General features: G+C 65.7%; 202 protein-coding genes and 2 riboswitches (2 of these 204 only partly in view). Of the genes, 98 read left to right on the top strand and 104 right to left on the bottom strand.

The window, feature by feature from the left end; genetic code table 11:
- Both C8J39_RS13805 and C8J39_RS13810 read right to left on the bottom strand, forming a co-directional pair.
- Positions 1-1,833 carry the 5' portion of a cbb3-type cytochrome c oxidase subunit I gene (locus tag C8J39_RS13805; RefSeq protein ID WP_120301005.1) on the bottom strand. Its footprint begins 267 nt before the window's first position, so only the first 1,833 of its 2,100 coding nucleotides appear in the window; its start codon is at positions 1,831-1,833; its stop codon lies beyond the left edge, outside the window.
- A complete protein-coding gene (locus tag C8J39_RS13810) occupies positions 1,830-2,708 on the bottom strand; it encodes a ubiquinol oxidase subunit II (protein ID WP_120301006.1) in 879 nt (292 codons plus the stop codon). Before C8J39_RS13810 ends, C8J39_RS13805 begins: the two co-directional genes overlap by 4 nt.
- Before the next feature lie 264 nt (positions 2,709-2,972).
- Here C8J39_RS13810 and C8J39_RS13815 point away from each other — a divergent pair, with 264 nt between their 5' ends.
- Positions 2,973-4,730, top strand: a complete 1,758-nt coding sequence (locus C8J39_RS13815; protein WP_120301007.1) for an aspartyl protease family protein — start codon at positions 2,973-2,975, stop codon at positions 4,728-4,730.
- A gap of 42 nt (positions 4,731-4,772) precedes the next feature.
- Here the strand turns inward: C8J39_RS13815 and C8J39_RS13820 are convergent, their stop codons facing one another.
- The 6 genes from C8J39_RS13820 to C8J39_RS13845 form a co-directional block, all read right to left on the bottom strand.
- Complete coding sequence (locus C8J39_RS13820; RefSeq protein ID WP_120301008.1) at positions 4,773-7,100, bottom strand: GH92 family glycosyl hydrolase; 2,328 nt, start codon at positions 7,098-7,100, stop codon at positions 4,773-4,775.
- A gap of 21 nt (positions 7,101-7,121) precedes the next feature.
- Positions 7,122-8,555 (bottom strand): glycoside hydrolase family 125 protein, encoded by a 1,434-nt coding sequence (locus tag C8J39_RS13825; protein WP_120301213.1) that lies wholly within the window; start codon positions 8,553-8,555, stop codon positions 7,122-7,124.
- Positions 8,556-8,569: 14 nt separating this feature from the next.
- A complete protein-coding gene (locus C8J39_RS13830) occupies positions 8,570-10,831 on the bottom strand; it encodes a GH92 family glycosyl hydrolase (RefSeq protein WP_183038014.1) in 2,262 nt (753 codons plus the stop codon).
- A gap of 104 nt (positions 10,832-10,935) precedes the next feature.
- Positions 10,936-12,114 carry a glycoside hydrolase family 43 protein gene (locus C8J39_RS13835; protein WP_243650107.1) on the bottom strand — a complete coding sequence of 393 codons (1,179 nt, stop codon included), beginning with the start codon at positions 12,112-12,114 and terminating at the stop codon, positions 10,936-10,938.
- Positions 12,114-15,185 carry a TonB-dependent receptor gene (locus tag C8J39_RS13840; RefSeq protein ID WP_120301010.1) on the bottom strand — a complete coding sequence of 1,024 codons (3,072 nt, stop codon included), beginning with the start codon at positions 15,183-15,185 and terminating at the stop codon, positions 12,114-12,116. The genes C8J39_RS13835 and C8J39_RS13840 overlap by 1 nt, the downstream gene beginning before the upstream one ends.
- Positions 15,186-15,555: 370 nt before the next feature.
- Positions 15,556-16,755, bottom strand: a complete 1,200-nt coding sequence (locus tag C8J39_RS13845) for an ROK family transcriptional regulator (RefSeq protein WP_120301011.1) — start codon at positions 16,753-16,755, stop codon at positions 15,556-15,558.
- Between the two features lie 361 nt (positions 16,756-17,116).
- Here C8J39_RS13845 and C8J39_RS13850 point away from each other — a divergent pair, with 361 nt between their 5' ends.
- From C8J39_RS13850 to C8J39_RS13885, 10 genes are all read left to right on the top strand, one after another.
- Entirely contained in the window at positions 17,117-19,462 is a 2,346-nt protein-coding gene (locus C8J39_RS13850) for a GH92 family glycosyl hydrolase (RefSeq protein ID WP_120301215.1), read from the top strand.
- A 74-nt stretch (positions 19,463-19,536) separates the two neighbouring features.
- Positions 19,537-21,462: a CocE/NonD family hydrolase gene (locus tag C8J39_RS13855; protein WP_120301012.1), complete on the top strand. Its 1,926-nt coding sequence runs from the start codon at positions 19,537-19,539 to the stop codon at positions 21,460-21,462.
- A gap of 186 nt (positions 21,463-21,648) precedes the next feature.
- A complete protein-coding gene (locus C8J39_RS18825) occupies positions 21,649-21,822 on the top strand; it encodes a hypothetical protein (RefSeq protein WP_165895244.1) in 174 nt (57 codons plus the stop codon).
- Positions 21,823-21,944: 122 nt separating this feature from the next.
- On the top strand, positions 21,945-22,274 hold the full coding sequence (locus C8J39_RS13860) for a hypothetical protein (protein ID WP_120301013.1): 330 nt from the start codon (positions 21,945-21,947) through the stop codon (positions 22,272-22,274).
- A 42-nt stretch (positions 22,275-22,316) separates the two neighbouring features.
- The gene (locus C8J39_RS13865; protein WP_120301014.1) at positions 22,317-22,682 is read left to right on the top strand and encodes a CsbD family protein; all 366 of its coding nucleotides are present in this window, start codon (positions 22,317-22,319) and stop codon (positions 22,680-22,682) included.
- A gap of 4 nt (positions 22,683-22,686) precedes the next feature.
- Positions 22,687-24,219, top strand: coding sequence for a PAS domain S-box protein (locus tag C8J39_RS13870; RefSeq protein ID WP_120301015.1), 1,533 nt, complete (start codon positions 22,687-22,689; stop codon positions 24,217-24,219).
- Entirely contained in the window at positions 24,216-24,467 is a 252-nt protein-coding gene (locus tag C8J39_RS13875; RefSeq protein ID WP_120301016.1) for a hypothetical protein, read from the top strand. The genes C8J39_RS13870 and C8J39_RS13875 overlap by 4 nt, the downstream gene beginning before the upstream one ends.
- Before the next feature lie 38 nt (positions 24,468-24,505).
- On the top strand, positions 24,506-25,399 hold the full coding sequence (locus C8J39_RS13880) for a hypothetical protein (protein WP_120301017.1): 894 nt from the start codon (positions 24,506-24,508) through the stop codon (positions 25,397-25,399).
- Positions 25,400-25,570: 171 nt separating this feature from the next.
- On the top strand, positions 25,571-25,714 hold the full coding sequence (locus tag C8J39_RS18830) for a hypothetical protein (protein WP_156348916.1): 144 nt from the start codon (positions 25,571-25,573) through the stop codon (positions 25,712-25,714).
- Positions 25,715-25,838: 124 nt separating this feature from the next.
- Positions 25,839-27,410 carry a phospholipase D-like domain-containing protein gene (locus C8J39_RS13885; RefSeq protein ID WP_120301018.1) on the top strand — a complete coding sequence of 524 codons (1,572 nt, stop codon included), beginning with the start codon at positions 25,839-25,841 and terminating at the stop codon, positions 27,408-27,410.
- A gap of 33 nt (positions 27,411-27,443) precedes the next feature.
- On the opposite strand, the gene C8J39_RS13890 is transcribed toward C8J39_RS13885, so the two are convergent.
- Positions 27,444-28,046 carry a TMEM175 family protein gene (locus C8J39_RS13890; RefSeq protein WP_243650109.1) on the bottom strand — a complete coding sequence of 201 codons (603 nt, stop codon included), beginning with the start codon at positions 28,044-28,046 and terminating at the stop codon, positions 27,444-27,446.
- 308 nt (positions 28,047-28,354) lie between these two features.
- Between C8J39_RS13890 and C8J39_RS13895 the strand changes: the two genes are divergently transcribed.
- A complete protein-coding gene (locus tag C8J39_RS13895) occupies positions 28,355-29,197 on the top strand; it encodes an alpha/beta fold hydrolase (RefSeq protein ID WP_120301019.1) in 843 nt (280 codons plus the stop codon).
- Positions 29,198-29,267: 70 nt separating this feature from the next.
- On the opposite strand, the gene C8J39_RS13900 is transcribed toward C8J39_RS13895, so the two are convergent.
- Together C8J39_RS13900 and C8J39_RS13905 are read right to left on the bottom strand one after the other, a co-directional pair.
- Positions 29,268-30,617: a DUF3999 family protein gene (locus tag C8J39_RS13900; RefSeq protein ID WP_120301020.1), complete on the bottom strand. Its 1,350-nt coding sequence runs from the start codon at positions 30,615-30,617 to the stop codon at positions 29,268-29,270.
- Positions 30,614-33,505 (bottom strand): DUF2339 domain-containing protein, encoded by a 2,892-nt coding sequence (locus tag C8J39_RS13905; RefSeq protein WP_243650111.1) that lies wholly within the window; start codon positions 33,503-33,505, stop codon positions 30,614-30,616. The genes C8J39_RS13900 and C8J39_RS13905 overlap by 4 nt, the downstream gene beginning before the upstream one ends.
- 230 nt (positions 33,506-33,735) lie before the next feature.
- On the opposite strand from C8J39_RS13905, the gene C8J39_RS13910 reads away from it, so the two are divergent.
- The 6 genes from C8J39_RS13910 to C8J39_RS13930 all read left to right on the top strand — a co-directional run bounded on the left by C8J39_RS13910 (position 33,736) and on the right by C8J39_RS13930 (position 43,206).
- The gene (locus tag C8J39_RS13910; RefSeq protein WP_120301022.1) at positions 33,736-34,926 is read left to right on the top strand and encodes a glycosyltransferase family 4 protein; all 1,191 of its coding nucleotides are present in this window, start codon (positions 33,736-33,738) and stop codon (positions 34,924-34,926) included.
- A 180-nt stretch (positions 34,927-35,106) separates the two neighbouring features.
- Positions 35,107-37,308: a UDP-galactopyranose mutase gene (gene glf, locus C8J39_RS13915; protein WP_120301217.1), complete on the top strand. Its 2,202-nt coding sequence runs from the start codon at positions 35,107-35,109 to the stop codon at positions 37,306-37,308.
- Positions 37,305-39,377: a glycosyltransferase gene (locus C8J39_RS18955; protein ID WP_207896976.1), complete on the top strand. Its 2,073-nt coding sequence runs from the start codon at positions 37,305-37,307 to the stop codon at positions 39,375-39,377. The genes glf and C8J39_RS18955 overlap by 4 nt, the downstream gene beginning before the upstream one ends.
- On the top strand, positions 39,370-40,470 hold the full coding sequence (locus C8J39_RS18960; protein WP_207896977.1) for a zinc-binding alcohol dehydrogenase: 1,101 nt from the start codon (positions 39,370-39,372) through the stop codon (positions 40,468-40,470). Before C8J39_RS18955 ends, C8J39_RS18960 begins: the two co-directional genes overlap by 8 nt.
- Positions 40,467-42,725: a glycosyltransferase family 4 protein gene (locus C8J39_RS13925; RefSeq protein ID WP_120301023.1), complete on the top strand. Its 2,259-nt coding sequence runs from the start codon at positions 40,467-40,469 to the stop codon at positions 42,723-42,725. Before C8J39_RS18960 ends, C8J39_RS13925 begins: the two co-directional genes overlap by 4 nt.
- Before the next feature lie 124 nt (positions 42,726-42,849).
- Positions 42,850-43,206 (top strand): hypothetical protein, encoded by a 357-nt coding sequence (locus C8J39_RS13930; RefSeq protein WP_120301024.1) that lies wholly within the window; start codon positions 42,850-42,852, stop codon positions 43,204-43,206.
- A 53-nt stretch (positions 43,207-43,259) separates the two neighbouring features.
- Here the strand turns inward: C8J39_RS13930 and C8J39_RS13935 are convergent, their stop codons facing one another.
- The 3 genes from C8J39_RS13935 to C8J39_RS13945 all read right to left on the bottom strand — a co-directional run bounded on the left by C8J39_RS13935 (position 43,260) and on the right by C8J39_RS13945 (position 45,324).
- Complete coding sequence (locus C8J39_RS13935; protein ID WP_120301218.1) at positions 43,260-43,775, bottom strand: ferritin-like domain-containing protein; 516 nt, start codon at positions 43,773-43,775, stop codon at positions 43,260-43,262.
- A 109-nt stretch (positions 43,776-43,884) separates the two neighbouring features.
- Positions 43,885-44,487, bottom strand: coding sequence for an NAD(P)H:quinone oxidoreductase (gene wrbA, locus C8J39_RS13940; protein ID WP_120301025.1), 603 nt, complete (start codon positions 44,485-44,487; stop codon positions 43,885-43,887).
- Positions 44,488-44,604: 117 nt separating this feature from the next.
- On the bottom strand, positions 44,605-45,324 hold the full coding sequence (locus C8J39_RS13945; RefSeq protein ID WP_056064958.1) for a pirin family protein: 720 nt from the start codon (positions 45,322-45,324) through the stop codon (positions 44,605-44,607).
- A gap of 252 nt (positions 45,325-45,576) precedes the next feature.
- Here C8J39_RS13945 and C8J39_RS13950 point away from each other — a divergent pair, with 252 nt between their 5' ends.
- From C8J39_RS13950 to ctrA, 4 genes are all read left to right on the top strand, one after another.
- Positions 45,577-46,482: a LysR family transcriptional regulator gene (locus C8J39_RS13950; protein WP_120301026.1), complete on the top strand. Its 906-nt coding sequence runs from the start codon at positions 45,577-45,579 to the stop codon at positions 46,480-46,482.
- A gap of 248 nt (positions 46,483-46,730) precedes the next feature.
- Positions 46,731-48,449 (top strand): malate dehydrogenase (quinone), encoded by a 1,719-nt coding sequence (gene mqo, locus C8J39_RS13955; protein ID WP_120301219.1) that lies wholly within the window; start codon positions 46,731-46,733, stop codon positions 48,447-48,449.
- Between the two features lie 365 nt (positions 48,450-48,814).
- The gene (locus C8J39_RS13960) at positions 48,815-49,906 is read left to right on the top strand and encodes an AI-2E family transporter (RefSeq protein WP_120301027.1); all 1,092 of its coding nucleotides are present in this window, start codon (positions 48,815-48,817) and stop codon (positions 49,904-49,906) included.
- A gap of 152 nt (positions 49,907-50,058) precedes the next feature.
- Positions 50,059-50,760: a response regulator transcription factor CtrA gene (gene ctrA / locus C8J39_RS13965; protein ID WP_056064964.1), complete on the top strand. Its 702-nt coding sequence runs from the start codon at positions 50,059-50,061 to the stop codon at positions 50,758-50,760.
- Positions 50,761-50,972: 212 nt separating this feature from the next.
- On the opposite strand, the gene C8J39_RS13970 is transcribed toward ctrA, so the two are convergent.
- Complete coding sequence (locus tag C8J39_RS13970) at positions 50,973-52,412, bottom strand: phospholipase D-like domain-containing protein (RefSeq protein ID WP_120301028.1); 1,440 nt, start codon at positions 52,410-52,412, stop codon at positions 50,973-50,975.
- Between the two features lie 100 nt (positions 52,413-52,512).
- On the opposite strand from C8J39_RS13970, the gene dinB reads away from it, so the two are divergent.
- Positions 52,513-53,598, top strand: coding sequence for a DNA polymerase IV (dinB, locus tag C8J39_RS13975; RefSeq protein WP_120301220.1), 1,086 nt, complete (start codon positions 52,513-52,515; stop codon positions 53,596-53,598).
- Positions 53,599-53,600: 2 nt separating this feature from the next.
- Here the strand turns inward: dinB and C8J39_RS13980 are convergent, their stop codons facing one another.
- The 3 genes from C8J39_RS13980 to C8J39_RS13990 all read right to left on the bottom strand — a co-directional run bounded on the left by C8J39_RS13980 (position 53,601) and on the right by C8J39_RS13990 (position 58,363).
- A complete protein-coding gene (locus C8J39_RS13980) occupies positions 53,601-55,451 on the bottom strand; it encodes a sensor histidine kinase (protein ID WP_243650116.1) in 1,851 nt (616 codons plus the stop codon).
- The gene (locus tag C8J39_RS13985; RefSeq protein WP_120301029.1) at positions 55,451-57,361 is read right to left on the bottom strand and encodes a bifunctional diguanylate cyclase/phosphodiesterase; all 1,911 of its coding nucleotides are present in this window, start codon (positions 57,359-57,361) and stop codon (positions 55,451-55,453) included. The genes C8J39_RS13980 and C8J39_RS13985 overlap by 1 nt, the downstream gene beginning before the upstream one ends.
- 87 nt (positions 57,362-57,448) lie before the next feature.
- Positions 57,449-58,363: an ROK family protein gene (locus C8J39_RS13990; RefSeq protein ID WP_056488750.1), complete on the bottom strand. Its 915-nt coding sequence runs from the start codon at positions 58,361-58,363 to the stop codon at positions 57,449-57,451.
- Between the two features lie 165 nt (positions 58,364-58,528).
- Here C8J39_RS13990 and C8J39_RS13995 point away from each other — a divergent pair, with 165 nt between their 5' ends.
- Positions 58,529-59,137 carry a Dps family protein gene (locus C8J39_RS13995; RefSeq protein ID WP_120301030.1) on the top strand — a complete coding sequence of 203 codons (609 nt, stop codon included), beginning with the start codon at positions 58,529-58,531 and terminating at the stop codon, positions 59,135-59,137.
- Positions 59,138-59,218: 81 nt separating this feature from the next.
- Here C8J39_RS13995 and C8J39_RS14000 read toward each other — a convergent pair whose 3' ends face one another.
- Positions 59,219-59,821, bottom strand: a complete 603-nt coding sequence (locus C8J39_RS14000) for a hypothetical protein (RefSeq protein ID WP_056065434.1) — start codon at positions 59,819-59,821, stop codon at positions 59,219-59,221.
- A gap of 157 nt (positions 59,822-59,978) precedes the next feature.
- On the opposite strand from C8J39_RS14000, the gene ispH reads away from it, so the two are divergent.
- Genes ispH through rnhA form a run of 3 tightly spaced genes read left to right on the top strand, consistent with a single transcriptional unit; the run spans position 59,979 to position 62,348 of the window.
- Complete coding sequence (ispH, locus tag C8J39_RS14005) at positions 59,979-60,935, top strand: 4-hydroxy-3-methylbut-2-enyl diphosphate reductase (RefSeq protein WP_120301031.1); 957 nt, start codon at positions 59,979-59,981, stop codon at positions 60,933-60,935.
- Position 60,936: 1 nt separating this feature from the next.
- Positions 60,937-61,887, top strand: a complete 951-nt coding sequence (gene thrB, locus C8J39_RS14010; protein WP_120301032.1) for a homoserine kinase — start codon at positions 60,937-60,939, stop codon at positions 61,885-61,887.
- Positions 61,884-62,348, top strand: a complete 465-nt coding sequence (gene rnhA / locus C8J39_RS14015; protein ID WP_056064977.1) for a ribonuclease HI — start codon at positions 61,884-61,886, stop codon at positions 62,346-62,348. The genes thrB and rnhA overlap by 4 nt, the downstream gene beginning before the upstream one ends.
- Positions 62,349-62,351: 3 nt before the next feature.
- Here the strand turns inward: rnhA and C8J39_RS14020 are convergent, their stop codons facing one another.
- Both C8J39_RS14020 and C8J39_RS14025 read right to left on the bottom strand, forming a co-directional pair.
- Positions 62,352-63,452, bottom strand: coding sequence for an FAD-binding oxidoreductase (locus tag C8J39_RS14020; RefSeq protein WP_259457559.1), 1,101 nt, complete (start codon positions 63,450-63,452; stop codon positions 62,352-62,354).
- Positions 63,440-64,387, bottom strand: coding sequence for an alpha/beta fold hydrolase (locus C8J39_RS14025; protein WP_120301033.1), 948 nt, complete (start codon positions 64,385-64,387; stop codon positions 63,440-63,442). Before C8J39_RS14025 ends, C8J39_RS14020 begins: the two co-directional genes overlap by 13 nt.
- A 78-nt stretch (positions 64,388-64,465) precedes the next feature.
- On the opposite strand from C8J39_RS14025, the gene C8J39_RS14030 reads away from it, so the two are divergent.
- The 8 genes from C8J39_RS14030 to C8J39_RS14065 are packed head-to-tail and all read left to right on the top strand — an operon-like array spanning position 64,466 to position 72,087.
- Positions 64,466-64,939 (top strand): prepilin peptidase, encoded by a 474-nt coding sequence (locus C8J39_RS14030; protein ID WP_120301034.1) that lies wholly within the window; start codon positions 64,466-64,468, stop codon positions 64,937-64,939.
- A 49-nt stretch (positions 64,940-64,988) separates the two neighbouring features.
- Positions 64,989-66,032, top strand: coding sequence for a Flp pilus assembly protein CpaB (gene cpaB / locus C8J39_RS14035; protein ID WP_120301035.1), 1,044 nt, complete (start codon positions 64,989-64,991; stop codon positions 66,030-66,032).
- 1 nt (position 66,033) lies between these two features.
- On the top strand, positions 66,034-67,656 hold the full coding sequence (locus tag C8J39_RS14040; RefSeq protein ID WP_243650117.1) for a type II and III secretion system protein family protein: 1,623 nt from the start codon (positions 66,034-66,036) through the stop codon (positions 67,654-67,656).
- Between the two features lie 47 nt (positions 67,657-67,703).
- The gene (locus tag C8J39_RS14045; RefSeq protein WP_120301036.1) at positions 67,704-68,336 is read left to right on the top strand and encodes a CpaD family pilus assembly protein; all 633 of its coding nucleotides are present in this window, start codon (positions 67,704-67,706) and stop codon (positions 68,334-68,336) included.
- Complete coding sequence (locus C8J39_RS14050) at positions 68,336-69,625, top strand: pilus assembly protein CpaE (protein WP_120301037.1); 1,290 nt, start codon at positions 68,336-68,338, stop codon at positions 69,623-69,625. Before C8J39_RS14045 ends, C8J39_RS14050 begins: the two co-directional genes overlap by 1 nt.
- A 46-nt stretch (positions 69,626-69,671) precedes the next feature.
- Positions 69,672-70,637, top strand: a complete 966-nt coding sequence (locus tag C8J39_RS14055) for a type II secretion system F family protein (RefSeq protein ID WP_120301224.1) — start codon at positions 69,672-69,674, stop codon at positions 70,635-70,637.
- 10 nt (positions 70,638-70,647) lie between these two features.
- Entirely contained in the window at positions 70,648-71,640 is a 993-nt protein-coding gene (locus C8J39_RS14060; RefSeq protein WP_056488706.1) for a type II secretion system F family protein, read from the top strand.
- A 54-nt stretch (positions 71,641-71,694) separates the two neighbouring features.
- Positions 71,695-72,087 carry a hypothetical protein gene (locus C8J39_RS14065; RefSeq protein WP_107954487.1) on the top strand — a complete coding sequence of 131 codons (393 nt, stop codon included), beginning with the start codon at positions 71,695-71,697 and terminating at the stop codon, positions 72,085-72,087.
- 48 nt (positions 72,088-72,135) lie between these two features.
- Here C8J39_RS14065 and C8J39_RS14070 read toward each other — a convergent pair whose 3' ends face one another.
- From C8J39_RS14070 to C8J39_RS14090, 5 genes are all read right to left on the bottom strand, one after another.
- Positions 72,136-72,489 (bottom strand): hypothetical protein, encoded by a 354-nt coding sequence (locus tag C8J39_RS14070; protein ID WP_243650156.1) that lies wholly within the window; start codon positions 72,487-72,489, stop codon positions 72,136-72,138.
- A gap of 27 nt (positions 72,490-72,516) precedes the next feature.
- Positions 72,517-73,074 (bottom strand): nicotinamide riboside transporter PnuC, encoded by a 558-nt coding sequence (gene pnuC / locus C8J39_RS14075; protein ID WP_120301039.1) that lies wholly within the window; start codon positions 73,072-73,074, stop codon positions 72,517-72,519.
- Positions 73,071-74,204, bottom strand: a complete 1,134-nt coding sequence (locus tag C8J39_RS14080; protein ID WP_120301040.1) for a phosphotransferase enzyme family protein — start codon at positions 74,202-74,204, stop codon at positions 73,071-73,073. Before C8J39_RS14080 ends, pnuC begins: the two co-directional genes overlap by 4 nt.
- Position 74,205: 1 nt before the next feature.
- Positions 74,206-76,503, bottom strand: a complete 2,298-nt coding sequence (locus C8J39_RS14085) for a TonB-dependent receptor (protein ID WP_404969342.1) — start codon at positions 76,501-76,503, stop codon at positions 74,206-74,208.
- A gap of 45 nt (positions 76,504-76,548) precedes the next feature.
- Positions 76,549-76,658, bottom strand: a riboswitch (TPP riboswitch).
- Between the two features lie 299 nt (positions 76,659-76,957).
- Positions 76,958-77,293 carry a hypothetical protein gene (locus C8J39_RS14090; protein ID WP_120301041.1) on the bottom strand — a complete coding sequence of 112 codons (336 nt, stop codon included), beginning with the start codon at positions 77,291-77,293 and terminating at the stop codon, positions 76,958-76,960.
- A gap of 185 nt (positions 77,294-77,478) precedes the next feature.
- Between C8J39_RS14090 and C8J39_RS14095 the strand changes: the two genes are divergently transcribed.
- The 4 genes from C8J39_RS14095 to C8J39_RS14105 all read left to right on the top strand — a co-directional run bounded on the left by C8J39_RS14095 (position 77,479) and on the right by C8J39_RS14105 (position 80,992).
- Complete coding sequence (locus C8J39_RS14095) at positions 77,479-77,880, top strand: GNAT family N-acetyltransferase (protein WP_056065005.1); 402 nt, start codon at positions 77,479-77,481, stop codon at positions 77,878-77,880.
- 141 nt (positions 77,881-78,021) lie between these two features.
- On the top strand, positions 78,022-78,162 hold the full coding sequence (locus C8J39_RS18835) for a hypothetical protein (protein WP_156348917.1): 141 nt from the start codon (positions 78,022-78,024) through the stop codon (positions 78,160-78,162).
- A 100-nt stretch (positions 78,163-78,262) separates the two neighbouring features.
- Positions 78,263-79,690 carry a deoxyribodipyrimidine photo-lyase gene (locus tag C8J39_RS14100; protein WP_243650119.1) on the top strand — a complete coding sequence of 476 codons (1,428 nt, stop codon included), beginning with the start codon at positions 78,263-78,265 and terminating at the stop codon, positions 79,688-79,690.
- Between the two features lie 96 nt (positions 79,691-79,786).
- Entirely contained in the window at positions 79,787-80,992 is a 1,206-nt protein-coding gene (locus tag C8J39_RS14105) for an MFS transporter (protein ID WP_120301043.1), read from the top strand.
- A gap of 17 nt (positions 80,993-81,009) precedes the next feature.
- Here C8J39_RS14105 and C8J39_RS14110 read toward each other — a convergent pair whose 3' ends face one another.
- Together C8J39_RS14110 and C8J39_RS14115 are read right to left on the bottom strand one after the other, a co-directional pair.
- Positions 81,010-84,039: a glycosyl hydrolase family 28-related protein gene (locus C8J39_RS14110; protein WP_120301044.1), complete on the bottom strand. Its 3,030-nt coding sequence runs from the start codon at positions 84,037-84,039 to the stop codon at positions 81,010-81,012.
- Positions 84,040-84,259: 220 nt separating this feature from the next.
- Positions 84,260-84,517: a helix-turn-helix transcriptional regulator gene (locus C8J39_RS14115; protein WP_243650120.1), complete on the bottom strand. Its 258-nt coding sequence runs from the start codon at positions 84,515-84,517 to the stop codon at positions 84,260-84,262.
- A gap of 285 nt (positions 84,518-84,802) precedes the next feature.
- Here C8J39_RS14115 and C8J39_RS14120 point away from each other — a divergent pair, with 285 nt between their 5' ends.
- From C8J39_RS14120 to C8J39_RS14130, 3 genes are all read left to right on the top strand, one after another.
- A complete protein-coding gene (locus tag C8J39_RS14120; RefSeq protein WP_120301045.1) occupies positions 84,803-86,149 on the top strand; it encodes a GntP family permease in 1,347 nt (448 codons plus the stop codon).
- Positions 86,139-86,870 carry a FadR/GntR family transcriptional regulator gene (locus tag C8J39_RS14125; protein ID WP_120301046.1) on the top strand — a complete coding sequence of 244 codons (732 nt, stop codon included), beginning with the start codon at positions 86,139-86,141 and terminating at the stop codon, positions 86,868-86,870. The genes C8J39_RS14120 and C8J39_RS14125 overlap by 11 nt, the downstream gene beginning before the upstream one ends.
- 203 nt (positions 86,871-87,073) lie before the next feature.
- The gene (locus tag C8J39_RS14130; RefSeq protein ID WP_120301047.1) at positions 87,074-90,067 is read left to right on the top strand and encodes a TonB-dependent siderophore receptor; all 2,994 of its coding nucleotides are present in this window, start codon (positions 87,074-87,076) and stop codon (positions 90,065-90,067) included.
- Positions 90,068-90,162: 95 nt separating this feature from the next.
- Here C8J39_RS14130 and C8J39_RS14135 read toward each other — a convergent pair whose 3' ends face one another.
- Genes C8J39_RS14135 through C8J39_RS14155 form a run of 5 tightly spaced genes read right to left on the bottom strand, consistent with a single transcriptional unit; the run spans position 90,163 to position 97,492 of the window.
- Positions 90,163-91,218 carry an SMP-30/gluconolactonase/LRE family protein gene (locus tag C8J39_RS14135; RefSeq protein WP_120301048.1) on the bottom strand — a complete coding sequence of 352 codons (1,056 nt, stop codon included), beginning with the start codon at positions 91,216-91,218 and terminating at the stop codon, positions 90,163-90,165.
- Positions 91,215-92,627, bottom strand: coding sequence for a glucuronate isomerase (uxaC, locus tag C8J39_RS14140; RefSeq protein ID WP_120301049.1), 1,413 nt, complete (start codon positions 92,625-92,627; stop codon positions 91,215-91,217). The genes C8J39_RS14135 and uxaC overlap by 4 nt, the downstream gene beginning before the upstream one ends.
- Positions 92,624-93,913, bottom strand: a complete 1,290-nt coding sequence (locus C8J39_RS14145; protein WP_404969343.1) for an MFS transporter — start codon at positions 93,911-93,913, stop codon at positions 92,624-92,626. The genes uxaC and C8J39_RS14145 overlap by 4 nt, the downstream gene beginning before the upstream one ends.
- A complete protein-coding gene (manD, locus tag C8J39_RS14150) occupies positions 93,901-95,112 on the bottom strand; it encodes a D-mannonate dehydratase ManD (protein ID WP_120301050.1) in 1,212 nt (403 codons plus the stop codon). Before manD ends, C8J39_RS14145 begins: the two co-directional genes overlap by 13 nt.
- Before the next feature lie 10 nt (positions 95,113-95,122).
- Positions 95,123-97,492 carry a glycoside hydrolase family 3 N-terminal domain-containing protein gene (locus C8J39_RS14155; RefSeq protein WP_120301227.1) on the bottom strand — a complete coding sequence of 790 codons (2,370 nt, stop codon included), beginning with the start codon at positions 97,490-97,492 and terminating at the stop codon, positions 95,123-95,125.
- Between the two features lie 154 nt (positions 97,493-97,646).
- On the opposite strand from C8J39_RS14155, the gene C8J39_RS14160 reads away from it, so the two are divergent.
- Both C8J39_RS14160 and C8J39_RS19115 read left to right on the top strand, forming a co-directional pair.
- A complete protein-coding gene (locus tag C8J39_RS14160; protein ID WP_120301051.1) occupies positions 97,647-99,770 on the top strand; it encodes an alpha-glucuronidase family glycosyl hydrolase in 2,124 nt (707 codons plus the stop codon).
- A gap of 36 nt (positions 99,771-99,806) precedes the next feature.
- Positions 99,807-101,951 carry a GDSL-type esterase/lipase family protein gene (locus C8J39_RS19115; protein WP_183038002.1) on the top strand — a complete coding sequence of 715 codons (2,145 nt, stop codon included), beginning with the start codon at positions 99,807-99,809 and terminating at the stop codon, positions 101,949-101,951.
- 44 nt (positions 101,952-101,995) lie between these two features.
- On the opposite strand, the gene ppdK is transcribed toward C8J39_RS19115, so the two are convergent.
- From ppdK to C8J39_RS14180, 3 genes are all read right to left on the bottom strand, one after another.
- Positions 101,996-104,659, bottom strand: a complete 2,664-nt coding sequence (gene ppdK, locus C8J39_RS14170; protein ID WP_120301052.1) for a pyruvate, phosphate dikinase — start codon at positions 104,657-104,659, stop codon at positions 101,996-101,998.
- A gap of 91 nt (positions 104,660-104,750) precedes the next feature.
- Positions 104,751-107,228, bottom strand: coding sequence for a glycine--tRNA ligase subunit beta (gene glyS / locus C8J39_RS14175; protein WP_120301053.1), 2,478 nt, complete (start codon positions 107,226-107,228; stop codon positions 104,751-104,753).
- 226 nt (positions 107,229-107,454) lie between these two features.
- Positions 107,455-108,294 (bottom strand): glycine--tRNA ligase subunit alpha, encoded by an 840-nt coding sequence (locus C8J39_RS14180; RefSeq protein WP_120301054.1) that lies wholly within the window; start codon positions 108,292-108,294, stop codon positions 107,455-107,457.
- A gap of 188 nt (positions 108,295-108,482) precedes the next feature.
- Here C8J39_RS14180 and C8J39_RS14185 point away from each other — a divergent pair, with 188 nt between their 5' ends.
- The 4 genes from C8J39_RS14185 (at position 108,483) to C8J39_RS14200 (ending at position 111,701) form a co-directional block, all read left to right on the top strand.
- A complete protein-coding gene (locus tag C8J39_RS14185; protein WP_120301228.1) occupies positions 108,483-109,349 on the top strand; it encodes a TraB/GumN family protein in 867 nt (288 codons plus the stop codon).
- 264 nt (positions 109,350-109,613) lie between these two features.
- Positions 109,614-110,312, top strand: a complete 699-nt coding sequence (locus tag C8J39_RS14190) for a 50S ribosomal protein L25/general stress protein Ctc (RefSeq protein WP_120301055.1) — start codon at positions 109,614-109,616, stop codon at positions 110,310-110,312.
- Positions 110,313-110,517: 205 nt separating this feature from the next.
- Entirely contained in the window at positions 110,518-111,087 is a 570-nt protein-coding gene (pth, locus tag C8J39_RS14195) for an aminoacyl-tRNA hydrolase (protein ID WP_120301056.1), read from the top strand.
- The gene (locus C8J39_RS14200; protein ID WP_120301057.1) at positions 111,084-111,701 is read left to right on the top strand and encodes a TIGR02466 family protein; all 618 of its coding nucleotides are present in this window, start codon (positions 111,084-111,086) and stop codon (positions 111,699-111,701) included. The genes pth and C8J39_RS14200 overlap by 4 nt, the downstream gene beginning before the upstream one ends.
- A gap of 302 nt (positions 111,702-112,003) precedes the next feature.
- Here the strand turns inward: C8J39_RS14200 and C8J39_RS14205 are convergent, their stop codons facing one another.
- A complete protein-coding gene (locus C8J39_RS14205) occupies positions 112,004-113,068 on the bottom strand; it encodes an NAD(P)-dependent alcohol dehydrogenase (RefSeq protein ID WP_120301058.1) in 1,065 nt (354 codons plus the stop codon).
- 349 nt (positions 113,069-113,417) lie between these two features.
- On the opposite strand from C8J39_RS14205, the gene ychF reads away from it, so the two are divergent.
- A complete protein-coding gene (ychF, locus tag C8J39_RS14215; protein ID WP_120301060.1) occupies positions 113,418-114,515 on the top strand; it encodes a redox-regulated ATPase YchF in 1,098 nt (365 codons plus the stop codon).
- Between the two features lie 21 nt (positions 114,516-114,536).
- On the opposite strand, the gene C8J39_RS14220 is transcribed toward ychF, so the two are convergent.
- Positions 114,537-114,938 carry an excalibur calcium-binding domain-containing protein gene (locus C8J39_RS14220; RefSeq protein WP_243644447.1) on the bottom strand — a complete coding sequence of 134 codons (402 nt, stop codon included), beginning with the start codon at positions 114,936-114,938 and terminating at the stop codon, positions 114,537-114,539.
- A 541-nt stretch (positions 114,939-115,479) separates the two neighbouring features.
- The gene (locus C8J39_RS18540; protein ID WP_132833614.1) at positions 115,480-115,719 is read right to left on the bottom strand and encodes a hypothetical protein; all 240 of its coding nucleotides are present in this window, start codon (positions 115,717-115,719) and stop codon (positions 115,480-115,482) included.
- 124 nt (positions 115,720-115,843) lie between these two features.
- Here C8J39_RS18540 and C8J39_RS14230 point away from each other — a divergent pair, with 124 nt between their 5' ends.
- The 4 genes from C8J39_RS14230 (at position 115,844) to C8J39_RS14245 (ending at position 119,827) form a co-directional block, all read left to right on the top strand.
- A complete protein-coding gene (locus C8J39_RS14230; protein WP_120301062.1) occupies positions 115,844-116,197 on the top strand; it encodes a hypothetical protein in 354 nt (117 codons plus the stop codon).
- Positions 116,198-116,248: 51 nt separating this feature from the next.
- Positions 116,249-117,898, top strand: a complete 1,650-nt coding sequence (locus tag C8J39_RS14235) for a hypothetical protein (RefSeq protein ID WP_243650122.1) — start codon at positions 116,249-116,251, stop codon at positions 117,896-117,898.
- A 151-nt stretch (positions 117,899-118,049) separates the two neighbouring features.
- Positions 118,050-119,354, top strand: a complete 1,305-nt coding sequence (locus C8J39_RS14240; protein ID WP_243650124.1) for an ectonucleotide pyrophosphatase/phosphodiesterase — start codon at positions 118,050-118,052, stop codon at positions 119,352-119,354.
- Positions 119,355-119,365: 11 nt separating this feature from the next.
- Positions 119,366-119,827, top strand: coding sequence for a MaoC family dehydratase (locus C8J39_RS14245; RefSeq protein WP_120301063.1), 462 nt, complete (start codon positions 119,366-119,368; stop codon positions 119,825-119,827).
- 265 nt (positions 119,828-120,092) lie between these two features.
- Here C8J39_RS14245 and C8J39_RS14250 read toward each other — a convergent pair whose 3' ends face one another.
- From C8J39_RS14250 to petA, 5 genes are all read right to left on the bottom strand, one after another.
- Positions 120,093-120,836 carry a hypothetical protein gene (locus tag C8J39_RS14250; RefSeq protein ID WP_183038003.1) on the bottom strand — a complete coding sequence of 248 codons (744 nt, stop codon included), beginning with the start codon at positions 120,834-120,836 and terminating at the stop codon, positions 120,093-120,095.
- A gap of 257 nt (positions 120,837-121,093) precedes the next feature.
- Positions 121,094-121,642 (bottom strand): adenine phosphoribosyltransferase, encoded by a 549-nt coding sequence (locus tag C8J39_RS14255; protein WP_120301064.1) that lies wholly within the window; start codon positions 121,640-121,642, stop codon positions 121,094-121,096.
- Positions 121,643-121,781: 139 nt separating this feature from the next.
- On the bottom strand, positions 121,782-122,624 hold the full coding sequence (locus C8J39_RS14260; RefSeq protein ID WP_120301065.1) for a cytochrome c1: 843 nt from the start codon (positions 122,622-122,624) through the stop codon (positions 121,782-121,784).
- Between the two features lie 21 nt (positions 122,625-122,645).
- Positions 122,646-123,956 (bottom strand): cytochrome b/b6, encoded by a 1,311-nt coding sequence (locus C8J39_RS14265; RefSeq protein ID WP_120301066.1) that lies wholly within the window; start codon positions 123,954-123,956, stop codon positions 122,646-122,648.
- Positions 123,957-123,966: 10 nt separating this feature from the next.
- Positions 123,967-124,533: a ubiquinol-cytochrome c reductase iron-sulfur subunit gene (gene petA / locus C8J39_RS14270; RefSeq protein ID WP_120301232.1), complete on the bottom strand. Its 567-nt coding sequence runs from the start codon at positions 124,531-124,533 to the stop codon at positions 123,967-123,969.
- Positions 124,534-124,736: 203 nt separating this feature from the next.
- Between petA and C8J39_RS14275 the strand changes: the two genes are divergently transcribed.
- The 3 genes from C8J39_RS14275 to C8J39_RS14285 all read left to right on the top strand — a co-directional run bounded on the left by C8J39_RS14275 (position 124,737) and on the right by C8J39_RS14285 (position 126,820).
- Positions 124,737-125,186, top strand: coding sequence for a tRNA (cytidine(34)-2'-O)-methyltransferase (locus C8J39_RS14275; RefSeq protein ID WP_120301067.1), 450 nt, complete (start codon positions 124,737-124,739; stop codon positions 125,184-125,186).
- A gap of 193 nt (positions 125,187-125,379) precedes the next feature.
- Positions 125,380-126,222, top strand: coding sequence for an oxygen-dependent coproporphyrinogen oxidase (gene hemF, locus C8J39_RS14280; RefSeq protein ID WP_120301068.1), 843 nt, complete (start codon positions 125,380-125,382; stop codon positions 126,220-126,222).
- Positions 126,223-126,226: 4 nt separating this feature from the next.
- Positions 126,227-126,820: an N-acetyltransferase gene (locus C8J39_RS14285; RefSeq protein ID WP_120301069.1), complete on the top strand. Its 594-nt coding sequence runs from the start codon at positions 126,227-126,229 to the stop codon at positions 126,818-126,820.
- A gap of 126 nt (positions 126,821-126,946) precedes the next feature.
- On the opposite strand, the gene C8J39_RS14290 is transcribed toward C8J39_RS14285, so the two are convergent.
- Entirely contained in the window at positions 126,947-127,687 is a 741-nt protein-coding gene (locus tag C8J39_RS14290) for a hypothetical protein (RefSeq protein WP_120301070.1), read from the bottom strand.
- An 8-nt stretch (positions 127,688-127,695) separates the two neighbouring features.
- Positions 127,696-128,556: a glycerophosphoryl diester phosphodiesterase membrane domain-containing protein gene (locus C8J39_RS14295; protein WP_165895245.1), complete on the bottom strand. Its 861-nt coding sequence runs from the start codon at positions 128,554-128,556 to the stop codon at positions 127,696-127,698.
- 4 nt (positions 128,557-128,560) lie between these two features.
- Between C8J39_RS14295 and lipB the strand changes: the two genes are divergently transcribed.
- From lipB to C8J39_RS14310, 3 genes are all read left to right on the top strand, one after another.
- Positions 128,561-129,340 (top strand): lipoyl(octanoyl) transferase LipB, encoded by a 780-nt coding sequence (lipB, locus tag C8J39_RS14300; protein WP_310793837.1) that lies wholly within the window; start codon positions 128,561-128,563, stop codon positions 129,338-129,340.
- Between the two features lie 103 nt (positions 129,341-129,443).
- Complete coding sequence (locus C8J39_RS14305; RefSeq protein WP_056065069.1) at positions 129,444-129,725, top strand: hypothetical protein; 282 nt, start codon at positions 129,444-129,446, stop codon at positions 129,723-129,725.
- A gap of 297 nt (positions 129,726-130,022) precedes the next feature.
- Positions 130,023-130,733 (top strand): hypothetical protein, encoded by a 711-nt coding sequence (locus C8J39_RS14310; RefSeq protein WP_120301073.1) that lies wholly within the window; start codon positions 130,023-130,025, stop codon positions 130,731-130,733.
- Between the two features lie 152 nt (positions 130,734-130,885).
- Here the strand turns inward: C8J39_RS14310 and queE are convergent, their stop codons facing one another.
- The 5 genes from queE to C8J39_RS14335 form a co-directional block, all read right to left on the bottom strand.
- Positions 130,886-131,518: a 7-carboxy-7-deazaguanine synthase gene (gene queE, locus C8J39_RS14315; protein WP_120301074.1), complete on the bottom strand. Its 633-nt coding sequence runs from the start codon at positions 131,516-131,518 to the stop codon at positions 130,886-130,888.
- A gap of 1 nt (position 131,519) precedes the next feature.
- The gene (queC, locus tag C8J39_RS14320) at positions 131,520-132,224 is read right to left on the bottom strand and encodes a 7-cyano-7-deazaguanine synthase QueC (protein ID WP_120301075.1); all 705 of its coding nucleotides are present in this window, start codon (positions 132,222-132,224) and stop codon (positions 131,520-131,522) included.
- Between the two features lie 307 nt (positions 132,225-132,531).
- On the bottom strand, positions 132,532-133,449 hold the full coding sequence (locus C8J39_RS14325) for an Hsp33 family molecular chaperone HslO (RefSeq protein ID WP_120301076.1): 918 nt from the start codon (positions 133,447-133,449) through the stop codon (positions 132,532-132,534).
- A gap of 32 nt (positions 133,450-133,481) precedes the next feature.
- Positions 133,482-134,423, bottom strand: coding sequence for an ornithine carbamoyltransferase (gene argF / locus C8J39_RS14330; RefSeq protein WP_183038005.1), 942 nt, complete (start codon positions 134,421-134,423; stop codon positions 133,482-133,484).
- Positions 134,424-134,586: 163 nt separating this feature from the next.
- Positions 134,587-135,777: an aspartate aminotransferase family protein gene (locus C8J39_RS14335; RefSeq protein WP_107954563.1), complete on the bottom strand. Its 1,191-nt coding sequence runs from the start codon at positions 135,775-135,777 to the stop codon at positions 134,587-134,589.
- Positions 135,778-136,042: 265 nt separating this feature from the next.
- Here C8J39_RS14335 and C8J39_RS14340 point away from each other — a divergent pair, with 265 nt between their 5' ends.
- Entirely contained in the window at positions 136,043-136,831 is a 789-nt protein-coding gene (locus tag C8J39_RS14340; protein ID WP_120301077.1) for a hypothetical protein, read from the top strand.
- A gap of 190 nt (positions 136,832-137,021) precedes the next feature.
- Here the strand turns inward: C8J39_RS14340 and parE are convergent, their stop codons facing one another.
- The gene (gene parE / locus C8J39_RS14345) at positions 137,022-139,031 is read right to left on the bottom strand and encodes a DNA topoisomerase IV subunit B (protein ID WP_120301078.1); all 2,010 of its coding nucleotides are present in this window, start codon (positions 139,029-139,031) and stop codon (positions 137,022-137,024) included.
- Between the two features lie 159 nt (positions 139,032-139,190).
- On the opposite strand from parE, the gene C8J39_RS14350 reads away from it, so the two are divergent.
- Positions 139,191-140,048, top strand: coding sequence for an outer membrane protein (locus C8J39_RS14350; RefSeq protein WP_120301234.1), 858 nt, complete (start codon positions 139,191-139,193; stop codon positions 140,046-140,048).
- Positions 140,049-140,552: 504 nt separating this feature from the next.
- Here the strand turns inward: C8J39_RS14350 and C8J39_RS14355 are convergent.
- Complete coding sequence (locus C8J39_RS14355; protein ID WP_120301079.1) at positions 140,553-141,311, bottom strand: GcrA family cell cycle regulator; 759 nt, start codon at positions 141,309-141,311, stop codon at positions 140,553-140,555.
- A 65-nt stretch (positions 141,312-141,376) separates the two neighbouring features.
- Here C8J39_RS14355 and C8J39_RS14360 point away from each other — a divergent pair, with 65 nt between their 5' ends.
- Together C8J39_RS14360 and C8J39_RS14365 are read left to right on the top strand one after the other, a co-directional pair.
- Positions 141,377-142,231, top strand: coding sequence for an ABC transporter permease (locus tag C8J39_RS14360; RefSeq protein ID WP_120301080.1), 855 nt, complete (start codon positions 141,377-141,379; stop codon positions 142,229-142,231).
- Positions 142,231-143,502 carry a serine hydrolase gene (locus tag C8J39_RS14365; protein ID WP_120301081.1) on the top strand — a complete coding sequence of 424 codons (1,272 nt, stop codon included), beginning with the start codon at positions 142,231-142,233 and terminating at the stop codon, positions 143,500-143,502. Before C8J39_RS14360 ends, C8J39_RS14365 begins: the two co-directional genes overlap by 1 nt.
- A gap of 167 nt (positions 143,503-143,669) precedes the next feature.
- Here the strand turns inward: C8J39_RS14365 and C8J39_RS14370 are convergent, their stop codons facing one another.
- The 18 genes from C8J39_RS14370 to C8J39_RS14455 form a co-directional block, all read right to left on the bottom strand.
- The gene (locus C8J39_RS14370) at positions 143,670-144,197 is read right to left on the bottom strand and encodes a GNAT family N-acetyltransferase (protein WP_243650126.1); all 528 of its coding nucleotides are present in this window, start codon (positions 144,195-144,197) and stop codon (positions 143,670-143,672) included.
- A 41-nt stretch (positions 144,198-144,238) separates the two neighbouring features.
- Positions 144,239-145,021, bottom strand: coding sequence for a LysR family transcriptional regulator (locus C8J39_RS14375; protein ID WP_120301083.1), 783 nt, complete (start codon positions 145,019-145,021; stop codon positions 144,239-144,241).
- Entirely contained in the window at positions 145,018-145,416 is a 399-nt protein-coding gene (gene apaG, locus C8J39_RS14380; RefSeq protein ID WP_120301084.1) for a Co2+/Mg2+ efflux protein ApaG, read from the bottom strand. Before apaG ends, C8J39_RS14375 begins: the two co-directional genes overlap by 4 nt.
- The gene (locus C8J39_RS14385) at positions 145,413-146,618 is read right to left on the bottom strand and encodes a PLP-dependent aspartate aminotransferase family protein (protein ID WP_120301085.1); all 1,206 of its coding nucleotides are present in this window, start codon (positions 146,616-146,618) and stop codon (positions 145,413-145,415) included. Before C8J39_RS14385 ends, apaG begins: the two co-directional genes overlap by 4 nt.
- Before the next feature lie 196 nt (positions 146,619-146,814).
- On the bottom strand, positions 146,815-147,912 hold the full coding sequence (locus tag C8J39_RS14390) for a glycosyltransferase family 2 protein (RefSeq protein WP_120301235.1): 1,098 nt from the start codon (positions 147,910-147,912) through the stop codon (positions 146,815-146,817).
- A gap of 10 nt (positions 147,913-147,922) precedes the next feature.
- Positions 147,923-148,969, bottom strand: a complete 1,047-nt coding sequence (gene leuB / locus C8J39_RS14395; RefSeq protein WP_120301086.1) for a 3-isopropylmalate dehydrogenase — start codon at positions 148,967-148,969, stop codon at positions 147,923-147,925.
- A 41-nt stretch (positions 148,970-149,010) separates the two neighbouring features.
- Positions 149,011-149,742, bottom strand: coding sequence for a DNA repair protein RecO (gene recO / locus C8J39_RS14400; RefSeq protein WP_120301087.1), 732 nt, complete (start codon positions 149,740-149,742; stop codon positions 149,011-149,013).
- A 119-nt stretch (positions 149,743-149,861) separates the two neighbouring features.
- On the bottom strand, positions 149,862-150,839 hold the full coding sequence (locus tag C8J39_RS14405; RefSeq protein WP_120301088.1) for a polysaccharide deacetylase family protein: 978 nt from the start codon (positions 150,837-150,839) through the stop codon (positions 149,862-149,864).
- A gap of 155 nt (positions 150,840-150,994) precedes the next feature.
- Entirely contained in the window at positions 150,995-152,920 is a 1,926-nt protein-coding gene (gene uvrC / locus C8J39_RS14410; RefSeq protein ID WP_120301089.1) for an excinuclease ABC subunit UvrC, read from the bottom strand.
- A gap of 312 nt (positions 152,921-153,232) precedes the next feature.
- Positions 153,233-153,553, bottom strand: coding sequence for a multidrug efflux SMR transporter (locus C8J39_RS14415; RefSeq protein ID WP_120301090.1), 321 nt, complete (start codon positions 153,551-153,553; stop codon positions 153,233-153,235).
- Positions 153,554-153,708: 155 nt separating this feature from the next.
- The gene (locus C8J39_RS14420; protein WP_235518928.1) at positions 153,709-154,281 is read right to left on the bottom strand and encodes a hypothetical protein; all 573 of its coding nucleotides are present in this window, start codon (positions 154,279-154,281) and stop codon (positions 153,709-153,711) included.
- 37 nt (positions 154,282-154,318) lie between these two features.
- Entirely contained in the window at positions 154,319-154,813 is a 495-nt protein-coding gene (locus tag C8J39_RS14425) for an ATPase (protein WP_056065115.1), read from the bottom strand.
- A 54-nt stretch (positions 154,814-154,867) separates the two neighbouring features.
- Entirely contained in the window at positions 154,868-155,095 is a 228-nt protein-coding gene (locus tag C8J39_RS14430; protein WP_055873230.1) for a F0F1 ATP synthase subunit C, read from the bottom strand.
- 56 nt (positions 155,096-155,151) lie between these two features.
- Positions 155,152-155,910, bottom strand: coding sequence for a F0F1 ATP synthase subunit A (locus C8J39_RS14435; RefSeq protein ID WP_056056028.1), 759 nt, complete (start codon positions 155,908-155,910; stop codon positions 155,152-155,154).
- A 70-nt stretch (positions 155,911-155,980) separates the two neighbouring features.
- Positions 155,981-156,301, bottom strand: coding sequence for an AtpZ/AtpI family protein (locus tag C8J39_RS14440; RefSeq protein WP_056488546.1), 321 nt, complete (start codon positions 156,299-156,301; stop codon positions 155,981-155,983).
- 278 nt (positions 156,302-156,579) lie between these two features.
- Positions 156,580-156,960, bottom strand: a complete 381-nt coding sequence (locus C8J39_RS14445; protein WP_107954431.1) for a YdbL family protein — start codon at positions 156,958-156,960, stop codon at positions 156,580-156,582.
- A gap of 1 nt (position 156,961) precedes the next feature.
- Positions 156,962-157,189, bottom strand: coding sequence for a YnbE family lipoprotein (locus tag C8J39_RS14450; RefSeq protein WP_404969346.1), 228 nt, complete (start codon positions 157,187-157,189; stop codon positions 156,962-156,964).
- The gene (locus C8J39_RS14455) at positions 157,186-160,353 is read right to left on the bottom strand and encodes a YdbH domain-containing protein (protein ID WP_243650129.1); all 3,168 of its coding nucleotides are present in this window, start codon (positions 160,351-160,353) and stop codon (positions 157,186-157,188) included. Before C8J39_RS14455 ends, C8J39_RS14450 begins: the two co-directional genes overlap by 4 nt.
- A gap of 86 nt (positions 160,354-160,439) precedes the next feature.
- On the opposite strand from C8J39_RS14455, the gene radC reads away from it, so the two are divergent.
- From radC to C8J39_RS14470, 3 genes are all read left to right on the top strand, one after another.
- The gene (gene radC / locus C8J39_RS14460; RefSeq protein WP_056065124.1) at positions 160,440-161,144 is read left to right on the top strand and encodes a DNA repair protein RadC; all 705 of its coding nucleotides are present in this window, start codon (positions 160,440-160,442) and stop codon (positions 161,142-161,144) included.
- Between the two features lie 82 nt (positions 161,145-161,226).
- Positions 161,227-161,436, top strand: coding sequence for a hypothetical protein (locus tag C8J39_RS14465; protein ID WP_235524740.1), 210 nt, complete (start codon positions 161,227-161,229; stop codon positions 161,434-161,436).
- Positions 161,437-161,501: 65 nt separating this feature from the next.
- Positions 161,502-161,903 carry a BLUF domain-containing protein gene (locus C8J39_RS14470; RefSeq protein ID WP_082453165.1) on the top strand — a complete coding sequence of 134 codons (402 nt, stop codon included), beginning with the start codon at positions 161,502-161,504 and terminating at the stop codon, positions 161,901-161,903.
- A 75-nt stretch (positions 161,904-161,978) separates the two neighbouring features.
- On the opposite strand, the gene C8J39_RS14475 is transcribed toward C8J39_RS14470, so the two are convergent.
- Positions 161,979-162,407, bottom strand: coding sequence for an EF-hand domain-containing protein (locus C8J39_RS14475; protein WP_120301091.1), 429 nt, complete (start codon positions 162,405-162,407; stop codon positions 161,979-161,981).
- A gap of 231 nt (positions 162,408-162,638) precedes the next feature.
- Between C8J39_RS14475 and purB the strand changes: the two genes are divergently transcribed.
- Positions 162,639-163,937 (top strand): adenylosuccinate lyase, encoded by a 1,299-nt coding sequence (gene purB / locus C8J39_RS14480; RefSeq protein ID WP_107954426.1) that lies wholly within the window; start codon positions 162,639-162,641, stop codon positions 163,935-163,937.
- A gap of 430 nt (positions 163,938-164,367) precedes the next feature.
- Here purB and C8J39_RS14485 read toward each other — a convergent pair whose 3' ends face one another.
- The 4 genes from C8J39_RS14485 to dnaK form a co-directional block, all read right to left on the bottom strand.
- Positions 164,368-164,820 carry a TM2 domain-containing protein gene (locus C8J39_RS14485; RefSeq protein WP_120301092.1) on the bottom strand — a complete coding sequence of 151 codons (453 nt, stop codon included), beginning with the start codon at positions 164,818-164,820 and terminating at the stop codon, positions 164,368-164,370.
- Positions 164,821-164,892: 72 nt separating this feature from the next.
- Complete coding sequence (locus C8J39_RS14490) at positions 164,893-165,321, bottom strand: hypothetical protein (protein ID WP_120301093.1); 429 nt, start codon at positions 165,319-165,321, stop codon at positions 164,893-164,895.
- Between the two features lie 76 nt (positions 165,322-165,397).
- Entirely contained in the window at positions 165,398-166,531 is a 1,134-nt protein-coding gene (dnaJ, locus tag C8J39_RS14495) for a molecular chaperone DnaJ (protein ID WP_120301094.1), read from the bottom strand.
- Positions 166,532-166,652: 121 nt separating this feature from the next.
- Positions 166,653-168,560, bottom strand: a complete 1,908-nt coding sequence (gene dnaK, locus C8J39_RS14500) for a molecular chaperone DnaK (RefSeq protein WP_120301095.1) — start codon at positions 168,558-168,560, stop codon at positions 166,653-166,655.
- Positions 168,561-168,728: 168 nt separating this feature from the next.
- Between dnaK and C8J39_RS14505 the strand changes: the two genes are divergently transcribed.
- A complete protein-coding gene (locus C8J39_RS14505; protein ID WP_183038006.1) occupies positions 168,729-169,166 on the top strand; it encodes a copper chaperone PCu(A)C in 438 nt (145 codons plus the stop codon).
- Positions 169,163-169,681, top strand: a complete 519-nt coding sequence (locus C8J39_RS14510; protein ID WP_120301096.1) for a vgr related protein — start codon at positions 169,163-169,165, stop codon at positions 169,679-169,681. Before C8J39_RS14505 ends, C8J39_RS14510 begins: the two co-directional genes overlap by 4 nt.
- A 73-nt stretch (positions 169,682-169,754) precedes the next feature.
- Here C8J39_RS14510 and C8J39_RS14515 read toward each other — a convergent pair whose 3' ends face one another.
- From C8J39_RS14515 to hrcA, 4 genes are all read right to left on the bottom strand, one after another.
- Entirely contained in the window at positions 169,755-169,994 is a 240-nt protein-coding gene (locus C8J39_RS14515; protein WP_056065145.1) for a hypothetical protein, read from the bottom strand.
- A 107-nt stretch (positions 169,995-170,101) separates the two neighbouring features.
- On the bottom strand, positions 170,102-171,325 hold the full coding sequence (locus tag C8J39_RS14520) for a threonine synthase (RefSeq protein ID WP_120301097.1): 1,224 nt from the start codon (positions 171,323-171,325) through the stop codon (positions 170,102-170,104).
- 178 nt (positions 171,326-171,503) lie between these two features.
- Positions 171,504-172,043, bottom strand: coding sequence for a nucleotide exchange factor GrpE (grpE, locus tag C8J39_RS14525; RefSeq protein ID WP_120301098.1), 540 nt, complete (start codon positions 172,041-172,043; stop codon positions 171,504-171,506).
- 25 nt (positions 172,044-172,068) lie between these two features.
- The gene (hrcA, locus tag C8J39_RS14530; RefSeq protein WP_056055363.1) at positions 172,069-173,112 is read right to left on the bottom strand and encodes a heat-inducible transcriptional repressor HrcA; all 1,044 of its coding nucleotides are present in this window, start codon (positions 173,110-173,112) and stop codon (positions 172,069-172,071) included.
- Between the two features lie 203 nt (positions 173,113-173,315).
- Between hrcA and rph the strand changes: the two genes are divergently transcribed.
- The gene (gene rph, locus C8J39_RS14535) at positions 173,316-174,032 is read left to right on the top strand and encodes a ribonuclease PH (protein WP_056055360.1); all 717 of its coding nucleotides are present in this window, start codon (positions 173,316-173,318) and stop codon (positions 174,030-174,032) included.
- Complete coding sequence (rdgB, locus tag C8J39_RS14540) at positions 174,029-174,664, top strand: RdgB/HAM1 family non-canonical purine NTP pyrophosphatase (protein ID WP_120301099.1); 636 nt, start codon at positions 174,029-174,031, stop codon at positions 174,662-174,664. Before rph ends, rdgB begins: the two co-directional genes overlap by 4 nt.
- A gap of 110 nt (positions 174,665-174,774) precedes the next feature.
- Here the strand turns inward: rdgB and C8J39_RS14545 are convergent, their stop codons facing one another.
- Positions 174,775-175,485, bottom strand: coding sequence for an EAL domain-containing protein (locus tag C8J39_RS14545; protein WP_120301100.1), 711 nt, complete (start codon positions 175,483-175,485; stop codon positions 174,775-174,777).
- A 154-nt stretch (positions 175,486-175,639) separates the two neighbouring features.
- Positions 175,640-176,197: a CAP domain-containing protein gene (locus tag C8J39_RS14550; protein ID WP_120301101.1), complete on the bottom strand. Its 558-nt coding sequence runs from the start codon at positions 176,195-176,197 to the stop codon at positions 175,640-175,642.
- Between the two features lie 43 nt (positions 176,198-176,240).
- On the opposite strand from C8J39_RS14550, the gene hemW reads away from it, so the two are divergent.
- A complete protein-coding gene (gene hemW, locus C8J39_RS14555; protein WP_120301239.1) occupies positions 176,241-177,413 on the top strand; it encodes a radical SAM family heme chaperone HemW in 1,173 nt (390 codons plus the stop codon).
- A 60-nt stretch (positions 177,414-177,473) separates the two neighbouring features.
- Here hemW and C8J39_RS14560 read toward each other — a convergent pair whose 3' ends face one another.
- Positions 177,474-178,673: a penicillin-binding protein activator gene (locus tag C8J39_RS14560; protein ID WP_120301102.1), complete on the bottom strand. Its 1,200-nt coding sequence runs from the start codon at positions 178,671-178,673 to the stop codon at positions 177,474-177,476.
- Positions 178,674-178,683: 10 nt separating this feature from the next.
- Between C8J39_RS14560 and rsmI the strand changes: the two genes are divergently transcribed.
- The 4 genes from rsmI to C8J39_RS14580 all read left to right on the top strand — a co-directional run bounded on the left by rsmI (position 178,684) and on the right by C8J39_RS14580 (position 181,794).
- Positions 178,684-179,529: a 16S rRNA (cytidine(1402)-2'-O)-methyltransferase gene (gene rsmI, locus C8J39_RS14565; protein WP_120301240.1), complete on the top strand. Its 846-nt coding sequence runs from the start codon at positions 178,684-178,686 to the stop codon at positions 179,527-179,529.
- 42 nt (positions 179,530-179,571) lie between these two features.
- A complete protein-coding gene (locus tag C8J39_RS14570) occupies positions 179,572-179,979 on the top strand; it encodes a YraN family protein (RefSeq protein ID WP_120301103.1) in 408 nt (135 codons plus the stop codon).
- Positions 179,980-180,043: 64 nt separating this feature from the next.
- Positions 180,044-180,997, top strand: a complete 954-nt coding sequence (gene gshB, locus C8J39_RS14575) for a glutathione synthase (RefSeq protein WP_120301104.1) — start codon at positions 180,044-180,046, stop codon at positions 180,995-180,997.
- Positions 180,998-181,194: 197 nt separating this feature from the next.
- Positions 181,195-181,794: a DedA family protein gene (locus C8J39_RS14580; protein WP_120301105.1), complete on the top strand. Its 600-nt coding sequence runs from the start codon at positions 181,195-181,197 to the stop codon at positions 181,792-181,794.
- On the opposite strand, the gene C8J39_RS14585 is transcribed toward C8J39_RS14580, so the two are convergent.
- Positions 181,791-182,678, bottom strand: coding sequence for a tyrosine recombinase XerC (locus tag C8J39_RS14585; protein ID WP_165895247.1), 888 nt, complete (start codon positions 182,676-182,678; stop codon positions 181,791-181,793). The genes C8J39_RS14580 and C8J39_RS14585 overlap by 4 nt on opposite strands.
- 79 nt (positions 182,679-182,757) lie before the next feature.
- On the opposite strand from C8J39_RS14585, the gene C8J39_RS14590 reads away from it, so the two are divergent.
- Genes C8J39_RS14590 through C8J39_RS14600 form a run of 3 tightly spaced genes read left to right on the top strand, consistent with a single transcriptional unit; the run spans position 182,758 to position 187,556 of the window.
- The gene (locus tag C8J39_RS14590) at positions 182,758-184,218 is read left to right on the top strand and encodes a diguanylate cyclase domain-containing protein (protein ID WP_120301107.1); all 1,461 of its coding nucleotides are present in this window, start codon (positions 182,758-182,760) and stop codon (positions 184,216-184,218) included.
- Between the two features lie 42 nt (positions 184,219-184,260).
- Positions 184,261-186,432 (top strand): primosomal protein N', encoded by a 2,172-nt coding sequence (locus tag C8J39_RS14595; RefSeq protein ID WP_120301108.1) that lies wholly within the window; start codon positions 184,261-184,263, stop codon positions 186,430-186,432.
- Positions 186,433-186,479: 47 nt separating this feature from the next.
- Complete coding sequence (locus C8J39_RS14600) at positions 186,480-187,556, top strand: acyltransferase (RefSeq protein ID WP_120301109.1); 1,077 nt, start codon at positions 186,480-186,482, stop codon at positions 187,554-187,556.
- A gap of 6 nt (positions 187,557-187,562) precedes the next feature.
- On the opposite strand, the gene C8J39_RS14605 is transcribed toward C8J39_RS14600, so the two are convergent.
- From C8J39_RS14605 to C8J39_RS14625, 5 genes are all read right to left on the bottom strand, one after another.
- Positions 187,563-187,817, bottom strand: coding sequence for an ATP synthase F1 subunit epsilon (locus tag C8J39_RS14605; RefSeq protein WP_056488477.1), 255 nt, complete (start codon positions 187,815-187,817; stop codon positions 187,563-187,565).
- A gap of 126 nt (positions 187,818-187,943) precedes the next feature.
- Entirely contained in the window at positions 187,944-189,425 is a 1,482-nt protein-coding gene (atpD, locus tag C8J39_RS14610; protein WP_120301110.1) for a F0F1 ATP synthase subunit beta, read from the bottom strand.
- 17 nt (positions 189,426-189,442) lie between these two features.
- Complete coding sequence (locus C8J39_RS14615; protein ID WP_056065178.1) at positions 189,443-190,336, bottom strand: F0F1 ATP synthase subunit gamma; 894 nt, start codon at positions 190,334-190,336, stop codon at positions 189,443-189,445.
- A gap of 124 nt (positions 190,337-190,460) precedes the next feature.
- A complete protein-coding gene (gene atpA / locus C8J39_RS14620; protein WP_120301111.1) occupies positions 190,461-191,990 on the bottom strand; it encodes a F0F1 ATP synthase subunit alpha in 1,530 nt (509 codons plus the stop codon).
- 4 nt (positions 191,991-191,994) lie between these two features.
- Entirely contained in the window at positions 191,995-192,564 is a 570-nt protein-coding gene (locus C8J39_RS14625; RefSeq protein ID WP_380781916.1) for a F0F1 ATP synthase subunit delta, read from the bottom strand.
- Between the two features lie 289 nt (positions 192,565-192,853).
- On the opposite strand from C8J39_RS14625, the gene C8J39_RS14630 reads away from it, so the two are divergent.
- Positions 192,854-193,531, top strand: a complete 678-nt coding sequence (locus tag C8J39_RS14630) for a dienelactone hydrolase family protein (protein ID WP_120301113.1) — start codon at positions 192,854-192,856, stop codon at positions 193,529-193,531.
- A gap of 269 nt (positions 193,532-193,800) precedes the next feature.
- On the opposite strand, the gene C8J39_RS14635 is transcribed toward C8J39_RS14630, so the two are convergent.
- Positions 193,801-194,646 carry an oxidoreductase gene (locus tag C8J39_RS14635; RefSeq protein WP_120301114.1) on the bottom strand — a complete coding sequence of 282 codons (846 nt, stop codon included), beginning with the start codon at positions 194,644-194,646 and terminating at the stop codon, positions 193,801-193,803.
- A gap of 115 nt (positions 194,647-194,761) precedes the next feature.
- Between C8J39_RS14635 and C8J39_RS14640 the strand changes: the two genes are divergently transcribed.
- On the top strand, positions 194,762-195,808 hold the full coding sequence (locus C8J39_RS14640; RefSeq protein WP_120301115.1) for a bifunctional transcriptional activator/DNA repair enzyme AdaA: 1,047 nt from the start codon (positions 194,762-194,764) through the stop codon (positions 195,806-195,808).
- Here C8J39_RS14640 and C8J39_RS14645 read toward each other — a convergent pair.
- The gene (locus C8J39_RS14645) at positions 195,784-197,286 is read right to left on the bottom strand and encodes a S1C family serine protease (RefSeq protein WP_120301241.1); all 1,503 of its coding nucleotides are present in this window, start codon (positions 197,284-197,286) and stop codon (positions 195,784-195,786) included. The two genes, C8J39_RS14640 and C8J39_RS14645, sit on opposite strands and share 25 nt — an antisense overlap.
- A 144-nt stretch (positions 197,287-197,430) precedes the next feature.
- Here C8J39_RS14645 and C8J39_RS14650 point away from each other — a divergent pair, with 144 nt between their 5' ends.
- The 3 genes from C8J39_RS14650 (at position 197,431) to C8J39_RS14660 (ending at position 202,162) form a co-directional block, all read left to right on the top strand.
- Positions 197,431-198,981 (top strand): CpaF family protein, encoded by a 1,551-nt coding sequence (locus C8J39_RS14650; protein WP_120301116.1) that lies wholly within the window; start codon positions 197,431-197,433, stop codon positions 198,979-198,981.
- 500 nt (positions 198,982-199,481) lie between these two features.
- Positions 199,482-200,705, top strand: a complete 1,224-nt coding sequence (locus C8J39_RS14655) for a PDZ domain-containing protein (RefSeq protein WP_183038007.1) — start codon at positions 199,482-199,484, stop codon at positions 200,703-200,705.
- Between the two features lie 8 nt (positions 200,706-200,713).
- On the top strand, positions 200,714-202,162 hold the full coding sequence (locus C8J39_RS14660; RefSeq protein ID WP_120301117.1) for a hypothetical protein: 1,449 nt from the start codon (positions 200,714-200,716) through the stop codon (positions 202,160-202,162).
- Here C8J39_RS14660 and C8J39_RS14665 read toward each other — a convergent pair.
- Together C8J39_RS14665 and phaR are read right to left on the bottom strand one after the other, a co-directional pair.
- Positions 202,152-202,352 (bottom strand): hypothetical protein, encoded by a 201-nt coding sequence (locus tag C8J39_RS14665; RefSeq protein ID WP_243650130.1) that lies wholly within the window; start codon positions 202,350-202,352, stop codon positions 202,152-202,154. The two genes, C8J39_RS14660 and C8J39_RS14665, sit on opposite strands and share 11 nt — an antisense overlap.
- Positions 202,353-202,895, bottom strand: a complete 543-nt coding sequence (phaR, locus tag C8J39_RS14670; protein ID WP_056065197.1) for a polyhydroxyalkanoate synthesis repressor PhaR — start codon at positions 202,893-202,895, stop codon at positions 202,353-202,355.
- Between the two features lie 125 nt (positions 202,896-203,020).
- On the opposite strand from phaR, the gene C8J39_RS14675 reads away from it, so the two are divergent.
- The 4 genes from C8J39_RS14675 (at position 203,021) to C8J39_RS14690 (ending at position 209,781) form a co-directional block, all read left to right on the top strand.
- Positions 203,021-203,968, top strand: coding sequence for an alpha/beta fold hydrolase (locus tag C8J39_RS14675; RefSeq protein WP_243650132.1), 948 nt, complete (start codon positions 203,021-203,023; stop codon positions 203,966-203,968).
- Between the two features lie 33 nt (positions 203,969-204,001).
- Complete coding sequence (locus tag C8J39_RS14680; protein ID WP_120301119.1) at positions 204,002-205,189, top strand: acetyl-CoA C-acetyltransferase; 1,188 nt, start codon at positions 204,002-204,004, stop codon at positions 205,187-205,189.
- A gap of 294 nt (positions 205,190-205,483) precedes the next feature.
- Positions 205,484-208,717: a TonB-dependent receptor domain-containing protein gene (locus C8J39_RS14685; RefSeq protein WP_404969350.1), complete on the top strand. Its 3,234-nt coding sequence runs from the start codon at positions 205,484-205,486 to the stop codon at positions 208,715-208,717.
- Between the two features lie 80 nt (positions 208,718-208,797).
- Positions 208,798-209,781 (top strand): 2OG-Fe(II) oxygenase, encoded by a 984-nt coding sequence (locus C8J39_RS14690; protein ID WP_120301121.1) that lies wholly within the window; start codon positions 208,798-208,800, stop codon positions 209,779-209,781.
- Between the two features lie 4 nt (positions 209,782-209,785).
- Here C8J39_RS14690 and C8J39_RS14695 read toward each other — a convergent pair whose 3' ends face one another.
- From C8J39_RS14695 to C8J39_RS14725, 7 genes are all read right to left on the bottom strand, one after another.
- On the bottom strand, positions 209,786-210,811 hold the full coding sequence (locus tag C8J39_RS14695) for an alanine racemase (RefSeq protein ID WP_243650164.1): 1,026 nt from the start codon (positions 210,809-210,811) through the stop codon (positions 209,786-209,788).
- Between the two features lie 49 nt (positions 210,812-210,860).
- Positions 210,861-211,640 (bottom strand): ABC transporter ATP-binding protein, encoded by a 780-nt coding sequence (locus C8J39_RS14700; protein ID WP_056065208.1) that lies wholly within the window; start codon positions 211,638-211,640, stop codon positions 210,861-210,863.
- Positions 211,631-212,599 (bottom strand): iron ABC transporter permease, encoded by a 969-nt coding sequence (locus C8J39_RS14705; protein WP_120301242.1) that lies wholly within the window; start codon positions 212,597-212,599, stop codon positions 211,631-211,633. The genes C8J39_RS14700 and C8J39_RS14705 overlap by 10 nt, the downstream gene beginning before the upstream one ends.
- A gap of 157 nt (positions 212,600-212,756) precedes the next feature.
- The gene (locus C8J39_RS14710; protein WP_243650135.1) at positions 212,757-213,470 is read right to left on the bottom strand and encodes an ABC transporter substrate-binding protein; all 714 of its coding nucleotides are present in this window, start codon (positions 213,468-213,470) and stop codon (positions 212,757-212,759) included.
- A 101-nt stretch (positions 213,471-213,571) separates the two neighbouring features.
- Positions 213,572-215,470 (bottom strand): TonB-dependent siderophore receptor, encoded by a 1,899-nt coding sequence (locus C8J39_RS14715; protein WP_120301124.1) that lies wholly within the window; start codon positions 215,468-215,470, stop codon positions 213,572-213,574.
- 115 nt (positions 215,471-215,585) lie between these two features.
- Positions 215,586-215,803: riboswitch (cobalamin riboswitch) on the bottom strand.
- A gap of 322 nt (positions 215,804-216,125) precedes the next feature.
- Positions 216,126-218,189, bottom strand: coding sequence for a TonB-dependent receptor (locus tag C8J39_RS14720; protein WP_120301125.1), 2,064 nt, complete (start codon positions 218,187-218,189; stop codon positions 216,126-216,128).
- A 48-nt stretch (positions 218,190-218,237) separates the two neighbouring features.
- Entirely contained in the window at positions 218,238-218,702 is a 465-nt protein-coding gene (locus C8J39_RS14725) for a DUF4126 family protein (protein WP_120301243.1), read from the bottom strand.
- 159 nt (positions 218,703-218,861) lie between these two features.
- On the opposite strand from C8J39_RS14725, the gene C8J39_RS14730 reads away from it, so the two are divergent.
- Positions 218,862-219,623, top strand: a complete 762-nt coding sequence (locus C8J39_RS14730) for an SDR family NAD(P)-dependent oxidoreductase (protein WP_120301126.1) — start codon at positions 218,862-218,864, stop codon at positions 219,621-219,623.
- 16 nt (positions 219,624-219,639) lie between these two features.
- The gene (gene msrB, locus C8J39_RS14735) at positions 219,640-220,089 is read left to right on the top strand and encodes a peptide-methionine (R)-S-oxide reductase MsrB (protein WP_120301127.1); all 450 of its coding nucleotides are present in this window, start codon (positions 219,640-219,642) and stop codon (positions 220,087-220,089) included.
- A gap of 59 nt (positions 220,090-220,148) precedes the next feature.
- Here msrB and C8J39_RS14740 read toward each other — a convergent pair whose 3' ends face one another.
- Positions 220,149-220,610, bottom strand: coding sequence for a hypothetical protein (locus C8J39_RS14740; protein ID WP_132833618.1), 462 nt, complete (start codon positions 220,608-220,610; stop codon positions 220,149-220,151).
- Between the two features lie 197 nt (positions 220,611-220,807).
- On the opposite strand from C8J39_RS14740, the gene C8J39_RS14745 reads away from it, so the two are divergent.
- From C8J39_RS14745 to C8J39_RS14775, 7 genes are all read left to right on the top strand, one after another.
- Entirely contained in the window at positions 220,808-222,847 is a 2,040-nt protein-coding gene (locus tag C8J39_RS14745; protein ID WP_120301129.1) for an L-dopachrome tautomerase-related protein, read from the top strand.
- An 8-nt stretch (positions 222,848-222,855) separates the two neighbouring features.
- Positions 222,856-223,938, top strand: coding sequence for a catalase family protein (locus tag C8J39_RS14750; RefSeq protein WP_120301130.1), 1,083 nt, complete (start codon positions 222,856-222,858; stop codon positions 223,936-223,938).
- Positions 223,939-224,385: 447 nt separating this feature from the next.
- Positions 224,386-224,988, top strand: a complete 603-nt coding sequence (locus C8J39_RS14755; protein ID WP_120301131.1) for a hypothetical protein — start codon at positions 224,386-224,388, stop codon at positions 224,986-224,988.
- A gap of 103 nt (positions 224,989-225,091) precedes the next feature.
- Positions 225,092-225,418: a helix-turn-helix transcriptional regulator gene (locus C8J39_RS14760; protein ID WP_120301132.1), complete on the top strand. Its 327-nt coding sequence runs from the start codon at positions 225,092-225,094 to the stop codon at positions 225,416-225,418.
- A complete protein-coding gene (locus tag C8J39_RS14765; RefSeq protein WP_120301133.1) occupies positions 225,415-226,635 on the top strand; it encodes a type II toxin-antitoxin system HipA family toxin in 1,221 nt (406 codons plus the stop codon). The genes C8J39_RS14760 and C8J39_RS14765 overlap by 4 nt, the downstream gene beginning before the upstream one ends.
- A 530-nt stretch (positions 226,636-227,165) precedes the next feature.
- The gene (locus tag C8J39_RS14770) at positions 227,166-227,735 is read left to right on the top strand and encodes a hypothetical protein (protein ID WP_120301134.1); all 570 of its coding nucleotides are present in this window, start codon (positions 227,166-227,168) and stop codon (positions 227,733-227,735) included.
- A 239-nt stretch (positions 227,736-227,974) separates the two neighbouring features.
- On the top strand, positions 227,975-228,196 hold the full coding sequence (locus C8J39_RS14775) for a hypothetical protein (protein WP_183038009.1): 222 nt from the start codon (positions 227,975-227,977) through the stop codon (positions 228,194-228,196).
- Positions 228,197-228,410: 214 nt separating this feature from the next.
- On the opposite strand, the gene C8J39_RS14785 is transcribed toward C8J39_RS14775, so the two are convergent.
- From C8J39_RS14785 to C8J39_RS14795, 3 genes are read right to left on the bottom strand one after another with little or no spacing between them, the layout of a single operon-like run.
- Complete coding sequence (locus tag C8J39_RS14785) at positions 228,411-228,908, bottom strand: hypothetical protein (protein ID WP_120301137.1); 498 nt, start codon at positions 228,906-228,908, stop codon at positions 228,411-228,413.
- Positions 228,909-228,917: 9 nt separating this feature from the next.
- A complete protein-coding gene (locus C8J39_RS14790) occupies positions 228,918-230,051 on the bottom strand; it encodes a HigA family addiction module antitoxin (RefSeq protein ID WP_120301138.1) in 1,134 nt (377 codons plus the stop codon).
- The gene (locus C8J39_RS14795) at positions 230,051-230,347 is read right to left on the bottom strand and encodes a type II toxin-antitoxin system RelE/ParE family toxin (protein ID WP_120301139.1); all 297 of its coding nucleotides are present in this window, start codon (positions 230,345-230,347) and stop codon (positions 230,051-230,053) included. The genes C8J39_RS14790 and C8J39_RS14795 overlap by 1 nt, the downstream gene beginning before the upstream one ends.
- A gap of 109 nt (positions 230,348-230,456) precedes the next feature.
- Here C8J39_RS14795 and C8J39_RS14800 point away from each other — a divergent pair, with 109 nt between their 5' ends.
- Positions 230,457-230,686: the start of an IS1 family transposase gene (locus C8J39_RS14800; RefSeq protein ID WP_243650166.1), read on the top strand. Its footprint extends 643 nt past the window's final position; only the first 230 of its 873 coding nucleotides appear in the window; its start codon is at positions 230,457-230,459; its stop codon lies beyond the right edge, outside the window.

Raw genomic sequence — 230,686 nt, forward strand, 5'->3', positions numbered from 1 at the left:
TGCGCTACCCCGCGGCACGACGATGTCCTCGTAAGCCCCTGGTGAGGCGTAAGGGTCTGGCTGGCCCTCGTCATGCTTGTGATCGTAGAACGGGTTGCGCCCGTCGATCAGCGGCAGGACCGCAAAGTTGTATTCGGGCGGCGGGGCGCTGACCGACCATTCGAGCCCACGGCCATCCCACGGGTCGCCCGCTTCCACGCATGTATTGGCACGGTCGCGGATGCTCACCCACAACTGGATGCCGAGCGACGTCAGTGCCGCCAACAGGACGAACGCGCCGACGCCGGCGACGTACAGCCAGGGCCGGAACGACGGTTCGAAGATCGCCTGCGTCCGCCGCGCCATCCCGCTCGCGCCGAGGACGTACAGCGGGAAGAAGGCGAGGTAGAAGCCGACCACCCAGCAAGTGAACGCGATCCGCCCCCAGCGCTCGTCGAGGCGGAAACCGAACGCCTTCGGGAACCAGTAATGATAGCCCGCCAGCATCCCGTACAGCAGCCCCGGGATCAGCATGTTGTGGAAATGCGCGACCAGGAACAGCGTGTTGTGGACGAGGTAATCGAGCGGCGGCATTGCCAGGATGATGCCGGTGAAGCCGCCCAGCACGAACGTCATCATGAACGCGAGCGCGTAGAGCATCGGCACGGTAAAGCGCACCTCGCCGCGAAACATCGTCCAGATCCAGTCGTAGATCTTCACGCCGGTCGGCACGCCGATCGTCATCGTCGCGATCCCGAACGCCGCGTTGACGTTGGCCGACTGCCCCATCGTGAAGAAATGATGGACCCACACGGTGAAGCTCAGCACCGCGATCGCCATCGTCGCGATCACCAGCGAGGTGTAGCCGTACAGATCCTTGGTCGAGAAGGTCGACACGACCTCCGAATACACGCCGAACGCGGGCAGGATAAGGATGTAGACCTCGGGATGACCGAACAGCCAGAACATGTTGGCGTAGTTCATCATGTTGCCACCAAGGTCGTTGGTGAAGAAATGGAACCCCAGATAGCGGTCGAGCGCGAGCAACAGCGTGGCGACGGTCAGCGGCGGCATCGCGAAGATCATCAGGATCGACGTGCACAGGCTGGTCCATGCGAACATCTGCATCCGCATGAACCGCATGCCCGGCGCGCGCAGCTTGTAGACGGTGCAGGCGATGTTGATCCCCGCCATCGTCGAGCCGATCGACCCCAATGTCACCGCCCAAATCCAGTAGTCGACCCCGACGCCGGGGCTGAACGCGCGCTCGGTATAGGGCGGGTAGCCGCTCCATCCGCCGGTCGAGAACTCGCCGACGACGAGGCTCGCCATCATGAGGCCGGCAGCGCCGATGGTGAGCCACAGCGCGATCGAATTGGCCCAGGGAAACGCCATGTCGCGCGCGCCGATCTGGAGCGGCAGGACATAGTTGATCATCCCCGTCAGGAACGGCATCGCCATGAAGAAGATCATGATCGAGCCGTGCGTCGAGAACAGCTGGCCGAAATGATCGGGCGAGAGGAAACCGGGGTTCTCGATCGCGACCGCCTGCTGCATCCGCATCAGCACCGCCTCGACCAGCGCGCGCGACAGCATCACGAACGCGACGACGATATACATGATGCCGATCTTCTTGTGATCGAGGCTGGTGAGCCAGTCGGTCCACAGATACCGCCACTTGCCATAACGCGTCAGCAGCGCCGCGACGACGACCGCGCCGACCACCACCAGCGCGCCCGCGAACGCGCCGATGATCTCGCTGATCGTCGGGTTCTCCCACGCGCGCACGAACGGCAAATCCTGCCAGCCGAACCGGCCGAGCACGGCGGGCCAGAGGGGAACGGAAACGGTCATCGAACGGCTTTCGGAGAAGAATGGGTCATGCCACCGGTCGCGGCGACAACGTGGTCGAAAAGGTGTGGCGTGACATGCGCGAACTCGACGGGATGCGTGATGATCGACCGCGCGGACAGCCGCCGCCACGTCTGCGCATCGAGCGTGCGCTTGCCGCCACGTGCAGCCGCCGCCCAGCGATCGTATTCCGCCGGCGACACCGCAACGACGTCGAACTTCTGCTGCTGGAAGCCGGCACCGTTATACTGCGTGTTCTCGCCGCGGAACCGTCCCGGCCGGTGCGCCTGGATATTCAATTCGGTCGTCATACCGCCCATCGCATAGATCTGCCCGGCGAGTTGCGGGATCAGCATCGACTGCATCACAGTGCCGCTGGTCAACTTGATATGCACCGGGCGCCCAGCGGGAATGGTCAGCCGATCGACCGACGCGACGCCGAGGTCGGGATAGACGAACACCCATTTCCAATCGAGCGCGATCGCCTGCACCTCGACCGGCGCCGCGCCCGGCAATCGCCGATACGGATCGTCGATCTGCGTCCAGTGCCACAGCAGCACGGCCAGCCCGATGACGATCCCGGCGGGCGGGATCCAGATCAGCCCTTCCACCCACCAGTTGAAATTCCATTTGGGCCGGTACGCGTCGCCGCGGTTGGACAGCCTGTAATGCCACGCGAACAGCGGCGTCAGCAGCAGCACCGGCCCGGCGACGAACATCAGCACGATCGATACGGTGACGAACAGGTCGCGCTCGTGCCCTGCCACCGGCCCCTGCGGGTTGAAGAACCCGTGCGACAGCGCCGTGCAACCCCCTAGACCCATCAGGATCGAGAGCGGCGCCAACCGCGATAGTCTCCACTTCAATCTAACGAACACCTGGCCCCCTTGTCGCACCACCCGCGCCCAGGAACGGTTTCGCGCCGGCTCCGTAAAGAAGCCGTCCCACAGCGTGATGCTCCAGGGTCCCCTTTGCCGCAACGCACGACTACCAGTACGGCTGCTCCTTAACAAAAACTTCATGCCGAAATCCGGTTTCCGCTCGATCATCAAATGCTCCGCGTGACACCGTCGTCACTTGCCCGCAGCAGTCGCTCCGATAGTCTTTGGCCTGGGATCGAGAGTCGGGATCGGGAGACGGGCATGCGCGGACGGGTTCGGTTGAGTGTGCTCGCGCTGTTGAGCCTGACGGCGGCTGGCCCGGCGGTGGCTGCGTGCAAGGTCAGCAAGATCGCCGAACTGCCCGTGACCCTCACCGGTCGCCGCGCGATGGTCGATGCGAAATTCGGCACGCGCGACACGCGGTTCATCGTCGATAGCGGCGCGTTCTACAGTACGGTGTCGCGCGCGTCGGCCGCGGAGTTCGGGCTGTCGAGCGAACCGGCTCCCCCCTGGTTCCGGCTGCGCGGCGTCAACGGCGACACCTCCGCAGCAGTCGCCAGCGCAAAGGATTTCTCGCTCGCCGGCCTGCCGATCCCGCGAGTGAGCTTCATCGTCGGCGGCAGCGATACGGGGACGGCCGGTCTGCTCGGCCAGAACATCCTCGGTCTCGCCGATGTCGAATATGACCTGCCGCATAGCACAGTGCGGCTGATGCGGGTCGATGGCTGCGGCAATGTCGGGCTCGCTTATTGGGCCGCGGGAAAACCTTTTTCGACGATCTCGCTCGAACGCGGCGGCACCGGACCGTTCAAGCCGCACACGATCGGCACCGTCCTGGTCAACGGCGTCAAGATGCGCGCGGTGTTCGATTCAGGCGCGCAGACCACCGTCATGACGCTTGCCGCGGCCAAGCGCGCAGGCATCACCCCGACCAGTCCGGGCGTGACCGCGGTCGGATTGAACTCGGGCATCGGCTCGAAGCAGCTCGCGACCTGGCGCGCTGCGTTCGATACGATCGACCTCGGCGGCGAGACCGTGCCGCACCCGAAATTCCAGATCGCCGACATCCGGATCGACGGCGACATGCTGATCGGGTTCGATTTCTTCCTGACGCACCGCATCTTCGTGTCGAACGCGAACCACCTGCTCTACATGACCTATGAAGGCGGCCCGGTCTTCGGGCTGACGCCAAGCGGCGCGCGTACCACCGCGGGCGAGAAGCTCGACCTGACCGACACCGCCGCCGTGCCGACCGATGCCGAGGGGTTCAGCCGACGCGCCGCGGTGTTCGTGTCGAAGCGCCGGATCGAGGAGGGGCTCGCCGATCTCGACAAGGCGGTGGCGATGGCGCCGACCGAAGGCCGCTACGTGTATCAGCGCGCGCAGGCCCGGCTCGCGCACGGCCAACTCCTGCTCGCTGCGGCCGACCTCGACAAGGCCGTGACGCTTATGCCCGACAACACCGACGTCCGCTTGCTGCGCGCACGCCTCCGCTTGATGAGCCGTGATCCGGATGGCGCGGGCGAAGATGCCAAGGTCGCCGATCGCGCGCTGCCGGCCGGGTCGGATCGCCGGCTCCAGCTTGCCGGCCTGTACGAAAATCTCGACCAGCCCGAGCTCGCAATCGTCAATTACGATGCCTGGTTGAAGATGCATCCCGAGGACGCCGCCCGCTCCACCGCGTTTAACGGCCGATGCTGGGCGCGCGCACTGCTGAACCGCGAGCTCGATCGTGCGATGTCCGACTGCAACACCGCCGTGAAGCTCCGCCCCGGCTATGCCGCCTACCTGGACAGCCGCGCGCTGGTGAACCTGCGCCTGGGCAAGCTCGACGCCGCGCTCGTCGACTATGACGCCGCGATCAAAGCCAACCCGCGCAACGCCTGGTCGCTCTACACCCGCGCGATCGCCGAACGACGCGCGGGCAAGACCGAAGCGGCGGACGCAGACCGCAAGGCCGCACTCGCGATCAACCCGAACGTCGCCAAACGCGCGGCGCGGTACGGGCTCGACGGCTGACCGGACGCCGACGTCTCCCTGCCTGCGCCCGGCGCGGCACATCTATCGCGGCTGGGATCCGAACGACGGCGGACGGTCCGCCTTGGCAGTGCCGAACGACGACGGCTTCGGTCCCATCGTGAACTCGAGTTCGCCGCCCTGCCCGATGTCGGCGTGCGTGATCCAGTTCCGTGTCCAGGGCTTGCCGTTCCAGCGGACCGACTGGACATAGGGGCTGGCCGGCGCATTGCCCTTCGCGACGACGCGCAACGTGCGGCCCTGGCCGAGATCGACCTGCGCCGCGTCGAACAGCGGCGAGCCGAAGACATAGACTCCGCTGACCGGATCGACAGGGTAGAAGCCGAGCGCCGACAGGATGAACCACGCGCTCATCTGGCCGCAATCGTCGTTGCCGATGACGCCGTCGGGCTCGGCCTTGTACATCTCGGTCAGCAGGCGACGGACCATCGCCTGCGTCTTCCACGGCGCGCCCGCATAGGCGTAGAGATAGGCGGCGTGCTGGTCCGGCTCGTTGCCGTGCGCATATTGCCCGACCAGCCCGGTGATGTCGGGCGGCGCGTTCTTGGGCAGCGTCGACGGCGCGGTGAACAGCGCGTCGAGCTTCGTCACGAACCCCGCATCGCCACCGAACAAACCGATCAGGCCGTAGACGTCGTGCTGGTTGAGGAACGTCGCCTGCCACCCGTTCGCCTCGGTATAGTCGCGCTGTTTCTCGGGCTTGTGGCCAAGCTGGATCGGATCGTAGTCGGCCCACCAGCTGCCATCGGCAAAGCGTGGCCGAGCGAAACCGATCTTGGGATCGATGACGTTGCGGTAGTTGAGGCTGCGCTTGCGCAGCGCGGCGGCGTCGGCCTTGGCGCCGGCCGCGTCGGCGAGCACCGCCATCGCCCAGTCGTCATAGGCATATTCCTGCGTGCGGCTGACCGACTCCCAGGTCTTGTCCGCGGGCACGAAACCGAGGTCGTAATAGAAGCCGCGGCCGAGCGTGCTGTCGATGTCGGGGAAATTGCGATCGAACGCACGGCTGCGGATCTGCGGCCACGCCGCGGCGTAATCCGCCTTGATCCCCTTGGCGCAGGCTTCGGCCAGCACCGACACCGAATGCCAGCCGATCATGCACGCGGTCTCGACGCCCTGGAGCGGCCAGACCGGCGATCCGGTCGGGCTCTGCACGGTCTGGCGGACGAGATCGCGGGTGAACTGCGCCGCCTTGTCGGGCTGGACGAGGGTGAGCAGCGGATGCAGCGCGCGGTAGGTGTCCCACATCGAATAGGTGCTGAACGCGGGTTCGGCGGCGGTCGTCTGGTGCACCTTGCGGTCGAGCCCGACATAGCGGCCGTCGCGGTCGGTGAAGAGCGTCGGCGACAGGAACGCGTGATACAGCGCGCTAGCCATGATCGTACGCTGTTCGGGCGTGCCGCCATCGACGCGGACGCGGTCGAGTTCGGTCTGCCACGTGCGCGCCGCCGAGCGCCGCACCGCATCGAACTGCCAGCCTGCCGCCTCGCCCTGAAGCGCGGCCTTGGCACCGGCGACGTCGACGGCGGATATGCCGGTCTTGATCAGGATCGGCGCGCCGCCCGCCTGGTCGAAGAACAACGCGACCTTCAGGCGGTTGCCGGTGACGCCCTTCGCACCCGCCGGTGCAGGCGCGTCGTCGTCGCCGAAGAACTGGACGCGGTCGGGTTTGCGCGAGAGCTGCATCGCGAAATGGATGCGCCGGCCCTTCGCCCAGCGGTGGACGCGGCGGCTGCCCGTCAGCATCCCGTCAGCGGACAGCGCCAGCGAGGCCTCGTCGATCAACGTACCCTTGTCCCAGACGTCGAGGATCATGTGCGCGAAGTCGACCAGGATGTGGCCGGGCCCCTGCGGGAAGGTGTAGCGGTGGTGGCCGGTCCGCTCGGTCACGGTGAGTTCCGCGAACACGCCCGATTCGAGCTTCACACGGTAATAGCCGGGCTCGGCGAGTTCGTCGGTGAAACGCTGGCGATACCCCTGTTCGGGTTTGCCGAGTGCACCGGGCTTCAGCTGCAACGCCCCGCGCGTCGGCACGACCAGCACGTCGAGCATGTCGCCGATCCCGGTGCCCGACAGATGCGTGTGACTGAAGCCCATGATCGAGCCATCGTCCTGGTGATAACCCGAGCACGCATCCCAGCGGCTGTTGTCGGTATCGGGGCCAAGCTGGACCATCCCGAACGGCAGCGATGGGCCGGGATAGGTATGGCCGTGCCCGCCGGTGCCGACGAACAGATCGGGCTTGCCCGCGACCGGCGCCTGCGCCGCCGCGGCGTTGGTGACGGGCAACGCGGCGGCGAGGCCCGCGAGCCCGGTGCCGGCGAGCACCTGGCGGCGGTTGGCGGTGGTCATGTGTATCTCCCGGAATTCATATCAGTAGCGGGCGGCCAGCAAGGCAGGCTTGCGGCGCTCGAGGTCGAGGATCAGCTCGCCGAACAATCCATTGGCCCAGGCGAACCAGCTGCGCGTGAACTTAGCCGGATCGTCCTTGTTGAAGGATTCGTGCATGAACCCGGTGCCGCCATGCGTCGTCTTCAGCCAAGCAAGACACTGGCGGATCACGGCGTCGTCATCGCTGTTCATCGCATGCGTGATGATCGACATCGGCCAGATCATGTCGAGCCCGATATGCGGCCCGCCGATCCCGCGCGCGGCGGTACCGGTGAAGAAATACGGGTTCCGATCGCTCCACGCGAGCGCGGCGGTGCGGCGGAACAGCGGGTCGCTGCGATCCGCCGCGCCGAGCAGCGGCAGGCCCGACAGGCTCGGCACGTTGGCGTCGTCCATGAAGATCGCGTTGCCGAAGCCGTCGACCTCGTACGCCCAGACCTCGCCGCCCTGCCCGTCCGGCATCCTGCCATGCGCGCGGAGTGCCGCCTCGACTTCGGTCGCCAGCGCCTCGCTGTCGGTCGCGCCCGCCATATCGCCGCGGGCCTCGCGCTGGACCGTCGCCAGCATGCGCAGCGCCGACACCGCGAACAGGTTCGACGAGATCAGGAACGGATAGAGGCACGCATCGTCTGACGGGCGGAACATCGAATGGATCAGGCCGACCTTCCGCGTCGGCGCGCCGTAACCCTCGAACATCAGCGTCTCGGTCGGCGAGACGTTCAAGCGCTGGAAATGATACGGGCCCTTGCCGTCCTTGCGCTGCTGTTCGCGGAAGGTCGCGACCGCGCGGCGCATCGCCTTTGCCCAGAGATCGTCGAACGGCGCCTTGTCGCGCGTCGCGGTCCAATAGCCGTGCGCGAGCCGCATCGGATAGCAGAGCGAGTCGATCTCCCACTTCCGCTCGGCGACGCCCGGTTTCATGTCGGTCTGGTCGGTCCGCGCGCCGAGGTTCGACTTGGCGGTCGGATCCTCCATGAACGCGTTGGCATAAGGGTCGATCAGGATGCAGCGCGCCTGCCGCGCGATCAGCCCGGTGAAGACGCGGCGCAGGCCGGCATCCTTCGGCGCGAGGTGCACATAGGTCTGCATCTGCGCCGAACTGTCGCGCAGCCACAGCGCCTCGATATCGCCGGTGATGACGAACGCGTCGGGCTTGCCGTCGACCGTGCCGATCTTGACCGTGGTGTCGAGCGTGTTCGGATAGCAATTCTCGAACAGCCAGGCGAGTTCGGGGTCGGCGATCTTGGCCTTCACGCGCGCGATCTCGGCCTCGACCGCGGGGCTGACGAAGCGGCGCTGGCCGCGTGGCGGTCGCTTGCTCACGAGTGACGCCGCGGCGGAGGCAGCGCGCGGCACGCTCGCGGTGACGGCCAGCGCGGCGGCGCCCGTCATCACGTCGCGTCGACGAAGGCGCATTCCGGTCTCCATGGTCATCGTCCCGCCACCGGTGCGCTCATCGAGAACGGCGCATCGGCCTTTGCCGCACCCCAGGCGGTGTTCGGCGTCGGCCCCATCACGAACCGCAGCGTGCCGCCCTGCTGCAACGCCGCGCGCGTCAGCCAGGGCTTGTCGTGCGGGGTGCCATTGAAGCTCGCCGACTGGATGTAGACATTGCCGGGGCCGTTGTTCGCCGCCTCGATCGTCAACGTCTTGCCGCTCGGCATCGTCAGCTTCACGGTCTGGAACAGCGGGCTGCCGATCGCATATTGCCCGACCGCAGGCGTGACCGGGTAGAAGCCGAGCGCGGAAAACACGTACCATGCCGAGGTCTGGCCGTTGTCCTCGTCGCCTGGATAGCCGTCCGGCGCGGGCGAGTAGAGCTTCTTCATCACGTCTCGGACGTGATATTGCGTCTTCCACGGTGCCCCGGCCCAGTCGTAGAGATAGGTCATGTGCTGGATCGGCTGGTTGCCGTGCGCATATTGCCCCATGTCGACGATCTGCATCTCGCGGATCTCGTGAATGGTCTGCCCGTAATAGCTGTCGTCGAAGATCGGCGGCGTGGTGAAGATCGAATCGAGCCGCTTCACGAACGCCTCGCGCCCACCCATCAGGTCGGCGAGCCCCTGCACGTCCTGCATCACCGACCAGCTATAGTGCAGCGCATTCCCCTCGGTGAAAGCGTCGCCCCATTTGTACGGGCTGAACGGCGTCGACCAGCTGCCATTCTTGTTACGACCGCGCATCCAGCCGCTCTGCGTGTCGTAGAGCCTGCGGTAATTCTGCGCACGCGTGGCGTAGAGCTTGGCTTCCTCGGTCTTGCCCAGTGCCGTCGCGAGTCGCGAGATCGAGAAGTCCGCGGTGGCGTATTCGAGCGTGCGCGCGGCATTCTCGTTGATGCCGACGTCATACGGCACATAACCGAGCCGGTTATAATATTCGACGCCCTCGCGCCCGACCGCGCCGACGACCTTGCCCTTCTTGTCGACCGGGCGGCCCTGCGACGTCGTCGCGTTCTTGACCATCGCCTCATAGAGCGTCTCGACGTCGAACCCGCGCACGCCGTTCAGATACGCGTCGGCGATCAGGTTCGCCGAGTTCGATCCGATCATCACGTCGCGGTGGCCGGGACTGGCCCATTCGGGCAGCCAGCCGGACTCCTTGTAGGTGTTGACCAGCCCCTGCATGATCTCGCTGTCGCGCTCGGGATACATCAGCGCGAAGAACGGGAAGACCGCGCGCCACGTGTCCCAGAAACCGTTGTCGGTGTAGAGGAAGCCCGGGTGCACCTTGCCGTCATACGGGCTGTAGTGGACGGTCTGGCCCTTGGCATCGACCTCGTGGAACATCCGCGGGAACTGCAGCATGCGGTACAGCGCCGAGTAGAAGATCCGGCGGTTGTCGAGATTGGGATCGGTGACCTGGACGCGGTCGAACTCGCGCTGCCAGATCGCCTTCGCCTTGGTCTTGGTCTGATCGAACCCGTCGCCGCCGATCTCGCCGCGCAGGTTTCGCTCGGCCTGTTCCAGGCTGATGAACGACGAGGCGACCTTGACGCCGACCTGCTCGCCCTTGCGCGTCTTGAAGCTGACGACCGCGCCGACATGATCGCCCTCGCGCGTCGGCGTCGCGCTGACCTGGCCCTTGCCGTCCCAGGTCTGGCTGACGGTGAAGTCGTGGTCGAATTCGGCGACGAAGTAATTGTGGAAATTGTCGGGCACGCCGCCGTGGTTGTTGCGGACATAGCCGGTGATGCGGCGCTTGGCCTTATCGATCGAGACCATCGAGCCGCCGGCATAGCCGTCGAGGATGATGTGCGCGTCGTTGCTCTGCGGGAAGGTGAAGCGGAACTGTGCGGCGCGGTTGGTCGGCGCGACCTCCGCGGTCACGTCGTAATCGGCGAGATAGACCTTGTAGCTGTACGGCCGGCTATCCTCCGCCTTGTGGCTGTACCAGGACGCGCGCTCGTCCTCCTTCACCTTCAGCGCACCGGTCGTCGCCATCAGCGAGAACGCAGCGTAGTCGTTCATCCAGGGACTGGGCTGGTGCGTCTGCTTGATGCCGTTGATCTTGTTCGCGTCGTAGGTGTAGCCCCAGCCGCTGGTCGTCTTGCCGGTGACCGGCGTCCAGAAGTTCATTCCCCACGGCACCGCCACCGCGGGATAGGTATTGCCGTAGGACAAAGTGTAGTCGGAATCGGTCCCCATCAGCGGGTTGACCAGATCGACCGAAGGCTGATCCTGCGGCTGCATCGCGCCGTTGGAAGTAGCTTGAGCCAGAATCGGCGCGGGCGCGACGAGCGCAAGCGACGCGACCGCCGCTACCGTGCCGCGCAAATTGGCGATCGCCCTGTTTCTCACATCGCTCTCCCTGTATTTCGTGTCGGCTTCTGCACGCCAATCGGTCGCGGCTTCACGCCCGCATCGGTCATCACCACCGGCTCGATCCGACCATCGGCGGCAAAGACCATCCTGTCGATCGCGATCTGCCGGTGTTCGCCGCGATCGGTGTCGAGCGGACGGCGGTGATACGCGATGTACCAGTCGTCGGTGCCGGGGGCGTTGACCACCGAATGATGCCCCGCCCCGCGCGCGATGCGCAGGTCCTGCGACAGGATCTTGCCGCGCGGCGTGAACGGCCCGGTCGGTCCCGGCCCGGTCGCATAGGCGACGCTATAGTCCGGCCCCGTCCAGCCGCCCTCCGACCACATCAGGTAATAGACGCCCCTGCGCTCGATCATGAACGAGCCCTCGACATAGCCGGGCGGTGTCACTTCCTTGTAGGTCGAGCCATCGGCGAACGGCAGGATGCGCTTGAGGTCGGGGCTGAGCCGGACGACGTTGCAATGCTTCCAGCCGCCGTAGAACAAAAAGACCTGGCCATCGTGATCGCGAAACGCGAACGGGTCGATCGGTTGCGCACCGTTGTGGAACGCGCCGACTAGCGGCTTGCCGATCGCGTCCTTGAACGGACCACCGGGCTGGTCGCTGACCGCGAGGCCGATCCCGCCAAGCTCCGCATCGCTCTGGATGTCGTTCGCGCTGAAGAACATGAAATAGCGATCGTTCGCCTGGATCACCGATGGCGCCCAGATCGCATAGGCCGCCCACGCTGCGTTCCGCACGTCGAACACGTGGTCGTGCTTGGTCCAGTGCACCAGGTCGGATGACGAGAACGCGTTGAAGAAGGTCTGCATCCCGTAGGACGGACGGACCGTCTTGCGTTGCCGCGCTAATTTCTGCGCGGCCGAGAAGCGGCTGGTGACGTCGGGCTTGCCGTAGTGATCCGAATAGGTCGGATAGATCCAGTAGCGGCCGGCGAACACGCGGATCTCGGGGTCGGCGTACCAGCCGGGCACGATCGGGTTCGACGCACTCGCGAGCCCGCACATCATCAGCGCGGACGCGGTCAGCGCGATCCGAACCCCGCGCCGACCGCGCGTTTCGCCCACATGCGGTGACGCGACGCCGCGAGAAAAGGGAGGGTAGCGCCGCGAAGGCGCCACCCGACAGACAAGCCGATCAAACCAGGTCATCAGAAGTTGAACGACACGCCCACATAGGCCCGCCGCCCGAAGTAATTCCGGTAGGTGAAGCGATCCTTCGTATCATTGCCGAGATGGCGGCTTTCCTCGGCCTTGGTGAGGTTGATCACCGAGGCGGTGAGGTTCAGCCGGTCGGTCAGCGCGTATGCCGCGTTGAGATCGACCTGTGCATACGGATCGGTGTATTCGTTCAGGCCCGACTGCAACCCGCCGACGACTTCGCCCCGCCGGTTGTACGAGGCACGCATCAGCACCTTGCCGTGTTCGTAGAAGACCGAGGCGTTGACCTGCGTCTTGGCGCTGCCGACCAAGGCGGACGAACCGACTTTCTGCCCGTCGAGCGTCACGTCCGCCACCGAGGTGTCGTTGTAGGTGAAGTTGACCTGCGCGCCGAGACCGAAGGGCAGCGTGTGCTGCGCATACAGCTCGACACCCTGCGAGCGTGCGTTCGACCCGTTCGCGACGGTCGAGTACGGCTGGATCAGCTGCTGCGTTCCGTTGACGTCGCGCGTGACGTTGAGGACCAGCGGGACGACGAAATCGGAGACGTCCTTGCGGAAGAAGGTCGCGCCGAGCACCGAACCGCGGTGGAAATACCATTCGATGCCAAGGTCGTATTGCCATGCCGAGAACGGGTTCAGGTCCGAATTGCCGCCGCTGCCCGACCAGCCGGCAAACTCGCCGAACTGGCCGCGATCGAACGCATAGGCATCCGAGCGGAAGGTGAGCGACCGCTGCGACCCCAGGTTCTCGAACGATGGCCGCGCGATCACCTTCGCGACCGCGCCGCGAACGAGCAGATTGGGCGTGACGTCGTACGACACGTTGAAGCTTGGCAGCCAGTCCGTGTACGTCTTCGACTGGTCGGCACGCGTGTTGACGATCGTCTCGCGCACGCTGAGCGGCAGCACCTGGCAGTTGCCATCGGGGCCGAGCGGACGGTTGGGATCGGCCGCCCCGCCGGGGCCGTTGACGCAATAGTCGTTGAGATATTGCAGTCGGTCGGAGGTATTGCCCGACTGTTTCGTGTTCGCCATGCGGAGGCCGACGTTACCGCGAAGACCACCGGTCCCGAAGTTTACCTGCGCATAGCCGGCGAAGACCCGCTCCCCCAGCGCATAGACGAAGTCGGGTTCGTACACCCGCACCGCCTGGCCGTAGGTCGAATTCAGATACTTTAGATATTCGTCGAAATTGATGCCCGGCACGACGTTGGCGTTGAAGCCGCCGTTGATGTTGCCGATCTGGTTCGCGTAGAAGAATTCGGGCCGCGCGACGGCGCCAGCGGCGGTATCCTGATAGCGGAGCAACGTCGCCGGATCGGCATACCAGTCATTGCGGCCGGTCTCGCGGCCGATCTTCAGGTCGCGCCACTTGCCGCCGATCTGCACCGACTTCAGGAAGCCGTCGAACCGTCGCGTCAGGTCGAGCTGCGCATAACGCTGGCCGAGATCGCTGTTGACGAAGCTCGAGTTGGTCGAGCCCACGTCGATCTGCGCGATCCCGTTGCGGATGTTGTTCTGCAGCTCGGGCGAGAACTCGAAGTTGGCGATGCCGTCAGAGATGTTCCAGTTGCTGACCAGATTGCCGTTCTGCTCCCGGCCGGGCGTCGTCAGGCGCGGCTTGGCGGCAACGCTGAAGCGCACCGACGGGCCACCACTCGACTTGGTCTTGCCCAGTTTCAGGACGGCGTCGAAGCGGTCCTGGCTATATTTGACCTCGGTCTCGAAGGTGTTCGAAACCTGCTTCTCGCGGCTGTACGTGCCGGCGATCTGCGGCGTCTCCATCGTGCACGGGGTCGGGCGCGCGAGACAGCCCGTCCCCGCCGCCGGCACCGCAAAGTTCGCCGACTGGAAGATCGTGCCGCTCTTGTCGAACGTCGCGCCGGTGAAGAAGTCGTTATAGCCCCATTCCGGGATCTTCAGCACGTTCGAGGTAAAGTTGCTGCTATAGCCGAACCGGAAATAGTTCGCGGTGACCGTGACCGACTCGAACGGCTTGAACTGTGCGGTCGCCTGGATCCCGTACCGCTCGCGCTCCTGGTCGAAGACTTCGGCGTTGACCGACTGCGGCGCCCAATAGCCCGAATAATGCGTGCCATCGCGCGCGGTCGTACCCTGGCCCGGCCAGTAGGAAATCGCGTCGTTGTTCTCGAACGCCTTGCCGTTGACGTCGGTCGCGGGCTTGAGGACGTTGCCCTGCGCGTCGCGGTCGCTCCACCACAGCCAGCTCTCGGACGAACTGCGCAGTTCGCGGTTGGTGCGCTTCTGCCAGACGCCGCCGACCAGCAGGCCGAACGTCTCCTCCTTGTTCTTCCACGAGACCTGCCCGCCAAGCTGCGGTTCGTATTTCTCGGTGGTGTCCGAATACGTCCCTTCGGCGGAGACGAAGCCCGACCACGCCGGCACGTCGAACGGCCGCCGCGTGTTGAGGATGATGGTGCCGCCGACGCCGCCTTCCTCAAGCCGCGCTTCGGGCGACTTATAGACCTCGGTGCTGGCGATGAAGGTCGACGGCAGCAGGACGTAGTTGAACGACCGCTGCGGCTCGCCGCTGTCGGCGCCGGCGAGGAAATTGCCGTTGAGCAAGGTGAGCGTCAGGCCAGACTGAAGGCCGCGGATGCTGACCCGGCTGCCCTCGCCGCCGTCGCGGGTGATGACCACGCCCGGCACGCGCTGCAACGCATCGGCGACGTTCTTGTCGGGGAACTTGCCGACGTCCTCGGCGGTGATCACGTCGACGAACGCGTTCGCCTCGCGCTTCTGGGTGAGGCTCTTCTCGATCGAACGCCGATACCCGGTAACGACGATGTCGCCGGTGTCCTGCGCCGACCCATCCGGCTGTGTCGTGCCGGCGGCTTGCCCGGACTCCGCCGTAGCGGTCGAGGCGGGCTGCGCCTGGTCGGACGGCGTCGCGCTCTGAGGAGGCGCAGGGGAAGGCGCGGCCTGTTGAGCCTGCGCCGCACCGGCCAACGCAGCAGTAAGACTGACCGTGGCCAACAGGAACGACAACGGACGATGGCGACGCGCCACGATCGAGCATGATTCTATGCTTGCGGTCATCAGACTTTCCTCTTCCTCGTGAGGATGCCTGCGCCCCCTCACTTACCCCTGCGAATAGCGCGCCTGCCCACCGTTTTCGGTTGGGCTGTCCGATTGAATCGGATCCTGTCGGCGTGCAGTCTCGACCCGTCTATTTGCCAATTGTAAAAGCAAATTGTCAAATAGATTGTTGCGCTAGTTTCGGGCCGTTGTGGACGTAACTCGCCGAATACTCTTTGACGGGACGATAGTCTGAGCGAAGACGCCGCAACGATTCACGTCGGCCTTCGCGTAGTCGCACACGAACGACGACAGCAGCCCGCGCTCCGCAACGCCAAGCGCACGGAGTCCCTTCATGCCAGGATAGCGGTACCGAAACCGATTACCGGCGTCAGTCGGCTGCCGCGCCGGAATCCTTCCAGAGCGCAGCGGCCTTGGGCAGCAGGAAATGACTGAACGGCAGGATCGCCGCGCCGACCGCCGGCGCATCCTCCGACAGCGCGGCACGGCGGACCGGCGCGATCGCGGGCGCATCGGTCGCGTCCCGGATCAACGCGTTGACCCGCTCCGCCACCCGTTCCACCAATCGGCTCGGCAGGCGCCCGCCGATCAGGATCACCGCCGGATCGATCAGGCAGTTGATCGCGTCGAGGGGCGTGCAGAGCGTGTGCGCCGCCCTCTCCACCCATTCCTCCAGGCAGCGCTCGATGTCTGGCGCCCAGTCGGCCTGATGCAGCACCTGCCCGATCTCAAATCCCGAATTCTCCAGATGCTCGGCAAGTCCGGATAGCGATACCAGTTTCTGCACGGTCTCGCGTCCCCGCTTGCCGCCGCCGGCCGCCATGAAACCCAGTTCGCCGCTACGCCCGTGCGTGCCGCGAACATACGCGCCATCCGCAACGAAGCCGCCGCCCAGCCCCGACGACACGAGGATGTAGAAGAAACTGCTGTAATTCTGTCCGAAGCCGAGCTGCATCTCGCCCATCGCGGCGGCGGCAGCATCGTTCTCGACGAACACCGGCAGCGACAGCGGCTTGTCGAACAGCGTCGCCATGTCGATTCCGTCCCACGCCGCATAGGCCGCCGGACGGCCCGGCATCGCAACCAGCGCGAGGTCGTCGGGACGCGCGACGCCGATGCCGACCAGCTTGGTGGGATCGATCTTCGCGCTTTTCAGCATCGCGCGGACCGAGCGCCGAAATAGATCGCGGACGTCGTCGGGCAGCGCAAAGCTGATCTCGATCGACTTGCGCGCGAGGATCTGCGCGAGGAAATCGACCAGCACGATCGTGATATGGTCGCGGTCGATATTGACGCCGATCGAATAGCACGCATCGGCCCGGACGACGAGTTTGGTCGGCGGCTGACCACGTCCACCGCGACGCTGCCCCGCCTCCTCGATCATGCCTTCCTGCAACAGCCGCCGCGTGATGTTCGCGATCGCCGGCCCGGTCAGCCCGGTGATCCGCGCAAGGTCGATCCGCGTCAGCGATCCGCCGAGGCGAATCGCATGCAGCGTCACGCGCTGGTTGTGGTCGGCGGCGCGCTCGAGGTTGGTCCCCGACAGACGCGGCGGCGTTTGAAGAGTCATGCGGACCGATAATCCAGGTTCGAGAACAGAAGACGAAGCCGCACTGCGCTGCAACATAGCGACTTCAGCGTCGGTGACGAAGTGATCCCGCGATTGCGAAGGCTTGGCAAGCGCACACTATTGGCGTTCAGTGAACGCGCGGCATATCGGCCCGGTCTGAAGACCATCTTCTGCATCCCCCCGTTTCCAAACTGTTCGTTTGAATTATCCAATTTGATGTTCTAATCCACTTCTGCGGTTGCGCAAGAGCTGGCGATGAAGCCAGTCTGGCGACCGAACGAATAGAGGGGATGTGCGCGACATGGTTCACCTGGCACCCGGCAAGCTCCCCCGCCTATTTCCCTCCGAACGGGTGACCTCGATGTCCATCTTCACGCGATCGTGCCTCGTGGGCACGCTGTTCACCACGATCCTCGCCGGCCCCGCCTTCGCGCAGGATGCCGCCAAACCGAGCGATGCGGTCGATCCGTTCATCGGCACCGGCGGCGAGGGCCACACCTTCCCAGGCGCAGTCGCTCCGTTCGGCATGGTGCAGTTGTCGCCGGATACCGATACCTCCTGCGTGATCCGTACCTGCTACGGCCATGCTGCCGGCTATCGCTACGACGATCCGACGATCGAGGGGTTCAGCCACACGCATTTCTCGGGCGCGGGACATTCCGATCTCGGCGACATCCTCGTCATGCCGGTATCGGGCGACGCCGTGTCGATGGACCCCGGCACGCCCGCCGCACCCGGCTATCGCTCGCGCTTTTCCCACGCCAGCGAAGTCGCCAAGCCTGGCTATTATGCCGTTACGCTCGACGGGCCCGGCGTACGCGCGGAAATGACCGCCGGCACCCGGATCGGCGTGCATCGCTACAGCTTTCCCAAGGGCAAGGCCGCGCACCTCGTCGTCGATCTTCGGTCGTCGCTGTATAATTATCCCGGCAAGATCCTGTGGTCGGGACTGCATTTGCGGGACGACGGCGTGCTCACCGGTTTCCGCGAGACGCGCGGCTGGGCGCCCGGGCGCAAGCTCTACTTCGCGATGCGGTTCTCGGCGCCGCTGGTCGGCCACGCGCTGGTCAACCGCGAGAAGGATATCCCCTACAAGGGGTTCCAGGGCCCAGGCCGCGGCAGCGATGCGCTGGCGGAGAAGCTCGGTCAGGCACTGGAAGCGCGGCTCGATTTCGGTCCGCTCGACGCACCACTGGAGGTGAAGGTCGGGATCTCCGGCGTCGACGAAGCCGGCGCGCTCGCCAATCTCGACAGCGAGCCCGGCGGCTTCGACGCCGTCCGCGCCAAGACTGGAGGCGATTGGGATACCGCACTCGGCGCGGTCAAGTTCGAGGCGCCCGCACCGATGCGCCGCATCTTCGCGACCGCGCTTTACCACAGCTTGCTCGCCCCGAGCGTGTGGAGCGACAGCGACGGGCGCTACCGCGGCCCCGACGATCAGGTGCACCTGGCCACCGGCTTCACCGTCCGCTCGACCTTTTCCCTCTGGGACACGTTCCGCGCCGAACACCCGCTGCTGACGCTGATCCAGCCGGAAAAGACCAATTCCGACATCGTCCGCTCGCTGATCGCCAGCCAGCAGCACAGCCCCGACGGCATCCTCCCGGTCTGGCAGTTCGCCGGGCGCGAGACGTGGACGATGATTGGTTATCACGCGGTCCCCGTTATCGCCGACGCGTATCTTAAAGGCATCGGCGGCTTCGATGCGGACGCCGCATTGCAGGCGATGGTCGCGAGCGCCGACCACGCGTCCTACGGCGGGCTCGGCGAGTATATCCAGCGCGGCTACGTCCCGATCGACAAGGAGCCGGAGGCCGCATCGAAGACCGTCGAATACGCCTATGATGACTGGACGATTGCGCGAATGGCGCGGCGGATGGGCAAGACCGCCATCGCCGAGCGGTTCGAGAAGCGCGCGGGCAATTGGCGCAACAGCTTCGACGCGAAGTCCGGCTGGCTGCGCGCAAGGCTCGCGAACGGAACGTTCCGCACCCCCTTCGATCCGACCGCGATCAACTACGGCTCCGATTATACCGAGGGCAATGCGTGGCAATATAGCTGGTTCGTCCCGCAGGATCAGGCGGGGCTGTTCCGGCTACTCGGCGGCGACGCGAAGACCGTCAAGAAGCTCGACGCGATGTTCGACTTCGACAATTCGAAGGTCGATTACAGCCACGCGGAGGATATCGCCGGGCTGATCGGCCAGTACATTCACGGTAACGAACCGAGCCACCACGTCGCCTATCTCTATAATTACGCCGGTGCACCGTGGCGGACGCAGGAGCGGCTCGGCCAGATCGTGCGGAGCCAGTATGGCGCCAAGCCGGAGGGGCTGAGCGGCAACGACGATCTCGGCCAGATGTCCGCATGGCTCGTCTTCACCGCGCTCGGTTTCTACCCGGTCGCGCCGGGATCGAACGAATATGTCATCGGCCGCCCGTTCCTCTCGCAGGCGACGCTCGCGCTGCCCGGCGGCAAGCAGTTCGCGATCCGGACGGACAATCTGTCGGACGCCAACCCCTATATCCGCTCCGTCACGCTCAACGGCACGCCCCTCACTCGCAGCTATCTGCGCGACGACGAGATCCGCCAGGGTGGCGAACTCCGCTTCGTGATGGCCGCAAAACCGAACAAGCTCTGGGGCAAGGGCGCGAAGGCCCGCCCGTTCTCGTCCTCGACCGCGCCACCGACCATGCCGCGCCACTAAAGACTGTCAGACCGATTGCCCCCGCGCCCCGGTTGCGCCTAGCTTCGCCCCAACGCTTCCGGAGTCCGTCGCAAATGACCGCAAAGTTCGTCCTGCTCGCCTCGATCGCCCTCGCCACCACCGCAATCGCGCAGGACAAGACCGCGCCGGTCGGCGGCGACATCCCCGCCAAGTTCGTGCCGCCGACCGCCGCGCAGGATTACGTGAAGCGCGAGGTGATGATCCCGATGCGCGACGGGACCAAGCTGTACACCGTCATCGTCTATCCCAAGGGCGTCGCGAACGCGCCGATCGTCCTGACCCGCACGCCGTACAACGCCAAAGGGCGGGCGAACCGTTCCGATAGCGCGAGCATCCTCGCCACGCTGCCGCTCGCCGACGAGATGTTCGTCAAGGCGGGCTATATCCGCGTCTATCAGGACATTCGTGGTAAGTACGGCTCGGAGGGCGAGTATGTCGTCACCCGTCCGGTGATCGGTCCGCTCAACCCGACCAACGTCGATCACGTCACCGACGCGTACGACACGATCGACTGGCTGGTGAACAAGGCGAACCTGCCGGAATCGAACGGCCGCGTCGGCATGATCGGCTCGTCCTACGAGGGCTTCACGGTCGCGATGGCGCTGCTCGCTCCACACCCCGCGCTGAAGGTCGCCGCGCCCGAGAGCCCGATGATCGACGGCTGGATGGGCGACGACTGGTTCCACTATGGCGCCTTCCGCCTCGCCAACATCGCATGGCTCGGCAGCCAGACCGGCTACAAGGGCGCGGGCAAGGCACCGCCGACCGGCGGCTATGACGATTACGACAATTTCCGCGAGGTCGGCTCGGCCGGCGACTGGGCGAAGAAGTCCGGCTACGATCAATTGCCCTATTGGCAGCGGATGGTGTCGCACCCCGCCTATGACGGCTTCTGGCAAGGCCAGGCGCTCGACAAGCTGCTCGCCGCCAACCCGTCGAACGTGCCGACGATCTGGGAACAGGGGCTGTGGGACCAGGAGGACATGTACGGCGCGATCACCGCTTGGGAGGCGTTGAAGGCCAAGGGCAAGCTCGGCAACAACCACCTCGTGATGGGTCCGTGGCGGCACAGCCAGATCAACCGCGAGGGCCGCAGCCTCGGGCCGTTCCAGTGGAATGGCGACACCGCGCAGCAATTCCGCGAGGATATGCTGCTCCCCTATTTCAATCAGTATCTGAAGGACGGCCCACCCACCGCGCTGCCCGCCGCGGCGATCTACAACACCGGCGAGAATCACTGGGACAAGTTCGCGACGTGGCCGCTCGCGTGCGAGACCGGATGCACCTCGCCGCTCAAGCCGATTTACCTGCAGGAGGGCGGCGCGCTCGGCTTCAGCAAGGCGACGACCGGCGGTGACAGCTATGTCTCCGATCCGTCGAAGCCCGTCCCGCACCTACCCCGCCCGGTGAACTTCGGCGACGGCCGCTGGGGCGACTGGCTGGTCAGCGATCAGCGCGGCGTCGACGGCCGGCCCGACGTGATGACCTACACCACTGAGGCGCTGACCACGCCGGTGCGCGTGTCTGGCGCGCCGATCGCCGACATCTTTGCGAAGACGACCGGCACCGACGGCGATTTCGTCGTCAAGGTGATCGACGTCTACCCGGCCGAGAACGCGACCGATCCCAAGATGGGCGGCTACGAACTGCCGATCAGCCTCGACATCTTCCGCGGCCGCTATCGCCAGAGCTTCGCCAAGCCGACCGCGATTCCCGCGGGCAAGGTGCAGGAATACAAGTTCCGCCTGCCGACCGTGAACCACGTGTTCCAGCCGGGCCACAAGATCATGATCCAGGTCCAGTCGAGCCTGTTCCCGCTCTACGATCGCAACCCGCAGACGTTCGTCCCCAACATCTTCCTCGCAAAGAAAGCGGACTATAAGCCGGCAACGGTGACGATCGTCCGCGGCGGCGCATCGGCGAGCGCGGTCTGGTTGCCGGTCGTCCCGCTCGATCAGTCCGCGGCAATGGCCAAGTAATCGATCGAACCAAGCCGACATAAAGACGACGTCGTCGCCCGGCCAACTCGGCCGCGGCGGCGTCCCCGCAGCGTCATTACCCCCTGACGCCAGACTGATCATACTACCGCATCGCCTAGTCGTTTCCGATCACGCGCGGCCGCCTGCAATTTCGTACTGAAGGCGCAGGTTACCAAGGGCAATGCGATGACGAAGGTTCAAGACGACAGCCACTTTCCCGCCGTCGACGACGACGATTCGACCTATTTTCAGCGTCGAGCCGAGTGGCATGAAGGCCGCGCCGAGGTCGCCGAGGATTCGAGCACGCGGTCGCTGCACCTGCGGTTCGCTCGGCTCTATGCGGCGCGCGTGACGTCCTGATATGGTACATTACAGCTAGTATTCTTACACAAAACTACCAGGAACCAAGAGGTTACCGGTAGGTTTATGCGTCCAGTCCCGTCGCGATACCCCGCGTGCGGCAAGATACTGGAGCTGCTCACATGAAGCGCATGACGTCCGCCACCGGGGCCCTGGCCCTGATGGCGTCCATTGCCGGTTGCGCCGCGCCCGCGACGCGCATCTCGACCGGGCTCCAGCGCTACGGGCTCGATCAATCGCGCTCCGATTGCGTCGGCGGTCGGCTTCAGGCGAACCTCTCGCTCGGCCAGTTGCAGCGTCTGGGCAAGGCCGCCGCGGCGTACCGCCAGGGCGACACCACGCCCGGCGTGCTCACCCCGTCCGATCTCATCCGCGTCGCCTCCGAGCTCCGCGATCCGAAGATCGCGCTCGAAGTTGGCAAGGCCGCCGCGGGCTGCGGCGTGCTGCCGTAACGCGGCCCCTCTCCACCCAATTCCAAAACGTAAGGATCTGATATGAACAAGGACGAATTCCAGGGCGGCGCCCGCTATGTCGGCGGCAAGGTCGAGAAGGCTGTTGGCGACACCGTAAACAGCCGCGACTGGCAGGTCGACGGCGTCGTCGACCAGGTCGCCGGCGGCGCACAGAACCTCTACGGCCGCGCCAAGTCGGCGATCGAGGACGCCGTCGACGGTGCCCCCGAACTCGCCGACAAGATCGGCAGCGAAGCGCGCGAAGCCGGCGATCGTGCCGCCGACGCCGCTCGTCGCGCCGCCTCGACCGCACAGGCATCGGCCAAGGATGCCCCCGTCCTTTGGGCACTCGGCGCCGCTGCGGTCGGCTACGGCCTTGCCTGGCTCGTCCACGGCAATCGCGACTGATCGCATGACCGTGGCGCCGCCTCTCAAGTCGCTTCGTGACTCCCCCGATCTGCGCCACCTGCGCCAGATCATCGCGGGGCTGGACGAAGGCGTCATCCTCGTCGATCCCGATCAGGACATCCTGTGGGCCAATACGGCCGCACTCGGGATGCACGGGGTCGACTCGGTCGAGGATCTCGGCACCACGGTCGACGATTACCGCCAGCGTTTCCAGCTGCGCTACCGCAACAACCACAAGCTCAACGACGCCGATTACCCGATCGAACGCGTCGTCTCGGGCGAGGCGTTCTCGGAAGTGGTGGTCGAGGTCGCGGTCGCTGGCGAGGACGAACCCCGCTGGGTGCATCAGGTGCGCAGCCTCGTCCTAACCAACGACGACGACGAACCCGAATGCCTCGTCATGATCATCCAGGACGTCTCTGCACAGTTCGAGGCCGAGGATCGCTTCGAACAGTCGTTCAACGCGAACCCGGCGCCTGCGGTCATCTGTCGCCTGTGCGATCTTCGCTTCGTGAAGGTCAACCAGGGTTTCATCGACATGACCGGCCACGACCGCGAGGCCGTCCTGTCGCGCACGGTCTACGATATCGACGTCCTCGAACGCGGCGAAAAGCGTGATCTCGGCAAGGAACGCCTCGCAAAGGGCCGCACCATCCCGCAGATGGAGGCGGAGCTCAGCCTTCCCGACGGCTCGACCAAGCTCGTGATCGTCGCCGGCCAGCCGATCGACATGGGCGATCAGCCCTGCATGCTGTTCACCTTCGCAGACCTCGAACCGCGCCGGAAAGCCGAGACGCAGCTGCGCCATAGCGAAGAGCGCTTCATGCGGACCTTCTCGCTCGCCCCCGTCGCGCTCGCGATCGGCGCGCGCGACGGTCACCGGCTGTGCGACGTCAACGAGGCCTTCACCAGCCTCACCGGTTATTCCTCGGCGGAGATCATCGGTCGCCCGCTCGGCGACGTCGACCTGTGGGAAACGCCCGCGCTGCGCCATGCGATCGAGGCCGATATCGACGCCGGCCTCCCGATCCGCGACCGCGAAGTCCGCATCCGCGGCAAGGACGGCGACATCATCGACTGCATCGTCTCGACCGAGCCGATCCAGCTCGACGACGAAGCCTGCGTGTTGTGGGCAATGCGCGACATCAGCACGCGCAAAGCGTCCGAGCGCGAACTGGTCAACGCGATCGAGGCGGTGATGAAGGACACGAGCTGGCTCAGCCGGTCGATCATGGAAAAGCTTGCGCGGATCCGCACGCCGAACGCCGAGCCGGTCGGCGTCGGGCTCGACGAACTGACGCAGCGCGAGCGCGAGGTGTTGGCGCTGATCTGTCGCGGGCTCGACGACAAGTCGATCGCGCGCACGCTCGACGTTTCCAGCAACACCGTGCGCAACCATGTCGCGCGGATCTATTCGAAGATCGGCGTCAACCGTCGCAACGCCGCCGCCGCCTGGGCGCGCGCGCGTGGCTTTGACGGCGATTCCATCCCGCACGCGCTCCACCTCAAGGCGCCCTCGAAGGAGATCGCCGCATGACGCGCGACAAGGACAAGCCGGACCAGGACGACGCCCGCACCCGCCAGGCGAAGGGCTCTATCCAGGAGGCGATCGGCAAGATCATCGGCAATGCCGCGATCGAGCAGCGCGGCTCGCAGGAAAGCGAAGCCGGCGCACGCCAAGCCAAGGCCGACGAAGCCTCGAAGGCTGGCAAAGGCTCGAAAGCCAGAACCGCGAAGGCTGACAAACAGATCGACACACCCATCGATAGGCACGGCAAAGACTGACGCCGTTCCTCGAATATCGTGAATAACAGGAGTGAATTATGGCTAACCATGTGAACCCCGGCGTCCTGCCGGCGGATGATTATCGTCGCGTGAAGACCCCGACCCGCATCTCGTGGGGCGCAATCTTCGCCGGCGTCGTCATCGCGATCGCGATCCAGCTGGTGCTCGGCATCCTCGGCACCGGCATCGGCCTCAGCCTGGTCGATCCGGTCGAGGGCACGACTCCCGGCGCGACCGGCTTCGGCATCGGCGCAGGGATCTACTGGATCATCACGACGGTCATCGCGCTGGGCGCAGGCGGTTACGCCGCAGCACGCAGCGCTGGCGTACATGACCGCTTCGACGGCCTGATCCACGGCCTGGTCGTCTGGGGCGTCACCCTGATCCTCACCATGTACCTGCTCACCTCGGCCGTCGGCGGCATCATCGGCGGCGCATTCCGCACCGTCGGTTCGGTCGCATCGGCAGCCGGCACCGGCATCGGCGCAGCAGCCCCGAAGGTTGCCGACGTCGCCAATGTCGACGTCACCGACGTTCGCGCCGAAGCTGCTCAGTATCTGTCGGACGCACCGTCGGATCCCGCGCAGATGACGCCGGAGCAGGCGCAGAAGGAAATCGCCAAGGAGCTGCCGGCACTCGCAAAGGGTGGCCAGGACGGCGCGCAGGCTGAAAGCCGCATCGTCGACATCGTCGCTGCCCAGCGCAAGATCAGCCGTCCGGAGGCTCAGGCCCAGGTGACGCGCGCCAAGGCACAGTTCGTCCAGACCAAGAACAAGACCGTAGAGACCGCCAAGTCGGCCACCGACACCGCCGCCGGTGCAGCCGCAGGCACGTCGTTCATGATCGTGATCGCGCTGCTCATCGGCGCCGCCGCAGCAGGCTTCGGTGCGACCACCGCCGCCCGCCGCCGCGTCTACACCGACGCCGTCTGATACGGCCGATCGGTTCGTGTAACGGGCGCCGTCCGCGTAACTGGACGGCATCCCATTCGGCGAACGGCCGCGCAACCGCGCGGCCGTTCGTTCGTCAAACAGGTTACATCGTCGCTGCCGACCGGGTAAGGAGCCGCGGCGAGGACCTGATAGAAATCCAAGGGTACCGAGATGACCACGTCGCAACAGGATCGCCGTTCGCTTCGCATTGCCATCGTCCGCGCGTTGCAACTTGCTGACGCCCAGGACGACCATCTCGTGGCGGCCTTGCTGGCGCAGGCGCTCGACGCAGCTGAGAACGAGCTGTCCGAATAAAGTACCGATGGTACGTGCGCGCCACGAACATTTTATAATGAATGCTGCCGTCCGTCGGTCCACCGAAGACCAAAACTCGCCTCTGTGGGTTGGCTGATCGCGCCAAGCCTGCGATGGCAGCACCATGAATTCTCACGGAACACTGCTAGAGCCCGGTCGCAACTGCTGGCGGATCGAACCTGCCAAGCAGGCCACCGTCATCGTCGACGCCGACGATTATTTCAAAGCCGCCCGCGCGGTGATGATGAAGGCCAGGAAGCAGATCCTGCTCGTCGGCTGGGATTTCGACGCGCGCATCCGCTTCGGTAGTGGTGACGACGATGATGGCGGCCCCGAGCGCGTCGGCGAGTTCGTCACCTGGCTCGCGCGCCGCACGCCGGGGCTCAACATCCATATCCTCCGCTGGGATACCGGCGCGATCAAGACGCTGTTCCACGGCCAGACGCTGTTGCGGATCGCCAAGTGGATACGGGACCCGCAGGTCCATCTGCGGCTCGACGGCCATCATCCCCCCGCCGGTTCGCATCACCAGAAAGTGGTCGTGATCGACGACGACGTCGCGTTCTGCGGTGGGATCGACATGACCGTCGATCGCTGGGACACGCGCGCGCACGCCGACGACGAACCGCGCCGGATCGAGCCCGACGGCTCGCCCTACGGTCCGTGGCACGACGCGACCACGATCCTGCAAGGCCCCGTCGCGCGCGCACTCGGCGACATGTGCCGTGGCCGCTGGGAAGTGTCCGGCGGCGGCGCGCTGGAACCGGTGACTGGCGGCGCCGACTGCTGGCCCGATCATGTGAAGGCCGACTTTACCGACGTCGAAGTCGGCATCGCGCTCACGATCCCAGAAATGGCCGAACAGGAGCCCCGCCACGACATCGAGGCGCTGTACGTCGATCTGATCGCGCGGACGAAACGCTTCTTCTACGCCGAGAGCCAGTATTTTGCCTCCCGCAAAGTGGCCGAGGCGATCGGCAAGCGGCTGCGTGAACCCGACGGTCCCGAATTCGTCATCGTCCACCCGACCACCGCGGAGGGCTGGCTCGAACCGATCGCGATGGACTCCGCGCGCGCCCGGCTGGTCGAGGCCTTGCACGAACAGGACCCGCACAAGCGCCTACGCCTCTACCACCCCTTCACCGCGGGTGGGCAGCCGATCTACGTCCACGCCAAGGTGACGGTGGTCGACGACGAGGTGCTCCGCGTCGGCTCGTCCAACTTCAACAACCGCTCGTTGCGGCTCGACAGCGAATGCGACGTCGTCATCGACGCCGCGCGCGATCGCAACGCCGGTGAGCGCGACACGATCGCCAGCATCCGCAACGGCCTGCTCGCCGAGCATCTCGACACCGACGTCGCTACGATTGAGACATCGATCGCGGAAACGGGCTCGCTGATCGAGACGATCGAACGGTTGCGCGGCGACGGCCGCTCGCTCCGCCCGTACGAGGTCCCCGAACTCGACTCCGTCCGCGAGTGGCTGGCCGACAACAAGATCCTCGATCCCGAGGGTCCGGGCGAGATGTTCGAGGGACTGTCGGGCCGCAAGCCGCTGCTCAAGAACCTGCGCCCGCACCTCCACCGCGCCGACGGCAGCATCTCGCCGGTCATGGCCGCGGTCGCAGTGGGCGGCACCGCGGCCGGCATTGCGCTGGTCGGCACGATGCTGTGGGGACTCCGCACCAAGAAATGACGCGCAAATCCTCCCTCCGCTTGGGGGGAAGGATCAACCTCGAAGCTCATCCTCGAACGCGCGCACGATCCGCCGGTCGGGGATGAGCCACAGCGCTACCACCGCCACGTACAGCGCGATCGCGAACCAGCGGCTGACGAACGCGAGCGGCACGCCGGTGAAATACAGCGCGATGCTGCCCCACCCCTTCCAGTCGGAACCGATCGCGCGCGCGACCGCAGACTCCTTGCCGTTGCAGGCGATGATCGCGCGTTCGGTCAGCGAATAGCCGATCGCCGCGAGCCCCAGGACGATGCCGTAAGCTGCCGTCGCCCCCGCCGCGAACGCGCTCTCGTCGAGCCAGCGGATCACGAACGGTACCAGGCTCAGCCAGAACAGCAGGAACAGGTTCGCCCACATCACACGCCCGTCGACGCGCTCGACCGCGGAAAACATGTGGTGGTGATTGTTCCAGAACAGCCCGACGTTCACGAAGCTCAACACATACGCCAGCAGCACCGGCGCGCTGCCGATCAACGCGTGCAGGTCGCCCGTTTCCGGCACCTTCAGTTCCAGCACCATGATCGTGATGATGATCGCGACCACGCCGTCGGTGAAGGCCTCGACTCTCCCCGGCCCCAGTCGTTGTCCGCTCATGGTCGCCCCCGCCAGCTCTCACCGTGAGCTTGGCCAAAATAAGAAATATGAACTCAGTATCTTGCAATAAACCGGCTCGGTCTCGGCCGTTGCGATACTATGACCTATATACGATCGACCGATCTATCCCAGTCCAATCCGGGCTTTTACATCGCGTCGCGGCGTGTCATTCATCCGGCGACGCAGTTTCTGTTTGCCATTTGTAGACGTGATAAACGCCCGGCAGATCAGGAAAACCTGTGTTCGGAGAGGCTTGACCCTGAATCGCACGCTTCCTTGCACTTCCATGACAAGACGGAGTTACCGAAATGAGCAGCGGCTTCATCAAGACCGAAGACGGCGTCGACATCTTCTACAAGGATTGGGGACCCAAGGACGCGCAGCCAATCGTGTTCCACCACGGCTGGCCCTTGTCGTCGGACGACTGGGACACGCAGATGCTGTTCTTCCTCGCCGAGGGCTACCGCGTCGTCGCGCATGATCGCCGCGGGCATGGCCGCTCGTCACAGGCCGAAACCGGCAACGACATGGATCATTATGCCGCCGACGCTTCCGCCGTGGCCGAGCATCTCGACCTGACCAACGCAGTGCATATCGGCCACTCGACCGGCGGCGGCGAAGTCGCGCGCTATGTCGCGCAGTTCGGCCAGCCCCAGGGGCGCGTCGCCAAGGCCGTCCTCGTCAGCGCGGTCCCGCCGCTGATGCTCAAGACCGACGCCAATCCCGGCGGCACGCCGATCGCGGTGTTCGACGGGTTCCGCAAGGCGCTCGCCGAAAACCGCGCGCAGTTCTTCCTCGATGTCGCATCGGGGCCGTTCTACGGCTTCAACCGTCCGAACGCCGTCGTCTCGGACGGCGTCGTCCGGAATTGGTGGCGCCAGGGCATGATGGGCAGCGCGCTCGCACATTACGACGGCATCAAGGCGTTTTCGGAGACCGACCAGACCGCGGATCTGGAGGCGATCACCGTGCCGATGCTGGTGCTGCAAGGCGATGACGACCAGATCGTCCCCTATGAAGACGCCTCGCTCGTACAGGCGAAACTGCTCAAGAACGCCACGCTGAAGATCTACAAGGGCTTTCCGCACGGCATGCTGACGACGCACGCCGAGGTCCTCAACCCCGATCTGCTGGCGTTCGTGAAAAGCTGAACACCCGCCACGACCGGCCCGCCGCGTGCTCTGCGATTTCGCGGCGGGCCGATACCTTAGAAGCTGACCGTCAGCTGGGATCGCGCGGCGCTTGCGTCGCCTGTTGCCGCCACAGCATCCACGCCACCCCGGCCAGCACTGCCGTCGCCGCAAGCAGCACCGCCCACAGCACGATATTCCGCGTCGGCGCCCCCGCATCGCCGAGCGCCGACAGCGTCACCGTCGCGGCCGGCACCGACACCAGCCGCGCTTCGCCCGGCCTGCCCTGCCCATCGGCAAGATCGGCGGGTGACAGGAACACGTCCTTCGCCACAACGCGCCCGGCCGCCAGCGTGAACGGCGCAGTGCCGCTGGCGAGGAAGATCACGCCGCGGTCCGCAAAGCCGATCCGCAAGCGCGGCGCGACGGTGAACCCCGCGCTGCGAGCATCGGCCTCGATCCGGATCGCACGCGGCGTGTCGCCGGACAGCGTGATGTCGCGCCCGCCATCGCTGCGCGCGACGCCTTGCCCCAGCAAGGTCCAGGGCTGCTCGCGGTCGTCCCGCCCCAATATCCGAACCGGAACGACGCCATCGCCCTCGACCGGTATCACCCGCAAGCTCGCCATCGGTGTCGCGAACGGCACCGCGAAATCGACGGCGCGCGCATTTCCGGACGTCAACGCGGGCGCCTGAGCCTCGACCGTTTCCGACGTCGCCGCACCGTCGGGCCGCACGTCGAGCACGGCGCCACGGATCGCAACCGGCGCCAGCAACCGAGACCCCGCGCTCCACGTGATCCGCAGATACTCCCGCGCCACGGCAGCACCGTCCAACGCGACGATCGACGACCGCACCGTCTCGCCCCCGCGCCGATAGACCGTCGCCTCGCCCAACCGCCGCCACTCGCGCAGGTCCGCACTGGCCTCGACCGTCAAGTTCACCGGCTGGCCCACCGGCAAGTCCGCGGCAACGGCAACCCGCTCGACCGCGCCCGACACACGCCGCGCATCGAGCAGCACGCCGAGCAGCACGGGCGCGCCGCCAGCCGCGACCGGCTCGCCGCGCACTTCGGCAACCTGTGCCGCACCGCGCCCATCGAGCCTCAACGACACGCCCGACACCTTCAGCGCATCGGGCGCCCCCAGGATCGGCATCGGATCGAGCGACACATGGCCGACCACCGCGGACGCGCCTGCACGGGCGATCGGCATCGCCCGCCCCTTCGCATCGAACACGCGCAAATCATGCCCGTCGCGAGTCTGCAATCCTGCCAGTACCGCGGCCGGCAACGCCAGTCGCTGGACTTTCGCACCCGCCTCCACCGACAGCGGCAAGCGAAGCGCATAGCCGTCCGGCTCGCCATCCGATCCCGCCGGCGCCGCAGCGGACAACAGCGCGGCACCAACCAGCGCACCCAACCGCCACCGAACCCCGCTCATGCCACCGCCCCGCGTTTCGTATCGTCCGACGCTACCTTAGGGGGCAGCGGCGCCAGATACCCAACCAGCAGCATCAGCATCCCGACCGCAATGAAGGCGATGATCCGCGCACCGCCGCCGGTCGCGTACAGATCGACCACCAACAGCTTGACGACGGTCGCCCCCAACAGGCTTGCCCCCGCCAGCCACAGGCTGCGCGTCGCACGCCGATGCGCGGCGACCATCAGCGTCAGCGCGATCACCGTCCACAGGATCGCGATCCCGGTCTCCACCAGCGCATTGCCGAGCAGCGTATCCGCCTCCCATGCGACGCCCGCGAGATGGTGCGCCGTCCGCAACCACGCGCCGTTCGCCGCGACGAAACCAAGCGCGGCGATCGGCAGCCAGATGCGCTTGCTCGCCAACAGCGCCGCGCCCGCCGGCACCGCATCCGCGGCCAGCACCGCCCGCCGCCACAGCAACAGCACGCCCGCCGCCAGCGCGACCATCACGTCGACCGGATTGAGCACCGGCACGAACGGCAACGGCGCGGTATCGCCCGACGAAAACAGCGCGATCGCGACTGCGCCACCGAAGATGCCCAGCGCGATCGGCACCGCCGCCGTCCACGCATAGTCCAGCGCATGGCGATCGAGCGGCCACCGCCGCCCTGCCCGCTCGCCGCGCAAAGCCGGTCCCGCCCACAGCATAAGGCCTGCAAGCACCGCCACCGCGCCGGCCAGGAACGTCACCTCGTTCCACGCCGTCGACCACAGTGCCGCGCGATCGATCCCGAACCACAGCATGTCGGCGAGCAGGACCACCGCCAGCCAGACGCCGGCGACATGGCTAGCCGACGCCACCGCCCGCGTGCCGGGTGCCTCGACGTCGTCACGGTCGCTGCGGAACAGCATCCACCCATGCACCGCGAGTGCGACGATCCACAGGAAACAGCCCGGCGACGACAGCACGGTGCCGCCCCGATCGGCCTGCCCCACGAAGCCGATCCACAACGCGCCCACGCTCACGCGCGCCGGCCACGCCGCGACCGGCCAGTCGCGACGTCGCGCGATCGTCTGGAACGCCGCTGCGCTGACCAGATACGCCAGCATCGCCAACAAGATCTGCACGTTCGTCGAGAACACCGGCACCGGCGACAGCGATCGCTCGACCGCCGGATAAAGCCGCGTCGCCTCCATCAGCCAGCCGATCCACCACGCCGCAAACCCGGTGAGGAACGCCGGCGTCGCGATCACCGCCTCGCCCCGCGCATAGGCCTTCGCAAGCCGCGTCTCGCCGGGCGCGATCGTCTCCCGTGCGAACCACGCCGTCGCGAACCACCCGAGCGCCATCAGGATCGCACCGACGAACGCCGGATTGGCGAACGGCAGCGCCGCGATGTTGTCGTCGAGCGTGCCGAGATACAGCAAGGTCGCGACGACCTGCAGCGCCAGCCCGAACAGCCGCGGCATCCAGCGCGCCTGCCGCATCCCGACCCAGAACGCGCCCGCGCCTTCCAGCGCCCACGCCGCCGAGGTCCAGCGCGCGCCCAGCGCAAGCGGGATCGCCATCGTGACGAAGCCGATGCCGATCGCCAGCATCGCCTCATTCATCACGCGCAGCCCCTCTTGCTGGCGGCGCCGTGCCACCAGCGAGACACCCAGATACAGCGCCGCAAAGCCCAATGCCGCAAACGCGCTGCCGAACGGCCGATCGCCGATCAACGCGACCTCGAGCCCGAACCCGGCCAGCGCCGGCCCGAACAACAACGTCGTATCGACCGCGTTGCCGAACTTGCCCGGCGTCGCCCGCGTATAAAGGACGGCCGTCACGACATAGATCAGCACCGAGACGATCAGGAATATCTGCGCGACCAGGAAATGCTCGGGCCGATACGCGGTCGCGCCCCACAGGCTCGCAATCCCGAAGGTCGCGAAGAACCCAACCAGGTTCAGCACGCGCCAGGTCCGTGCCCGTGCGATGAACAGGATCGCGAGGTTCAGGATCGTGCCGTACCCGAACAGGCCGAGCGCATTGCCGCCCTCCCCGCCCAGCAGCAACGGCACCGCGAACCCGCCCGCGAACGCCGTCACCGCCAGGGCCTGCGAACGCTGCAACAGCGCCAGTGCACAGCCGAGCGCGCAGACCGCGATCATCAGCACGAACGCCGCGGACAGCGGTACGAGATCGTAGAAGCGCGCCGCCCCGAACAGCGTCAGATAGATGATCGCGACGCCACCGCCCTGCAACGCCAGCGCGAAATCCGGTCGCTTGGTCCGCGTCCGAAAGCCGATGCCGAGCAGCGCGATGCCGAACAGGCCGACCACCGCGAGACGGAACTCAATCGGGAACAGCCCCGCCGCCGCGGCATAGCTGGCGAGGAACGACAGTCCGACGAACAGGATCACGAGCCCGAGCCGGACGATCGTGTTGCCGCCGAACAGCCAGCCGCGCGCAGCCGCAACGCCGCTCGCCAACCAGCCCGGCTCGCTTGGTTCGGCGGGCGCAGGTACAGACGCAGCGCGGTCGCCCGAAGGCGGCGAACCCCAGCGGCTTCCCGCCGCGGTATCGAAATCGGTCAGTGCTTCACGTTGCGATACGACCTCCGGCGCGACCGTCGCGGTCGGCGGCTCGGCGACCAACGGCTCGATCGATCGCGGCGTGGTGCGGACCTCGGGCGCATCGGCGACACCGTCCGTGCGATAACGCGGCGCGTCCATCAGTTCGTTGACGTGGGCCCGCAACAAGGCGACCTCGGCGCTCAGTACCGCCGTCTCGCGCACGATCTCGGTCCGCATCGCCCGCCGCAACGCCCAGCCGATGCACAAGCCAACCGCCCCGCCCAAGAATAAAGCGGTTTCTGAAAAGCTTCCGAGCACCCAGCCGAGCAAAGCGCCGACTATCGCCATCCAGATTAGCATCGTCCGCGCTGCCCTCGCCTAGTCATCGTCCCACCTACTCATGGACGTCTTTGCACTAACATGGCGCAAGCCCCGCCGCCGGTCGAGCGTGATTGCGAATACGCGCGCCGACTAAATTTAAGCTGCATGATCCCGTTTCTCGATTTCGCCCGTTAAGTGCCTGCCCTGCAACGAAAGGGTGCAAGACCAGGGGAGATACCGATGCAGGGGATGCGTGCATGGTGGCGTTGAGCGAACGGCGATCGGTCGTCGTCATCAGCGACTGGGTCGACGGCTGGCCTCCCGCGGATTCCTCCACCGCATCGGCCCCTCGCGACGGATCGGCATGGCGCGCGCTCGATCCCGCTAGCCGACCCTGGACGGGTGCCGCCGATCACCGCGAACCCGTCACGGGCGGATATCTGGAACGCCTGCCGCTTGCGCTCGTCGCGGCCGGAATCGTCGAGCAGGCCGAGATCTGGCATCACTGGCGCGGCGAAGGCGACCCGCCATTCCACCGCGACAGCCCGGTGCTCGCCCGCCGCGCCTTCCGCCTCGACCACGACCACGCACCGTTCGCCTCCACCGAGATGATCGATTTCGTGCGGACCTTCGGCGCACCGCACATCCTCGTCGTGCTCGGGCTAGGCGTCGCGCCCGAGATCCTCGCGCTCTGCGCGAACAGCATCATCCTCTACAATTCGATCGACGCGCCCTCGTTGCGCGTGCCACCTGAAGTCAGCGAACATTTCGATCTCGTCATCACCGGCGCGCAGTGGCAGTCGGACGAAGTCGAGGCGCGCCACCCCGGCATGCACACCGCGATCCTGCCGGTCGGTCCCGAATTCGCCGCGATCGACCAGTTCCGCCCGCTCGGCACGCCCAAGGATGTCGACCTGATCTACGTCGCCGCCGCGCAACCGTATAAGCGCCACGACATATTGTTCGAAGCACTCGCGCAACTCCCGCGCGACGTCCGCACGCTCTGCGTGTTCGGATACGGCGAGGACGCCGACGCGCTCCGCCAACGCGCACGCGACCAGAACCTCTCGATCGAGTTCGTCGGACCACCGGGCGTGCCTGTCGACGAGGTCAACCGCCTGATGAACCGCGCCAGGTTCGGTGTCGTCTGCGGCATCGAGGACGGCGCGCCGGCAATCCTCACCGAATACATGCTCGCCGGCCTGCCCGTACTCGCCAACGCAGAATTACGCTGCGGATTGCAGTTTATTCTGCCTGAGACCGGCATGACCGCTTCGACGACCGGGTTTGCCGATGCGATCCTTACAATGCGTGAAACCTACGCCGAATTCCGGCCCCGCGACGCCGTATTGGAGCGTTGGACTTGGCAGCATAGCGTTGTGCGTTTGGGTGCGATTATCCAGCAAATACATGATGCAAAGCAATTACATTTGCATAGTCAGGTCTGAGGCGTGGGCTTAGGTTCGATCAACAACGCGGATGACCGCGGATTCGCGGATTGGAAGAGCGTGCACGGTATCGGACCTACTCCCACCCTTGCCACGACCGACGATACGAGCCCGCCGCCGCCGCTGATCTGCTTCTCGCATCTCCGCTGGGATTTCGTCACGCAGCGCCCGCAGCATCTGATGAAGCGGTTCGCGCAATCCCAGAGCGTGTTCGTCTGGGAAGAACACATCCCCTGCGACCATCCGCTGCCATTCCTCGAACACCACCCGTTTCCCGCGGATAACGTGATCGCGCTACGGCCACGCCTGCCGCACTGGTGGAACGCCGAGCAGGTCGAGGCAGGGTTGCGGCAACTCCTCGACATGCTGGTCGCGACGAGCATCCGGACCAAGCCCGTCCTCTGGTTCTACACCCCAATGATGCTCCCGTTCGCCGAGCATCTGGATGCCGCTGCGATCGTCTACGACTGCATGGACGAACTGTCCGCGTTCCGCTTCGCCGACCCCGCCCTGCTCGACCGCGAAGCGCGACTGCTCGAACGCGCCGACCTCGTCTTCACCGGTGGCTACAGCCTGTACGAAGCCAAGCGCGGCCGCCACCGCGACGTTCACGCCTTCCCCTCCGCCGTCGACGTTGCGCACTTCGCACAAGCGCGGACCGGCAACATCGAACCCGAGGACCAGCGCCACATCCCCGGTCCTAAACTCGGTTTCTTCGGCGTCATCGACGAACGCATCGACTTAGCGTTGCTTGACGCAGTCGCTGCTCGGCGACCGGACTGGTCGTTCGTAATGATCGGCCCGGTCGTGAAGATCGACCCCGCGCACCTGCCACGCCGCGCCAACATCCACTGGCTCGGCGGCCGCGGTTACAACGAACTCCCTGCCTACCTCTCGGGCTGGGACGTCGCGCTGATGCCGTTCGCGATCAACGCTGCGACGCGCTTCATCAGCCCGACCAAGACCCCCGAATATCTCGCCGGCGGCCTGCCCGTCGTCTCGACCCCGATCGTCGACGTGATCCGCCACTACGGCGACGCGGCGGCCGTGACAATCGCCGCCGATGCGACCGCGTTCGTCACCGCCTGCGAAGCCGCGCTTGCCCTCCCCCGCGAAGGCGCGTGGCGCGACGAAGCCGACCGCCTGCTCGCCACGCAATCCTGGGACCGCACGCAAACCGCCATGGCCACCGAGATCGACCGCATCCTCCAGGCGAAACGAACCTTCCGCCCCGCCCCGAAGCGCGAACGCTACGACACGCTGATCGTCGGCGCAGGGTTCGCCGGCGCGGTCCTCGCCGAACGCCTGGCCAACGACAGCGGCCAGCGCGTCCTCGTCGTCGACCGCCGCCCGCACATCGGCGGAAACGCGTATGACGAGCATGATGCGGCGGGTGTGCTGATCCACCGCTACGGCCCGCACATCTTCCACACCAATTCCAAGGACGTGTTCGACTATCTCTCGCGCTTCACCGACTGGCGACCGTACGAACATCGCGTCCTCGCCAGCGTCGACGACAAGCTCGTGCCGATGCCGATCAACCGCACCACGCTCAACGAACTATACGGCCTGTCGCTCAAGAACGACGCGGAAGCCGCCGCCTTCCTCGCCAGCCGCGCGGAATCGGTCGAGGACATCCGTACCTCCGAAGACGTCGTCGTCGCCGCAGTCGGTCGCGATCTCTACGAGACGTTCTTCCGCGGCTACACGCGGAAACAATGGGGCCTCGACCCGTCCGAGCTCGACCGCGCCGTCACCGCGCGCGTGCCGACGCGCACCTCGACCGACGACCGCTATTTCACCGACAAGTTCCAGGCGATGCCCGCCAACGGCTACACCCGGATGTTCGAGGCGATGCTCGATCACCCCGGCATCACGCTCGATCTCGGCGTCGAATATCGCGACGTGATCGACCGCATCGACGTCGACCACATCGTCTTCACCGGCCCGATCGACGAGTATTTCGACTTCCGCTTCGGCAAGCTGCCCTATCGCAGCCTCCAATTCCGCCACGAGACGCACGACGTCGCACAGTTCCAGCCGGTCGCAGTCGTCAACTATCCCGACGAAACCGTGCCGCAGACCCGCATCACCGAATACAAGCACCTGACCGGCCAGCTCCACGCGAAGACCAGCATCAGCTACGAATTCCCAAGCGCGGAAGGTGATCCTTACTACCCTATCCCGCGTCCAGAAAACCAAGCCCTGTTCAAACGCTACGAGGCACTTGCCGATGCGGAGGACGGCGTTACCTTCGTCGGCCGGCTCGCGACGTATCGCTACTACAATATGGACCAAGTCGTGGGCCAGGCACTCGTCACCTATCGCCGCATGGTCGCGAAGTCCGCCGTCCTCGAAACTCCCGTGATGGCCGCCGAATGACCCGCATCTGCCTGTTGACCGACAGCCTCGCCCCGTCCGGCGTCGGCGCGCACATGATGACGCTCGCCGAAGGATTGGGCGGAGACGAGGTCATCGTCGCCGCGCGGCCCGGAACCGGCCTGCTCGAACACGCCGCCGCCAAGGGCTATGCGGTGAAAGCGCTCGACGACGATGCGGGCCTTGCACGCTGGCTCGACCGCGCAGCGCCCGACATCGTCCACGTCCACGCCGGTATCGGCTGGGAAGGCCACGCCGCCGTCCGCGCCGCGCACGCGGCGGGCGTGCCGGTGATCCGCACCGAACACCTCCCCTACCTCCTGACCGACCCTGCGCAGCGCGACGAGCACCGCGACACCTCGGCCGCACTCGCGCGCCTGATCTGCGTCTCGGACGCAGTCGGCGATAGTCACCGCGCGGCAGGCGTCGATCCGGCCCTCGTCGCGACGATCCACAACGGCGTCGGCGCGCACAAACCCTCACGCTGGCGTGAAGCCCTGCGCCGCGAATGGGGCGTCGGCAATGCCCCCGTCCTGCTAATGGTCGCGCGCTTTGCCGAGCAAAAGGGCCACGCGCTCCTGCTCGACGCGTTGCCCGCAATCCGCGCCGCGCACCCCGACGTGATCGTGCTGCTCGCCGGCGAAGGCCCCCTCCTCACCCAGACCGCGCGCGCGATTGCAGCAAAGGATCTGGCCGGCACCGTCCGCATGCTCGGCACGCGCAACGACGTCGCCGACCTGATGACGATCGCCGACCTGCTCGTCCTCCCCTCGGCATTCGAAGGCCTGCCGCTGGTCGCGCTCGAGGCAATGGCAGCGGGCCTCCCCGTCGTCGCTACCGTTGCACCGGGCAATGCCGAAGCGATCGAGGACGGCGTCACCGGTCGCCTCACCGCCGCAGACCCGGCCAGTTTCGCCGATGCGATCGTCACGCTGCTAGCCGACCGCGACAGCCTGAAAACAATGGCCAGCGCCGCGATCGAGCGCCAGCAGGACCTATTCTCGGCCGATCGCATGATCGCCGACACGCGCGCGATCTACGCCGCCGTGCACGACCAGACAGACACCAAACATAAGGGAGACGGCGTGGAGCGGACACGGATCGGGTTCATCGGCGCAGGCGGCATCGCCAATCGCCATTTCGGCGTGCTGGAGCAGTTCGACGACGTCGCGATCGTCGCGGTCGCCGACGTCGACATGGCCCGCGCGACCGAGGCCGCCGCCCGCTTCGGCGCGCGCGCGTTCGACGATGCCGCGGCGATGCTGGCCGCGGTCGAGCTCGACGCGCTCTACATTTGCGTGCCGCCGTTCGCGCACGGCGAGCCCGAACGCCTCGCGATCGAGCACAAGCTCCCGTTCTTCGTCGAGAAGCCCGTCGCGCTCGATCTCGGCACCGCAGAGGACGTCGCAGCGGCAGTCGACCGGCTCGGTCTCGTCACCGCAGTCGGCTATCACTGGCGCTATCTAGACACCGTGGACGAGGTGAAGGCGCTGCTCTCGGCGACCCCCGCCCGCCTCCTCTCCGGCTATTGGCTCGACTCCACCCCGCCGCCGCGCTGGTGGTGGAAGAAGGACGCATCGGGCGGCCAGATGCTCGAACAGACGACGCACCTGGTCGATCTCGCGCGCTACCTCGTCGGCGACGTCGTCCGCGTCTACGGCCAGTCAGGCCACATCGACCGCGCCGCCTTCCCCGGCCTCGACGTAGCGACGACCAGCACCGCGATGCTCACCTTCGCCAGCGGCGCGATCGCCAACTTCGCGTCCACCTGCCTGCTCAACTGGAACCACCGCGTCGGCCTCCATTTGTTCGGCGAAGGCCTCGCGATCGAACTGACCGACCGCGACGTGATGATCGACATCGGCCGCGGCCGCCCGGTGCGCGGCACCGGCAGTGATCCGGTCGTACTGGAGGATCGCGACTTCATCGACGCAGTCCGCGGGGCTGAGAACCGCATCCGCTGCCCCTACCCCGCCGCGCTCGAAACACTCCGCCTCGCGCTGGCGATCGAACGCTCCGCCGTCGAAGGCCGCGCGATCGACGTCCGCGAGCGGGAGGTGATCCATGTCTGAGTGGCGCCACGTCCGCTCGCTCGGCGTCGAACGTCCCGGCCAGGCCTATTTCTTCGGCTATGACGAGGCACCTCCGGGCGACGGTCAGGTCCGCCTCGACCTGCTCTACACCGGGTTCTCCGCCGGCACCGAACTCACCTTCGTCAAGAACAGCAACCCGTATCTCCACTCGCGCTGGGATGCAGGTCGCGGCGTGTTCGTCCCCGGCGAACCGAGCGCGCACTATCCGGTGCCGTTCCTCGGCTACATGGAATGCGCACGCGTCAGCGACAGCCGGGTCGACGATTTCGCAAACGGCGACGTCGTCGGCACGGTGTTCGGCCACAAGACCGGCCACACCGCGGATCCGTTCAACGACCTGCTGACCAAGCTCCCGCCCGAGCTCGATCCGATCCTCGGCATCTATATCGGCCAGATGGGCCCGATCGCTGCCAACGGCATTCTTCACGCGGACGTCGAACTGCTCGGGCCCAATGTCGTCAACCTAGGCGACGGCATCCGCGGCCGCCCCGCCTTGGTGATCGGCGCCGGCATCGTCGGCATGCTGACGGCCCTGTTCGCCCAGGCCGCCGGCGCCAGCGAAGTCGTGATCGCCGACCCGTCCTCCTTCCGCCGCCTGCGCGCCGAATGCCTCGGCATCACCGCGATGACCGAGGACCAGGCCTGGGCGTATGCCAAGGCACGCTGGCTGCACGGTGGCGACGATCGCGGCGCGGACGTCGTGTTCCAGACCCGCGCCGACGCCGCCAGCCTCCACGCCGCGATGCGCGCGCTGAGGCCGCAGGGCACGGTGATCGACCTCGCTTTCTACCAGGGCGCCGCCGACCGGCTCCGGCTCGGCGAGGAGTTCCACCACAACGGCCTCAACCTCCGCTGCGCCCAGATCAACCGCGTCCCGCGCGGCCTTGGCTTCCAATGGGACCGCCGCCGCCTCGCCAACGAGACGGTGAAGCTGCTCCTCGCGCGTGGCCCCGAGATCCGCGCGCAGCTCATCACGCACGTCGTCCCCTATGACGACGCCCCCAAGTTCATCGCAAAGCTGGTCGGCGAACGGCCCGAGTTCCTCCAGATCGTGTTCAAGGTCGGCGATTGAATACCGCACTCACTGCCGACGCCCGCCCGATCCGCATCCTGTTCGTCTTCGCCTGGCTCGTCGTCGGCGGCGAGGAGACGGAAGTGCGCCTGCTCGCCCAGGCGCTTGATCCAACCCGCTACCGGATCGAGGTCGTCGCCTGCTTCCGAAAAGACGGCATGCCCGAACAGACGCACGCGCAACTCGAAGCGATCGGCGTCCCCGTAGACCGCACGCCCTACGCGCTCGGCTTCGACGAGACCGTCGCCTACCTCGCGAGCAAGCTGCCCGCGTACGACGTGGTCATCTCGTGCCAGAACGTCGCGGACATCTATCCCGCGCTGGAACGCATGCACCTCCACCCGCCGTTGATCGAACATGGCGGCCTCGTCTCCGAGGCGCTCGCCGGCCCCAAGCATTTCACCGCACGCTATGTCGGCGTATGCGCCTCGATCCGTGACGCCGCCGCTGGCCGCATGCCTGATCGCCCGCAGCATGCGATCGAGATTCCCTCGATGGTCGATACCGGCGCGTTCGATCCTGCCCGACGCGCGCCCATGCGGGCCGCACTCGGTATCGCCGACGACGTCCCGCTGATCGGCTGGCTGGGCCGCCTCGACCCGAAGAAGCGCGTCGAGGATTTCATCGAAGCCGCTGCAGTGGTCCACGCCCGCCACCCCCGTGCGCGCTTCGTGGTAATCGGCGGACCGGACGCCTTCATCCCCGAATACGCCGTCGCCCTCCGCAACCGAGCGCACGCACTCGGCCTCGACACCGCCTTGACCTTCCTCGGCGACCGCGACGACGTCCCCGACCTGCTCGCCGCACTCGACATCTTCGTCTGGCTCTCCGGCGGTGAAGGCATGCCGCACGTCATCGCCGAAGCCGGCGCCGCACGCCTCCCCGTCATAGCGACCCGAGACAACGGCTCCGAGCAACAGATCGTCGACGGGGTCAGCGGCCTGTTCGTGCCCCATGAAGACCCGCCCGCGGTGGCTACTGCGATCACGAAACTCATCGAAGACCCGGCACTGCGGACCCGCCTCGGCACTGCCCTCCGTGCCAAGGTCGACAGCGAGTATGCCGTCGCCGCCGTCGTCCCCCGCTGGGAAGCGCTGTTTGCCGAAGTCCTGTCCGACCGGCCGCCCGTGCCCCGCCCGACCGGCCTGTTCCGGAGCTTCCTGCAAGGCGGCTTCGAATCCTCCACGCACCGCCGCGCGCACGACCGCAAGCGCGTCGACGTCATCGCCGCCAGCCACCACGACATCCTCGCCGCGCATGATTACAGTGAACTCACCAAGCTCGGCATCCTGACCGTCCGCGACGGCCTGCGCTGGCATCTGATCGAACGCGAACCCGGCCGCTACGACTGGTCCAGCCTCGACCGCCAGCTGGAAGCCGCCAAGGCGATCGGCACCGAAGTCATCTGGGACCTGCTGCATTACGGCTGGCCCGACGACATCGACATCTGGACGCCCGCCTTCGTCACGCGCTTCGCCGCCTTGGCCGCCGCCGCCGCGCGTCATATCGGGCCAGCCGGACCCGGCGAGACCCGCTTCTACGCCCCGGTCAACGAGATCTCGTTCTTCGCCTGGGGCGGCGGCGACGCAGCCTATCTCAACCCGTTCGCCCAAGGCCGCGGCTACGAACTCAAGGTCCAACTCGCCCGCGCATCGATCGCCGCGATGGAAGCGATCCTCGCGATCGACCCCGCCGCGCGGTTCGTCCACGCCGACCCGGTCATCAACGTCATCACCGACCCCGCCCGCCCGAACGACGCCCCCGCCGCTGAAGGCCACCGCCTCGCGCAATACCAGGCCTGGGACATGATCGCGGGGAAAGCATGGCCCCAGATCGGCGGCCGCGCGCCATTGCTGGATATCGTCGGCGTCAATTTCTATCACAACAACCAGTGGATCCACGGCGGACCCCCGCTAGCGTACGACCACCCCCTCAGCCGCCCGCTCCACGCGATCCTCGCCGACGCCTACGCGCGCTATGGCCGCCCGATCTTCATCGCCGAAACCGGCATCGAAGGCAGCGCCCGTCCCGCCTGGCTCCGCATGATCCTGCGCGAGGTGACAATCGCCCAATCGCTCGGCGTGCCCGTCGAGGGTGTGTGCCTCTACCCCATCCTCGACCACCCCGGCTGGGACGACGACCGCTACTGCCCCAACGGCCTGCTCGCCTGCTCGCCGGTCCTCGCCGACCGCGTGCCGAACGCTGCGCTCGCCGACGTCATCCGGCAGGCGCAGGGGCCCGATATCCTGCGTTAACTTGGTCCCCGATACTGATCGAAGTCGATACGATCGAGGGGACATTTCCGCCGCCACGTCGCGTTGACGGTTGCCACCAAGGCATGCGGAGAGAGATCACATGGCCATTAAATTTGCAGGAACGATGAACGCGATAAATCGCGGGCTCGACGCGACCAAGCCCACCAAGGGTGCCGACATGGTCGAGGATTGGGAGGCTGCGCTGGCCGAGATCGATACCCCTGGCGCCAAGGGAATCCTTCGCGATCTCGGTTCGCTGCGCAAGCAGCTCGAACGCGACGAGCCCGATGCCGACCGCGTCCACGCGCTGCTCCACCGCCTCGGCACCGCGACCACCAAGATCGCCGACAAGGCCGACAAGTCGCAGGACAAGCTGAAGGCCCTCGGCGAAGCGCTGACCGAAGCCGGTGAAGACGCACCGGACGAGGAAGAGGACGTCGCCGCCGCCGCCGCTCCCAAGCGCGCGCGCAAGAAGGCCTGAACGAAAAAGGGCCGGCGATCGCAGGATCGCCGGCCCTTTTCCTTACTTACGTCTCAGGCAGTAACCGCCTCGGCCTTCGGGTTGACCTTCGACGTCGCCATCGCGGTCAGCTTGTCGTCGGTCGCATATTCCTCGTCGAGCGTGTCCTTCAGGATCGCCGCGATCTCGCTGCGGCCAAGCTGGTTCGCCCACGCGATCAGCGTGCCATAGCGCGTGATCTCGTAATGCTCGACCGCCTGCGCCGATGCGATCAGCGCCGCATCGAGGACCGCCTTGTCGGCGATCTCGCCTGCGACTTCGTTCGCTTCCTTGATGATCCCGTCGATCGCCGGGCAGGTCACGGCCTTTGCCTTCTCGCCGAGCAACTCGAAGATCCGCTCGAGCCGAACGATCTGTCCCTCGGTCTCGCGCAGATGCGTCTCGAACCCAGCCTTCAGACCCGGTGCCGTCGCCTTCTCAGTCATCTTCGGCAGCGCCTTGGTGATCTGGTTCTCAGCATAATACACGTCCTGCAACTGGTGCAGGAACAGGTCTTCGAACGTCGCGATGTCCTTGGAAAACAGGCCCATGATCATATCCTCGCATAGCTGGTCCACGCGAAGCGAAATGCTCCGGTGGTGGGGAAACGCCCTTACCGCGGGGTAAGTTTCGTCTCCCGACCACCGGAGCGTCGGGGGATCAGCCCTTCAGCTTGGCCGCCGTCTCGGCGATCCGCTTGCCCTGATAGCGCGCGCCATCGAGCTCTTCCTTGCTCGGCATCCGGCTGCCGTCGCCATCCGAGATCGTCGTCGCGCCGTAGGGTGAGCCGCCCTTGACCGTGTCGACGCCCATCTGCGCCTGGAAGCCATAGTCGAGCCCGACGATCGTCATGCCGTGATGGATCAGGTTGGTGATGATCGAGAACAACGTCGTTTCCTGGCCGCCATGCTGGCTCGCGGTCGAGGTAAACGCACCGCCGACCTTGCCGATCAGCGCGCCCGAGAACCACTGGCCGCCGGTCGTATCCCAGAACTGCGCCATCTGCGCGGGCATCCGGCCGAAGCGGGTCGGCGCACCGACGATGATCGCGTCATACTGCTCGAGCGCGGCGGGACCTTCGATCTCGGCATGCGCGGTATCGGTCTTGAAGTGCGCCGCCTCGATCACTGCCTGCGGTGCGGTTTCGGCGACGCGGCGGATGTCGACCTCGGCCCCACCGGCACGGGCGCCCTCGGCGACGGCATCCGCCATCTGCTCGATATGGCCGTAGGACGAGTAATAGAGCACGAGAACCTTGGTCATGGGCATTTCCTTCGAGTTCCCCTCCCGCTTGCGGGAGGGGTTAGGGGAGGGCAGTTCCGGGCGGGATCGCGGGAGGAAGCCCCTCCCCCGACCCCTCCCGCAAGCGGGAGGGAAGTATTACTCCGAGTCTACCAGAACGATCTCGGCGTCCTCTTGAGCCGTGATCGTCACCGTCTGGCCGCCCAACAGCGCCGCTCCGTCGCGCGCACCAAAAGCGTCGTCGCCGATCGTGATCGCACCGGTCGCCGGCACCAGATACACATGGCGTCCTTCGCCGACCGCATAGTCGACGCTGTCGCCAGCCTTCAACGTCGCCGCCAGCACCCGCGCATTCGCCCGGATCGGCAACGCATCGCCGTCACCTTCGAACCCGCTGGCCAGCGTCACGAACTGCCCCGAGCGCTCGCCCTTCGGGAACGGCTTGGCACCCCAGCTCGGCGCGCCACCTTTGCGCGACGGCTCGATCCAGATCTGGAAGATCGTCGTCGTCTCCGGCTCAAGGTTATACTCGGCATGCCGCACCCCGGTCCCCGCGCTCATCACCTGCACGTCGCCGGCCTCGGTGCGGCCCTTGTTGCCGAGCGAGTCCTGATGCGTGATCGCGCCCGAGCGGACATAGGTGATGATCTCCATGTCCTGATGCGGATGCGGCGGAAAGCCCGAGTTCGCGGCGATCTGGTCGTCGTTCCACACGCGGATCGCGCCCCAGCCCATCCGGGCCGGATCGTAATAGCTCGCGAACGAGAAATGATGCCGCGCATTCAGCCAGCCATGATCGGCATGGCCAAGGCTGTCGAAGGGGCGGCGTTCAACTTTGGAAAGGGTCGTGGTCGTCATGATAGGTCTCCACTGGTTGACCCCAAGATAGGCGCTGCGATTACGCCGTAAATAGAAACGCTGGAAACCGATCGTTTCGGTGAGTAATGCGTGTTCGAAGTAGAGCACCCGAATAGGCCACCACCCCGGCGGAGGCCGGGGCCCAGTTGGGCAACGTCGATAACGAAGCGCAGTCCTTCGTTACGACAACCTTTCCAACTGGGCCCCGGCCTCCGCCGGGGTGGTAATCCCGGCACAATCGCGGAGACCCCCATGCGCCTGCCCGATCTCGAAGCCTGGGCGATCTTCGCCAGCGTCGTAGAGCACCGCTCGTTCAGCGCCGCCGCCGACGCGGTCGGGCTCAGCAAGGCGACCGTGTCGAAGGCGATCACCCGGCTCGAAGCGCATCTCGGCCAGTCGCTCTTCCACCGCACCTCGCGCCGCCTCGCGCTCACCGAAGCCGGCAAGCCGCTCGCCGAGCACGCCGCACGCATCCTCGCCGAAGCCCGCGCCGCGGAAGAGTCCGCACACGACGCCGCCAGCGCGCATACCGGCCGCGTCCGCCTCGCCGCCCCAATGAGCTTCGGCGTCACCAACGTCGCGCCGATCCTCGCCGAGTTCCTCGTCGCGCACCCCGGCATCGAGGTCGACTTCCACCTCTCCGATGCGCGCGTCGACATCGTCGCCGAAGGCTTCGACGTCGCGCTGCGGATCGCGGAGCTCCCCGACAGCTCGCTCCGCGCCCGCCGCCTGTGTAGCATCCAGGCGCACACCGTCGCCGCACCCAGCTATCTCGCGAAGCACGGCACACCGACGCACCCGGCACAGCTCGGCGAGCATCAATTGGTCGGCTATTCGAACGTCGTCGGCCCGTGGCGCTTCCATGGCCCCGGCGGCGCCGACGTCTCGGTGCGGCTACAGGGCCAGCTCACCGCCAACAGCGGCGAAGCGATCGTCCCCGCGCTGATCGCCGGTCTTGGCATCGCGCGCCTGCCCGACTTCATCGTCGACCGGCATATCGCGTCCGGCGCGCTCGTCATCATCCTGCAAGACTGGGCGCCCGCAAAGATCGGGTTGCATCTCCTCACCCCGCCAAGCCCCCTCCGTCCGGCGCGCGTCGAGGCCCTGATAGACTTCCTCGCGGCACGCCTTCGCGACCCCAATGCAGGGCAAGCGTAAAGCGGCGACCTTGCGCAAAACCGGGCCGGATGCCATGTAAGAGGCTGGATAGACGCTCGAGTTTGCACCCCAGCGCGATCCCAACGACACCCGATACCGGGATGAGGACTTTGAGCAGCGGCCGCGCTCAGTCGGTAGTTCATGTATCGATTCCGTGATTTCCGCGTGGCTGACCCGATAATCCGGTCATGGATTCTCGTCGTCTTCGGCCTGTGTCGGGACAGCGGACCATGCCGAAACGAAAAGGCATGACCATGCGGCCAGACGCTAACGACACGATCTCCCCAGAAACCAAGACCGGCGTGACCCGCCGCAACCTGCTCGGCTCGGCGATCGTCGCCGGCGGCGCAGCGGCGTTGCCGATCGCGCACGCCGACGCCGCGACCACCGAGCGCACCGTCGACGTCCTGCTGATCGGCGGCGGCATCATGAGCGCGACGCTCGCCGTCCTGCTTCGCGAGCTCGAGCCGACCTGGACGATCGAGATGGTCGAACGCCTCGACAAGGTCGCCGACGAAAGCTCGAACGGCTGGAACAACGCCGGTACCGGCCACTCCGCGCTGTGCGAACTCAACTACACGCCGGTCAACAAGGCTGACGGCAAGGTCGAGATCGCCAAGGCGGTCGAGATCAACGAGCAGTTCCAGGTCACGCGCCAGTTCCTCAGCCACCAGGTCGATACCGGCATCCTCGCCAACCCGCGCTCGTTCATCAATTCCACACCGCACATGAACCTGGTGTGGGGCGATGCCAACGTCGCCTTCCTGCAAAAGCGCCACGCCGCGCTCCAGGCGAGCCCGCTCTTCTCCGGCATGGAATTCACCACCGACCCGAAGCAGATTGCGCAGTGGGTGCCGGTGATGATGGAGGGCCGCGCGCCCGGCACGAAGCTCGCCGCAACGCGCTCGCCGCTCGGCACCGATTGCGACTGGGGCGAAGTCACGCGCCAGTATATCGCCTCGCTCGCCAAGCAGGACAATTTCACGCTGACCACGGGCCACGAGGTCCGCTCGCTCGAACGCGAGACGATCGGCGGTAAGAAGGCGCGCTGGCGCGTCACCGCGCGCGACATGAAGACCGACGAGAAGCAGGTCATCAAGGCACGCTTCGTGTTCGCGGGCGCAGGCGGCGGCGCGCTGCCGATCCTCCAGAAGTCCGGCATCCCCGAGGCCGACGATTATGCCGGCTTCCCGGTCGGCGGCTCGTTCCTGGTCGCGGACAAGCCCGAAATCACGCACCGCCATCTCGCCAAGGTCTACGGCAAGGCAGCGGTCGGCTCGCCGCCGATGTCCGTGCCGCATCTCGACACGCGCTTCCTCGACGGCAAGCAGGCGCTGTTGTTCGGCCCGTTCGCGACCTTCTCGACCAAGTTCCTCAAGGAAGGCTCGTATTTCGATCTTCCGGCGTCGGTCACGCTCGACAATTTCCGGCCGATGCTCGCGGTCGGCTGGGACGATTTCGACCTCGTCGAATATCTCGCGGGCCAGCTCATCATGTCGGACAGCGACCGGATGGATGCCCTGCGCGAGTATTTCCCGGGCGCGAAGGACGCCGACTGGCGCCTGTGGCAGGCAGGCCAGCGCGTCCAGATCATCAAGCGCGATCCGGAGAAGGGCGGCGTGCTGCGGCTCGGTACCGAGATCGTCGCGTCGAAGGACGGCTCGATCGCCGCGCTGCTCGGCGCCTCGCCGGGCGCCTCGACCGCGCCATCGATCATGCTCAACCTGCTGAAGAAGGTGTTCCCGAACCACCTCGCCACCGCCGGCTGGCAGGCTAAAATCCGCGAGATCGTCCCAACCTACGGCGTGATGCTCAACGAGACGCCGGACGTCCTCGCCGAGCATTGGGCCTCGACCGCCGACACGCTGCAACTCGCCATCCCCTCGCCCACGGTCGGCGTCGCAGCCGGCCCACGCCCCGCGGCCATGCGCGTAAAGCCAGACCGCAGCCCCGACCTCGCGCTGTAAGTTAAACCGACGTCCATTCTACAATCCTCCCCCGCCAGGGGGAGGTGGCTGGCACTTGCCAGACGAAGGGGGAGGAAGGCGATGACTGCCGTTGCGTGTCCTCCCCCTCCGTCACCTTCGGCGACACCTCCCCTTGGCGGGGGAGGATCAGCGAGTGTCGTTTCAGGAACGTACCTTAAGTCCTTGGAACGGCTGTCCTACGCTGCGACGATCTGCCACGGTCGCAAGATGATCGCCCCGCCACCCTCGCAAAACCACCCCCGATCCGGCCAAGGATCGGCTCCAAAAGCCGGAAGTGCACACTCCGCACAAACCGCGCCAGCGTGTGCACTTTGTGAACTTCCAGCTTTTCGGCGGGCCGCAGCATGAACCGCCTGGCCCCCGATGCAGACGATTCGCGCTTCATCCGCCGCGTCATCCTGACCATCGTGATCGTCGCGGTCGTCGCGGCGCTCTACAAGGCCGGCGACCTGCTCATCCTCGCCTTCGGGTCGATGCTCGGCGCGATCGTCATCCACGCGATCGCCGATCTCTACCGCGACCATCTCCGCGTTCCGCGAAAGCCCGCGCTCGGCCTCGGCATCGCCACCGTGCTCGGCGTCATCGCGTTCCTGGTCTGGTTGTTCGGCGTGCAGTTCCGCAGCCAGGTCAACGTCCTGATCGCCCAGACGCCGGCGCTGCTCGACCAACTCGCCGCGTATCTCTCGCAAAGTGCGGTCGGCGCGAAGCTCGTCGATGCCGTGCAACAGGCCTATGCCGGGTCGAAGGTCGCGCAGGACGTCGGCGGACTCGTGACCGGCGCGGGCGAACTCGTGCTCAACTGCCTGTTGCTGCTGGTCGGCGCGCTGTTCTTCGCCGCCGATCCCAAAGTGTACGAACGCGGCTTCCTGCTGCTGATCCCACGCTCGAAGCGGGCCGCAGTCGAGGATGCGCTGTTCGACGTGGGCTCGACGCTGCGGCTGTGGCTCGGCTCGTCGCTGATCCTGATGACGACGATGGGGATCCTGGTCGGCATCGGGCTCTGGTTGTCGGACGTCCCCAGCGCCGCCGCGCTCGGCCTGCTCGCCGGATTGTCCGAATTCATTCCGTATATCGGCCCCACCGCGGCGATGATCCCGGCGCTCGGCCTCGCCGCGACGCAGGGCACCTCGTCGATCGTCGGCACGCTCGTCACCTATGCCGTCGTGCGGCTCGTGCAGACCAATTTCATCACGCCGTACGTACAGAACCGCGTGATCTCGATCCCGCCTGCGATCACGGTGTTCGCGATCATCGGCATCGGCACGATCTTCGGCCTGTTCGGCTTGTTCTTCTCGGCCGCATTGCTGGTGGTGATCTTCACGCTCGTCCGCAGCCTGTATCTGCGCGAGGTTCTCGGCGAGGATATCCCGAAGACGGTCCACCGGACGTTGCTCGGCCCCGACCTGACGCCGAGCCCCCCGGCCGAAGATTTGTAAAGAATACAACTGCTCGGCGGCGATCCGACCAATTCGTCGCGTCAACCTTAGTCCGAAATTAACCTTTTGCCTTCAGATGTTGTGTGGTTAATGAATGGAAGTCGAGCTGCTGACATGGGGTGTCGGGCGGTCTCGCGAACAGGGGACGACGCATGCGAGTGCTGCTGATCGAGGACGAGCCGACGACGGCCAAGGCTATCGAGCTGATGCTGACGACCGAAGGGTTCAACGTCTACATCACCGATCTCGGGGAAGAAGGCCTCGATCTGGGCAAGCTGTATGATTACGACATCATTCTGCTCGACCTGAACCTGCCCGACATGCACGGTTACGACGTGCTCAAGCGCCTGCGCGTCGCCCGCGTCGCGACGCCGGTGCTGATCCTGTCGGGCGTCAACGAGATGGACTCTAAGGTCCGGAGCTTCGGCTTCGGCGCCGACGACTATGTCACCAAGCCGTTCCACCGCGAGGAACTGATCGCGCGCATCCACGCCGTCGTCCGTCGCTCGAAGGGTCACAGCCAGTCGGTCATCCGCACCGGCAAGCTGGCGGTCAACCTCGATGCGAAGACGGTCGAGGTCAATGGCAGCCGCGTTCACCTGACCGGCAAGGAATATGCGATGCTGGAGCTGCTCTCGCTCCGCAAGGGCACGACCTTAACCAAGGAAATGTTCCTCAACCACCTTTACGGCGGGATGGACGAGCCCGAGTTGAAGATCATCGACGTCTTCATCTGCAAGCTGCGGAAAAAGCTCAGCCTCGCGTGCGACGGCGAGAATTACATCGAGACCGTCTGGGGTCGCGGCTACGTGCTGCGCGAGCCCGACGAAGTGCTCGAATCCCAGGTCGCGTAAATCCCCAGTTTTCGGGAGCACGAAGGCCGCGGCATCGGGGGGTGCCGCGGCCTTTTCTATTTCTCGGGGTTCCAAATCCTCCCCCGCCAGGGGGAGGTGGCTGGCCCTTGCCAGACGGAGGGGGGGGAAAGCGAAACGTCGGTTGCGCATCCTCCCCCTCCGTCGCCTACGGCGCCACCTCCCCCTTGCGGGGGAGGATACTGAAATCCACCCTAAGTTTTCCGCCGCCACCGTCGGAACAGCCCCCGCTTGCTGAGCGACTCGAACATCTCCTGAGGGCCTTCCGGATCGAGCACCTCGTTATCCGCCAACCAAGCCTCGACCGCAGTCAGATCGGGCACCTCGTAACACCGCAGCGTCTTGCTCACGCCGCCCCGGTCCTGACGCAACCGCTCGATCGTCTCGATCAACGAGCCCGTCTCGGCGATCATCGCACTGACCACATCCACCGCGACACCGAGATGCTCCGCCATCAACCCGTCCCGGATCGCCGCAACAGCCTTCGAGGTCGCAGCGTCGACAGCCCGGATCGCGAGGTCACACTCCGTATCGAGCCGCAGCGAACGATTGTTGACGTTCGAAGACCCCAACCGGAACACGTCGTCGTCCGCGATCAGGATCTTGGCGTGGCAATAGATCGGTGCGCCGTCCTTGGTGTACGGATGATACATCCGCAGCCGCCGGTGCGCGTCGCGTCGGTGCAGCGCCTCCATCAACCGCGCCCGCGCGGTGTCCATCGCCAACGGCTCCAGCCAGCCCTGCGCCACGGTCGGGTTGATGATGACGATCTCTGGCCCATCCGCCTCGTCGAGCCGCCGCGCCACCGCCTCCGCCACCTTACGCGACGCGAAATACTGGCTCTCGATATACAGATGCTTCTTCGCGCGGGCGATCTGCCCCAGGAACAGCGCCTCGCTCTCGTACACCGGCGCCTGGTCCGACATTTCCGGCTCGGTCCGCGCTATGCCTACGTCGACGTCACGGAAATCCACCGCCAGCCCCTCGGGCCAGAACGTCCCGCCCGGCACGCCTGCCGCCATCGGCTTGCCCCCCGCCAGCCGCCAGCGCCGGCGGAACAGTTCGCCCAGCGCATGTGCGACGGGGCCCTGCACCGCGCTGATTGCGTCGTGCCACGGCTTGTACGGCTTGCCCGATGGCTGGACGCGGTGCAGATCGCCGTCGCGGTGCTCGCGCGTGTCCCAGCGGTCCCCGGTCATGTCGATCCCCCCGCAGAAGGCCAGCGCATCGTCGATGATGACGATCTTCTGGTGATGCGACGCCGCGGTCGGATGATGCCCGTCGAGCTTGGTATGAATCCGCTTGTGCCGCATCCACTTGAGCATCGTAAACAGCGTCGACCCGCGGAACAGCGACTTGATCGCCCCGGTGTCCCAGCGCAGCACGAAAATCTCGAGTTCGGGTTCGCGCTCGACCAGCCAGTGCATGAACGCGCCCAGCGTCCTGGGTTCGCCCGGCCGATCGACGCCCGGCTCGAGCGAAATACGCGCATCGAAGTCCCAGCCGATCAGCAGGATGCGGCGCTTCGCTCCCAGCATCGCGACGCGCGCCGTCCGGAAATAGTCCGCCGCATCGACGATCACCGCCATCCGCTCGGCGCGTTCGATCCGCCAGCACTCCGTCCCAACCTGCATCGGTGTCCCTTCGTCCGTTGCCGACTGATATGCGTGGCGCGCGGTTTGGTTGCGTGAATGCCCTGTATCGTCGCGCCCTGCCGCCCTATCTGGGATGACGATGACCGCTCCTCCTACCCAGCCGCCGGCGCAGCGCAAGGTGATCCATGTCGACATGGACGCCTTCTACGCGTCGGTCGAACAGCGCGACGATCCCTCGCTGAAGGGCCGCCCAGTGGCGGTCGGCGGATCGCGCGCGCGGGGCGTAGTGGCGGCGGCAAGCTACGAGGCGCGCGCGTTCGGCGTTCGCAGCGCGATGCCGTCGGTCACCGCGATCCGAAAATGTCCCGACCTCGTGTTCGTGCCCCCTCGGTTCGACGTGTACCGCGAAGTCTCGGACCGGATTCGCGCGATCTTCGCCGACTATACCGACCTGATCGAGCCGCTGTCGCTCGACGAGGCGTATCTCGACGTCACCGAAGATATCCGCGGGCTCGGCACGGCCGCCGCGATCGCGGAGGAAATCCGCGCGCGGATCAAGGCGGATACCGGCCTCACCGCGTCCGCCGGGGTGAGCTACAACAAGTTCATCGCCAAGCTCGCCTCGGACCAGAACAAGCCCGACGGCATCTGCATCATCACGCCGAAGCGCGGCGCGGCGTTCGTCCAGTCGCTGCCGGTCAAGCGCTTCCACGGCGTCGGGCCGGTGACCGCGCAGAAGATGGAACGGCTCGGCATCCTCACCGGCGCGCACCTCTACGGCATGACGCTCGCGTTCCTCCAGGCGCATTTCGGCAGCTATGCGGACTATCTCTACGGTGCGGCGCGCGGCATCGATCACCGGCCCGTGCGCGTCAACCGGGCTGCGAAGTCGGTCGGCGCGGAACGGACGTTCGAGACGAACCTGACGACCGCGGAGGATTTGCGGGCGGCGCTGCACCGAGTGGCGGATGCGGCTTGGGTGCGGATCGAACGGCACGGCACCCGCGGTCGCACGGTCACGCTCAAGCTGCGCCACGCGGACTTCCGCACGATCACGCGTGCACGATCGTCGCAGGCGCCGGTCACGGACAAGGCTGCATTCCTGGCGGCGGGCCTCGACCTGCTGATGGCGCAACTGCCCGTGCCGGACGGCGTGCGCCTGCTAGGGCTCACGTTGTCGGGCATCATGGGCGAAGACGACGAAATACAGCCTAGCCTGTTGTAGGTTCAACTGGCGTCGGCGCCCCCTGCATCGGGCGCCAGCAGCGTCAGGATCGCAACCGCGCCTTGTCCCGGCCCTTCGCTTTCCAAACGCAGCGAACCCTGCATCGCGTTCACCGAATTGGCGCACCAGTGCAGTCCCAGCCCGCCCGACTTGTGCGCGCGCGTCGAGAAGCCCCGGTGAAACAGCGTCGCCGCGACCTCAGGCGTGATCCCCTCGCCATCGTCGCGAATCTCGATCGTCACACGGCCGTCGCCCTGCTCGATGGCGGTAACGATCGATCCGCTGCCGGTTCCCCGCGCGACGATCGATTCGGCCGCATTGGCGAATAGGTTGCCGATCACCTGGCTCAGGATCAGCCGGTTCGCCATGACCAGATTGGGTCCCGCGGGAAACCCGAACGCGATCGAAGCGCCGTCTAGATAGCGGACGATCGTCGAATTGCGCGCGATGATCGCGGTGACGTCGCATATCTCCAGCGCCGGACGTTCGTGCGCGCCCTGCTGCTGCTGCCCGATGATCTCGAGCACATGACCCATCGCCTCGCGGCCGATGCTGAGTTCGTGACGGGTGGATTCGCGATTGGCGGCTTCCGCGTCGATCGCCGCGGTGACGAACGCGGCCAGCTTCTCGCGGCGTTCGTCGGAAACATCGCCTCGCGCCAGTTCGTCGATTGCCCGATCGAGCGTAGCGCGGTCGATCGGCGGTACCTGCGCGATCTCGCGGCTGAGGATCGTGCTGATCGGGTTCAGCGCGTTGCGGACGTTGTGCATCACCGCCACAGCACTCTCGCTCCGCCCGAGATCGAACGACTGCACGCCGATCTGTTCGCGTAGATCCTTCAACTGCTGCAACATCGCGTTGAAGTTGCGCCCGAGCGAGCCGATCTCGTCGCGCCGCTCGTCCTCTTCGAGCAGCGTAAGCGATCCCGACGCGCGAACCCGCCGCATATGATTTTCGATGCGCAGCAATGGACGCAGGACGAGTTGCGCAATGAGACGACGCAGCACGATGAGCACGAACAGCAGAAGCACGGTGGATCCTGCGATCGCAAACACCAGCACGCGCCTGCCGAGCCGCGTTGCATTACTTGGCACGGCAAACCGGGTTGTTGCCACGGCGCGCCCATCGGCGCCGATCAGTGGCACGGCAATTGCCGCTCTCGACCCTCGATAGGTCGCCACCTCCGAACTGCTGGAACCGACGTCTAACGTCGCGTCGACACCCAAAGCCTCCGAAATCTGCTTGGCGGTTATCACGCGCGCGACAACGACATAGTCTAGTTCGGTATCGGCGATGCTCGAACCGTCCATGCGCGCGACGCCGACCGCTGCGACGCTCTTCCCCAACCGCGCATAGAACCGAGCCGAGCGCCGACCGCCAAGCACGCGTGCGAAGTCGGTACGATCGAGCACCGATACCCACGGCCCCCGCAGATTCGAACCCGACGATCCACTCCATCCAGCGAGGGCGATACGGCCGTCCACGGCAATCTCGGCGAAACCATCGGCGGGGAGTAGTCGCGTGACCGGCGCAGCGCGACTATTGGGCGCAAGCTGAGCCCCGGACAGCTTCGCTGCATCGCGGCGATCTCGTGCCTCCGCCTGGACCTCGGCAGCGTATCTGGTCAGCACCGCACGTGTCCGTTCGACTTGCCCCGCAATCGCCGCGTCTTCCAGCTTGGTAAAGCTCGGCGTGATGATCGACGCCAGCAACACCGTGATCGCGACTGTCCCGCACAGCGCGACGCCCGTCATGATCAGCACGAGTTTCGCACCGAGCGACGCAGGCCGCCGCATCTCGCCGAATTGCCGGCCGAGCGTGGCCGGAACGCGACCCATCCCGACCGTCGGCATCAGTTCAACATTCCGTTGCCCAATTGCCGCGGTGCCGTCGGTCCGTCGCCAGCAATATCGTCTTCGCCGCCGAGATAGCGCGCGTTTGCCATCTCGAGCGCAACATCCGCGGCAACCGGGCGCGAGTAGAAATAGCCCTGGAAGTGGCTCGCTCCAGCCAGCTTGAGCGCCTGGACCTGCGCGTCGGTCTCGACGCCTTCCGCAATCACGCCCAGCCCCAGCGCGCGGCCAAGATGGATGATCGAATGCACGATCGCCGCGCTTTCGCGCTCCCGACCCATCCCATCGATGAACGAGCGGTCGATCTTCAGGCAATCGAGCGCGAACTTGCGGATGTTGTACAGGCTCGAATACCCCGTCCCGAAATCGTCGAGCGCGATCCGAAACCCCATCTGGCGCAGCTTGTAGAGCGTTTCCGCAGCGCGTTCGGCATCGTCGAAGATCGCGGTCTCGGTGATCTCGATCTGCAATCGTGCAGGCTCGATCCCGGCGCGCTCGACGCTCTCCATCATGTGCCCGACGAAATTATGACGGCGAAACTGGCGCGGCGAGAAATTGACCGAGACATACTGACCGGGCCATTGCTTCAGGACGTCGAGCGCTTCGCCCAGCACCCAGTCGCCCAGCTCGTGGATCAGGTTCGATTCCTCGGCGATCGGAATGAACGTGCTCGGACTCATCGCGCCATATTCGTCGGTGTTCCAGCGGATGAGCGCCTCGAAACCGATCACCTCGACCGCGTCGCGCGACACGATCGGTTGATAGACCAAACTCAGTTCGCCCTTCGCGATCGCCTGGCTCAGCCCACCCTCGACCCGCCGGCGAAAGCGGATGCCTTCGTCCATGCTTTCGTCGAACAGGCGGACGATCCCTCGCCCACCACGCTTGGCGTCGTTGAGGGCGAGATCGGACCGTCGCATGACATCCACCGGATCGCGGCCCTGCCCACCCTCGCTGACAACCACGCCCGCCGACGCCCCGCCCTGCACCGAATTGCCGAACACCTGCAGGCTGACCGAGCACGCCGCGACGACACGCTCGCATGCCATGACGCCCGCCGCCTCGCCGGACGTCTCGAACAGGATGCCGAACTCATCCCCGCCGAGCCGGGCCACCAATGCTCCCTCCGGCGCCGATCGTTGCAGAATCGTGCAGATCTCACGGATCAGCGCGTCGCCTGCCAGATGGCCAAGCGTATCGTTGACCAGCTTGAAGCGATCCAGATCGACCATGACCGTCGCGAACAGTCCCGCCGCACGCGTCCGCTCGGCAAGCGCGCGCAGGAACGCGAGCCGGTTCGGCGCGTCGGTCAGCGAATCGTGCGTCGCCATATGCACCGCGCGACTCTCGTTCGCCGCAAGCTCGGCGCTCTGCTCTTCGAGTTGAACAACCTGCGCGGCCAACGTGACGCGGGCCGCCTTCAACTCGCGATCGATTTCCCACCGTTTCGCAAGCGCCGTCGCGGTCTGCGTGACCTCGGCGACCTCGAACGGCTTGGCGATGTAGAAGATCTTGTCGGCGGGTCCTGCGACCTTGCTGATCTCGATCGGCGAGAAATCGGAAAAGCCGGTAACGATGACGAGGTTGATCTCCGGGTCGAGCGCCCGGATGCGCTGCGCCGTCTCGCGCCCGTCGATACCGGGTGGCATGCGGATATCGATGAACGCGACGGCGAAAGGTTCGCCGTCCGCCAACGCCCGCGCGACGTCCGCGTCCGCGTCCAGTCCTTGGTGCGCATGCGTCAGCACGAAGCCCGCGATGTCCCCGCGGCGCAGATCGCCGGCGTTCCCTCCAAACAGGTCCGCCGCCATCGCGCCGAGCGCCTCGCCGCTCTCCGATCGCTGACCGGCGAAGCTGCGCCGGTAGCTGTCATGCATCGCTGGCTCGTCGTCCACGATCAGAATGCGCATCGATACAGTTCCTCACTGGCCACCGCATCCGTGGCTTGCGGTACGCCAAGTGCCTTCATCGTTACGAAGGATAGCAACCTAAAGCAGTTAAGACGCTGTGAACGATGTTTGTAACTTATGTCCAAGTGCTTGAGCACCCAGCACGATTGCGCCAAGCGGCCCGGCGTTGTTGCCTAACGCGGGCGGCACGATGAACGTGTCGACCAGCGCGACCTCGGGCAGCGTGATGTACCCGCCGAGGCTGCGCGTCATTGCTGCACGAACACGCGGGAACAGGTGCGATGCCCCCATCACGCCACCGCCCATGACGATGCGGCGCGGGATGCCGGTGAGCACAAGCGTATGGCAGAGCTGCCCGAGCGCATCGGCGACGTTATCCCAAACCGGATGCTCCGCAGGCGCTTCGTCGGCGGGAAATCCGATCCGTGCCGCAATGGCCGGTCCCGCGACCAGTCCCTCGATGCACGCGCCGTGGAATGGGCAATTGCCGATCCAGTCGTCACCCTGGAACCGAGCGGGGCGGATATGCCCGAGTTCGGAATGCGTCAGGCCATCGACCGGCCGGTTGCCTGCGATCATGCCGGCGCCGACTCCGGTGCCGACCGTGACATAGGCGATGTCCGGCAAACCCTTCGCCGCTCCCCAGAACGCCTCGGCTAGCGCCGCGCCGACGACGTCGCTGTGAAAGCCGGTCGGCACGCCGTAGCGCCGGCTCAGCCGTCCCGCGATGTCGGTTCCCGCCCAGCCCGGCTTGGGCGTCGAAGTGATATGGCCGTAATCGCCCGAATGGCGATCGATCGAAACCGGCCCGAAGCTCGCGATACCGATCGCCACGAAGCCACTCCACCGGTCGAGCACCGCCTCGATCGCGGCCAGCGTCTCTTCGGGGCGCGTAGTCGGTATCCGCACGGTTTCCTCGATCTGGTCGGGTCCGCGCGCAAGAATGCAGATGCATTTGGTGCCGCCAAGTTCGATACCTGCGACCAGCGGTGCTTCCGTCATCCTCAACTCCCAACACGTTTACCGCGCCCGCTTCCTTCGCCGACGCCGTCCAGTCAAGAGCAGGTCGGTTCTGACGATCACGGTGAACGAGGATTTGATCTGCTGTCGATCCGTCCGTTCGTGCGTTATGCCGGTCGAGTTCACCCGAACAGACAGGAATTCCGAATGGCGAAGAAACCCGCGAAGCTGATCAAGGCGGACACCGATGTTTCGGTCGAGGCACAGCCCCAGTACAAGGTCGAGTATCGCGAGATCCAACCCTTTGGCACGCTGAAGAGCCTGCCGATCGCACTTGAGGACAATGCCCGTGCCCAGAGCGTCGCGACGCTGAACCAGGTGCTCGCGGACACGATGACGATCCGCGATATGTACAAGAAGCATCACTGGCAGATGTCGGGCGCAACATTTTACCAACTGCATCTGCTGCTCGACAAGCATTACGAAGAGCAGGCAGCACTCGTCGATCTGATCGCCGAACGCATCATGGCGCTTGGCGGTATCTCGATCGCGATGTCGCACGATGTTGCGGAGATGACGACGATCCCCCGCCCGCCCAAGGGTCGCGAAGACGTCCCGACGCAGCTTGCGCGCCTGCTCGAAGCGCATGAGATCATCCTGCGTCAGGCCCATGAAGGCGCCGAAGCTGCCGACGAATCAGGTGACGACGGCACCAACGATCTGCTGGTGAGCAACATCATCCGCACGCACGAACCGCAGGTGTGGTTCCTGGCAGAGCACCTCGCCGCGACCGAACTGGTCCGCAGCGACAAGTAAGATTACGGCCACCTCTTCATGCGAAGAGGGGGCCGTACTTTCGTTCCGGCAATGCCGTGGGCGATAGCTCGCCCGACGTGCTCAGCGCGTGGCGTTATACTTCAACTGATCGTCGGTGAGCTGGAACCCGACCAGCGCCTCGAAGCTCGCACGCAGCACGGCCTGGCGAACTTCCGGCGTGCTCAGCGGATCGACCGCAGCGTCCTGATCGCCTGCCTTGCGCTTGCGGGTCAGCTTTTCCCGAACGTCTTCCGGCAAGGTGGCCGCAGCCCGCGATACCGTTGCCGTCGTCGTGGCCGACGCCGATGCCAGCGCTTGTCCGGCGGCAAAGTGCAACGCCACCCGGCCGATGCGCTTGGCGACAACCGCGCTGCCGCCGCGCACGACGGTGATGAAATACGGCAACGTCACGTCGCGCGCCGCCTCGGTCCGCGTCCGACGAGCGCGGATGTCGAACGTCACGTTGGTCACGACCTGGTCGGTCGCATCCGCGCAGGTCGATCGGACGTTGGTCATGAAGCCGGCGACGTCGATCGCCGCCTGGTCGCGGCTGGTGACCGGATCGAACAGCGTGATGTCGCCGGTCGCTGCCGGGATCGCCACGGGCGGGCAGACCGAGCGGACTGCGGAAATGCCGCCGGTCGCATCGACTTCGCCCTTGCCGGCGCACCCGCTCAACAAGATCGCACACGCAGAAACGGCTAGGATAGGGGCTTTCACGGCGACGCTTACCTTCTCGAACGAGCGAAAGGGCCACCGCATGTCGCAAGCGGCCCCTGTCGCGGCGCACCATAGGAACCGGCTATCGTCCAGGCAAGCAATCGCGTAGAGGCGTGGCATCATGAGCCCAATCGACAAGCCGCCGCTCGAACTGTTGATCGCAGCACCCCGAGGCTTTTGCGCAGGCGTCGACCGCGCAATCCGGATCGTCGAACTGGCGATCGAGAAACACGGGGCGCCGGTCTATGTCCGCCACGAGATCGTCCACAACAAGTTCGTCGTCGACACGCTGAAGGCGCAGGGCGCGATCTTCGTCGAGGAACTGAACGAGGTACCCGATGGCGCGCCGGTCGTGTTCTCGGCGCACGGCGTACCTAAGTCGGTGCCGCTCGATGCACAGAATCGCGGGCTCGAATATCTCGATGCGACCTGCCCTTTGGTGTCGAAGGTCCACCGCCAGGCCGAGCGACTGGTCGCGCAGGGGCGTCATATCGTCTTCATCGGCCATGCCGGGCATCCCGAGGTGATCGGCACGTTCGGACAGGTTCCGGCGGGCGCGATGTCGCTGATCGAGACGGTCGAGGACGCCGAAGTGTTCATGCCGATTGATCACACCAACCTCGCCTTCCTGACGCAGACGACTCTGTCGGTCGACGATACCGCTGCCGTCGTGGCGACGTTGCAGCGCCGCTTCCCGCAAATGTTGCCGCCGCGGGGCGAGGACATTTGCTACGCGACGTCGAACCGCCAGACCGCGGTGAAGGCGATCGCGCACAGCGTCGATGCGGTGCTGGTGATCGGCGCGCCGAACTCGTCCAACTCGGTGCGGCTGGTCGAGGTCGCCGAGCGCGAGGGTACGCCGGCGATGCTGATCCAGCGCGCAAGCGAGCTCGACTGGGATTTTCTGGCGGGCGTCGGCACGCTGGGCATCACGGCCGGCGCTTCGGCGCCTGAATTGCTGGTCCGCGAACTGGTCGATCGGCTGTCGGAGCGCTTCACGGTGAGCGAGCGCGAAGTCGAGACGAACCGCGAGACGATCGCGTTCAAGCTGCCACGCGGACTGGAGGCGGCCGCCTAGCATGGCGGTCTACACGCAGGTATCGGCGGAGGCGCTGGGCGCGTTCCTCGCGCGCTACGATCGGGGCGAACTCCTGTCCGCCAAGGGCATTGCGGAGGGCGTGCAGAACAGCAACTACCTCGTCGAGACGACCGCCGACCGCTTCATCTTGACGCTGTACGAGGAACGGACGTCGACCGACGACCTGCCGTTCTTCCTCGACATGCTCGATCATCTCGCGGCCGACGACAATCCAGTACCGCGGGCGTTGCCCGACCGCGATGGCGTGGCGATCCAGCAGCTCGCCGGACGATCGGCATGCCTGATCGAGTTCCTGACCGGGGTTTCGGTATCGCATCCGACCGCAGCGCAGGCGTTTGCGGCGGGTGCGGCGATGGGGCAGATGCACGCGAGCCTCGCCAGGTTCGACCAGGTCCGCCCCAACCCGCTCGGCGCGGATACGTGGCGACCGTTCCTGGAGCGCTGCGGCCGCGACATCGACACGATCGAACCGGGGCTGTTCGACCGAACCGAGGCGGCATTGACGGCGGTCCTGGCGGAATGGCCGCGCGACCTGCCGATGGCGGCGATCCATTCGGACCTGTTTCCCGACAACGTGCTGATGCTCGGCGACCGCGTGACCGGGGTGATCGACTTCTATTTCGCCTGCACCGACATCCGCGCCTATGATCTGGCGGTCATGCACACGTCGTGGGCGTTCGACGGCAATGGCGAGAATTACGACCCGGCGATCGGCAAGGCGCTGATCGACGGCTATGCCAGCCGCTTCCCGCTGTCCGATGCGGAACGCGCCGCGCTGCCGATCCTGGCGCGGGGCGCCTGCCTGCGGTTCCTGCTGACGCGGGCGTGGGACTGGCTCAACACGCCTGCCGATGCGCTGGTGACGCGCAAGGATCCGCTCGCCTATTGGCGGCGGCTCGAGACGTATCTCAAGGACGACCTGTTTGCATGACTGACGAAGCTCCCGTTTCCATCACCAAGGTCGAGATCTTCACCGACGGCGCATGCAAGGGCAATCCGGGCCCCGGCGGCTGGGGCGCGGTGATCCGCATGGGCGCGCATGAGAAGGAATTGTCGGGCGGCGAGACGCCGACGACCAACAACCGGATGGAGATGACCGCGGCGATCGAGGCGCTCAACGCGCTGACCCGGCCGTGCGCGGTGACGCTGTATACCGACAGCAAATACGTAATGGACGGACTCACCAAGTGGGTGAAGGGATGGCAGCGCAATGGCTGGAAGACCGCCGACAAGAAGCCGGTGAAGAACGCCGAGCTGTGGCACGCACTGCTCGCGGCGGTGGCGCGGCACAAGATCGAGTGGCAGTGGGTCAAGGGTCACGCCGGCCACCCGGAAAACGAACGCGCCGACAAGCTGGCGAGCGATGCCGCGGTCGCTGCCGGGCGTAAGTAGAAGCTAGAACCGCCCGGGCGAATAGCGGGCGGGATCGATCGCCGCGACCGCGGGGTCGGGACTGACGCCGAGCAGCAGGCTGGCGGCGAGCAACGCAGCCGCGGGGGCGGTCTGGATACCGAAGCCCCCCTGCCCCGCGCACCAGAAGAAGCCGGGCACGTCGCAGTCGAAACCATAGATCGGCAGGCGATCGGGCGCGAACGTCCGCAGGCCCGCCCAGCGTCGCTCGACCGCCGCGACTCGCCAGTCGACGACCTGCTCGAACCGATCGATCGCGATCGCGACGTCGATCTCCTCAGGGGCGGCGTCGCACGGGTCCGTCGGCGTCTCGTCGTGCGGGCTGAGCCACAACCGACCGCCGGGCTCGGGCTTGAAATAGAAGTGCCCGCCGAGGTCGGCGACGTGCGGCATCCCGTCAGGCGCGCCGGGATCGGTGCGCATTTGCACCATCGTCCGACGATACGCCTGCAGACCTAGCGGGCGCACGCCGGCCCGCGCTGCGACCGTATCCGCCCAGGCCCCGGCAGCGTTGACGATCGTCCTTGCCTGGAACGCACCTGCCTTTGTCTCGATCGTCCATATCCCGGCGGCACGAGCCGCCCCCGCAAACGCCGCATCGGTTACGAAGACCGCGCCGGAACGGCGCGCGGTGGCGATGCTTTCGGCGTGGAGCGCGGCGACGTTGATATAGGCACAGGTCGCCTCCTGCACCCCGAGCGTCCATTCCGGGCGAAGGCCGGGCACGAAGGCGGCGGGATCGACCCGGTCCAGGCGCACGTCGCTATCCGCGAACTCGGCAAGAAACCCGTCCATCGCCGATTCGTCTTCGGCGCGGCCGATGTGGAGCGAGCCCAACGGAGCCAGATGGCCGCCTGCATGCAACAATGGCCCGGACGCGGTGGTCAGCGGCTGGATATCCGGCCCGCCGTAAGTTTCCGACCAAAAGGCCGCCGAGCGACCCGTCGCGTGATAGCCCGGCGCGTCCTCCGCCTCCAGGACGAGCACGCGCGCCTGCGACCCGATCGCCGCGGCTAGGCTCGCCCCCGCCATGCCCGCGCCGACGATCGCGATGTTGTACACGCCCGTCACCGTCAGGCCACGCACGCAGCCAGGAACGAATCGATCGCCGACAGCGCCCGATCTCGCACGCCATCAGCCTCACGGAGGATCTCATGCGCGGATTCCGATCCGAACCGAACGACCTGCGCATTGCGCAACCGCGCCGCAAGCCGGAGCGCGGCACGCGGATCGACCAGCTTGTCGGCCTCCGCGATCAGCATCAGCACGGGTGTATCGATCGACTCGACCCGCGGATCGGTCGCAAGCGCTGCAGCGCCCGCGAACCCCTGTGCGAGCCACGCCCAGCTCGGCGGACCCAACACGAGTTCGGGATGCGCGGCCTGCCACCAGCCTTCGTCGCTGTAGCGATTGGCGTCGTGCGTCAGCAGCGATTGGCGGGAGGCGACCGATCCCGGCCGCTCGTTGCTGCGCCACGCCGCACGCGCCGGGTCACCGCGACCGGCAATCCACCGCGCAATCGTTGCGCTGAACGCCGCCCCGAACGGTGCCTTCAACCCGATCATCGGCGCGACCAGGATCGCCGCATCGGGCGCGATCGTGCGATCGGCGAGCGCACGCATCACCATCATCCCGCCCATCGAATGGCCGAGTATCACGCATGGCAGGTCGCTGCCCGTCGCTTCCGCGGTCCAATCCGACCAGAACGCCGCGAGGTCGGCATCGAACACGCCATAGTCGCTCGCATGGCCGACATGCGCGTCCCTCGACAAACGCCCGGACCCGCCCTGCCCGCGCCAGTCGAACGCCGTCACCGACCAACCCGATGCATGCAGGTACGCGAACGTCTCGAGATATTTCTCGAAGATATCGCCACGCCCCGTCTGGAACAGAATCCGCCCTCGTGGCGCCTGCGCAGGCCAGTCGAATCGGCGCAACTTCCAGCCGTCTGGCGCGGTCCAATAGCCGATGCGCGCTTCGTCGGGAATCGTCCGACGCACCGCCAGCGGATCGATCGTCATGCGCAAACCCGTGCCACCATTCGAAATTCTCCAGGGACGGTTACTTTTTCGAAAGCCATGTCCGTTAGGGACTAGCCGATGGGATGGAACATTGCTCTTCCAATTTTGATTCTGGTGCTCGGTGGCCTGCTGGTCTCGGCGGGTATCCAGGATGCGCGAACGCGGGAAATCGCGAACTGGAAGACCGCGGCGGTCGCTCTGCTGGCGCCGCTGTGGTGGTATGCGAACGGACTCGATCCGTGGCCCGACATGGCGTTGCAGATCGGCGTCGCGCTCATCGTCTTCGCTCTGTTCCTGCTCGCCTTCCACTTCGGCATGATGGGCGGCGGCGACGTGAAGCTGATCGTCGCGCTCTCGCTGTGGCTGCCGTTCCCGGCGTTCCTGTCGATGCTGATGGTGATGTCGATCGTCGGCGGCCTCGTCACGCTCGTGATGATGATCGAGCATCGTGCCAAGAAGAACGCCGGTCAGATCGAGGTCCCCTACGGCGTCGCAATAGCAATCGCCGGCCTTCTCGCGCTGCGCGAACCACTCCTTAACCAGTTTCAGTGATGATTAACGTCGAAATACATTCGCGGCGCCTGAAAGGCACGATCTAGTCATGGATACACGCAAGATCATTTTGCTGGTCGGCGCGCTTATAGTCGCAGCCGTCACGGCCTTCTTCGCCCGAACGCTGATCGCCGGCAGTTCGGCGCCGCAAGCTGGCGCCACCGCGATCGCCGCGCCGATCATCGACGGCCCCGAAGTCCTGGTCGCAACCCGCTCGCTCCCGGTCGGCACGATCCTCGACGCCACCGCGCTAAAGTTCCAGCCCTGGCCGAAGGAGCTGGTAGACAACGCCTATTACCTCCGCGACAAGACCGACCTGAAATCGCTGCAGGGCACGGTGGTGCGCAGCATCATCACCGCCGGGCAGCCGGTGACGCAGGGTGCCCTCGTGAAGCCCGGCGATCGAGGGTTCCTCGCCGCGGCACTCGGACCCGGCATGCGCGCGGTCACCGTCCCCGTGTCGGCACAAGCCGCCGTCGCCGGGTTCGTGTTTCCAGGCGATCGGATCGACCTGGTCCTCACGCAGGAGGTCAAGGGCGGCGGCGACGGCGAACCTCTCAAGGTGTCGGAGACGATCATGCGCAACATCCGCGTGCTCGCGACCGATCAGCGGACCGACAATCTGGTGGGATCCGACGGCAAGACCGAGGTCAAGACCTTCTCCAACGTGACGATCGAGGCGACGCCGAAGATCGCGGAGCAGGTTGCGCTCGCACAGACGCTCGGCTCGCTTTCATTGTCGCTACGGTCGATCGCCGACAATTCCGCCGAGTTGGAAGAAGCGATCGCGTCGGGCGCCGTTAGCGTGCCCAACGGCACCGACCCGAAAGCCGAGAAGGCGATGTTGGTGCGGGTCGCCAGCCAGCCCATCTCCGGCGCATCCAGCTATCAGACCGGCGCCGACGTCTCGCGCTATCGGCGTAGCACGGTGCCCGGCCGGCCACCAGAAGGCGGCGGACCAAATGGTGGACCGATGCAGGTCATGAACAGTCCACAGCCGAGCGGCGGCGGCACCGTCGTGACGCAAGGTCCGGCAGTACGGGTCGCCCGCGGCAACGCAGTGACCTTCGTTCCGGTCGGGGGGAAGAATTAAGATGCGTATCTCCATGACGCGCCGCCTGCCCCATATCGGCTGGCCGCTTGCAATCGCGCTGGTGGCTGCCACCGCAGCTCCTTCCGCCCCCGCACTTGCCCAGCGGGGACAAGCCCGCCCCCAGGCCGCGCCCTCAGGCCTGCCCGTCGTCCAGGTCAACACCGGTCGCGGACGACTCGTCACGCTGGCGCGGCCGATGAGCGACTTGTTCGTCGCCGACGACACCATCGCCGACGTTCAGGTCCGCTCGCCGACTCAGCTTTACGTGTTCGGCAAGAAGACTGGCGAGACGACGATCTCGGCAACCGCAAAGGGCGGCGGCGTCGTCTACGCCTCGACCATCCGCGTCGGCAACAACCTCGATTCGGTGCAGCAGATGCTCGGACTCGCGATGCCCGAAGCCCAGGTCGTCGCGACGCCGATGAACGGGTTGATCCTGCTCACGGGTACGGTCGCCGCACCCGAGGATGCCGCCGAAGCCGAGCGGCTGGTACAGGCGTTCGTTGGTGATTCGACCAAGGTCGTGTCGCGACTGAAGACCGCAACGCCTCTGCAGGTGAATCTCCAGGTGCGCGTCGCCGAAGTCACGCGGAACTTCGTCAAGAACATCGGCGTGAACCTGACGAGCCGGGGTTCGGGTAACTTCCTCTTCAACATCGCGCAGGGTCGGCAAGGCACCATTACGACTGCCCCCGGCGTCGTTGGCCTTCCCAATGCGCCTGTCGACGCCAACGGCGCACGGCCAGGCAACACGCTCTACGGCTTTCCCGCCAAGGCAGCGATCGGCTCGACCATCGGCTTGGCGGGGCGCCTGCTCGGCATGGACCTGCTCGGCGCGATCGATCTCGGTGAAACGCTCGGTCAGGTGACGATGCTCGCCAACCCGAACCTGACCGCGCTGTCGGGCGAGACGGGCACGTTCCTGGCAGGCGGCGAAATCCCGATCCCACTGGCGCAGGCGCTCGGCACGATCTCGGTCGAGTACAAGCAATACGGCATCAGCCTCGCCTACACGCCCACGGTCTTGTCGGATGGTCGGATCTCGCTTCGGGTACGCCCCGAAGTGTCGCAGCTCGATTACGCCAACGCGATCACGCTCAGCGGCACGCGCGTGCCCGGCCTCACGACTCGTCGTACCGAGACGACGGTCGAACTCGGTTCGGGCCAGAGCATGATGATCAGCGGCCTGCTGTCGAACAACAACAACAACAGCTACGACAAGACGCCGGGGCTGGCGAACCTGCCGATCATCGGCGCGCTGTTCCGCTCCAACGCGTTCCAGCGCAACGAGACCGAACTCGTGATCGTCATCACGCCGTATCTGGTGAAGCCGGTCAACAACGCCAGCGACATCGCGCTGCCGACCGATGGCGCGCGCGCACCGACCGATATCGACCGCGTGCTGCTGGGAACGCTCAGCGCCACCGGTGGCGGCAAGCGGCCGGTGCCGACGATCGCGCGACCGTCCTATGTTCCCCCGGCGATCGGCGCCGCCGCCCCGGTCATGCCGATGCCGCGTAGCGACGTCCGCCGCAGCGAGGACGATATCGCCGCGCGCCCTGCCAACGGGAATGGCGCCAAGACCAAGAAGGGCGCCGTGCCCGCGCCAGGTTTCTCGAATTGAGCCGGCCCGTGCCCCGCTGCTTGCGAACACCGCATCAAGGATTTCCGATGATCACCAAGTCGATCCTGTTAGCGTCCCTCGCCCCCGCGCTGTTGCTCGGCGGGTGCATGGGTACCGAGAATCGCGGTCTTGAATCGGTCCATCAACCGGTCGTCAGTCGCTCCGACTATGCGCTCGATCTCGGCGTGTCGGGCGGTGCACTGGCGCCGGGCGAACAGCAACGGCTTGCCGGCTGGATGAACGCGATGCGGCTTGGCTATGGCGACCGCGTAGCCATCGACGATCCCGCGGGCGAAGGCCCTGCCGCGCACGGCGACGTCGCCGCCGTGGTCGCGAGCTATGGCCTGTTGCTGAGCGACGACGCGCCGGTCACCCCGGCCTCGGTCACGCCGGGATCGATCCGGGTGGTTGTCAGCCGGATGCGCGCGCAGGTGCCGCACTGCCCGGACTGGTCGCGCAACGCGACCAACGAGTTCGAATCCAACACGTCGTCCAACTTCGGCTGCGCGATCAACAGCAACCTCGCGGCGATGATCGCCAACCCGGCCGACCTGGTGCGCGGCAAGGAAGGGGCGGAGACCACCGATACCGCCGCCTCGTACAAGGCAATCGACACGTACCGCAAGAAAGCGCCGACCGGTGCCGGTTCGCTCGCCGCAGCTACGCCGGGAGGCAAGTGATGAACGCTCCATGGAAGCCCGCTGGCGCCGCCAGTCGCGATCCCTTCACCGCCTATGTCTGCGACGAGACGACCGCGGCGGCATTGCGCCCGATCGCGACCGAACTTGGCTGGTCGGTCGACAAGATCTACAAGGGCGGACTGCGCAACGCGATCCAGTCGCTGTCGGTTGCCGCATCCCCGCAAATCCTGTTCGTCGATCTCGCCGAGTCGGGCGATCCGCTGAACGACATCCACGCGCTCGCCGAAGTCTGCGAGCCCGGCACGGTGGTGATCGCCGCTGGCCAGGTGAACGACGTTCGCCTGTACCGTGACCTCGTCGCGAGCGGTATCCAGGATTACCTCCTGAAGCCGCTCCATCCCGACATGCTGCGCGAGGCGTTCGTTCATGCGCAGATGATGCTCAATGCACCGAAGCCCGTCGACCTGTCGCCGGAGCGTCCGCATTGCTCGGTCGGCGTGATCGGCACGCGCGGCGGCGTCGGCGCATCGACGATCGCGACCTCGATCGCGTGGCTGCTCGCCGACAAGGAGAAGCGCTCGACCGCGCTGCTCGATCTCGACGTGCATTTCGGCACGGGCGCGCTCAGCCTCGATCTCGAGCCCGGCCGCGGCCTGACCGACGCGATCGAGAATCCGAGCCGCATCGACGGATTGTTCATCGAACGCGCGATGGTCAAGGCGACGGAAAACCTTTCGGTGCTCAGCGCGGAAGCCCCGATCAGCTCGCCGGTGGTCACCGACGGCTCCGCCTTCTACCAGTTGCAGGAGGAGATGCGCGCGGCGTTCGAATGCACCGTCGTCGATCTGCCGCGGGCGATGATGATTCAGCACCCGCACCTGATCAGCGACGTGAAGCTCGCGGTGATCGTCACCGACCTGACGCTGGCGGCCGCGCGCGATACGATCCGTATCCTGTCGTGGCTGAAGACGAATGCGCCTCAGATCGAGCTGTTCGTGGTCGCCAACCGTGTGCACACCGGCGGTCAGCTCGAGATCAGCCGCAAGGATTTCGAGGGCTCGATCGAGCGCAAGATCGATTACCTCGTGTCGTTCGACCAGAAGCTTGCGGCGCAGTCGGCCAAGCTCGGCAAGCCGATCGTCGAGGTCGGCAAGACCAGCAAGACGATCGCGCCGATCGTCGCGCTCGCCAGCGCGCTCGCCGCAGCAGTCGCGGACTGCGGCATCGACGGTGCGAAGGCGTCCAGGGGCCGGTCGCTGATGGGCAAGTTCGGCGAGCTCCGCGGGCTGATGACGAAGCGCACGCTGAAGCCGGCAAAAGCGAAATGACCGTGCATGGTCACGCCCACCTGACGAGCGTCGCGCGATGACCGGCATGGCGCCGCTCCTGCTCGTGATGGTCGGCGCGAGCATCGTGCTGGGCATGATCGTGTTCGCGTTCGCCGGGCCCTCGCCGGGCCGCGCGAAATCGCGCCGGCTCGTGGCGTTGCGCGAACGGCACGGCGACGAGATCACCGTGGCGGACGCACACATGCGGCGCATTTCGCATGCCCGCGATACCAAGATGGATCTGGCGTTCGGCCGTATCCTCCCTAATCCGGTCCAGCTCGCAAAGCGGCTCGCCATGACGGGCAAGGACTGGACGGTCGGCCAATACGGCATGGCGACGGCCGGGATAGCATTGGTCGTCGCCGCACTTATGCTGTTCAAGGGCATGCCGATCCTGCTCGCCTTGCTGTTCGGCCTGTTCGTCGGCATCGGCCTGCCACATCTGGTCGTCGGCAAGACGATCAAGCGACGCGTCACCAAGTTTACCGCGAAGTTTCCCGACGCGATCGAACTGCTCGTCCGCGGGCTGCGCTCCGGCTTGCCGATCAGCGAGACGATCGGCGTCGTCGGCCACGAACTCGACGGCCCGGTCGGCGAGGAATTCCGCTCGGTCAGCGACAAGATGAAGATCGGCCGGACGATGGACGCCGCGCTCCAGGAGACCGCGGACCGGCTCGGAACGCCGGAATTCCAGTTCTTCGTCATCACCATCGCGATCCAGCGCGAGACCGGCGGCAACCTTGCCGAGACGCTCGCCAACCTCGCAAACGTGCTGCGCATGCGCGGCCAGATGAAGCTCAAGATCAAGGCGATGTCGTCGGAATCGAAGGCGTCTGCCTACATCATCGGCGCGCTGCCGTTCATCGTGTTCGGGCTGATCTGGTTCATCAACGGCACCTATATGCAGCGGTTCTTCGTCGACGAGCGGCTGATAATGATCGGCATGGGTGGCATGACGTGGATGGCGATCGGCGCCTTCATCATGGCCAAGATGATCAACTTCGAGATCTGAGGGACTGACGATGGGCGAGACCGCCGGACCTACCCTGCTCGGGGTCGACGTACTCTGGGTCGCGACGATCCTGTCGGGCGTCGCCGCGTTCGCCGTGATGATCGCGATCTATGCGGTGACGACGGTTCACGATCCAATGGCGAAACGCGTCAAGGCACTAAACGACCGGCGCGAACAGTTGAAGGCCGGTATCACCGCCTCGACCAAGCGCCGCGCCAAACTGGTCACGCGCAACGACACCGCGGACCGGATGCGCGGCATTCTGTCGTCGATGAAAGTGCTGCAGGACAGCCAGGTCAAGGCGGTCCAGGTCAAGCTGATGCAGGCCGGCATCCGTTCGAAGGAATGGGCGCCGGCGGTGATCTTCGGACGGCTGGTGCTGCCGATCGTAATCGGCGGGGCGATGCTCTACTGGGTCTATGGCACCGACGGTTTCGCGACCTGGGGTCCGCTTAAGAAATACGGGCTCGTCGCGATGAGCTTCATCCTGAGCTACAAGGCGCCGGACCTGTATCTCGACAACAAGATCAAGAAGCGCTCGGATGCGATCCGCAAGGGCCTTCCTGATGCGCTCGACCTGCTCGTGATCTGCGCCGAGGCTGGCCTGACCGTCGATGCCGCGTTCCACCGCGTCGCGCGCGAACTCGGCCGTGCCTATCCCGAACTGGGCGAGGAATTCACGCTCACCGCGATCGAGCTGGGCTTTCTGACCGACCGCCGCAGCGCGTTCGAGAACTTCGCGTTGCGCGTGAAGCTGGACGCGGTGAAGGGCGTCGTGACGACCATGATCCAGACCGAGAAATACGGCACGCCGCTCGCCTCCGCGCTGCGCGTATTGTCGGGCGAATTCCGCAACGAACGCATGATGCGCGCCGAGGAAAAAGCGGCACGTCTGCCCGCGATCATGACCGTGCCGCTGATCCTGTTCATCCTGCCGGTGCTGTTCGTGGTCATCCTCGGGCCAGCCGCCTGCTCGATCTCCGACGCGCTGCTCAAGGGCTAAGGCAACCGCAACGCGGGCGGATCGTTGAGCCCCCGTAACAGGAGGGTTTTCCAGATGCCGTTGTTTTCCACGCCCACGCAATTCGCCGCGCTCGCACTGATCTTCGTCGCCGGCTGGCTGTTCGGATTGGCGAGCCATCCCGGTGGCAAGAAGTGGAAGGCGCGCTATCACGCCGAACGGGATGCCCACGCGGTCGCCAAGAAGGACGCCGACATCCGCGCCGCCGCAGCCGAAAAGCGCGCGGTCGAAGCCGAACACGAGAATGCGCGCCTCGTAAAGGCCACGCCGGTAGCGCCAGTCGCCCCCGTGACGACGACGCGTGCGCCGGTCGAGGATCGCTCGATCTTCGTGTCGCCTGACACGCGTCCCGTAGCCGCGTCGTCGGCGCGCCCGGCCTACAATAATGATGGCACCAAGCGCGGCTGGTTCGACTTCGACCGTCGCTAATATCTTAAGGCGGCCCACTCACCACCGAGCAGGCCGCCTTATCGAAGCCTATTGGTAATGTGCGACGTTCTCGAACCCGGTGTTCGTCTTCGCCATTTTAACTAGCTTTCTAGCGTAGGACCGCACGTGCCGGTCGAAGCGCGTATCGTTGTAGACGCCGCGCCAGATATACTCGTCGCGTTCGAGTAATGCGGCAAGCGCTGCGCCGAAAGCGGCCCGGCTATCCGCCACGCCCTTCCGGCTCATCAGCGCACAGACCATCTCCTCGGCCGATGCCTTGTCGCAGTCATCCTGCAATTCACGGCCGCCACGCTCGGCCACAACCTGCTCGGATCGCGCAGCAATACCCCGTGCGTCCAGCCATTTGCGGACCGCGTCGCCGTCCCAGTCCTTTTTGTCCACCAACGCCCAATCTCCGTTTCGCGCGCGCTAGCCGGTGGAGCGCGCCTGCCAGCGCCGATATCCGATCACAGCCAGCACGACCATCGCCGCGTACAGGCCGGCAGTGAGCATGAGACCCTTGTAGGCGAACATCCCGATATACAGGACGTCCACCGCGATCCACAGCAGCCAGTTCGCCGCATGACGTCGCGCGACCCAATATTGCGCGACCAGACTGAAGCTGCTGAGCGTCGCGTCGGCCCATGGCAATGCCGCGTCGGTGTAACGGCTCATGAACCAGCCGATCACGAACGCCCCGACCGCACCCGCGCCGAGACCGGCGAGCGCGCGCGATGGCCGCAACGGCTCGACGACGACGTCGCCGCTATCGTCCTTGCCGCGCGCCCAAGCCTGCCAGCCATAGACGATGGCGATCGCGAACAGCGCCTGGAGCACCATGTCCGCATAGAGCCGTACGTCGAGGAACAGCTTGAAGTAGAGCGCACAGGCGATGAAATTGACCGGCCAGCACAACATGCGGCGCTTCGCGGTCAGCCATATCCCAGCAAAACTGACGGCGACCGCGATGATCTCGAGCGGCGTCATGACTGAGCGATCCGGCGCAGAAAGTCCTGGCCCGGACGCGAGAAGAACCACGCCGCATGGTCGATCAGATAATCATCCCAAGCCATGGCGGCGGACGCGGTGTCCGCCACGACGGCAGTGAAGTAATCGGCCTCCGACAGCGCGAATTCGACATGGACCAGCGGCAACAGCGACACGACCGCGGCGATCTCCTCATGGCTCAGCGGCAGGACTTCGGCATAGCCCGCCATAAGCGCCAGCGCCGTCTCGGGATCGGCGATCGCATCGTCCGCCCCCTGCCCCAGATCCAGCCACCGCACCGCCGTTCGCTCGATCGCCGTCGCGATGTCGTGAACGGCGTTGGTGCGATCCGCTAACCCGAAGTCGAACACGGTCCGCACCGCGCCCTCTCGCGTCCAGAGAAGATTAGAGGGATGCCAGTCGTTGTGCGTCCACAACGGCGTCTGTTTCGCGAGAAGCGACGACAGGTCGCTATCGGCCTGCTCGAACAATCGCGCGAGTTGCGCCTGCCACGGGCGTTCCGCGAGGAACGCGGTCAGCGCCGGGCGGGCGGCAACATATGCGCTCGCCGCAGCCAGCGGATCGGCGGCAGGAAGTATGGTGAAACTCGAAACCAGGGGTTGTCGGCATCGCGCTGGCGCATCGAACCCGCGCGCCGCGACGTGCAGTTCCGCCAGCGCCACGCCGGCGGCATGGGCATGGTCGAGCGACAGGAACGGCGTCCACGACAGCCGATCGCGATACAAATCCTCCCCCGGCGCTTGACGGTGCAGTTCGTACGACCACGGACCGATCGCGACGGCGCTCGCCCCTTGTGCGGTCGCCATCACTTCGGGCACCGACACGCCCGCACCCGCGAGATGCCCGATGAATGCGTGTTCCTCGGCCAGCCCTTCGACCGTGCGGACTCGGTGATGGTGGCGCTTCAACAGGAACGCGCCGTTGGTCGTGTGCACCAGCGTCGCGGCGGAGAAGGGGCGCGGGGAATGCCAGTACAGCCCGGTCATCCGCCCCGCCGCCGGAAAATGCACCAGCACCGCCTCGGCCTCGTCCGCAGCGATGGCGGGCCAAGTCGGCGCCTCTAGCGTCGTACCCATGCCGTGGACCAGATGCTTCAGCTGCGACGCCACCTCAGAACGCCCGCGAGATCGTCGCCATGACCGCCGCGCCGCTGCCGATATAATAAGCGGGCGGCGAGGCGGCGATGACCGTGTCGCCTCGGCCGATCGTGTCCTGCGCGTTGGTGCTGACCGACTGCACGCCGGCAAGGACGTGCGGATCGGTGACGTTGATCGCGTTGACGCGCAGGTCGGTGCGCTTGCCGTCGAGCCAGTCAGCAAGGTGCATGCCGACCGACAGGTCGAGCGTCGCATAGCCCTTGATGCGCTCATCGTTCATGAAGCTCGCATATTGCCGGCCGATATATTTCGACGCGACGCTGCCGAAGAACCGCCCGTCGTCATAGATCCCGCCTGCGCCGAACTGCACGGTCGGGCTGGACACCGCGTGCTTGCCCCTGGTCGGCAGGAAGTCCGCGCCGACCGGCAGGTCGTCGTCGATCCGCGCGCGCAGATATTCGCCGGAGAGGTACAGGCTGACGCCTGCGACCGGCCGGTAATCGATCTCCGCATCGACGCCGTACGAGGTCTGGCCACCGGCGTTGAGCGTGGCATTTACCTGCGCACCGCCCTGGTCGAGCACGGTCGCGAGCTGGCGGTTGCGGAACTTGTAGTGGAAGCCGGACACCGAGGCGGAGAGCTGTTCGCCGATGAACCGATAGCCGATCTCCTGCGACACCGAATATTCGTTCTTGAGCGCGTTCGTCCCCTGCACGACCACTTCGCCACCATAATAGCTGTTGTAGAGCGTGAACTCGTTGGGCGTGCGGAAGTTGGTGGTGATGTTGGCGAACAGTTGCTGGCGATCGTCGATCCGGTAGTGGATCGCGGCACGCGGCAATGCGGCGAAGCTGTCGTTGCGCACCTTGTCCTGCGGCCCGGGCAGGTAATTGCGGCCGTTGCGCAGGACGTTCACGCCCTTGAACCCGGCATCGATCGTCAGCCGCGGCGTCAGCGCGATGCTGTCGGCGAAGAAGAAGCCCTTCGTTACCGTCACGGTGCGCTGATTCTCATAGGCGAGCAGGCGGCCGTCGGCGGTGCGGATCGCTTTGGCGCGGTAGCCCCAGCGGTCGGTCGGCCGGCCATCGGCGTCGACCGACGTGTAGGATTGGGTGACGCGGTCGGTGCCGTAGTCGAACCAGAGCCCGGCGGTGAGCGTGTGCGCGCCGGTCTTGAAGGTGAGCTTGCTGACGTTGCCGGTCCGCATCTGGTCGCCGGTATAATTGCCGAGCACGGTTGCCACGCCATCGACTGCGCCGGGCAATGCGATCGGCTGCGCCAGCTCCTCGGTGCCAAGGAAATTGCCTTCGGTGGTCAGCTGCGTGCCGTAGGGCGAGTTGCCGTAGCCGAACTGGAGATAGGTGGTGCTGTCGAGCGCCAGCCGATCGGTCAGCATCAAGTGCACCGGCGCGGAGGCGTAGAGGTTGCGGAACGGCGCGCGGTACAGCCGCCAGTAATTCGTATTCCCCTCCGTATAGCGCTTGTCGTAGTTGAAGCCGCGACCTTGCGCGTTCCACTCGGCAAGCGTCGGGCTCGGATAGCTCGACGAGTTCGCGTCGTTATACGACAGTGCGAGGCTGGCGCGGTTGCCGGCGCCCCATTCCCCCAGGATCTTCGCGTCGATATGCTGGCGCGTGTCGAAACCGGCACCCCGCCAGTTGTCCGCGCGCGTGTTCGAATAGGACAGGAACGCCTTCAGCCCGGTGTTACCGATCGTCCCGCTATCGACCCGGAAAAATCCCCGCCGCGCTGCGTAGCTGCCGAGCGACAGGTCGACGAGTGCGCTAGGACGCGCCTTCGGATCGTCCAGCGTCAGCGACAACAGACCGCCTGCGCCGCCGAGCGTGGGTGAATCAATATCAACCGACCCTTGCGCGAGTGAGATGCGCTTCAGGTTCTCGGGATCGGCGAACTGCGACGGATAGGCGTAATAATAGCCGATGTCGTTCTGCGGCGCGCCCTCCATCAGCACGCCGATCTCGTCCTGGCCAAGCCCCCGCAACGTCAGGCTCGAACTCGTCGACAGGCCGTACGGATCGCTCGACGCGACGTTCGCGCCGGGCAGCAGCGTGACGAGCTGGAACGCGTTGAGCGTCGGCGCCTGCTTGACGATGAAGTCGGCGGAAATCGCACTCTGCGCGCGCGGCACCTTCTGGTCGGGGAGCAAACCCGCCGGGTCCTGCTTGCCGACCACACGGATTTCGGCAGGTTCGACCGGGTCGGCCACCTGCGCGCCTGCCGACGATGCGGCGAGGGTCGCTGCGACCAGGCCTAAAAGCCTGCGCTCGCGCGCCGCGGAAATTACACTCAAACCAGCAGTTAAAAACGTCACGTCCACTCCAATCGGAGGGACGACGGGCCAGCCGCAGACCCTCCCTACGCCGGTATAAGCCGGATCAGGTTCAGCGGGTCATGGGCTGTTGCCCACCTCTCAGCCGCACATCAGCGGCCCCCCGGGGATGCGTGCCGCTTAGGCGGTTGGGCGGGTAGTGGAAAGGGCTATCGTGTTGATCTGGCTGGAGTGCCTCACGTCATGCAGTGGCAAACCTCAAGACCATTCCGAAGAACGGCGCGCAGCGGCCGGCCTACCCAGAAAACATGCTGTGAAAACAAGGTAGGCCGACCGCCTCGGCAGCTCGATCAACGAGCACCGTCCGGGTCGGCAAGGGAGCGCCAACGCCGCGACGGTATGACAAATACGTTGCAGCGCGGCATTTAGACTCATCGTGCCGTGAAATGTCTCGGCTAACGGCGGCGTCGGACGGTTAGGCGCGACCCTCGCGACGCTTGATCTCGCCCAACAGCGCCTCGGCCACCGGGTTGCCGACCTCGCCACCCGACTGTTCGTACGCACCCGCGAGCTCCGCGTCCGTCGCGCCCTGCAAGAGCGCGTTCACTTCGGCGTTGAAGTCGTCGACCTCGCCTGCGGCGGCATCGGCGGCGTCCTCGCTCGTCACCGCAGGCTCTGCTCCAGCGGTGGGAGCGTGCGCCATCACGGCATCCTGCTTGAAGATGTCGAAGGCTTCGGCAGCTTCGTTACGTTCCTCAATGGCGATTTCGAGACGGGTGAACAGGTCGAGTTGGGGTGCGGTGTTTTCCATGGCGGCAGCTTATCCGCGCGAACGTGGTCCAGGCAACTCGTTCGCGCACGGCCGTCGGACGGAGGAGGAACGTACCAGGAATCTCTATGATGCAGAGCAACTCGTGAGACTTCCGGCCGGAACGTCCGTTCTGCCCTTCAAGCCACCGACCTGGACCCAGCGATCGGTTGCAGCAGGGAGAGAGCATGACCGCGATCCGAGCCGCCGAACCCTATGACCTGTCCCGGTTGATGGCGTTCGATTCCTTTCCCGGAGACCGGATCGCGGAGATCGTCGAGCGCCGCATGCTGGTCGCCGAAGTGGACGGCGTCATCGCAGGCTATATCGCGTGGCAGACCGGCGGATGCATCGGCATGGACTATGTGAATAAACTGGTCGTCGATCCCGACTATCGTCGCCACGGGATCGCCCAATCGTTGATAGCCGAACTGAATTCGATCCTGAACGGGCGGGTTTTCATCTCGACCGGTGCCGACAACAGCGCAGCAATCGGACTTTTGAGGCTTACCAACTGGCAACCGGCAGGGCAGATCGTCGGCTTACGTCCGGCAGACGAACCAGAAATCTTTTACTACCGCGATTTATGATTCGAAAATCCGGCCGCTGCGCAAGGTAGCGATATCTTTTTTGGAATTAGTGGGCCGAAGTGGTATTTTTGCGGGACTAGTCGAAGTGACGACTTCTGTAGTCAGACGTTGCGGTCGGTATATTCGGATATGCCACAACGGATGCTAAATCCCGATCAACGGCTTCGCGAGCATCTTGAGGATGCCTTGGTGGAGGCGGATGCGCTTGGCCAGACCGTCGTCGCCGCGCTGATCTCCGAGGCGCTCGATGCAATGCATACTCACGACCTTAAGGGATCGTAGAACGAAGCCTGTGTGTTGGGCGACAATGATACCGCAATTCCCGCAAGCTTCGAACGTCCCGCCGCTACAATCCTGGTCGGAGGCGCCTCGCGTTCGTCGGATGAACGCAGCCGACATCCGATCAAGCGGGCGTTACGTTCTCTGCTGGCTGCAACAGGCGTTGCGTGCCCGCGACAATCCGGTAATCGACGCGGCGATCCGTCTCGGCAACGATCTCGGCCTGCCGGTCCTCGTCTACCACGGACTGCGAGACGATTACCCCTACGCGTCCGATCGCCTTCACCGCTTCATTCTGGGTGCGAGCCGCGATCTGGCGCGAGACTGCCGGCAGCGCGGCCTTGCCTGCGTCCAGCATGTCGACCGCGCCGACGCACGCGAGAAGGGTCTGGTCTATCGTCTGGCCGCCGACAGCGCCGCGGTGTTCGTCGAGGACCAGCCGACCTTCGTCGCGCGCTGGCAGTCGGACCGTGTCGCCGCCCGCACCGAAGTCGCGATGTTCGCGGTCAATGCCGCATGTCTGGTACCCCCCGCGCTGCTCGGCGACGGCATCGGCTCGACCACCGCGTTTCGACGCCGGCACGAAGCGGTGAGAGCGGATTGGGTGGCGATCGCCGATCTTCAAGCGGGCATTGCGGCGTATGATGGCCCCCTGCCCTTCACATCGGATCGACTTGAGTCATGCAGCGACGCCGACCTGGACCGGCTGGTCGAGAATGCGGCGATCGATCATTCGCTTGCGCTCAGTCCGGACTTCCCGGCCGGCCGCGACGGCGCCTTGACGAAGCTCGAACGGCTGATGGACACGGTGCTGCCGACCTATGCGACGACCCGCAACGATGCGACCAAGCCGGTCGGTGCGAGCATGCTCTCGCCCTATCTGCATTTCGGCGTGATCGGCCCGCGCGAGGTCATGGCCACCGTCGAAGCCGCCGATGCGCCTGTCGCCGCCAAGAGCAAGTTCGCCGACGAACTGCTGACATGGCGCGAGTGGTTCCACTACCAGGCTCGCGCGCTTCCCTCGCCCGAACGCTACGACCGCGTCTCGGAATGGGCCCGCGAAACGCTGGCCGCTCACGCTTCTGACCCGCGTCCGGAAGTGGAAACGCTCGCCGACCTGCTCAACGGAACCACCCGCGACGAGACCTGGAACGCCTGCCAGCGCCAGTTCCTGGTCGATGGCTGGATGCACAATAATCTGCGCATGTACTGGGCCAAGCGGATCATCGCCCTGACGCCCGATCCCGAGACCGCGTGGGCGACCGCCTGTTACCTGAACGACCGGCTCAGTCTCGACGGGCGCGATCCGTCGACCTACGGCAATATCGCGGCGTCGTTCGGCGCAGGGTCGCCTGGCCGCGACGGGCCGCCGATCTACGGCAAGGTGCCGGCGCGGTCGGATGGCTCGACCCGGCACCGCGACGGTGGCCCGGAGTGGCTTCGCGCCGCCGCAACGCGTACCGCGCCCGAACCTACGCTGCCGTCGGGCCTGCCGTCCGCACTTTACCTTACGGGCGAACTGCCCATCTAACCCGAGCGCGCGTCGTCGCCCGCTAACGACGCTCGACCCATTCACCTGCAAGCATGGCGCGCCCGTCAGGCGCAGCGCCGTACACCGGAATTGACCATGACATCGACTGCGCAAGACCGCCCGGAATCTCGTACGACGGGCTATGTCCTGACCAGCAGCGTGACGTTCGCGATGGCCGCCGCTGCCGGCGTCGCGGTCGCCAACATCTATTACAACCAGCCGATGCTGGGCGTGATCGAGAAGGACCTGCCGGGCAAGCTGTCCACGCTGATCCCCACCGCCACACAGCTCGGCTATGCCGCAGGCCTGTTCTTCCTCGTGCCGCTCGGCGACCTGATCGAGCGCAAGCGCCTGATCGTGATCCAGTTCGCCGTCCTGGCTGCCGCGCTGGTCGCCGCCGCGATCGCGCCCACCGCGGGGCTCGTCGTGGCCGCGTCGCTGCTGGTCGGCATCGCCTCCACGGTCGCACAGCAGATCGTCCCGCTGGCCGCCAACCTCGCCGCGCCGGACCGACGGGGGGCGACCGTCGGCACGGTCATGTCAGGCCTCTTGTGCGGCATATTGCTCAGCCGGACACTTGCCGGCTTCGTCGCCACGCATGCCGGCTGGCGCGAGATGTTCTGGCTGGGCGTGCCGATGGCGCTCGCCGTCGGCCTCTGGATGGCGATCAAGCTACCCCGCAGCCAGCCAGCCGCCACACTGTCCTATGGCGGTCTTCTCCGCTCGCTCGTCGGGCTATGGCGCGAGTTCGACGCATTGCGGCTGGCGACCGTCACCCAGTCGCTGATCTTCGCCGCGTTCACCGCGTTCTGGACGATCCTCGCGCTCAGGCTTCAGGAGCCGCGCTATGCGATGGGCGCCGATGTCGCGGGGCTGTTCGGTATCGTCGGCGCAGTCGGCATCTTCGCCGCGCCGATCGCCGGACGGTACGCGGATCGAAAGGGCCCGCACATGGTGATCGCGCTTGGTGCCGCGCTCACGCTGGTATCGTGGATCCTGTTCGGCGTGTGGACGTCGATCGCGGGCATGGTCGTCGGTGTCATCGTGCTCGATTTCGCCGTCCAGAGCGCGCTCGTCTCCAACCAGCACATCGTCTACGCGCTGCGCCCCGAAGCGCGGGCGCGGCTCAACACGATCTTCATGGGCGGGATGTTCCTGGGCGGCGCGGTCGGGTCCGCCGCCGCGACGCAGGCCTGGGCCGCGGCGGGCTGGTTCGGCGTGGCTATGCTCGGCATCGTGCTGACCGCGCTGGCGACGCTGATCCAGACGGTCAGCCTGGTTCGGCGCAAGCGGGCGATCTGACCGACCGCCCGACCCGCTTACAGTCCGATAGAGTAGAGTGCGTGGTGCGCCAGGATGAACAGCGTACGACGATCGGCGCCACCGATGACGAGTTGCAGCGGACGTTCCGGGACGTCGATACGACGTAACAGCGAGCCGTCCGGCCGATAGACGAACACCTGTCCATTGGCGACGTACAGGTTGCCGGCCGCGTCGCGCGTTGCGCTCTCGCCGCCGCGCGGTGCGACGACCTTTAGGTCCGTCACCCGGCCATTGTCGCCGACCAGACCGCTATACGTGCGGTTCTCCGATCCGTTGGTCAGCACTACCCGCTCGCCGGGGGGCGCCGTGACGAACCCGTAAGAGTCGAGCGTATCGGACCAGCGCCAACCCTGATGATCGTCCGGCCCCTGATTCCACACGCGGAACGCCGGCAGCACCAGCGAACCGTCGGGCGAGACATATTCCTGCGCCTTCGCCTCGCCCATCTTGCCGGTGAAGAAATCGGCGAGCGGTGGATATTGGTACGTCGTAGGATCGATCCGGTCGGCGAACTCGCCGTTCGCCCAGACGTTGACGGGCAACACCGTCGCCGCACCGCGTCTCGCCTTGGCCGGGGTCGGTGCGATGACTCGAACGTCAGCCGGCTTGGTCGGATCGATGCTGTAGACGGTCCCGTCTCGCCCGGCCGACGACAGCACCAGCAGATCGCCGGACTTGGCGACCGCGAGGTTCACCGCGTCGAGCGGCGCTTCCGCGACGATCGACAGGCCTTCGGTCTTCGACCAGCCATGGATCCGCTGGAAGCGGCGATCGATGAAGTACAGCTTGCCCTGCGCATCGACCGCGCCACCGGCGATCGAATAGAAACCGTCGGCCAGCTTCTCGACGCCGGGCGTTGCCGGTATCGGGGTTTGGACCGCCGTTGCAGGTGCGGCCGGCACGTCGAGCTTGGCGAATTCGAGTTCGCGCACTTCCTGCCCGCGTGTCATGTCCTTGATCGTGTTCTCGAACGGGAACTTGCTTGCGCGCAGATATGTGCCGCAGCCCTTCGCATCGCAGCTCGCAAACCCGCTTTCGGCGTTCACATGGACATTGCGGAAACGGATGTCGCCGGAGTTGTAGAGCTTTACCGCCGCGTCCATCGGCTTGATCGACCGTGTGACGCGGTAGCTGTGGTAATTGGCGAACAAGATGTTGCGCGAATTGCGGATCTCGGTGGAAATCGCATCGACGCCGTCGCGCACCTCTTGCTCGGTCTGTGGCGCGAGGAATTCCCAGTTCTCGACGTTGTCGAGGACGATCTCGGCGCGATAATGGTGCTCGGCCGACAGTTCGTAGACGTGACCGGGGGTCTTGGTGTTCGAGACGTGGAAGCCCGCCGATGCCAGCGTGTTCGGCGACCAGATCGCCGCAAACGTACCGCCGCCGCCGTCGGTCACCCAGATGCTCGGATGCTGACCATCGAAGCGCGCGCGCGGATCGCCGAATCCGATCGGGCTGCCCTTGGTCAGCACGGTGCCGCCCCCGCCCTGGATCTTGACGTCATTGATCATAGACGCCTCGCCCGCCTTCCACAGAAGCGCGGTCGCGCGCGGGTTCACGCCCCCGGTCCACAGCCCCAAGCCGGAGACGATCGCGTTGCCGCCCTTCGCACTCTCCAGCAGCGCCTTCGGACCGCCGACACCCATGTACGCGGGCGTCTCGTCGGGGAGATAGAGATGCGTGAGGCTCGGATGCAGCGAGATCAGCACGCTGTCGGGCCGTAGCTTCAGCGTGTCGGTGACGCGGTAGCGACCGACCGGGAGATACAGCACGCGGTGAGTGTCGATTGCGCGCTGCAGGGCTGCGGTATCGTCGGTGGTATCGTCACCTTTGACGCCCAAATCACGCACGTTCGCCCATTCGCGCACGGCCGGCATGGCCCGGATCGCAGGCGCGCGTCGAGCGGGCAGTCGAGACAGCGGCGCGATCGACACGTCGGTCGCATATTCGCCGATCGTACCGAGGCCCGCCAGCTTCAGACCGTAAGAAAAGTCGGCGACCCGGTAGGTCGGCCCCGCCGCCGCGACGGTCTTTCCGCTGTCACGGAAACGCGCAAAGGTCGGCGTGTTGCTCGCGACCGCATTGTCGAATCCGATCTGCGTGAAGACGCTGTTCTCCGCCGAAACGACGATACCTGCCTGCGACACGTTCTCGAACCGGACGTCCTTGCCCCAGAACGAATCCGAATAGCCGCGGTCGATCTCGATCCCGATCGGCGTATCGCGGATCGCGACGTTGACCAGAGTCAGGTCGACCTCATGCTCGCGGATCGCCGCGTCGCGCTGCCCCTGGAACTCCGAGTCGAGCAGCGTGAACTGCCACGCGGGCGAGGTCTTCTCCGACATGATGCCGTAGCGGCCGCCGAAGAAGCGCAGATTCTCGAACTCGTTGCCCGCCTGATAGACGCCGGCGAGACCCGAGCCGATGTGGAAGTCGATGTGCCGCAGATAGCCGTGCTGCGCGACGCGGAAGCGCACCGCGACCGCACCGGCATTGCCATCGCCGATCCGGAAATCGACATTGGACAGCGTGGAATAGAAAGTGCTCGAGGTCGCGTCGAAGATCGCCGGATCGAACGGCACGCTAGTGCGCGGCGGGACGGGTGCCTTGCCGACGCGGTACTGGTCCTCGCCGGTGAAGCTGACCATCGCCGCCACGCCGGACCCGAAGCCCGCGCTGTTGTCGGCAAGGACGATCTCGGGGCGGGTCGCGCCGACGCCGAAGACACGGACGGCGGAGCGGATGAAGATCGTGCGCGTGATCCGGTAGCGTCCCGACGGCAGGAACACGACGCCGCCATGACCGCCAGCCGCCGCCGCGTCGATCGCCTGCTGGATTGCCGCGCTGTCGTCCACGCGGCCGTCGCCGACGCCCTTGACGGTGATCGCGCGCGGATCATCGGGCTGGCTGAGATAGACCGAGACCGACTTGGTTGGCGCCGCCGTCTTTGCAGCCACGGTCTTTGCAACGGACGGGCTGGCGACAAGAAGCGCCGTTCCGCAGAGCAGCCATTTCGCAACCATCGTCCGTCTCCCGTTATCAGGACAGCAGTCCTACCGTTCGTGGAGGCCCGCTTCATCTGCGACGAAGGTCGTATTCGGAGCCCCTAATCCTCCCCCGTAAGGGGGAGGTGGCTGGCACTTGCCAGACGGAGGGGGAGGTAAGGGTAACCTCTGTTCCGCGTCCGCCCCCTCCGTCGCCTATGGCGCCACCTCCCCCTGGCGGGGGAGGATAAAGCGGATGTCAGATCGCCAGCGTCTGCGCGACGATCGCAGCCTGCGTCCGGTTGCGGACGTTCAGCTTGCGCATCAGGGCGGTCATGTGGACCTTCACGGTAGCCTCGGCGATGCCGAGATCGAACGCGATCTGCTTGTTGAGCAAACCCGAATGCACGCCGCGAAGGACCCTGATCTGCGTCGGCGTCAGGCGCGGCGACGCGGCGCACGTCGCGGCAGTGGTCGCGGCCGAAGGTTGGTGCGTATCGTATCCAGGCCGTTCCATGGTCATCCCTCCCTGTGCGCCGGCCGAAGTCGTAGCGGCCGATGGGTGGCCGAGACGCGGTGGCTGTCGCTGTTGATCCAGTGATCCGTTACGCGGATTCGGTTGGACAGGTTTTGACTATGGGCCGTGCGATCGGACGCAATCAAGCCTTTTTTGTTGTCAGATCGCAAAGACCTGTCGTACAGATATGCCATCATATCGGCAGGCGAAGGCGCCGTCGATCAACGGGAGGGGCGTGATGTCACGAGCACTGGACGATCGCGCGCGACTGCGATCTGTACGCCGATGATCAGCCCCGACATGCGACTCGTGATCGCTGCACTCACGGGTATATTGCTTGCCGTCCTGATGATCGTTCGCGGTCGACTCCACCCCTTTATCGGCCTGTTGTGCGGCGCGTTCACCGTCGGCCTGCTCGCCGGCCTTCCCCTCCCCGACGTCGCCAAGGCGGTGCAGAAGGGGGTAGGCGACATCATCGGCGGCACGGGGCTGGTCGTCGCACTCGGCCTGTCGCTCGGCGCGATGCTGCATCTGTCGGGCGCGGCGGCGTCGCTTGCAAAGGGCGCGTTGCAGCTGACCGGCAAGCAAGCGGCACCATGGGCGACGCTGGGCATCGCGATCATCGTCGGGCTTCCGCTGTTCTTCGAGACCGGCCTCGTCCTGTTGCTGCCGATCGTCGTCGCAGCCGCCGAGGAGATGACCGGCAAGGACGGTGCGGAACGCGATGCAGCTAAGTTGAGGCTGATCATGCCGGCGCTGGCAGGGCTCGGCGTGGTCCATGCACTCGTCCCGCCTCACCCCGGCCCCCTGCTCGCGGTCGAGGCATTGGGCGCCAACCTTGGCAAGACGATGCTGTACGGCATCGCGATCGCCATTCCGACGGCGATCATCTCCGGGCCGCTGCTCGCGAAGTTCACCACGCGCGGCGTGCGGCTGGAAGCGCCGGTATTGCACGATCCGGGGCTCGGCATCGCCCCGCCGCCGCGGCTGTGGTCGCTGTTGATCGTGCTCCTGCCGGTGCTGATGATCGCGACCGGCGAGCTGGGCCAAATGATCCCGGGTATGAAAGGAACCGCATGGCTCGTCGCCGCGAGCAACCCTGTCGTCGCGTTGCTGCTGACAAACCTCATCGCGCTCCCGCTGCTGTTCGGCCGGCGGCTTCGTGAGGCTGCGATCCAGAATGCGGTGTGGCACGAGACGATGGGCGCGGCGGGCGCGATCCTGCTGGCGATCGGCGCGGGCGGCGCATTGAAGCAGGTGCTGGTGACCGCAGGCCTGTCCGACCTGCTCGCGCGCACCGTACTGATGTATTCGATCTCGCCGCTGTTGCTCGGCTGGCTGGTCGCGGTCGGCATCCGCCTCGCGGCTGGCTCCGCGACGGTCGCGACGATCACTGCGGTCGGCATTATGCCAGGCGTCGTCGCAAGCTCGGGCGTGTCCCCCGAACTCGTCGTGCTCGCGATCGGCGCGGGCTCGGTGTTCTTCAGTCACGTCAACGATCCCGGCTTCTGGCTCGTCAAGAGCTATGTCGGCACCAGCACCGCGGACACGTTCCGCACCTGGTCGATGCTGGAGACGTCGATCTCGGTAGTCGGCCTCGCGTTCGTCCTGGCGCTCAGCCATGTCGTCTGAGACTCCGAGCGACCCGCCGCCGATCGTTCCGGACAAGCCCGCCGCAAGCGGCTTAAGGCTGGCGGATCGCGCCTATACCGCGATCGTCCAGATCATCCTCGACGAGCATCTCGCGGTCGGCGACCGGCTTCCGGCCGAGGACAAGCTGGCGACGATGTTCGGCATGTCCCGCACGATCGTCCGCGAGGCGCTGGCGAGGCTCGCGTCCGACGGCATCACACAGGCGCGGCGCGGTGCGGGATCCTACGTCAAGCGGCGCCCGTCGGAGCGGCTCGGGTCGCACATGCCGATGGCCGACATCGCGGCGACGCTCGGCACCTACGAAGTGCGCTTCGTACTGGAAGCGGAGGCGGCGCGGCTCGCGGCACAACGCCGGTCGCACCACCAGATGGACGCGATCGAACACGCGTTGGAGGCATTGCGCACCGCGTTGCTGTCGAACGCGCCGGCGCATGACGAGGACTGGGTGCTGCACCGCGCGATCGCCGAGGCGACCGCCAACGCCGCGTTCCTGCCGGTCTTCGATCACCTCCAGGATGCGGTGATGCGGATCCTCCGCGCCGGGGTCGACATCTCGCGGTCGCGTGCGCCGGAAGTGATCAAGGCGATGATGGACGAGCACGACGCGATCGTCGAAGCCATCCGCGCGCAGGATGCGGACGGCGCGGCGCTGGCGATGCGCTGGCATCTCTCGCAAGGCCGCAAGCGCCTGATGCCCTGACGCATCAGGCTTCGGCTCACGCGCCGCGCCTGCGACCATGGTCGTAGATGATACCGCGCTCAGTATATCGTAGAGAACGACAAGAATGACACGTGGCCAAGCCGGACCACGGCACGCGCTACGTGCGACAAGGGGATGGACGGATGAACAAGGTTACGCGCAGTCGACGGTCAGTCGGATCTTTCAATGTTAACGCAACCAGCATGATCGTGCTGGCCACCGCGTTGCTCTGCGCCCCTGCCGCAGCCCAGACAATTGCCCCGCCGTCCGACCTGCCCGCTTCGACTCAATCGGCCGATCCGGCAGCGCCGCCTCAGACGCTGACCCCGCAGACCGCTGCAGAAGAGCAGGCCGCGCCGGACAAGGACATCGTCGTCACAGGGTCGCGCATCGTCTCGAGCGGCTACAACGCACCGACGCCGACAACCGTGATCGGCGAGGACCAGATCCTCAAGAACGCACAGCCCAATATCTTCAACGCGGTCGCGCAGCTGCCGTCGCTGCAGGGTTCGACCGGCGCCTCCACCGGCACGTTCAGCACGTCCAGCGGTACGCAAGGACTGAGCTCCTTCTCACTCCGCGGCCTCGGCCCGATCCGTACGCTGACCCTTCTCGACGGCCAGCGCGTCGTCGGCGCCAACGTCTCCGGCGTACCCGACATCAGCATGTTCCCGCAGTTGCTGGTCAAGCGCGTCGACGTCGTCACCGGCGGCGCATCCGCCTCCTACGGCTCGGACGCGGTGGGCGGCGTGGTCAACTTCATCACCGACACGCGCTTCAAGGGCTTCAAGGCGAACGTCCAGGGCGGCATCACCAATTACGGCGACGACAAGCAAGGCCTGGTCCAGGCCGCGTTCGGCACCGCGCTGTTCGGCGACAAGCTGCACCTGATCGTCAGCGGCGAATATGACGACGAGGACGGCGTCGGCCCGGGCGATTTCGGCACCGACCTCGCCAAGGGTCGCGACTGGTACCGAGCCACTACGCTCGTCAACACCGGACAAACGAACAACGGCCTGCCGCAGTTCAACTACCGCGACTATGCCCAGCCTTATCAATATGCGCGCTTCGGCCTGATCAACAACGGCCCGTTACAGGGCATCGCGTTCGACCAGAACGGCGCGCCGTATAATTTCAACTATGGCTCGAACGGTCGTCCGACCGGCACCGGCGGCGTCACAAACTGCTTCCCCGCCAACAGCTTCTGCGTCGGCGGCGACCTGTCGGGCGCGCCGGGCTCGGGCGCATCGCTCAAATCCTCGCTTGAACGGCTCAACGGCTTCGGGCGGATCGGCTTCGACTTTGCCGAGAACAACGAGGCCTATGTCACCGTCAACGTCGCGCAGGTGAAGACCAGCAACCAGCCGAGCCCGGGGTACAACCGCCCTAACCTGACCGTGCAGTGCGCCAACCCCTTCCTGCCGCAGCTGGTGCGGGATCGTTGTGCGACGGCGATAAATCCCGCTACCGGGACTCCAGGGATCACGCAGTTCAACTTCGGTACCAGCAACGGCAACTTCCCCGATCCGCTGGTCCAGACGGACCGGCGCCAATACCGTTTCGTCGGCGGTCTCAAGGGCAAATTCGAGATCGGCAGCACGCCCTGGACCTACGATGCGTATTACGAGCACGGCATCACAAAGGCGGCGATCGACGTCGACAATACCGTGTTGCAGCCCCGCTATGTCGCGGCGACCAACGCGATCACGCTGAACGGCGCGATTGTCTGCGCCGATCCTGCCGCACGCGCCGCCGGGTGCCAGCCTATCAACATCTTCGGCGGTGCGGTGCCGTCGGCATCGGCGCTTGCCTACGTCACGCCTGCCAATGGGCCGCTCCAGCGCACCAAGCTGACGCAGGACGTCGCCAGCCTCAACTTCTCCGGCGAGCCGCTCAACCTGTGGGCCGGGCCGTTGGCGGTTGCCTTCGGTGGCGAGTATCGTCGCGAATTCTACCGCGTCCACGGCGATCCCTATGGTGCGGGCGTAACCGCACTCAGCCCCAACAGCACCGCCTATCCCGCCGATCCGCTGTTGAATTCCGCGCTGGGCAGTAACTGGGCAGCCGGCAACTACAAGAACGGCCGCGGCAAGTACGAGGTGTATGAGGGGTTCCTCGAACTCAACTTGCCCTTGTTCAACAGCGAAGCCATCGGTCGTGCCAACCTGAACGGCGCCGGTCGCGTGACGCACTACTCAACGTCGGGCACGGTCTGGGCGTGGAAGGCCGGCGGCACTTGGGATACGCCGTTGGACGGTATCCGGTTGCGCGCCGTCACGTCGCGCGACGTCCGCGCGCCGAACCTGTCCGAACTGTTTGCCGCACCGACCGTCACTACGCTGCCGAACTTTACCAATCCCTTTTCCGGTAGCGGCGTGCAGGCGTTCCAGAACACCGTCGGCAACCCTGCTCTGAAGCCGGAAATCGCGCGCAATACCGAGGTCGGTATCGTCCTGTCGAACCCGTCATGGGCACCGGGTCTCGGTCTGTCGTTCGACTATTACAAGATCAAGCTAGACGGCGTCGTCTCGACACTGTCGCCAGACCAGATCGTCCGCTTCTGCTTCGAGGGCAATCAGGCGTTCTGCGGCGGCTTCGTGCTGAACAGCCCGACCCAGGGCGGCAATTTCATCAACGTCCAGCCGTTCAATCTGGCATCGTGGAAGACCAGCGGGTTCGACATCGAGGCGAGCTATCAGTGGAAGAAGCCACTCGGCATTCCTGGCAACTTCACGCTCCGCGTGCTGGGTACGCATGTGAAGGAGTTCCTCGTCGACGCCGGGATCGCCGGCGTTGACGTCGTCGACCAGGCCGGAGCCAACAACGGCGCGACGCCGGACTGGAAGTGGCTGGCGACGCAGAGCTACGACAACGACGTCTTCAGCCTCAACCTGCAGGAGCGCTGGTTCTCGGACGGCGTGTTCGGCAATCAATATGTCGTCTGCACCACCGCTTGCCCGGTCTCGACCGCCAACCACCCGACCATCGACTATAACAAGATGAAGGGTGCCTTCTACATTGACCTCGGCGGTTCGGTGAACCTGACCAAGCAGGTCAGTATGTTCTTCAAGGTCGACAATCTGTTCGATCACGACCCAGAGCCCGCGCCGCAGACCAACACCGGCCTCGACGTGAACCCGGCACTGTACGACACGCTTGGCCGCTTCTACCGCCTGGGCGTCCGCGCCCGGTTCTGATCGACCTGTCCCCGGTAGCGGTTGCTATCGGGGAGCGTCCCAAGACCGTGCCAACGTGACCGATGGGCAAACGACCCGTGTCGAACGAAGACGGATCAGCCCTCGCTTTGCCAACCCGCACGGAGCGGCAGGCGCAGGACGCGGTCGTTCGCGGTCATGAACAACGCCCGCCCCCGTTCCCCGAACGCGCAGTTGGCGATCGGCGCGCCGGTCGTCACCAGCGCGAGCGGCTCCGCATCGGGCGTCATGAACATCATCCCGCCGGGCAGCGAACACACCAGCGTTCCGTCCCGCGCGACCTTCATGCCGTCGGGCAACCCCGCCCCGCCCCGCGCCTTCATCGCCGTGGCATCAAGCAGCACCCGGGCATTGCGCACGCCCTTCGTATCGAGGTCGTAGACCATGATCCGTGGCGCGGTTTCGTCCGACACCGAAACGTAGAGCCGCGTTTCGTCCGGGGACAGCGCGATGCCGTTCGGTCGCGTCAGGCCTCCCTCCAGCAGTTCGATCACGCCACCGGGGCGTAGCCGATAGACGCCGTTCACCGACATTTCCTTCAGCGGCGACGTATCGCCTTCGGTCATGCCGTAGGGCGGATCGGTGAAGTAGATCGTTCCATCGCGCGCGACATGCATGTCGTTCGGGCTGTTGAACCGCTTTCCCTGATACCGGTCGACCACCACCTCGCGCCGTCGCGTGACCAAATCCACGCGATCGATCGAGCGCCCACCACTGTTCGCGATCAACAACCGGCCCGTACGGTCGAGCGCAAGTCCGTTCGCGCCCGGTTCGCGGATGAGCTTCGGATCGGTGCCTCCTGCCCCCGACGGAGCGAGGAACGGCACGGCCGGTCCACCCTTGCGCCAGCGACGGACGATATTGGCAGGAGGATCGGAGAACAGCAGATACTGCCCAGCCTCCACCCATACTGGCCCTTCCGCCCAGCGAATGCCGGTCGCGATCGTCTCGACTTGCGTGCCGGGCGCGACCATCCGGTCGAACGCGGGCGACAGACGCTGGATACGGGGCTCGGCGACGTGGCCAGCACCAAAAGCAGGCGCGGCGACCATCGCCACCGCCCCGCAAAGAATGTCGCGACGTCCCGGCTGGAACGCTTCCTTCGCGGAACGCTCAAGGCCGAGCTGCTTCATAGTCGATAGGCTTGTTTGACGAGGTCGTAGGCAAGCGCACGGGCGACCTCGTGCGCTTCATCCTCTTCGAGCCGGTGTTCGGCGACGAGTTTCGCCAGGAACGCGCAGTCCATCCGGCGCGCGACGTCGTGGCGCGCGGGGATCGACAGGAAGGCGCGCGTGTCGTCGTTGAAGCCGACCGTGTTGTAGAAGCCGGCGGTCTCGGTCGCGCGTTCGCGGAACCGGCGCATGCCTTCTGGACTATCGTGGAACCACCAGGGCGGGCCGAGCCGCAGCGACGGGTAATGGCCGGCGAGCGGGGCGAGTTCGCGCGAATAGGTGTCCTCGTCGAGCGTGAAGAGGATCAGCGTCAGCGCCGGGTTGTTGCCGAACCGGTCGAGCAGGGGTTTCAGCGCGCGGACGAACTCGCCGGGCAGCGGAATATCGCCACCCTTGTCGCGGCCGAAGCGTGCCAGCACCGAGGCGTTGTGGCTGCGCGAGACGGCGGGATGGAGTTGCATCACCATGCCGTCCTCGACTGACATCGCCGCCATCTCGGTCAGCATCTGCGCGCGGAAGAGTTCAGCGTCGGCGGCGGTCGGTTGGGCCATGATCCGGGCGTAAAGCGCTTCCGCTTCGGCGGGTGTCAGGTCTGCGGTCGCGGCAGAGGGATGGCCGTGATCGGTCGAGGTGGCGCCGGCATCGCGGAAGCGGGCGCGATGGAAGCGGTGTGCCGCAAGATAGCCCGCATAGCTGCCGACGTCTTCGTTCGCGGTCTCGCCGAAGCGGCGGACGTTGGCGGCGAAGCCCGGCGTCTCGGGATCGACGACGGGGTCGGGGCGATAGGCGGTCACTACGCGGCCGTTCCAGTCGCTCGCGCGGATCGCGGCGTGGTGGTCGAGCGGGTCAAGCGGGCTTTCGGTGGTCGCGATCAGTTCGATGCCGAACCGGTCGAACAGCGCGCGGGGGCGGAATTCGGGCGTCTTCAGCGCGGCGCCGATCGTGTCGTAATACAGGTCGGCGGTCGCGGGTTCGAGGCGGACGTCGATCCCGAAAGCCTCGGCGAACACCCAGTCGAGCCACATCCGCGAGGGGGTGCCGCGGAACAGGTGGTAGTTCTCCGCGAAGATGCGCCAGATCTTTCGCGGATCGCTCTCGGTCGGGCTGCCATCGACGGTCGGCACGCCGAGCGCGGCGAGCGACACGCCCTGGCTGTAGAGCATCCGGAACACATAATGATCGGGGACGATCAGCAGCGAGGCAGGATCGCTGAACGCCTCGTTCCGCGCGAACCATGCGGGATCGGTATGGCCGTGCGGGCTGACGATCGGCAGGTCCTTGACCCCCGCGTGCAGCGCGCGGGCGATGTCGCGGGTGCGGCCTTCGCTGGGAAACAGGCGGTCGGGGTGGAGACGTAGCGGATGGGTCATGCGAGGCGTTCCGGATCGACGGGGGTATAATGCGGGACGAGCAGGTGGATAACCAGCAACGCGACGAGATAGGCGCAGCCGGCGACGGCGAAGATCGGACCATAGCTGCCGACGCCGGCAAGGATAGTGCCGGCGAACTTGGCCATCAGCATGCCGCCGCACGCCCCCGCCAGCCCGCCGAGACCGATCACCGATCCGCCCATGCCGCGCGGGAACAGGTCGCCGGGGATCGCGTACACGTTGGCGGAGAAGCCCTGGTGACACGCGCAGGCCAAGCCGATCGCCGCGACCGCCCACCATAGCCCCGGCGCCTGCGCGGCGAAGATGATCGGCAGCGCGAACAGTGCGCAGGCGAACAACGCCGTCTTTCGCGCACGGTTGGGGGTCGCCCCTTTCGCCAGCAACCGCGACGAGAACCAGCCGCCCGCGACCGATCCGACATCGGCCAGCACGTAGACGGCGACCAGCGGCGGGCCGAAATCGAGCATCTTCACGCCGTATTGCCGGTTGAAGAAGTCGGGTAGCCAGAACAGGAAGGTCCACCACACCGGATCGATCAGGAACCGACCGAGCATATACGCCCAGGTCTGCCGCAAACGGAGCAGCGTGCGCCAGCGGACCGGCTTGGCAGCGGGTACGGGATCGGCCTCGATCCACGCCAGTTCCTCGGGCGTGACGCGCGGATGCTTGCGCGGCGATCGGTAGAAGGCGAGCCAGGCGACCAGCCAGATCACGGTCAGCGCGCCGGTCGCGACGAACGCCATCCGCCAGCCGAACGTCACCGCGATCACCGGCACGATCAACGGCGTGAGGATCGCCCCGACGTTCGAGCCCGCGTTGAAGATACCGATCGCCAGCGCCCGCTCGCGTTGCGGAAACCATTCGTTCGCCGCGGCGAGTGCCGCGGGGAACGCCCCGGCCTCGCCGATCGCGAGCGGGATGCGCGCGAAGATCATCATGCCCGCGCTGGTGAACAGTGCGTGCGCCACGTGACCGATCGTCCACAGCGTCACCGCAACCGCATAGCCGATCTTCGCGCCGACCCGGTCGACGAACCGCCCGAACAGCACATAGGCGATGCCGTACGCAGCCTGGAATGCGATCGCGAGATCGGCATAGCCCTGCTCGGTCCAGTTGTAGCGCGCCTGGAGTTCGGGTTTCAGCACCGGCAGCACGAGCCGGTCGATGTAGCTGAGCGCGACCGCGGCAAAGAGCAGCGCACAGACGATCCACCGCACTTTGCCGCGCGGTTTCTCGATCGTGGCGGCGGCGGTCACCAGTTGCACAGCGTGCCATCCTCAAGACGCGCGACCGGGAGATAAGCGCGCTTATACTCGTAGGTCGCCGCGAGATCCTCGTCGATGTCGACGCCGAGGCCCGGCGCATCACCTGGATGCATCATGCCGTCGTCGACGCTGTACGCGTGCGGGAAGACCGCATCGGTCTCGTCGGTGTGCGGCATATGCTCCTGCACGCCGAAATTGGGCACCGACAGCCCAAAATGCAGCGCCGCCGCCATCGCCACCGGCGACAGGTCGGTCGCGCCATGGCAGCCGGTCCGCACCTGATACAGATCGGCGAGCGACGCGATCCGGCGCAGATGCGTGATGCCGCCGGCATGGACGACGGTCGCGCGGATATAATCGATCAGCTGGTTCTGGATCAGGTCCTTCGCGTCCCAGATCGAATTGAACACCTCGCCCACCGCGATCGGCGTCGTCGTGTGGTGGCGGATCAGCTTGAACGCCTCCTGGTTCTCGGCGGGCGTCGGATCCTCGATCCAGAAGAGGTTATACGGCTCGAGCGCCTTGCCGAGCCGCCCCGCCTCGATCGGCGTCAGCCTGTGGTGGATGTCATGGAGCAGGTGCACATCCCAGCCCATCGCCTCGCGCGCCGCCTTGAACAGTTCGGGGACGACGCGGAGGTATTTCTCGGTGGACCACACGCTCTCGCTCGGCAGGTCGGCATCGGCGGGTTCGTAGCGCGCGCCGTGCTTGGCGACGCCGTAGGTCGAGGCGAGCCCCGGTACGCCGCATTGCAGCCGGATCGCCTTGTAGCCCTTCGCCTGCTCCGCCTTCGCGACCGCGATCGTGTCCTCGATCGTGGTGCCGTTGGCGTGCGCATAGACCATGCACGCATCGCGCGCCGCGCCGCCGAGCAACTGGTACACGGGCATGCCCGCAAGCTTGCCCTTGATGTCCCACAATGCCGTATCGACCGCGGCGATCGCCGCCATCGTCACCGGGCCGCGGCGCCAGTAGGCGCCCTTGTAGAGATACTGCCAGATGTCCTCGATCCGGTGCGCGTCGCGGCCGATCAGGCACGGTACGACGTGATCGGTCAGGTAGCTTGCGACGCTCAACTCGCGACCGTTGAGCGTGGCGTCACCGAGTCCGGCGGTACCGTCGTCGCACTCGATCTTCAGCGTGACGAAGTTGCGGCCTGGACAGGTGACGATGACGCGGGCGGAAACGATCTTGGGCATCGCGGGTCCTTCAGGCGATTTCGAGGATGGCGGATTTGAGCTGTGCCGAACTCGGCCCGGCCATGATCGTGAACAGCCCGGGCTCGACGACCTCGCGCATGTCGACGTCCCACAGCGCGAACGCGTCGGGGCCGAGCGTGAAGCGCAACGTCCGTCGCTCGCCGGGCGCGAGCGTCACGCGTTCGAAGCCCTTCAGCTCCATCACCGGTCGGGCGACCGACGACACTTGGTCGCGGACATATAGCTGCACGACCTCGTCGCCGGCGCGTTGGCCGATATTGGCGACGTCGACCTCGACACCGACGCTGCCGGCGATGCCGATCTTCGCTGCCGACAGCCGCGGTGCGCTGACCTCGAAGCGGGTGTAGCTGAGGCCGTGCCCGAACGGGAACAACGGCGCCGTCTCCGCGAACAAATAGCCACGCTGGGTCGAGGGCTTGCGGTTGTAATAGAACGGCACCTGGCCGACTTCGCGCACCACGGTCACGGGCAGCTTTGCGCCCGGATTGATCCGCCCGAACAGCGCCTCGGCCATCGCGGTGCCGCCCTCCTGCCCCGGATACCAGCATTCCAGCACCGCGTTCGCCTTCGCGATCACGCCCGGCCAGCTCGGTGGACGCCCGTTGATCGCGGCGATCACGATCGGCTTGCCGAGCGCGTGCAGCGCGTCGAACAGCGCATTCTGCTCGCCGATCAGGTCGAGGGTGGTGCGGTCGCCGAGGTGGTTCGCCGAGAACCCTTCGCGGCTGGTCTGTTCGGTATCGCCGATCGCGAGGATGATCGTGCCGGCACCGCGCGCCACCTCGACCGCTTCGGCGATCAGCGCGCGGTTCTTGGCGGGATCGGCGAGCAGCACTGCGTCCTGCGACCGGTCCTCGCTCTGCGTGATGAACACACCCTGCGCATGGACGATCGTCGCCGCGCCGCCGACCAGTGCACGCACGCCGTCGAGCAGCGACACCGCCTGCCGCGGCGGCGCGGAATAGCCGCCGAGCCGCGCGATTGCCGCATTCGGCCCGATCACCGCGATCTTGCCCTTCGGCGCGAGCGGCAGAGTGCCGTCGTTGGTCAGCAGGCACATCGATTTGCGGGCAGCTTCCAGCGCGACGCCGCGCGCTTCCGCGTTACCGGTCAGACGAGCGGCGGCGCGGGGATCGACCGACGACTCCTCGAACAAGCCGGCGTGGAACTTCAATGCCAGCATGCGCGCGCAGGCGGCGTCGACCTGCGCGATCGGCACCGTCCCCGCGCGTACCTGCGCGGGAAGCGTGCGGTAGGCCAGACCGTCCGGGAGCGCGCTGTCGACGCCGGCCGCCAGCGCGAGTTTCGCCGCCCCGTTCAGGTCCCGCGCGACGTCGTGGATCGTGTCGAGCTCCTCGATCGCGCCGTAATCGCTCACGATCGCACCCGAAAACCCCCATTCGCCGCGCAGCACCTTGCCGAGCAGCCAGTGGTTCGCATGGCTCGGCACACCGTCGATCTCGTTGTACGACGGCATCACCGCGCCGATCCCGGTGCGCGTCACGACGCTACGGAACGGCGGGAAAAAGCTCTCGCGCAGTTCGCGCTCGCCGATCGGTGCCGGGCCGATATTGTTGCCCGCCTGGGGCTGGCCGTGCCCGGTCATGTGCTTCAGCGTCGCGAAGACCTTGCCCGGCGCCAGCGTCGTGCTGTCGCCCTGCAGGCCCTCGACCGCGGCGACGCCCATCTCGCCGCACAGATACGGATCCTCGCCGAACGTCTCCTCGATCCGGCCCCAGCGCGGGTCGCGCGCTATGTCGACGACCGGCGACAGCGAGAGGTGGCTGCCGTGTGCGCGCACTTCGCGGCCGATGATCGCCTGTCCACGGCGCATCAGGTCACGGTCGAAGCTGCCTGCCATGCCGATCGCCTGCGGGAACATCGTCGCGTCGGGCGCCATGTAGCCGTGCAGCGATTCCTCGTGGAAGATCACCGGGATGCCAAGCCGCGTGCCCCGCGCCCAGCGCTGGACCGCGTTGACGAACGCAATCGTCGAGGCTGTCCCGCGCCACGCAGCGCCGGTGCCGCCCGCCGTCACCGCGACCGACGGCCCGCCACGCTTGTCGGACGGCCGCGTGACCTGCCCGAACCCCGCCGGATACGCGGCGGTCGCGCGCGCCGGATCGAAATCGAGCCCACCCGGCATCATCACGTCAGCCTTGGTCGCCCACAAGGAAATGGTCTGGCCAACTTTCTCCTCCAGCGTCATCCGCGCCATCAGGTCGCGGACCCGAAGATCGACCGGCGCGCGGGGATCGCGGTAGGTGGGTGACGCGGTAGCGGCGTACGCAACGCCGGGAATGAGCCCTGTAATGGAGACCGACCCGAGCAGGCCGAAAAGGTCACGCCGGGTCGGCATCAAGGTCGGGGCACTCCCTGCTGTGTTCGTACCGGCCAAGATTATCTCCTAATGTGAAACGCGGCATTGCTGTCGAAGCCGTCGTCGTGATAGCGATAACATGGCTGATCATCCGCGATCCTGTCAATGTGGTGCGGAACGGCGGGAGAGGATTATGACGATATTCGGCCGATGGATCGGTAAGTTCGTGCTTCTGTTCGGAGCGGTAATTGGTTTGACCGGACCGGCGCAAGCTGAGGACGGCTATGATCTCTGGCTGCGATATCCGGCTTCAGCGACGGCAAATCCGCGCAGCCTACCGACGATCGAGGCGCGCGGTGATACGCCTACGCTCAAGGCGGCAGCAGCAGAACTGCGTCGCGGCGTGAGTCTGTTCGGCACGAGCACGCCCACAATCCTGCTGACCACCACCAAAGATCGCGATGTCGCCGCACTTCGCCTGCCGTTGGCGGCGCTCGGCGACGAGGGATACCGCGTCGGATACGTCACGCTCGGCTCCCGCCACGTGCTGCTCGTCACCGCCAACACAGATCGCGGTGTACTCTATGGCAGCTTCGCGTTGCTGCGACATCTCCAGACCGGCGGCAGCGTCGACCGAATCGACCTGACCTCGACCCCGCGCGTGAAGCTGCGCGTGCTCAATCACTGGGACAATCTGGATGGCGTGGTCGAGCGTGGCTATGCCGGCGCGTCGCTGTGGGACTGGTGGACGCTCCCCGATTTCCGCGACCCGCGCTACACCGACTACGCGCGCGCCAACGCGTCGATCGGGATCAACGGCACCGTCCTGAACAACGTCAACGCGAAGACGGAAAGCCTGACCGCGCCGTATATTGCCAAGGCTGCTGCGTTGGCGGACGTGTTCCGGCCGTACGGGATCAAGGTCTATTTGTCGGCACGGTTCTCGGCGCCGATCGAACTCGGCGGTTTGAAGACCGCCGATCCGCTCGATCCGCAGGTCGCTGCGTGGTGGAAGGCGAAGACCGACGAGATCTATCGCAGCATTCCCGATTTCGGCGGCTTCCTGGTCAAGGCGAACAGCGAGGGTCAGCCGGGCCCGCGTGATTACCACCGCAGCCACGCGGACGGCGCCAACATGCTCGCCGCCGCGGTCGCACCGCATGGCGGAATCGTGATGTGGCGCGCGTTCGTCTATGCCGAGACCGACCCCGACGACCGAGCGAAGCAGGCGTATACCGAATTCAAGCCGCTCGACGGCAAGTTCGCGCCGAACGTCATCGTCCAGGTCAAGAACGGCGCGATCGATTTCCAGCCGCGCGAACCGTTCCACCCGTTGTTCGGGGCGATGCCCAAGACCCCGCTGATGATCGAGTTCCAGATCACCAAGGAGTATCTCGGCTTCGCGACGCACCTCGCCTATCTCGGGCCGCTGTTCGCCGAAACGCTCGGCAGTCAGACTATGCGGACGCCCGGTGAAACCGTGGCGAAGGTCGTCGACGGTTCGGTGGAAGGTCATAGACTTACCGGCATGGCGGGCGTGGCGAATATCGGCCGCGACCGCGACTGGGCGGGCTCCACCTTCAACCAGGCGAACTGGTACGCGTTCGGCCGGATGGCGTGGGATCCCACACTCGGCGCCGCCCCGGTCGCGCGCGAATGGGCGGCGATGACGTTCGCGCCCTCCCCGAAAATCGTCGACCCGGTGGTCGCGATGATGATGGGATCGCGTGAGGCGGTAGTCGACTATATGACACCCCTCGGCCTCGCGCACGTCATGGCGACGGGGCATCACTACGGCCCCGGCCCGTGGGTGGCCGACCTCAAGCGCCCCGAATGGAACCCGGTCTATTACCACCGCGCCGATAAGGGCGGGATCGGCTTCGATCGGACCAAGACGGGAAGCAACGCGGTTGCGCAATACGCGCCCGAGCTTTCCCGCAAGCTGGCCGCCCCTGCAACGACGCCGGAGCGCGACCTGCTGTGGTTCCACCATGTGCCTTGGGCGTACCGGACGAACTCAGGGCGATCGGTGTGGGCGGAAATGGTCCATGATTACGATGCGGGCGTGAGCTACGTGGCCGGCATGCGTCGGCAGTGGGAGGGCGTGAAGACAGAGGTCGACGCCGAGCGCTGGGTGAAGACCGCGACGTATCTAGCGGTCCAGGAGCGCGAGGCGCGCTGGTGGCGCGATGCGAGCCTTGCCTATTGGATGTCGGTCAACGGCCTGCCGCTACCGGCGGGCGCCGCGGCACCCGCACATGACTTGGCATGGTACAAGGCACAGCGCTTTCCGTACGCGCCCGGCAACCCGCAATAGCTGCGCGCTGACACAAGATAAGAGGACGAGGACGCGATGATGAGACGGTGGCCGGTAGCGCTGGTGTTGGGCGCGCTGATCGTGACGGGCGCGGGCGCGCGGGACGCTGGGCCCGCACGAGACGCGCATTGGATCGCTACCTGGGGATCGTCGCAGATGATCGCCGAGGGCGACAATGCGCTCCCAGCCGATCGGGCCGGTGCGATCACGTTGCGCCAGGTGGTGCGGGTCTCCGCCGGCGGCGAACGCGTACGCATCCGGCTCTCCAACGCGTTCGGCACGCGCCCACTGCCGATCGGCGGCGCGCACGTCGCCCGATCGGTCGCCCCCGGTACGCCGCGGATCGAAGGCGGTGCGCGGCTGACCTTCTCCGGCCGTAGCGACGCGGTCATCCCGCCCGGCGCGGAAATGTACAGCGACCCTGTCGCGTTCCCGGTCACAGCCGGTGCAGATCTAGCGATCAGCCTATATCTCCCGGAAGCCGCAAGCCCGCAGACCGGCCACCCCGGCTCGCGCGCGACGAGTTTCACGCTGGCCGGCAACGCGGTGGCGGATGCGACGCTGGCGGGCGCGACGCCGACGACGCATTGGTATGCACTCGCGGACGTCGAGGTCGCCGCGGCACCGACGGCGGGTACGATCGTCGCGATCGGCGACTCGATCACCGACGGTTACGGCGTGAAGCCCGAACGCAACACTCGCTGGACCGACGTGCTCGCGCAGAGGCTTCGCGGAACTACGGCAAAACGCGCGATCGGCGTCGTCAATGCGGGGATCGGCGGCAATCGCGTTCTGCTCGACGGACTTGGCCCAAATCTCCTCGCGCGTTTCGATCGCGACGTTATCGCACGCAGCGGCGTGCGCTGGGCGATCGTGCTGGAGGGCGTGAACGACCTCGGCGTGCTGACCCGCGACGCACCCGCCACGCCTGCACAACACGCCGCGATCGTCGCGCAGATCACAGCCGGCTTCGCGCAGGTCGTCGCGCGGGCGCATGCTCACGGGATCAAGGTGATCGGGGGAACGGTGATGCCGTTCGGCGGCAACACCTATTATCATCCCGCCGCGGAGAACGAGGCGGATCGGCAGGCCGTCAACACGTTCATTCGCACGTCCGGGGTATTCGACGCCGTCATCGATTTCGACCGGTTGATGCGCGACCCGGCGCATCCCGATCGGCTATCTCCTGCGTATGACTCGGGTGACCACCTGCACCCGTCCGAAGTTGGCTATAAAACGATGGGTGAAGCCGTACCGCTGAGTCTGTTTGGCGGCGCACGCGCGTCGATCCGGTCGAGATCGGTGATTGGCGCTGCGGCCCTTGTGCCGGTCGGTCCTTCCGAGCGCGGCGTGGCCAAGGGGCCTGCCATCGCGATCACCTTCGACGATATTCCTGCCCATGGTCCGCTTGTGCCGGGGCAGACTCGGGTGGATGTGATCCGGACGATTACCGGGGCGCTGGCCGCGGCGAAGGCGCCTGCGTTTGGGTTTTTGAACGCGGGTTTCGGGCTGGATGCGCCGGACGATGCTGCTGGGGCGATCGCGGCTTGGCGTGCTGCCGGACTGCCACTTGGCAACCACACTTATTCGCATGCCGATCTCGACAAAGTCGGTGCGGCTGCGTTTTCCGCCGATGTGGTGCGGAACGAAGCGCCGCTTGCTGCTGCCGCCAAGGGAACCGATTGGCACTGGTTTCGATATCCGTTCCTGTCGGAGGGTAGCACGCCCAGTGTTCGCGACGCGGCTCGTGCCGACCTCGGGGCTCGGGGGTATCGGGTTGCGGCGGTGACGATGAGTTTCAACGATTTTAGCTGGAACCCGGTCTATGCCGCTTGCTCAGTCAAGCGGGATGCGGGGGCGATCGCCAAGCTGGAGGCGAGCTTTCTTCGCGATGCGCGGGCTGCGGCCTTGGCGGCACGGGCGCGGGCCAAGGCTCAGGTGGGACGGGATATTCCCTATGTCCTGCTGATGCATGTTGGCGCGTTCGATGCGCGGATGTTACCGAAACTGCTCGCGCTGTACCGCGAGATGGGGTTTCGTTTCGTGACGCTGCCCGAGGCGGAAGCCGATCCCTATTATGCGCGGGCGGTCGATCTTTCGCTGCCGGGGCCGACGCCGTCGCTCGCCGGCCCGCCTGCCCTGCCTGCACTTGTCGGTCCGCCGGCGGGGCTTTGTAGCTGATTACCGCCCCTCTCTCCCGCGGATCGGGAGAGAGGGGTTTCACGTCACTTCTTGTTGAGCGCGGCCTGTGCTGCTGCAAGGCGGGCGATCGGGACGCGGTACGGGCTAGCCGAGACATAATCGAGGCCGACCTTTTCGCAGAACGCGATGCTGGCCGGGTCGCCGCCGTGTTCGCCGCAGATGCCGAGCTTGATGCCGGCGCGCGTCTTGCGGCCGCGTTCCGCTGCGATCTCGATCAGTTCGCCGACGCCTTCGACGTCGATGCTGACGAACGGGTCCTTCGCGTAGATGCCCTGCTCGACATACGCGCCGAGGAAGCGCGAGGCGTCGTCTCGGCTGACACCCAAGGTGGTCTGCGTCAGGTCGTTGGTGCCGAACGAGAAGAACTCGCCGACTTCCGCGATTTCGCCCGCACGGAGTGCTGCGCGGGGGAGTTCGATCATCGTGCCGACGAGATACTCGATCGTCCGGCCCTTTTCGGCGAACACGGCCTGGGCGGCCTTGTCGACGACGGCCTTCATCAGTTCCAGCTCGCGGCGGGTGGCGACGAGCGGGATCATGACCTCGGGGATCGGGGCCGCGCCGGACTTCTCCGCGACGTCGACCGCCGCCTCGAAGATCGCGCGGGCCTGCATCTCGTAGATCTCGGGATAGGTCACGCCGAGACGGCAACCGCGATGGCCGAGCATCGGGTTGAACTCGTGCAACTCCGCCGCGCGGCGCTTGAGCGTGTCGACGTCGACGCCCGCCGCGGTCGCGACTTCGGCGAACTCCGATTCCTCGTGGGGCAGGAATTCGTGGAGCGGCGGATCGAGCAGGCGGATCGTCACCGGCAGGCCGGCCATCACCTCGAGAATCTCGGTGAAGTCCTTGCGCTGTTCGGGGAGCAGCTTCTCCAAAGCGACGCGGCGGCCCTTCTCGTCGCTCGCCAGGATCATCTGGCGGACGTTGGTGATGCGGCTGCTCTCGAAGAACATGTGCTCGGTGCGGCAGAGACCGACACCCTCGGCGCCGAACTCGCGCGCGACGCGGCAATCCTCGGGGGTCTCGGCGTTGGCGCGGACCTTGAGGCGGCGGACCTCGTCGGCCCAGACCATCAGCGTCGCGAAATCGCCCGACAGCTCGGGCTGCACCGTCGCGACCGCGCCGATCATCACTTCGCCGGTGGTGCCGTCGATGGTGAGCAGGTCGCCCTCTTTCACCTCGCGGCCGCCGCAGCGCATGATCTTCGCCTTGGCGTCGATGGAGAGCGTGCCGGCGCCGGAAACGCAGGGGCGTCCCATGCCGCGCGCCACCACGGCCGCGTGGCTCGTCATCCCGCCGCGCGCGGTCAGGATGCCCTTCGCCGCGTGCATGCCGTGGATGTCGTCGGGCGAGGTCTCGGTGCGGACGAGGATCACGGCGACGCCATCGGCGGCCTTCTTCTCGGCGGCATCGGCGTCGAACACGACCGCACCCGAGGCGGCGCCCGGCGATGCGGGGAGGCCCTTGGTCAGTACGTCGCGGTGCGCCTTGGGATCGAGCGTCGGATGGAGCAGCTGGTCGAGCGCCATCGGCTCGATGCGCAGGATCGCTTCCTCGCGGGTGATCAGACCCTCATTGGCCATGTCGACCGCGATCTTGAGCGCGGCCTTGGCGGTGCGCTTGCCGGCGCGCGTCTGGAGCATCCAGAGCTTGGTCTTCTCGACCGTGAACTCGATGTCCTGCATGTCGCGATAGTGGTTTTCGAGCGTGTCGAACACGTCCGCGAGCTGGTGATAGACCTCGGGCATCGCCTCTTCCATCGAGGCGGGCTTGGCGCCGGCGTCTTCGCGCGCGGTCTTGGTCAGATATTGCGGCGTGCGGATGCCGGCGACGACGTCCTCGCCCTGCGCATTGATCAGGAACTCGCCGTAATAGGCGCGGTCGCCCTTGGACGGGTCGCGCGTGAACGCGACGCCGGTGGCCGACGTGTCGCCCATGTTGCCGAACACCATCGCCTGGATGTTGACCGCGGTACCCCAGCCGCCGGGGATGTCGTTGAGGCGGCGATAGACCTTCGCACGCTCGGACTGCCACGAGCCGAAGACCGCGCCGACCGCGCCCCAGAGCTGGTCGTGAACATCCTGCGGGAAGGGCTTGCCCCAGAGCTTCTCGACGAGGCCCTTATATTCGGCGACGAGCTTGCGCAGATCGTCGGCCGAGAGTTCGGTGTCGAGCGTGAAGCCCTGATCTTCCTTGGCGATCTCCAGCGCTTCCTCGAACGCGCCGTGATCGAGTTCGAGGACGACGTCGGCGTACATCTGGATGAAGCGGCGATAGCTGTCCCAGGCGAACCGTGCGTCCTCGGACTTGGCGGCGAGGCCTTCGACGGTCTCGTCGTTGAGGCCGAGATTGAGGACGGTGTCCATCATCCCCGGCATCGAGGCGCGGGCGCCCGAACGGACCGAGACGAGCAGCGGGTCGGCGGGATCGCCGAACGTCTTGCCGGTGACGCCCTCGATGTGCGCGAGGCCGGTGGCGACCTCGTCGCGCAGGCTTTGCGGGAACTGGCCGCCCTCGTCGTAATAGACCGCGCAGAAATCGGTCGAGATCGTGAAGCCCGGCGGGACCGGCAGGCCGATCGACGCCATCTCGGCGAGGTTCGCGCCCTTGCCGCCGAGCAGGTTCTTGTCGCCCTTGCCGCCATCCGAAACACCGCCGCCGAAGCGATACACATATTGGGTCATGGTCGGTCCTCTAAGTGTTTGTTTTTACCCGCAAGACGGCGCGGAAGTGCACAAAGTGCAGACGCTGGGAGCATCTGCACTTCGCCTCAAATCACCCCTCGATCTTCGAGAAATCCGCGACGTTGTGCACTGCGGCGCGGACTCGCTCAAGTAGCGCGAGACGAGCGGATCGCTTGGCGGGATCGGAATCATTGACGATAACGCTATCAAAGAACGCGTCGATCGGTGCGCGCAGAGACGCGAGTGCGGCCATGGCGGCGGCGAAATCCTCGCGTTCGATCGCGGCGGTGGCGCGGGGTTCGGCGGAGTCGAGCGCGGTCATCAGCGCGGTCTCTGCGGGTTCGGGGGTGTAGGACAGCGCTTCTTCTTCGCCCCTCCCTGGAAGGGAGGGGTTGGGGGTGGGTCGGTCCGAGGCGGGCTCGGCGTTCCCACGAGGGCTACCCACCCCTGGCCCCTCCTTTTCAGGGATGGGAGCAGAAGAGGCTGCGCTCTCCTTCGGCGCTTCCTTCTTCAGGATATTGGCGGCGCGCTTGTAGCCGGCGAGCAGGTTCGCCCCGTCCTCGGTGGTCACGAATGCCTGAAGCGCGTGGACGCGCGCGAGCAGGCGGACGAGATCGTCCTCGCCCCCGAGCGCGAACACCGCGTCGATCAGGTCGTGCCGGACGCCGGCTTCGCGTTGCTGGACTTTGAGGCGGTCGGCGAAGAAGTCGAGAAACTGACCGACATATGCCTCATACTCATTCTTTCGCTCAGTATATTGCAGATCTGCTCCAGCGATTAGCAATCCCTCATCGTCAGTAGCGTTCGATGCCAACCGAATTGCGGCCCGACGGAGATTTCGGAAAAATTCGTGGGGGGCGCCCAAATATTCTGCGCGTAGAGCATCGCGAGCATGGGGTTGCTCAAAATTGTCCAAGCGGGAGTGAAGACGAGCCGCGAGCCACGTAGCAGAATAAGGCTGAGTAAGCGGCAAACGTAGGCCATTCACTACGATCAGTTGAGCGCCCCCCAGAACAGCGCGTCTCAGCGCATACGGATCTTTGGATCCTGTCGGTCTTTCGTCGATCGCAAAAAAGCTAGCAATCGTATCCAGCTTGTCCGCCAAGCTTACGGCCACCGTTACCGGGTCGGTGGGGACGTCGTCGCCTTGGCCGACCGGTTTGTAGTGGTCGCGGATAGCGGTGGCGACGGACGGGTGCTCGCCCTGCGCGGCGGCGTAGTAGCCGCCCATCAGGCCTTGCAGCTCGGGGAACTCGCCGACCATGCCGGTTACGAGGTCTGCCTTTGCGAGGCGGGCTGCGCGGTCTGCGTGGGTGGCCAATTCCTCCCCTGCAAGGGGAGGGGGACCGTCAGCCGCAGGCTGAGGGTGGAGGGGGTTCTCCGCGGACGCTGCGCTTCGTGGCGCGCCCCCTCCACCAGCTTCGCTGGTCCCCCTCCCCGTTCCGGGGAGGATTATGCCCTCTTCTACCAGCCAGCGGGCGAGTTGCGCGACGCGGTCGACCTTGTCGGCTACGGTGCCGAGCTTTTCGTGGAAGACGATCTTCGACAGCTTCTCCGCCTGCTCTTCGAGCGGGACCTTCAAGTCGGTGTCGTAGAAGAACTTCGCATCCGACAGGCGCGCGGCGAGCACCTTGCGGTTGCCCTCGACGATCTTCGCGCCGCCGTCGTGCGCGGCGATGTTAGCGGTACAGACGAACGCGTTCGCCAGTTTTCCATCCGTCCCGCGGCAGACGAAATATTTCTGATTCACGCGCGCCGTGAGCTGGATCACCTCCGGCGGGACGTCGAGAAACGCGGGGTCGAACTGGCCGAGCAGGGGGATCGGCCATTCCGTCAGGCCGGCATTCTCGGCAACGAGTCCCTCGTCCTCGATGAGTTCGAGACCGGCCTGCGCGGCGGCTTCGCGGGCGTGGTCGCGGATCAGCGTGGCGCGTTCGTCGTGGTCGACGATGACGTGGCAGGCGCGCAGTTTCTCGACATAATCGTGCGCGCCGCCGATGGTGATCTGGTACGGGTGGTGGAAGCGATGGCCGAGCGTGGCGGCGCCGCTGGCGATGCCGGCGATCTCGAACGGCACGATCTCTTCGCCGAGCAGCGCGACGATGCCCTGCAGCGGGCGGACCCAGCGGAGCGATTCGGTGCTGGCGGAGGCGTCGCCCCAGCGCATCGACTTCGGCCACGGGAACGCGCGGACGATGGCGGGGATCGCCTCGGCGAGCACGGCGGCGGTGGCGCGGCCGGGCTTTTCGGTGACTGCGAAGAGCGTGCCGCCTCGGTCTACGAGTTGCTCGCGCGTGAGGCCGGTTTTGCGGAGGAACCCTTCGAGCGCTTGCGGTGGCGCGGAGGTCTTGGGACCCTTGGTTTCCTCGGAGACGGCGGCGGTCTCGAGCGGCAGGTCGCGCGCGATCAGCGTCAGGCGGCGCGGGGTCGCGTAGGTGACGATGGCGCTGGCGGCGATGCCGGCCTTGGCGAGCTCGGCGGTGAACAGCTTCGCGAGGTCTTCACGCGCCTTGGACTGCATCCGGGCGGGAATTTCTTCGGAGCGGAGTTCGAGGAGGAAGTCGGTCATTTGGGTTCGCACGCGAAGAAGAAGGAGTTGGGTTCACGCGGAGACGCGGAGACGCGGAGTAGAAGGGGAGAAGAAAGGTTTGGGGCGCTGCGCGCTGCTGTTCGACGCCGCAGGCGTCTCGCATCATGCTGAAGCGCGGGCGAAAGAATGCGAAAGCGAGACACCCCTTCTCCCTTCTGCTCCGCGTCTCCGCGTCTCCGCGTGAACACATCTTCTACCGAGCACATCATGCCGCCCATCCGTGCTTGTCCATCCAGGCGGCGCAGGCGCCCTTCGCAAGGTCTCGGACGCGGCCCATATAGGCTTGGCGTTCGGCTACGGAGATTACGCCTCGTGCCTGCAACAGGTTGAAGATGTGGCTGGCTTTGATCGCTTGCTCGTAGGCTGGGATCGGGAGCTTGGCCGCCAGTGAGTTCTCGCATTCCGCTACGTGCTTGCGGAACTGGTCGAAGAGCGAGTCCGTGTCGGCGATCTCGAAGTTCCACTTCGACATCTCCTGCTCGTTCTCCAGGAACACGTCGCCGTAGGTCACGCCGGCGTCGTTGAACGCCAGATCGTAGACCGAGTCCTTGTCCTGGATGTACATCGCGAGGCGCTCCAACCCGTAGGTGAGTTCGCCGGCGACGGGCTTCATGTCGAAGCCGCCCATCTGCTGGAAATAGGTGAACTGCGTCACCTCCATGCCGTCGCACCAGACCTCCCAGCCGAGACCCCAGGCGCCGAGCGTCGGGCTTTCCCAATCGTCCTCGACGAAGCGGATGTCGTGCTTCAGCATGTCGACGCCGATCGCGGCCAGGCTGCCGAGGTAGAGTTCCTGGAGGTTGGCGGGGCTCGGTTTCAGGATCACCTGGTACTGGTAATAATGCTGGAGCCGGTTGGGGTTCTCGCCGTAGCGGCCGTCGGTCGGGCGGCGGCAGGGCTGGACGAACGCAGCGTTCCACGGTTTCGGCCCGAGCGCGCGGAGCGTCGTGGCGGTGTGGAAAGTGCCCGCACCCATTTCCATGTCGTAGGGCTGCAGGATCAGGCATCCGTGTTCGCTCCAGTAATCGTGGAGCGTGAGGATCATGCGCTGGAAGCTAAGAGGCTTTATCACGGGCTGGGTCACGCGCGGGCTTTGGCGGATGGGGGTGCGGGAGGCAAGTGGTGCGTTAAGGTGCGGCGTCCTACATGGGCTCCACCAACGATAAGGATGCCGTCACCTTGAAGCTGTTTTCGAAGATCGTTTCGTTCCGATCCGCGCTCTCTGCCATCGCCATGGCGTTCGCCCTGCCCGCCTGTGCGCAGGTCGCGCCGAAGCCTGTGCAAGCCGCGAACGATGCCGATCCGGCCTTGTGGGTGGTGAAGGACAAGGACACGACGATCTACCTGTTCGGGACGATCCATGTGTTGAAGCCCGGCATGACGTGGTTCGACGAGGCGGTGAAGACCGCGTTCGATCGCTCGAACCAGGTGGTGCTGGAGCTGGTGATGCCCGATCCGGCCAAGATGCAGTCGCTGGTGATGGCGACGGGGGTGTCGAAGGACGGACCGACGCTGACCGAGCAGCTGCCCGCGGACAAGCGCGCGGCGTATGCAAAGGCGGTGACCGATCTGGGACTGCCGGCGAATGCGTTCGATCGGTTCAAGCCTTGGCTGGCGGCGACCAACCTGTCGATCGCGCCGCTGTCGAAGCTTGGCTATGATGCGGCGAACGGGCCCGAGCAGGTGATCACGGCGGCGGCGAAGGCTGCGGGGAAGCCGGTGATCGGGCTCGAGACGGCGGAGCAGCAGCTCGGGTATTTCGGCGGGTTGTCGCAGACGGCGCAGATCCAGTTCCTGGGGAGCACGATCGACGAGTTACCGAAGTTGGAGACGACGATGGCGACGATGGTCGACGAGTGGGCGAAGGGGGATCCCGAAGCCCTCGCCAAGGAGATGAACGATAGTCTCAAGGACTCGCCCGAGGTTGCGAAGGTGCTGCTGGTGGACCGCAATGCGCGTTGGGCTGAGTGGGTCGCGAACCGGATGAAGTCGCCGGGGACGGTGTTTATCGCGGTCGGTGCGGGGCATCTGGCAGGTAAGGATAGCGTGCAGGCACAGTTGGCCAAGCTTGGAGTGAAGGCCGAACGGGTTAAGTACTGAGCTGCCCGGGTCCCTCTCCCCTCGGGGAGAGGGAGGGAGGAGCCCTTGCGACGGAAGGGTGAGGGGGAGTTGGCGCGAACGTCCCGAGCCTCACTCCCCTCACCCTCCCACACGCAAGCGCGTGCGGGCCCCTCCCTCTCCCCAGAGGGGCGAGGGTTCAGTTGATTAAATCCCCCACTTCCGCTATGCGCCCGCGCTTCCGGTCCATGGTCATCCCTGGAGGCGTGGGCGGGAAGGACAACAAACGAGTTTCGGAGAATATTGATGAGCGACCAGTTGACGCTCGCAGCCGAGACGCGTGACCGGGTTGGCAAGGGAGCCTCCCGGGCGCTGCGTCGTGATGGCCGCGTGCCTGCCGTGATCTACGGCCTGAATCAGGAACCCACCTCGGTTCACCTCGAGGAAAAGGCGCTGATGAAGGCGCTGATGACCGGCCACTTCATGAATTCCGTCGTGATGGTCAACGGCGTGCGCACGCTGCCGAAGGACGTGTCGTTCCACCCGGTTTCGGATCGCCCGATCCATGTCGACTTCCTGCGCATCGGCGAGCATTCGACCGTCACCGTCGCGGTGCCGATCGCGTTCACCGACGAGGACGACGCACCGGGCATCAAGAAGGGCAAGGGCGTCCTCAACATCACGCGTCACGAGATCGAGCTGGTCGTCGACGCTTCGGACATCCCGAGCGAGATCACGATTTCGCTCGCCGGTCTGGAGATCGGTGATTCGATCCACATCAGCGACGTGAAGCTGCCCAAGGGCGCGACGCCCGCGATCGACGACCGCGACTTCGCGATCGCCACGATCGTGCCGCCGACCGTGCCGACCGTCGAGGACGAAGAGCTCGAGGCTGAAGTCGCCGAAGCACAGGCTGCCGAGGCTGCTTCGGACGAAGAGCCGGTCGTCGAGCCGAACGACGATAACAACGACGACGACAAGATCACGCCGCAGAAGAAGGACTGAGGGTTCAGCCCTTCGTCCTAGGATGAACTGGCGGGCGGGAAAGCTAGGGCTTTCCCGCCCGTTTCGTTTTATGGGGCTGCCCTTACTGTTCCCTCGCGAACGCGGGGGTCCAGGATCAAGCAGCGCCGCCGCCCGTTACCTTGGGCTCCTGCGTTCGCAGGAGAACACGGTTACGTGGCCGACGCGTTCTTTTGGAGAATCACACGTGCAGATCTGGGCGGGACTCGGCAATCCGGGGGCGCAATATGCGATGCACCGGCACAATGTCGGGTTCATGGTCGCCGACGCGATCGCCGAGGTGCACGGCTTCGGCGCGGTCAAGAAGCAGTTCCAGGGCTGGACGCAGGAGGGGCGGATCGGCTCGACCAGGATCCTGCTGCTGAAGCCGGCGACCTTCATGAACGAGAGCGGCCGCGCGATCGGCGAGGCGTTGCGCTTCTACAAGCTCGGCGTCGAGGCGCTGACGGTGTTCCACGACGAACTCGACATCGCGCCGTTCCGCGTGAAGGTGAAGACCGGCGGCGGGACCGCGGGGCATAACGGGCTGCGCTCGACCGACCAGCATCTGGGGCCGGAGTTTCGCCGCGTACGGCTGGGGATCGGGCATCCCGGGCACAAGGATCGCGTGACCGGGTATGTGCTCGGGAATTATGCGAAGGCCGAGATCGAGCCGCTGTCCGACATGCTCGGCGCGGTCGCGGCGGAGGCCAAGTGGCTGGCGGAAGGCGACGACGTCCGCTTCATGAACGATGTCGCGTTGAGGATGCAGCCATGACCACCCGCTCTTTGTTTGCCACGCGGTTCTACGAGGCCGATCTCGGTGACGACGATCTGGTCGAGGAACTGGAGGACGCGGCGCTCGAACTGGCGAAGGCGGATCGCGCCGGAGTCGCGTGGTCGAAGGCGCATGGGTATCGCGGGTACACGTCGTATGCGTCGCTGAACGACCTGCCGCTGCGCGATCCGCGGTTCGGCGATCTGGTTCGGCTGCTGAACAAGCATGTCGCGCAGTTCGCGAAGGACTGTGCGTTCGATCTTGGTGGGCGGAAGTTGAAGCTCGACAGCTTTTGGGTGAACGTCCTGAAGCCCGGTGGCGCGCATTCGGGGCATATCCATCCGCATAGCGTCGTTTCCGGGACGATGTACGTGGCGATTCCCGAGGGGGCTGGGGCGTTGAAGCTGGAGGATCCTCGGTTGCCGATGATGATGGCGGCGCCGACGCGGCTGGAGGATGCGGCGGAGGATCTGCGGACGTTCGTTTATGCGGAGCCCAAGCCGGGGAGTGTTTTTCTCTGGGAGAGCTGGTTGCGGCACGAGGTCGTGCCGAATGCTGGCCCCAAGAAGATGGACGGCGAGCGGATCAGTATCAGTTTCAATTATCGGTGGTGAGCGGGGCGGCAGCCTGGTGTTTTAGATCGCACCACCCCGGCGAAGGCCGGGGCCCAATTGGGAAACATCGCTAACGAAGGACTGCCCTTCATCAGCTTGGCTTTCCCAATTGGGCCCCGGCCTTCGCCGGGGTGGTAGTGTTCGGGGGAAGCGTTATTCTCATTCTTCCCCCTCCCCTTCAGGGGAGGGTTGGGGTGGGGCTTGGCCGCATACGCCATCATTCGTGGCACTGCCCCACCCCGACCCTCCCCTGAAGGGGACGGAGTAGCGGGGGCGGCACTCAGCTCGCGCCCCCTGCCCGATCAGGCCGTCTTCATCGAGGCCATGTCGATGACGAAGCGGTACTTCACGTCGCTCTTCACCATGCGCTGATACGAGGGTTCGATCTCTTCCATGCGGATCATCTCGATGTCCGACACCAAGCCGTGCTCATTGCAGAAATCGAGCATCTCCTGCGTCTCGGCGATGCCGCCGATCAGCGAGCCGGCGATTGCGCGGCGCTTGAAGATCAGGTTGCCGACCGAAGGGGACGGATGTGCGTGCTCGGGGACGCCGACCAGCGTCATCGTACCGTCGCGCTTGAGCAATGCCGTGAACGTGTCGAGGTTGTGGCTCGCCGCGACGGTGTTCAGGATGAAGTCGAAGCTGTTGGCGTGTTCGGCCATCGCGGCTTCGTCCTTCGACACGATCAGGTCCTTCGCGCCGAGACGCTTGGCATCGTCGCGCTTGTTGGGCGAGGTCGAGAAGACATAGACCTCGGCACCCATCGCATTGGCGATCTTGACGCCCATGTGGCCGAGACCGCCGAGACCGACGATGCCGACCTTCTGGCCGGGGCCGACCTTCCAGTGCTTGAGCGGCGAGTACGTCGTGATGCCGGCGCAGAGCAACGGCGCGACCGCAGCGAGGTCAGCCTCGGGATGCGAGACCTTCAGCACGAAGCCTTCATCGACGACGATCTTGTCCGAATAGCCGCCGAAGGTGTGGCCGCCGAGCACGGGATCGGGGCCGTTATAGGTGCCGACGAAGCCGGTCGTCTCGCAATATTGCTCCTCGCCGTCCTTGCACGACGGGCATTCGCCGCAGCTGTCGACCATGCAGCCGACACCTACGACGTCGCCGACCTTGAACTTGGTGACGTCGCTGCCGACGGCGGTGACGTGGCCGACGATCTCGTGGCCGGGGACGCAGGGGTAAAGCGTGCCTTCCCACTCGCCCTTGGCGGTGTGGAGGTCGGAATGACAGACGCCGCAGAACGCGATGTCGATCGCGACGTCGGTCTTGCCGGGCTCGCGGCGCTCGAAGCTGAAGGGCGCGAGCGGCGTTGCGGGAGATTGCGCGGCGTAGCCGTGGGCGGTCGTGGTCATGGAATTCCTGATCTATCTCAAGCTGGGATCGGGATATAAGCGTCGACCATATGATAACTACCGACCGGTATGATTATTTTGCTGCACTGCGGCAATCGAGTGGGTCGATCACGAGGTGCTGGACCTGGCGCGCGGCGCGGAGCTTCTCCCCTCCCTGGAAGGGAGGGGTTGGGGGTGGGTCGGTGTCCAGATCGTGGAACGGTTGCGGCCAAAGCTGGCCTACCCACCCCCAGCCCCTCCCTTCCAGGGAGGGGAGCAGGACGAACTCTTACCGCGCGCGCGGCCTTCACTGGCCTTCCTTGCCGCCCTGCCCTAAAGCGCCCGCACATTCTTATACCAAGGGCATATCATGGGTTTTCGCTGCGGCATCGTGGGGCTGCCGAACGTCGGCAAGTCCACTCTCTTCAACGCGCTGACCGAGACGGCCGCGGCGCAGGCGGCGAACTATCCGTTCTGCACGATTGAGCCGAACGTCGGTAACGTCGGCGTGCCCGACAAGCGGCTCGATGCGCTCGCCAAGATCGCCGGATCGCAGAAGATCATCGAGACTCAGTTGGGCTTCGTCGACATTGCCGGGCTGGTGCGCGGCGCGTCGAAGGGCGAAGGGCTCGGCAACCAGTTCCTCGGCAACATCCGCGAGGTCGACGCGATCGTCCATGTGCTACGCTGCTTCGAGGACGGCGACGTGACGCATGTCGACAACAAGGTCGACCCGATCGCCGACGCCGAGACGGTCGACACCGAGTTGATGCTGAGCGATCTCGATAGCCTCGAAAAGCGCGTCCCGAACCTCGCCAAGAAGGGCATGCAGGGCGACAAGGAAGCCAAGATCGGTGCCGCCGTGCTCGGCCAGGCGCTCGAACTGCTGCGCGAAGGCAAGCCCGCCCGGCTGACCGTGCCGAAGGACGAGGACGAGGCGCGCGTGTTCGCACAGGCGCAGTTGCTGACCGCCAAGCCGGTGCTGTACGTGTGCAACGTCGACGAGGGCGATGCGGCGAACGGCAATGCGCTGTCGGCGCGGGTGTTCGAGAAGGCGAAGGCCGAGGGCGCCGAGGCGGTCGTGGTGTCGGCGGCGATCGAGGCGGAAATCGCGACGATGCCCGCCGAGGACCGCGGCGAGTTTCTCGGCGAACTTGGGCTGGAGGAGACCGGTCTCGCCCGCGTCATCACCGCCGGGTACAAGCTGCTCCACCTGCTGACGTTCTTCACGGTCGGCCCGAAGGAAGCGCGTGCCTGGACCGTCCACGAGGGCGCGACCGCACCGCAGGCCGCGGGCGAGATCCACGGCGATTTCGAAAAGGGTTTCATCCGCGCCGAGACGATCGCGTTCGACGACTTCATCGCGCTGGGTGGGGAATCGAAGGCACGCGAGGCCGGCAAGCTGCGCGCGGAAGGCAAGGCGTACGTCGTCCACGACGGCGACGTGATGCACTTCCTGCATAGCTGAGGGTTCGGCGGCGGCGGTGGGTCAGCGATAGTTTTCGCAGGCTACCCCGTCGCCGTCACCGTCCATGCCGGCACGATAACCCGGCTGACCGCGGTGAAGCGGCGCGGCCCCCGCCGCCCGCACTTCGCGGCATCCGCTGTAGAATACCGAGCTTTCCGACTGGGAGCTGGTCGAACGGCGGGCCGGTGGCGATGATCCAAATGCTGGGCGAACGACGTTGTAGGGCTCGGCGTCTGCTACGCGCCGTGCAGGCGCGACGGCGTGTCGCCGCACCACCGGCGGCGCGGCGATCGCCATATCGGGGACCGCCTTGGTATCGACGATAGCAGGGGCAGGAATGGGCTGCGGCTCAGTGGCTTTCCAGACACCGGCAAACATCAATGTCGAGGCGATTGCCGTGACTGTGATAAAGGAACGCTCCATGACGCCACCATACGGGCGTAGTGGTTTACGAATGTTTGTTGGGTTGCTGTTTTAGGGCAAGGCAAAGATGGTGAAAGACTTGATGTCGGTGTTAATAAGATTGCAGCCGTAGCTATCAGTCCTCGCACACCTCGCCTGCTGCTGTGATTTTACCACCTTCGATCGTCGCGAAACATCCGGGATTGTATCGTTCAGCTTGGCATAGCCCCTCTGCTGCTTCGCCAGCCGGTGGAATAGGTGTCTGCCCCGGTCCATCGACGCTTCTGAGACACCGACCTTGGCAATCCGCCTTGTCGGCACACATCTTTCCGCCATCGGCGTAGCGGGATTGACAGATTGGGAAGCCGAAAGCGCTGCGGCTCTCATATCCTCCTTGGCCTAGGCAGGTGCGGCTTTCGGACACATTCAGGCGCTTGGGCAAGCTGCTGCAACTTCCAGCAATTACGGTAACAAGTAGGGCCGCCATGGTTCGAGCGTAACGAAGTGAGCATATCGGCATGACCGAATGTTTCCCTACTGTGTCTATGCCCGCAATTGAGCCCTAGCCGTTGGCCTTGGTATGATCAGGCAATGCCAGTGGTCGTCTTGCGGACTTGCGGCCTGCCGCGGCGACTATGACTGCGCTGGACAGGAGGATGCTGGATACGAGCGCGCCGACCGACAGCAGGCCCGCGCTGGTGACCGATGCGTCGAAAGTCGTGCGTTTGCCGATCCTGATCGAGACTTTGGCGGCGGGGGCGTTGGTGGTTTTGGTTCGTTCGGAGTGCGTTGGGGTCTTCATGCGCTGAGGCTGAACCTTTCGCGGGTTTCGGGCAAGGCTGCGCTTTAGCGCCACGAGCGGTTTGGCGGGTTCGGAGAGAGACTGCGCGGTTGTCGCGGGTCGTGCGGGGGGGTAGACCGGCGGCATGCTCGCGCGCCTGATCCTGGCTTTGCTCCTTGCTGCGTTTGCGTTTCCTGCGGTGGCGCCGGCGGCGTGTCATGATGCGTCTGCTTCGCGGGGGAGTGCCATCGTCATGGACATGGCGGCGATGGGCGGGACGCACGCGGCAATATCGGGCCATCGGCCGGATCACGAGGCGCCCGACCGGAAGGCTACGCCGCTGCATGGGTGCATCGGGTGCGTGCCGCCTTCGAACTGGAATGGCGCCCGGGTGCTCGGCGTGGCGTTGCGGGAGCCGGGGATGGTGACCGAGCGGGCGGCGGTGCTGGATCTTGGGGCGGGCGTCGCGCCGGCTTTGCGGCCTCCGCGGAAGGCTTGATCGTCGGGTGCTGAGGCGCCCAGATTTTCAGGCTTTTCCGAGGATATACTAATGACTCGATCGAGGTTTCTCGCGGCTGGGGCCGTGAGGGCGATGCTGCTTGCCGGCGGTGTCGTGGCGGCGGTGCTGCCCATTGGCGCGGTGGCGCAACATGCCATGTCCATGCCGGGCATGACGATGCAGGATGCGGCTCCCAGGAAGACGGTGAAGAAGGCCAAGCCGCGGCCGGGGGTTAAGCGTTCGGGTGTGCGTTCGGCTGCTCCGTCGGCTCACACGTTGCAGTCGGGGAGTCCTGTCGATCATTCGACGATGGACCATTCGGCGATGGGGCACCCTGCTCCGGTCGCTCCTCCGACTTCGGCCACACCGTCTGCGATGCCCGAGGCTATGCCCGGCATGGATCATGCGCAGATGGATCACTCGGCGATGCCCGGGATGGCGATGGATCATGGCGCGATGGGCCATGCAATGATCGCCGACCCCGCCTATCGCGCGGCATCCGATGCGGCGCTGGAGAAAATGCCGGCGGGCTCGGCGATGGCGGGAATGGCGATGGGGACGTCGGCCGGGTTCTACAGCCAGGGGAGCGGGACGTCGCGACTGCCGGCGGCTGAGGGGCCGATGCGCGGGTATATGGCGCAGGTCGGCGAATGGATGCTGATGGCGCATGGCTATGCGTGGGGCGTCGCGACCGACCAGGGGGGACCGCGCGGGAAAAGCGAGGCGTTCGTGCAGTCGATGGCGATGCTGATGGCGGATCGCGACCTTGGCGACCGGTTTCACATCCAGCTGCGGACTATGAACAGCCTCGAGCCGTTGATGGGCGCGCGGGGCTACACCAATTTGTTTGCAACCGGCGAACTGGCGAACGATCGACCGCTGGTCGATCGGCAGCATCCGCACGACCTGTTCATGGAGCTTGCCGCGAAGGTCGATTATCGGCTGGGGAACGGCAACACCGTCTTCCTGTATGGCGGGCCGGTCGGCGAGCCGGCGCTGGGGCCGAGCGCATTCATGCACCGCGGGTCGGCGCGGTATCAGCCGATGTCGCCGATCACGCATCACTGGTTCGATTCGACGCACATCACCTACGGCGTGGTGACGGCGGGGTATGCGACGCCGGCGTTCCAGCTGGAGGCGTCGGCGTTCAAGGGGCGCGAGCCGGACGAGCATCGCTGGAATATCGAGACGCCGCGGCTCGATTCGTGGAGCGTGCGGGGAACGTGGACGCCGTCGCCGTTCTGGGCGGTGCAGGTGAGCCATGGCCATCTGAAGGAGCCCGAGGCACAGCATCCAGGGGAGGACGAGAACCGCTCGACCGCCAGCGTGCAATATGCGCGGGGCGGGCTGGCGACGACGTTTGCGTATAGTCTCAAGGACCGGGTGCCGGGGGAGAAGCTGAGCGCGTTCCTGGCGGAGGCGACGTATGAGCTTTCGGCGCGGCATGCCGTGTTCGGCAGGGTCGAAAACGTGGCGAACGACGAGCTTTTTCCCGATCACGACGATCCGCTGCATGATCGGAAGTTCCGCGTGACGAAGGCGGAGGTCGGGTATGCGTACCGGCTGCCGATCGTGGGTCCGCTCGGGTTGGCGCTCGGCGGGACCGTCGCGGCGTATGCGAAGCCGGCGGCGCTTGAGGCGGCGTATGGGAAGACGCCAGTGAGCTGGACGTTGTTCAGCAAGTTGGCGGTGGGGTTGTAGGGGAACTTGTTTCCCCGCGAAGGCGGGGATCCAGACTGGGCTCCCGCCTTCGCGGGAGAACAAGAAAGCGGGAGAGGAGCCCTGGACGGGTTTCGCTCGACGTTGGTGCCGAGTAAGGCGCGAAGTCGCCATCTGCTCGGGACGAACGGTTATGATGAAGACGGCTGTGCTCGCATTTCTAGGGCTGACGCTCGCCGGGTGTGCATATCCGTATACGCCCCCTGCCCTTGCACCGATTACCACGCCTGCTCCGACCACGATGGCGGCGGCCGCGATACCGGGCGAGACTCGGGCGCCGGTTACCATCCTCGTGTCGATCGATGGCTTCCGGCCGGATTATCTCGACCGTGGCGTGACGCCCAACCTCAACCGGTTGCGCGCTGGCGGCGTGTTCGCGAGCATGCGGCCGTCGTTTCCGAGCATCACCTTTCCCAATCACTGGACGCTGGTGACCGGTCTGCGGCCCGATCGCAGCGGAATCGTCGGCAACAAGATGGAGGATCCGGCGCGGCCGGGCGAGACGTTCACGATGGCGACGGACGATCCGTTCTGGTGGAGCGAGAGCTCGCCGATCTGGGTCGATGCGGAGAAGGCCGGGATCAGGACGGCGACGATGTTCTGGCCGGGCGCGAACGTCGCGGTCGGCGGCAAGGTGAAGCCCGACAGCCACGGCGCGATCGAGGGCGGGACGCGGCCGGAGGACTGGCAGCAGTTCAACCAGCAGGTTTCGGGGACGCAGCGGGTCAATGCAGTGCTCGACTGGATGCGGCGGCCGGCCGCGATCCGCCCCAAGCTGGTGACGCTGTATTTCGATACGGTCGACAGCGCGGGTCATGCGGGTGGGCCGGACAGCGCGGGCGTGGCTCAGGCGGTGGCGGATGTCGATGCGAGCATCGGCGCGCTGGTCGATGGGCTGGCCGCGCTGGGGCAGCGGGCGAACCTGGTGATCGTCGCGGATCACGGCATGGCGGCGACTAGCAGCACGCGGGTGGTGGCGCTCGATACGATCGCGGACAAGGCGGATTATCGCACGGTCGAGACGGGGCCGTACGCGACCCTGTTCGCGGTGCCGGGGCATGAGTCGGCGTTGGAGGCGCGGTTGCTGACCCGCCACGATCATCTGCAATGCTGGCGCAAGGGGGAGATTCCGGCGCGGTTCCATTATGGGCGCAACCCGCGCGTGCCGAGCTATTTGTGCCTTGCCGATGTCGGCTGGCGGGTCGATCCGAGCGCGCCGACCAAGGCTTCGGTCGGTGGGATGCACGGCTATGACAACATGGCGCCGGAGATGCGCGCGCTGTTCATCGCCAACGGACCGGCGTTTGCGCGCGGCAAGACGATTGCGAGCTTCGACAACGTCGCGATCGAGCCCTTGTTACGCGACCTGATCGGGTTGCCGGCCGAAGCGGGGCTGGACGGCACCGACGCCCCCTTCCAGAAGGTGCTGCAACGATAAGAGGAGAGGTTGTGCAGTATTTCGAGGATATCGAGGTCGGTCGGACTGCGTCGTTCGGTTCTTATGCCGTCACGCGCGAGGAGGTGATGGACTTCGCGGCGAAATACGATCCGCAGCCGTTTCACCTGTCCGACGAGGCGGCCGCGCAGACGCATTTCGGGCGGTTGTCGGCGAGCGGCTGGCATACGTGCGCGATGGTGATGTCGATGGTGGTCGCAAACCTGAAGGATAATCAGCAGGCCGGGCTCGGGTCGCCGGGGATCGACGAACTGAAGTGGGTGAAGCCGGTGTATCCGGGGGACACTCTGCGCTGCGAGACCGAGATCCTGGAGAAACGCGTGTCGGCAAGCCGGCCGGAGATGGGAATCTTCAAGAGCCGGATGCGGGTGTTCAACCAGGACGACGTTATGGTGATGACGTTCGTGTCGAACGGGCTGGTCGCGACGCGCCCCACGGATGCGAACGCCAGTTGATTGCCGAGCCGTTGCCCTGATGGATGGCTGACGGCCTTCCCGATGCAGCAATAATTCACGCGAAGGCGCGAAGGCGCGAAGAGAAGGTTTGTTCACGCGGAGACGCGGAGACGCGGAGAGTTTTTGAATGGCAGAGCTTTGGGTGGGGTTCGCTACCGCCACCCGGGCTAGGCGCTCTCACCCCGAGTTACCCCCTGCGTCTCCGCGTCTCCGCGTGAAATCGAAGTTTTCTCTTCGTGCCTTCGCGTGAACCAACCTGCTCTAGTTACTGCGCTGGACGGCCGCCGCCGCGGTTGCCACCGCCCTGACGTCCGCCACCGAAGCGCTGTCCGCCGCCGAAACGCTGGCCGCCGCCGCCGTGATTGCCTCGGAACGCGCCGTCGCCGCGATTGCCGCGGAAGCCACCTTGCGCCTGGGGCTGCTGCGGGTTGGTGACCTGGCCGGGCTGGGCAGGCTGCCTGGGTTGACCGAACTGGCCGCGATCGGGGCCACGGCCGCGATCCCAGCCTTGGCCGGGACCTCGCCCGGGACGGCCGTTGCCGAACTGGCCTTGACCGGGCGTGCCGGGATTATTCTGATAGCCCGGACGGTTGCCACGCCAGCCGCCGTCCCGGCCGCCATTGCCTCGGTTGCCAAAGCCGCCCCAGTTGCCGCGGCCACCGTCGTTGCGGTTGCCGCGATATTGCTGGCGGCCCTGCCAGTAGCGCTGCTGGTTGCCGTTCCAGCGGTGCGGGCGGCGGTAGCGGTCGTAGACGTACACGCCTGAGCCGGGATAGTAATAATCCCCGCTCCAGCCGTAGTAGGAGTTCAGGCCGCCATAGCCTGCAAAGCCGTCATAGCCGCCGCCGTAACTTGCACCGTGATAGCCGTCGCCGTAGCCACCGCCGTAATAAGGGTCACTGGCATAGCCGACGCCCGCGCCGCCATAGCCGTAACCATCAGTGCAGCCTGCGACGCCTAGTCCGAGACCCAAGGCTAGGCCGATAATGCCGAAGCGCTTCATAAACATGGAGGTTCTCCCGTACGTGGAGAGCGGACACTACGCGCCGCCATTCATCGTATAACGGAGTCGGTATGTCGCAAGTTCCATGAATGGGGTCTGACGGGTTTGGGGCTGGCGCGAGCGCCTGTGCGGATGAGGCGCCCTCCCTCTACTGTTCCCTCGCGCACGCGGGGGTCGAGGGTAGCGGTGCGCTACGGTATTTAGCTGGGCCCCCGCGGCCGCGGGGGAACAAAGGCCGGGGGGCTTCCGCGGCAAGCGCGTGGTCAGTGGCCGGGGAAGTGGATCAGGGCGGTTGCTTCGATGCCGTCGGTGCGCAGTGCGTCCGCACCGCCTAGGTCCGGCAGGTCGACCAGGAACTGGGCTTGCGTGACGACCGCACCAGCCTTGTGGAGGAGGCGGACGGCGGCGCGGGCGGTGCCGCCGGTGGCGATCAGGTCGTCGACCAGCAGGACGCGGGCGCCGGGGGCGAAGGCGTCGGCGTGGATCGCGATGCGGTCGGTGCCGTATTCGAGCGCGTAGTCCTCTGCGATGGTGGCGCCGGGGAGCTTGCCGTCCTTGCGGATCAGCAGGACGCCGGCCTTCAGCGGTGCGGCGAGCGCGGCGGCGAACAGGAAGCCGCGGGCTTCGATGCCGGCGACCAGATCGACGGGGCCGGAGACCGCCGCGACCATCCGCTCGATCGCGGTCGCCCAGCCGTGTGGGTCGAGCAGCAAGGTGGTGATGTCGCGGAACTGGATGCCGGGCTTGGGGAAGTCCGGAATGGTACGGATCAGCGCCTTCAGGTCGGCGTTGCGCTCGTTGGTCTCGGACATGGACGTTCCCTTCTTCGCGCGAAGCGGCGGCCGTATCGCGGTGCTGCGCGACGGCCAAAACGAAAGCGGCGGATCAGGCTGTTCGCCCGTCCGCCGCTCCCTCTATCCTTGCGCCCTTACCGCGGGAGCCCGGCCGTCATCAATGCTTAACGTCGCGCCAGACGTTCTGGTACGCGCCCCAGGCGAGGCCGCAGAAGATCAGGATGAAGATGATCGACGCGAACCCGGCGGCATGGCGCGCCTCGAGGTTAGGCTCGGCGGTCCAGGTCAGGAACGCCGCGACGTCCGTCGACATCTGCTCCTTGGTCGCCTTCGTCCCGTCCGCATAGCCGACCTGACCATCGGACGTCAGCGGTGGCGGCATCGCGATGTTGAGGTTCGCGAAATACGGGTTGTAGTGCAGACCCTCAGGCGTCTTGATGTCCGGGAATTCCTTCAGCATCTTCGCCGACTGCGGCTGGTAGCCGGTCAGCAGCGAGTGGATGTACGCACCACCATCATGGCGTGCCTTGGTCATCAGCGATAGGTCGGGCGGCAGCGCGTTGTTGTTGGCGGCGCGGGCGGCGACGTCGTTGGCGAACGGCAGCGGGAAGTGATCCGACGGGATGTTCTTCCGCGTGGCCGCCTCGCCCGTCTCCGGGTTGATCGACGGCTGCTCGATCACCCACTGGTTGGCGATCGCCTTAACCTCGGGCTCCGAATAGCCGATCTTCTGCAAGTCGCGGAACGCCACCAGGCGCAGCGAGTGGCAGGCCGCGCAAACTTCCTTGTAGACCTGGAAACCGCGCTGGAGCTGGCGACGGTCGAACTTGCCGAACACGCCGTTCGAGGCGAGGTCCAGCTCCTTCGGGTGGAGATGATACTCGCTCTCGGCGGTGGCCGCGACGGGGTCGGTGATGGCCCCGTAGACGCTGCCGAACAGCGCGATGCCGAGCACCAGCACGAAGGCCGCGCCGACCAGGGATGCGATGAGACGAACCATGTGTGTGTCCTCTAGTTCGTATCAGTGCGCGGTGTGCGGCGCAGAAGCCGTCGACAGCGCGGTCTGGGCCGGGCTCGTACCACCGTGATTGGCCAGGACGGCCTCGGTGATCGAGTTAGGCAACGGCCGCGGACGCTCGGCGCGCGAGATCAGCGGCAGGATGATCAGGAAATGCGCGAAGTAATAGGCCGCGCAGATCTGGCTCAGGATCACGTAGGTCGCCGTCGCCGGTGCACCGCCGCAATAGCCGAGGATCAGGATGTCGGCGACCAGCACCCAGAACGCGATCCGCGCCTTCGGACGATAGTTCATCGACCGCACCGGCGAACTGTCCAGCCAGGGCAGAAAGAACAGCAGCAGGATCGAGCCGAACATCGCCAGCACGCCCCAGAGTTTGGCCGGCAGGATGAAGTCCGCGGTGAAGGCGCGCAGGATCGCGTAGAACGGCCAGAAATACCATTCGGGGACGATGTGCGCGGGCGTCGAGAGCGGGTTCGCCGGAATGTAATTGTCCGGGTGGCCGAGATAATTCGGGAAGAAGAACAGCAGGCCGGCGAAGATCAGCATGAAGATGCCGAGCCCGAAGCCGTCCTTGGCGGTGTAGTATGGGTGGAACGGGACGGTGTCCTGCTCGCCCTTCACGTCGACGCCGGTCGGGTTGTTCGAACCCGGAATGTGCAGCGCCCAGATGTGCAGGATAATGACGCCCGCGATCACGAACGGCAGCAGGTAATGCAGCGAGAAGAAGCGGTTGAGCGCGGCATTGTCCGGTGCGAATCCGCCCAGCAGCCAGATGCGGATGGTGTCGCCGACCAGCGGGATCGCCGAGAAGAACCCGGTGATGACCTGCGCGCCCCAGAAGCTCATCTGGCCCCACGGAAGCACGTAGCCCATGAACGCGGTCGCCATCATCAGCAGGAAGATCACCACGCCGAGCAGCCACACCATCTCGCGCGGTGCCTTGTACGAGCCGTAATAGAGCCCGCGGAAGATGTGCGTGTAGACGACGATGAAGAACATCGAGGCGCCGTTCGCGTGGGCGTAGCGCAGGAACCAGCCGGCGTTGACGTCGCGCATGATGCTCTCGACCGAGTCGAATGCGACCGCGCCGTTGGCGGCATAGTGCATCGCCAGCACGATGCCGGTGACGATCTGGATCGCCAGCGCGGCGCCGGCGAGGACGCCGAAGTTCCAGAAGTAATTGAGGTTGCGCGGGACGGGATAGCCGCCGCCGAGTGAATTGTAGACGAGCCGGGGAACGGGAAGCCGCTCGTCCAGCCACCGCGTCAGCGGCAGCTTCGGTTCGTATTGCTTGGCCCAGGGAAAGCTCATGGTGTTTTCCTCAGCCTATCGTGACGACGGTGTCGGAGTTGAAGGCGTAGTCCGGAACGTGGAGGTTCGACGGAGCGGGGCCTTTGCGGATGCGTGCGGCGGTGTCGTAGGCCGAGCCGTGGCACGGGCAGAAATAGCCGCCGAACGGCCCTTTGTTCTCGCCCTCGCCCGCGCCGAGCGGAACGCAGCCGAGATGCGTGCAGACGCCCAGCGTGATCAGCCAGTTCTTCTTGCCTGCCTTGGTGCGCTGCTCCAGCGTCTGCGGATCGCGCAGCGTTGAGATGTCGACGGCGTCGGCTTCCGAAATTTCCTTCGGCGTCAGGTTGCGGACGAAGAGAGGCTGCTTGCGGAAGCTGGTCTTGATCGCCTGGCCGGGAAGGATCTTCGACAGGTCGATCTCGGTGGTCGACTGCGCGAGCACGTCTGCGCTCGGGTTCATCTGGTTGATCAGCGGCAGGACGATCGCGACCGCGCCTACCCCTGCGAAGGATACCGCGGCGATGTTGATGAAATCACGGCGGCGAGGATCATGGGCCTCTTCGTGAAACGGCTCTGGCGATTCGCCGGGAGGAACCATGTCGTCGACTGTCGCCATTCATCTCGCCCTTGCACGTTATTTTTTTCGTGGCCTGGCGGGGTTTCCGGTTTCGACGAACCGTTGCCCACCCTGCCCGACCGTCCCCACGGAGGCTGGCCTTTGATAGACGGCGGGGTGCGGGTTTGCCAACTGCATTTTGCTTTGGGTTACCGTCCGGCCCTCTTCGCGCTAAGGGATCGGGCATGAGAATTGCCCTCTATCAGCCCGATATCGCCGGAAATGTCGGCGCGATCCTGCGGACCGCAGCGTGCATGGGGATCGGCGTCGACCTGATCGAACCGATGGGATTCACCTGGAGTGAGAAGGCGGTCGCGCGCTCGGGGATGGATTATGTGGGGGCGGTCGACGTGGTGCGGCATGTCGATTGGGACACTTTCCTGGCGCAGGTACAGGGGCGGATCGCGTTGCTGACGACGAAGGGCGCGGTGCGACTGGATGTCGCCGAGTTTCGCGAGGACGACGTGTTGTTGATGGGGAGCGAGGGGACTGGGGTGCCTGAGGAGGTGCATGCGCGCGCCGATGTGCGGGTGCTGATCCCGATGCGGCCTGGGTTGCGGTCGATGAACATTTCCGTGGCGACCGGGATCGTCGCGGCGGAGGCCTTGCGGCAAACCGGCGGCTGGCCGGCATGACTCTTCTGCTCCCCTCCCTGGAAGGGAGGGGTCGGGGGTGGGTCGGCCGGCTTTAGCCACCAGCGGTCGGATGCGCGGACGCCGACCCACCCCCAGCCCCTCCCTTCCAGGGAGGGGAGCAGAAGAGGCAGCCCTCATCGCCGGTACGCCCGTTACCCTTTCAAGCGTGGCTCGCCGCCGGTAAGACGCCCGCATGATCGACCTCGACCCCCAGCAAGCCGCCGCCCGAACCTGGTTCGAATCCCTGCGCGATCGCATCTGCGCGGAGTTCGAGGCGATCGAGCGGGAGGCGGGCTCCGACGCGTCGTTCGAGTACATGCCGTGGGACCGGATCGATCCGTCGGGTGAACCCGGCGGCGGCGGCGTGCGCGGCGTCATGAAGGGCAAGGTCTTCGAGAAGGTCGGCGTCAACGTCTCGACCGTCGGTGGGACGTTCGAAGGCGATTTCGCCAAGTCGATCCACGGGGCCGGCGAAGACCCCCGCTTCTTCGCGACCGGGATCAGCCTGGTCGCGCACATGACCAACCCGCACGTGCCCGCGGTTCACATGAACTGTCGCTTCCTCAACACGACCAAGCGCTGGTTCGGCGGCGGCGGCGATCTCAACCCGCCCTTGCCGATCGAGGAGGATACGGTCGACTTTCACGCAACGATGAAGGCGGCGTGCGACGCGCACGATCCGGCGCACTATCCCCGGTTCAAGGAATGGGCGGAGACGTATTTCTACATCCCGCACCGGAAAGTGAGCCGCGGTGCGGGCGGCATCTTCTTCGACCATCTCGACGGTGATTTCGACGCGAACTTCGCGTTCACTCGCGATGTCGGCGAGGCGTTTCTAGATGCCTATCCGCGGATCGTGCGGCGGCGGATGGATACGCCGTTCGATGCGGCCGACGAGGCGCAGATGCTCGAATGGCGCGGGCGGTATGCCGAGTTCAATCTCGTCTATGATCGCGGCACGCTGTTCGGGCTGAAGACCGGTGGCAACATCGACGCGATCCTGATGAGCCTGCCGCCGCGCGCGACGTGGTCGTGATCCAGTGGCGCTAATCCCGGTTGCCGACGATGTCCTCGCGACGATCGTCACGACGCTGGAAATGCGAACGCGGCCACCGCTGCGGCCGAGCCCGGGATCGCGGTTGCGGCTTGTGAAGTGGGAGCGGCCCGCGCTGGAGAAGTATCGCGCGCTGTTCCGGCGGGTGGGGAGCCCGTGGCTGTGGTTCTCGCGGCTGGTGATGGCGGACGATGCGCTGTCGGCGATCGTGCATGATCCGGGAATCGCAGTGTATGCGGTGCTCGATCCGGCGGGGATCGAGGTCGGGATGCTCGAACTCGATTTCCGCGTGGCGGGGGCGTGCGAGATCTCGTATTTCGGGCTGATCCCGGAGCTGGCGGGACAGGGGCACGGCCGGTGGTTGATGGCCGAGGCTTGCGCACGCGCCTGGGCGAAGGGGGTTGAGCGGGTCTGGCTACACACCTGCACGCTCGATCATCCTAGCGCGCTGGGGTTTTATTGGGCGCAGGGGTTCGTGGCGGTGAAGCGGACGATCGAGACGTTTCCCGATCCGCGGGCTTCCGGCTTGTTGCCGCCGGAGACGGCGCCGCAGATCCCGTATTTGGGTAAGCGGGGCTAGGTAGAAAAACATGTTTCCCCGCGAAGGCGGGGATCCAGACTGGGCTCCCGCCTTCGCGGGAGAACAAGGAGGCGGTAGGAGCATGTGTGATGCTTCTGGCCTCGGACTAGCTTTGAGGCTCGCCCCCTACCGCGCCAGCCGCCGATAAGCAGAGATCGCTATCAGGGCCATCGCGATACCCGCCGCCATCGCCGCCACCGCGGCGCCGGCGTCGACGATCGCCAGCGCAACCGGGTTGGCCGGCCCGCCGTCGCGCAACGCCTTGTCGGCCATCATGAACGGCGCGCCGACGAGCCAGCCGCTGATATAGCTGAACGCGGCCAGACCCATCAGCGGGAGCCCCGAGCCTCGGCTGAGCGTGAAGCTGCGTCGGATCGCAGCCAGCGCACCAAGCGGGGCTTCGGCGAACATTGCCGGGCCGGTCAGCATCGTCCGGCCGAGTATGTAGAGGCCGGGGATCGCGTACAGCAGCAGCCCTGCGCCGGCCGGTAGCGACACGATCACCATCGCCAGCAGGAAGCGCGGGAAGATCCGCAGGCACCGCTTCAATGCCTGCCGCAGGTCGAGATGCTCGCGGTCGAGATACAGCGCGTAGAACAGCGACGTGCCGAAGAAGCTCATCACATAGGCCAGCAGATACCAGCCGCCATGCGCCGCAGCCCAGGTCTGCACCGCATCGGCCCAGACCATCGCCTGCGCTTCGTTATTGCCCGCCGCGGCATCGGGCATCGGCGGATCGGGAACGACCAGCGCGAGCGCAAAGGCAGGCAGGAACAGGAACGGTGCGGCGATCCGCAGCAACAGGTCGCGGTCGCGCTTGAACAGCGTCCAGGCGTCGGTGAGGACGGTCGCGAAATCGAGCTTCATCGGGGATTTCATTCCTGGGGAAGTTTCTCTCTGACCGCGACGTAGAGCTGCGCGGTGAAGACCGCGGCGAGCGCGGTGAAGACGGTGGTGACGATCGTCGCGACCACGCCCGACAGGAAGGTCGCGGTGGCGCTTCCGTCGGCGCCGAGCGCGAGGCGGAATATGATCCCGGTCACCGACTGCGCGGCCCAGGTGGACACGAGCATGACGATCGCGAACAGGATCAACACGCCGATGATCCGCCACGTCAGCCCCTTGGTGAGTTGGACCGAACGGCGGATCGCACCGATCCCGCGACGCTCGTTGAGGATGACCGGGTTGAGCAACACCAGTCGAGCGCCGATCCAGATCGCCACCAGCAGAAAGGCAAGCCCGTACAGCGCCACGAATGCCGCCGCATTCGCGCTGGGCGGAGTGATCTGGACGCTCGATCCGCTGGCCGCAGCCGCGAAATCGAACCCCGAATTGAGCAGTACGATCACCGGCGGCACCACGAACAGCGCTGCCACGAACGTCAGCAACATCGTGATGCCGAGCGCCGGGAGCACGCGCTTGCCCGCCACGCGACGCGCTTCGGCGGCGTTGGTGGCGGGATCCGTCGCGATCGCGACGATCGCCAACTGTGCCCAGATCACCGCGACCAGTGCGGCGATCGCCAGCGTGGCGCCGACCAGCGCGAACGTCAGCGTACCAGGCGTCGAGAAGGCGGCGAAGCCATCGCGGAGCACGCTGGGCAGCGCTATACCGAGCAGCGCGATCGGTGCGATCATGCCGGTGCGCCCGTTCAGCACCTCGATCGTGCGATCCCAGACCGTTCCCATCTTCACGCGTGCGTTGACTATGCCCGTCGTTGCGCCCGTCGTTGCCATGCCCGTGCTCCCGCCATTCCCGTTCCTGCGCGAGGTAGCCCAAGCCCTCGCGCTTGACCACATGGTTGAAGGGCTCGTCGCGGTTGCAACTTGCGGCACGGGTGCGCAATTGGGATCGGTGATCACCCCTCCCCTCTCCGATATCGAATGGCGGACCAGCGCCGGCCTTACCCCCTATGCGGATGCGCTGGCCGAAATGGAGGCGCGCGCGGTTGCCGTCGGCACCGGTGAGGCGCGCGAACTGCTGTGGATGCTCGAACATCCGCCGGTCTACACCGCGGGCACCAGCGCCGAGCCGGGCGACCTGATCGACGCGCGCTTTCCGGTGATTCCGACCGGGCGCGGCGGGAAATACACCTATCATGGGCCGGGGCAGCGGATCGGCTATGTCGTGCTCGACCTCACCAAGCGCGGACGCGACGTGCGCTGTTACGTCCACGCGCTCGAATCCTGGGTGATCGCAGCGCTGGGCGAGCTCGGCGTCGAGGCGTTCGCGGTCGATGGCCGGGTCGGCATCTGGACGCTCGATCCCAATGCTCCGGGGGGTCGCGAGGCCAAGATCGGGGCGATCGGGGTGCGGGTCAAACGCTGGGTGACGCTCCATGGCTTCTCGGTCAACGTCGACCCGGACCTGTCGCACTTCGGTGGTATCGTGCCCTGCGGCCTGCCGGAATACGGCGTTACCAGCCTGCAATCGCTCGGCATTCCGGCCGACCTTGCAACTTTCGACGCAGCCCTGGCGTTGACGGCCGATGCTTTCCTTGAAACAGTTTCTTGTCCTTGAGAAAACGAGGCTTGAGGGCAAAGCGTTATCGGATTAATGTCCACTACGATTTGGGTATTAAGGGCGAGCAGCCAGCCAAATCCTCTATCTAGGGAGCTTCCACATGCGTGCACTCATTTCCAAGGTTCTGACCGGTTCGCTGATCGCCAGCGCAGCACTCGCTGTTTCGGCTTGCGGTCCCAAGACCGAGACCACGACCGACAACACGATGGTCACCGACATGAACGCCACTGAGGGCATGGACACGATGTCCGACAACATGACCGCAGTCGACGGCGCGTCGAACGGTGGCATGATGGCCAACGACACCATGATGGCGAACGACACGATGATGTCGAACGACACCATGATGACGAACAACGCGATGACCACCAACGCAATGTAATTTCCGCAAGGGAACTACGACGTTGTGGAGGGCCGCCCGGGCAACCGGGCGGCCCTTTTCGTTATTGGCGGCGCGCGATGGTTTCGGCGATCGCAACGCGTGCGGCCGCACCCTCTATTGGGCACTCTACGGCACCCCCACGGCATCGTCGTCGAGCGATCGTTTCGGCGCCGACGAATTTTTGACGTTCCCACCCGGCAACGGCGTCGGACGACGGGTTGAAAAGGTTAAAATCGCTTGGGAGTTTCACGGAAACGCTTTAGATTCGATCACTTGGAATGCCCTGGGGAGGTTGGAATGAAGGTGTTGCGTACCGCGCTCGCGCTTTGCGTGGCGTCGAGCGGGCTCGCTGTGGCGCAGTCGGCGTCGGCGCAGTTCTTTTTACAGTCGCGCGATTTCTCGGGCGCAGCCGTCACCGGTGAAGAATCCGACCTTGGCCAGGCCCTGCCCGGCGCGACGTCGGCGGAAATGCGCGCGGCGTTGGTATGGCACATGCGCGCGGCGCTCAACGTCGCGGCGTTGCAGTGCCAGTTCGAACCGACCTTGCTGACGGTGCCGAACTATAATTCGATCCTGGCCGATCACGGCGAGGAGCTGAAGGGGGCGTTCGACACGCTCACCAAATACTTCCTGCGCGTGAACAAGGCGGCGGGGCCCAGGGCGGGTCAGGGCGCGCTCGACCAGTTCGGGACGCGGACCTATTCGAGCTTTGCCACCGTGGCCGCGCAATACGGCTTTTGCCAGACCGCAGGGTCGATCGGGCGCGATGCGGTGTTCGCACCGCGCGGGCATTTCTTCGAGGTCGCACTCGCCCGCTCGCGCGAGTTGCGCAACAGCCTGATCCCGTGGGGCGAGCAGCGCTTTCCCCGGTACATCGGTCGCGAACGGGGAGCACCGATGATGATCCGCCTCGATCCGATCTGCTGGAACAAGAAGGGCGAATGGGTCGTGAAGAAATGCGGCGCGCAGAACTGGCCACCGGCCGGTATGGGTATGGCGACTCGCTGAGTCAGCTGGCCGAGGGTTGAGTGATCTGGGGTACGCCCGCGCTCACCCTTCGCACCCGGCAAGTGGCCGCTAGGCCTTCAATGTTCAACATCTTGACCGCCTGGCCTCATGCAATACCCCCGCGAAAGCTGGCGTAGCGCGTGAGGCTAGGGTTAGCGCAGGCCGAGCAGCTTGTGCGTCTGGAGCGACAGTCGCCATTGCGGGCGTTCCATCACCAAATCCACGCAGGCCTCGCGGTTCGCATCCGCCCGGGGATCATCGAGCGGCTGAAGCAGGAAGTTCTCGAAATTCCAGGTCTCGACTTCCTCGATGTCGCTACCCGGTTGCGGCCAGACCAGCTTCAGTTCGTGCCCGACACGCTGGACGACGATGCTGCCCGCCTTGGGGCTGATGCAGATCCAGTCGATACCGGGATGCGCCGGAATCGTACCGTTGCTCTCCATCGCGATGCGGAAGCCGTACGCATGCAGCGCATCGACGATAGCGTCGTCGATCTGGAGCATCGGCTCGCCACCGGTCAGGACGACGAAGCGATCGTGCATCCCTTCTCCCCAGAAGCCCGCTACTGCTGACGCCAAGGCTTGCGCATCGGCGAACTTGCCGCCGCCCAGCCCGTCGGTGCCGACGAACTCGGTGTCGCAGAACTTGCAGACCGCGGTCGCGCGATCCTGTTCGCGGCCCGACCACAGGTTGCAGCCGGCGAACCGGACGAACACCGCGCGGCGACCGGCGTTGACGCCCTCACCTTGCAACGTGAGGAACATTTCCTTGACGGCGTAGCTCATGTCAGGCCGGCTTGACGGCGTAGCGCGTCGGATCGGCGATCCCCGCCTCGTCGAAGCCACGCGAACGCAGGCGGCAGCTGTCGCACTCGCCGCAATGCTCACCGGCGGATGTCGGATCGTAGCATGACCAGCTCAGGCCCAGATCGAGCCCGAGGCGCGTGCCTTCGCGGACGATATCCGCCTTGGTCATCATCTGGAGCGGCGCCTGGATGCGGAACGGTTCGCCTTCGACACCGGCCTTGGTGGCGAGTTCGGCGAGGCCTTCGAAGGCGGCGATGAACTCGGGGCGGCAATCGGGATAGCCGGAGTAATCGAGCGCGTTGACGCCGATATAGATGTCGCGCGCGCCGGCCGCCTCGGCCCAGCCGAGCGCGAGGCTGAGGAAGATCGTGTTGCGTGCAGGGACGTAGGTGACGGGAATGCCACCGCCGTCTTCGGTACCAGCGCCGTCCTTCGGCACGTCGATGTCGGCGGTCAGCGCGGATCCGCCGAACGCGGAGAGGTCCATCGGCAGGACGATGTGGCGCTCGGCACCGAGCGCGCTGGCGACGCGGCGCGCGGCGTCGAGCTCGATCCGGTGACGCTGGTTATAATCGAACGACAGTGCGAGCACGCGCTGGCCGGCTTCGCGCGCGAGGGCGGCGGATACCATCGAGTCGAGCCCGCCCGAGACGAGGGCGACCGCAAAGGGAGCAGGGGATGTCATGATGCATGTTCGCTAGGCCAGCGAGCGCAAAAAAGAAAGGGGCCGCCCGGCGGAGCGGCCCCGAGTTTGGCGCGGACGCGCGCCACAAGGGAGAAAACGTGCTGAATAAGAGCACGTGACCGGAGATAGGGGCGAGGCGTAAAATTGCGGTTAATGCCACTTTGCCCTCTCCCCTCCGGGGAGAGGGAAGGAGGAGCCGTAGGCGACGGAAGGGCGAGGGGTGTTGGGACTGGTGTCCTGAGCCTCACGCCCCTCACCCTCCCACGCTTCGCGCGGCCCCCTCCCTCTGCCCTGCAGGGAGAGGGCTTTATCCCTCCACCGGCACCGGGAATTTCTTCGCGCAGAACGCACAGTCGACGATGATGAAGCCGGTCTCGTCCGCCATCGACTGGCGCTCCTCCAGGGGAAATTTCGATATTACGCCCTTGATGTAATCCGGATCGCAGCGGCACCCGCGCATGATCGGGATATCCGCGAGGATGCGGACGTCCTCCTCCTCATTGAACAGGCGCCACACCAGCGTTTCCAGTGGCAACGTCGCATCGGTCAGTTCGTCGACGCCCATTGTGCTGCCGAGCGTGGCGACATGCTCCCATTCCGGATGATCGAGCTTGGTGTGCAACCGCTCACGACCGTCCTCGCCTTCGGGGAGATGCTGGAGGAACAGCCCGCCGGAGATGCAGCGACCGTCGGGACCCTTCGCCATGCCGGTGCGGATCATCGTCGGGATCTGCTCAGACTGCGTGAAATAGCTCTGGGCGGCCTGCGACAGCGTATCGCCGTCGAGCGGCACGATGCCCTGATAGCGCTCGTTGCTAGTCGCCATGTCGAACGTGATCGCGAGATAGCCGGCACCGAACAGCGCGAACAGCGATGGCTCGGCAGGCGCTTCGGCGAGCTTGTCCGCGTCGTACTCGATATAGCCGCGCACTTCGCCGCCACGATAGTCGCAGACGAGCAGCTGGACGACGCCGTTGTCGGTGCGCGTTTGCATGGTGAGCTGACCGCTCGAATCCTTGAGCGTAGAACCGATCAGCGCCGCGAGCGTGAGCGCCTCGGCGAGCAATTTCTCGATCGCGGGCGGATAGGCATGCGCGGCAAGCACTTCGTCGAGCGCGGTGCCGAGCCGCACGATCCGGCCGCGTGCACTGCGCGCGGGGATCGCGAAGGCCAGCGCACGGTCGAGATCGGTCACGTTGGGATCGAATTTTGGCGTATCGTTCATCGTCCGCCAGATGGTGACCCTGCCCGTTCAGGTCAACCGATCTGCCCGAAGCACCAGCGCAGCACCGACTTCTGCGCGTGGAGCCGGTTCTCTGCTTCCTGCCAGATCAACGACTGCGGGCCGTCGATCACGTCGGGCGTGACTTCCTCGCCGCGGTGCGCGGGGAGGCAGTGGAGGAACTTCGCGTCGGGCTTGGCGAGTACCATCAACGCGGCGTCGACCTGGTACGGGGTGAGCGCCTTCAGCTTGGCCTCGGCATGCGCCTGCCCCATCGAGATCCAGGTGTCGGTGACGACGATGTCCGCGCCCTCGACCGCCTCGCGCGGATCGGCCACGACGCGGGCGCGCCCTGACGCGCGGACGATCGCCTCTTCCTCCGGCTGGAATCCCTGCGGGCACGCAGCCACGACGTCGAACTGCATCAGCCCGGCCGCCTCGACGATCGAGGCGAGCACGTTGTTGCCGTCACCAAGCCACGCGACCTTGAGGCCGGGCAGCGTCTTGCCGCTCTCGATGATCGTCAGCAGGTCGGCCATGATCTGGCACGGATGCGACGCGTCGGTCAGGCCGTTGATGACCGGGACCGAGGCATAATGCGCCATCTCCTCGATCTTGGCATGATCGTCGGTGCGGATCATGATCGCGTCGACATAGCCCGACAGGATGCGCGCGGTGTCGGCGATCGACTCGCCGCGGCCGAGCTGCATCGAGCCGCCGTCGGACACGATCGAGGTGCCGCCGAGCTGGCGGATCGCCATGTCGAACGAGAAGCGCGTACGGGTGGAGCTCTTCTCGAACACCATCGCGAGCGTGTGGCCGGCGAGCGGTGCATCGGTGTCGACGCGGCCCTTGGGGAAGCCGGCGCGCGCCGCCTTGCGGTCGAGTGCGTCGGTCAGCATAGCGGCGATGCCGTCGGCTCCGGCGTCGGTGAGATTCAGGAAATGGCGGATGGTCAAAGCATCGGCTCCAGTCATGCAGGCCGTTATTCGGTAAAACCGTTCGTCCTGAGTAGGGGCTGAGCGAAGCCGAAGACCCGTATCGAAGGGCCTGGTATCGAAGGTCGCGCCCGGTATCGGCGGGCCCTTCGATACGCCATTTCGGCTTCGCTCAATGGCTACTCAGGATGAGCGGAAAATTTCAATCGTCGGCAGCGGGTACGTAGACGCGCGCGGCGGTCGACAGCTTGTCGATGCACTCGGCGATGTGGCTCTCGTCGATCACCAATGGCGGCAGGATGCGGACGACGTTCTCGCCCGCCGATACCAGCAGCAGATTGTGGTTGTCGCGCGCGAACGCGACGAACGCGCGACTGTCGCTCTTGAGCTTCAGCCCGAGCATCAGCCCGGTACCGCGGACGCTGTCGAACAAATGATCGTGGTTGGGGATCATCTGCTCGAGCCCCTGCCGCAACCGGTCGCCCATCGCGGTGACGTTGTCGAGGAACCCGTCCTCGAGCATCACGTCGAGGATCGCCTCGCCCGCCGCCATCGCCAGCGGGTTGCCGCCATAGGTGGATCCATGCGTGCCGGCGACCATGCCCTTGGCCGCTTCCTCGGTCGCGAGGCAGGCGCCGAGCGGGAAGCCGCCGCCGATACCCTTGGCGACCGCCATGATGTCCGGCGTGATGCCGTACAACTCATGCGCGAAGAACTTGCCGGTACGCCCATAGCCACACTGGACCTCGTCGAGCACCAGCAGCAGGCCGTGCTCGTCGCACGCCTTGCGCAGGCCGGTGAGGAACTCGTGGCTCGCCTGGCGGATACCGCCCTCGCCCTGGATCGGCTCGACCAGGAAGCCCGCGGTGTTGTCGTCGATCAGCGCGAGCGCGCCTTCGAGATCGTTGAACTTCGCATAGGCGAACCCCGGCAGCAACGGCTCGAACCCGTCGCGCATCTTCGCCTGATTGGTCGCCGAGATCGCACCGAGCGTGCGCCCATGGAACGCGGTATCGAACGTGATCAGCGTGTGACGCTGCGGATTGCCGTTGGCGAAGTGATAGCGCCGCGCGGTCTTGATCGCGCACTCGACCGCTTCCGCACCCGAATTGGTGAAGAACACGGTGTCGGCGAAACTGTTATCGACGAGGCGCTGCGCAAGGTGCTCGCCCTGCGGCGACCCGTACAGGTTCGACACGTGCATCAGCGTCGCGGCCTGCTCGGCGATCGCCTTGGTCAGATGCGGGTGGCCGTGGCCAAGCGCGTTGACCGCGATGCCGCTGGCGAAATCGAGATACTGCTGGCCGTCCTCGCCGAAGAGGTACGCGCCCTCGCCTCGGACCGGACGCACGCCACACCGCGGGTAGACGGGCATGAGCGGGGTGATGGTCACGACGGCAAGCTCCTTCAAACAGCGAGGGCGACCCTTATCGGCCGCCCGAACCGCGTGATACGAGCGCGCGGCGTTGGGGGCAACAACCGCGTGGCATCTCGAGGCAAACGGCGCGGCGAACGGCGCCCCCCCTGCTGCGTATGATTTCACCATAGCTCTTGCCGCACTTGGCAGAAGAGGCGCATGATCATCAGGACGTGGTGCCAGGATCCTGTGCGCTTTGATTCGATTCGAATCACCCCGCCGCACTATAGGGGAGATCACCATGTCTAGAACATTACAGTGTATCGCACTTCTGCTCGCCACGACGTCGGCCGCCTACGCCAAAGACGCCTTCACCGGAACTTGGAAGGGCGACATCAAGGAAAGCGCGCTCTCGACCAAACCTTCGGCTGCACTGATCGACCAGGGGGTCTATACCTGCTCGAGTTGCATCCCCGTGGTCAAGATCGCCGCCGACGGTGCGCTGCATCCGATCGCCGGCCACGCCTATTACGACGCGATGTCGGTGACGATCGTCGATCCGGCCACCGTCAAATATGCGACGAGCAAGGGCGGCAAGTCGATGAGCGACGCCACCGCGACGCTGTCCGCCGACAATAGTTCGATGACCACCGTGTTCAACGATACCAGCGCCGCCAACGGTATTGCCGTCACGGGCACGACGGTCAGCGAGCGTGTCACGGCAGGCCCGGTGGGATCGCATGCGGCGTCAGGATCGTGGCGCCAGACGAACCAGACCCAGGTCTCCGACAGCGGCCTCGTGTTCACCTTCGCCAAGGCCGGCAAGGTCGTGACGTATTCGACGCCGACCGGCACATCATACGTCGCGACGACGGGTGGCCCAACGGTCGCCGTCGCCGGAGATCCCGGCTGGACGACGGTGTCGCTCAGTCAGCCAAACCTCAATACGTTGCACGAAACTGATTATCTCGACGGCAAGGTGATCGGCAAATACGTCATGACGGTCTCCCCCGATGGGAAGAAGATGACGATGGACGTCAACGACATCAAATACGGCCGGACGTCGACGTTGGTGGCGTACAGGCAGTAGGCGATCGTCTGAAAGCGACGTCGGTGCCCAGCTAGATTTCACTCTCGCGAACGCGGGAGCCAAGGCTGGGCACCCGCCTTCGCGGGTGAACACAGTGGAGGTGGCGAGCTTGGCGAACTCAGGCCGCCTCCGTGTCGTTTTCGGACGGGCGCGACATCGCCACCCGTTCCCTACACGCTCTACCGTTACGTCACGCGTCGATCGCTTCCTCGTCCATCCGACCCGCGTTCTCCTGGATGAACGCGAACCTGTGCGCGGGGTTGTTGCCCATCAGGCGGTCGACCAAGTCCTTCACCTGCGCGCGCTCCTCATATTCCTGCGGGAGCGTGATGCGGAGCATGCCGCGCGTCGCCGGGTCCATCGTGGTTTCGCGGAGCTGGCTCGGGTTCATCTCGCCGAGGCCCTTGAAGCGGCCGACGTCGACCTTCTTGCCCTTGAAGACGGTGCGTTCGAGTTCGGCGCGATGCGCGTCGTCCCTCGCATAGATGCTCTTGGTGCCGACGGTGAGGCGATAGAGCGGCGGTTGGGCAAGGTAGAGATGCCCACGCCGGACGAGTTCGGGCATCTCCTGGAAGAAGAACGTCATCAGCAGCGTGGCGATGTGCGCGCCATCGACGTCGGCGTCGGTCATGATGACGATGCGTTCGTAGCGGAGCGTATCCGGCGTGCAGTCCTTCCGCGTGCCGCAGCCCAGCGCGAGCGTCAGGTCGGCGATTTCCTGGTTGGCGAAGATCTTGGCGCTGGTCGCCGACGCTACGTTGAGGATCTTGCCGCGGATCGGGAGGATCGCCTGCGTCTTTCGATCACGCGCCTGCTTGGCCGATCCGCCTGCCGAATCGCCCTCGACGATGAACAGCTCGGTGCCTTCAGGCGAGTTCGCCGAGCAGTCGGTGAGCTTGCCGGGCAGGCGGAGTTTCCGCGCGGACGTCGCGGTCTTGCGCTTGACGTCGCGTTCCTGCTTGCGGCGCAGGCGTTCGTCCATCCGCTCCAGCACATAGTTCAGCAGCGCCTTGCCGCGCTCCATGTTGTGGCTGAGGAAATGGTCGAAATGATCGCGCACCGCCTTCTCGACGAGGCCGGCGGCTTCGGGGCTGGTGAGGCGATCCTTGGTCTGGCTCTGGAATTGCGGCTCGCGGATGAAGACCGACAGCATCAACTCGCTGCCGACCATGACGTCGTCCGCGCTGATATCCTTGGTCTTCTTGTTGCCGACGAGATCGCCGAACGCGCGCAGGCCGCGGACCAGTGCCTGGCGCAGGCCTTGCTCATGCGTGCCGCCGTCGGGGGTCGGGATGGTGTTGCAATACCAGCTATACGAGCCGTCGCTCCACAGCGGCCATGCGACCGCCCATTCGACGCGGCCCTGGGTTTCGCCGTTCGCGCTCGGGAAGTCCTGCGAGCCGGAGAAGAAGTCGGAGGTCGCGCACTCGCGGCCGGCGATCTGGTCGCGGAGGTGGTCGGCCAGGCCGCCGGGGAACTGGAACACGGCCTGTGCGGGGGTGTCGTCACCGATCAGGTCGGGGGCGCAGTGCCAGCGGATCTCGACGCCCGCGAACAGATACGCCTTGGAGCGGACGAGCTTGTAGAGGCGCTGCGGCTTGAAGTTCAGTTCGGTGCCGAAGATTTCGGTATCGGGTGTGAAGGCGACGCTGGTGCCGCGACGGTTGGGCGTGGGGCCGAGATGCTCGATCGGACCGAGCGTCAGGCCCTTGGCGAAGCGCTGGCGGTACAGTTGGCGGTCGCGCGCGACTTCGACGACGGTGTCGGACGAGAGCGCATTGACGACGCTGATGCCCACCCCGTGCAGGCCGCCCGATGTCGCATAGGCCTTGCCGGCGAACTTGCCGCCCGAGTGGAGCGTCGAGAGGATCACCTCCAGCGCGGACTTGTCAGGGAACTTCGGGTGCGGATCGACGGGGATGCCGCGGCCATTGTCGACGATCGTGAGGCGGTTGTTCGCCTCCAGCGTGACTTCGATGCGCGTCGCGTGGCCGGCGACCGCCTCGTCCATCGCGTTGTCGAGTACTTCGGCGGCGAGATGATGCAGCGCGCGCTCGTCGGTGCCGCCGACATACATGCCGGGACGGCGGCGTACGGGTTCGAGGCCTTCGAGCACCTCGATCGACGACGCGTCATAGGTGTTGGCGGCGGTTTTGCCGGCGCCGGGCGTCGAGGGGGACGCGAACAGATCTTCAGCCATGGAGGGAACGTAGCCGCAGGCGTCGGACAAAGCCACAGGCTCCGTTTGTTCTCCCTGTGATGCAAAAGTCACATTGATATAGATTGTTGCTTTGGGGGGATAACTTTCGCGGAACCGGCCGTTTATGAAAAACCTGTCATGAAGTTTCCGGGAGTGAATATGAATAAGACGATGATGGTGGCGCTCGCTGGCGCCGCTACGCTGGGTTTTGCCGCAATGCCTGTCGCGGCACAGGAGATCACCGAAGACGCACCGTTCAGCGGCATCTATTTCGGTGCGGCCGGTGGCTATGACGTGCAGCCGAACGACGAAGGTTCGTCGATCCTGTTTGATCGCAACCTCGATGGCCGCTTCGGCGATGCCGTCACCACGGCTGCTGGCGCAAACGCGTTCTCGCCAGGCTTCTGCAACGGCGCCGCACGAAGCAGCACGGCTCCTGCCGTCGGTGGCCGTGGCTGCCGCAACGACAAGGACAACACCGCCTATTACGCGCGCGTCGGCATCGACCAGCAGCGTGGCAACATCGTCGTCGGCGTCGTCGGCGAGTTCGGCAAGTCGAACATCCGCGACAGCGTCACCGCCTTCTCGACCACGCCCGCCTTCTACACGATGACGCGCGACCTCGACTGGGAGGCCTCGATCCGCGGCCGTGTGGGCTATGCGGTCAACACGACGCTGTTCTATGGCACTTTCGGCCCGGGCTACGCGCGCATCAATCGCGATTTCTATTCGAGCAACACCGCCAACGCCTATGCGCAGAGCGGCAAGAAGAACCAGTTCGGCATCACCGGCGGCGGTGGCATCGAGCAGAAGCTCGGCAAGAACATCTCGGTCGGCATGGAATACATGTTCCACCAGTATCAGGACGACGACGCCCGCGTTCTCGTCACGCGCGGCACGCAGCCGGCGAACAACCCGTTCGTGCTCGCGCCGAACACGGCAGGTACCGCGTTCAAGCGCTCGGATGACAACTTTCGTTGGCACAGCCTGCGCGGCACGGTTGCGTTTAGGTTTTAAGGCGAAGGGCGGCCTGCACCAAACTGGTGCAGGACTCGCCCAAGCCCGGCCGGCGCGGCTAGCCGCGGCCGACGACATGGGCTTTGCCCATGGCTAGCTGATTGAGAAAGGGCCGCTTCCACGCATGGGGAAGCGGCCCTTTTTGACTCCATGCAAAGTTTGTTTCCCCGCGAAGGCGGGGACCCAGTCTGGGCTCCCGCCTTCGCGGGAGAACAAGGTGAGGATGCTTGCCCTCAACCGCGTCCACCACCCCGGCGAAGGCCGGGGCCCAATTGGTAGACGCCGCTAATATAGCGAAGCACGCAGTTACTATAACCTTCCCAATTGGGCCCCGGCCTTCGCCGGGGTGGAGCCCGTTTGGAAAAAGCCGCTTCCTCGCCCGAGGAAACGGCCTTTTCTATGTCACGCTAGCCATGGGCAAAGCCCATGTCGTCGGTCGCGGCTAGCCGCGCCGGCCGGGCTTGGGCGTGTCCTGCGCCAGGTTGGCGCAGGCCGCCCGGCGCCTCACCTAGGCCGCGGACCGCCGAACGGCAGCGGCGGAGTCGGACGACGATCGCGACGCGGGAGCTGCGCCTGATACGCGTGGCCGCAATGGTCGACGCAATACGGGAAGCCGGGGTTCACCGCCTTGCCGCAAAAGTGGAAGTCGGGCTCGCCGGGATGGCCGAGCGGCCATTTGCAGATGCGGTCGTTCAGTTCGAGCAGGCTCGTCTTGTTGGCCATCTCGGCCGACGGCTTGGCGGGCACGAGGCGACGCGGCGGGGCCGGCGTGCTCGGTGGCTGCTGCTCGCCGGGTGCCTGGCGGAGGAAGCCGCCGGGACCGACCGAGCGCAGGATCGGCTGCGGCGCACGGACAGGTGCGACGACCGCCGGAGCAGCCTCGTCCTCATCCTCGTCTTCATCGTCCTCAGGCTCTTCGGCGACCGGCTCTGGCTCGACCGGTGCCGCGGGCTTGGCCGCTGCCACGACGGGCGCTGCGACCGGGGCAGGCTTCGGGGCCTCGACCTCAACCGGCTCCGGTGCCGCGACCGGCTCAGGGGCTGCCGCAGCAGCCGACGCCGTTGCCTCGGCCGCAGCCGCCGCCTTAGCCTCGGGATCGTTCGGCTTCACCGGCGACGGGCGCGCCTGTAGCTCGAGGCGATGCGCCTTGCCGATGACGGCGTTGCGGCTGACGCCACCCAGTGCTTCGGCGATCTGGCTGGCGGTCTGGCCGGCCTCCCACATCGTCTTGAGCGTCGCGATGCGCTCGTCGGTCCAGGACATGTTCGTTCCTTAGTCTTGCTCAGCCGGGTTGCGGGCGGCAGCGGCAGCGATTACCCGCAACGCCTATGAGCAGCCAGCCCCCAATCGGTGAAATCCATTCGGCGGTGCATTCCGCCCCCGGCGTTCCCGTCATAAAGAGCGTGAACTGGGAGGGATTGCGAACCCTCTATATCAAGGAGGTGCGCCGGTTCTTCAAGGTGCAGCTTCAGACGGTGTGGGCGCCGGCGATCACGACGCTGCTGTTTCTGATCGTGTTCACCATCGCAACCGGCGCAAAGAGCCCGGTTCCGGTCGACGGCCAGATCGTCGCGTTCGCCGATTTCATCGCGCCGGGGCTGATCATCGCGCAGGGCATGATGGGCCCGGCGTTCGCCAATGCGAGCTTCTCGCTGCTGGTCGGCAAGATGCAGGGCACGATCGTCGATTATCTCCAGCCGCCTTTGTCGACGGGTGAATTGCTCGGCGCGCTGGTCGGTGGCGCCGTCACCCGCGCGGTCATCGTCGGGATCGTCGTTTGGGCGGCGATGGCGCTGTACCCGGGTGTGCACGTGACCCCCCATGCGCCGCTCGCGATCATCTGGTTCGGGTTGCTGGGCGCGACGTTCCTCGCGCTGCTCGGCGTGCTGACGTCGATTTGGGCGGACAAGTTCGATCATGCCGCGGCGGTCACCAACTTCGTGATCGCACCGTTGTCGCTGCTGTCGGGGACGTTCTACTCGGTCGACAAGCTCGCGCCGGCGTTCCGCGCGTTCAGCCATGCGAACCCGTTCTTCTATATCATCTCGGGCTTTCGCTACGGGTTTCTGGGTATCGCCGACTCGCCGGTGATGATCGGCGGAATCGTGATACTCGTGATCGACTTGGTGCTGGCGACGCTCTGCTACCGGTTGCTGAAGAGCGGTTGGAAGCTGAAGAACTGATGCACAGGCTCGCGCTCTGGTTGGTGGCGTTGGCGGTAGCCTTGCTGCCGGTCGGGGCGGTGGCGCAGGGCGCGGTGGCGGACCCGGCGTTGCGGGCGAAGGCCGATGCGCTGGTCGCGATCCTGGACGGGCGCGGCGCATATGACGCGTATTTTGCGGGGAACTTCCGCGAGAAGGTGCCGAAGGCGCAGTTCTTGGCGATTGTCGAGCAACTGAAGGCGACGTTGGGCGTGCCGCAGAAGATCGAGTCGTTGACGGCGACGTCGGCATGGTCCGCGGATCTGGTTGTTGGCTATGCGCGGGGTACGGCGAGCGTTCGGCTGGTGATCGACCCCGCGGCGCCGCATGCCGCGACCGGGTTGCTGATCACCGGCACGGGCGCGCGCGACGATAGCCTCGCCAAGGTCGAGGCGGAGTTTCGTGCGCTGCCGGGGGCTAGCGGGTTCGGGCTGTATGCACTTGGCGAGGGCAAGCCTGCGCCGATTCTCGAATACCGTGCCGATGTCGCGGCACCGCTCGGGTCGGCGTTCAAGCTGTGGGTGCTGGCAGAACTGGCGCGTCAGGTTGCGGCGGGCGAACGGCATTGGGATGACGTCGTGAAGGTCGGGGCGCCGTCCTTGCCGTCTGGGGTGTTGCAGACCTGGCCTGCTGGGTCGCCGGTGACGGTGCAGACGCTGGCGACGATGATGATCTCGATCAGCGATAATACCGCGACGGATACGCTGCTGACGACGCTCGGACGCGCGAAGGTCGATGCGATGGCGGAGGCGGCGGGTGGCAGCGTGCCGGTGATGACGACGCGAGAGATGTTCGTGTTGAAGGGGGATCCCGCGCTGACCAAGGCTTGGGCAGCGGGGTCGGTGGACGAGCGGCGGGCGCTGCTGGTGGACAATGCGGTGAAGATCGCGACGGCCAAGCTCGATCCTACCGTGTTCGCCGGGAAGCCGGTGGCGATCGACAGCGTCGAGTGGTTTGCGAGTCCTTCGGCGATGGCGGGGCTGCTGGATCGGTTGCGCGGGGCGGATGCTACGACTCGGGCGGTGCTGGCGGTGAATGCGGGGGTCGATCCGGCGATCGCGAAGCGGTTTGGGTATGTCGGGTTCAAGGGTGGTGGCGAGCCGGGGGTGCTGACGTTGAACTATCTGGTGCAGGCGAAGGATGGGCGCTGGTATGCGGCGACCGGGAACTGGCACCGGGCTGATGATGGCGTGAACGAGGTTCGGTTTGCGGGGCTAATGGGGCGAGCGCTGGCGTTGTTGGCAGCGCGGTAGGCTAGCTTATCTAAAGAGCCACTAATCCGTGCCACCACCCCGGCGGAGGCCGGGGCCCAGTTGGGGAACGTAGCCAACTTAGGACAGGGCGCTGTTACGACCTCCTTTCCACCTGGGCCCCGGCCTTCGCCGGGGTGGTGTTATCAGTGGGAAAAAGCGGCGGTAGCTCAGGCTCGTCCGGCCGCCTGCCAGCTATCTGCGCAGAGCCCGTAGATCAGGCTGTCTCGCAACCCCAGATGCGTTTCCCATTCATCCCGCAGCAAGCGCTCGCGGCGGAAACCAAGGCGCTCCAGCAACAGAATCGATGCGGTATTCTCCGTATCCGCATCCGCGAAAACCCGGCTCCGGCCTTCCGCAAACAACCGATCAATCACTGCCGACACAGCCTCACGCGCGATCCCTCGCCCCCACGCCTCGCGCGCGAGGATGAAACCGATCTCCGTCACCCCTGCCCCATCGGCCTCGCTGCCCGAGACCCAGCCAATCGCGCGGTCGTCGCCGGTGCGGGTGATCGCCCAGGTACGCTGGTTGCCCGGCGCGGCTTCCTCGGCGAGGTAGGTGCGGACGTCGTCCACGCTACCGAGCGGACCGTCCGCGGAATAGGCCATCAGCTCCGCGTCGGCGAGCATCGGGTGCAATGCAGGCGCATCGCCCTCGACGAGCGGCCGCAACCGCAGCCGACGCGTCTTCAGCACCGGCGATACGCCGGCGCGCCGTGGTCTGCGTCCGGGTTGCCTCACGCGGTCAAGGCATCCACGAGCGCGCGGACTTTCTTCTGGCGCCACTGCGGGAGCGGGGCGACGAGCCAATACCCCCCCTTCGAGGGCTGCGACTCGCCGATCAGCCGGACGCGGGCCTGCGCAAGGTCGCGGCGGGCGAGCAGTTCGGGAACGGTCGCGCGGCCGAGCCCCGCCGCTGCTGCGTCGATCGCGAGCCCGGCGTCGGTGACGCGGACCAGCGCGACGCCGTCCTCACCGGACCATGCGATGGCGGCTTCGCTATCGGTGCCGGGCTTGGCGATCGTCACCATACCCTCGGATTCGAGGGCCTCGCCCTCATGCTCGCCCGGGCCATCGCCCCAGCGGATCGCAAGGTCGAGATTGGCTTCGGTGAAATCGACATTCTCGTCTGCGGTAATTAGCACGAACCGCAGCTCCGAGTCCGCCTCGGCGATCTGGGCAAGCCGCGGCATCAACCACTTCTCAGTCAGGTCGCGCGGCGCGGCGATCGTCAGCGATTTCGACGACTGCCCGGCCTGCATCGCCCGCACGGCTTCCTCGAACTGGAGAAAACCGCCGCGCAGCGCGCCGAGGCCAGCTTCCGCTTCAGGAGTCAGTTCGAGCCCGCGCGTGGTACGGCGGAACAGCACGACGCCGAGCGTATCCTCCAACGCGCGGATCTGCTGGCCGACCGCCGCCGGCGTCACCGCCAACTCGTCCGCAGCACGCGTAAACGACAGATGCCGCGCCGCCGCATCGAGCACGCGCAGGCCGTTGAGCGGGAGGTGCGTGCGCTTCAATTCAGCACCGCGGGGGCGAAGAGCGAGAAGCGGGGGATTTCAACCGCGAACACGGCGCCGTCTTCGCGGACCATCTGGTAGCTCCCCTGCATTCCACCCGACGGGGTCGCGAGCGGGCAGCCCGAGACGTAGTCGAAGCTCGCGCCCGGTTCGATCACCGGCTGTTCGCCGACTACGCCTTCGCCCTCGACCGAATGGCGCGCGCCGCGGCCGTCGGTGATCACCCAGTGGCGGGTGAGCAGTTGGACGGTCTCGGTGCCCTCGTTTTCGAGGCGGATATGATACGCCCAGAACCAGCGGCCGCGCTCGGGCTCGGACTGTTCGGGCAAATAGCTGACCGACACGCGCACCGTCACCCCATCGGTCGTCGCCGCGTTGGGGAACAGCGCTTTCATAGTCCAGCCTTGCGCAAAGCCTGATCAAGGTCGTCGATCACGTCCTGCGCATCTTCAAGCCCGACGTTGATCCGGAGAAGACCCTCGGTCACGCCCATCTCGATCTGCTTGTCGGGCGAGACGCTCGCGTGTGTGGTCGAGGCGGGATGCGTCATCAGCGAGCGCGAGTCGCCGATGTTGTTCGAGATGTCGACGAGTTCCAGCGCGTCGAGCAATGCATGTGCCTGTTCGCGACCCTCGACCTCGAACGCGAAGATCGGGCCGCACGCGTCCATCTGCCGCTTGGCCAGTTCGTGCTGCGGATGGCTCGGCAGGAAGGGGTGCAGCACGCGGAGCACGCGACCTTCCAGAAACGCGCCGACCTTCATCGCGTTCTCGGACTGACGGTGAATGCGCAGGTCGAGCGTCTCGAGGCCCTTGAGGACCACCCACGCGTTGAACGGCGACAGCGTCGGCCCGGTGTTGCGCGTAAACGGCAACAGCGTGTTGGTGATGAAATCCTCGGTGCCACAAACGGCGCCGGCGAGCACGCGGCCCTGCCCGTCCATCATCTTGGTCGCGCTGTAGGCGGTCACGTCCGCACCGAACTCCATCGGCCGCTGCAAGGCCGGCGTCGCGAACGCGTTGTCGACCACCGTCGTGATGCCACGCTCGCGCGCGATGTCGCAGATCGCCTTGAGGTCGGCGATGTCCATCGTCGGGTTGGCGGGCGTCTCGAAGAAGAACACCTTCGTTTCGGGGCGGACCGCGTCGAGGAACGCCTGCGGATCGCGCGCATCGACGATCGTGGTGGCGATCCCGAACTTCGGCAGCAGCGTGTCGGTGAGCCAGCGGCACGAGCCGAACGCCGCGCGGCCGCCGACGAGGTGATCACCGGTCTGGAGCTGGCACAGGAGGGACGCGGTCATCGCCGCCATCCCGGTCGCCATCGTCCGGCACGCCTCGGCGCCTTCCAGCAGCGCGATCCGCTCCTCCAGCATCTGCACGGTCGGGTTCTGGAGGCGGGAATAGGTCATTCCCTCCTGTTCGCCAGCAAAGCGCGCCGCGGCGTCGCCCGCCTTGTCGTAGCAATAGCCCGAGGTGAGGAACAACGCCTCCGACGTCTCGCCATATTCGCTGCGGGCGGTGCCGCCGCGGATGGCGCGCGTCGCGGGACGCCAATTCTGAGTGATCGAACGATCCTGGCCGGTCTTGCGCTTCATGCGCGCCGCTTTGCCGGGGGGGAGCCGTGATGACAAGCCTTGCGGGTGTATGCCCCTGTTCCCGAAGCCGTCATTCTCCCCTCCCTGGAAGGGAGGGGTTGGGGGTGGGTCGGGTTCCGGATCATGGAACGGTCGCGACACAAGCTGGCCTACCCACCCCCAGCCCCTCCCTTTCAGGGAGGGGAGCAGGTTCCGCCTAGTACCGCCCCCAGGTGAATTTCGACGACAGCGCGTAGTTCCAGACCGCGCCGACCAGCACGCCGATCAGCGCGGAGGCCGCCCAGGCCCCGTCGCGCATCTCGTACAGGAATGCGGCGATGCCGACGTTGGCAACCGCGCCGACCGAGCAGATCACCGCGAACGACACCCAGCCGTCGGCCAATTGCCGCCACCCCTTCAACCGCCGATCACGATACGTCAGCGCGTTGTTGAGGAAGAAGTTGAAGGTTAGCGCGGCCAGCGTCGCGACGATCTCGCCGACCAGGAAGTGCGTGCCGAACCCGACGAACAACGCGGTCAGCACTGCCATGTGGATGCCGACGCCGAACACGCCGATCGCCGAGAACATCGCGAACCGCACCGGCACGACCCGCCCGAACATCCGGTCGTAGATCGCGATCAGATATTCCATCGCGACGACGTGATCGAGCTTGCTCTCGCCCTCGGTCCGGCAGCGGAACGTGTACGGCACCTCGACGAAGCGCAGCGGCGTCGGCGAGGCGGTGAGCAGGTCGAGCAGGATCTTGAAGCCGATCGCCGACAGCGACGGCGAGAGGTGGCGGACGATGTCGGTGCGGATCATGAAGAAACCGCTCATCGGATCGTTGAGATCGCATTTCAGCACGCGGCGCGACAGCTTGGTCGCAAGCGCCGACTTGGCGACGCGGTCGCTGTCCCACTCGCCGGTGCCGCCGCCGCTGACGAAACGCGAACCGATCACGACGTCGGTATCGCCGTCCTTCAATAGATCGAGCATCGCCGGCAGCAATGTCTCGTCATGCTGGAGATCGCCGTCGATCACCGCGACGACCGGCGCGGCGGTGGCGCACATCCCCTCGATGCACGCCGACGACAGCCCCCGCCGACCGATCCGCTGGATCACGCGGACGCGCTTGTCGAGCCGGGCAATCTCGCGCGCGGCATCCGCCGTACCGTCGGGACTGTCGTCGTCGACGAAGATCGCTTCCCAGTTCAGCCCGACCAGTGCCTGGTCGAGCTTGGCTATCAACGTCGCGACATTGGACTTCTCGTTGAACGTCGGGATGACGACCGCGAGTTGCAGCAGGTCACCGATCACTGGGCGGTCAAACGAGGTTAGCCAACACTGCATCGCCCATGTCGCGGGTCGACAGCGTGCCGCCGAGATCGGGCGTGCGCGCACCACCGAGGATTGCGGTAGCGACGGCCGCTTCGATCCGATCGGCCGCTTCTGGCAGGTCGAGCGAGTGGCGCAGCATCATCGCGGCGGACAGGATTGCGGCACAGGGGTTGGCCTTGCCCTGCCCTGCGATGTCGGGCGCGCTGCCGTGGATCGGCTCGTACATACCCTTGTTCGATCCGTTGAGCGCAGCGGACGGGAGCATGCCGATCGATCCGGCGCACATCGATGCCTCGTCCGAGAGGATGTCGCCGAAGAGGTTGCCGGTGACGATCACGTCGAACTGGCCGGGGTTGCGCACCATCTGCATCGCCGCGTTGTCGACGTACATGTGGCTCAGCGCGACGTCGGGATAGTCGGCCGATACCTCGATCACGACGTCGCGCCACAGCTGCGAAGTCTCCAGGACGTTGGCCTTGTCGACCGAGAGCAGCTTGCCCTTGCGGGTGCGTGCGGTCTCGAAGCCGACGCGCGCGATGCGGGCGATCTCGCGCTCGTCATAGCGCATTTCGTCATGGCCTTCGCGCAGGCCGTCGGCGGTGGTGCGGATACCCTTCGCGCCGAAATACACGTCGCCGGTCAGTTCGCGGACGATGACCATGTCGATCGACCGCGCAATCTCTGGGCGGAGCGCGGAGGCGTCTTCGAGACCCGCGAACAGCTTGGCAGGGCGAAGGTTCGCGAACAGGCCAAGCTCCTTGCGCAGGCCGAGAATGGCTTGCTCGGGACGAAACTGGCGTTCGAGCGAATCGCAGTCTGGGTCACCGACCGCACCGAACAGGATCGCATCCGCGCGGCGGGCGAGTTCGAGCGTCTCGGGCGGAAGCGGATGACCGACCGCCTTGTACGCGGCACCGCCGACGAGGCCTTCCTCATAGGTCAGGTCGAGGCCGAGCGTATCGAGCACGCGACGCGCCTCCGCCGTGACTTCGGGTCCGATGCCGTCGCCGGCCAGTATCGCGATCAAGGGCATGTGCGTTTCTCCTGCGCGGCCCCTTGCCGGGCGGTGCGCGCTCACGCAACCGCCCTTTTCAGGCGATCGACCAGCCGGTCGCGCGCCGCCAACGGATCGGCGCGACGGTCGACGAGAATGTCGCGGGCGAGGAAGTGACCGGTCAGGCGCAGGCCGTCGAAGATGTCGGACCATTCCGCCTCCCCCCCAACCATCACGAAGCCAGGCAATCGCAACAATTTCGCTTCGTACCCGAACGCCGCCCCGCGCGAGACCGCCGCGCCACTTTTGGGAGACACGAAGCCGAGATCATCCTCCGCTCCGGTAGCGACGCAACGGTCGAGATCCAGTCCGAACCCCAATTCCGCCAGCACCAGCAGTTCATAGCGAACCAGCGCCGCTGCCCAGCCGCGAGCTGACGGCGCCCCCTCGATCGCGCCCAGCACGCCGTCGAGCGCATCGTGGATCTGCGGATAGGGCTGTGCTTCGGGTAGCGCGGCGGCGGCCAGCGCAGTCGCCCATTCGAGCGCACCCGCGGCAAGCGGTTCGCCGTGAAGCGTCGCGCGGCTGTGAATCAGCTCGGCGGTCAGCGACGCGAGTTGTTCGCCGGTCCGCGCGCGCCATTCGCCCTGGATGACGTTCGCCTGCAGCAGCACCGGCCGCATCGCGCGCGACCGCCCGCCGCGGACGTAGCCGGGCTGCACGCCATCGTTCCGGGTCAGCGCGCGCACGATCGCGCCATGCTCGCCATGCTGGCGAACGGCGACGACGATGGCGGAGGCGCGAAGGTGCATCGGTTACCCTGTACCGCTCTGGCTCGAAGGAGAGGAAAGATTTAGCCGCGGATAGGCCTCGCCGTCACACCGAGCGTTCGTAAGCCGCACCGAACCCTGTGTGCCACGGCCGACGCGTGTCAGGTGCGCCGCGACCGGGGGCGTTCAGAAATCCAGTTCGACCAGAGCTGTTCGGCCTGTCGCCAGCGCGTGCGCACCGGGTCGGGGCCAAGCGGCACGTCGACGCGATCGAGTTCGAGCACGGGTCGATCGGTGAAATGCGTGGTCGGCAATACGTCGCGCATCTCCGCGAGCATCGTGCACAATGCCTGGAAGCGGCGGACATGGACCGCGTTCGCGCGCGTGCCGCGGCGGTTGGCGAGTTCGAAGCCGTGGCTGACGATCGTCACCGCGGCATGATGCGACACCGCCGCATGTTCGAGCGCGTCGTAGCTTTCGCCCGCCGACAAGGCGCAGAGCTGGAAGGTGCGGATCCGGCCACGGAGGTCCTCGATCACCGTCACGGGGACTTCGGTGATGCCGGTGCCGTTCGTGCGGCGGACCGGGGCGATCTGGCGTGCCGGGAGCGAGATGCGGCTGGTGTGCGGCGCCTCCGACCCGTTGTGGCTGCTGTCATAGGCGAAGCCCAGGCCTTCGAGCGCGGTGAGCGTGTCGTCGTTCGCGGCGTAGCTCCCTGCGCGAAACGCGATCGGGTGCGGCGCGCCGGCCTCGACCAGCAATTCCGTAGCGCGAACGAGCAGGTCGGTCTGCTCGGCACGGCTGTACGTGTAAAGTTGGAACCGGTCGTGCGCGACGCCGCGATCGCCCGCCCGCGCGCTGGTCCAGTTGGGGTGGAGGTGGAGCTGGACCTCCTGGCCGGCGTCCAGGATCGTATCGATCATCCGACGGATCGGCGCCGGTCCGAACGTGATCGCGGGCATCGGGTCGACGAAGAAACACGCCTTCAGATTGTGCCGGGCCAGCTCCGCCAGTTGATAGCCCAGCCCTACCCCGGCCGGTTCCAGCGACCGCGCGTAGATCGCGTCGCAATCCAGACCGGCGGCATGGTGGCGCCACGCGAACTCGGTATCGATGGTCAGGAAGACAGGCGTAGTCACGGGTTAGTATGTAACAATCAGTAGTGAAAATGGCGTTGTGATTTTATACAAATCAACTTGATTTGGGTTATAATTTTTTCCCGATCCGGGACGTCATCGTCTTCAGGCCCGCACGACGATCTGTGCGTTCTCGATCGACGGCAAAGTCCATGCGGCTACCGTGAATGATAAAAGTCGTAGACCTGCTGGGCGACGCCTGCCGATACGCCGGGTGCCTGCTGAAGATCCTGCAAGCTCGCGTTGCGGACCGCGCGGCCAGTGCCGAAGTGCATCAGCAGCGCCTTCTTTCGCGCGGGGCCGATGCCGGGGACTTCGTCGAGCGGGCTGGCGCCGATGGCCTTGCTGCGCTTGTCGCGGTGGACGCCGATCGCGAAGCGGTGAACCTCGTCGCGCAGGCGCTGAAGGTAGAACAGCACCGGCGCGTTGACCGGTAGCTGGAACTCGCGACCGTCGAGCATGTGGAAGACCTCGCGGCCATCGCGACCGTGTTCGGGGCCCTTGGCGATCCCGACCAGGCACACGTCCTCGACGCCGATCTCCTCGAGCGCGGCCTTGACCGTATTGAGTTGTCCCTTGCCGCCGTCGATCAGGACCAAATCCGGCCAGTCGCCCGAATCGCGATCGGGGTCCTCGGCCTGCGCGCGCGAGAACCGCCGCGTGAAGACCTCGCGCATCATCGCGAAATCGTCGCCCGGCGCGGTATCCTTGTTCTTGATGTTGAACTTTCGATACTGGCCTTTGCGGAAGCCCTCGGGCCCCGCGACGACCATCGCGCCGGTCGCGGCGGTGCCCTGGATGTGGCTGTTGTCGTAGATCTCGATGCGCTCGGGCGGCTCGGCGAGGTCGAACAGGTCGGCGACTTCGCGTAGCAGCTTGGCCTGCGTGGTCGATTCGGCTTGGCGCCGTTCGATCGCCTCGATCGCGTTGCGCTTGGCCTGATCCATCAGGCGACGGCGATCGCCGCGCTGCGGAACCTGCAACGCGATCTTGTAGCCGGCGCGTTCGCCTAGTGCTTCGGCGAGCAGTGCACCTTCCGTGAGTTCGCGGTCGAGTAGGATCTGCTTGGGCGGCGGGACCTCCTCGTAGAACTGGCCGAGGAAGCTGGTCAGCACCTCGTCCTCGGGGACGTCGTTGGTGTGCTGCGGGAAGAAGCTGCGATGCCCCCAGTTCTGGCCGCCGCGAATGAAGAACGCTTGAATGCCGATCAGGCCGTCCTTGCACGCCATCGCGAAGATATCGGCGTCGCCCACCCCTTCCGCGTTGATCGCCTGCGTGCCCTGGATGAAGGTGAGCGCACGGAGACGATCGCGGAGCAAAGCCGCGAGTTCGAAGTCCATGTTCTCCGCGGCGGCTTGCATCTGCGCGCCGAGCTTCGCCTGCACGCCGGTCGATTTGCCGCCGAGGAACGCCTTCGCATCTTCGGTCAGTTCCCGGTACGCGGCCTCGTCGATGCGGCCCACGCAGGGGGCTGAGCAGCGCTTGATTTGATAGAGCAAGCACGGGCGGTCGCGGGTCTTGAAGAAGCTATCGGTGCAACTGCGCAGGAGGAACAGCTTCTGGAGCGCGTTGAGCGTGTTGTTGACCGACCCGGCGCTGGCGAACGGACCGTAGTAATTGCCCTTCGCGCGCCGTGCACCGCGGTGTTTCTGGACGCGCGGGAAGGCGTGGTCGTCGCGCAGGAGGATGAACGGGAAGCTCTTATCGTCGCGCAACAGCACGTTGTAGGCGGGGCGATAGCGCTTGATGAGCTGCGATTCGAGCAGCAGCGCCTCGGCTTCGTTGTTGGTCGTGACGATCGTCATCGACCGGGTCTGCGATACCATCCGCTGGAGGCGCTTGGTGAGGCGCTCGACCTGGCAGTAATTGGCGACGCGGTTCCGGAGTGCGCGTGCCTTTCCGACGTAAAGCACGTCGCCGCGCGCGTCCTGCATGCGGTAGACGCCGGGGCGGATCGGCAGCGTATCAAGCACGTTCCTGATTGCCGCTACACCGGCCGCTAGATCGGGCGCCTCACCGCCGCCGCGGACGGCGAATGTGGACTTGTCTTCGTTGAACCGGTCGGGGGAATTGGGGGAGGACATCGTTGGGGAATCTAGGGAGTGCGAGGGGGTTATGCCAGCTTAAGGCAGTGATGTTCACGCGAAGGCGCAAAGACGCGAAGAGAAGGGAGAAGTTGGTTCACGCGGAGACGCGGAGCCGCGGAGAGAAGATTCGACGCTCAGCGTTCGTTCTCAACCTGCCGAAGGCTTACATCCACTCGTGGCTGCTCGGTACATCATCCCGAGCCGCAACACCTCCGCGGCTCCGCGTCTCCGCGTGAACCCATCTTCTCTTCGCGCCTTCGCGCCTTCGCGTGAATCAATCTTACGCGCCCTACGGGCGAAGGCAGAACGTCAGGTTTGGGCGAAGACCTTGGTGCCGACGATCCCGACGATGGTCAGAGCCATGAAGCAGGCCTGGATGCCGCTGACCTTGTCGCCGAACAGGATGACGCCGCCGATGATGACGCCGATCGCGCCTGCGCCGGTCCAGATCGCATAGGCTGTGCCCGCTGGAAGGCCGCGCATGGCGAGCGCGAGCAGGCCCATGTTGACGAAGCTGAGGATGATCGGGACGCTGGAGGCCTGCCACGTGGCGAGAGTGGCCGCCCATTTCAGGCTGAGCGCCCAGCAGATTTCAGTGACGACGGCGACGGCGAGGATGAGCCAGGACATGAATATTCTCCAACGGGCTCAGATTGGAGACTCGGCCGCCGGAAACCCGGGAAGAGACGGCCGTCAACAATGATGGGTCGTGGGAGGAACGTGCCCTCACCTTCCCACTGCTTCGCAGCGGGCCCCTTCCTCTCCCCGACGGGAGAGGAGCAGGATCAGTTCAGGCGGCTGAGGCCCGAGATCGAGCGGTCGACCATCATGCGGTCGGCGGCGGCGTCGTGGTGCTCGGCGATGAGGATACCGGCGGCCTTCGCCGCAGCATCCGCCGCCCGCGCACGGACTTCGGCGATTGCGGCGCGCTCGGCGGCAGCGATCTTGTCCTCGGCCATCTTTGCACGGCGGGTCATGAGGTCTTCGGCGCCAGCCTTCGCCTTGGCGATGATCGCCGCGGCTTCGTGATGCGCGTGCGCCTTCATGGCTTCGGCTTCGACGTGCGCGGTCTTGGCCTTCGCCTCGTATTCGGTGCGGATCGCTTCGGCTTCGGCACGGAGCGCCTTGGCTTCGTCGAGCTGTGTGCGGATGCCGGCGATGCGCGTGTCGAGCATCTTGCCGATCATCCCTGGAACCTTCTTCCAGATCATCAGCAGGATGACGACGATCATCGCCACCGCGACCCAGCCGGTCGAGGTTAGGCCGAGCGCGGTTGGATCGGGCACATGCTCGACGCCGCCGGGCGCGGCCGTGTGACCCTGGAGGCCCTGGTTGTCGATCGCACCCTCGGGCGCCATGCCCTCGCCGTGGATGACCTTTGCGGCCGAATCTGGATTAGCCATGCGCCGTCGTCCTGCGTACCGCGTCGGTCGCCGCGTCCAGGCTGACCTGGAGGCCGGCTACCTTGGCGGCCAATTGCTGTGCTGCTTCGGCGGCGACGCCCTGCAAGTTCGAGAGCGCCTCGGCCTTCGCGTTGGCTACCGCCAAATCGTGATGACCCAGACGCTCGGCGAGTTCGGCGTCGGCCGCATGGACCTGCTGCTCGAATGCGGTCGCCGCACGCTTCGCAGCGGCAGCCGTCTCGGCCTGCGCCGCAACGCGGGCCGCGTCCATTTCGGCCTGCCAGTTCGCCTGGACCGTATCGGCCTGCGTACGGGCAGCGACCGCTGCCGCCAGATCGCCCGCGATTCGGCCTTCGCGCGAGTCCACGTTGGACACGATCTTTGGCACCATTCCCTTGCCGATCCCGAAATACAGGATGCCGAAGGTCAGGAGCAGCCAGAAGATCTGCGAGGCGTAGGTAGCGGCTATCTGGGAAATCTGGGGCATGTCGGTCCTTCGTGAAACGGCCGGGCGCGGTCGCCCGGCCAATTCAGCGAGTTGTTAGGCGACGAACACGAGGATGATCATCGTGACGAAGGCGAGCAGACCGAGAAGCTCGGCTGCTGCGAAACCGATGAACAGACGGCCCTGCTGGCTGTCGGCTGCGCCCGGGTTACGGAGAGCGCCGGCGAGGAACTGAGCGAACACGTTGCCCACGCCGAGTGCTGCGAGGCCCATGCCGATCGCTGCGAGGCCGGCACCGATCATCTTTGCTGCTTGTGCGTCCATGGTAAATTCCCTTTGAAAATCAGTTAGGTAATGGAAAACTTAGAAGGTTCGCCCACTTAGTGGAGGTTAACCGCGTCGTTCAGATAGACCGACGTCAGCAACGCGAACACGTATGCCTGGATCGCGGCGACCAGCAGCTCGAGCAACGTGATGCCGATCATCAGCAGCATGCTCGGCGCGCTCACCAGACCGATATACATCCCGCCAAGGTTCAGGCCATTGATCACGAACGCGGCAAGCACCTTGAGCAGGATATGCCCCGCGGTCATCGCCACGAACAGTCGCAGACCGAGCGAGAACGGACGCACCAGGAACGACATCAGCTCGACCACGAAGATCAGCGGGATCATCAGTGCGGGCGTGCCGCTCGGCACGAACAGCGAGAAGAAGTGGAAGCCGTGCTTGCCGAAGCCGACGAGCAGCACGATCGCAAAGCTGATCAGCGCCAGCACGCCGGTGACGGTCATGTGGCTGGTCACGGTGAACGGGTGCACGCCGGGGACGATGCCGAACGGCAGGAGCCCGATGATGTTCGCGAACAGGATGAACATGAACAGCGAGAAGACATAGGGCACGAACCGCTTGCCGCCGGGACCGACATTCTGCTCGAGCATGCCCGAGATGAAGCCGGTGAAGCCCTCGACCGCCATCTGCCAGCGACCGGGCACGAGCTCGCGCTTCATGCCACCGATCATGAACGCCCAAAGCGCGACCAGCGTCACCACCATCCACAATGCGGAATTGGTGAACGACAGGTCATAGCCACCAACGATCCAGTGCGAGCCGAACGCCGGCTCGATCAGGAACTGGTGCATCGGATCGATCTTGCCGCCCTGTTCTGCCGCCACGTGGAATCCCTGCCGTCTTGATACGACAAACGCCCGGTTACTCCGGGCGTTCGCCTGAAATTCGAATGATCTGCCTGAACGCGACCGCTATCCCGAGGAACAGCAGCACGATCAGTCCCCAAGGGCCAGTGCCGAACCAATGGTCTATCAACCATCCGATCAGCGCACTGCCGACGAGACTCCCGATCAGAGCGGAAATGACGCGATTGCCTTGCGAGTAACCCCGCTCGGCATCCGCCCCCTTCTGCCCCTTTGCCAGCGTTTCCCGATGCTGCGCCTCTCGCAATCGCTCATCGAGCGCGGAAAGTCGCGGATCTTCAACACCCTGGGGGTCCTGTCCGGGTTCGATCTCCGCCACGCACGTTCCTCCACCTGATTTCGCATCGGGGAGGAAGCAAGCAGCGACGAGCGATCCCGCCAAGGCGCGGTCCGTTTAGAAAAGGGGGGGGTGCAAGTCAACCGGTGTGACAGGGGTGTCATTAATGGGAGGGCGGATGGGATTGAGCCAACCCTACTTCTTCCCCCCTCCCTAGAAGGGAGGGGCCGGGGGTGGGTCGGCCGGTTGGCTGGCGTCACGGATCCCAAGCAGCCTACCCACCCCCAGCCCCTCCCTTCCAGGGAGGGGAGCACTTCAGCTTAAACGCAGCGCGAATCGCGTTCGGGCGCGCCGGCGGTGCGGGTCTTCCAGACACCGTTCGGCGTCTTGTACTTCTCACCAGGGTTGGTCTGCATGATCAGGTTGCAGCCGCTCGTGAAGGCGAGCTGCTCGACCGTCGCGCCGCTCGCCTGCGCCTTTTGCGTATACGCCGACTTGCGCTGGATATTGATGTTGTTGACCAGCGCACGCAGATCGCCGCTCGCCGCACCAACAAGTCCCAGATAGCCGTCGGGCTGCTCGCCGACCTCGCCCCCAGCACGCGCCGCAGCATAGGCCGGATCGCGCTGCGCGGTCGCCGCGACAGACAGGCCACCGAGAGCCGCCGCTGCGGCAACCATCATAAGGACCTTGGTCTTCATCTTAGAATATCCCCGGATTCTGCTGGATCAACGATTTCGCCTCGCCATCGAGACGATAGACCACTTCCTGCGTGACGTTGATGTTGAGGTTGATCTCGATCGGCTTGTCGGGCGCCGACACGTTGATGCAGCTCGGCAAGGCGGCCGTCAGCCCGATAATCGCGATCGTCCTCGTCATCATCCGCAAGATCGGCCTTTGCTCCAGCTTCTTCAATCCTGTTTCGGTCATGGCACGATCCTGCTTGCGGGAGGCTGAATGGTCGGGGGTTTAGGAGGAGGCGGCGCCGACTGCTGCTGGAGCAAAGCCGGCAGGTTGCGCTGGATCAGCCGCTTCGGATCGTAGAAGCTCTGCGCCGAGTCGAGCAGCCCGCGGAACGGCGCCTTGATTCGGATATTGAACACGAACGGCAGCTTCTGCAGGCGACGGACGATGAAGTTCGACTTCGCCCCCTCGCCCTGGCTGATCCCGGCGAACCGCACGTCGGTGACCATCTCGCCCGCAAGCGGCCCGTTCAGGCCGACGCGCAACGACTGGTAGCGCAGCGACTTCAGCGCGCCGAATGCGATGTTCGCCCAGACGCCAAGATCCTTCTGGCTGAGATCGCCGACATAGGCGAGCGTCCCGCCACCCGGCCGGACGCGCAGGTCGCCGCCTTCGATCCGGCCGCCGGTCTCGTCGAAGATCATCGGCAGCACGCCGTCGAAGATGCCGGTCGCATCGAGATTCTTGAAATCGAACTGTTGCAAGAATTGGTCGGCCGCCATGTTGGCGACGTGGAACGTCATCCGCCGCTCGGACTGCGCGGAGAAATCGAGCAGCGTCGGGTCGAGCGTCAACGATCCCCCCGCGAACGGCCACCGCCCGCCTTCGACCTGCACGCGCGCGCCGGGCAGCGTCTGGTAGCGGATCGTGCCGTCGTTGACCGGGATACCAGGGTTGAGCGTGCGGATCGTCGCCACCTGCCCCGGCGCGCTCTGGAGATTTAGCAGGTCGGTGAAGCGGATCTCGGTGGCGATTCCAGTGACCGGGCCGAACGCGGCGGCGAGATCGGTGCCGGCGGTGCGGAATACGCCGGTGCTGGTCACGCCGTCGGGGTTCCAGGCGATGTGCCCCTCGCCGCTGACCGATCCGTTGACGTCGGCGATCACGCCGAACGTCAGCGGGGTGAGCGCGTCGGGTTGCAGCTTGTCCTTGGCAAACGCGATCGCGGGGACGGCGAGGTCGGCCTTGCCTGCGCCGGCGCCGAGTGCGTGGGTCAGCGTGACGTCGGCGACCTTGGTGTTGGTGGTCGGCTCGAACAGCGTGCCCGCCGCGGTGATCGTGCCGTTGACCAGCGCGAGAGTCACAGTACGCGCGGCGAGCGGCTTGAACCTAGGCGTCGGCGAGGCATCGGACACCCCCATCGCGCCGGCGAGGTTCAGCGCGCCATTGACGAGCGTCCAGTCGCCTGCCGCATCGCCGAGCAACAGCGGCACGTTGGCGATCTGACCCGAGCCGCCCGTGAACGCGCCTGCCACGCCCTGCCCGGTCATGCGGCCCGTGACGGTGGCGAAATCGAGTTTCGTGATGCGTTCGGGCGCGCCGAATCGAGTCTGCACGCCATCGATGGCAAAGCCGCGATCCGCCAGCCGCACGGTCGCTCCCGCGGTGGCAAGCGTGATCGGGGTAGTGCCGAGTCGCCCACCCAGCTTGGCCGCGGCGATCTTCGCGCCGCCGCTAACCCGTGCGCCGTTGACCTGCACCAGCGCGCCATCGAGCGGGCACAAGGTCAGCCGCGAGGGATCAAGCACAAGCCCGGATATCGCGAGACGCTGCACGGCAAGCGGCGTGCAACCGGTGTTGACGACCAGCCGCCCGCGACCGTTCCACAGCGCCCCAACCGGCATCGACAGGCCATCGACCCGGTTGCCGGGACCGCCCGCACCGATCGGTCCCCCGAGCGTGACACGCGTCGCGATCGAGGTTGCCCCGCCCGGCGTGGCGCTAAAGGTGACGGGCGTCAGCGCCAGTCGCCCGCTACCCGCCGCATAAGGCGCGATGGTGGCCACGCCGCGGATCGCCGCGCCCGGTTTCGCCTGTGCGAGCGACACGCGCGCCTCGGGCAAGCCGCCGCCACGCATCGCGAGGACCGTGTCAAGCCGGACGCCACCGTTCGGCCAGCCGAACGCAACCCCGCTCCCGCCGCCAAGCGCCACGCGCGCACCGCTGGCGGAGGCGAGCGCCAGACGCGACAGCACGGCCTTGCCGCGCCCGCCGTCGATCCACACGCGAAGGTCGGCGTCCGCGGCAAATCCGCGGCCGGCCTTCTGGACCGCCTGTGTTACCGCGGTCGCCAACGGCGCTACGGGCGTCCCCGCCGCTGCTCCGCCTATTCCCGCCAGCCCCGCGAGTCGCTTCTGCGCCACGGCGGCCCCGCTCGCCTGGATGCGCCCGTCGAACGCGATCTGCTCGCCGATCCGGTACGTGCCCGCGAACGAAACCCGCCGCGCGCCGCCCTCGGTGGTGCGAACCGTGTCGGCGGCAATGTCCGCCTTGCCGCCAGTCGCCGCCGCGGTTCCGGCGAAGTCGATCGTGCCCCCGACCCCGGCCAAAGTCGCACCCGGCGTCCGTGCCGCGCCCGTCTTGAGCCTCGCCTTGCCCTGCCAGCGATCGAGCGCCGCGGAGAGGCCGACGTCGAGATCGGCCACGATCCGCTCCGCCTGCGTCGTGCCGCAGGTGAGCCTCGATACACGCACCGGCCCGGTGATCGTCGGTTTCGCCGCGTCGATCCGCAGTTTCACCGTCGCCGCAAGCCAATCGATCACGCACCCGCCGACATCGAGCCGCTCGCTGATCGCTGCCAGCGTACCGCGAAACCCATCGTCGAGCTTGCCGGAGCCGGCGAGCTTCAGTCCGACGATCCCTTGCGGCGTCTCCAGCCGCATGCGCCCATCGGCGACCGATACGTCGAGCGCCGGCAACGCGAACGGCTTCCCCGACGGCGCTGGCAGCAACCTGTCGATCGCGCCAAGCGAGACCTTGCCGTCGACCAGCCGCCCGCGCAGCCGGACCTTCCCCGCGCGTACGCCCACCAGATACGGTCCCGACAACCCGACACCGGTTCGCGTCTCAACCCAGTCGGCGACCAGATCGGGATGCGCCGGATTACCGATTACGACGTTCGTCAATCGCTGGCCGCCCAGCGCAAGATCGGCGATGTCGTAGCGCGCAGGCACGCCGGCCTTGGCGAGTTCGCGGTCGATGAAACCCTCGGCGATCGGCTTCCGCACCAGCCACAGCACGACCAGCGCGGCGATCAGCAGCAGCGCGATCCCCAGCGCAACGCGGCGGGCGGTCGCGGTACGGCGAGGATGGGCCCCGGGGTCGGCCCCCGTCTCGCTCGTCTCGCTCACCAACGCACTCCGCCATATTCGAGGTCTCTGCATAGGCGGGAGCGAGGTCGTCATGCAATTGCCCAGGGATGTGCTAGCATCGCAAAATGGCCGAACCGGACGAAGACGCTGACGTCCGGGGGGACGATCTGAAGGGCCATCGCGGCCGCCTCCGCAAACGCCTGTTCGAAGGCGGCAGCGACGCACTGCTCGACCACGAACTCATCGAATACCTTCTAGCGATCGCCATACCCCGCGGCGACACCAAGGCGCTCGCCAAGGCGCTGATGCGCGAGTTCGGCGGGATCGGTGGCGTGCTGACCGCGGATGCCGAGGCGCTAGGCCGGGTGAAGGGCATGGGGGAAATCTCGACCGCCGCGATCAAGATCGCGCATGCCGCCGCGATCCGCCTGCTCCAGTCGCACGTCAGCGACCGCCCCGTGCTCGCCAACTGGCAAGCGCTACTCGACTATCTCCGCGCGGACATGGCGCACCACGCGATCGAGCGCTTTCGCGTGCTGCATCTCAATACGAAGAATATGCTGATTCGCGACGAGGTGATGAGCAAGGGCTCGATCGACCAGGCCGCGGTGTATGTCCGCGAAGTCATCCGCCGCGCGATCGACCTCGGCTCCGCGTCGATCATCCTCGTCCACAACCATCCGAGCGGCGACCCCTCCCCCAGCCGCGCCGATATCGACATCACGCGGACGATCGCGGAAGCAGGCAAGCGGCTCGGCATCACCGTCCACGACCATATCGTGATGGGCACCGGCGGCCATGTCAGCCTGCGCGCGCAGGGGTTGATCTGACGCAATCAGATGAAGGAGAAACATCCGAAACTCCTCGTGCCTTTTCATCCGTATCTTCGTTGTCACGGCAAAGGAATTGCATGTGGATAACAAGTTGCACGACGAAGCCTCGGAGGTAACCGCCGAGCACGGTCAGGTCATGGTCGACGGGCCGGACGGCGTCGCCGTATCATTGACGCCCGACGCCGCGGCCGAAACTTCCGATCGGCTGCTCAATGCCGCCGTCGAGGCGCAGGGGCAGATCCTGGCTGAAACTCGAGTCGCGAAAGATCGGGTGCGCAAGGCCGACTGATCTACCGCAAGTCGCAGGTCTCCGATCTATAGTAGCGGTACACGTAACTATCGACCGGAGACGCGATGCGCCAAATTCTATACATGAGTTCGAGCACCATAGCCGGCGACAAGGCCGATCTCGTGGGAATATTGCAGCAGTCCCGGCACAATAACGCACTGCATGACATCACCGGATTGTTGTGGTCGGACGGCACGCATTTTTTGCAGGTGATCGAGGGGCCGACCGCATTCGTCGACGCGACGTTCGGCCGTATTACGCAGGACGATCGTCATTACGATCTGTCGCTCCAGCACAACATCCCGATCCACGAACGGCAGTTCGGTGCCTGGACGATGGCGCACAGGCGCGCGGACGATCCTGTCGATGCGTATGATGCGCGCATGCGGCGCCTGCTCAACGGCGCGTCGCAGCGGGTGCGCGATCCGTTCCTCGCGCTGATGGCGACGGGTTCGCTGGACGGCTGACGTAACGAAGGCCGCCGGGCGCGAACCCGACGACCTCGATCCGTGCGATGAGACTTTGCGGACGTGTCGTGGCCGTCAGCCCTGCGACAGGAAGCTGGTGACCTCGGTCTTGGTCAGCGACTTGTTCTTGTCGGTATCGGCCTTCGCGAAGGCGGCGGAGACCCATTTCTTGGTCTCGGGCGCGTCGGGCTTCGTCGAGGGATCGGTCTTGCTCTTCAGTGCGACCATCCAGCCGCCGAATTCGGTCGCGCTGAGTTTGCCATCGCCGTTCTTGTCGTAGGTCGGGAACTCGGTGTCGACGACCTGTGCGACCTGACTGCCGGTCGCGGGCTGCTCGCGCGCGGCGGGTTGCATCGGCACCGCATCGGTTGGCGTACCAGATGGGGCGGCCTGCCCGACAACAGCACCGCCCGGCGCCGAAGTCTGCGGGGATGTCGTGGTCGTCTGCGCCAATACGGGTGCAGCAACCAGTACCGCGCCGGCCAGCATGGCATATTTCAACATTGCGTCTCTCCGGTAGTGTTCTACGCGTCTACTAAGCGATTTTGCGACCATGCCCGATATATACTCGGCATAGCGAACCGCTTGCTCACTATATACGCGGCACATGCCCGGATTTATACCTCGCGACGGGTGTTTGAACCTTCTCCTGCGTCCTGCTACCGCGTTTCGCATGCAACCGCGGGCCGAACGGCACGCGACGCGCCCTACCCTTTACGCTCCCGAGGAAACCCGATGGTCCCCCGCTATTCCCGCCCCGACATGGTCGCGATCTGGACGCCCGAAGCACGCTTCAAGATCTGGTTCGAGATCGAGGCGCACGCCACCGACGCGCTCGCCGAACTGGGCGTGGTCCCTAAGGAAGCCGCCGCCGCGATCTGGGAAAAGGGTGCGTTCGAGGTCGACCGGATCGACGAGATCGAGCGTGAGACCAAGCACGACGTCATCGCCTTCCTGACCAACGTCGCCGAGCATGTCGGCCCCGAAGCGCGCTTCATGCACCAGGGCATGACATCGTCGGACGTGCTCGACACCTGCCTCGCGGTGCAGTTGGCCAAGGCAAGCGACATCCTGATCGCCGATCTCGACGCACTGCTGGTGGTGCTCGAACGACGCGCGCGCGAGCACAAGATGACGCCGACCATCGGTCGCAGCCACGGCATCCATGCCGAGCCGGTGACGTTCGGGCTGAAGCTCGCGCAGGCGCATGCCGAGTTCGCCCGCAACCGCGCGCGGCTGGTGGCGGCGCGCGAGGACGTCGCGACCTGCGCGATCTCGGGTGCGGTCGGTACGTTCGCTAACATCGATCCGTTCGTGGAGGAGTATGTTGCGGGCAAGCTCGGGCTGTCGGTCGAGCCGGTGTCGACACAGGTCATCCCGCGCGATCGCCACGCGATGTTCTTTGCGACCTTGGGCGTGATCGCCAGCTCGATCGAGCGGCTCGCGACTGAGGTGCGTCATCTGCAGCGCACCGAAGTGCTCGAGGCGGAAGAGTTCTTCTCGCCGGGCCAGAAGGGCTCGTCGGCGATGCCGCACAAGCGCAATCCGGTGCTGACCGAGAACCTCACCGGTCTCGCTCGGATGGTGCGCGGGTATGTGACGCCGGCGATGGAGAACGTCGCACTGTGGCATGAGCGCGACATCTCGCACTCGTCGGTCGAGCGGTACATCGGGCCGGATGCTACGATTACGCTCGACTTCGCGCTCGCGCGGCTGACCGGGGTGATGGACAAGCTGGTCGTGTACCCCGAGCGGATGTTGAAGAACCTCAACAAGATGGGCGGCCTCGTCCATTCGCAGCGCGTGCTGCTGGCACTGACGCAGGCGGGGGTGAGCCGCGAGGACGCGTATCGGCTGGTCCAGCGCAACGCGATGAAGGTGTGGGATTCGGACGGCGCGCTGTCGCTGCTCGAATTGCTGAAGGCGGATCCGGAAGTGACGCTGTCGGATGCCGAACTGGAAGACAAGTTCGACCTTGGCTATCATTTGAAGCACGTCGACACGATCTTCGCGCGGGTATTCGGCGCGGCCTGAGGACTAAAGGCAAAGGTTACTCCCCTCCCTGAAAGGGAGGGGTTGGGGGTGGGTCGGCTGGCTCGAGCCACACCCGTCTGGCGCTTGCGGATGCCAACCCACCCCCTGCCCCTCCCTTTCAGGGAGGGGAGACCGTTGCGGATCGGCGGTGTAACGTCCGAAACGACCCAAATGCACGTAACGCAATTGCGATTACGTGTTACAAAATTGCGACAACGCGCAACTAAGCCCATATCCGGCTTGCCGGATATTGTTCCGGCATTGGAGACCTACCCATGCGCATGTTCGAAACCGTGACCAGCACCATGCTGGCGATCGCGGCTCAAGCGCTGGTGGTCGGGGTGGTCATCACCGCCTTCTGATCCATCGGCCCGCCCGCCCCCTCCCGAGGGGGCGCGGCTAGGCCGGCAGTTTCAAGACGCGCGAATAATCACTGCTTGCGTGGATAGCGCGCCGCGAATTCCTCGTCGGACATCACCAGATAGCGGATCATGTCGATCAACGCCCACGGCGCGCTGATGACCAAGCCGACGACCGTGAGCGTGAGCACCAGCATGACGATTCCCGAGCCGGTCCGGCCGAGGTAGAAGCGGTGGATGCCGAGCGTGCCGATCACGAACGCCATGACCGCGGCGACGTATTTGTTGCGGTCGTTGGTCGGGAGAGCCTCGGGCGGCACGGCACGCCGTGGGCCCGGCGCGGTGGGCATCGGGAAGACGCTGAGCGCGCGATCGTTGGCGGCCTCGAAATCGACTTCCAGGCCGATCGCGGGCTCGCCGCGGTGCGCCCAGTCTTCGCGGGCGAACCGGTAACGCTGTCCGTCTTGCCCGGCGACGAGACCTTCGCCCGTACGGGGATCGACGCCTAAAACCTGTCCGCGCATATCATTCCTCGGTGTTAGTTCGGCATTCTGGCGGATGATGCGAATCAGGCAAGCTCGAACTTACTCCCGGTGTCAGGCGGCAAGCGCGGTTTGACGCCAATGTCTGTCGTCGTCGTTGTCTGCATTCGTCGATCGCGTTTTCCGCGAGCGGACTGCACGCTTGTGCGCCTTTGCACCCGGACGGCAAGTAAAGACGCCGAGCCAGCGCGTCATGAAACCCCGAACGCGCAGGCTGGATGCCGCAGCGGCCAGCGCCATGAGAATGTCGAGATAGGCCGAAATCTCGAACGTCGTGATCCAGATCGCGACATCCGGGGCGGCCAGAGTGAGTAGTCGAATGCCGTCGCCTTCGCCGACGAGCGTGACCATCGCGGCCGTTAGCATCAGCAGGACCATGACCGCGGCATCGCCCCGCGTGAACCGTGCCAACCGCGCCGCAGGCTTGTCGATCAGCACTCGGCGCAATGCCTTGCCGATCGGCGTCTGGGGGGCGGTGGCCATGACCAGCCAACACGCTATCGCGGTGAAAAGACATGCCAGCATTGCGCCCCCCTTTGGTTCTATATGGTAGACGGGTTTATTCCCCGGCGAACACGCCCTTGAGCTTGGCGAAAAACCCCTGGCTCGCGGGGCACTCGTCACCCGTTTCCGTCTCGCGGAACATCTCGAGCAGTTCCTTCTGGCGGTTGCTGAGACGCGTGGGGGTTTCGACGTCGATCTGGACGACGAGGTCGCCGTGGCCGCGGCCCTGCAGGACGGGCATGCCGGCGCCGCGCTGGCGGAGCTGCTTGCCCGACTGGATGCCGGCGGGGATCTTCACCTCGTGCGTGCGGCCGTCGAGACCGGGGATCGACAGCGCCCCGCCGAGCGACGCGACCGTGAAGCTGATCGGTGCGCGTGCGAAGAGCGTGGTGCCTTCGCGTTCGAACAGATTGTGCTTGGTGACGTGGAGGAAGATGTAGAGGTCGCCGGACGGTGCGCCGCGGGCGCCCGCCTCGCCTTCGCCCGACATGCGGATCCGCGTGCCTTCGTCGACACCGGGGGGGACGTTGATCGAGAGCGTCTTGGTCTTCTCGACACGACCTTCGCCACGGCAATCTGGGCACGGGTCGGCGATGACTTCGCCCGCGCCGTTGCAGACCGGGCAAGCGCGCTCGACCACGAAGAAGCCCTGCTGCGCGCGGACTTTACCGTGACCGCCGCAATGCTGGCAGGTCTTCGCGCGCGTACCGGCCTTCGCGCCCGAGCCATCGCAGGTGTCGCAGAGCGCGGAGACGTCGATCGTGATCTCGGTCGTCTTGCCGTGGAAGGCTTCCTCCAGGCTGACTTCCATGTCGTAGCGCAGGTCAGCGCCGCGTCGTGCCGCCGAGCGACCGCCGCCGCGCTGCGCGCCGCCCATGAATTCGCCGAAGACGCTTTCGAAGATGTCGCTGAAGCCGCCGAAATCCTGTGCGCCGCCGCCGTGACCGCCACCGCCGCCGTTCTGGAACGCGGCGTGGCCGAAGCGATCGTATGCCGCGCGCTTCTGCGGGTCCTTGAGGCATTCGTACGCCTCGCTGACCGCCTTGAACTGCGCTTCGGAATCCTTGCAGCCGGCGTTCTTGTCCGGGTGATACTTCATCGCGAGCTTGCGGTAGGACGACTTGATCGTCCCCGCATCCGCGGTCCGCTCGCATTCGAGCAGTTCGTAATAATCTGTCTGGGTACTCATAGCGGCCCTCTTAGCCCTCTCCCCTCCGGGGAGAGGGTTGGGTGAGGGGCCATTCCACACGGCAGCGCGCGGAACTGCCCCTCACCCCGGCCCTCTCCCCGAGGGGGAGAGGGAGTTTCGGTTACGCCTTCGGGTTGTCGTCGACTTCCGAGAACTCGGCGTCGACGACGTCGTCGTCCTTCTTCGCCGCATCACCATCAGCCGACGGCGAAGCGTCCGCCTGGGCCTGCTTCTCGTAGATCGCCTGGCCGAGCTTCATCGCGACCTGGGCGAGCGCGGTACTCTTCTCGGTCATCGCATCCGCATCGCCGCTCTCGACCGCAGCCTTGGTCGCGTCGATCGCAGCCTGGATCTCGGTCTTCAGCGACTCGTCGACCTTGTCGGCGTTGTCCGCCAGCTGACGCTCGGTGGTGTGGACCAGCGACTCGGCGTTGTTCTTCGCCTCGGCGCCCGCACGACGCTTCTTGTCCTCCTCGGCGAAGGTCTCGGCATCGCGGACCATCTGGTCGATGTCGTTGTCCGAAAGACCGCCCGATGCCTGGATGCGGATCTGCTGCTCCTTGCCGGTGCCCTTGTCCTTGGCCGACACGCTGACGAGGCCGTTCGCATCGATGTCGAACGTGACCTCGATCTGCGGCACGCCGCGCGGTGCGGGCGGGATGCCGACGAGATCGAAATTGCCGAGCATCTTGTTGTCGGCCGCCATCTCGCGCTCGCCCTGGAACACGCGGATCGTCACCGCGCCCTGGTTGTCGTCCGCGGTCGAGTAGGTCTGCGACTTCTTGGTCGGGATCGTCGTGTTGCGATCGATCATCCGGGTGAACACGCCACCCAGCGTCTCGATGCCGAGGGACAGCGGCGTCACGTCGAGCAGCAGCACGTCCTTGACGTCGCCCTGCAGCACTCCGGCCTGGATCGCGGCACCCATCGCGACGACCTCGTCCGGGTTAACGCCCGTGTGCGGTTCCTTGCCGAAGAACTGCTTCACGACTTCACGGACGCGCGGCATGCGCGTCATGCCGCCGACCAGCACGACCTCCGAGATGTCCTCGGGCTTCAGGCCGCCATCGGCGAGCGCCTTGCGGCAAGGCTCGAGCGTGCGCTTGACCAGGTCCTCGACCATCCGCTCCAGGTCGGCGCGGGTGATCGACTTCACCAGATGCTTCGGGCCGTTCTGGTCCGCGGTGATAAAGGGCAGGTTGACCTCGGTCGTCTGCGCCGACGACAGCTCGATCTTCGCCTTCTCGGCCGCTTCCTTCAGACGCTGCAGCGCCAGCTTGTCCTTGGCGAGGTCGATGCCTTCCGCCTTCTTGAACTCGTCGGCGAGGTACTGGACGATCTTGTTGTCGAAATCCTCACCGCCGAGGAAGGTGTCGCCGTTCGTGGCCTTCACCTCGAACACGCCGTCGCCGATTTCCAGCACCGAGATGTCGAACGTGCCGCCGCCGAGATCGTAGACCGCGATCGTCTTGCCGTCCTGCTTGTCGAGGCCGTAGGCCAGCGCCGCCGCGGTCGGCTCGTTGATGATGCGCAGCACTTCGAGGCCGGCGATCTGGCCGGCATCCTTGGTCGCCTGGCGCTGTGCATCGTTGAAGTACGCGGGAACGGTGATGACCGCCTGCGTGACCGTTTCGCCGAGATACGACTCGGCGGTTTCCTTCATCTTCTGCAGCGTGAACGCCGAGATCTGCGACGGCGAGTAATCCTTGCCACCCGCCGAGACCCATGCGTCGCCGTTCGGGCCGCGCGAGATCTTGTACGGGACCAGCTCGGTGTCCTTCTTGGTGATCGGATCGTCGAAACGACGGCCGATCAGGCGCTTCACTGCGAAGATGGTGTTGTCGCCGTTCGTCACTGCCTGGCGCTTGGCCGGCTGGCCGACCAGTCGCTCGCCATCCTTGGCGAATGCGACGATCGACGGCGTGGTGCGCGCGCCCTCGGAATTCTCGATGACCTTGGGCTTGCCGCCTTCCATGACGGAAACGCAGCTGTTGGTCGTGCCGAGATCGATACCGATTACTTTAGCCATGAGTTCTAATTAGCCCCTCACTTGAAACGAAAATACGAAACCGGTTCCACCCCGTTACGGCAGTGGAACCTTTCTGATGATGGGCGCGATATAGGTGGCCTCGCGCTTGCCGCAAGATTGTACCGGTCATAGGATGCGCAAGTGGTCGGGCCCGGAGAAAAGTAACCTATGCGTATCGTTTTCGGACTGGGTGTTGCCGCGATGGCACTGGCGTCGTGCGCGCCGCCCAAGGAACTGTCCGTCGACGGGGCCTGGGTGCGGCTCGGCGCGGTGACCGGACGACCCGCGGCGGCGTATTTCACAGTGCACGGGGGGCCTACACCTGCGACGCTCATCTCAGCCACCACGGACGTCGCGATCAAGTCGGAGATGCACGAGACCATGGACAAGGGCGGCATGTCGACGATGACGCCGCTGACCCGCGTGGAGATTCCGGCGAACACGGATGTCGCGTTCGCGCCGGGCGGGCGGCACGTGATGCTGTTCGACATGAACTCCGGGATCAAGCCCGCCGATCGCGTGACGCTCACGTTCGCGTTCGCAGATGGGACGCGGATCATAAACAACGCGACCGTGGTCGCGGCGGGAACCCCGGTAGGGAAGTGACCGGAGCAGGCTCAAGGCGCGGGCTTACCGAGGGAGAGACGGCGCTCGCGGCATCGGTGTTCGGGGGCGCGATCGATTACTCTCGCGTAAGCCTGTCGCGGCGGAAATGGGCGTTCTTCCAGCCACGCGATACTGTGATGGCGCCTCGTGGCTGCATCCACTTTCATCCCAAAGGCGATCTGTGGTGCGACGACTTCGCCCACGCGAACCTGACGCTGCAGGGGCTGTTCATTCACGAAATGACGCACATCTGGCAGCACCAGCGCGGCGTGTTCCTCCCCTTGGCGCGGCATCCCTGGTGTCGGTACGACTATGCGTTCCGGCCGGGCGTGGCGCTGCACCGCTACGGCATCGAGCAACAGGGCGAGATCGTGCGGCACGCCTTCTTGTTGCGCGCGGGAGCGAAGGTCGCGGGAGCACCGTCGCTCGCGCAGTATGAGACAGTGCTGCCGTTCACGCCCGCTCGTTCCGCCAACGCCCCTCGTCATCCTGACGAAAGTCAGGATGACGAGTGACTCAGCGAGACGATCGGGGCTCTGGATCCTGACTTTCGTCAGGATGACGGAATATTCGATGACGCGTCTGGCTTTACAGCCAGCTACGACCATCCGGCCCGGCGCACCCGTAAGGCGGCAACTGGCCCGGGAACCGCGCTTGCATCTTGTGGCAGCCCCAGGCGCGCATCGGGCCCGGCGCATAGCCGTTTAGCGCGATACCAACCTCGTCATACGGGCTGGAGCCGCGCGCGACGTACATGTACCAACGCCCGCCGAACATCACCGCGGCCGCGATGAGCACGACACAAACGACCTGGACGATTTTCTGCATTGGGGACCCCTTTTGTAAAGAAGGGCGCCCCGTTGCAGACAACATGGATCAATTTCAACCACCGATCTGGTAGATCGACACCCACCCGATCGGCAGTAATCTGCCGATTACAGCGCGTCGAAATCGATAGGTCGTGTTCTATCAAGCGCTTGCGGGGCCTCGGGCATCGGATATTTCAATCCGGTCGCGCAGTTGAAAAGAACGACCTTGTCGTCCTCGTCGACCAGCCCGGTGTTCAGCGCCTGATGATACGCCGCCAGCGTCGCGCCGCCCTCGGGGCACAACAGCAGCCCATCCTGCTTCGCCGCCGCATCGACCGCCTTCAGGATCGCCGGATCGCCGACCGCGAGCGCCTGCCCGCCGCTCTCGCGAACCGCGCGGAGGATCAGGAAATCGCCGACCGCCTTCGGCACGCGGATGCCGGCGGCGACGGTGCTGGCGTCTTCCCAACGCTCGGCATGCTCCTCGCCCGCCTCGAACGCGCGGACGATCGGCGCGCAGCCGCTCGCCTGCACCGCGAACATCTTCGGGCGCTCCGAGCCTATCCAGCCGAGCTTCTCGAGTTCGTCGAACGCCTTCCACATGCCGATCAGCCCGGTGCCGCCGCCGGTCGGGTAGAAGATCGCGTCGGGCAGTTTCCAGCCGAACTGCGCGGCGAGTTCGAGACCCATCGTCTTCTTGCCCTCGATTCTGTAGGGCTCCTTCAACGTCGAGAAATCGAACCAGCGGCCTTCTGCGGCGCCCTTCCCCACGATCGCGCCGCAATCGTCGATGAGGCCGTTGACCCGCCAGACTCGCGCGCCCTGCATCGCGATCTCGCGGACGTTGATCTCGGGCGTGTCGTCGGGGCAGAACACGATCGTCTCGATCCCGCACCGCGTCGCGTACGCCGCCAGCGCCGCGCCAGCGTTGCCGTTGGTCGGCATCGCGATCTTCGTGACGCCCAGTTCCTTCGCCATCGCGACGGCCATGACGAGACCTCGAGCTTTGAAGCTGCCGGTCGGGAGGCGGCCTTCGTCCTTCACGAGCACGTTGGGCCCGCCGGACTTGGTCAGCGGCACTAGCGGGGTCTCAATTTCGCCAAGGCTGACGATGTTGGCCGTGTGGCGGACGGGGAGCAGTTCACGCCACCGCCACAGGTCGGTAGGCCGCGCCTCGATCGTGTCGCGCGAAACCGACGACCGCACCGCGTCGAGGTCGTAGCGCACCAGCAACGGTCGCCCGGCGCGCGACAGCCCATGAAGCTGGTCCGCCTCATACTGCTCCCCGGTGATCGAGCATTCGAGATGCGTGACGAAGGTCTGGCGATCGGTCGTGAGGTTCTGGTTCATGGACTGACTTTCAAATCCTGCCCTGCAAGGGGAGGGGGACCAGCGCAGCTGGTGGAGGGGGCGTGCCGCGTTCGTAACGCTCTACGCAGGCCCCCGGCCGCAGATGGTACGCGGGAGGTGAGCCCCCTCCACCACCACGCAAGCGCGTGGCGGTCACCCCCCCCGTTCCGGGGCGGATTCAGCCAGCCTTGGCGACGCCGACCATGGCGGGACGCAGCAGTCGGTCCTTGATCATGTAGCCCGCCTGCATTTCCTGGACGATCGTCCCGGCAGGCTGATCGCTCGGGACTTCGAGCATGGCCTGGTGCTTGTTCGGATCGAGCATCTGGCCTTCCGCGGCGATCTTGGTGATGCCGTGGCGCTGGAACACGCTCTCCAGCTCGCGACCGGTCGCTTCGAGCCCGGTTACAAGGCCCTTCATCTTCTCGTCCGAGCGCAGGTCCGCCGGGATCGCCGACAAGCCCCGCGCGAGATTGTCCGCGACCGACAGCACGTCGCGCGCGAACGCCGTGGCGGCATAGGCGCGCGCGTCCTGCGCTTCCTTCTCGGCGCGGCGGCGGACGTTCTGAATCTCGGCCTGCGCGTAGAGGACGTTCTGCTTGGCTTCGGCAAGCTGGTTCTCGAGCTCAGCGACGCGGTCGTTCGAAGCCACTTCAGGCGCGGCTTCGGCGGTCTCTTCGCGCAGGTCTGCAGGCGTGTTCTGGTCGATGTCGGACATGGTTTTCCCTATAAATTGGGCCGGCTCAACCCATCAACCGGGCGAGCGTTGCAGCCGTGAAATCCACCATGGGCACGACGCGCGCATAGTTCAACCGCGTCGGGCCTATGACACCGACCACGCCGACCACCCGACCGTCCAATCCGCGGAACGGCCTGGCGATGACCGAAGACCCTGACAACGCGAACAATTTGGTCTCCGCGCCGATGAAAATCCGCGTCGAATCACCGGCCCGCGCGCTGTCCAGAAGCGATGCGACTTCCTGCTTTCCCTCAAGATCGTCGAGCAGGTCGCGGACCCGGTCGAGATCGGCGGCGGCGGCGGCATCGATCAACCGCCCCTGCCCACGCACGATCAGCACCGGGCGGCGATCCGCATCCTCGCTCCACACCGCGATCCCGCGCTCGACCAGCGTCCGCGCCGCGCCGTCGAGCGCCGCCTGCCCGTCCGCCAACTCGCGCTCGATCCGGGTCCGTGCATCCGCCAGCGTCAGCCCGCCGAGCGTCGCCGACATGTAGTTGCCCGCCTCGACCAGCGCGGACGGCGACATGCCCTTGGGCAGTGCGATCACGCGGTTCTCGACCGAGCCATCCTCACTGACCAGCACCGCCAGCGCCTGTTCGGGCGACAGCGCGACGAATGCGATCTGGCGGAGCTTCAACTCGCGCTTGGGGACCATCACCAGCCCCGCGCACGCCGACAGCCCCGACAGCGCAAGCGTGGTCGCGGCGAGCGCCTCCTCGACCGGGCCACCGACGCCCGCACGCGCCTCGATAGTCTGGCGCTCCTCGAACGACGGCTCCATCGCCTGCATCATGCCGTCGACGAACAGCCGTAGGCCGCGGTCGGTCGGCATGCGGCCGGCGCTGGTATGCGGACTGGCGAGCAGGCCGAGACCTTCGAGTTCGCCCATCACGCCGCGAATCGAGGCGGGCGAGAGGCTGAGGCCGGTCAGCTGCGCGATCGTCTTCGACCCGACCGGCGTGCCGCTCGCGAGATAGCTGTCGACGACCGCGCGAAAAATGTCGCGCGCGCGATCGGTCAGTTCGGTGACAGGGGGCGTGGCCATCGCTTTGATCTAGGCTGGCGAGCGGGAATGCGAAAGGCTAGGCACACCATATTGCCCACCACCCGTTCGTCCTGAGTAGGGACTGAGCGAAGTCGAAGGCCCGCATCGAAGGATGTGCTCCAAGCGGGCCGATCCTTCGATACGCCGCTTCGACAAGCTCAGCAGCTACTCAGGACGAACGGAAAATTTTTAGGACACCGACTATGCGCCCATCCGGCCGCGCCCCAGACCAGATGCGTGCGATCACGATCGAGCCGCGCTTCACCAAGCATGCCGAAGGCTCCGTCCTGATCGGCTTCGGCGACACGAAAGTGCTCGTCACTGCCAGCGTCGAGGAGAAGGTCCCGCCGTTCATGCGCGGCAAGGGCGAAGGCTGGGTGACCGCCGAATACGGCATGCTCCCGCGCGCCACCAACACGCGCAACAACCGCGAGGCCGCCAAGGGCAAGCAGTCGGGCCGCACGCAGGAAATCCAGCGGCTGATCGGGCGTTCGCTCCGCGCAGTCGTCGACCTCAAGCTGCTCGGCGAGCGCCAGATCGTGATCGACTGCGACGTGATCCAGGCGGACGGCGGCACACGCACCGCGTCGATCTCGGGTGGCTGGGTCGCACTCCGGCTCGCGATCGACGGCTTGCTCGCGAGCGGCAAGCTGACCGCCGACCCGCTGACGCAGAAGGTCGCCGCGATCAGTTGCGGCATCTACCAGGGCAATCCGGTGCTCGACCTCGACTATATCGAGGATTCGGGTGCGGATGCGGATGCGAACTTCGTGCTGCTGGAGAACGGCAACATCGCCGAGGCGCAGGCGACTGCCGAAGGCGCTACGTACGACGAGGAGGCGCTGCTCCGCCTGCTGCGTCTCGCGCGGATCGGTTGCACCGACATTTTCGCGGCGCAGGCGAAAGCCGTCGCAAAGTGAGCGGCGAAGGCAAGGAACCGCAGGCAATCCGCAAGCTCGCACCGGGCAAGCTGGTCATCGCCAGCCACAACAAGGGCAAGGTCCGCGAGATCGCCACGTTGCTTGAAGGGCGTGGGCTGGAGGTCGTTTCGGCGGCCGAACTCGACCTGCCGGAACCCGTCGAAACGGGCACCACCTTCTTCGCGAACGCCGAACTGAAGGCACGCTCAGCCGCCGACCTGTCGGGCTACCCCGCACTAGCGGACGATAGCGGGCTGTGCGTCGATGCGCTGAACGGCGATCCGGGTGTGTACACGGCGGATTGGGCGGAAACGCCGAAGGGTCGCGACTGGATGATGGCGATGCAGAAGGTCGAGGACGCGGTCGTTGCAAAGGGGCCGGATGCGACGCGCGGCGCGCATTTCGTCAGCGTGCTGGCGCTGGCGTGGCCCGACGGTCATGTCGAGTGGTTCGAGGGGCGTGCCGAGGGTACGCTCGTCTGGCCGCCGCGTGGGGATGTCGGGTTCGGGTACGATCCAGTGTTCGTGCCGCTCGGCTACGACCAGACCTATGCCGAACTCCCGCACGAGACGAAGAACGCGATCAGCCACCGGAACGAGGCGTTCAAGTTGCTCGAAGCCGCGGTGTTTTGATAGACTTACTGCCTGTTCCCCCGCGAAAGCGGGGGCCCAGAAGCCACGAATGTCACGCTCTTGACCCTGGGCTCCCGCCTTCGCGGGAGAACACCTGGGACTGACCCTGTCTAAACCGCGATCGCCTGCTTCACCGGCCACGTCACCGTAGGCAGCGCCTCGAACGCCGGTTTCGCCAGCAGATACCCCTGGATATACCGCACGCCGAGCCCCCGCAGCGCATCGAACTCGCCAAGCGTTTCGACCCCCTCGGCAATCACCGTGATTCCCAGCGCGGTGCACATCCGCAGCATCCCCTCGACGATCATCCGCCGCGGCAGGCTCGTGTCGATGTCGCGGATCAGCTCCATGTCGAGCTTGATGATGTCCGGCTGGAACCGCGCGAGCAGGTTGAGCCCGGCATGCCCCGCGCCGAAATCGTCGAGCGCCGTGCCGAAACCCATCTTCTGATACGTCGCGATGATGTTCGCAACGTGCGCGGGATCAAGCATCTCCTCGTTCTCGGTAAACTCGAAGATCAGCCGATCGGTCGGCATCCCGACTGCGCCCGCCGTCTTCAGCGTCAGCTGGATGCACGCGGCCGGCGAATAGACCGCGTTCGGGAGGAAGTTGATCGACAGTCGCGCGGGCGTATCGAGCAGCCCGGCCTTCACCGACGCCTCGATCGCGCGCACCCGGCATTGCTGATCGAACGCATAGAGGTTCGCCGCATCGACCTGCCCCAGCACGCTGGCCGCCGACTGGCCTTCGGGACCGCGCACCAGTGCTTCGTAGGCGAAGACGGTCTCGGTCTCGACATCGACGATCGGCTGGAACGCCATCGAGAAGGCAAACGACAGCCCGGCGCCGTCTCTGCATCCGACGCAGCCAGCGAGCCGAGCACCATCGGGTTTGGATACTGGTATCATTAAAACAGGTTAGCCGACGATCGCTTAAGAAAGTGCGACCAATGTGGGTCTACCGGCTTGCTCCAGATCAATAGGCGCGCTCGCCAAATACGTTGCCGGGCGGCGAGTAGCGGCACACCAGATAGTCGTCGGTCTTGTTGCTCGCCATCGCGCAGCCGACCTGGGTCGAGCCGCGCCAGACGATCTGCGTGTAGTGCGCGACGTCCTCGAACTCGCCGGTGCGGCTGAACCCGGGGGTCGGCATATTGATGAAATCGCGCTTCTCTGCGACCCAGTGCCCCATCATCTCGGTATACGCATAGGCATAGCGCGTGCCGGTCCAGAGGTTCTCGCCTTCGCGCGACATGCCCTGGGGTTGCGGGGCGTGCGCGAATTTGCCGGTCCGCGCCATCTCCTCGGCATAGGCGCGCGCGGTGGTCGCCAGCGTATCGCTCCAGGTAAGCGGCGCCACGCCGACGGCGGCGCGCGCGGCGTTGTGGCCGTCCATCATCGCCGTCTTGAGCAGGCTCGCACCGCGCGGTGCCGGCGCCATCGTGTCGCGCCGCTCGACGACACGCTCGGGGCCCTGCGCGCAGCCTGCCAGCAAAAGCGCCCCGGCGATCGCCAAACCCATCCGTGCCGTCATTGCGCTTCCTTCGGCCGCCCCGTGCGACCATATGCGCGAGATAATGCCCGTCTTCGAAACACCAAGCCCCCGGTCCGATTCCCCCGGCGACCTCGCGCTGTACGTCCACTGGCCGTTCTGCGTGTCGAAATGCCCGTATTGCGACTTCAACAGCCATGTTCGGGAAGAGGTGGACCAGGCCGCGTGGCGGGATGCGCTGCTCACCGACCTTGCGCATGAGGCGGGCGTGTTGCCGGGACGAAAGTTGCAGTCGATCTTCTTCGGGGGCGGCACGCCGTCGCTGATGCCGCCGTCGACTGTCGCGGCGGTTCTCAATGCAGCGGAAAAGGCCTGGGGGTTCGCGGAGGGAATCGAGATTACGCTGGAGGCTAATCCGTCTTCGGTCGAGGCGGCGCGGTTTGCGGATTTGGCGCGCGCCGGGGTGAACCGGGTGTCGCTGGGGCTGCAATCGCTCGACGATCGGGCGCTGAAGTTTCTGGGGCGTGCGCATGACGTGAACGAGGGACAGGCTGCGCTGGCGACCGCGCAGAGTGTCTTTCCGCGCGTCAGTTTCGACCTGATCTATGCGCTTCCCGGCCAACGGCTCGACGATTGGCGCGCAGAACTGGCGCGCGCGTTGAGCCTGGGGACAGAACATCTCTCACTGTATCAGCTGACGATCGAAGCCGGCACACGGTTCGCGACCGAGGCTCTGGCGGGGCGGATCGTGATCCCGGATGGCGATTCGGCCGCCGATCTGTTCGAGGCGACACGCGCCGATACCGCCGCGGCGGGGTTGCCAGCGTACGAGACGTCGAACCATGCACGGCCGGGGTCGGAGAGCCGCCACAATCTCGCTTACTGGCGGTACCAGGATTACGCGGGAATCGGGCCTGGCGCGCATGGGCGTCGGGGCGGGCTGGCGACGGTGCGGCGGAAGAAGCCGGAGAACTGGCTGGCAGCGATCGAGCGCAACGGCCACGGGATGGAGGTCGAGGATCCGCTGACGCCGTCGACGCGCGCGACCGAGGCGTTGCTGATGGGGTTGCGGTTGGCGGAAGGAGTCGATCTGGACCGGATCACCGAGCTGAACGCGGGCGTGATACCGGTCGACCTAGCTGCGGTGGCTCGGCTCGAGGCGCTCGGATTGATCGTTCACTCGCCGGGGCGCCTGCGGGTTACCGAAGCCGGCGCACTCCTACTCGACGCGATCCTGCCGGAGATCGTCACCGCCTAATTTGTTCACCCGCGAAGGCGGGAGCCCAGTCTGGGCACCCGCCTTCGCGGGTGAACAAGTTTACTTCCCGAACCCGGCCGGTGCGGGCGAGACGACTGTGGTCGTACCGCCCCGAATTTCCTTCACCTCGAGCGCGCGCTCGGCGACGTTGTCCTTGCCGAAGCGGAATGCGCCGTCGATGCCGGCGAAGCCGTCGCCGTCCCGCAGGCGATTGACCGGGAACGGCGTACCGGGCTTCCAGTCGCGCGCGATGCGGACCGTCAGCAGGACTGAATCATAACCGAGGCTCGACAGGCGGTACGGCCCTGCCCCGAACCGTGCGCGATATTTGGCGGCATATTGGCGGTACAGCGTGTCCGAAACACTCGCATACCAGGCGCCGTTGAGCGCTGCCTTGGCGGCAATTGCGGTGTCCGAATTCCAGAGTTCGGTGCCGAGGATACGCGTCGAAGCGCCGCTGCCGCGCTTGACCATTGCCGCTGCCGACGCCGCGGTGGCGCCACCATCGGCGATCAGGACAGCATCATAGGGGGCTTTCGCCGCAAGCCGCGTGACGGCGCCGGAAATGCCCCCGGGCCCGCGCGCGTAGGTCTGGAGCGAGACGACTTGGCCGCCCGCACCCTCGACCGCGCGGAGGAATGCTGTCGATGCACGCTCGCCGTAGAGCCCGTTGGGGACCAAGCCGGCGAAGTTGCTGACGCCGCGCTCCTTGGCGAAGTCGACGACGCGCGCGATCGACTGGGTCGGGACATAGCCCATCAGGTAGGCGCCGTTGCCCGCCACGCCGAGATCGTTGGAGAAGCTCAGCACCGGGATTTTAGCGGCGCGCGCGATCGGCGCGACCGCACGGACGTCGTCGGCGAGCAAAGGCCCGAGGATCAGCTGCGCACCCTCGGCGATCGCACGCTGCGCGGCGGCGGCGGCACCGGTCGCGGTGTCGTAGTTGGTGATGCGAACGCGCTGGTTCTGCGTGTCGAGCAAGGCCAGCATCGTCGCGTTGGCGATCGAGGTACCGACGCCCGCGTTGCTACCCGACAGCGGCACGAGCAGCGCGACGCGATTGCGCTCGGCATCGCGAGGAATGCCGGTCTCGACGCCGATCTCGGGCCGATCGACGGGGCGCGTGGTCGGGCGCTGCTGCGTCGGCTCGACGGGGCCGCGTGGGACGATCGTCTGGCACGCGCCGAGCAAACATGCGGCCGTGAGGGTGGCCCAGCGGATGAATGCGCGTGGTTGCCGTATCGTCGTCGCGTCTGCCATGACCGTCCCCATGAACCCTGAAACTCTTCTCGATCCCGGCCTCTACATCGTCGCGACCCCGATCGGCAATCTTGGCGATCTGTCGCCGCGCGCCGCCGACATCCTCCGCCGCGCCGACGTGATCGCGGTCGAGGACAGCCGCGTCACCGCCGGTCTGCTCCGCCATATCGTCACGAAGACGCCGATGGTGCCGTATCACGATCACAGCGCGGAGGGCGTGCGCCCGGCGCTGATCGCCCGGATGGCCACGCAGGCGGTGGCGCTGGTGTCGGATGCGGGGACGCCGTTGATTTCCGATCCCGGATTCAAGCTGGTGCGTGATGCGCGGGCGGCGGGGCATCTGGTGGTGACAATTCCGGGGCCGTGCGCGGCGGTGGCGGCGCTAACGCTGGCGGGGCTGCCGACCGACCGGTTCCTGTTCGTCGGGTTCCTGCCGTCGAAAATGCACGCGCGGGCTGAGGCGATCGCGGAGGTGGCGACGATCCGCGCGACGCTGGTGATGTATGAGTCGGGGCCGCGGCTTGGGGCCTGTCTCGCGGCGCTGGCGGAGGGGCTCGGCGACCGCGAGGCGGCGGTGACGCGCGAGATCAGCAAGAAGTTCGAGGAGGCGGTGACCGGCACGCTCTCGACCCTAGCGGCGCGTTATGCGGATGCGCCGCCGCGAGGAGAGATCGTGATCGTCGTCGCGCCACCCGGCGAGGCGCCACCGGCCAGTGCCGAGGACGGTGATGCGGCGCTGATCGAAGCACTCACCCGCCTGTCCACCGGTCAGGCTGCGAGCGAGGTGGCCAAGAAGCTCGGGCTCGACCGCAAGGCGCTGTATGCTCGGGCGCTGGAATTGAAGCCAAAGGCCTGATCTCCCCTCCCGCTTGCGGGAGGGGTCGGGGGAGGGCATGCCATGGACGTGCCGCCCCCGCCCTCCCCTAGCCCCTCCCGCAAGCGGAAGGGGAACACGCAGGACCGCCAGGTTGCGGAGGCGACCGGGCGTCGCGGCGAGCGGCTGGCGGGGTGGTGGCTCCGCCTCAAGGGCTGGAGCATCCTCGATCGCCGAGTCCGCACCCCCGCCGGCGAAGTCGACCTCGTCGCGCGAAAAGGAAACCTCATTGCTTTCGTCGAAGTAAAAACCCGCGCGACCGCCGCCGAACTCGACTTCGCGATCGACGAACGCCGCCTCGCCCGCGTGGCAGCAGCAGCGGAATACCTGATGCCGCGCTATGCCGGACCCGGCGACGATATCCGCGTCGACGTGATCCTGCTCGCCCCCGGCACCCGCCCGCGGCATATCGAGAATGCCTGGATTGGGTGACGCCGCCCGGTGACTTCGCGCCCGCCCGCGCCTACATGCGCTCGACCGAACAGAAGGAAGACGCATGAGCCTCACCGTCGCCGTCCAGATGGACCCGCTCGACAGCATCAACATCGCCGGCGATTCGACCTTCGCGCTGATGCTGTCCGCGCAGGACCGTGGCCATACGCTCTTCCATTACTCGGCCGAGGACCTGAACTACCGCGACGGCAAGGTCTGGGCGAAGGCGCATCCCGTCACCGTGCAGCGCGTCGTTGGCGATCACTTCAGCATCGGCGAATCCGTGAACCTCGACCTCGGCGACGAGGCCGACGTCGTGCTGATGCGGCAGGATCCGCCGTTCGATCTCGGCTACATCACCGCGACTCACCTGCTCGAGCGGATCGCGGACAAGACGCTCGTCGTGAACGATCCGGCACAGGTGCGGAACGCGCCAGAGAAGGTGTTCGTCCTCGATTACCCGCAATTCATGCCGCCGACGCTCGTCACGCGCTCGCTCGACGAGGCGCGGAAATTCCTCGCCGAGTACGGCGCGATCGTCATCAAGCCGCTGCACGGCAATGGCGGCAAGGCGATCTTCAAAGTCGAATCGGACGGCGCGAACCTGTCGGCGCTGATGGAGGTCTTCAACATGACGTGGCGCGAGCCGCACATGGTGCAGGCGTTCCTCCCCGACGTCGCGAAGGGCGACAAGCGCATCGTGCTGATCGACGGCGAGGTCGCGGGTGCGATCAACCGCCTACCGGGCGAAGGCGAGATCCGTTCGAACCTCGCGGTCGGCGGCTCAGCGGAAAAGTCGGAACTGACCGACAAGGAGCGCGAGATCTGCGCGGTGCTCGGGCCGGAACTGAAGAAGCGTGGGTTGCTGTTCGTCGGGATCGACGTGATCGGCGGGACGTGGCTGACCGAGATCAACGTGACGTCGCCCACAGGGATCGTCGCGATCTCGAACTTCGATGGGACCGATGTCGCGGGGATGATCTGGGATGCGATCGAGGCGAAGGTCGCGGCGCGGTAATTTCAGCGCGAGTTGGAGCTGGTACGCCCAACGGTCAGAAGACCACCACCCCGGCGGAGGCCGGGGCCCAGTTGGCAAGGTTGCAGTAACGGAGCGCCGTCCTCCGTCATAACCGTCCCTCAATTGGGCCCCGGCCTTCGCCGGGGTGGTGTGATGTCGGCGGAACCCATTCGGCGTCCCGGCAGTATCTCATACCCATGACCGAATTCATCCTCGATCTCATCGCCTGGGGCGGATATTTCGGTATCTTCCTGTTGATGGCGCTCGAGAATATCGTGCCCCCGGTGCCGTCCGAAGTGATCATGGGGCTCGGCGGCATGGCCGTCGCGCGCGGCGACATGAGCGTCGTTCCGCTTATCGCCTGGGGCACCGCGGGCTCGGTCGTCGGCAACTACTTCTGGTATTATATCGGCCGCAACATTGGCTACGAGCGCTTCCGCCCGTTCATCGAGCGCAACGGCCGCTGGCTGACGATGGAATGGTCCGACGTCGAGAAGATCCACCGCTTCTTCATGAAGCGCGGTGGCTGGGTGATCTTCGTATTCCGGTTCATGCCGACCTTCCGCACCGTCATTTCACTGCCCGCCGGGATGACACGCATGCCGATCTGGCAGTTCGTGATCTGGACCGCGGCGGGCAGCGCGATCTGGAACACCGTGCTGGCCTATGCCGGCATCCTGCTCGGTTCGCATTTCGAGGAGCTCGATCGCTATGTCGGGCCGGTCGCGGTGGCGACGTTCGTCGTCATCATCATCGGCTATGGCTGGCGCGTACTGACCTGGAAACCGAAGGGCTAGACGCCGCCATGCGGGTGGGCGTTGCGGTACACGTCCATCAGGTGCGCGGCATCGACCTGCGTATAGACTTGCGTCGAACTCAGGCTCGCATGACCAAGCAACTCCTGCAGCGCCCGCAGATCCGCCCCCCGCCCCAGCAGATGCGTCGCGAAACTGTGCCGCAGGGCATGCGGCGTCGTCCGATCGCCCAGCCCCAACCGTGCTCGCGCCGACTGCACCGCGCGGCGGATCATGACTGGCGACAACGCCCCGCCCTTCGCCCCACGGAACAACGGTTCGCCGCGCGTAACCGGCCACGGCGTCTGCGCGACATATGCTTCGATTGCCGTACGCACCTGCGGCAACAAGGGCACCACGCGCGTCTTGGCGCGCTTGCCCGTCACCCGGATCGTCTCGCCGAGCGGCAGGATATCGCCCCGCAACGTCAACGCCTCGCCGATTCGCAACCCTGCGCCGTACAGCAGCAGCAACACCGCCCAGTCGCGCGCGCCGATCCACGGCTCCGCCGCGTCGTCGGCCACCTCTTCGGCCAACGCGACCGCTTCGGCCGGCGAGATCGGTCGCGGCACGCCCGCCTTCACGCGCGGCCCCCGCATCCGCGGCTGCTCCGCGCCTTCGTTCGCCCAGGCGAGAAACCCCCGCACCGCCGACAATTCGCGCGCCGCGGATGCGTTGCCCAACCCCGCCTCGCGACGCTGCGTCAGGTACGCCCGCAGGTCCGTCGCCGTCACCCGTGCCAGCGCCCCGCGCGTGATCCGCTCGCCCCAATGCCCGACCAGGAACGCGGCCAACCGCTCCGCTGATGCCTGGTACGCCCGCACCGTATGCTCCGACCGCCGACGGTCGCGGGCGAGGTGGTCCGCCCAAAGCATAGACGGTGGCATCGTTTCCGTATTATCCATACAAGCACAGTAACGCGTTCCTTCGGCAAAGAAAATTAACTCCATCGCGATAGTCAGTGCCATGTCCGCTACCGATTTCCAGTCCGAGTCCTTCGCCGATGAAAAGCGGCGCGTGGCCGCGCTTCACGCACTGGCCTTGCTCGACAGCGAGCCGGAACGCGAATTCGATGCGCTCGTCGCGCTGGCGGCAGAAATGCTTGGGTGCCCGATCGCGCTGATGACCCTGGTCGACAGCGATCGACTATGGATCAAGGCCGCAACCGGCGGCGAACGCGGCGAAATCAGTCGCGATATCGGTATGTGCGCCTACACGATCCAGAACGACGATCCGCTCGTCATCGAAGACCTCGACATCGATTCGCGGTTTGCCATGAACCCGCTGGTCATGGCCGAGCGGGGCGCTCGCTTTTATGCAGGTGCTGCGATCCATGCGATCGATGGCCGGGGTGAGCGTCATGCGATCGGCACAATATGCGTCATCGATACGGCGCCGCGCAGTCTGAACGATGCCGGCCGCCGCGCGCTGATGCATCTGGCAACGCTGGCGGAAACGGCGATCGCGGCGCGCTCCGCCGCGAATCAGGCGATTGCGATCGCCACCACCGCCGACCGGCAAGCCGCAGCGCTCGAACGCCAGGACCGGATTTTCCGTCAGGCTGAACGGATGGCTGCGATGGGGTCCTGGCAAGCCTCGCTCGATCATCAGGAGATGGCTTGGTCGGACGGCGTGTTCCACATCTACGGCCTGCCCGTTGGTCCCGTGCCAGAAATGGAAATCGCGATGGGCTTTTATCCGCCGCACGCGAGGGACGAGCTGAACGCCTCGATGGCCTCGACATTGGAAACAGGTAGGCCGTTCGATATCGAGGTCGACTTCCTGACAGCAAAGGATGAACCGCGTAGGGTCCGCGTGCTGGGCGAACTTGAGATCGACAACAATACAGCCGTTGGGTTTGTCGGGGTATTTCAGGATGTCACAGAGCGCCATGCGCTTGAAACGACATTGCGACGGACCGCTGATACCGATTCGCTGACCGGGATCGCCAACCGTGCGGCGTTCGATCGCGTGCTCGACCGGGCGATATCCCGCGCGCATGCCGAGGGAACGCCGCTGTTGCTGGCACTGGTCGATCTCGATGGCTTCAAGGCTATCAACGATACGCTTGGGCATACCGCCGGCGACGACGTACTGCGCGGCGTTGGGCGGGAACTTCAGGCGCAGTGGTTGATGGGCAGCTTCGTTGCGCGGCTCGGTGGCGACGAGTTTGCCGTGCTGATCGAAGATCCAGTGCTTGCCGCGACACCCGCACGAATCTGTGCGCGGCTGGAGGAATCGCTGCGGTTTCCCATTTCCATGAACGGATTGGCGATGGTCAGCGCCGGCACGGTCGGGATCGCCGCACTAACGCCTGATTGCCACTCGATCCGCGACTTCGTCCACCGCGTGGACACGGTGCTGTACCAGGCAAAGCGTGCGCGGGTAGGCGAACGCCGACGATCCGACCGACGAAGCGCTGCGTAAAGCGGTTCACGCGGAGTCGATCTGTCCCCATATACCGACACGATGTCGTCCCGCGCCCGTGTCCTGATCCTCAACGCCGCCCTCGGGCCGCTCGACTACCGCGTGCTGGCGGGCATGAGCGTCGAGCCCGGCTCGGTCGTGGTCGCGCCGCTGGGGCCCCGGCAGTTGCTCGGCGTGGTGTGGGAGGCGGAGCGGATGCCGTCGGATGCGGAGGTGGGCGACAACCGGTTGCGCAATCTGCTCGCGGTCGCCGACGTACCGCCTCTGGGGGCGCCGTTGCGGCGGCTAGTCGAGTGGACCGCAGATTATTACCTCGCGCCCGCGGCTTCGGTGTTGCGGATGACGCTGGCGTCCACCTCGGCGCTGGAGGGGGCACGAACCGCTGTTGAGTATCGTTCTACCGGGGTCGTGCCCCCTCGCCTGACGCCACAGCGCGAGCAGGCGCTCGAGCGGATCGGTGACCGGCAGGGCCTGATCCGCGAACTCGCGACGATCGCCGAGGTGAGCGACGCGGTGATCCGCGGGCTGGTGAAGGTCGGCGCGATCGAGGCGGTCGAGGTGAGCATCGACAACCCCTACCCCGTGCCCGACCCGCAGCATCATGAGCCGACTTTGTCAGAAGACCAGCGAGCAGCAGCCGATGTCCTGGTCGCTGGCGTGGCCGAGCATGCGTTCCACCCAACGCTGCTCGACGGCGTCACCGGGTCGGGCAAGACCGAGGTGTATTTCGAGGCGGTGGCGCAGGCGATCCGCGACGGTCGCCAGACTTTGGTGCTGCTTCCCGAGATCGCGCTGACCGAGCCTTTCCTCAAGCGCTTCCACGACCGCTTCGGCTGCGAGCCGATCGCGTGGCATTCGGGACTCCGCTCGACCCAACGTCGGCGTGCGTGGCGAGCGATCGCGAGCGGTGAGGCGCTGGTGACGGTGGGGGCGCGATCGGCGCTGTTCCTGCCGTACCGCGACCTTGGACTGATTGTGGTCGACGAGGCGCACGAGACCAGTTTCAAGCAGGAAGAGGGCGTGCATTATCACGCGCGCGACGTGGCGGTGATGCGCGGCAAGTTCGAGGGATGCCCGGTCATCCTTGCCTCCGCGACGCCCGCGATTGAGACCCGCCAGCAGGTCGCGACCGGGCGCTACGCGGAGTTGAAGCTGCCCGGCCGGTTCGGGGCGGCGGAGATGCCGACGATCGAACCGATCGATCTTATCAAGGAACCGCCCGAACGCGGCCGCTGGCTGGCCCCGCGACTGGTGAAGGCGATGCAGGAGACGCTTGAACGGCGCGAGCAGTCGCTGCTGTTCCTCAACCGGCGGGGCTACGCGCCGCTGACGCTGTGTCGGACGTGCGGGCACCGATTTCAATGTCCGAACTGCACCGCCTGGATGGTCGAACACCGCCTCACGCGCCGCCTCGCCTGCCACCATTGCGGCCATGCCGAACCGACGCCGCGCGTGTGTCCCGAGTGCAAGGGCGAGGATACGCTGGTCGCGTGCGGGCCCGGCGTCGAACGAATCGCCGACGAGGTAACGGCGTTGTTCCCCGAGGCGAAGACGGCCGTCGTCACGTCCGACACGATCTGGTCCCCGGCCAAGGCGGCGGAGTTCGTCGGGCGGATGGAGGCGGGGGATATCGACATCGTCGTCGGCACGCAGCTCGTGACGAAGGGGTATCACTTTCCGAACCTCACCCTGGTCGGCGTGGTCGATGCGGATTTGGGGCTCGACGGCGGCGATCTGCGGGCTGCGGAGCGCACGTTCCAGCAGATCCGGCAGGTGTCGGGGCGCGCCGGGCGTGGCGAAAAGCCGGGGCACGTCTTCATCCAGACGCATAGCCCCAGCGCACAGGTCATGCAGGCGCTGATTACCGGCGATGCCGACGCGTTCTACGCCGCGGAAACGGACGCGCGGAAGGATGCAGGCGCGCCGCCGTTCGGGCGCTATGCCGCGATCGTGGTGTCGTCGGAGGACCAGTCCTGCGCGCACGAGACGGCCAAGCTCGTCGGCCGCAGTGCGCCCGAAGTCGACGGCATGCACGTTTACGGCCCCGCCCCCGCCCCGCTGGCGATGCTGCGCGGCCGGCATCGCTACCGACTGCTCGTCCATGCGCGGCGAGCGCTGGACGTGCAGGACGTCATACGGGACTGGCTGGGGAAGCTGGAATGGCCTTCCAAGGCGCGGGTGACGGTGGACGTCGACCCGTATAATTTCCTCTGATCGTGCGGGCAACGCGGCCTTAACGCTCGGCCCGGTATGCGTGCCGGATGACGCCGTCCCGCATCGCACCCATCCAATGGCTTCGCGCACTCGCGGCGACGCTCGTGTTGCTGATGCACGCGTCCGACATGATCGATTCCGGGCCGGTCGCACTGACCGGCAAGTTCGTACCGTCTGTCCCCAATCTATCGATGTTCGGTGCGAGCGGGGTCGACCTGTTCTTCGTCATCAGCGGGTTCGTCATGGCGCAGTCGCTGGCGACCGCGGACGCTGATTCGTGGCGGTTCCTAGCGAAGCGATGGCTGCGGATCGTGCCGTTGTTCGCGTGCGTCAGCGCAGTCTACATGATGATCATGCACGACCCGTTGACCGTTCCGGCGGCGTGGATGTCGATCACCGTGCTGCCCGTTCTCGACGGAGCGGGCTACCATGTTCCCGCGCTGTATCCCGGCTGGACGCTCGGGTTCGAATTCGCGTTCTACGCCATCGTGGCGGTTGCCATGCGGGCGCCGCAGCGCCGTGTCGAAATGCTGCTAGCCCTCACGGTGGCGTTGGCGCTGATCGGCAGCGTCGTTCATCCCGGCTGGGCGCCTTTGAGGCTGCTGCTGAACCCGCTCCTGCTCGAATTTGCGCTAGGCGTGGGTGTGTGGATGGCTTGGCGCAACGGGATCAGCGCACGCTATGCGACGCCCGCGCTCGTCATCGGGACCGTGCTGCTGGTGGTCGGGATCGCCTTCGGACTGGGCGTGCCGCTATCGCTTCAGATCGAGGTTGCCGTTGCCGGTACCTCGGGCCTCGCGCGGACCTGGACGTGGGGCATTCCCTGGGCACTGGTGGTAGTCGGGGTGATCGACACATCGGCGGAGGGACGGTGCGAACGGATCGTCGCGCGCGTGGGCGATGCGTCCTATTCGACGTACCTAACCCATCCCTGCCTGATCGCGCTGCTCTGGATCGTCGGAGGCTATGCCCCAACCATGTCACCCTATCCGTTCGCGCTGGCGTTCATCGTCGCGTCGACGATGCTGGGATTGGCGGTGCATCGGTGGATCGAGCGGCCGCTGCTGGCGCGGTTGCGGCATCGCCCGTCAGTATCGATCAGGCGAGCACCAGCGCTCGCCTGACAGGCGTTATTCGCCGGCGTGTTCGGCGAGGACGGTCAGGCCCTTGGCGTTGACCTCGGCGAAGCCGCCCTTGATCGCGATGATTTCGGGGGTGCCGTTCTGCGTGCGGAAGATTTGCACGCCGCCGTCGCGGACCGTCGACATGAAAGGCGCGTGGCCTTCGAGGACGCCGAAATCGCCTTCGGTGCCGGGGACGACGACCATGTAGACCTCCTCCGAGCGGACGAGCTTTTCTGGCGTGACGAGTTCGAAATGCAGCATCTTGTTCGCCTTCTCCCTCTCCCCTGCGGGGAGAGGGTCGGGGTGAGGGGCAGTACCGGGCGAAGGCGCTTGTGGCGACCCCTCACCCCAACCCTCTCCCCGGAGGGGAGAGGGAGCTAGAAAGGCTTAAGCCTCGGAAGCCATCTTTTCGGCCTTGGCGACGGCTTCGTCGATACCGCCGACCATGTAGAACGCCGCCTCTGGCAAGTGATCATACTCGCCCTCGACCACGGCCTTGAACGACCGGACCGTATCCTCGAGCTGAACGAACTTGCCGCTGATGCCGGTGAAGACCTCGGCGACGTGGAACGGCTGGCTCAGGAACTTCTGAATCTTACGCGCACGCTGGACGGTGAGCTTATCCTCTTCGGACAGCTCGTCCATGCCGAGAATCGCGATGATGTCCTGCAGCGACTTGTACTTCTGCAACGTCGACTGGACCGCACGCGCAGTGTCGTAATGCTCCTGGCCGACGACGCGTGGCTCGAGCAGACGGCTCGTCGAGTCGAGCGGATCGACTGCCGGGTAGATGCCCAGCTCCGAGATCGCGCGGTTGAGGTTGGTCGTCGCATCGAGATGCGCGAACGACGTTGCCGGCGCCGGATCGGTAAGATCGTCTGCGGGAACGTACACGGCCTGCACCGAAGTGATCGACCCCTTGTTGGTCGACGTGATGCGCTCCTGCAGCGCGCCCATGTCGGTCGACAGCGTCGGCTGATAGCCCACGGCGGACGGGATACGACCGAGCAATGCCGAAACCTCTGCGCCCGCCTGCGTGAAGCGGAAGATGTTATCGACGAAGAACAGCACGTCCTGGCCCTCGACGTCGCGGAAATACTCGGCGATCGTGAGGCCCGACAGCGCGACGCGAGCGCGCGCGCCTGGCGGCTCGTTCATCTGGCCAAACACCAGCGCGACCTTCGAGCCTTCCGACTGCGGATTGCCGTCGGCATCCTTGGCGATGACGCCCGCGTCGAGGAACTCGTGGTACAGATCGTTACCCTCGCGGGTACGCTCGCCTACCCCTGCGAACACCGAGGTGCCACCGTGACCCTTGGCGATGTTGTTGATCAGCTCCTGGATCAGCACGGTCTTGCCGACGCCGGCGCCGCCGAACAGGCCGATCTTGCCGCCCTTCGCATACGGTGCGAGTAGATCGATGACCTTGATGCCGGTGACCAGGATCGCGCTCTCGGTCGACTGGTCGACGAACAGCGGCGCGGACGCATGGATCGGGGCGGTCGTCTCTGCGCCGACCGGGCCACGCTCGTCGATCGGCTCGCCGATGACGTTCAGGATGCGGCCGAGCGTCTTCGGGCCGACCGGCACGCGGATCTGCGAGCCGGTGTCGGTGACGGTCTGGCCGCGGGTCAGACCCTCGGTGGCGTCCATCGCGATCGTGCGAACGGTGTTCTCGCCGAGATGCTGCGCGACTTCGAGCACGAGGCGGTTGCCGTTATTGTAGGTTTCGAGCGCCGACAGAATGGCGGGCAAATTGTCGGGGAAATGCACGTCGACGACGGCACCGATGACCTGCGAAATGCGGCCGGTGTTGTTCGTGGCCTTGGGGGCGAGCGTGGTTCCGAGGGTCTCTGGGGCGGTTGCCATTGTCTGCTTCCTTGGACTTACTTGAGCGCTTCGGCGCCCGAGATGATTTCGACCAGCTCGGTCGTGATCGCGGCTTGGCGGGTACGGTTATACTGGATCGAGAGGCGCGTGATCATATCGCCGGCATTGCGCGTGGCGTTGTCCATCGCGTTCATGCGCGAACCCTGCTCCGACGCTGCGTTTTCGAGCAGCGCGCGGAAAATCTGGATCGCGACGTTGCGCGGCAGGAGATCGGCGAGGATAGCTTCCTCGTCGGGCTCATATTCGACCACGGCCTCTGCTGGCGCACCCGGCTTGGCTTCCGCGCCGGGGATCGCCGACAGCGGGATCGGGATGATCTGGATGCCGGTCGGGACCTGCACCAGCGCCGACACGAACTTCGCGTAGAACAGATGCGCGACGTCGAACTGACCTTCGCCGAAGCGCTTGATGAGGTCCTCGGAGATTTCCTGCGCATCGCTGAACGCGAGCCGCTTGATCTGCCCCATCTCGTGATCGGCGAGGATGTCGTTCGGGAAGAAGCGCTTGATCACGCGCCCCTTCTTGCCGGCGACATAGAACTTGACGGTCTTGCCGGCCGCGATCAGTTCCTCGGCCTTGCGGCGAGCCGCGCGGACGATGTTGGTGTTGAACGCACCCGCGAGGCCGCGCTCGGACGTCGCAATGACGATCAGGTGGACCTGGTCCTTGCCGGTGCCCGCGAGCAGCGGCGACGCGCCCGGCGCGATCCCGACGCGCCCCGCGAGGCTCGCCATCACCGCTTCGAGACGCTCGGCATACGGACGCCCGGCAACCGCCGCGTCCTGCGCACGGCGCAGCTTCGCAGCGGCGACCATCTTCATCGCCTTGGTGATCTTCTGCGTCGACTTCACCGAGCCGATGCGGATCTTGAGGGCCTTAAGTGATGCCATCTTCTCTTCCTGCTCCCTCGCCCCTCCGGGGAGAGGGTTGGGGTGAGGGGCTGCCACGGGAGCGGCACCTCGCGGTACTACCCCTCACCCCGACCCTCTCCCCAGCGGGGAGAGGGAGTTTTACTTATGCAAACGTCTTAGCGAACGCTTCGAGCGCTGCCTTCAGCTTGTCCTTCGCCTCGTTACCCAGGTCGCGGGTATCGCGGATCAGCTTCAGCACGTCGGCATGGTTCGTACGCATGTCGGCCAGCAGCGCCTGCTCGTAGCGGGTCACGTCGTTGACCGGCACCTTGTCGAGATAGCCGCTGGTGCCGGCGAAGATCGACACGGTCTGCTCCTCGAACGGCAACGGCGAGAACTGTGCCTGCTTCAGCAGCTCGGTCAGACGCGCGCCGCGGTTGAGCAGCTTCTGCGTCGATGCATCGAGATCCGACCCGAACTGCGCGAACGCCGCCATCTCGCGGTACTGCGCCAGCTCGAGCTTGATCGAGCCCGACACCTTCTTCATCGCCTTGGTCTGTGCGGCCGAACCGACGCGGCTCACCGACAGGCCGACGTTGATCGCCGGACGCACGCCCGAGAAGAACAGGTCGGTCTCGAGGAAGATCTGGCCGTCGGTGATCGAGATCACGTTGGTCGGGATGTACGCCGAAACGTCGCCCGCCTGCGTCTCGATGATTGGCAGCGCGGTCAGCGAGCCGCCGCCGTTCGCGTCCGACATCTTCGCCGCACGCTCGAGCAGACGGCTGTGGAGATAGAACACGTCGCCCGGATATGCTTCACGGCCCGGAGGACGACGCAGCAGCAGCGACATCTGGCGATACGCGACCGCCTGCTTCGAAAGATCGTCGTAGCAGATCAGCGCGTGCATGCCGCGATCGCGGAAATACTCGCCCATCGCGACGCCGGTGTACGGTGCGAGATACTGGAGCGGTGCGGGGTCCGACGCGGTCGCGGCAATGACGATGGTATATTCCATCGCGCCATTCTCTTCGAGCGTCTTGACCAGCTGTGCGACGGTCGAGCGCTTCTGGCCGATCGCGACATAGACGCAATACAGCTTCTTCGACTCGTCGTCGCCGGCGTTGGCGATCTTCTGGTTGATGAACGCGTCGATCGCGACGGCGGACTTGCCGGTCTGGCGATCGCCGATGATCAGCTCGCGCTGGCCGCGGCCGACGGGGACGAGTGCGTCGATTGCCTTAAGCCCGGTCTGGACCGGCTCGCTGACCGACTGGCGCGGGATGATGCCCGGTGCCTTCACTTCGACGCGGCTGCGCTCGGTGGTGTGGATCGGGCCCTTGCCGTCGATCGGGTTGCCGAGGCCATCGACCACGCGGCCGAGCAGCTCCTTGCCGATCGGCACGTCGACGATCGTGCCGGTGCGCTTGACGATGTCGCCTTCCTTGATCTCGGAATCGCTCCCGAAGATCACGACGCCGACGTTATCGGCCTCGAGGTTGAGCGCCATGCCCTGCACGCCGTTCGAGAATTCGACCATCTCGCCGGCCTGGACGTTGTCGAGGCCGAAGATGCGCGCGATGCCGTCGCCGACGCTCAGCACCTGGCCGGTCTCGCTGACCTGGGCCTCGGTGCCGAAATTGGCGATCTGATCCTTGATGATCTTCGAGATTTCTGCGGCGCGGATATCCATTAGCTTAGCCCTTCATCGCGTGCGCGAGAGTGTTGAGACGCGTCTTGATCGACGAATCGATCATCTGGCTGCCGACGCGGACGACGAGTCCACCCAGCAACGATGGGTCGACGCTGAGGTCGACGGAAACTTCACGGCCGACCCGCTGGCGGAGCTGATGCTTCAGCTCGATCACCTGCTCGTCGGTCAGCGGATGCGCGGACGTCACCTCGGCCGCGATCTCGCCGCGATGCTGCGCGGCAAGTGTCCGGAATGCCTTGATGATCTTCGGCAGCGCGCCCAGCCGGTGGTTCTCGGCGAGCACGCCGAGGAAGCTCTTGGTGGTCGCATCGACGCCGAGTTCGTCGGCGACTGCGGAGACCGCCTTCACGGCGGCGCCACGCGACACCATCGGGCTGGACGTCAGCGTGCGGAAGTCCTCCGACTGCGCGAGCGCGTCGCGCACGTTCGCCAGGCTCGACTCGACCGTGTCGATCGTCTTGGCGTCACGCGCCAGTTCGAACAGGGCGAGCGCATACCGCCCACCTAAGCTCGCCTGAATAGCGCCGCCGACGTTACCGGGAATTGTCTCCACGGACCTTTGAATCCTCGCCTGAAACCGAAAATAGTGCCGCCCCACGGGGGAAGAGGGCGCGAAAGCACCTCTCATGGGACGCGGCGCGGGTAGCATCGGGTTCGCGGATTGGCAACCCGGCGGGAGGGTCGGGGGGACGGGTTTGTGACTGTTTTGTCATCGGCTTCCACACAAACTGTGTCACCCCGGACCTGTTCCGGGGTCCACCCCTCCGCTAAACCCGACGCCTGTTGCTCATGTGGCACGGTGGATGCCGGAACCAGTCCGGCATGACGAATAGGAAATCAGAATGACCGGCACGATGGAAACGATGCAGATGTCCGACGGCGCGACCGTCGCGGTCTATCACGCGCAGCCGACCGGGGAGCGGCGCGGTGGCCTCGTGCTGGTGCAGGAAATCTTCGGCGTAACCGACCACATCCGCGACCTCTGCGATGAGTACGCCACCGACGGCTACGAGGTCCTGGCACCGGCCCTGTTCGACCGCGAGCATCCCGGCTTCGAGGCGGACTATTCAGGCGACGGCCTCGCGCGTGGCGTCGAACTCGCACGGCAGCTTCACCCGTTCGAGCTATCGCTGAAGGACGTCCAGACCTGCATCGACACGCTCGCCCCCGCCGGACCGGTGTTCGTGGTCGGCTATTGCTATGGCGGCTCGGTCGCGTGGTTCGCCTCGACCAAGCTCACCGGCGTGGCGGCGGCGAGCGGCTATTACGGCAGCATGATTCCGGCCGCGGCGGACGAGGAGCCGAAGGTGCCGGTCATCCTGCACTTCGGTCGCCACGACCACGGCATCCCGATGGAGGGCGTCGAGCAGGTCATCGCCAAGGATTGGCCGAATGCGACGGTGTACGTTTACGAAGCGGGGCACGGGTTCAATTCGGACCGGCGGAAGGATTATCACGAACCGAGTGCGGACTTGGCGAAGCAGCGCACGCTGGACCTGTTCCGCGCCAATGGCGGCTGAGCGGCCTCTTCCCCAACACGAACGCCACCCCGGCGAAGGCCGGGGCCCAATTGGAAAGGTGGCAATAATTGGAGGACGCGCTCAGTTAGCAACGTCCCCCAATTGGACCCCGGCCTTCGCCGGGGTGGTGGCTATGGTAGCGGGCCTCGGCGCAGGCTGGCGCTACAGATGTGAAGCCAGCCTCTGTTTCCTTGTTCTCCCGCGAAGGCGGGAGCCCAGTCTGGGTCCCCGCCTTCGCGGGGAAACAACTCTCTCCCAATCCTCCGAAATCACTCGCCCGGAAAATCAGCCCCAAGGCTATCCGCCTTGTGCGCCTCGATCTCCTTCAACCGCTCCGCCAGTTTCTTCGTCACCGCATCATACCCCCAAGCCCCCAGCACCAAGTGCCGCGGCGGGTTCGCATCCTCGGTCAGCGCGATCATTGCCTCGCCCGCCCGCACCGGGTCACCCGCCTGCGTCCCGCTAACCTCTCGCGTCCCATCCAGCCGCTTGCCCGCCGTATCCGCATAGTCGGCGATCTTCACAGGCGTCTGCTTCAGCGACCGCCCAGCCCAATCCGTCCGGAACGGCCCCGGCTCCACGCACGTCACGTCGATCCCAAGTGGCTTCACCTCCGCCAGCAACGCGTCGGACCAACCCTCGACCGCATGCTTCGACGCGGCGTAATAGCCCGACCCCGGAAACCCGACCTGACCAGCAACCGACGTGATGTTGATGATGTTGCCACTCTTTTGCCCCCGCATGATCGGCAGCACCGCGCGGGTCAGCGCGAACAACCCGAACACGTTCGCATCGAATTGCGCCCGGATCTGCGAGTCCTCGCCCTCCTCGACCGATGCCTGATAGCCGTAGCCCGCATTGTTCACGAGCACGTCGATCCGCCCGAACTTGGCCTTGGCCTGCGCGACCGCATCGTCGATCTGCGCCTGCTCCGTCACGTCGAGCGACAGCGCGAGCGCACGGTCCTCGGCGCCCTCCGCCAGATCGGCGACACGATCCGCATCCCGCGCGGTCACCACCGCACGCCAACCGCGCGCGAGCACGAGCTTGGCGAGTTCGCGACCGAAACCGGTCGAGCAGCCGGAAATGAACCAAACGGGCGTGTCGGAGGCCATGAGACATCTTTCGTTAGGGGGTATGCGCGGAAGAACGGCCGGCCCGCCGATTTGGCTCCCGCTTTGAGCGCAAGCCACGGGATGCGCGCGCGTCGCGACCGGCTATACCGATCCAATGAGCATCGCCCCCGACACCGAAACCGCCTGGACCGCGTTCGAAGCGCGCGATCGCGCGTGGGACGGCCGGTTCGTCGTCGGCGTGAAGACCACCGGCATCTACTGCAAACCAAGCTGCCCCGCGCGCCACCCAAAGCGCGAGAACGTCACCTTCCACCCCGATCCGCCAAGCGCCCGCGCCGCCGGCTTCCGCGCCTGCCTGCGCTGCACTCCGGACGAAGTCGGCCGTGACCGCGTCGCCGTCGCCGCCGCGGTCGCGCTGCTCGAAGCCGCGGAAGACCGCCTCTCGCTGGACGAGGTCGCCGCGAAAGTCGGCTACGCGCCCCATCATTTCCACCGCCTGTTCAAGCGCGCCACCGGCGTCACCCCCGCCGCCTACGCGCGGGCGCTGCGCACCAGCCGCGCAGCAAACGCCTTATCGGAGGACTCAACCGTGACCGAAGCGATCTACGACGCAGGCTATTCCGCCCCCAGCCGCTTCTACGAGGCGGACGCGAAACGGTTCGGCATGCCCCCCAGCGCCTGGGCGCGCGGCGGCGAAGGTGTCACGATCCGCTGGACCATCGCCGACACGAGCCTAGGCGCGCTGTTCGTCGCCGCCACCGACAAAGGCCTGTGCCGCGTGTCGTTCGACGAAGACGCGGACGAACTCCGCCGCCGCTTCCCCAGCGCCACGATCGAGCCGGGCGACGAAGCCCTCGCAGACCTGGCGGCGCACGTCGTCTCGGCCGTCGAATCCCCCGACCGCGACCAAGACCTCCCACTCGACGTCCGAGGCACCGCGTTCCAGGAAGCGATCTGGCAAGCCCTACGCACCATCCCGATCGGCGAAACCCGCACTTACAGTGAACTCGCAGCGCTCGCCGGCCGTCCTGCCGCAGTCCGCGCCGCCGGCACCGCGTGCGGGCAGAACCCGGTCTCGATCGTCATCCCCTGCCACCGCGCGCAGCGGATCGGTGGCGCGCTCGGCGGCTACGCCTACGGACTCGACCGCAAGCGCGCGCTACTCGCCTCCGAAGCTCAGCGCGCAGACTTGCAGGAATAGACGAGCTTCTCGTTCGGCAGCGGCGGCAATACCGCACGGACCGCCGCCTGCTGCCCCGCAAGCCGACTCAACGCCGCCTCGTCCATGTTGCACACGTTCGGCACGACGCCCCGCGCGGTCCGCGCCGCTTCCATCCCCGCCGCCGACATCAGATAGCGCGTGTTCGAATAGACGCGCGTTGCCGGATCGAACGACAGCACGGACACGGTCTGCTCGGCGTCGGGCACCAGCACGCGGTCCCATCGACCATTCGCGCCGACATATTGCGTCTTGCCGTTGACACACCCCTTCGCGCCCCAGTCGATCGGCACGTCCTCGCTCGACGAGATCGTGATCCGGCTCCGCTCCGGGATCAGCGTGCACATGAGCTTGCCGAGCGCCGCGTCGGGCGTCGATATCCGCGTCTTCGGCAGCGCGGACAGCGGCACGTCGACCTCACCCGACGGGCGCAGCACGAACACGACAATCGCGACCAGCACGCTCAGCCCGCCGATACCCAGCGCCCACACCGCCTGCCGCCGTTGCCCGCGCGATTCGAGCAACCCCGCGCTCCCGATCACCAGCGCCCCCGCCACCAGCAGCAGTCCGGCGAGCGCCATGACGTTCTCGCGCGCGCGCCCGGCCTCGGTCCGCGCCTTCTCCAGTGCGACCTCGCGAGTCATCGCATCCTGCGTCGCGGCGTCGCGCTTGGCGGACGCCGCATCGGCGGTCGCCTTCGCATCCGCGTCGGCGTCCTGCCGCAAGCGATCCTCAATCGACGTGCACCCCGTCCCGATCGACGCGTAAGGTTGTTTCGCATCGTGGAGGAAGCCCGCGAGTTCGGTATCCGCAATCGCGAACCCGAACGTCGAATCGCCCTCCTCGCCCCGCGTGATCGCCGAGTTCACCCCGATCACCCGCCCGCAGCGATCGAGTAACGGCCCGCCCGAATTGCCCCGCGCGATGCTGGCGGTGTGGAGCAGAACCTCGACACTGCTCAGCACGCGGCGCCCGGAGAGCACGCCCTCCGACCGCACCGGCGTCATCGGCCGGATATAGTCCGCCGCCGAACGCGCCGTCGCCAGGTCGACGTTCCCCGGGAAGCCGAGCGACACCACCGGATCGCCCTCGGTCATCGGACCGGTATACAGCGCGCTTGGCGGCAGGCGCGCACCGGTGAACTCGATCAGCGCCAGGTCGCGTTGTGAGTCGTACGCGATCACCTTGCCCTGGTAGGATTTGCTGCCCTCGGTCGGGACGATGCCGACGACGACGTTGTCGGGATAGCGTTCGGCGAGGTCGACGACGTGTGCGTTGGTGACGATCCGGTTGGGCGCGATCGCGAAGCCGCTGCCATGGCCGAAGCCGACCACCTGGTCGTCGACCACCGCGATCGTCACGACGCGCACGACGCCGCGCCCGGTGGCGGCGATGTCGTCCGCAGATGCGGAGCTCGCCAACCCGAAGGTGAGCGCGAGAAGAAGCAGCAGGCGGATCATGTGCCTGCCTTCGGGGAGTTCGCGGCGGCGATCAACCCTGACCATCGCACCGCGCGACAGCGGCGCTTCCACGCGCCTGTTTTGGTTAGCAAATTATCAAGCCTTCGCGCCTAACCCGGTCGGCATTCATCCAGGGATACAGGCATGAGCGCATTCGGGCGTCGTAATGGCATCAGCGGGGGGCAGTCGGCCCGCCCCGCATTCGGCGTCGCGCGTCCGATGCAGGGAAGTTCGATACCGGGCAGCAATCCCGTGGCGCGCGCGGAACCCGAGGGCGGTGCCCAATTCCCGCCGATCGATTCGCTGCCCATGCCGGGGGAGACCGACGGATTCAGCTCGGGCATGATGCCCGCCGGTCAGCTGGACGCGATGCAGCGCCTATCCGATCGCCAGAATGCGAGCGGGGAAGCGGGCAACAGCCGGACCGAGGGCTTCGAACAGTCGATCCACAAGATCAAGGAACAGGTGCTCCCGCGCCTGCTCGAACGCGTCGATCCCGAGGCCGCGGCAACGCTCAACAAGGACGAGCTGGCCGAGGAATTCCGTCCGATCATCGGCGAAGTACTCGCCGAGCTGAAGCTGACGCTCAACCGCCGCGAACAGTTCGCGCTGGAAAAGGTGCTGGTCGACGAGCTGCTCGGGCTCGGACCGTTGGAGGAGCTGCTGGCGGATCCGAACATCACCGACATCATGGTGAACGGCCCCGACCAGACCTATGTCGAGCGCAAGGGCAAGCTCGAACTCGCGCCGATCCAGTTCCGCGACGAGGAGCATCTGTTCCAGATCGCGCAGCGGATCGTCAATTCGGTCGGCCGCCGCGTCGATCAGACTTCGCCGCTCGCCGATGCGCGCCTGAAGGACGGCTCTCGCGTCAACGTGATCGTCCCGCCGCTGAGCTTGCGCGGTACAGCGATTTCGATTCGTAAGTTTTCTGCCAAACCGATCACGCTCGACATGATGGCGGGGTTTGGCTCGATGTCGCCGAAGATGGCGACCGCGCTGAAGATCGCGGGGGCGTCGCGGTTCAACGTCGTGATCTCGGGCGGTACGGGCTCGGGCAAGACGACGATGCTCAACGCCTTGTCGAAGATGATCGACCCCGGCGAGCGCGTGTTGACGATCGAGGACGCCGCCGAGCTTCGCCTGCAACAGCCACACTGGCTCCCGCTTGAAACGCGTCCGGCCAATCTGGAGGGCCAAGGCGAAATCTCGATCCGCGATCTCGTCAAGAACGCGCTGCGTATGCGGCCTGACCGAATCATCCTGGGCGAAATTCGTGGCAGCGAGTGTTTCGACATGCTCGCGGCCATGAACACGGGTCACGACGGCTCGATGTGCACGCTCCACGCCAACTCCCCGCGCGAGGCCTTGGCGCGTATGGAGAACATGGTGATGATGTCCGACATCAAAGTGCCGAAGGAAGCGATCTCGCGTCAGATCGCGGATTCAGTCGAGCTGATCATCCAGGTGAAGCGCCTCCGCGACGGCTCGCGCCGCGTGACCAACATCACCGAGGTGATCGGCATGGAAGGCCCGGTGATCGTCACGCAGGAGCTGTTCAAGTTCGAGTATATGGACGAGTCGGCGGACGGGAAGATCCTGGGGGAATACCGCTCGATGGGGCTGCGGCCGTATACGCTGGAGAAGGCGAAGCAGTTCGGGTTCGACCAAGCGTATCTGGAGGCGTGCCTGTAGGGGCGAAGCGTGCCGAAATCGAGTATCTCTAGCTCCACTTCCACCACCCCGGCGAAGGCCGGGGCCCAATTGGGGGACGGTGATAACATCGGCCAGCACCCCGTTATTGACACCTTCCCAATTGGGCCCCGGCCTTCGCCGGGGTGGTGTGCTCTGCAGGCGTTGCGCGCATCTCAGGTATGCCTTCATCGGCCTGATTATCAACAATTTCGTAGAGCTAGGTTCGGCAGACTAGCCCGCCTTATACCGTTCCCTCGCGAACGCGGGAGTCCAGGAACCACGAACGCCCCCGGCCTGTGACCCTGGCCTCCCCGCGTTCGCGGTAGTCCAATTATTGTTTTGCCAAGCCAGGCTTAACTGGATCAAGATAAAGCGCGCCGTGCCAAGCGGATACTGTCTCGCAGGCAAGCACGCCGCATCGCTATCCACCCCGTCTCCGCCCCGCCCCGGCGAAGCCCCCGCTTGTACCCGTCCCCCGACCCGCTAGGGGACAGCGCCACATGCGTCGTGCCCTGCTCACCCTCGTCCCGCTGATCGCGGTCCTCTTCGTCTCGGCGCGCGAGCCCTCGAAATCCGCTCCGGCAACCGCGACCTCCCCCGCCGCACGCGACCGCGGCGTCTACCATCTCGCGGCGGACGCCGAAGCGCGCTGGATCGCGTTCGACCTCACCCCCGGCAACCAGATCCGCTTCAAGATGCAGCTCGACGGCCGCGACGTGACCGCGATCCTCGACACCGGCGTCAGCTACACGCTGCTCGCCAAGGCCTCCCCCGCGGTCGATCCCGCCAAGCTGGTCGCGGGTGGCAGCGCGACCGCGATCGGCGGATCGGTCGCGCTCGGCTGGATGCCGACGCGCTCGGTCGCGCTCGGTGGCCTCGCGCGGACCGGTGGCGGCGTGACCGTCGCCGACCTGCCCGCGATCGCCACTGGCAGCGCCTCCGCGGTCGACCTGCTGGTCGGTGCCGACATGCTCGCCGGCCATGCGCTCGACATCGATTACGCCGCCAAGCGCTTCCGCCTGCTCCACTCCGGCCGCCTGCCGTTCAAGGGCGAGAGCGCACCGCTGCGCGTCTCCACCGAGCGTAGCGTGTATGAAAGCGCGCTCACGCTGGGCGACCGGCGCCTTGCGCCGATCGTGGTCGATACCGGCGACGGCTCGTCGATCACCGTCACGGCGGCGGGATGGCAGGCGGCAAACCTGAAAGCGTTGCGTACCACCAGCGCGATCGCGTTCGGGCTCGCCGGCCCGGCAGTCAGCGGCCTTGCGATCGTTCCCGAGATCCGCGTCGGCGAGATGATCGCACGCGAGGCCGAGGTCCGGATCGAACCCGCAGACGGCTTCTCGCAGGCGATCGGTACCGCCGGGCGTATCGGCTCTGGCTTCCTCCAGAACTACCGCGTCCTGCTCGATCCCGGCGCACGGCGGATGGTGCTCAGCCGAGGTCCCAAGGCCGACCTGCCGCCGCCGCGTTCGACCAGTGGCCTGCTTATCGGCATCGAGAAGGACCGGCTGAAAGTCCTTCACGTGATGCGCGGCGGCCCGGCGGCGGCATCGGGCTGGAAGGACGGCGACCTGATCTGCACGATCGACGGCACACCCGTCACCAGCAGCTATTCGACGAGTCCGATCGCGTCATGGACGGCGGGTATGCCCGGCCGCGTCGTGACGCTCGGACTGTGCGACGGCACCATACGCAAGCTCGAATTGACGCATTTTTATTAGGACTGCCCATGTTTAGCCTGCGTCACCGATCGGGGCAGGCAATCTTGCTGCTCCTCGTCGCCTTCGCGCTCCGTAGTCCGTTCTTCGGCAACCCGGTGATCCATAGCGACGAGCAATTCTACCTGCTGGTCGGCGATCGCCTGCTGCACGGCGCATGGCCATTCGTAGACATTTTCGATCGCAAGCCGGTCGGCCTGTTCCTGATCTTCGCCGCCATCCGCAGCATCGGCGGCGATGGCGTGCTGATGTACCAGCTTGCCGCGACGCTCGTCGCCACCGCCACGGCATTTCTGGTCGCGCGGATCGTCAGCCGCCTGTGCTCCGATGATGCGAACCCGGTGGCGAGCGTCGGCGCGGCGCTGATTTATCTCGTCTGGATCATCGTGTTCGACGGTGCGGGCGGGCAGTCGGCAATATGGGGCAATGCCTTGATGGCCGCCGCCGCGCTGCTCGTGCTCGATACGACCCGCGGCCACCGGCATATCTCCTTGCGCGGTGCCGGTGCGATGCTGCTGATCGGCCTGGCGATGCAGATCAAATACACCGCCATGTTCGAAGGGATATTCTTCGGCCTGACGCTGGTGTGGGCCGCGTATCGCGATGGGCGGTCCAAGACCCGACTGGCCGCCGACGCCGGCTTGTGGATCGGCGCAGCGCTCGCGCCGACTTTGCTTGCCTGGGCCGTCTATGCCGCCGCCGGGCATAATGACGCCTTCGTGTTCGCTAATTTCCTGTCGATCTTCGGCCAGCAGAACGACGACGGCCTGGGTTCGAACCTGCTGAAACTCGCAGGCGCCATCGCGTTGGCAGGTCCAGCGATCCTGCTTGCTTTGCGAAGCCGCCGAACGGCGCCGTTCGCGCTGGCGTGGCTCGCTTCCGCGGGCGTCGCCATCGTCATCATGCGTCGTTTCGAACTGCTCTATTTTCTGCCGATCTCGCTTCCTCTCGCAGTCGCTGCTGGGACCGGACTGGCCAACGGCTCGATCGTCACCTGCCGCCGCTGGCTCATGGCGGTGATACTGTTCGGGGTTGTTGCTGCGACGATCGCCAGCGGGACGCGCTTGGTGCGACGCGGCAACGCTCGACAGGTGGCGAACCTTGTCGCAATGATCGGCCAGAAGCCGCAAGGATGCCTGTTGGCGTTCGGCACCGAAGCGATCCTGTATTATCTGACGCAGTCCTGCCTCCCGACACCGTATATCTTCGGAAGCCATCTGAGCAGGATGACGGAGGCACATGGTCTCGACGTCGACCAAGCGACCGAGACGGGCCGCGTGCTGGCCGCCAATCCTGGCGTCATTGTTGTCCGCCCGTCGAAGCCCGACACCAACCTGACGACGCAGGCGATGGTCACCGCCGCGATTGCACAGCGCTATCGGCTTGTCGGCATCGTCACGGTCGGCACTTCACCCCGCGCAGTCTACCGTCTTCGCCGATCAACAGTGCCTAGGTCTTGAACGCGAGGCCGATCGTGACCGCAAGTCCGATCAGCGCCAGCATCTGGACGGTCGGCCAATCGACCCAGCCCACCGAATCCGGATCGCGCCGACGGCGCCGTCTGCGTTCGCCAAGCCCCGCCACAACGGCCAGCACGGCCAGTCCACCGCTTGCACTCCACAACACCGGCGCCCCCATCAGTCCAAGCATTCAGCCGAGCTTCTCGACCTTTTCCTGCAACTTGGCGAGTTCGTTGCGCAGCGCAGCGATCTCGTCGTCCTTGCTGGCAGCGGGTGCAGGCGCAGGTGCGGGCGGCGTCATCGCCTGTGTTGCGGCGTCGAACATCTCGAGATTGCGCTTGGCGATGTCGGCGAACGGCGAATTAGCGAACGCGCCTTCGACCGCGGACTTGAACTGGTCGTGGTTGCGACGGAAGCTGTCCATCGACGCCTCCAGATACCCCGGCACCATCGTCTGCATCGAATCGCCGTACATCGAGATCAGCTGGCGCAGGAAGTTCACCGGCATCATCGTCTCGCCGCGGCTCTCCTCCTCCATGATGATCTGCGTGAGGACGTTGTGCGTGATGTCCTCGTCGGTCTTCGCATCGACCACCTTGAAGTCGCGTCCCTCGCGAGTCATCGTCGCGAGATGATCGAGCGTGATGTAGGATGACGACTCGGTGTTATAGAGCCGCCTGTTGGCGTACTTCTTGATGATGACGATTCCGTCGGCAGCCTTTTGCTTCTTCATGGATCCCCCGTCTTATGTTTGAAACGGAGGCTACAGTCTTTGATGACGCACCGCAACAAGGTCCGAGGCCCTTACCCTTGTTCCTTTCCGTGCTGCGCAACGAGACTGCAGCATCGCCGGAACGCATGGCCCGCGCGCTAGCGGGATTGCGCGCCTATCAGGGCGCACCGCGAGAGGAACACCCTGTTCCGCGGCCTGCGATCCATCGCGCCGGCCGGGTCGCGTTGCGCGATTATGGCGGCGAAGGACGTCCCGTCGTGTTCGTCCCATCGTTGATAAACCCGCCCGATATCCTTGATCATTCGCCCGAGTCTTCGCTGGTGCAATGGGCCGCCCAGCAAGGATTCCACGTCTGGCTAGTCGACTGGGGATCACCCGGCGACGCCGACCGCGACCTCGATCTGGCGGCGCATGTCGAGCGGTTGCTGGTTCCGCTGCTCCAGGCACTCCCCGAGCCACCGGTGTTGGTCGGATATTGCCTCGGCGGCACGCTCGCGCTGGGCGCCGCTGCGATCACGCCCACCGCCGGTGTCGCGACGATCGCCGCCCCCTGGCACTTCGAAGGCTACGGCGAGGGCCGCACCACGCTCGCCGCGACCTGGGCTGCGGTCCAGCCCGCCGCGGCGCTGCTCGGCCTGCTCCCGATGGAAGTGCTCCAAGCCGGCTTCTGGCAACTCGACCCTGCGCGTACGATCGCCAAATACGAAGCCTTCGCCGATCTCGCCTCCGACAGCGACGCGGCCCGCGCGTTCGTCCGGCTCGAGGACTGGGCAAACGCCGGCGCCCCTCTCCCTTACGCCGCCGCCGCCTCGCTGTTCGAGGACTGCATCGCCAACGACCTGCCCGGCAAAGGCGGCTGGGGCATCGCCGGCACCCCTGTCGATCCGCGCGCGCTGACCTGCCCCACGGTCGAGTTCGTCTCGCTCAGCGACCGCATCGTCCCCGCCGCCACCGCGATCGGTCTCGCCGACCGCCGCGATCTTGGCGCGGGGCATGTCGGCATGATCGTCGGCCGCTCTGCACGCGCGCGCCTCTGGGAACCGCTCGCCAACTGGATCGCCGCGCTCGGCTGACCTACATGGGGTCCAACCATAGAGGATCCCGACATGACCGACCTGAACCCCCACGACGTCGTCATCACCGCCGCCAAGCGCACCCCCGTCGGCAGCTTCCTCGGCGCGTTCGCGAGCGTACCCGCACACGAACTCGGCCGCATCGCGATCGAGGCCGCGCTCGAACAGGCCGGCGTAGCAGGCGAAGACGTTTCCGAAGTCATCCTCGGCCAGGTCCTCACCGCCGCCCAGGGCCAGAACCCCGCCCGCCAGGCCTCGATGGCCGCCGGCGTCCCCAAGGAAATCCCCGCCTGGGGCGTCAACCAGGTCTGCGGCTCGGGTCTTCGTGCGGTCGCACTCGCGGCGCAGGCGATCCAGACCGGCGACGCGACCATCGTCGTCGCGGGCGGCCAGGAATCGATGTCGCTCTCCGCGCACGCGCAGTCGATCCGCGGCGGCCAGAAGATGGGCAATCTCAGCCTCGTCGACACGATGGTCAGCGACGGCCTGACCGACGTCTTCAACGGCTATCACATGGGCATCACCGCCGAGAACCTCGCCGAGCAATACCAGGTCACGCGCGGCGAGCAGGACGCCTTCTCGGTCGCCTCGCAGAACAAGGCGGAGGCCGCACGCAGCTCGGGCCGCTTCAAAAACGAGATCGCGCCCGTCACGATCAAGGGCCGCAAGGGCGACACCATCGTCGCCGACGACGAATATATCCGCGCCGGCGCGACCATCGAAAGCGTTTCCGGCGTGAAGCCCGCGTTCAAGAAGGACGGCACTGTCACCGCCGCCAATGCCAGCGGCCTGAACGACGGCGCCGCAGCCCTCGTGATGATGCGCCGCGACGAAGCCGAACGCCGCGGCTCGACCATCCTCGCGACGATCAAGAGCTGGGCCTCGGCCGGCGTCGACCCGTCGATCATGGGCATCGGCCCCGTCCCCGCCACAAGGCGCGCGCTGGAGAAGGCCGGCTGGACGCTAGCCGACCTCGACCTGATCGAAGCTAACGAAGCCTTCGCCGCCCAGGCACTGTCGGTCGGCAAGGAACTCGGCTGGGATGCATCGAAGGTCAACGTCAACGGCGGCGCGATCGCGATCGGCCATCCGATCGGCGCCAGCGGCGCGCGCGTCCTGACGACGCTGATCTACGAGATGCAGAAGCGGGATTCGAAAAAGGGCCTCGCCACGCTTTGCATCGGCGGCGGCATGGGGATCGCCATGTGTATCGAGCGGTAAGACCCCAAAATCCCGTAACTTTGTATCGATAGCGCTACCGGGTGTGACAAATTGTGACGATTTTGTCACATCCGGTTGCAAACGTACAGGTGAGCTCATCTCAACCTGAACACAGGCTTGCCAGTTCGCTGCTATGCGGGCTGTATGTCACCCATAACGGCAAAAGTGCCGGAAAATGGGGGACATTAATTGTCTAGAGCACGTGATTTCCTATCTGCGACGATCCTTGCGGCCGGAGCTGTCATCCTGCCGTCCGCGGCATCCGCGCAGGTCGCACCCGCGACGGCCGGAGGAGTGCCCGACGGTGCTAATTCTCAGGCTTGCACGCCAACCCCGGGGTCGCCTTGCCCGGACGGCACGACGCTGGAGAGCGCAGACGGCCAAGAAGCCAAAAATGGTGAAATCACCGTTACGGGCTCACGCATTCGTCGCCCTAACCTAGACTCGGCCGTCCCGATCACCTCGATCGCTGGCGACGTCTTCTTCCAGCGCGGCAACACCAACGTGGGTGACACGCTGAACGATCTGCCGCAGCTGCGCAGCACGTTCTCGCAGCAGAATCCCGGCTCGGGCATCGGCATCGCCGGTCTCAGCCTGCTCGATCTTCGTGGACTCGGCACGTCGCGTACACTGGTGTTGGTCAATGGCCGTCGTCACGTTCCAGCCGATATCCTTAACAACGCGGTTTCGCCCGACGTCAGTTCAATTCCGAACGACCTGATCGAGCGGGTCGACATCGTTACCGGTGCTCAATCGTCGGTCTACGGCTCTGACGCGATCGCCGGTGTCGTCAACTTCGTGCTGCGCGACAGCTACGACGGCGCGCAGATCCGCGGCCAGGCTGGCGTTTCCGAAAAGGGCTTCGGCGGCAATCAGTACGTGTCGGCGATGGTCGGCAAGAACTTCGCCGATGGCCGTGGCAATTTGACGCTGCACGGTGAATACTCGCATCAGGAGCGTGTTTTCGGATCGGACATTCCCTCGTTCCGCCGCGTTGACGGACTTGGCATCGTCGATGTTGATCCTGCAGGCCTGCCCAACGGCAGCGACGGTTTCCCAGATCGTATCTTCCTCCGCGACATCCGTAGCGCCGCCATTAACCGCTATGGTCTGGTCCCGATCACGCAGCTGTCGACCAACCCCGGTTGCGGTACGGGGATCGGCTCCACCAACGGGGCGCCCGGCACAACGGGTGGCACGGCGTATAACTGCACCTACGTCTTCTCGCAGGACGGACGCCTCACGCCCCAGACCGGCACCCGTTACGGCCAAGGTATCATCGGCGGCATTCTCGGCGGCAACGGCCAGACCGGTCGAGAAGGTCAACTTTTGTCGGTGCTGCCGTACCAGCAGCGGTTGAACTTCAACCTCCTTGGCCACTTCAAGGTCAGCGATGCATTCGTGCCCTTTATCGAAGCCAAGTGGAATCGTGTCGATGCGGTCGGATCCAACGCTGGACCGTCGTTCATCCAGGGGACTTTTAGCCAGTTGGATCTGCGCGAGCGCGTTCGCCTCGACAACCCGTTCCTCAATCCGGCTGACCGCGCAACGCTTGCCAATGCAATCCTAGCGTCAGGCTGCAACACCAGCCTGACGGCCGCCTGCTCGCCGACGGGAAGCCGCTCGACGTTCGGCGGTCAAGGTATCGGCGGCCCTCTGAACGCAGCGGATCGCGCGGCAATCGCAGCTGGAACCTATCGCTTCGTGGACTCGCGTGTCCTTGCCGACTCCGGAATTCGCGACGAGAAGTTCCGTCGTGACACCTACCGGATCGTCGGTGGCGTACGCGGCAACTTCAACGACGACTGGAACTACGAAATCTCGGGCAACTACGGCAAGTTCAAGGAAGACACGACGACGTTCGGCTATCTCGACAAGCAGCGCTTCCTGCTGTCGCTTGATGCGGGCCGTAACCCGGCAAACGGCCAGATCCAGTGCCGTGCCCAGTTCGATGCGGCTTCCGCGGTACCGTTCGCCGGCAGCGACGCGCGTCTCGCCAGCGACATCGCGGCCTGCGCTCCCTACAATCCGTTCGGTGGCGCGGATAACACAGCGGCGGCAAACTATTTCCGCTACAACGCCCGACACAAGGCCAGCCTATCGCAGCTTGACATCCAGGGCTTCGTCGGCGGCGATCTGAGCCAGCTGTTCGAATTGCCAGGTGGTCCGATCGGCTTCTCGCTCGGTGGCGAATATCGCAAGGAGCGCGCACGCTACCAGAACGATCCATTCGTCGAGAGCGGCGCAACGAATGCGGTCATCATCGGGGAGTTCGACCCGCCTGCGTTCGAGGTGAAGGAAGCGTTCGGCGAAATCCGCATTCCGCTGTTGAAGAACATGCCGTTCTTCCATGAGCTGACGTTCAACGGTGCAGGGCGCGTGTCCGACTACAAGGGCTCCGTCGGCACGGTCTATACGTACAACTTTGGCGGAGAATGGGCTCCGATCCCCGACATCCGCTTCCGTGCGAACTACGGCAAGTCGGTTCGTGCACCGAACGTGTCGGAAACCGGCTTCCCGGCAGTGCCCAACTTCGCACCGGGCTTCCTCGATCCTTGCGCGTCGGGCAACATCGCCAACAACCCCAATCGTGCGGGCAACTGCCTCGCCGACCTCGGTGCCGGCTTGCTCGCAGGACTGCCCAACGTCTCGTATTCGCTGAACATCATCAGCGGCAGCAATCCGAACCTGGATGCAGAGACCTCTAAGTCGCTCACTCTGGGTGGCGTGTTCACACCGCGTGCCGTGCCTGGCCTGTCGCTGAGCGTCGATTATTATGACATCAAGGTGAACAACGTCATCGTCTCGCTGACGGCGCAGACGATCGCCAACAACTGCTACGATCAGGCTACGACCAGCAACATTTTCTGCTCGCTCTTCACGCGTTTCCGTGGGCCAGGCACCGGATCGTTCGGTGAACAGCCGGGTCAGATTCTCGGCAACTCGCTGGTGTCGGCAGGCGTGAACTTTGCCAAGCGCGTCCGTCGCGGCATCGACGTCAACGTCGGCTACCGTGCGGAAATTGCCAATGACGTCCGGATCAACTCAAGTGTGATCTATGTCCACGGCCTTGAAAGCAGCAACTTCGAGAACCCGGCAATCCCGTCATTCGAGAACAGGTTGCTCGGCGAACTAGGCGATCCGGTCGACGAAGTCCGCTTCGACACCGACCTTAGCGTAGGTGCGGTCAGCTTCGGTTATCGGCTCCGCTATATTGGGCCGATGTGGGTGAACGCGTACGAAGACTTCAACGCACTGCAATCGGCATGCACGCCTGCCGGTTGTCCACCAGTCAACGCGGATTACTCGGATATCCGCAAGTACCCGAACGTCTTCTACAACGACGTACGGTTCACCTGGAACCTGTCGAACCAGGGCGGTGCCGGCGATGACTTCCAGTTCTACTTCGGTGTCGACAACGTGCTCAACAAACTGCCACCGCTCGGCAGCTCCGGCACCGGTGCCGGCAGCTCGATCTACGACATCCGTGGGCGGAACTTCTATGCGGGCGTCCGCGCACGCTTCTGATCTGGTTCCAAACGAACTTGACGTGCGATACTGCGGGGTCGGTGGTTTCCACCGGCCCCCTTTTTTTCGATGGGTGACGAATGATCCACGATCCCGTTGCGCAAGCCGATCGCCTGCTCGCCGCAGGCCGCGTTCGCGACGCCGTGATGCTGATCGAGCAGGCTGGCCATTCGGGCAACGTCGATGCGGTGTTCCGGCATGCGACGTGGAAGCTCGCGGGTACTCCCGTCCCACGCGATTTGCCGGGCGCGCGCGCGCTGCTTCGACAGGCGACGTCGCTGGGCAATCCAGATGCGGCGCTCGTCGAGATCGCACTGACTGCGAACGGCAGTGGTGCCCCGGCGGATTGGGCCGGGGCCCGCGCTTTGCTCGACGCGGCGGCGGGAACCGACCGGGTCGCCGCCGACCAGCTGACCCTTCTTGATGCAATGACGCTGACCAAAGACGGCGCGCCGATCGATCCACCGGACGCGCAAAGGATCGGCGAGAACCCCGGCGTTCGGCATATCGCTCAGCTATTTACGCACGAGGAGTGCCTCCATATCGCCCAGTGCGCGGCCGATATGCTGCAACCCGCGACGGTCGCCGATCCGCGGACCGGGCGTAACGTCGCCAACCCGGTCCGCACGTCCGATGGCGCCGTCATCGGCCCGACCCGCGAGACGCTGGTCGTCCAGGCGCTGAACCGACGCCTCGCGGCCGTCACCGGGACAGACTGGCGGCAAGGCGAAGCGCTGTCGGTATTGCGCTACCGAGCCGGGCAGCAGTTCCGACCGCATGTCGATGCATTGCCGGGCACAAGCAACCAGCGCATACGGACTATCCTGGTCTATCTGAACGAAGGCTTTGCTGGCGGCGCGACCTATTTCGTGAACAACGCGCTCAGGGTGACGCCGCGCACCGGCGATGCGATCATCTTCGACAATGTTCGCGCGGATGGCTCGATCGATCCGGCGACGCAACATGCAGGGGAACCGGTCACCGCCGGGGTCAAGTGGCTTGCAACACGCTGGATTCGCGCGCGACCGTTCAGTGTCTGGACCGGCCCCGAAAACGCGGCATGACCGCTCAATCCCACATCCGCACGAACCGGCCGCCCAGCCCTGTCAGTAACTCATACTGGCTCATCCCCGAATTCGCCGCCGCCGCAGGAAGACGATAGTCGAACGACACCCAGTCCCCCTCGATCTCGTCCCCCGCCAGGGCGATCGCCACCAGATCCATCGAAACGCGCCCCAGAACCGGCAGATCGTTCCCCGCAACAGACGACGCTATCCCGATATTGGAAAAACCCCGCCAATAGCCGTCCGCATAGCCGAGGTTGACGATTCCCACCTCGGTATCGACAGGCGCATACCACTGCGCATTGTAACCGACGCTCCCGCCCCTCGGAACGCGACGCCGTTGTAGTATCTGCGCTTCGGGCCTGACCACTTGTCGGATCAGATCGTCCAGTTCGGGCAGGGGGATGCCGCCATACAGAGCAAGACCGGGCCGTGTCAGGTCGAACGCATATCGCTCGCCAAGCGCGACGCCCCCCGAGTTCGCCAAGCTCATGCGTTTAGCCGTCGTCCTACCGACCAACGCCGCGAAACGGTCGCGCTGTTCCGCGTTCATCGGCGAGTCCTCGTCGGCGCAGGCCAGATGACTCATCAGCGTTTCGATCTGGAGGCCGTCGAGCAGGCCGCTTGCAATATCGTCCACCGACACCCCGAGGCGGTTGATGCCGGTGTCGACCATGACGTCGCACGCGCCGCCGCCGGCCGCTTTCCAGCGCGCAACTTGGGTCGGGGTGTTGAGGACCGGGCGGGCGAAGCCGGCGGCTGCGGCGGGCATGTCTTCTTCGCGGACGCCGTGGAGGACGGAGACGGTCAGGCCCAGCGGCGCGAGTTCGGCGGCTTCCTGCCAGTTCGAGACGAAGAAGTCGCGGCAACCTGCGCCCGCCAACCGCCGCGCAACTTCGATCGCACCGAGACCGTAGCCGTTCGCCTTCACCGCGGCGCCGCACGCTGCGGTGCCGCTCATGCGGTCGAGCGTGCGCCAGTTCTGGACGAGAGCGTCGCCGTCTAGGCGCAGGCGGAGGGGGGCATGAATATCGATCACCCGGCGTGGGATAGTGCCGCGGGCGCGGCGCGTCGACCGTCTATGCCGCCTCGATGCGTCCGACCGGCACGAGCAGGCAGCCGTTGCCGTCGTCCAACCCGGCCACCCGGACTCCGAATACATCGCCGAGCGTTTCCGCGGTCATCACCTGGGCCACGGGACCGAACGCGACGACGCGGCCATCGGCGAGCAGCAGCGCGTCGTCGGCCGCGCGCTGTGCCTGGACGAGGTCATGGAGGACGATCGCCACCCCTGCCCCGCCGAGCGCATAGCCTCGCAGGCGGGCGAGCAGGTCGATCTGGTGCGACGGGTCGAGGCTCGCGAGCGGTTCGTCGGCGAGCAGCCAGCGCGGCTCGCCCGCCAGCACGCGCGCAAGCAGGACGCGCGCGCGCTCGCCGCCGGAGAGTTCGCCGACCGGGCGATCGGCGAGGTGCGTGGTCTCGGTGTCGTGCATCGCGCGGTCGACGGCGTCGCGGTCTTCGGGCGACGGGGCAGCATGGGCGCCGAGGTGCGGAAGGCGGCCGAGCGCGACGACATCGCGCGCAACGATGTTCCAGTGGACCGTTGCGTCCTGCGGGAGATAGCCGATCGCGCGTGCGCGGGCGCGCGGGTCCATACTGGCGACGTCCTGCGCATCGAGGCGGACGCTGCCGGTGCTGCGGTCGACGAGCGCGGCAGCCGCCTTGACAACCGTGCTCTTGCCGGCGCCGTTGGGGCCGAGGATCGCGGTGACTCGGCCGGGGCGGAGATGCGCGGAGACGTCGTGGAGGACGGTACGTTTGCCGAGCTTCACGCGCAGTGTGTCGATAATCAGATCCATGCGCGGCCCCGTTCCTTGACCAGCAATCCGAGGAAGAACGGCGCGCCGATCATCGCCATCGCGACGCCGAGCCGTACTTCGCCAGCGCCGGGTGCGAGGCGGACGAGGCTGTCGGCAGCGAGCACGAGCGCCGCTCCACCGAGTGCGGAGGGGAGTAGCAAGGCGCTCGGGCGGTGGCCGAAGATCGGCCGCAGGAGGTGCGGTACGACCAGCCCGACGAAGCCGATCACGCCGGTCACCGCGACGCCTGCGCCAACCACTAGGCCGGTGCCGAGCACCACCAGCAACCGGACGCGACCCATCCGTATGCCTAGCGAGCGCGCCGCAGTCTCGCCGAGCGACAGCGCGTCGAGACTGCGGCCGGTGAGCATCAGCAGCACGGCGCCGACGACCATCGGCGGGAGCGCGAGCGTCACGTCGTCCCAGCCGCGATCGGTCAACGCGCCCATGATCCAGTCGATCACCTCGGCGACCGCATAGGGGTTCGGCGCGATCGAGATCAGGAACGCGGTCAGCGCGCCAGCAAGGCTCGACAGCACCGTGCCCGCGAGGATGAAGGTGATCGCGCTCGGCGACCGCCATGTCAGCGCGGCGAGCAACGCGACCGCGCCACCTGCGCCCAGCATCGCAGCAACGAAGATCGCGGGGCCCGAGCCGAGCCCGAACACGATCGCCGCTACTGCCGCGAGCGCTGCGACCGACGACACGCCAACGACTGCCGGGTCGGCGAGCGGGTTGCGGAGATAGCCTTGCAGCACCGCACCCGACAGGCCGAGCGTCGCGCCGAGTGGGAGGCCGAGTACCGCGCGCGGCAGGCGGAGTTCGAGGATGATCCACCAGCGCAGGTCGCTCGAGAACCAAGCGTCGAGCGGTACCCAGACTTTCCCGCAGCCGAGCGACAGGCCGAACAGCACGACCACCAGCAGGACCAGCGCGATAAGTTTGAGTGTGCGGGTCATCGAAGCGCCTTCTTGCCCATACCAACCACCGCCGCCACCCTGGCGAAGGCCGGGGCCCAAATGGGGGACGATTGTGACGGCGCGCGGCACTCCGTTACTTCGGTCATTCCAACTGGGCCCCGGCCTGCGCCGGGGTGGTTTTGATATGGGTGTCGCATCACAGCCCCGCCCGTATCGCGGCGAGACGTTCGAGCGCCGGTGGAATGGTCGGGCCGCCGCAATTGATCAGGACACGCGGGAAGACGGCTTGCGGCGTGCGCGGCAACAGGCGCTGGCGCAACGCCGTACCGCGGCTTTCCCGTTCGGAAGCGATCACGACGGCAGGTGGCTGCGTCACGATCGTCTCGGCGGACAGCGTGCCGGTATGCGTCAAGCCGTAGCTCGCGGCGGCGTTGCGGAAGCCGACGCGTGTCATCATGTCGTTCAGCAGCGTGCTCCCCCCGGTCGCGAGGTCGCCGCTGATGTAGAGCAACGCGCTTGGTGGCATATCACCCTTTGGCCCATCCTTGCGGCTCCAGCGTGCCACGGCGCGATCGATCTCGGCGTTGATCCGCGCGCCGCCCATCGGTGCTCCGGCAGCGGCGGCGATCTGCGTGACCTGCGCCTGGCTCTCCGCGATCGAGTCGGGGATGCCGACCAGCAGCGTCTTCAAACCAGCGCGCGCGTAGGCCGCCTGAGTCGCGGGCGGCGTGTAGGTGCTGGCGATGACCAGATCGGGGTGCAGCGCAATCACCTCCTCCGCAGTCCCGGCGATCCCGCGAAACCGGCGCGCGACGGCGATCGGGATCGAGGTCGCGGAAGGGTCCTGCGAATAATGGCTGATCGCGGCGATCCGCGCGGGCGGCAGGATGCGGACGAGTACCGAATCCACGCACGGATTGGTCGAGACGATCCCCCCGCCTCCGCTCGCGGCGACACCCGGGGGCTTGCCGCAGCCCCCAAGCAGGAGCGGGAGGAGAATCGCCGCACGCCTCACTTTAGGCGCAACCGCACGCCGCCATAGGCCGCGCGGCCGTAATTGCCGTAGCCGGCGATCGTCTCGTACCGCGCGTCGGTCAGGTTATCGACGCGGCCATAGACTGCGAACCGCTCGCCGATCGGTAGTTCCGCTCGCACGCCGGCCAGCGCATAACCGTCGAGGCGCGTGGTGTTGGCGGCGTCGTCGAAGCTGTCGCCAACCATCGTCACGGTGCCGCCGACGGACAGCCCGAATGCGAACCGGTAATCGGCATCTACGCTCGCGGTCTGTTTGGGGCGCCGTGCGAGAACATTGCCGAAATCGTCCCCGATCGAGCGGTTCTCGGTGTCAATATAGCTGTAATTCGCGGTCAGCGTCAGCGCCTCGACCGGGCGCAGCGCGAGCATGAATTCGACGCCATCCGCTTCGGCACGCGCGACGTTGTCGTAAACGCCGAACGGGCGGTTGGCGCAGATCGAATTGGCCGTCTCCAACTCGGTCGGGCTGCAATCGCGGAAGTCGATCTGGTTGCGCGTGTGGCGATTGAAATAGGTGACGCCGACGCGGGCACGATTACCGAGAAACGCCTGTTCGACGCCGATATCGAAGTTGCGCGCTGTCTCTGGAGCGAGGAAGCCGTTCCCGTAGTCGGAGAAGAGCTGGTACAAGGTCGGTGCCTTGAAGCCTTCGCCGTAGCTCGCGCGGACGGTGGTGCCGGTTCGCAATGCCAGCGCGGCGTTCGCGCCGAACGTCGTGTGGCTGCCGAAATCGTCGTGATCGTCGTTGCGGACGCCACCGGTGATCGTGAGAACCTCGAGCGGTTTGACGATCAGCTGGCCGTACACGCTGGTGATGCCGGTATGCGCAAAGGTGAAGCCGTCGGTGAAGCGGCTGTTCTCGCGCTCGATGCCTGCGACGACGCGCACTTGGTCGAGCGGGCGGAAGTCGCCCTGATACTCGTAGCGTTCGCTGCGGCCGCGGCCGAGAAACGTCACGTCCCCACCGGGCTGCGAGTAATTGTCGCGGTTGATATCGGCGATCGTGAACGCCACGCGGTTGTTGAACCGGCCGTCCGCGAAGTTCGCGTACAGCCCCGCATAACCGTACAGCTCCTGGGTGGTGGCGTAGGCGGGACTGTCGGCGACCACGTAGGTCTTCGGGTCGAAACCGTCGTCGATGTCGACGCGGCTGTCAGCGAAATAGCCGCGCAGGTCGAGGCCGATGCCCGGCGCGAACTCGACGCCGACCCGCCCGGTCGCGCCATATTGGCGATAGCCGTCGCGCTCCGTGCCGCTCGCCGCGGACGAGATACCGTCGGTGCGCAGATATCCGCCGGTCAGCGATCCGGACACAGGACCCGATTTGCCCGACACGCCCGCGCTCGCGAACACGCTGTCGGCATAGCCGTACTCGGCGTTGGCGCGCGCCTGCACGCCTTCGGTTGGCGCGGCGGTGATGATGTTGACGACGCCGCCGATCGCCTGGCTGCCCCAAGGCACCGAGTTCGGGCCGCGCAGGATCTCGATCCGCTCGACCGAGCTCGACAGGAGATTGCCGAAATTGAAGCCGCCGCCGGTCGACGACGGATCGTTGACGCGCACGCCATCGATCACGACGAGCGTCTGGTCCGCCTCGGCACCGCGGATGCGGACGCTGGTCAGCGCGCCGACCGTGCCGTTGCGCGTGACCGTGACGCCGGGCGTGGTCGCGAGCAGGTCGGAGACGATGGTGGTCTGCCGGCGCTCGATCTCGGCGCGGTCGATCACGGTCACGGCTTGGCCGATCTCGCTCAGCGGTTGCGCTGCACGGGTCGCGGTGACGACGATTTCGGGGGCGTCGGGGTCGGGAATGTCCTGCGCATAGGCGGGCGATGCGATCGCCGCGGCACTCAGGAGAAGGAAGAATTTCGTCATCGGCTGCGTCCTAACCAGAACCGCCAGCGACCATTCGCCGGGCGGCCAGACGTCTCTCGCTCGAGGAAACCCGGCATGACCGGAGCACTCGTCCGCGCCGGACACCCGCCCGCGCAGTGGATCGACCGTGAGAGGCAGGTCTCCTGGCTTCCGGGTCGCCGCGCCCACCCCGCCTTCCCAGGTCGAGACCCAGTGGCATATTCGGGGTGGCCGCTATCCGGTCACAGTTGCGGGTACAGCGCCGGTCTTGCGGATTTGGATCGTGACGACCCGGCCCGCGCACCGACTTCCCTTTTGATCCCGTTGCCGGGAACCCTTCACGTAGGCGGCATTAGTCGCGCGCCTGACACGGGTCAACGCTGGGGATAAGGAGCATCGACCCGCGATAGCGCGCGCTGAGGTAGGGTTGGCACAGTCCATCGCACCACCCCGGCGGAGGCCGGGGCCCAGTTGGGAAACGTCGCTAACTGAGTGCGGTCCGTCGTTACTGCGACCTTGCCAACTGGGCCCCGGCCTCCGCCGGGGTGGTGGCGTGTTAGTCGGGACGTCGCTTTCCCTTCCTTGTTCTCCCGCGAAGGCGGGAGCCCAGACTGGGTCCCCGCCTTCGCGGGGAAACACGCTGTCTTCGTTTATCCCAGCGGAGCCGGACTAAGGCTCACCGCCCCCCGTAGCGCAGCCCCACCCAGATCGTCCGCGGCGTGGCGCGCTCGATGATGTTCGCGCCGCTGATCCCTGCCTCGACCCGCTCGTTGAACAGGTTCTCCCCGCGCACCTCGGCCACCAGCGACCGCATGATTGGCAGCGCCGCATACGCGTCCAGCGTCGTCGCCGGATCGAGCACCCGCGTATTCTGGTCGTCATCGAACTGCCGGCCGATATGCCGCACTGTCAGCGACAGCGCCGCCGCGTCGTGTCGCCAGTCGACCGTCCCCGACACCTGATCGCGCGGGGTCTGCGCCGGACGCAAACCGTCCAACGCGGCGGTGATCCCCGATCCCTCGACCTGCGAGTTGGTCTGCGACCACGACGCCTGCACACCAAACGGCCCCGGTCGATACGACGCATCCAGTTCGAACCCATGCGCGCGGATCGCATCGAGGTTCTGGCGGACGCGGTAGGTGGCGACACCCGGCAACACCTGCGGCGGGGTGGTCGTCGTGACGTTCGCCACCGCATCCTTCAGCCGGTTGTAGAAATACGTCGCGGCGATGCTCACGCCCGGCGCTGGCGTCAGCGTCACCCCACCCTCGACCCCGGTCAGCCGCTCCGGCGACAGCAGTGCGTTCGCCGCGGTCGCATCGTTACCGACGCGGAATGGCCGATACAGTTCGTTGAGCGTCGGCAACCGCCACCCGCGATACCCGGCCGCCCGCAGCGTGATCGCCTCGACCGGCTGATACGCCACGCCCGCGCGCCCGGTCGTCTCGCTGCCGTCGCGGTCCGCATAGCGCAGGTTGGTCAGCGCTACGCCCGTCGCCAGCGGCCGTTCGGACAGATACCCGCTATCGATCGACCACCAGTCGACCCGCCCGCCAAGGCTGAACGTGAAGTCGCCCGCGACCACGCTCCCATCCGCGAACACGCCGGTCGTCGTCGTGCTCCCGCCAGCCTCGCGCCGCCGCGTCGGCACGGTGTTGACGAACGTATAAAGCTCCTGCGTTTTCCCGCTGACGTCGCGAACATCCGCGCCCAGACGCAACGCGATGCTCTCGCCCAGCGGCGGCGCGATCTCGATCCGTCCGCCAAGCCCGGTCGCGGGCGTATTATACTGGTTCAGCGACTGGATCGCGGTCGTCCGCGCGGCATTGATGCTGTTGAAGCTGCTCGCGAACGCGCGCGTCTGCAGATACGCCAGCGCCGAATACCCCCAGCGCCCGCGCCCCACCAACCGGACGCTAGCATCCGCGCCTTCGCTCTTGTTGTCGGTGAAGTCGCTGCCCCGGTCGCGCCGATCGGTGAACGCGCTCGCATTCATCTGCAATTCGGTCTTCGCACCGATCCCGACCACGGTCCGCAGCGCCCCCGACGCCTGCTCGTACGGCGCGGCGTGATCGACGATTCCCCGGCTCTCCTCGACGGTCGGCGTGAAGCCATCACCCCGCGCATAAGCGCCGGACAGGGTCGCAAACCCCGACCCGCGCACCAGTGCAGCCGACCCCTGAGCATCGACCGAATCCCGGCTGCCATACGCAACGCTGCCCTGGAAAGGCGCCGCCTGATCCGGCGTCGCACTCTCGATCTCGACCGTCCCGGCCAGCGCCCCCGGCCCCTGATACCCGCTCCCGCCGCCGCGCGTCACGCGGATGCGCCCGAGTCGCCCCGTCGCATACGCCGGAAACGCGACCCAGCCGCCGAACGGATCCGCCTGCGGCACGCCGTCGAAGATCAGCAGCGCGCGGCTCGACGCATTGCCGCCGATACCGCGCAGCGAAATCCCCTGGCTGGTCGGGTTGGCGCTGCGCGAATCCGACCGGCGAAACTGCTGGAGCCCCGCGACGTCGGACAGCACGCTCTCCAGCCGATTGCTCGCATTCGCCTGTATCCGCGCGCGGTCGATCGTGACGATGTCGTAAGCACGATCGCCGGGCGCGTCGGCCAGCCCACGCCCGGTGACGACGATGTCAGCCTGCTGGTCGGCAGGCGCGACCATTGTCTGCGCGACCGCGCCACTGGACGAAATCAACACGAAGGCGAGCGTAGAGAGCGAGATACGGATCATCGCCGCCGCATGGCAGCTTTTCCGCCCGCCCGGAATACGCCTCCGACGTCAGGCCGCGCCGAGTTTCGCCGCGTTGCGCGCAATAGCCGCCGCACCCGCCAGAACCGCTGCGTCCTCGACGAACCCCGTCGGGGTCTGGCCGTACTGCGGCATCGCCGCCATCCGCGCACGCCAGCCGGGATAAGACGCGGCCACCGCCGTCAGTCCGCCGACCGCGGCACCAATCCACCGCTGCCGCCGCGGGACGAGCGAAGCGCCCGCGATCGCCGACGTGACGAACCGCGCGGCCAGGCCGATCGCGACGATCCGGTCGGGCGCGGTCTTCTGCTTGTCCCCCGCCATCTCGCCGATCGCGAGCGCCAGCGCACCCGCCGCTACGATGGGGTGCGACAGCAGCTTCGGCGCACCATTGTCGGCGGGCAGTTCGTCACGAGCGGCGGCGATGGCGACCGCAGCGAGCGGCGTCATCGCGCGCTGGCCACCGACGAGGCCCATCAGGAAGGATGCAAGCATGATGTTCTCCGAGAAAAAGTTCGAGCGCATCAACGCGCGCAAGCTCAACCGGGGTCCGCCTTCGTGACTGACGGGCGATCCCTTTGATTCAGCGAGGAAACCGGGCCGCATGTCGGTCGTTCATCGCGGTATCTCCCCAAAGCTTCAGGACAAAGATCGATGAGATTCGATGACAAGATCATAGTGATCACCGGCGCCGCCTCCGGCATCGGCGAAGGCGCCGCGCGTCGTTTCGCTGCGGAAGGCGCGACGCTCGTACTCGGCGACAAGGACGCGGACGGCCTCGCGAAGGTCGTCGCCAGCCTCGATGGCACGACCGTCGAAACGCTCGAAACCGACGTCTCCGACATGGCGGCCTGCGAAGCGCTGGTCGCGCATGCGATCGACAAGTTCGGCCGCATCGACGTGCTAGTCAACGATGCCGGCGTGGATCATCTCGGCAAGCTCGACGAGGGCGACCTCACCGAATTCACCAAGGTCATCGAAACCGACCTCTACGGCGTCGTCCACATGAGCCGCGCCGCGATCGCCACGCTGCGCGCGAACAAGGGCTGCATCGTCAACGCCTCGTCGGTGTCGGGCCTCGGCGGCGACTGGAACCACAGCTTCTACTGCGCGGCCAAGGGTGCGGTGACCAACTTCACCCGCGCGCTCGCGATGGACGAGGCGAAGCACGGCGTCCGCGTCAACGCAGTCAACCCGTCGCTGACCTACACCGCGCTGACAGCCGGCATGAAGGACCAGCCCGACCTGATCGCGAAGTTCGAGGAGCGCATCCCGATGGCGCGCGGCGCACAACCCGAAGACATCGCCGGCGCCATCGCGTTTTTGGCTAGCGCCGACGCGCACTATATAACCGGGGTCAACCTGCCGGTCGACGGCGGCCTGTCCGCCTCGAACGGCCAACCGGCGCTCTCCTGAGCGCGAGAGGATCAGCATGACCGACTACAAGAAGACCGACGAGGCGATCGCCAAGCTCACCCCCGAGCAGTTCCACGTCACGCAGCAGAGCGGCACCGAGCGGCCTGGTACCGGCGAGTATCTCAACACGCGCGAGCCCGGTCTCTACGTCGACATCGTCTCGGGCGAGCCGCTGTTCGCGTCCGCGGACAAGTTCGATTCGCACTGCGGCTGGCCGAGCTTCACCAAGCCTATCACGCCCGAGCACGTCGCCGAACTCCACGATCGCAGCCACGGCATGGTCCGCACCGAGATCCGTTCGGCGGGTGCCGATAGCCATCTCGGCCACGTGTTCGAGGATGGCCCACAGGACAAGGGCGGCCTGCGCTACTGCATCAACTCGGCGTCGCTGCGGTTCGTCCCGCGCGTCGAGATGGAAGCCAACGGGTATGCCGCATACCTGCCGCAGGTCGACGCGGCAGGCTGACGCAGGCGCGTGATGGTGTGCCGCACGGGCACACCGTCACGGTTTTCTAATACTCGATTTCAGCGCCGGGTCGCGAGCTTCGCGCCCAGCGCCGTGATCAGCCCGAACACCGCATGGTTCACGCTATGCATGCCGATCGTCTTCGCATCGGCCTGCCACTCGGGTGGCTTCACGCCGAGCAACGGCCCCGTGATCCAGTGCATCGCCGCATAGAACGCCGCGCCGAACACCAGGCCCGAGCCGACGACCGACGCTTCCTCGTCGACGGTCGCGGCATAGACCGCACCCGCCGCCGCAGACAGCAACAGGTGACCGCCCTGCGTGACCGCCTGCTCGCGCGACGACGGCAAGGCACCAGCAGCCGGCGTATCGATGCCCAGCTTCTCCGCGGTCTTGCGTTCGAGCGTGACGATCTCGGACGGTTCGCCAGTCTTGCGCTCGCCCGCCATTAGCAGCGCAGTAATGCCCAGCCCGGCCACCAGGCCACCTGCGACCGCGCCGGCCATACGTCGTGAATCCATCGTCGTGCTCCTGAAGTTCTGCGACCCACAACGCGCGGATCGCAAATCGGCCCACCACGTCGCGCCGCCCGATCATCTTTGCGAATCATTGGCTTAGCCGCCGGAACAGCAGCCTCCCGAGACTGTTTTGGTACCAGGACCCTTCGCGTCGCCCGCTTCCACCACGAGCCCGACGCCCCGATCCGACGAGGACCATCATGCCGATCCAGACCACCGACGATCTCGCAATCACCTATGCCGATACCGGGCCGCGCGACGGCCAGCCGGTCCTGCTGATCCACGGCTGGCCCGACGATGCATCGACCTGGGACGAGGTCGTCCCCGCGCTCAACGCAGCCGGGTTGCGGACCATCGTGCCGACCTTGCGCGGCTTTGGCGAAACTCGGTTCGTCGGGGATGCACCGCGCACCGGCAACAGCGCGATTTTGGCGATGGACATGATCGCGCTGATGGACGGGCTTGGAATCGAGATATTCATGATCGCCGGCCACGACTGGGGCTCGAACACCGCGGAAGCGCTCGCAATCGGCTGGCCCGACCGCGTCGAACGGATGGCGATGCTCGCCACCCCGCCCCGCCTCGGGGGCATGCCGACGCCACCGTTCGAGCAGGCGCAACGTCAATGGTATCACTGGTTCATGGCCACCGCGCGCGGTGCGCAAGCCGTGCGCGACGACCATAAGGGCTTCGCGCACATCCACTGGGTCAACTGGTCGCGCTCCGGCTGGTTCGACGAGGCGACCTTCGCCCGCGTCGCACGCTCGTTCGAGAACCCCGACTGGGCGGACGTCACGCTGCACAGCTACCGAGCGCGCTGGAACGAGGCCGAACCCGATCCGCGCAGCCAGTGGCTCGAGGACAAGGTGAAGGCGACCAGGACGCTCTCGCTGCCGACGATGTATTTCCAGGGCGCGGTCGACGGCGTGAATCCGCCATCGTCGAGCACCGCGGTACCCGCCAAGTTCACCGGCCCGTTCGCGTTCGTGACGCTCAACGGCGTCGGCCATTTCATCCAGCGCGAAGCCCCCGACGCGGTCGCGCGCCATCTCATCCAGCTTTTCACCGGCAATCCCGCCGACCTGTCCGACACCACCGACCGGAGCCTCACAATGTCCAAGACCAAGCCCTTCCTCGCCGGCGTTGCCGCGATCGCCGTCGTCGCCGCCGCGGCGATCGGCGTCGCCAGCGCGCAGACCGCAGCGCAGACCAGCGGTCGCCCGCTCACCCAGGTCGCGCAGTTCGATCACCAGGCGACCGGCGTCGCCGTCACCGCCGACGGCCGCCGCTTCGTCAACTTCCCGCGCTGGACCGACGACGCCCCGATCTCGGTCGCCGAAGTGATGAAGGACGGCTCGCTCAAGGCCTATCCGGACGCCAAGTGGAACAGCTGGCGCAACGCAAAGTCCGCCGAGATGCCGGTCGGCGATTACTTCGTCTGCGTGCAGTCGATCGTTCCCGACGGCCACGGCAACCTCTGGGTGCTCGATCCCGGCGCGCCGGGTAACGAGAAGATCCTCGAAGGCGCACCCAAGCTGGTCAAGGTCGACCTCGCCACCAACCGCGTGACCAAGGTCATCAAGGTGCCGCTCGACGTCGCGCTTCAGGGCACCTACCTCAACGACATCCGCTTCTCGCCCGACGGCAAGACCGGCTACATCACCGATTCCGGGACGCGCGGCGCGATCATCGTCATCGATCTCGAAACCGGCAAGGGCTTCCGCGCGCTCGACGGCCACGGCTCGACGCAGATCGACAAGACCGTGAAGGTGATGACCGACGGCAAGCCGCTCGTCCGCCCCGACGGTCGCCAGCCCGCCTTCGCCGCGGACGGCATCGCGATCTCCAACGACGGCAAGACGCTGTATTACCAAGCGCTCACCGGCAAGACGCTCTACTCGATCGACACAGCCTTGCTGCGTGACGGCGTCAGCGAGGCGACGCGGGCCGCGGGCGTGAAGACGGTCGCGCAGACGCACGTCGCCGACGGCCTGTGGATGAGCAAGGCGGGCACGCTCTACCTGACGTCGCCGGTGAACAACGGCATCACCCGGCTGGTCGGCGATCATGTCGAGCCGGTGCTGACCGACGCCCGCCTGCGCTGGCCCGACACGTTCTCGGAAGGCGCGGACGGCCGCATCTACGTCACCGCCAGCCACATCCAGGACACCAACTGGTTCAAGCCTGGTGCGCCCGCGTCGCTCAAGACCGAGCTGTTCTCGTTCGCACCCGCAAAGTGAGGCCCGACATGACCTATCTCCGCTACAGCGACGATATCGAGACGATTCAGCCGGACGAACAGGAGTCGATCGACGGCATCATCCAGGGCATGTCGCAACAGACCGAAACCGTCGAGAAGCGCGAGGGCCATGCGGTCCGCGCGAGCCACGCGAAGAGTTCGGCGTGCGTGATCGGCGAACTGACGATCGCGCCCGGCCTGCCGCCCGAACTCGCACAAGGCGTGTTCGCGACGCCCGGCCCGCACCCCGTCGCAATCCGCTTCGCGCAGGGACCCGGCGAGACGCTTGGCGACCGCGTCTCGACGCACCGCGGCATGGCGATCAAGATCTTCGACGTACCCGGCGACAAGCTGTCGGGCCACGATGCCGACACGCAGGATTTCGTGTTCGCGACGGGCACGACCTTTCCGTCCGGCACCGCGCAGGGGTTTCTCAGCGACGCCAAGAAGATCGGTGCGGCCGTGCCCTTGCCGGAGGGCTTCAAGAGCGCGGTGTCGAGCCTCGCGCGCAACGTGAACAAGGCGCTGCATGCGGTCGGCACCGAGAGCCCCAAGGCGGACTTTTTCGGCCACCCGTTCAGCCATCCGCTTGCCGAACCGTATTTCAGCCAATGCCCGATCCGCTACGGCGATTACGTCGCCAAGCTCGGCGCCTTCCCCGCCTCGCCCGAACAGACCGCGCTGAAGGACTGGGAACTCGACCCGAAGCAGGACGAGGACGGTTTTCGTCATGCCGCCGTGCGCTATTTCGGCGAACATGACGCGGTCTTCGAACTGCGCGTACAGCTCTGGGCGAACGCCGAGACTCAGCCGATCGAGGATACGTCGGTCGACTGGCCCGAGGAGGAGAGCCGCTACCTGACGGTCGGGACGATCCGCATCCCCCGGCAGGAAGCCTATAGCGCCGCCCGCGTCCGCTATTTCGACGATGTGATGACGTTCCGCCCCGCGCACGCACTCGCGGCGCATCGCCCGCTCGGTTCGGTGATGCGCGCCCGCTTGCAGGTCTATCAGGCGCTGTCGAAGCTGCGGCACGGCGAGAACGGCATCAAGGCCGAAAATACCGCCACGATCGACCAGATACCGGCCTGAGACGAGGGTCCCTTCGGGGAACCCACTTGCGCTCCGGGCAAATAAAAACCCCGCTAGTCCATGGGACTAGCGGGGTTTTCAATGGTGGGCGTGGCAAGGATTGAACTTGCGACCCCTGCGATGTCAATGCGGTGACAATAGTTGATTTTCAGCTTGTTTTCGAAGGGCTTAGCAATCTCACTAGGAGTGCTTGCCCAGTATTTGCCCAAATGCGTCATTGGATCGGTTCCTTCAACCTAGATTCTCACCCTCTCAAGAGCAGGTCAATGTCTTTCAGATTGGCGATACCCCCGAACGATCTCACGACCGCCTGATGCAATCGCAATCAACTGACGAAATCATGATCACGGCAAACCGAGATCCTAAACGCATCGCTTACCCGTTGTGGTCAACAGATCGTCCCTGCAACGATCCGGCAGCGTCCGCCGGCGGCAATAGGAGGCTTATATGAACATGCACGTTTCGATGGGTATCGTAGTGGATCGCGAGAAGCACGCGGTGTGGGACGGGGCTCTTGCCGAGTATCAGGCCGCCAAGGACGCACTCTCGCAACACAACTCAACGATCTATGGTCCCCTGTATAAGGAACTGGAACGCATTTCTCCGCGTCCGAGTCTCCGCTTCCAAATCGAAGCGCTAAACGGTCAGGTCGCTCGCTATCACGTCGACCCACGAGATCTGAACGCTTGGGATGATCACTGGTCGCCGGTTTACAGGCGAAAGGCGGCCGAAGGCCGAGATGCGTGGCTGACATATCGAAGCAACTGCGAACGGCTCGGCACAGACGCTGCTGGTGAGGAAAGCGACCGCTTGTGCGACGCCCAATGTGCGATCGAGGGTACGCTGATCCAGATGCCCGCCCCAGACCAAGCAGCGCTCCTGTGGAAGTTGGAACGGCTTTTCGGTCCGGAACCGGGCGATGCTGACGACTATGCACCGGGATGGTGTGCCGAATGGATGAACGTCGTCATGGACGACGCCCGTCGGCTTCTCGGTCAAAACGTAAGCCCTTTTTTGGCGTGGTCGACGGACGAAAAAATCGCGGCTTGACGCTTCTCAAGGACTGATGTCCCAAGCGTGCGTCCGATCTAGAGAGCGGCCGTATATGGGCAATTAAATTGCTTAAGCCGCGTTTATAGTCCATATCTGGACGATGTTCGAGACTCCCACCGAAATGGCCATGGCGCTAGGTCAGCGGATCAAGCGCCGTCGCCTTAGCATTGGATTGACCCAAGCCAACGCCGCAAGCCGGGCCGGCGTATCGTATCGAACCTGGCGCAGATTAGAAACTGAAGGAAAGGCCTCGATCGACGATCTCATTCGGGCGGCGGTAGCACTGCGGTGCGAGCAAGACCTGAGCACCCTCTTTCCCGAACCCGCGGCGACCTCGATGGATGCGCTGCTTCATCAGCAACAAGCGGCACGTGCGGTGGCCCCCAAGCCACGGCTGCGTGCGCCATCGGCAAGGGCGACACGATGAAACTGGCGCCGGGGACGCCGCTGCAAGTCGGCCTGGCGCTAGACGAGACAGAGCTCGCCACGCCGGTCGGTCGCTTGGCAATGTCGGACGGGCTGGCTCAACTCGAATGGTCGGCCGACACGATCGAAAATCGGTGGCGGATCGATCCGCTCCTCTATCCCCCCGAGCCTGGCCTGCAAGCGGCGCGAGGGCGTGCATTCGACGGGCTGCCCGGTTTCCTCGCCGACAGTCTCCCCGACGCTTGGGGACGGCTGCTGATGAAGCGGCGGCTTGAGAAGCTCGGCATCAGGATGGAGACGTTGACCGCGATCGATAGGCTCGCGCTGGTCGGCACGAGCGGCCGCGGTGCGCTCGTCTATGAGCCGACCACTACACCCGCCGATGACGTCGATGCCATCGACCTCGACGCTCTGGCCGAGCAGTCGTACGCGTTACTGCTGGGCGACGAGGGATCGCTGCTCGATACGCTCGCCCTACTGGGCGGCGCCTCCGGTGGCGCACGGCCAAAGATCCATATCGGCTTGCCCGTCGACGACGCAGCCAGTGCGGAGTGGATCGTCAAGTTCCGGGCGATCCACGATCCCGTGGATATCGGCCCCGTCGAGGAAGCCTATGCCCGAATGGCACGTGCTGCCGGCATTGCCATGGCGGAATCGCGCATCATTCCGTCCAAGGACGGTTACGGCTGGTTCGCGTCCCGTCGGTTCGATCGCCCCTTCCCCGGACGCCGGCTGCACATGGTATCGTTGGCGGGCGCCATCGAAGCGCCCCCGGATATGCCGACCATCGACTATGATGGCTTTCTGCGCGCAACCATGGCGATCACGCGACACGCAGACGATCTGTCGGAGGCATTCAGACGGATGGTGTTCAACGTCCTCGCATACAATCGTGACGACCATAGCCGGCAACACAGCTATTTGATGGGGCCGGATAGCGATTGGCGTCTCGCACCCGCCTATGACCTGACCTTTTCCGCTGGTCCCGGCGGTGAGCATTACATGGCCATCGAAGGCGAGGGTCGCGCGCCGACGCGGGCGCACGTCAGTGCGCTCGGACGGCGACACGGTCTGTCAGCGCGGTCGATCGCAGAGATCATCGACATGGTCCGTGCGGCCATCGCGGAGTGGCCAAGAATCGCGAAAGAGGTCGGCGTGCACGCGTCCCGTACTGAGATTGACGGGCGGCTCGCGCACATCGCCGCGGCGTTTGATTAAGGCGGGCAACGACCGACGTCCGGCACATGGCGCTTGGGAACCACTGCCGACCGACCTACAATAGTATCATGGACATGCCTGCGTCTCCTGACCCGATGAGAGTCTCTTGCCGCCGCCCGCGATTGGACGCGGAGGCTATCGATGCGATCGGAACGGTACTTGCTTTCGTGGGGCGGATGCTACGCAGTGCGGTTGGCGGGTCCGCTTCTCTTATTGCGGTCGCCACGGCGCTCGTCGTCAGCACAATCCTTGCGCGACTTCCCCGAAGTTTGCGCCCCTGGATGCCGACAATACGAGCGCCGTCGTTCCATCACCGCTGGCTGGTTGCTCCGCCTGCACAGTGGGCAGCACCCTAATCGATCTGCATCGTCGCTGCTCGACTTGAGCGGCGCCACCGCGATCGTCGGCGACGCCGGGATCGTTACGACAATGCCGGCGCGTGCTGCACATCCTGTACGAGGTGTACTGCCTGAACGACGTACACATTCTGCACGAACCTTACGCGCGCTGGCCTACGATGCGAGTGATCTATGAAGAAGAAGGACGATTGGGTGACCCAAGAACAGGTCGCCGAGGAATGCGAGAAGCTGCTCGCCGAGGGTAAGCCGATCCACGCGATCAACGCCAACATGGTCATCGACCGGCTGGGCACGAAAGGACGCCGGACGGTGTACAAATATGTCGAGCTGTGGCGCACCAGCAAACAAGGCGAGGCAGCGTTGCCGCCGTTTGTGCTGGACGAAGACAAGGCGAAAAACCTTGTGACGGTCTTCACAGGGATGCTGGGCGAGATCGTTCGGGACGATCGTCAGGCCGCTGCAGAACTCGTCGCGACCGCCGACCGACGCGCGGCGGCGGCGGAGTCCGACAAGCTCAGCTTGCTGGTGAGCCTGGAAGCAACCGAACAGGAGCGCGAGGACGCGATCGAGAAACTGCGCGTGGCGACCATCGTGATCGAACAGCTTCGTACCGGGGTGGCGACCCAGCAGGAACTAGCCGTCACCTTCCGCGCCGAACGGGACGAACTGTTGAGGCGATACATGCAACCCTCGCCTGCCCCTCAACCGGATATGATCGACGACTCTTCCCGTCTTCTTTAGGACAAAGGCCCGGGCCGTGTTGCGGCCCGGGCGATCAATTGGTCTTGTGTTGCCAAGGCCAGTCCGACACGCGTGACGCCACATCGGTCAACCAAATATTCATGGGCATGGGATTTCGCTTCAGTCGATCCGCTTGCGTAGCCTCAAGCTGGATTCATCGCACTGTGCATTGATGACGGGTAGTGGGTCAGTTTGAAAACAGGGGTGCAAACCAACCGCCGCCCGTGTGATAAGGCGGCATGGACGGTTGGATTATTGCAATAGCAGGACGGATGGCAAACGACGGCTCGTCGTTCATCGCAATCTTTGTCGTTGGCAGTGACGATCAAGACGCTGCCGAGAAAGCAGTTAGAGACGAGGTGACCGGCACCATCGATATCCTCGAATGCCGCCTGATGCCGCCCGGCGCTGCACTGGCGTTCAACGTACAGCCGGGAGAAGTAAGACAGCTCACCGCATGACGAAGCCCCCAAAGCGCCCGCGCGATCCCAACCAGCTTGCTAAGCTGATTACCGATATAGCGACGGGCGACGCGAGCGACCTCGAACAGACCACATTTGAGAGGCGCGCCAGCACAGCGGGGACCAAGGGCGGCCCAGCCCGTGCGAAAGCTCTTACGCCAGCCCAGCGCTCTGAGATTGCCAGCGTGGCAGCATCGGCGCGTTGGAAGAGAGGTTAGGCTGCTTCCTCGCCCTTATCCCGCTCTGCCTGTTCCGCAGCGCGATGCTCGGCAACGTCATCATCGAACGCCAGATAGAAGTTGAGCTGAGGGTCGTCCGGAAAGTTCTTGTTCATCCGCTCGACGTCACAGACCGCCCGATAAACGTCATGAGCGATAGCTTCACGGCGCTGTCTAGCTGATTTCTGGCGCTTCGTGGGCGTGCCGCCGGTGTCGATATCGAAGTAGTGCTTCGTGCTTACCCCGTTATCGAAGAGTGTGACGCACTGCTTCGCGCGGTAGGTGAAACCGCCCGCCTCGTCGTAGCGCTTCTCTTGCCGAAGCGCCTGCGTCACCTGCCTACGAAAGACTTGGCGGACGTCCTGCGGACGCAGGTTGAGTTTGCCGTTAGCCATCGCCCAATCGATAAAATCATTGGGGTCGCCGGAATCTTGACCAGTTTGCGCCGACCACTCTTCCCAATGCCGGATTACCTGTTCGTTGTAGTCGGCCATCGGTACCTCCTAGAGGCCGGTCGGGGCGAAATGGCCCCAACCGTCCTTGAAACTCCAATCCATCAGATGCTCGCGCACCCCAATCTGATATTCTCGTAGCCAGCCCCACTTTTTGGTCCGGTTCTGAATTTGGCCAACCACGATTGCCGGATGAACCTCTGCACGCGCGGCAAATTTCAGCACGTCATCACGGGAGATGAACGGGCTCTTCCTCGCGATGAATGAGTCAAGCAGAACGCGCGGGATGCAAAACTCACCGGCAGCCTCGTTAGCCAGCCTCTCGCATTCAATGATCGTATCTGTTCCGGTATCGCTATCGACCGGCGCAAACGTCTCTTCCTTGCCGTCCCCGTTAAGAATGTGCTCAATCTCGTGCCTGAGTACGAAACAGAAGTTGTCCAAACGGTCCAAGCGAAGCGTCATGCCAATCACAGGCTGACCGCCAAGCCACACGCAAACGCCGTCGATCTTCGATCCCGGCAGTGCTTCCACGAGGACGAAACGCACCCCGCACTTGTGCAGGATACCGGGAATATGGGTTAGGTCGTCCTTGATCAGCATGTGCTCGCGGATCGAACTCAGGCTGTCCCGAAGCCGCTTTTCAGAATACAGTGGGCACTCGATCTGCTCGGCGATTTTCCGAACGCGGTTCAACCATACATACTGACTCTCAGTGGTTCCGGCGTAGTCGTCGCTCTTCCTCGCAGCATGGGCGAGAAGCGGGGCATCGCTCACGAATGGGATATCTTCAATCCTATTCTTGCCAAAAAATCGCATCATTTGAAGGTCGAGCAGAGCGGGCTCGGCATCCTCGATCCATCCGCGCTTGATCATTTCCCGCACGGGAAATTTGGAAACCCAAGAGGCGCGCGTCCGCACGCCGGGGTCTGCCTTCCTGGCCTTCTGCAAATCATACATCTTCTGCAAGTTCATGAAGAACTCCGCAGGCATATCGAACGCATCGCCCAACGCAATTGCGGTGTCAGGGGTAATCGACGTCGCCCCCTTAATCAGCTTGTTCAGCTGACTAACGTCCATGCCGAGAATGTAGGCGAGGTCAGCCTGCGCCCAGCCACGGACATCCAGCTCTTCCTCAATGAATGTGCCGGGATGATCCGCCGGCAATGGTGCGGCCTTTGCCATCAATGGTAATCCTCAATCTTCAATATAGTGATCGTCTGCGGTTCCGTTTCTTCATCCATCTCGAAAACCATTCGATACTGATCGTTCAACCGAATTGACCGCTGACCCTCACGATCCCCTCTCAATTTCTCGTAATGCAGGCTCTTCCAATTCCGCAGTGAACGGTCGTCGATCGCAGCGCGAAGGACGGTCAGCTTGCGCCGGGCCGATTTGATCACCGCGACCGGGAGGCGGGTTGATCCCGCTTCATCCGTCTCGATGAGGCTCAGCCCTGGCTCTGCGAACTCGATCCTCATTGAGGCCTAGTACCACACCGGGAATGTGACACGCAACGATAAGTTGATTACTAATGCCAAACTGACCCTTATGCTTGACTGGAGAGTCGAAGAGTTAGACACAGGGGGCGTGAACAGGCTCTCGAATGATGATCGCGCGAAAACCCTTCATTTTCTCTGCGAGGGAATGAGCATTCGCGCCATCACGCGGCTGACCGGCGCGAGCAAGAATACTGTCGCGAAGCTGCTGATAGACGCTGGGAAAGCATGCGCCGCCTATCACGACGCCAACGTGCGCAACGTCAAAGCAGCCCGCGTGCAGGTCGATGAAATCTGGTCGTTCACCTACGCCAAACAGAA

Origin of the sequence: Sphingomonas sp. PP-CC-1A-547, from assembly GCF_003610375.1 — a bacterium.
Classification (GTDB): Bacteria; Pseudomonadota; Alphaproteobacteria; order Sphingomonadales; family Sphingomonadaceae; genus Sphingomonas.

Excerpts from the sequence above, each read along its gene's own strand:
- C8J39_RS14570 (WP_120301103.1), top strand. The coding sequence starts at position 179,572 with ATGGACGTGCCGCCCCCGCCCTCCCCTAGCCCCTCCCGCAAGCGGAAG.
- atpA (WP_120301111.1), bottom strand. The coding sequence starts at position 191,990 with ATGGATATCCGCGCCGCAGAAATCTCGAAGATCATCAAGGATCAGATC.
- atpD (WP_120301110.1), bottom strand. The coding sequence starts at position 189,425 with ATGGCAACCGCCCCAGAGACCCTCGGAACCACGCTCGCCCCCAAGGCC.
- C8J39_RS14055 (WP_120301224.1), top strand. The coding sequence starts at position 69,672 with ATGGCGCCGCTCCTGCTCGTGATGGTCGGCGCGAGCATCGTGCTGGGC.
- C8J39_RS14740 (WP_132833618.1), bottom strand. The coding sequence starts at position 220,610 with ATGGATTCACGACGTATGGCCGGCGCGGTCGCAGGTGGCCTGGTGGCC.
- C8J39_RS14490 (WP_120301093.1), bottom strand. The coding sequence starts at position 165,321 with ATGGCCACCGCCCCCCAGACGCCGATCGGCAAGGCATTGCGCCGAGTG.
- hemF (WP_120301068.1), top strand. The coding sequence starts at position 125,380 with ATGATCGACCTCGACCCCCAGCAAGCCGCCGCCCGAACCTGGTTCGAA.
- C8J39_RS14185 (WP_120301228.1), top strand. The coding sequence starts at position 108,483 with ATGGCGTTCGCCCTGCCCGCCTGTGCGCAGGTCGCGCCGAAGCCTGTG.
- C8J39_RS14750 (WP_120301130.1), top strand. The coding sequence starts at position 222,856 with ATGACCTATCTCCGCTACAGCGACGATATCGAGACGATTCAGCCGGAC.
- C8J39_RS14385 (WP_120301085.1), bottom strand. The coding sequence starts at position 146,618 with ATGAAGCGCAAGACCGGCCAGGATCGTTCGATCACTCAGAATTGGCGT.
- C8J39_RS14720 (WP_120301125.1), bottom strand. The coding sequence starts at position 218,189 with ATGATCCGTATCTCGCTCTCTACGCTCGCCTTCGTGTTGATTTCGTCC.
- C8J39_RS14340 (WP_120301077.1), top strand. The coding sequence starts at position 136,043 with ATGTCTAGAACATTACAGTGTATCGCACTTCTGCTCGCCACGACGTCG.
- C8J39_RS14640 (WP_120301115.1), top strand. The coding sequence starts at position 194,762 with ATGAGCATCGCCCCCGACACCGAAACCGCCTGGACCGCGTTCGAAGCG.
- C8J39_RS14305 (WP_056065069.1), top strand. The coding sequence starts at position 129,444 with ATGCGTGCACTCATTTCCAAGGTTCTGACCGGTTCGCTGATCGCCAGC.
- C8J39_RS14605 (WP_056488477.1), bottom strand. The coding sequence starts at position 187,817 with ATGCTGCATTTCGAACTCGTCACGCCAGAAAAGCTCGTCCGCTCGGAG.
- glf (WP_120301217.1), top strand. The coding sequence starts at position 35,107 with ATGAAGCGGTTCGCGCAATCCCAGAGCGTGTTCGTCTGGGAAGAACAC.
- C8J39_RS14630 (WP_120301113.1), top strand. The coding sequence starts at position 192,854 with ATGACCGGCACGATGGAAACGATGCAGATGTCCGACGGCGCGACCGTC.
- C8J39_RS14505 (WP_183038006.1), top strand. The coding sequence starts at position 168,729 with ATGCGTATCGTTTTCGGACTGGGTGTTGCCGCGATGGCACTGGCGTCG.
- C8J39_RS14430 (WP_055873230.1), bottom strand. The coding sequence starts at position 155,095 with ATGGACGCACAAGCAGCAAAGATGATCGGTGCCGGCCTCGCAGCGATC.
- manD (WP_120301050.1), bottom strand. The coding sequence starts at position 95,112 with ATGCCCAAGATCGTTTCCGCCCGCGTCATCGTCACCTGTCCAGGCCGC.
- C8J39_RS14310 (WP_120301073.1), top strand. The coding sequence starts at position 130,023 with ATGAAGGTGTTGCGTACCGCGCTCGCGCTTTGCGTGGCGTCGAGCGGG.
- C8J39_RS14655 (WP_183038007.1), top strand. The coding sequence starts at position 199,482 with ATGCGTCGTGCCCTGCTCACCCTCGTCCCGCTGATCGCGGTCCTCTTC.
- C8J39_RS14665 (WP_243650130.1), bottom strand. The coding sequence starts at position 202,352 with ATGCTTGGACTGATGGGGGCGCCGGTGTTGTGGAGTGCAAGCGGTGGA.
- C8J39_RS13855 (WP_120301012.1), top strand. The coding sequence starts at position 19,537 with ATGACCGCAAAGTTCGTCCTGCTCGCCTCGATCGCCCTCGCCACCACC.
- C8J39_RS13905 (WP_243650111.1), bottom strand. The coding sequence starts at position 33,505 with ATGGCGATAGTCGGCGCTTTGCTCGGCTGGGTGCTCGGAAGCTTTTCA.
- C8J39_RS14715 (WP_120301124.1), bottom strand. The coding sequence starts at position 215,470 with ATGACGAAATTCTTCCTTCTCCTGAGTGCCGCGGCGATCGCATCGCCC.
- C8J39_RS13830 (WP_183038014.1), bottom strand. The coding sequence starts at position 10,831 with ATGCAGCCGCAGGATCAGCCTTCGGTCGATCTGGTCAACCCGCTGATG.
- petA (WP_120301232.1), bottom strand. The coding sequence starts at position 124,533 with ATGGTTCCTCCCGGCGAATCGCCAGAGCCGTTTCACGAAGAGGCCCAT.
- purB (WP_107954426.1), top strand. The coding sequence starts at position 162,639 with ATGGTCCCCCGCTATTCCCGCCCCGACATGGTCGCGATCTGGACGCCC.
- C8J39_RS14350 (WP_120301234.1), top strand. The coding sequence starts at position 139,191 with ATGAATAAGACGATGATGGTGGCGCTCGCTGGCGCCGCTACGCTGGGT.
- ppdK (WP_120301052.1), bottom strand. The coding sequence starts at position 104,659 with ATGACCCAATATGTGTATCGCTTCGGCGGCGGTGTTTCGGATGGCGGC.
- ctrA (WP_056064964.1), top strand. The coding sequence starts at position 50,059 with ATGCGAGTGCTGCTGATCGAGGACGAGCCGACGACGGCCAAGGCTATC.
- C8J39_RS14360 (WP_120301080.1), top strand. The coding sequence starts at position 141,377 with ATGAGCAGCCAGCCCCCAATCGGTGAAATCCATTCGGCGGTGCATTCC.
- C8J39_RS14450 (WP_404969346.1), bottom strand. The coding sequence starts at position 157,189 with ATGACCGAAACAGGATTGAAGAAGCTGGAGCAAAGGCCGATCTTGCGG.
- C8J39_RS18540 (WP_132833614.1), bottom strand. The coding sequence starts at position 115,719 with ATGAAGACCCCAACGCACTCCGAACGAACCAAAACCACCAACGCCCCC.
- C8J39_RS18960 (WP_207896977.1), top strand. The coding sequence starts at position 39,370 with ATGTCTGAGTGGCGCCACGTCCGCTCGCTCGGCGTCGAACGTCCCGGC.
- C8J39_RS14635 (WP_120301114.1), bottom strand. The coding sequence starts at position 194,646 with ATGGCCTCCGACACGCCCGTTTGGTTCATTTCCGGCTGCTCGACCGGT.
- C8J39_RS14725 (WP_120301243.1), bottom strand. The coding sequence starts at position 218,702 with ATGCTTGCATCCTTCCTGATGGGCCTCGTCGGTGGCCAGCGCGCGATG.
- C8J39_RS14770 (WP_120301134.1), top strand. The coding sequence starts at position 227,166 with ATGAAGAAGAAGGACGATTGGGTGACCCAAGAACAGGTCGCCGAGGAA.
- C8J39_RS13890 (WP_243650109.1), bottom strand. The coding sequence starts at position 28,046 with ATGAGCGGACAACGACTGGGGCCGGGGAGAGTCGAGGCCTTCACCGAC.
- C8J39_RS13870 (WP_120301015.1), top strand. The coding sequence starts at position 22,687 with ATGACCGTGGCGCCGCCTCTCAAGTCGCTTCGTGACTCCCCCGATCTG.
- C8J39_RS13985 (WP_120301029.1), bottom strand. The coding sequence starts at position 57,361 with ATGCGCATTCTGATCGTGGACGACGAGCCAGCGATGCATGACAGCTAC.
- C8J39_RS13815 (WP_120301007.1), top strand. The coding sequence starts at position 2,973 with ATGCGCGGACGGGTTCGGTTGAGTGTGCTCGCGCTGTTGAGCCTGACG.
- rnhA (WP_056064977.1), top strand. The coding sequence starts at position 61,884 with ATGACTGACGAAGCTCCCGTTTCCATCACCAAGGTCGAGATCTTCACC.
- C8J39_RS14095 (WP_056065005.1), top strand. The coding sequence starts at position 77,479 with ATGACCGCGATCCGAGCCGCCGAACCCTATGACCTGTCCCGGTTGATG.
- C8J39_RS14760 (WP_120301132.1), top strand. The coding sequence starts at position 225,092 with ATGTTCGAGACTCCCACCGAAATGGCCATGGCGCTAGGTCAGCGGATC.
- C8J39_RS18830 (WP_156348916.1), top strand. The coding sequence starts at position 25,571 with ATGACCACGTCGCAACAGGATCGCCGTTCGCTTCGCATTGCCATCGTC.
- C8J39_RS14775 (WP_183038009.1), top strand. The coding sequence starts at position 227,975 with ATGGACGGTTGGATTATTGCAATAGCAGGACGGATGGCAAACGACGGC.
- C8J39_RS14435 (WP_056056028.1), bottom strand. The coding sequence starts at position 155,910 with ATGCACCAGTTCCTGATCGAGCCGGCGTTCGGCTCGCACTGGATCGTT.
- C8J39_RS13910 (WP_120301022.1), top strand. The coding sequence starts at position 33,736 with ATGGTGGCGTTGAGCGAACGGCGATCGGTCGTCGTCATCAGCGACTGG.
- C8J39_RS13960 (WP_120301027.1), top strand. The coding sequence starts at position 48,815 with ATGAACCGCCTGGCCCCCGATGCAGACGATTCGCGCTTCATCCGCCGC.
- C8J39_RS14290 (WP_120301070.1), bottom strand. The coding sequence starts at position 127,687 with ATGAAGCTCGATTTCGCGACCGTCCTCACCGACGCCTGGACGCTGTTC.
- C8J39_RS14560 (WP_120301102.1), bottom strand. The coding sequence starts at position 178,673 with ATGGCAGACGCGACGACGATACGGCAACCACGCGCATTCATCCGCTGG.
- parE (WP_120301078.1), bottom strand. The coding sequence starts at position 139,031 with ATGGCTGAAGATCTGTTCGCGTCCCCCTCGACGCCCGGCGCCGGCAAA.
- C8J39_RS14650 (WP_120301116.1), top strand. The coding sequence starts at position 197,431 with ATGAGCGCATTCGGGCGTCGTAATGGCATCAGCGGGGGGCAGTCGGCC.
- C8J39_RS13900 (WP_120301020.1), bottom strand. The coding sequence starts at position 30,617 with ATGAGCGGGGTTCGGTGGCGGTTGGGTGCGCTGGTTGGTGCCGCGCTG.
- C8J39_RS14250 (WP_183038003.1), bottom strand. The coding sequence starts at position 120,836 with ATGTTTATGAAGCGCTTCGGCATTATCGGCCTAGCCTTGGGTCTCGGA.
- ispH (WP_120301031.1), top strand. The coding sequence starts at position 59,979 with ATGAGCCCAATCGACAAGCCGCCGCTCGAACTGTTGATCGCAGCACCC.
- C8J39_RS14060 (WP_056488706.1), top strand. The coding sequence starts at position 70,648 with ATGGGCGAGACCGCCGGACCTACCCTGCTCGGGGTCGACGTACTCTGG.
- C8J39_RS14155 (WP_120301227.1), bottom strand. The coding sequence starts at position 97,492 with ATGCCGACCCGGCGTGACCTTTTCGGCCTGCTCGGGTCGGTCTCCATT.
- C8J39_RS13835 (WP_243650107.1), bottom strand. The coding sequence starts at position 12,114 with ATGACCTGGTTTGATCGGCTTGTCTGTCGGGTGGCGCCTTCGCGGCGC.
- C8J39_RS14220 (WP_243644447.1), bottom strand. The coding sequence starts at position 114,938 with ATGGAGCGTTCCTTTATCACAGTCACGGCAATCGCCTCGACATTGATG.
- hemW (WP_120301239.1), top strand. The coding sequence starts at position 176,241 with ATGCCCGTCTTCGAAACACCAAGCCCCCGGTCCGATTCCCCCGGCGAC.
- dnaK (WP_120301095.1), bottom strand. The coding sequence starts at position 168,560 with ATGGCTAAAGTAATCGGTATCGATCTCGGCACGACCAACAGCTGCGTT.
- dnaJ (WP_120301094.1), bottom strand. The coding sequence starts at position 166,531 with ATGAGTACCCAGACAGATTATTACGAACTGCTCGAATGCGAGCGGACC.
- C8J39_RS14230 (WP_120301062.1), top strand. The coding sequence starts at position 115,844 with ATGCTCGCGCGCCTGATCCTGGCTTTGCTCCTTGCTGCGTTTGCGTTT.
- C8J39_RS14590 (WP_120301107.1), top strand. The coding sequence starts at position 182,758 with ATGTCCGCTACCGATTTCCAGTCCGAGTCCTTCGCCGATGAAAAGCGG.
- C8J39_RS14275 (WP_120301067.1), top strand. The coding sequence starts at position 124,737 with ATGAGAATTGCCCTCTATCAGCCCGATATCGCCGGAAATGTCGGCGCG.
- C8J39_RS14240 (WP_243650124.1), top strand. The coding sequence starts at position 118,050 with ATGATGAAGACGGCTGTGCTCGCATTTCTAGGGCTGACGCTCGCCGGG.
- C8J39_RS13970 (WP_120301028.1), bottom strand. The coding sequence starts at position 52,412 with ATGCAGGTTGGGACGGAGTGCTGGCGGATCGAACGCGCCGAGCGGATG.
- C8J39_RS14580 (WP_120301105.1), top strand. The coding sequence starts at position 181,195 with ATGACCGAATTCATCCTCGATCTCATCGCCTGGGGCGGATATTTCGGT.
- queE (WP_120301074.1), bottom strand. The coding sequence starts at position 131,518 with ATGAGCTACGCCGTCAAGGAAATGTTCCTCACGTTGCAAGGTGAGGGC.
- C8J39_RS14135 (WP_120301048.1), bottom strand. The coding sequence starts at position 91,218 with ATGAAGCAGCTCGGCCTTGAGCGTTCCGCGAAGGAAGCGTTCCAGCCG.
- grpE (WP_120301098.1), bottom strand. The coding sequence starts at position 172,043 with ATGTCCGACATCGACCAGAACACGCCTGCAGACCTGCGCGAAGAGACC.
- uvrC (WP_120301089.1), bottom strand. The coding sequence starts at position 152,920 with ATGTCCTCCCCCAATTCCCCCGACCGGTTCAACGAAGACAAGTCCACA.
- C8J39_RS14115 (WP_243650120.1), bottom strand. The coding sequence starts at position 84,517 with ATGGAACGGCCTGGATACGATACGCACCAACCTTCGGCCGCGACCACT.
- C8J39_RS13990 (WP_056488750.1), bottom strand. The coding sequence starts at position 58,363 with ATGACGGAAGCACCGCTGGTCGCAGGTATCGAACTTGGCGGCACCAAA.
- C8J39_RS13995 (WP_120301030.1), top strand. The coding sequence starts at position 58,529 with ATGGCGAAGAAACCCGCGAAGCTGATCAAGGCGGACACCGATGTTTCG.
- radC (WP_056065124.1), top strand. The coding sequence starts at position 160,440 with ATGGCCGAACCGGACGAAGACGCTGACGTCCGGGGGGACGATCTGAAG.
- C8J39_RS14615 (WP_056065178.1), bottom strand. The coding sequence starts at position 190,336 with ATGGCATCACTTAAGGCCCTCAAGATCCGCATCGGCTCGGTGAAGTCG.
- C8J39_RS14355 (WP_120301079.1), bottom strand. The coding sequence starts at position 141,311 with ATGTCCTGGACCGACGAGCGCATCGCGACGCTCAAGACGATGTGGGAG.
- C8J39_RS13820 (WP_120301008.1), bottom strand. The coding sequence starts at position 7,100 with ATGACCACCGCCAACCGCCGCCAGGTGCTCGCCGGCACCGGGCTCGCG.
- C8J39_RS14190 (WP_120301055.1), top strand. The coding sequence starts at position 109,614 with ATGAGCGACCAGTTGACGCTCGCAGCCGAGACGCGTGACCGGGTTGGC.
- C8J39_RS14730 (WP_120301126.1), top strand. The coding sequence starts at position 218,862 with ATGAGATTCGATGACAAGATCATAGTGATCACCGGCGCCGCCTCCGGC.
- C8J39_RS13850 (WP_120301215.1), top strand. The coding sequence starts at position 17,117 with ATGTCCATCTTCACGCGATCGTGCCTCGTGGGCACGCTGTTCACCACG.
- C8J39_RS14660 (WP_120301117.1), top strand. The coding sequence starts at position 200,714 with ATGTTTAGCCTGCGTCACCGATCGGGGCAGGCAATCTTGCTGCTCCTC.
- uxaC (WP_120301049.1), bottom strand. The coding sequence starts at position 92,627 with ATGACCCATCCGCTACGTCTCCACCCCGACCGCCTGTTTCCCAGCGAA.
- C8J39_RS14180 (WP_120301054.1), bottom strand. The coding sequence starts at position 108,294 with ATGATCCTCACGCTCCACGATTACTGGAGCGAACACGGATGCCTGATC.
- C8J39_RS13865 (WP_120301014.1), top strand. The coding sequence starts at position 22,317 with ATGAACAAGGACGAATTCCAGGGCGGCGCCCGCTATGTCGGCGGCAAG.
- C8J39_RS14045 (WP_120301036.1), top strand. The coding sequence starts at position 67,704 with ATGATCACCAAGTCGATCCTGTTAGCGTCCCTCGCCCCCGCGCTGTTG.
- C8J39_RS14235 (WP_243650122.1), top strand. The coding sequence starts at position 116,249 with ATGACTCGATCGAGGTTTCTCGCGGCTGGGGCCGTGAGGGCGATGCTG.
- C8J39_RS18825 (WP_165895244.1), top strand. The coding sequence starts at position 21,649 with ATGACGAAGGTTCAAGACGACAGCCACTTTCCCGCCGTCGACGACGAC.
- C8J39_RS14420 (WP_235518928.1), bottom strand. The coding sequence starts at position 154,281 with ATGGCGCCCGAGGGTGCGATCGACAACCAGGGCCTCCAGGGTCACACG.
- C8J39_RS13950 (WP_120301026.1), top strand. The coding sequence starts at position 45,577 with ATGCGCCTGCCCGATCTCGAAGCCTGGGCGATCTTCGCCAGCGTCGTA.
- C8J39_RS13880 (WP_120301017.1), top strand. The coding sequence starts at position 24,506 with ATGGCTAACCATGTGAACCCCGGCGTCCTGCCGGCGGATGATTATCGT.
- C8J39_RS14090 (WP_120301041.1), bottom strand. The coding sequence starts at position 77,293 with ATGGAAAACACCGCACCCCAACTCGACCTGTTCACCCGTCTCGAAATC.
- C8J39_RS14160 (WP_120301051.1), top strand. The coding sequence starts at position 97,647 with ATGACGATATTCGGCCGATGGATCGGTAAGTTCGTGCTTCTGTTCGGA.
- C8J39_RS14255 (WP_120301064.1), bottom strand. The coding sequence starts at position 121,642 with ATGTCCGAGACCAACGAGCGCAACGCCGACCTGAAGGCGCTGATCCGT.
- wrbA (WP_120301025.1), bottom strand. The coding sequence starts at position 44,487 with ATGACCAAGGTTCTCGTGCTCTATTACTCGTCCTACGGCCATATCGAG.
- C8J39_RS14130 (WP_120301047.1), top strand. The coding sequence starts at position 87,074 with ATGATCGTGCTGGCCACCGCGTTGCTCTGCGCCCCTGCCGCAGCCCAG.
- C8J39_RS13980 (WP_243650116.1), bottom strand. The coding sequence starts at position 55,451 with ATGCCGACGGTCGGGATGGGTCGCGTTCCGGCCACGCTCGGCCGGCAA.
- phaR (WP_056065197.1), bottom strand. The coding sequence starts at position 202,895 with ATGAAGAAGCAAAAGGCTGCCGACGGAATCGTCATCATCAAGAAGTAC.
- C8J39_RS13935 (WP_120301218.1), bottom strand. The coding sequence starts at position 43,775 with ATGGGCCTGTTTTCCAAGGACATCGCGACGTTCGAAGACCTGTTCCTG.
- C8J39_RS14550 (WP_120301101.1), bottom strand. The coding sequence starts at position 176,197 with ATGACGGCACGGATGGGTTTGGCGATCGCCGGGGCGCTTTTGCTGGCA.
- rph (WP_056055360.1), top strand. The coding sequence starts at position 173,316 with ATGCGCCCATCCGGCCGCGCCCCAGACCAGATGCGTGCGATCACGATC.
- C8J39_RS13840 (WP_120301010.1), bottom strand. The coding sequence starts at position 15,185 with ATGACCGCAAGCATAGAATCATGCTCGATCGTGGCGCGTCGCCATCGT.
- C8J39_RS14265 (WP_120301066.1), bottom strand. The coding sequence starts at position 123,956 with ATGAGCTTTCCCTGGGCCAAGCAATACGAACCGAAGCTGCCGCTGACG.
- thrB (WP_120301032.1), top strand. The coding sequence starts at position 60,937 with ATGGCGGTCTACACGCAGGTATCGGCGGAGGCGCTGGGCGCGTTCCTC.
- C8J39_RS14790 (WP_120301138.1), bottom strand. The coding sequence starts at position 230,051 with ATGGCAAAGGCCGCACCATTGCCGGCGGATCATCCCGGCACATTCATT.
- pnuC (WP_120301039.1), bottom strand. The coding sequence starts at position 73,074 with ATGACGCCGCTCGAGATCATCGCGGTCGCCGTCAGTTTTGCTGGGATA.
- C8J39_RS14785 (WP_120301137.1), bottom strand. The coding sequence starts at position 228,908 with ATGGCCGACTACAACGAACAGGTAATCCGGCATTGGGAAGAGTGGTCG.
- argF (WP_183038005.1), bottom strand. The coding sequence starts at position 134,423 with ATGACTGGAGCCGATGCTTTGACCATCCGCCATTTCCTGAATCTCACC.
- C8J39_RS14795 (WP_120301139.1), bottom strand. The coding sequence starts at position 230,347 with ATGAGGATCGAGTTCGCAGAGCCAGGGCTGAGCCTCATCGAGACGGAT.
- C8J39_RS14200 (WP_120301057.1), top strand. The coding sequence starts at position 111,084 with ATGACCACCCGCTCTTTGTTTGCCACGCGGTTCTACGAGGCCGATCTC.
- C8J39_RS14105 (WP_120301043.1), top strand. The coding sequence starts at position 79,787 with ATGACATCGACTGCGCAAGACCGCCCGGAATCTCGTACGACGGGCTAT.
- C8J39_RS13945 (WP_056064958.1), bottom strand. The coding sequence starts at position 45,324 with ATGACGACCACGACCCTTTCCAAAGTTGAACGCCGCCCCTTCGACAGC.
- rsmI (WP_120301240.1), top strand. The coding sequence starts at position 178,684 with ATGAACCCTGAAACTCTTCTCGATCCCGGCCTCTACATCGTCGCGACC.
- C8J39_RS14125 (WP_120301046.1), top strand. The coding sequence starts at position 86,139 with ATGTCGTCTGAGACTCCGAGCGACCCGCCGCCGATCGTTCCGGACAAG.
- C8J39_RS14050 (WP_120301037.1), top strand. The coding sequence starts at position 68,336 with ATGAACGCTCCATGGAAGCCCGCTGGCGCCGCCAGTCGCGATCCCTTC.
- C8J39_RS14680 (WP_120301119.1), top strand. The coding sequence starts at position 204,002 with ATGACCGACCTGAACCCCCACGACGTCGTCATCACCGCCGCCAAGCGC.
- C8J39_RS14645 (WP_120301241.1), bottom strand. The coding sequence starts at position 197,286 with ATGATCCGCCTGCTGCTTCTTCTCGCGCTCACCTTCGGGTTGGCGAGC.
- C8J39_RS14485 (WP_120301092.1), bottom strand. The coding sequence starts at position 164,820 with ATGCGCGGACAGGTTTTAGGCGTCGATCCCCGTACGGGCGAAGGTCTC.
- C8J39_RS14470 (WP_082453165.1), top strand. The coding sequence starts at position 161,502 with ATGCGCCAAATTCTATACATGAGTTCGAGCACCATAGCCGGCGACAAG.
- recO (WP_120301087.1), bottom strand. The coding sequence starts at position 149,742 with ATGCACCTTCGCGCCTCCGCCATCGTCGTCGCCGTTCGCCAGCATGGC.
- C8J39_RS14755 (WP_120301131.1), top strand. The coding sequence starts at position 224,386 with ATGAACATGCACGTTTCGATGGGTATCGTAGTGGATCGCGAGAAGCAC.
- dinB (WP_120301220.1), top strand. The coding sequence starts at position 52,513 with ATGACCGCTCCTCCTACCCAGCCGCCGGCGCAGCGCAAGGTGATCCAT.
- C8J39_RS18955 (WP_207896976.1), top strand. The coding sequence starts at position 37,305 with ATGACCCGCATCTGCCTGTTGACCGACAGCCTCGCCCCGTCCGGCGTC.
- C8J39_RS14325 (WP_120301076.1), bottom strand. The coding sequence starts at position 133,449 with ATGAACGATACGCCAAAATTCGATCCCAACGTGACCGATCTCGACCGT.
- cpaB (WP_120301035.1), top strand. The coding sequence starts at position 64,989 with ATGGATACACGCAAGATCATTTTGCTGGTCGGCGCGCTTATAGTCGCA.
- C8J39_RS14520 (WP_120301097.1), bottom strand. The coding sequence starts at position 171,325 with ATGAACCAGAACCTCACGACCGATCGCCAGACCTTCGTCACGCATCTC.
- C8J39_RS14445 (WP_107954431.1), bottom strand. The coding sequence starts at position 156,960 with ATGAAGACCAAGGTCCTTATGATGGTTGCCGCAGCGGCGGCTCTCGGT.
- leuB (WP_120301086.1), bottom strand. The coding sequence starts at position 148,969 with ATGCCCTTGATCGCGATACTGGCCGGCGACGGCATCGGACCCGAAGTC.
- ychF (WP_120301060.1), top strand. The coding sequence starts at position 113,418 with ATGGGTTTTCGCTGCGGCATCGTGGGGCTGCCGAACGTCGGCAAGTCC.
- C8J39_RS13875 (WP_120301016.1), top strand. The coding sequence starts at position 24,216 with ATGACGCGCGACAAGGACAAGCCGGACCAGGACGACGCCCGCACCCGC.
- C8J39_RS14295 (WP_165895245.1), bottom strand. The coding sequence starts at position 128,556 with ATGGCAACGACGGGCGCAACGACGGGCATAGTCAACGCACGCGTGAAG.
- C8J39_RS14030 (WP_120301034.1), top strand. The coding sequence starts at position 64,466 with ATGGGATGGAACATTGCTCTTCCAATTTTGATTCTGGTGCTCGGTGGC.
- C8J39_RS14675 (WP_243650132.1), top strand. The coding sequence starts at position 203,021 with ATGGCCCGCGCGCTAGCGGGATTGCGCGCCTATCAGGGCGCACCGCGA.
- C8J39_RS14690 (WP_120301121.1), top strand. The coding sequence starts at position 208,798 with ATGATCCACGATCCCGTTGCGCAAGCCGATCGCCTGCTCGCCGCAGGC.
- C8J39_RS14100 (WP_243650119.1), top strand. The coding sequence starts at position 78,263 with ATGAACGCAGCCGACATCCGATCAAGCGGGCGTTACGTTCTCTGCTGG.
- C8J39_RS14040 (WP_243650117.1), top strand. The coding sequence starts at position 66,034 with ATGCGTATCTCCATGACGCGCCGCCTGCCCCATATCGGCTGGCCGCTT.
- apaG (WP_120301084.1), bottom strand. The coding sequence starts at position 145,416 with ATGAAAGCGCTGTTCCCCAACGCGGCGACGACCGATGGGGTGACGGTG.
- queC (WP_120301075.1), bottom strand. The coding sequence starts at position 132,224 with ATGACATCCCCTGCTCCCTTTGCGGTCGCCCTCGTCTCGGGCGGGCTC.
- C8J39_RS14765 (WP_120301133.1), top strand. The coding sequence starts at position 225,415 with ATGAAACTGGCGCCGGGGACGCCGCTGCAAGTCGGCCTGGCGCTAGAC.
- C8J39_RS14110 (WP_120301044.1), bottom strand. The coding sequence starts at position 84,039 with ATGGTTGCGAAATGGCTGCTCTGCGGAACGGCGCTTCTTGTCGCCAGC.
- C8J39_RS14065 (WP_107954487.1), top strand. The coding sequence starts at position 71,695 with ATGCCGTTGTTTTCCACGCCCACGCAATTCGCCGCGCTCGCACTGATC.
- glyS (WP_120301053.1), bottom strand. The coding sequence starts at position 107,228 with ATGACCGACTTCCTCCTCGAACTCCGCTCCGAAGAAATTCCCGCCCGG.
- C8J39_RS14205 (WP_120301058.1), bottom strand. The coding sequence starts at position 113,068 with ATGACCACGACCGCCCACGGCTACGCCGCGCAATCTCCCGCAACGCCG.
- C8J39_RS14025 (WP_120301033.1), bottom strand. The coding sequence starts at position 64,387 with ATGACGATCGATCCGCTGGCGGTGCGTCGGACGATTCCCGACGAAGCG.
- C8J39_RS14415 (WP_120301090.1), bottom strand. The coding sequence starts at position 153,553 with ATGTCCTGGCTCATCCTCGCCGTCGCCGTCGTCACTGAAATCTGCTGG.
- C8J39_RS18835 (WP_156348917.1), top strand. The coding sequence starts at position 78,022 with ATGCTAAATCCCGATCAACGGCTTCGCGAGCATCTTGAGGATGCCTTG.
- C8J39_RS13860 (WP_120301013.1), top strand. The coding sequence starts at position 21,945 with ATGAAGCGCATGACGTCCGCCACCGGGGCCCTGGCCCTGATGGCGTCC.
- C8J39_RS13845 (WP_120301011.1), bottom strand. The coding sequence starts at position 16,755 with ATGACTCTTCAAACGCCGCCGCGTCTGTCGGGGACCAACCTCGAGCGC.
- C8J39_RS14365 (WP_120301081.1), top strand. The coding sequence starts at position 142,231 with ATGCACAGGCTCGCGCTCTGGTTGGTGGCGTTGGCGGTAGCCTTGCTG.
- C8J39_RS14585 (WP_165895247.1), bottom strand. The coding sequence starts at position 182,678 with ATGCCACCGTCTATGCTTTGGGCGGACCACCTCGCCCGCGACCGTCGG.
- C8J39_RS13930 (WP_120301024.1), top strand. The coding sequence starts at position 42,850 with ATGAACGCGATAAATCGCGGGCTCGACGCGACCAAGCCCACCAAGGGT.
- C8J39_RS14260 (WP_120301065.1), bottom strand. The coding sequence starts at position 122,624 with ATGGTTCGTCTCATCGCATCCCTGGTCGGCGCGGCCTTCGTGCTGGTG.
- C8J39_RS14545 (WP_120301100.1), bottom strand. The coding sequence starts at position 175,485 with ATGGCGTTCCAGCCGATCGTCGATGTCGAGACCGAGACCGTCTTCGCC.
- C8J39_RS13825 (WP_120301213.1), bottom strand. The coding sequence starts at position 8,555 with ATGCGCCTTCGTCGACGCGACGTGATGACGGGCGCCGCCGCGCTGGCC.
- hrcA (WP_056055363.1), bottom strand. The coding sequence starts at position 173,112 with ATGGCCACGCCCCCTGTCACCGAACTGACCGATCGCGCGCGCGACATT.
- C8J39_RS14600 (WP_120301109.1), top strand. The coding sequence starts at position 186,480 with ATGACGCCGTCCCGCATCGCACCCATCCAATGGCTTCGCGCACTCGCG.
- C8J39_RS14475 (WP_120301091.1), bottom strand. The coding sequence starts at position 162,407 with ATGTTGAAATATGCCATGCTGGCCGGCGCGGTACTGGTTGCTGCACCC.
- C8J39_RS14700 (WP_056065208.1), bottom strand. The coding sequence starts at position 211,640 with ATGGATCTGATTATCGACACACTGCGCGTGAAGCTCGGCAAACGTACC.
- C8J39_RS14745 (WP_120301129.1), top strand. The coding sequence starts at position 220,808 with ATGCCGATCCAGACCACCGACGATCTCGCAATCACCTATGCCGATACC.
- C8J39_RS14705 (WP_120301242.1), bottom strand. The coding sequence starts at position 212,599 with ATGACCCGCACACTCAAACTTATCGCGCTGGTCCTGCTGGTGGTCGTG.
- gshB (WP_120301104.1), top strand. The coding sequence starts at position 180,044 with ATGAGCCTCACCGTCGCCGTCCAGATGGACCCGCTCGACAGCATCAAC.
- C8J39_RS13895 (WP_120301019.1), top strand. The coding sequence starts at position 28,355 with ATGAGCAGCGGCTTCATCAAGACCGAAGACGGCGTCGACATCTTCTAC.
- C8J39_RS14120 (WP_120301045.1), top strand. The coding sequence starts at position 84,803 with ATGATCAGCCCCGACATGCGACTCGTGATCGCTGCACTCACGGGTATA.
- C8J39_RS14595 (WP_120301108.1), top strand. The coding sequence starts at position 184,261 with ATGTCGTCCCGCGCCCGTGTCCTGATCCTCAACGCCGCCCTCGGGCCG.
- C8J39_RS14515 (WP_056065145.1), bottom strand. The coding sequence starts at position 169,994 with ATGCAGAAAATCGTCCAGGTCGTTTGTGTCGTGCTCATCGCGGCCGCG.
- msrB (WP_120301127.1), top strand. The coding sequence starts at position 219,640 with ATGACCGACTACAAGAAGACCGACGAGGCGATCGCCAAGCTCACCCCC.
- C8J39_RS19115 (WP_183038002.1), top strand. The coding sequence starts at position 99,807 with ATGATGAGACGGTGGCCGGTAGCGCTGGTGTTGGGCGCGCTGATCGTG.
- mqo (WP_120301219.1), top strand. The coding sequence starts at position 46,731 with ATGACCATGCGGCCAGACGCTAACGACACGATCTCCCCAGAAACCAAG.
- C8J39_RS13885 (WP_120301018.1), top strand. The coding sequence starts at position 25,839 with ATGAATTCTCACGGAACACTGCTAGAGCCCGGTCGCAACTGCTGGCGG.
- C8J39_RS14425 (WP_056065115.1), bottom strand. The coding sequence starts at position 154,813 with ATGCCCCAGATTTCCCAGATAGCCGCTACCTACGCCTCGCAGATCTTC.